Raw genomic sequence first — 230686 nt, 5'->3', positions numbered from 1 at the left:
TATGTTCCCTGTCAGCCTGCAAGGATTTTATCGAACCGAACATCAGCAGGCGGCCGGTAACGCTCAAGGCGCCTTCCGATAAATACGAGAGCACGAACTATAATATTAATTTTTGGTGGGATGAAGTGGAAGATGCGCTCTCCTATCGCCTGCAGGTTGTGACACCAGGCTTTGACACCATTGGCGGCCTGGTTGCAGATACGTTGGTTAAAGGTAACCGCTTTACGTTAACGCTTGATCCAGGCGAATATCAATGGCGGGTAAGGGCAGAAAACGGCAGCTCGCAAACGGAATTCAGCACGCCCAACCACCTTACCGTCATTCCTTCTTCGCTTACGGCTCAAACGGTGATCCTTGGTTCTCCTGCCAACAATACCGTCACTAATCAAAGCAGCGTAACTTTTAAATGGGCTTCATTGTTCAGTGCTGTGAACTACCACATCCAGGCGGATACCAATAATTTCGCTGATGCCAGCCACATTCTTATTGACCTGACCATCCCGGGCCAGCAGTATACTTATAAATTTCCGAAAGACCAGACTTATCAATGGCGGGTGCGGGCAGAGAACACGACAGAACAATCAAAATGGTCTGTTGTCAATAATATCAGCTTCGATTCCACCGCCCCTGCCGGCGTGACGCTTTCCTCACCGCAAAACAATGCGGTAGTCAGCAAACCGGTTAGTCTGCAATGGACGAAATCGGCCACGGCATCCAATTATAAACTATATGTATACAAGGCAAACTCGACTACCTTGTACAGCACGGCGTTTCCTGCTTTACTGAATACCAACGCTTACAGCTTTACCCTGGGCTCGTCCGGGGAAAGGATCTACTGGCAGGTTACCGCGCTCGATGCAGCCGGCAATGAAAGTACTCCCTCCGCGCTGCAAAGTTTTGTACTGCAATAACAGGCATTATGAAGAATAAAAAATTCACATACCTGCTTGGCGCCGCCGTACTGATCGTCTGGGGGCTGATCCTGTACCGTGTATTCGGCGCAATGGGCGATAATGAACCCGATGAGCCGGCGATGTCCGGCCCGGTAAAAAAAGAAGCCTATAATGACTATGCCATTCCCCCGGACACCACGCACTTACTGCTGAACTACCGGGATCCATTCGGCATGGTAGCAGCTAAAGATACCATTAGCCATAAGCATAGTTCTTCAAGGCCGTCGCAGGCAGGACTACATCCGGCTGTAGCCGCTATGAACTGGGATTTTATCCGGTATGTGGGCTATGTCAGGAACCCTGATTCCAAAAAACTGGTGGCCATGGTGCACCTCAACGGAGCCGAGTTGATGATGAGCGAAGGCGAATCGAGCGGCAGCCTGAAACTTATCAAAAACCTGCGGGATTCGATCAGGATCAACTACCAGGGCAAAACAAAATTCATTCCCCTTAAGCCAGCAACGCCATGAAGAAATTATTACTTTTCATTTTCATTCTGTTATCCCGTGGCGTTATGGCCCAAATGCCGGATTACGGGCTTTACAATATTCATATCAGCGATTCAGCGAAAATCATCCGTACCCAGGTAAAACCGGTTTCAGGTACAGTTTTTACGCGGCCCGGGCTTTTATATTACTGGTTTGGCAGTAACACCATCCATGAACAGCAAGGCGGCTTCAGCGGTAAACTGCTCAACGGCATTTACGAAGAATCCGACAGGAACCATCATTTGATCATGCAGGGAGGATTTAAAGCCGGCCTTAAAGATGGCGTTTGGAAAACCTGGAATGAAGGCGGCAGGCTTGGCAGTATTATCACCTGGGATGAAGGCGTAAAAACAGGCAAATTCGCTTACTATGATGCAGGCGGTAACGAAACACAATCCGGTAGCTATGATCATGATTTACTGGACGGCAAGATCACGTACCATACCGGCACCGACTCAGTTAAAACCATCCGGTATAAAAACGGGAAAATAGTACCGGCGAAAAACGGTAGTTTCCTGAAACGGATCAATATTTTCAAAAAGAAAGCAGCCGGAACTCCGCAACCCAAAACACCCTGACATGCTCAAAGCCTCCGCGCTGTATATGGTTATTGTGATCACTTTGATGATTGGCGTGATCTGTTCCGCGCTTATCGTAGCGGCATACCTGTATAAATCCCAGTATCAGGCAAAGTTCCGAATCGACCAGTTACGGAACAACCTGAACTCCGGTATCACTATTTTAATTGGTAGTAAGGATAGTATTTACAAGGACGGGCATACGTTCGGCCTTTTCAACGACGACGCGGATTCGGTAACCTTAAAAAAAACGGATTGGGGGATTTTTGACGTGTGCGCTGCAAGCGCATTTATTAAGAGGGATACGCTTTACAAGGTTTTTTCATTAGCAAACCAAATCGATTCAGCCAAATGGGGAGTGTTATACCTTATAGATGAGGATCGTCCCGTTTCCGTCAGCGGGAATACGGTTATTCGGGGGAACGCTTTTATTCCCAAGTCAGGTATAAGAACAGCTTATGTAGATAATCAGGCTTATACCGGAGATCAACATATTGTTAACGGCAAAACCTTCGACAGCGAAAGAAAGCTGCCGCCGCTTTCAATGGCCAGGCTGGGGCAACTGCAAAAGCAATTGTCGGTTTCTCCGGCCATGAACAATCTTCCTGTGGGTGTAGACAGCATTGCCCGGTCTTTTCTGGAACCAACAGTCAGTTACAGCTTTGGCAAAACGGCAAAGACCATAAGCCATGTTAACCTCAAAGGCAACATTATTTTATATTCAGATACCACCCTGGTCATTGACAGCACTGCCCGTCTGAACAATGTATTGGTGTTTGCCAGGGGCATAGTCGTCAAGAGTGGTTTTCGGGGCAACTGCCAGCTCTTTGCCACAGATTCCATCAGTGTAGAACGCGATTGCAAATTCAGCTACCCGTCCTGTCTCGGCGTACTTCGCTTTACTACAGGTAACACGGTTGGGCTCCCGGCCAAATTAACTATCGGGGACCGGACTGATTGTGAAGGTTTGATTTTTAGTTACCAGAAAGACGATAAACAACTGCCGCCGGTTATTTCACTGGGCAACAAGGCCAGGGTACTGGGCCAGATTTATTCCATGGGGATCTTAAACCTGCGGGCCGGAACAACAATAAATGGCAGCGTATTCACCAAACGTTTTTTATATCAGAGCGAGTTCACCCGGTACGAAAATTACCTGATCAATGTCAGCCTGGACTCCCGGGCGCTTTCCCCCTATTACCTGAGCAGTGATCTTACGCCCGTTGCCGGGAGACCAAAAAAAATCTTACAATGGCTGGAAGCAAACTGAGGAACAGGCATAGCGTCAGGGGCTCTACCATACTGGAAGTGATCATCTCGATGATCATCATCATTGTGGTGTTCGGTATCGCTATGATGATCTTTACCAATGTAAGCCGCTTATCACTTTCTGCCAAAAAGCTGAAAGCGCAGGCCATATTACAGCACACGTTGCTTCAGGCCGAACAGGCAAAAGATCATACCGATCAAACGATCACCGTCGACGATATGACTATCAAACAGGAAATAACACCATTTGAAAACGAGCCCGGGCTATCGGTCATTACACTGACTGCTTTTGATCCTAATCATGAGCAGGTAGCCAGGCTAAAAAAAGTGATCATGAACAATGAGGAATAAAAACAGGCTCCCGGCTTTCACGATCATGGAACTTACTGTCGCCATGCTCATCTCCGCCATTGCGATCGGCCTGATGTACAGTGCTTACGCCATCATCAGCCATTCATACCTCTCTTTTGTTGACCGTAATAATACCACCGGCATGCTCGCCTTGCTTGACCAACGCCTGAACCGGGATATCGACAAGGCTGAAATGATATACAGGGATAGCAATACGGTGACCATGAGCAGCCATATAGATACCGTTATTTACCGTTTCCAGGCCGACCGGGTGATCCGCCAAAAGCTGCTTACGGATACGTTTAAAGTAAGCACTGAAAGTTTCATCACCTCATTTGAGTCTGTTCCTGTTGACGGCAATCCGGCCGACGGGGAGGCGAAGAAAATTGATGACCTGCAAATCGTACTATTGACAGAAGGCCAGAAAATTCCGTATCATTACCATAAAACATATAGTTCCGTTAACCTATTTCAGCCTATAAACTGATGCCATCCATTGACCTGAGCCGGTATGAACCAAAAAAATCGCCAAAAGCACCTAAGCAGGGCAGCGAAAGCAGCCTGTCGGCTTTGCTCAATAAAGACATCAGTTTCGGCACTAAGGAACTGAGTGATAAAAAGAAAGAAGCCTTATACCTGGAACTCAGCTCCTTATTGCTGGCGGGTATCAACCTCAAAAGCAGCTTTGAGCTCATCACTGCCGACCAGGAAAAAGGAAAGGATAAGCAGTTGTTCAGCACCATACAGGAAGCTGTTTTGAAGGGGATGCCCTTTTCACAGGCGCTGGAGCAAACCGGCAAATTCTCGCTTTACGAAGTATACAGCCTGCAAATTGGTGAAGAGACCGGCAAACTCACCGAAGTGCTCGGTGATCTGGCGAAATTCTATCAGAACAAGATCAAACAGCGCCGGAAAATCGTTTCGGCACTCACCTACCCATGTGTGGTATTAAGCACGTCCTTAGGTGCGGTGTTCTTTATGCTGAAATTCGTGGTACCGATGTTCGGTGATGTATTTAAACGTTTTGGCGGTCAGCTGCCCTGGATCACAGAAAAGATCATCAATATCTCGCAGGCCATGGAAAATAACTTTTATGGTTTTGTGATGGTGATAGCGATCATCGCAGGCTTAATCTGGTACAGCCGAAAGACCGAACGTTACCGGCAGTTTATCTCTGCTTTGGTATTGCACCTCCCGCTGGCTGGCAACATTGTCCAAAAGATCTACCTGGCCCGTTTTTGCAATTCCATGCGCCTGCTGATCAACGCCCGATTGCCCCTGTTGAGGGCCATTGCATTGAGCCGGCAAATGATCGGTTACTATCCCATCGAGTCATCCCTGCAAAAAGTGGAAGACGACATCATGAAAGGAAAATCCCTGCACCAAAGCTTGCAGCAGTTTAAGATTTATCCGGCCAAAATGATCCAACTTCTAAAAGTTGGGGAAGAAACTAATCAATTGGATTATTTTTTTGCCAAAATCTCGGAGCAGTACATCGATGAAGTGGAATATAAAACTTCCACGATCAGCAGCATGATGGAACCGCTGATCATCATTTTTTTAGGCTTGATCGTAGGTGTGATCCTCATAGCCATGTACCTGCCTATGTTCCAGATGAGTAATAGTTTTCAATAGATTATCCAATATCCGGTCGATCACTTATCTAACAATAGAGAAATCCCGGATGCTGATTTCCCCGTGATTTCCCTCTGTTACTGCGCGCACTCCACTGGCGCGCGCAATAGCGAAGGGACGAATTAGACTAAATCACCCTCAGATTGGCATACAATTAATACCAATAAATGCAACTAATCTGAACTTCATACTTCAATAAAAATCAATTTTCCTTCAAGGCAAGTCCATAGTGATCTTTTAAAGAATCTATTAGATTGGATAAACCACAACATATTGACCCCTATCGGCCGATTCGATTTTGACCACTTTCTATTATTGTAATCAAGTAGTTAGAAATGCAAACAAAATTGGCGAAGAGGGATCAACCAAATTGTTTTTTCCAGATAGTTGTATATACAGCTATACCGAACCCTTAAAGCACAAAGCCCGGCGCATAGCCAGACTTTGTTGTTCTTGTTTGTAACCATTTTAACCCACCCGAGGGAGGATTTAAATAGAGAGAATAAATGAAATTAAAGATTACAAATAATATCATCATAATTACTATCCATGTTCCTGCTAGGTTTCTTTTTGGCGGCCAATTATCGAATTCCTTAACATAGTTTTTCCAGCGGTCGTCTTTTTCGAAAATAAACCACTTCATTACAAGTAAAACAATAAAAGGAGCTAAACCAACGAAACTAAAAAAAGCAATATGCGGATGAATATTAAGAAAATAGCCACAATAAAGCGCAATTGCAAACACCAGCCAGACTTCTATAGCGAACATACAAATCAGTGCTTTCATTTTGGTTGGGAATGGCCCGGTGGCACCAAATGACTTATCAATTTTAAGCCACATTTTATATAGAATGTAAAAAAAATAACCGTATAGTTTGCTTATGCTCATTTGAAGTTTTTTGGTTAGTAATTTATTTTACGGCATACCCATTAATACCTGTGGTGGTGCAGCGTTAGGCTGATTCATCTGATTATAGAGCGGCGCCGAATCATGCATAGCTGCTGTGAAACCTCCTGGATAATAAGCGTCTATTACGAAATATGGAATTGTGAAAAAACCAACTGGAGTAAGTGCTATTCCTCCCATAACTGTATTAGTAGCATAGTGCGAGCCCGATATGTTGCCATTGACAAACTCGTATGTGTCTGCTACAAACCCAATACCAACACCCACTCGCCCCACAGTTTCAGCTACTTTAGAAAGTCGTGCGGTTTTGATAATAGCTCGACTGCCACCAGTCCATCCGCTTGAATACCATTTTAAACTAACCGAACCACCCTTAAGATAACCAACAGAGGCTCCTGTAAGTCCCAATATAGTGGTAGTCCCTACGGTAGAGTTCACTTTATTCAACGCATCGTAGTAAGGAGTTTCCTCCCCCTGATTAGCAAGGTTATCAAAACTATGAAAATCTTTATGCTCAACCATGACATATTCAACACTGCTGTTGTAAGATTTGTCTACAGGAGTGGCATTTTGCCGCATTTCCATTGTTTGGGTGTAAAAAGTTACACCATAGTTATTTACAGTTGTTCGACCACCACTTCCGATCAAACCATTGAGTTGGCCCATACTTAATCCCGAAGGATCATTATAATCATCCCCAGCTGTATAAATATTAGTTAAAGTAGCTCCAGGAATACCCATATAGTTTGAAATCGTTCCGCTACTGCCGCCGCCGCCAAATGCATAATTGGGGATTCCACTGAAATTTGTACCGAACTCACTTGCCATGTCGCCTGCTGCTAAATCAGGTGCATTTGTTCCGATAGTACCACCTGATGCTGGCACCGGTATTGTTTCGGGCAACCTCGCTTGGTCCCCCAGCGGGTCATTAAACAGAACCGGGTTATTTCCACCATACTGATACACCGTCATGCTCTCCGCCGATTCAGGATTAGGATCAACCCCAACCCACCTGCCGATCGCTGCGTCATAGTTCAGGTAATAGGTTTGGTAATAATCCGGCATATTGCCATAATCGTTCTGCCACTTGCTGCCTCCGTTATATAAATTTTTGTTTTGGTTAACCGGAGTACTAACTGTGCTGCCCGGCATGATCATCCCAAATGCATAGTAACTGTTTTTTGGCAGATTTTGGTGGTACCGCCCGTGCCAGTATTGTCAAAGCAGAGCCGAACATTGCTCTCCTAGTCATAAAAATATATTCAGGTTCAAGAGCATGAACGGAACGCGCGACACGCGCACAACAGCTTGAGAATAATTGAATGTTGTAAAATTATATTTTACTAATTACTAACATAAACTTGGTTGATATCCTCCCTTTAATAGCTGGATTCCCGCCTTTGTAAGTATCAACAATTCGCATTTCAAAACCCTTTCTTTTGTTTTTCCAAATTAAATGACCTGCCTCTCGTTGCAGGTCCGAACCCATACCTTCTATCTTTTGAATTAACGGAGCTTTGTATTTATTTGAATTATACCCAATCAAATATCTGAAACATCTATCATTAGATAAATGAAAAGTTATCTCATAGATACCATCTTTTTTCTTCTCTGATTGGCTAAATGTATATACAAGCATGCGAAATGGATTAGTCTCTGCATCGGAAATAATATGATCAAAAGTCAGTGAGCAATTTTCGTGCTTCGCATACTGATCAATATTCTCTTTATTTTTATTTAGCAACTCTTGCGACTCGCTTTTAACAGCAAATAAAAAACTGTAAATCAGGGTAAATAGAATTGTTTTTTTCATTTTCAATTGTCTGGATTTTCAATAAGTTTATTATTTCTACTATATTTTTAAGTTATTCATACATATGAGAGCTCTTTATTCGACCTGATTGAAAAATATTGTAAATCTATTTAAAGCCATATAACCCGTAAGAGTATCCTATTCCTATGGATAAACCAACATCTGGTCCCCAAGTTCTACTAAATCCCCTCCAGGATGGGGTTGATGTAGGATCCGGATTAGCTGTTGATTGCCAATATGTTAAACCTTCCGTTATCTCGGTAGAAGTAAAATCAGATCCCCAACCTAAAAAATCGTTAGGATTTGGGCTGCCTTTACCAAGATAATACCCGTTGAAAGTACTCAAAGAAACTCCATCTTCCGATCCTAGCCGACCACTTAAGGTAGCTGTTGCATAAAAGCCTACTTTATCACCATTAGTAATTACAAATGCTGAAAGAGATACACCAGCACCATATCCGTCAACGACATTTCCATTTATAGCAAATCCTACCATATCGCTACCAAAACGACGGTTGGATTTAACATCATTAACAACACGATTCATTAAGAACTGGCCTATATCTCCCCATGATACAGTTTTTTTATATGAACCAATTACTGGAACGTAAGGCAATGACATCGTTTCATTCATATTATTATTTGACTTATCATAATCAGGGTTTTCAATAATTTTAGAATAGTCCACCGAATAAGTTATTCCTTTATTTGAGACAATAATTTGGGGACTCAGTAAAATCTCTTGCACCTCGGAAAGCGAAAGGACATTATCCAATGCTCCTGCCTGATAAAGTAAATATCCTCCATTAAGACCTGTTCCAGTTCCACCACTACCTCCTAAAAGCGGCATCCCTCCAAAGCCAGTACCAAACCAAGATGCCAAATCTCCTGCAGCTAAATCAGGTGCATCGCTCCCGATAGTACCACCGGAAGGCGGCGAGGGTATCGTTTCCGGTAGCCTTGCTTTATTACCCAGTGGGTCATTGTATAAAATAGGGTTATTCAACCCGTACTGATATATCGTCATGCTCTCCGCTGATTGAGAATCAGGATCTACTCCAACCCACCGGCCAATCGCCGCATCATAGTTCCGGTAATAGGTCTGGTAATAATCCGGCATATTGCCATAATCGTTTTGCCATTCGCTGCCGCCGTTGTACAAATTTCTGTTTTGGTTACCCGGAGTACTAACTGTGCTGCCAGGCATGATCATCCCAAATGCATAGTAACTATTCTCCTGCCGTACCTTGGCCGTGCCGCCAGTGCCCGTATTGTCAAAAGTAACCCGCACATTGCCCTGCTGATCGGCAATGGTGAATTCCCGGCTCAATGTACCCGCACTGTTCAATACCCTTCCTTCCGGCATCGCGAAATATTGTAATGCCCCGTTCAAATATACAAAACCATCAATATAATCTGTCGTGTTTTGCAGGGTGAGTACCCCGCCCACATTATCATACTGCCTTTTGCGGATCAGGTTGCCGTCAGCATTGTAAGTATAATCGATATACTTGTTTACAGACGAACTGAACGAGATCTTGTCCGTACGGTTCAGCACATTATAGGTTAAAGAGCCGATCCCCTTATACGGATCAGAGGTCAGGTTGCCGTTACCGTCGTAGGTATAATTCCCCGTACCTCCAATAAATCCATTGGTATTACCACTGGCATCCACTACGGTTTTAAGCTGGTTCGGGTTGGCCGTATCATACGTATAGGTCAGGTTGTCGATGGCGCTGTGCCCCCCGGTGCCCTGCGTGGTAGCGTTGCGGAACAAAGTCAGGATATTGCCGTTCTGATCGTAACTGATCCGGTTTTCATCCCAGCCATGCGTTACCGTAAAAGCACCCGTTCCCGCCGTGGTGCGCTCCGCGTAGATAGCTGCTGTATCCCTGCCCATCGCATCGTAATAATACCGGAATGCCCGCTCATACCTGCTGTTCCCGCTGCCATCCTTGCTCATCCATTTTACCGCCGATACCTTGCCGTTGTAATACGCTGTGTTGCCCAGGTTCGCATCCGTCTTATCATACAGGATCTGCAACCCGAACAGGTCGTTGGTATCGCCGTTGGTCTGCCCCGCGTCATTGCTCAGCTTGCTGTTGTTGATGCTCAGCAGTTGTCCCCTCACGTTATACCGCATGTCTACATTTTGCAGGTACGTGCCGGCACTTACAAAGCCCAAGCTTTTTTTCACCACCTGCCCCAGCTCATTATACGTGTAGGCGGCAACAACAGTTGCTGCGGCGCCGTTATAGCCCTGGCTTACCGTTTTTACCCTGTTCATATGGTCATAGGTAAAACTGGTCTGTACGGTAACGGTCGTACTTGCCCCGGTTTGCTTGCTTACCTGGTTCACCTGCGGTATGCCGGTAAAATCAGGCACCGTGGTGCTCTTATCCGTCAGGCTAAACATACCGGAGTAATAAAGCTGGTTATTGCTTTGGGTCTGCACAGGGTTACCGCGTTTATCATAAAAAGTCACTTTAGTAAGCCAGGTGCTGCTGATGCCGCTGCCTACCGTTGTTTTACAAACTGCCGTAGGCATGTCTTTGACAGCGGCTGTAGTAGCAGCCGGACTGGCCTCGCTCGGCAGGCTCTGCGGAACATAACTGAAATTGGCCGAACCGTTTAAATCCGTATCATAGTCGTCAAAATAGGCATAGGCCAGCGGCGTTAATGTACCGGTGCTGCTGGTCGGGAAAATGGTGCTGGTATAATAGCCGTTATTAGTCAGGGTTGAAGTACGCGTCTCATACCAGGCCGTATTATAACTGGATGCCAAACCGCTTACATAAGTTTGCATCGCAGTGCGGCTGGTACGGGTAGCATCGGTATAGATCCCCTGGCTAACGGGCCTGCCTTTGACATCGTATTTAATGTAGTTCCACTTATTGACTATCCTCATGTTGGAATCCTGCATCAGTACCGGCCTGTTCAGCGGGTCGTACACAATAAACAGCCTGCCTTGCGCCGGAACCGTTTTTTCTACCGGGCGGCCCAGGTTATCGTACACATAATGATAGATCAGCTTATTAACGCCCGCTGTAGTTAAGTTCAGCGTGCCGCCCATCAGGCTGACTGCCTTTGGCGGTACGATATAACTGATCATCCCGGCCAGGTTATAAATATAATAGGTATCGAGGTTCGTGGCGCCTAACTTCTGCCGTTTCAGTACCACATGCCCGGTCTTGTCCGTAAAGGTTAAAACTTCCGCATTGTTCTCGTCAATGCCATCGGTTACCGAAAGAGCATTCGCGGCGTAATAGTTGGACGCAGTAAAAGTGCCGTCCGGGTTCCATACGGGGAGATTGCCATCCTGCGTAGTGTTATTATAGCGGTAGCTTACGGTTTTATAATGCTGACCGGAAAGCGGCTGGAAACCAACACCTACCGTGCCCGATTTCAGCATGCGCTGCAAGGGACTGTTCTCGAATACCTGCTGGGTGAACGCGTTGGTATCCGTGGCGATCAGGTACTGATTGGTTTGATTATAAAATGCTTTCTGCGCGGTAGTGAGCGCGTTACTGCGGAACACGCCGACGGTGTCCGCGGCTTGTCCCGCATAAGGCAGGTACGCCTTCATCTGTCTGCCCAGGTTGTCATAAGCTACCGGCTGGATCATGTCGTTCTGCAGCGGGCTGGCATCAACGCCGACGGTTTGCAGTACACGCCCCATACCGTCGGTATAGGTACGGGTGGTTTGTTTCTGGATATTGCTGAGCGCGTTGATCGCATCATCTGTGGTGATCCCCGGTACCCGGATGATCTCCTGCTGTACAAAGCCGTGCTTGTCCTGGGCATTTGCTGCCTGCCCGAATGCAACGAGCAGGAGCAGCGCTATAATGAGGTGATATATGTTTCGGTTCATGAGAGTTTAGGTTTAAGGTTATTCAACGCCGCCGCCGCCAAAATGTGTACAATCAAACGTAGATACCTGGAAATCCAGCGTGGTCACGCTGCCCAGCGAAAGGCTGAACGTGTAGGAATTGGATGATACCCAATCCGCGCAGGTATAAACACCCGCCTGGGTACTCAGCACCAGCGCGTTATAACCCAGGCCGGTTCCGGCATTGTAATGACTTGATCCCGTCATGTTTACCTGCACACTGTAATTACCCTGCGGTACCTGTCCGCCCTGCAAAGTGCTTCCCGTAAAATTATAAGTAGAACCACCTCCTGAAGGCGTAAATATCACCGAGGTTATATTCGCATTACCTGTAGTGAAATTGCTGTAAGTAAGCGGGATCGTCATCGGGGTAACCGTGATGGTTTTAGGCGCGACGACGATATCACCGTAAAGCAAGGTATGCAGGGTATCCCGCAACGTATAAGTCCCGGCTGCCTGGTAGCTATGCGTCGGGCTGACAAGTCCGGCTGCCTTTACTTTGGTGCCGTCCCCGAAATCCCAGGATACAGAAACCCCGGCAAGGCCGCAGGGATCGGTATTGGTTATACTGAAAGAAACCGGGGTGGTATTGGTCACCGTACCGGTGCCGCTAACACTGGGTGAATAGCTATAATGCGCATTGGCATCAGTGGCGGTAACAATGGTGTTCCGTTGCACGATATTTTTGTCCTGGTCTAAGGTGTATAGCATCCTGCCCCAGGTGTCGTTCACAAAATAGGCGGATACGCCGTTGCTGTTCGTGGCTGTTGTTTTGGCCTTGGTATTGGCATCATAGCTCACCGTTCCCACACTCGCCGCGTCCGGGTAAAACAGGATGTCGTCCGCGGTCACGTTTGTATTCACCGTAAAGCTAACCGTATAGGACGAAGACAACGTACTTACCGGAATCTTGACCTCATAATATTTCGGGCCTCCGGCGGTATAGCTGATGGTCGGGTGTGTTGATATACCTGTCAGGCTTAACGTGAGCGTGCCTGCGCTTGCCGCGGTAAGCCATACTGAAAATATGTAGTTTTTGGCGGTGGCGCTTTTACTCAGCGTAGCCGAAACCGCCGTTTGCGCGCTGGTCATGGACTCGGCATTGCCCGCGTGACTTCCGGTGGTGGTCAACGTCCCTCCGCTGATGGTAAAGCCGTAGGCCGGTGCCGCCTGGTCGCTGTCAAAATCGCTAAAGGCAACTTCATTGGCAGCCGCGTTGCTGAACTGCGCTACCGCTCCCCCAAAATGATCCACAAAAGTGGTTTTTACATGTTTAAAGTTATCGTCGGCAGTAAGGGGGAAGCCAGCCTTGTCATAGGTCAGGAAATTAGCCGTACGAACATAATGGGTGGAATCAAAGGTCAGCACCTGGCCAGAGATGTTCATCGGCACAAAACCGCTAAGTCCGTCGGGCTGTACCATCCGGTACTGCCGGTAAGGGATGTCTAAAGCGATGGTGCCCGGAGTTACTGTCTTGAACAACGTCAGCGCAGCTGATATGGTTTTGGTCACACCTGCCCGGGTAATCTGCTGGTAACTTTCCACCGGGATATTGATGTTTTTTTGTTTGAGGTTATAGATCGAGGTAACATTCGGATTGGAACCCGATGAGGCTGCATAATCCTTGGTATAGGTTACTTTGCTGGTATAAACGCTTTTATCACTGTTGCTTTGCTGTACCTGCGTCACCTGTTTATGATTGGCGCTGCCATACGTATATGAAACCGTATCGGTACGTGCCACGCTCAGGGAAGGCGAATCAAACACCTTGCTAATCGCAGTAGCCGTCAATTCACTGGTGTTATAGTAGATCTTGTATTTATTATAGGATTTGACAGTAAGGGCCTGGTAATTGTTATCATCAGCCTTGAATGCCGTGATAACAGAAGGAGTGCTGAAAGAACGGGTATAGGTGTAGTTTGTTTCACTTACCTCGGTACCGGCATCGTTGAAAGCCGTTGTTTTTACAGGCAAGCCCCTTTCAAAATCATAATTGGGATTGGGTATAAAGGGATAGGAATAGATATAGTTTGCAATGGGCCCATAGGTGTAGCCGCAGTCAGTGCGGCCAACATAATTTATAACCGGCTGCCATTCGGTCGTGTTGCAGCCGCTGCATGACGGTGTTGCCCCGCTATCCCAATAAGTTGCGGGAACCGTATATTGATACAGCGTACTCCCCGCGCCGGTCTGGCTTACCCGGCTGTGGGTATACATGATAGTATTGTCCTCGTCGGAGAGGTCGTGCATGGACAATGCGGTTGCACTTGCATATAACGCGGCCCCTGTTCCCGTACCGCCCGGAATGCCGAAGGCGTATTGCGGCAGGGAAACTGGCTTTCCGCTCGAAAGGCCTGTGGCTGGGTTAATGTAGCTGTATTTGCGGATAATGTTATTCGTACTGTGGTATCCCACCGAATCGACGATCTGCTTTACTCGGACCCCGCCACCAAACATGACCGTGCCTGATGCAGGGTCGTAGAACCGGTTCGATTCATACGTAATATTGCTGCTGGCGCCCCCTACCGAGGTTACTTTGTTTAACGAACCGACAGCTGAATTGACGGTATCTGCCGAACGGTTTACTCCTGATAATGTGTATGGATAATTCGTTGCCCCTTCGTTCAGGATCGAATACCGCGGATAAGCAGAATTGGATGGATTAACATAGGCCGTCGGAATTCTCGAGTTCCCGACCGGCTTGGTGGAATAATAACCCAGTAGTCATAGGTATTCTCCGTAGAGTCCGGCAGTAAAGAATTATACGCTCCCCCGCTTTTGGTTTCCCCTACGTAGCCGAACGTATAACTGACCGGCGAGCTGCAACCGGGTTCCGAATACTTCCGGAGGAAAGAGCGGGTATAACCCGAAGTTGCGCGCGATACCTGGCTGTAAGTGAACTGGAACGTCCTGAACGGCGCAGTCGCGTTCCTCAAAGTAATACCGCTGATGATCGTCTGCCCGGTTGGGCTGCTTGTCCAGGTAAACTCCAGGTAATTCGCTGAGTTGCCGTACGGTGTATAGGCCTGAATATACGACAATGTATAAGGTGTATTCACCTGGCTGGTACGATATTGAAAGGAGCCGGTTGTGGAACCGCCTGCATATACAATCAGGGAGTCCGTAGCGGGACGTGATGCCACAGGTGCCGAGTAATGGAGCCTGATACCATTCCCGTTGGCGTCATAGATATTGCTCAGACTCCAGCTATCAAAATAGTCAATCCCACCTTGGTATTGCTGGAATTTAGTTTTAAAAAAAGCGCTTGAGTTACCAGGTAATGCTTTCAATGTTACACGGTTCTCTCCGGGAAAGCCATCAGGGTCATCGCCAAACTTGTAGGTAATCCCCTTATCTGTTGTAATGGAAAAAGTAGTGATCAAATGTGTTCCAGTAACAACAGACACTGTCACGACCAGATCCTGATAACCTACAGGCTTAAACGTGCCGCTCGCTCTGTCATATACCAGCTGGCAGGATAAGCCCGGCGCATTGACGAAAAAACGATCCGGCTCCGTGTCGTTGCGGTACGGGAAATTCGCATTGATATAATTAATATCCGTCGTCTCCAGGCTGCAGGTACTGCCGTTATTTCCTATCGTAAAGGCTGCGATATTGTTGGCAGCAGTGTCGGTACTGCTCATCCAGCCCAATCGCTGATTGCCCACATTATCCTTGATCACATCGTCCGGCAAACCGCGAACGATACGGGACACTTGTCCGCCGGTATTTAGTTGCCAGCCCATCCCACTGGTGCCTTCCACATCCTTGGCCCGGATGCCATTGCCGCTATAGGACAGGCTGACCGGGACGCTGACCTGACCGCTGCTGATGGTATAGATCGGGATTTGTACGCCTGGGGCTCCCGTGAGCGGGTTAACTGACACCTGTGCTGAAACAAAGTTTCCGACAATTAAAAATACCGCAGTAAAAAGAGGAGTAAAGATTTTCTTCATGTAATGATAGTGATCGGTATAGGTTAAGCCGGCTCTGGATGAATTGATCCTTACCAGCTGTATACTAACGAATTGCAATTATCAATAATAGCTATTATTTACAATTGTTTATATATTATTTTCAAATAACTATTGGTTAATAAATCTGAATTCAGAAAACGAATATAGGTTTAGGTACACGAGGTAGCCATAAAAATTCAATTTGTCTTTGACCGCCATTGCTGATTCATCCGGATCCGGTTAATTGTAAAGCAAATCCAGGAAGAAGAAATTATGCAGGAGACATGTTCGGAATGAACAGGGATTAGGAAGCCTGCATGAACCGCCTTATTTCAGGGCAAACGTTAGTATTAACGGTGCCTGCGGCCAAAACATTACAAGAAGCCCTACGGAATACCAGGCCCTTTACCACATTGCCGGAATACCAGCAATCAGTCATATCTGAAAGTGCGAATTGGTCATTCCTGATGTATATCACTCGTACAATCTGCTAATAGGCGGGCAAAGCTGAATAAATTGTACAGAGGTTTTGTTTTTAATATTAAATATTTATTTTAGAGCCAGACAAACAACCTTATCGCAATGAAAAAAACTATTTCCAGGATCGCTCCTGACCTCATAACTACTTACCGTACGGTTCAAATAACGCACATTTAATCTTGATTTCTAAAATGAATAAGAAGCATCTTGTTTCTTGCCTGTTCTTATGCCTTTGTTTTTGCGGCATTTTACGGGCACAGACGCCTGTCGATGTTAATCTAGCAACAGGTTCGCTGAACGTAAGCATCCCGGTTTATACCTTAAGTAAAGGCCAGGTATCCCTCCCCGTCAGTCTCGCATACAGTACGAACGGCATCAAGCCTAAAGAAGTAGAAAGCACAGCCGGCATGAGCTGGGAGGTAATCGCGGGAGGGCAAATCAGCAGGAGGCTGCGTGGTATCCCTGATGATGTCAGCTATGATGACCAGAATGTTTATTCAAATGGCTGGATGAAGACAAATTACTCCGCATTTATTTCAGGCTTTAATATTGCAAATGACAACAATTACCTTACGTGCCCGGATGAAATCGCTGATGTCAACTATATCAACGGGTATTTCGTCGACACCAATGAAGACACGGAGCCGGATATTTTCGACGTGAACGCGCCGGGCTTATCCTGCCAACTGGTTTATGACAGGGCAACTGCCAAATTCAAACTGGTAAGTTACCAGGATTTGATCATTACCTATACCACCAACGGCGGCACGGGTGCCGCAGCAAGCCTGGTCAATTCGTTTACGATCATCAACGACAAAGGTATCAAATACGTTTTTGCGGCACCCGATAAGATCACGCAGAAAACGGTCCTGGGTTCAAATGGCAATGCGCAATACCTTGTACGGAAGTACAAAATATTCCAGCATGGGATAACTTTTTACAATAACTGGCACCTGACCAGTATAACAGATCCAAGCGGGAACGGCATCCAGTTAAATTATGTGACTGTTCCTGACAGAAGCGGCACCGACCCGGTTATATTACATATTTCAGGTTCTTCAACACCAAGTGTACAATATTATATTCAACAAAAATTGTCGGCGCAGCAATTGTCAACAATCAACACTTTTGATGTTGTAACGACAACTACCGGTTTAAGCTTCAACCGCAGCTCCCTAATTGCCCCAGGCCAGACCGGTCAGACGATTATTACCTCTATAACGGGCATTGGACATAATTTCCAGTTCACCTATACACCGGTGATTTATTCAGCGACCGGCTACAGCAGGGCATTCCTGCGAAGCTTTTCAGATGCTGGATGCAGTTCTCCTGTCAGCTATACATTTAATTACAAGGCCGAAAGTGTTTCAAACGGGAATTATACAACAGTTTTACCCGATTCGGGAACAGTAAAGGTTGACTACTGGGGATATTATTCGCCGACGACAAATACAACACTCCTGCCTAAAGTCTGGATTAATCCATCAAATTCAGCGTATCCTAGGTACACCATCTACAATCCATCTACCGGTGGAGGAAGCTATACTTATGCTTCCACAGCGGGTAATAATCGCCCGCCGATGAATAGCTTAGGAGGTGAAGCCGAGGTTTGTATAGGATGTCTTGGAACCGTTGGATATGCACAAGGTGGCTCAACGACTATCACCTACGAACAAAATACCTACCTTGATGTTCCTTCAAATCAAAGCGTTATCGGAGGGGGGATCAGGGTGCAGCAACTCACCGATTACGATGGTATAAATACAGCCAATAATATTGTCCGCAATTATAGCTATGTAGTTCCCGGAGGCGCTGTTTCAAGCGGGAAACCAGTTACCTTACCGATGTTCGCTTTTACTGCGCCAACCGTTACCGGTAATACCGGGCAGAGCTTGTGGGACTATGTAACTGTATTGTCTGATTACGATCTTTCCGTTGAAGATCACACCATTGTTTACAGTTATGTAAAAAAAAGCCAGGCCGGCTCCGGGAGTTCACTGTATCAATTTTACATGCCTGCTACCTATTGGGATAGCAGCGCAGCTCCTGCCTGCGCCGGTTGTAGTGCAGAATGGGCGCCCACGATCAATTACGCTGCCCGCAGCAGTTGTAATACGAACAACTGGAATGTGAAAAATGATTTATATTCCTATCCGTTTGTGCCGAACCCAAATTATGACTTCGAAAGAGGATTGCCCTTAAAAATGACGGCATTTAACGATGCGGGCACAAAAGTAAGTGAGCGGACTTTCACTTATCAGAGAGTGAACGCCATACCCGCTGTTATAACCGCTTTTAAATATGATGATATTACATTTGCAGGCCTAACGTCAAAAGGTTATAATAAATACAATATCTATTATAATGCCGGTGAACTGGTAAGCCAGGTAACCGAGAAGGTTTACGATTCGCCGACCCTGAGCCAGGCCCGGACGAAGACAACAAACTATTTTTATGCCAGTGCCAACCATAAAAAGCTTACCCGCCAGCAGGTTACCAATAGTGACGGCAGCGTCCTGACTAATAACTATACCTATGTAAAAGATTATCCGTCAGCCGCAGCCGGTTCTAACGCCAACGTTAATGCGCTTTACTACATGCAGCAACCGGCCCTGAATATGAACCTGCCCGTTGAAAGCTATCAGCAGGCGACCAAAGGCTCTGCTACAGTTACCACAAGCGCATCACTGAAGCTTTACAGCGCGACAACGGTCGGAAGTAACACCCGTTACCTACCTTCAAAGCAACTGACCATGGTACAGCCTGATGGAGTACCTTCTGCGGCAAGTCCTACTGCTTTTACTCCTTTCAGTGTCAATGGCACCAATCAGACATCTGCTTCCGACAGTCGTTATTTCACTGCCGGGAATTTTACCAAATATGACAACTACGGGTATTTGGTAACGGGTGATGACAATAACAAAAATAACAATACACGATTTACAGATCATATGAGCGGTCAGCCTGTTGCAAGTTTTGCCAGGGCGAAATTTGGTGAAATGGCCTTCAGCGATTTCGATACAGATATTCCTACTTCGCCATCATATGGATTTACTATCGGTGGCAGTGGCGGCTTCACTCCAACTGGCAGTCATACCGGCGCATCCTACGGGTTACCGGCAACAACAGGTACGCTTACTTCCCCTTCGATCACAAAAAATACTACTTCGGCGAATTACATTTTTTCGGTATGGATCAACGCCACCACCGCCGGAACACTGAACCTTACTTTTACGGGCGGTACAACCCTGGCCCGGCAGATCAGTTATTCCGGGACCTGGAAGTATTATGAACTAAAAGTGCCGGTTACTGCGTTGGCCGCAACATTTACACTAAGCATATCATCCACGCAGAACATTTCGGTAGATGATATCCTTCTGTATCCCGAAGTCGCTACAGCGGCTACGGCATCTTTCGATCCGGTATATCATTACAAAACATCAGAGACCAATACCAATGGTGTTTCTGGCTATTTTGTAAATGACCAATGGGGACGGATGTTGTACAAATTAGACCAGGACAAAAACATTATAGAAAGGAATTCATACCTGTCTCACGGGGATGTACAAGGTATTGCCAATCCCTCAATAAGTAACAACCAGTTTTATAAAGGGCATCCCGGAACATTTACCTTAAGCGGCCCGGACGCATGTTCAGCTGTCGGCGTTACCGTTGACTGGAACTTTGGCGATGGAACAGGGACGGTAACATCAAGTGGCCTGATCAGCCCAAATCACACCTATACAACAGCCGGTCAAATGTCCGTAACCGCAACTTTGCACTCACCCCTTTTCGGAGATAAGGTGGTACCTGCTAAAACAGTTTTCGTCGATGTTTTGAACGTTAATCTAACCTATTATAATAATACAAATTCAGGCGCGGCTATCAGCAGTGTAAAGTTTTATGATAGTTCAGGGGCTAACCTGCTATATTCCTTTATTGAGTCACAGTTGGGTAGTTCCACCGTTCCGCAGGGCGCATATAGAGTTGTCGTAACAATGACCGGAGGGCCATATAATACCAAAACGCAGTCGGGATATGCCAGCGTCCAACTGGCCGGTGACTGCTGGACGGATTGTTCTGCCTATGCCAGTTCAAATACATACACTTTTAATGCGGATCTGAGCAATTGCAACGTGCTCGACTTTGGAATTTACACCTACATTATCTGTGGTATTTAAATAGTTGCCATTAACCTGACCTAAGCGAAAAATAAATGAACCTCAAGCCTTTTTCCATTACAGTTTTACTGCTGTTAGTTCAATATACGACCGGTTTTGCCCAGGCTAATTTGGGTTTTGTACAACATGAAGCAGCTATGCAACCCGTACAGACCGACGCTGCATTCAATTCCTTGCCCCTGAACGGCAAACAAACTTCCAGAATTTATTACGACGGCCTGGGAAGGGAGGTACAGCAAGTGGCCGTTCAGGCCAGTCCACTGCAAAATGATATTATCCAGCCCCTTGTTTACGATAACCTGGGCAGACAAACGATGAGCTATCTGCCCTATGCAGGTAAAAGTACAGACGTAATTGGAAGTTATCGGGCAAGTGCAACGACAGACCAGGCGGCGTTTTACAATAACGGTACTGCTGACAAAGTAGCGGACGACAATTACCCATACAGCCAGCAGGTTTTTGAAAACAGCCCTTTACAGCGGCTTTTGTCAGTCGGGAAGGTCGGCAACGGTTTTCAACCGACGATAAGCGGCAACCATTATAAAACAGTAAAATACCGTTATAATAGCGCTACAGCAGATGGTAATATCCTGACATGGAATGCCGACGGCACTTTTACGGCAGGCACTTATTATGCAGACAATACCCTTTCAGTTACCGATGGCATCGACGAAGATAATATGGAAACGCTGAGCTACACGGATATTGCCGGCCACACAATCCTGAAGCGGCAGATCCTGAGTGGGGGCAACCTGGATACCTATTATATCTATAACCTGGCCGGGGCTATCAGCTATGTCGTTCCGCCGAAGGCCACCACGCTTTTGTCGGCCAACAGCTATAACCTGTCGGTTGCCCCCCTGAGTAACCTTGTATTTAAATACCTGTACGATGCCAGGGGCCGGATCATTGAAAAGACGGTGCCAGCAAAAGGTAAAATGGTGATCGTTTATGATCCGCTTAACCGGCCGGTGCTGTTACAGGATGCCAATATGGCCCTGGTTAATAAATGGAACTATATCAAGTACGACTCGAAAAACCGGACGATCAGCCAGGGGATCTACCTTGACAATACGAATATCGGCCGCGCAAATATGCAAACTTATGTAAGCGGGCTTGCCATTTACAATACCACTTGGTTTGAAAACCGCTCGGGAACAGTCATTAACAGCGGCTATTATACCAACAGTAGTTTCCCCACAACCGGCATCATGCCACTGGTCTACGCTTATTTTGACAATTATGACCTGAACCAGGACGGGGCAGCCGATTTCACTTATACAGCACAGGGGCTCAGCGGGGAAGGAGGCGCAACAACAGCACCGCTTAAAGGCGTTCCCACCGTCATCAGCCAAACCACCGTTGGCGCTGGCCTGACCAATACCCTGCTTACCAAAGTAACCTTTTATGATAAAAGGGGTAATGCCATCCAGGTGAAGAGCAACAATCAGGTATATTACACCGGAGCTACGGCGCTAACAGATACCAAAACCATAGTGCCTAATTTTAACGGCACGCCACAGGTAAGCCTGGTTGTCAAAAAGAGCAGCGCGACTGTGTCATTGACTGTACAAACCAATCTGAGCTATGACCACATGTACCGGGTTACCGCGGTTGATCAGAAATACAACGGAGCCACAGCGGTCCGGGTAGCCGCATATAACTATAACGAATTGGGGCAGGCGACCGAAAAAAATTTAGGGTCGACCAATGCCGGCAATACAACCTGGTTGCAAAGCGTGGATATGCGTTATAATATCAGGGGACAGTTGCTAAGCATCAATAACAGTAAGCTGAGCAATGACGGAATAAAGAACGACAGCAATGACCTGTTTGGGATAGAAATGCTGTATGATCAGGCAGATGTTAATCTTGGAAATACCAAACGCTATAACGGCAACTTATCCGGGGTGAAATGGATGAGCAGGGATGCAACGGGTACAGCAGGCAACGAACGGGCGTATAAATATTTGTTCGATGGTCTTAACCGTTATATAAGTGCAAACTATATTGAGCGGGCAACAGCTGCTACCGGTGCATTTGACACAAATTCTGCCGGATTTTCTGAAAATGGGATCAGCTATGACGAAGGAGGTAATATTTTAACGCTGAAACGAAACACAATTACCACAACAGGGAGCATCACCGGGATCGACAACCTCACGTATACTTATGACAATAGCAACCCGAACCAGCTGAAAAGCGTAACGGATCTGACGGGAACGAATTATGTAAATTTCGGATTCCGTAACATGACGGGCACAACGACAGGAAATTACACCTACGATGTAAACGGTAATCTCACAGCCGACCCTTACAAAGGACTTACGCTTGGCTATAACGTGTTGAACCGGACCGACAAGATCACAGTAACCACCTCAACCGGCCGGTATATTAATTACACGTATGGTGCAGACGGCACACTGGTCCGGAAGCAGGCTTATGACAATAATACCTTAGGTACCACTACCGATTATGTAGATGGATTGGTATATTTGAACGGTGTGATCAGCTATTTTGCTATGCCGGAAGGACGGGTGAGGAATACCGGGTCCGGGGGAACTGTAACGCTGAAACAGGAATATGTAATTGCTGATCAGCAGGGCAACGCCCGCATCAGTTTCGAAGATAATGGCAGCGCGGCTGCGGTAGTACGCCAGGAGAACAGTTATTATGGTTTCGGCCTATCGTTAGCGAACAGTCCCGTAGCCACTCCTGTAACTGATAATAAACGATTATACAATGGCGGAAGCGAATGGCAGAATGACTATGGCAACCTGCCCGACCTGCAGCAGACATTTTACCGTAATTACGATGCTGCATTGGGTAGGTGGATAGCGGTTGATCCCGAGGCCGAAAGTGCGGAGAGCATGACGGTTTACCAGTATTCAGGTAATAACCCGATCATGATGAATGATCCGCTGGGGGATCTTTCGCAAGCTCAGTGGGATTTCGTTTTAGACCAGCTTAACAATGGCATTGACGGAAATTACTTCCTTAAGGATGGCCAGGGCGGCGGCGGCGGCAGTGAAGGAAGTCTTTATACGAAGTTGTCCGACATGGAAGCGTTTGCTTCGGTAGCCGACCGTATTGATAACGGTTCAATCCGTGGAGGATGGGGCGCGACTGCGGCCGGTAGTTTCCAGGCAGCGTTTAATAACTTTACGAATGGAATTCCAGCATCAGGAACATCGGATATTAACCATCAAATTCCGCTAACTGAAGCTTCGATAGTCGAAACAAGGATAGATAAGAACTGGTTAATTGATAGGTTAAATAATGCCAATCAGGGACCGGCAGGATATGTACCCGCAGGCGGTGTTCCTCCAGACGATGGTTTTTTTGATGATTATTTAGGAACTGGAAGTAAAATTAATGCTGTAAGATCAGTTTTATCATGGCTTGCGGATAATGTTAAAATCACCAAAGCAGCAAGGATTGGAGAGATTGTTAATGTTCCGCTATTTCTTTCCGCAGAAGTGATGGATTATTATGCATGGAAGAATAACAAAATTTCAGGTGCAAAAGCACTTGTGAATTTAGGCATGGGCCTGATAGGATTTTCGGACTATGGAGCACCTATCTCACTTGTTTATTTTGGAGTTGATGCGTTTTATGATGGTGGTTGGGAAGGTTTGGGTAATGATATAAGTAACGGTGTAAACAATGCCTGGGGACAATTAACACAAGGGCTTAATCAATATAATAGCAACATCTATCAGTGGGTACCTCATCAATAATAAAAAAGACATATGAACCTGATACGAAAGTATTACTACCTGATTTATAAATTTTATTTTTTATTTGAAAGCTTTGAGCAAACTCGGCGATTTACACAATCAAAAGCATTAATGTGCGTTGGGCTCTTAGAGTTGGGCTTATATTTGTCATTTGTCAATTACAGAGATGTTTTATTTCATTTAAATTCGAGCTTGGGGGGATATACTATTGCTTTCCTTTTTTTTATCATTCTAGTAAAGCTGTTAATTCTTATAAAAAGAAAAAAATGGGCAAAATATGTGACAATTTTTAATTCCTTACCAAAAGATACGAATGTGAAAGGGACCTGGTTTGTTACTATTATAACAATCATAATCATCGTAAACTTTATAGTGTCGTGTATTTTATTTTCGCCGCTGCGAGGTTTAAGTAATAGTACTTTTTAGGATAAATATAGAAGGGAAGTCCTTTCGGATAAGTTTAGGAACTATGCAGCTTTCGACTTTCGTGCAACGGTTATTAAGAGGCCGGAATAATATTTGTATTTCATGTTATTTTGAAGCTATATTCCCTAACGAATGAATAAACTCCGTTGCTACCGCAAGCGTACCGATCTGTTGTTGTCATGCAAGTAAAGCTGTGCCTATTCCAAATATTGATTTCAGCCGGGATTTCTGTAAATGAATAAATCGCCATTTCAGCTTCCTTAAGTGCGGTATTTGTTTATTAACAACAACATACTTACCCGGACTGATATGAATTAGCAAGTTTACAAAACTGCAGAATAAATCGGACATTTTTTTACGATTACCGGAGCATGTACGGCAAACGCAATAATTTTCAAAGCCATAGATGCTGATAATCAAAATGTAGACATGTTAAGCCTGGAGTTTTGCTAGCAGATAAATAGAATGTTGTGCGCTAGTAGTTGGTAATTCAACAACAGGCGGCAACAAAAATGCCAGGACCATAGCCAGTAGGCCTTGTCTTTCAAACTTATTGTATTGACCTAATTACTTTTTCTAAACCGGAACCAGATAGTATTGAATTAATTCTTTTTTAGGGTTGAAATGTATTAAGGCCATTGACGCTTCGTTTTTAATTAAAAAACGTTAAAGGTCAGTTCATTTATCATGTTTCAAATGTATTTCCGATAATCCTCCTATATATTATACAGGTTGCTTCCCACCCTTTTCCCACTGTTTTTCCTTTCTAAAACCCCGTTCCTTTGCCTGTAAAGAATCCTTTATTTAACGCAAACAAAATGGAACAAATACATATCAGTCAGCATCATAGCGTTTTTAGTAAACCAGTAAGCAAAACTACCGTTCTTGAGCTAAACCCACCAGATGATTACTCCTTTTACCTGGCCCAGCAACGGATCGCTTATTCCGTTGCCGAACCCTATTTAACATCCGGTACTCCGGACGAAAGCAATAACTGGCTGATCCACGTTTCTGTTGTTCCACAACATTTTGATCAGTTAATCAGGCCCTTACTTGCATTCCTGAAGCCTTTAGGGGTTTATTTTGCAATTCCGGTCGATATAGAAAAACATAACAGCATACTCGATGGAACGGCCGGCTTCGCGCTAACCTGCAAAGTCATTGCTATCATCACAAATGCTCCCGAAAAAGCAAAATTTATCGTCAAGCAATTATGCGAGTTGACAATAGGGATCATCGGACCGGCAATGCCATGCGCATATCACCTCACTCCCGTTATTGCCGTTAGCTATGGACGGCCCATTGAGCAAAACTGCCAAAACATCGCAAAGGAGGCGATCTTTTACGGGTCCGTAACAGCCGATAAGATAAAGCAAAACATCAGATCAAATAAGTTGCAATGGCCATTCGGGGATATCAGGACTTTGAAACCGTTAAAGCAACCCCGGCTGCTTAACCGGCAATACATCCCCATTGAAACGTTCAAGAAAGCCCCAAAGGGTAACGTATTCAAAGCCCTGAAAATAAACCGGGTCTTTGATATGCAATCGTGCGTCATCAAACAGGGCCGGCAATACCAAAGCTTTGACAATGCCGGCCGGGACGCAAAAGACCGTCTGCGCCGGCAAGTCGAAATCCACAGGCACTTTGAAACGAAAGGCATCCTTCCCAAAGCCATCGCCTATTTTGAGTTGCAGGGCGATGCCTTCTTCGCCATGGAATACAAAGAATCCGTGTCACTAACCGAAAAAGCAGCCCAATTAAGTGAAGGTCGCACCTGGCGTACCATGCCTTCAGGACGAAAAAGGGAAATTATCTGTTATCTGTTACAAGTTGTCGATATCCTCTGCATATTCCACCAGGAAGGATTTGTGCACCGTGACGTAACGCCCGCCAACTTCATCGTAACCGAAACAGGTCGGGTATTTGCCATTGACGTTGAGTTGTGTTACCACATAGGGACCGGAACCCCCAACCCGCCCTTTACCCTAGGAACGCCCGGCCATATGTCACCGGCACAGGAAAGTGGCGAAGCCCCCTTCTTCCAGGACGACATTTACAGTTTAGGCGCGCTGCTGATTTCGGTGCTGACGGGTATCCTGCCCAACAAACTGAACCAAAGGAACCTGGATCGGCTTACCAGAAATCTATCCTACTTCATTGATTCACCTTCGGTGGTCACTATGACCGTTGCCTGCTTAAACGCAGACGTAAGTCTCCGATCTTCCTTGAGGGAAATCAAAAACAAACTGGAGCTTTATGATACCGTGCTGCTCACAACAAGCGAATTATCCTTCGATCCAATCCCGGATTCCTTCGATCCAGCCACTGTCATTAAAGACGGCATTCAAACCCTTGCCCATTTTGCATTCAAAAACCAAACTCGCATTGCCGGTGATCTGTTGTCAGCAAACCACATCCCACTTTCGGAATTAATCGACACTGATTGGCACCGTCTGCAGCATAACGGGATTGCGGCAGTAGGTCTCCTCACCCTGTTTACCCGGTTCTGCCCTCCGGCAGAACGGGCAGCTATGATATCAGCCATCAATAACTGGCTGGAAAACACCCCGTCAATCCAACTTTCAAGCCTGGACCTGCAAATCTTTGCGGCTGAATTATCATTGGCGGAAATAGACACTCAACTTTTATCGGCGTTTATGAATAAAGCTAAGCGGCTGCCAGACGATTTCATTGGCGGTACCCCCGCCGGGCTATCCGGTGGCCTGGCCGGACGCGGCTTGAAATTATTATACCTCGCTGATCAGCAATCCGCTGAACCAGATCTGAGACAGCTCTTGGAGATTGTTAAAACAATAAGCACCCTGCAACAGCAAGACGGCTCCTGGACGACCGACCCGTCTAAATTCCACAAAAAAAGCTATGCGATTACCGGGTTTTCACATGGCGTCACCGGCATTACCTATTTCCTGCTGTCTTATTACGCCAAATTTCCTTCACATGATTTAAAAATGCGGATCACCTCGGCGTTAAACTGGCTTTCCGGGCATAGGAAACCTGACCGAGGAAGATTGACCTGGCCGGTAAGCACGGAAAACAATACCGTCGATCCCTGGCTGGAACATGGGTTTACAGGCGTAGCACTGACATTTATCAAAGCCTTTGAGGTTTTGGGAGACATTCATTACCAGCAAATTGCTGCAGAGGTATTGGGTTATCACCCGGTACAGTTAACCAGTAATTACTGCGCTTTCGGTAATGGCCTCAGCGGATTGGGCGAGGTTTACCTCGAGGCGTTCCGTGTCTTTGCCGACGACGAATGGTATGTCCGGGCAGCGGCTGTCCGCGATGTGTTGCTTAACTCCTGTTACCGGGGATAAGGGGGTCTGCTACTGGCTTGACGGTACGCAGTTATCGCCTGAACCTGGTTTCTGGACAGGTAATGCCGGTGTCCTCCACTTTTTGCTCCGGTTTGAACACCCTGCAGACATCCATTTCCCTTCACATCTCATTCCATAAACGATGAAAAAAGAATTGCAATACGAGTTGATTACCGCCTTGCTGGTGCTCCTGTTCCTGTATACCGGCCTCAGTAAATTATTGGATTTTAAAAATTTCGAAGTTTCCATGCGGTTCCAGCATTTGCCGGGCTGGATAACGGTACCACTAACCTATGTCCCCCCCTTGGCGGAAATTACCGTGGCCGCCTTAATGATACCGCATAAAAGCCGTCTGACTGGCATTTATATTTTCCTCGCCATGATGACTGCCTTTACGATATATGTTGGCGCGGCATGGCTTCACCTTTTCCAAAGGGCCCCCTGCGCCTGCGGCGGCGCCCTGCAATCGCTGAATTGGGAACAGTACTTTGCCCTGAACCTGGTATTTGTCACCCTTGCGGTCACAGCTATCCGATACAACAGGGCTAAAAGAATGACGACACAACAAAAGCCTTCCCAGGCATAAGATATTTCTCGCGCGCGAAATCAGGTTAATGCGGGTCCTGTGGTAAAACCGCGAACATTTTTATACAGAAATAAACCATGAAAAAGATCAGAATGGGCCTTATGGCCATCGTAGCGCTTTCAGGCGTAGGCAGTGCATTTGCTTTTAGTCCAAAACCACAGGCGACCACTTATTACGCCAGGCAGACTGCCGGCAACGGGTTCCACTGGACCAAAACGGTACCAAACCCCAGCACTGCACAGTGTTTAACCGTGACCAGCCGCGTTTGCCAGATTTCGACCAACACGGCACCGACCGACAACCAGATCCCGGCCGGACACACATCGACTGACCACGTGTTCGTGACACTTTAACCAGCAAAACCACCCGCCCGGATTCCGGGCGGGTGGTTTTGCAGTATTGGTTCGGGCCCGTTGCTCTCCAGCGTCTATATGGCTCATTTATTGAATATGCAGATAGGCTTTTTGCGCCGAAGAAAGGCTTTCATGGAAAATATCGTTTTGATCAGGTAAATTTCCTTCGCTATATTAACATGAGAAACCGGGCAACCTGATGTAGCTATCCCCAGAAAGATCCTCTCTCCCTGTTCGCGGACGTTTCGCAGATTATCCACAAGTGTTATAAAATATATTTATTTATGCCCTATAATATTTATGTAAAAGTCTTTATCGCGAACAATAAATAATTATGTTTGCTGCGCCTAAGCATTTATCATATGATTCTCTGCCGCCTTCGTAAAATCTCGCTGTCAAAGCATTACAAAAGCTTTCAAATCAATCCTATAGCTAAAAAAACTCCGTAGACAGTATCTTCCCGGTACAGCTATGCGATCAAATGATATCCTAAATACCTTAAACCTTCATTTATTATGAAACTTTCCTGCGCATTTCTTTCAGTACTCTTATTATTAACCATTCGTAGTTTCGCACAAAACACATTTCCCGCAACCGGGAATGTTGGTATCGGCACAGGGGCACCTGCAAGTAATCTACAGATTTCAGAACCGTCGACAAGTAAACCGGGTGGCGTTTTAGCACCAACCAAATCGGTTTTTAAACTTTCCAGATCAGGTACTTCCGGTTATACTTACAATGAAAGTGCGGAATTCAGAATAGGTCACGGAGGCCCCACTGTATGGGGATCACAGTTAGATTTATTTATCAATGCGGCAGTAATCAAAATGACATCCCCGATCAGCACGCCATGACATGGACTTACAATGGGAACGTGGGCATTGGTACGACAGGTCCAACGGCACGCTTACATTTAATTGGAAGCGGTGTTTCCATTGACGGTGGTAATAGTATTAGCATTAATAATAATGATCTGGCCATTCAGGCCAATACGGGTGGCAGATCAACAACTTTAGGAGCCCAGTTGGAATTCGTCATTCCTGCTAATACAGATGGTAGTAACGCCTGGGGGCAGGCAAGGATAATAACCGTAGTAGGAAATACAAGCAACGGGAACGCCACCGGGAAAATGATCTTAGGGACCAGGCGAAGTTTTGATAAACTGGGGGACAGGTGTCCAATGGTATTATGGAAATGATCTTACTATTGACGGAGCCGGAAATGTTGGCGTCGGCACCCTAACACCCGATCAGAAGCTGTCCGTCAATGGTACCGTTCATGCCAAGTCTGTAGTGATCGACCTAAATGGCTGGTCCGACTATGTTTTCAAAAAGGATTACAGACTACCGGCCCTGAATGAGGTTAAAAACTATATCCGGGAAAATAAGCATCTACCTGGAGTTCCGTCGGAAGCCGAGATGACCAAAACCGGGCTTGATGTTAGCGAGGTTAATAAGCTTTTACTAAAAAAGATGGAAGAAATGACGCTATACATGATTGAGGCTAAAGAAGAGATAACAATCCTGAAAAAAGAGGTTAAACGACTAAAAAACAAACAGAATAAACGATGAAACGAATTTTACTAACGGCATTGGCGGTCTCAGCCGGGGTACATATGGCGCTTGCGCAAACGAAGACGGTAACGGTCGATGCGAATGACGCCCTGAACAATAATACAAAAATTGTTGCCCAGACTTCTCTTGGCCAATCCTTTTTCGTGGGACATCAGTTGGGCAATACCTATGCTTATCCGGGTGCCGGGATTTTTCGGGCATGGACTGACCAACCCGTAGGTTCAGCAAACGTTTATTATGATGGGGTGACCAATGGGGTCACAAACTTTAGTGTCAGGGCTGATGGTCAGGGGTATTTTGCCTCGGCAATTGGCATAGGCATCAGTGCGCCTGCTGCCAGACTGCATATTTTTAACCAGTATGATGTTAACCACACCACCGCTTTGAAGATGTTTTATCAAGGCACCTGGGGGACGCCGGCCTATGCCAGTAACTTTCGGTTTATAGATCTAAACAGTACAGAGAGCGGAAAGGTATTACAGGTTAACGGAACTGGTGTGGGGATCGGATATGACCCGCCGGCCTGGTCTTCATCAGATAAACTTTACATCAGCGGGAACGTAGGTATCGGAACCAATACTCCAAGAGAAGCGCTTTCGGTCAACGGGAATATCCGCGCTAAACAGATCAAAGTGGAGACCACCAACTGGCCGGACTATATCTTCAAACCAGCCTACCAGCTACCATCCTTAACGGAAGTTAAAACCTACATCGACCAAAATCAACATTTGCCAGAAATTCCTTCAGAAAAGGAAATCGCCGAAGAGGGGCAGAACCTTGGAGAGATGAACAAATTGCTGCTAAAAAAGGTGGAAGAATTGACTTTGTATCTGATAGAACAAAATAAACGCATAGAAAAACTTGAATCACAATTAAATAAATCTCATGAATAAATTACACATTTTTAAAGTCGTATTATTTCTATTAGGCTTAATTACACTACCAGGATTAGTGCATGCGCAATACTCTCTTGAGTATGTCGGAGGCACTGCCCGGATATCTTTATTAGTTGGCAGTCTTCCGCCTGATAACGATGCTAATGCTGCCAAATTACAAATAGATGTTTTTGGCGGCGGCTGGGGCTCAAATAATACGGGGGTAACTACCTATTATGTAGGTAACCGGGGCGGTATAGTTATTCATCAGGTAACCAATGGCAATGCTACAAGTAGTTTTACAATAAAAGCCTATGCCAATCCAAATGGCAATACTGATATATATATTGTCAGCACCCAGGATTGGCCCGCCTTCTCTGTTAAGTCTTGTAAATTAGGTAATGGTGGACAATCACAACTACAAACCATTACCTCCCAAACACCAACAGGCACAGATATTACGCCGGCTATATTGCCGGTACTGATTACCGATGCTAATGGCAACATAGCCATTAACACATTTGATTCCAAGGGCTACAAGTTTGCTGTAAACGGCAGTGCTGTTGCAACATCAGTAACAGTTAAGCTTAATAATGTATGGCCTGACTATGTCTTCAAACCAAGCTATCAGCTGCCGTCCCTATCAGAAGTTAAAACTTATATTGATCAACACCAGCATTTGCCTGAAATACCCTCAGAACAGGAAATCGCAAAGGATGGGCAAAATCTTGGCGAGATGAATAAGTTGTTACTCAAAAAGGTGGAAGAATTGACCTTGTATTTGATAGAAAAGGATAGGAAAGAAAAAGAACTGGAAGGCCGGTTAAAAGCCATTGAACAACAGTTAAAAAAATAGCGAACATTAACCTAAACATTTTACAAAAATGACTTACCCTGGTTTCTCGAAAAATAACATCCTTTATACGTGTTTGATGACCTTTGCCTTCTTACTGAAAATTAATATCGGATATAGCCAACCCAATAATCCTACCTTTGACCAAAATCCTATTCCCCCTTCACCGGAAGCGCAGGCTTTTATGAAATATGGTATCTATCCCGTTGATTATAGTACGGGGGTTCCCAAGATAGAGATCCCGATATATCAAATTAGATCCGGTAAACTATCCTTACCCATTAGTTTATCTTACCATGCCAGCGGCGTTAAAATTAATGAGTTAGCAGGCTGTAGCGGGTTAGGATGGTCGTTGAATGCGGGAGGTTCGGTATCCCGTGTAATCAATGGCATTGAGGATGAGAATGGTTTCTTACAATATGATCATTATTCGGCATCTTATTTGGATAATTATACATTACCTGCCGGAGGAGATTACATGAATATTTATCAGTATGTCGCGGCTATCGCGTTTGGGAATAATACAGGTGACGGTAGATCAGATGATTATTTTTACAATGTTGGAAATGGGTTATCAGGACAATTTGTATATGATATCGGTAAGAACCTTCACCAGCGCTCATTTAGTAATAATATAATTACCCGGAATCTTGGTCAAAATACCTTTGAGATCATCGGCGAAGACGGTACGCATTACATATTTAACGACAAAGAGCTTGTTCACACTGCAAGAAGCTCTTGTCCAAGTTCTTGGTATATAAGCAAGATCATCTCCAGCGATGGCAAGGATGAGATCGATTTTGAATATAATTTCTTTCCTGGCAATGCCTACTTTACCGAATCCCAAACATTTAACAACAATAACCCGATAGCAAGTGATCCTTCCACTCAGCTTAAGATGGAGTGGCATCGTAATATTGTCACTTCAGACAACTCGGTATTGATTAAGCGGATCAAATTTAAGAACGGGTCAGTCGCATTTACTTATGAAGGCGGACGCAAGGATTTCATGAATAACAGATTGAGCGCCATAACAATTAATACCATCAATGCCGCCGGTACGGAAGTGCCGTTAAATAGCTATCAATTAGTACACACCTATTTTGGGGATGTGAATGCAACAAACCACCAGTTTGTTACAAGACTACGCCTGGATGAGCTCAAAAGACTGGATAAAAATAGCCAATATGTCAATAGCTATCATTTCCATTACAATCAAATGACATTACCTCCGATGATCGATCCGAACCACCCGGCGGGGCCAACATCAAATAGCGGGGAATTTGCGCAGGACTACTGGGGATATTATAATGGTCATTCCGAAAATACGCATCTGCTACCCTTAATTCCAGCCGGAGAAGGCAACCCTGCTAACCGGACATCGGATGAAACTTATATGAAAGCGGAAAGCTTGGAAAAAATCGATTATCCGACTGGGGGGTCAACTACATTTGAGTTCGAGGCCAACAGATATTCTGGCCAAGTTGGAGGATTACGTGTTACTAAGATAACGTCAACAGCCAGCGCCACCACAGTACCTGTAGTCAAGCAATATCAATACAGAGGCCCGGTATCCATTACGCCCAACGGTGAGCAATCCTACTATGTTTTTCTACAAAAATATGATAATGGCGTATCAGGAAATTATGGGGCCTATGACTGTCCTACTAAGGCTGTTTATTTCTCCGATCCGATTGTCCCGTCCGGTTCCCATCATGGGAGTCCCGTTATTTATACCTCTGTTGCGGAATTAATGGATGATGGCCAGGGGCAGAAACAGAAAACCGTATACACTTATGACGCAGAAGCCGATCAGGCTTATTCTGTTCCAGAAACCGGTAAATACGGGAATGTAACGTATTCGGATAAATCATGGGCCAGGGGAAATCTTCTCAGTACAACGTATTACAAATTTGTGAACAATAATTATGTACTGGTCAAGAGTATCACTAACCAGTATGATGCCAAACAAGTCAGTACGATCAATACCGGATTAAATTGTTTTATACAAACACTACATACACTGAATAGTGAAGGCAGGAATAATCCCGGAGGTTATCCACTTCCTTACGCTTACCCGGCATTTGGCCCGACTCCTCACCCCAGGTACTATGATTTCAATTATTTTGATGTCAATGAAGAAGCAGGTATAAAAAAAATTACGAGTACAGTGGAAACCGATTACGATAATAATGGCAATCCTACCACAAGTAAAACAACCAACCTTGTTTATAATAGTTCGGACCATCTGTTTCCTACACAAAAAGAGGAAACTAACAGTGACGGCACAAAGTACATAACTCAATATAAATACCCGCTGGATTTTCGTGGAATGCCTCCATACGATGCCATGATAAGGAATAACATACTTTCGCCAACCATCCAGGTTTTTAATTATAAAAATACAGTAAGCAACCTGCTATCCTTTCAGAAAACTAATTATGCAGATTGGGGAAATAATGTTATTGAACCGGCGACTATCGACGTACAGAAAGGGAGCAATCCGGTACAAACAATATTTAATTATCTGGGATATGATGAAGCAGGCAATATTGTCAGTACGGGAAAAACCGCCGGGCCATTAACCAGCTATCAATGGGGATATCAGCAGCAATATCCCGTTGTTCAAATCAAAAACGCAGCCAATACTTTAAAAACGACAGTAACATCTGTCGGAAATGGTTTCTCCGTACAATTCCCGGCTACTAGCAGAGATGTCAGTACCCGGCAATTTACGGTTGGAGCTAATGGCACTGCCAGCTTATCAATCGATTTTGGTGGTGATGAAGGAAGCGGTACTGTTCGTGCGGAAGTTTCCATAGGCATTACAGGGCCAAACAATTATAACTCGGGTTCCTTTTCGCTCTGTTTGGCCACCGGTACAGCTACGTGTGGAAATTACTCGTCGAACAGGGTCTTAACTGGGCTGGTTCCGGGAAGCTATACGCTGTCAGCCAGTATTTATGATGCTCAAAACCTGGTCATTCCCATTAACTTATCCGTTTCTTACTCAAGCCTAGTAGCTGTTGTTTCAGGTAACAAGGATTTTTACTTTGATGGTTTTGAAGAAAGCGGAGGAAACAGTGCCAATAACGATTGTCGAACCGGTCATTTAAGTCATACGGGAGCATACAGTGCGGTTTTAAATAATTTATCATCAAAGAGCTATGTTTTAAGTTACTGGGTGAAGAGTGGCAATAGCTGGGTTTTACAAACAGCTTCACCAGTAAGTGTAACAGGCGGAATGTATACGATAAGCATCCCTGGTGGGCAGATCGATGACGTCCGTTTTTGTCCGGTGGACGCGCAGATGACCACGTATACTTATGATCCATTAGTTGGTATGACCAGCATGACAGATCCTAAAAACGAGACGACTACTTATGAATATGATAGTCTTCAAAGGCTGAAGAATGTAAAAGATAAAGATGGGAATATTGTTAAACAGACCACCTATCATTACCAGGGACAATAAAAGCGGATTCTATTAAACCTTATCAGCATGCAAACACGATCATATTCAAATCATACTACATCAGGTAAACTGTTTCTGGCAATCCTGATGATATTGCTATCCCAGGGGTTGAAAGCTCAATATATAACCAGTCCGGCCCAGTTGAGTGCTCCTGCAACCACGCCGGGCAATTACTATAATGAAACAAGCATTACTTTATTGCCCGGCTTTATAGCTACAGCAACAAGCACCAACAGTTACAGTTATTTTATCCAGACCAGTTGCGTTCCGCTTAATATTAATTTAAGTCAAAACCAGAACTATATTCTGACATCTGTGCCCCGGGAGGCTGGTATTGATCCTGCAGGCATTAACACCAATTGTAAACTGATGCAAACGGTACAGTATATTGATGGTTTAGGCCGTTTATTACAAACCGTTCAGGTTAAGGGCTCACCCACCAGTAAAGATATCGTACAACCAGCGACATATGACCAGTTTGGGCGCGAAGCGAAGAAATACCTCCCTTACGCTATTACAAACGGAACAAGCAACGGAAGTTACAAATCAGATGCATTGACCCTAAATGCAGGCCAGGATCAGTTTTATAAAAGTCCACCTGCAGGGGTATCCGCCATTCCCTATCCATCAGAAAGTACCGGTTATGAGTCTTCTCCTTTAAACCGCATAGCAGAACAGGGTGCACCTGGGCAGCCATGGCAATTGTCAACCAGCGGCGTAACGGGCAGTGGCCATACAATACAGATGACTTATGGTAGTAACGTAACGGGCGATATGGTGATCCAGTGGGTCGTCAATACATCAGGGACGGGAGCGTCCGGACCTTCTAATTATGGTGCAAATCAACTGTACAAGACCACGACAACCGACGAAAACGGAAACGGTACAATAGAATTTACCGATAAAAAAGGACGTGTCGTATGTAAAAAGGTGCAATCAGGAGCTGCTTCTTACCTGACCACTTATTACATATATGATGATTATGACAACCTTGCCTACGTAATACCGCCATTACCGAGCGGCACAGCTTACCCCACAAGCTTTACAGAAGCGGATGCTATATTTACAAACTTTACATATGGTTATCATTATGACCTGCGGAACCGGCTCATAGAAAAAAAGATTCCGGGTAAAGATTGGGGATATATGGTTTATAACAAACTGGACCAGGTGGTTGCAACCCAGGACGGAGTGCAACGATCAAAAAGCACGCAGGAATGGAGTTTTACTAAGTATGATCAATTCGGCCGGGTAGCTTATTCCGGGATCTATCAATACCCGGGGAGTACACCACGTACCAGCTACCGACTGGCATTACAAACTACATTAGACGGGCAAAACACATTATGGGAAACCCAACAAACCACAGGTACCGGTTATCCCGGGACTGCCTGGCCGCAAGCGAATATCCTGCGCTACCTGGTATTGAATTACTATGACAATTATAATTTCCCCAATAAGCCATATAGCCCGGCTGTAAGCAACACACTGACCAATCCGACAGGATTGCCAACCGCAACAAAAACAGCCACGCTGCTGCCTGACGGAACTTACGGGGCGATGTTATGGACGGTGAACTTTTATGACAGTTTTGGGCGTGTGGCTCAAACCGACAAGCAACATTACCTGGGCGGGGAAGCAAATGCAAATACCAATAACTACGATGAAATAGACAATATCTATAACTTTAACAACCAGGTAACCACCACCACTCGTCATCATTATGTGGCCAATTCCCAATCCATTCTGGTAACCACCAATTATCAATATGATCATATGGGACGTAAGATACAGACCTCGGAGGCTATCAGCACAGGGCTCAGCCAGGCGCCGGAACCAACTATCATCTCGCGACAGGATTATAACGAGATCGGCCAGTTAAAAACCAAGCACTTGCACAGTGCCAACAAAGGAGTTAGCTACCTGCAGGATATTAGCTATACATATAATGAACGTGGCTGGCTGAACCAGATTAATGACCCATCAATAGCTCCCGCCCCGAATAAATTATTCAGCGAGAAACTGAATTACAATTTAGTTCAATTTGGCGCACAAGCCCAGTTTAACGGTAATATAGCTGAACAGCAATTCAATGCCGGTATCAGCGGCAATCAGCATGTCAGCTACAGCTATGATAACCTGAACCGGTTAAAAACAGGTATTTCTACTGCCGGTTTCAGTGAAACGATTAGTAATTATGACAACCTGGGTAACATTATAGGATTAACCCGTACAGCTCCTAACACTGCTTCCTTAACATACAGCTATATCGGGAACCAACTACAGCTGGTGAACAATAACGGTGTTACATTCCGTAGTTATCCGGCTTATGACCTAAATGGGAATGCTTCCAGTGATGGACAGGGGAATACGATCTTGTACAATATGCTCAATCTACCCAGGAGTATCGCTTCCAAAAACTTGAGTTATACCTATTCCGCGTCGGGAGAAAAATTGCGAAAGAACAGTAACGGAGCGATAACAGAGTATATTAATGGGATACAATACAGGACAGATGGAACAATAGATTTTGTGCAGACTGAAGAAGGCAAAGCAAACAGGAGCGGGACAAACTTCGTATATGAATATACCTTAACGGATCATTTGGGTAATAACCGGGTAACCTTCGATCAAAACAATGGCAAAGTTGGTGAGGATGACTATTATCCTTTCGGGCTGAACATACACCGGCAGTTAAATGGTGGAAATAAGTACCTTTACAATAATAAAGAGTTGCAAGAGGAGCTGAATCAGTATGATTATGGTGCGCGGTTCTATGACCCGGTGATTGCAAGGTGGGGGCATATAGACCCTAAGGCAGAATTGTATTTTTCAAGTACGCCTTACGCTTACGCATCTAATACTCCTGTAAATGCAATAGATCCTGATGGTCATATAGTTATTTTTGTTGCGGGTCAAAATACGGGGAATGGAGATAGACCTGAATATTGGCAAACAAGGGAAAGTGTTACAACATACTTTGCAGCAGGATTTAATGGACAAAATTTTGTTGAAGCCCAAACAGGAATGGTTACACGAGACTTTGCGCAGCAAGTAATGGATCATTTTGGCGATCAGAAGGCTAAATTTTTAGATGGCGCTAATGGAGGCTGGAGCAATACCCTTGAGGCTGGTATCGCTACTTATGGGATAGGAAAATCGAATCTTGATGCCGATTATAGGTATAACCTGGGTTCTGAACATCAAGGACTTGATATAGGAAAAATGATCAGTAACTTGAAAAGAGATAAGAATACGGGGGTAATTACTGAAAGTATAAAAGTTATTGCTCATAGTATGGGAGGTGCTTATGCTAAGGGATTGGTAGATGCAATAATTAAATATGTAAATGACCATCCCCAGCAATGTATAGGGTTGAGTATTTCTGAATTCGATTTTGATCCGTATCAAGGGGGGAGCTTAAAGGTAAATCCGGTGGTTAAAACCATGCAATTCATCCACAAGAATGATTGGAATGTCTTTGGAATGGGGTGGCTTGCTAGTGAAGAAGAGCAAGGTATTGATAAAGAAAATGTTAGAACTAATACAGGTTCAAGTACAGATCACGCTATTAGTACCTTTTTTAATGATATAAGTTCTTTGTCAGAGGGGACCTATAAATGGAACGGTAAAACATGGGTAAAGCAATAGAATAATATGTCAAAAAAAATATTTAGTCTAATATTAGTAACATTTCTCAGTGGCATAGTTTATTTTGGGTGGATTTACGGATGGATTTCATTTAAGTGGAATACGGATACGCCGGATGCTTTTTTAAATCATACGGTTCCCAATCAGCAAGTTTATCAAGAAGACAAAAGAACTTTGGTACAGGCTTTTACGGCTCAATTAAAAAGCCGAAGGGATTTCTTTAATGATTCTTCTTTTTCTGATTCTACTACCACCATAATTATTGATACCATAGTATATAGCCCCGATTTTAAAAAGATGGGTATACTGGTTATTGTAAAAAATCCGACTTATAAACAAATCATGCCCAAAAAAAATGTGAAATGGTTTTATAACTCAACTTGCTATTTGGGAAAGAGACGAGATACCGGTATTGATTTAAAAATATGTGGTCCGACTTTCACAAATGCCGATGATTTAAAAGATGCTTCTTATAATATCAGAGAGGGTTGTTTTAGAAGGTTTGTGGTTAAAAACAATACGGTTTACCCGTATAATCTAAATGATAAACGATTTTGGGAGTCAAAAACTTGGAAGCATTATTTTGATTAACCACTCACTACACTATCCAAAGAATCCCTTCTGAACTATTGCACGCCTTCGGTGTGCGAACAAGAATTGATAAGTAACAGTAAGCCCAACGCTTGGTTGGGCTTTTCTTTTTTCAAGCTTTTTCGTTCCTGCATATTAGCTAGCCGAGAATTAATAAAATGAATTTGCCATGCCGGATATATTATTGTATCCAAATCTATTAAAAACGAGTATAAGTATAGCAGGACGGAAATTCCACCAAAACAAATTAACCCACCGGAAAAAAATCAGCAAGGCTCCATTGGCTGACAAAGTCATTTGCAAAATAAACAACAATCAGCGTTCATACTATATTAAACAGATTGAGCATTTTGATTATACCACCTAAATCCATTTTTTATTTTTCTTAAATATTACTGTCATTAGAGACTTTACAAAAACATTCAAGAAACAGATTTACCTTTAAAAGTAGCCTCAGCATATCCTCAAGCCATTCAACACCATAGGGAAGCCGGCATAATTTTAAATTACCGTAAAAGAACAAAAATATTAAATATTCCGGAATTTTTAACTTAGAGATATCCCTCGATCATCAAGGATAAACCATCCTCATTCAATTCCGGTTTCGGGCCCAACCTTCCCTCCTTGTCGACTACAATGATCGTCGGGAACCCATGAACATCATCATCCTTGATAACCGGATGCTGATCGCCCTTTCCCTCCGTATACAATTTCAGCGCCAGCGGTGAAGCATACTGGTTTGTTTTTAAGGTACACAGCCATAGCTCCAGCGACTTATCGATGGAAACGGATAAGAACACGACGGGACGGTGCGCATACTTTTTTTCAAGTGCGTAAAGCGTTGGGGCCAAAGCCTTACAGGCCCCGCAACCTGTAAACCAGAAATCGAGGATGACTACCTTACCCCTGAAGCCGCTCAATTTTACCGGCCTGTCATTTTCGTCCTTCAGGACAAAGTCCGGCGCAACCGCTCCCGCCGTACTCCGCGCCCTGATCTTTTCCAATACCTGCCGGAACACGGAATAACTGACATACCTTAATGCATCTTCCATATCTGCTGCTGAAATTTCCGGGCTGTTCCTTTTAAGCATAAAAAGTTCCGTTACCAGTTGCTCCGCAAAGCTCCCCTGAAATGCCGGGATTCATACAAATAACAATCATGGAGCCTGAATTTCCGGCCGGCGAGGATACAGGAATCGACCAGGTATTGCCGGTAAATCATTTCCACCGCAAACTTCGATGCCGGCCTGTCTAAACTATCCGCGGCAACAAATGAAGGATAGCTGTTAAATGGCCTGGCGTACTTCCGTAAGGCGGTAATGTATTGATCCTGTACTGCTGCGGGTTTATTCAAGCAGGTGTAGGTTAAATATCCCAGTTTGGCGGTGATGGCCTCCGCCATCACCTCATTACGCAACCATTCAAATGCGGACCGGCCGATCCCTGATTTCCTTCTGTCGAGTAAGCGCAGGCAAGCCACGGCACAGGAATCGATCCCGGAAAAAGACGAAGCCAATTTCTCGGGTGCATAAACTGTTTTAAAGTGTTGCTTGCAACGGGCCGACAGGGTTTCCAATTGCAGCTGCACCTCAAAACGCTTTGCAGACCGGCCTTTAAACACGATTTCAGCTTTTTGAATCCCAAAGTCAAGGTCATCTCCCGGAAACATAAGCAATGGCCCTAAATCTGCCTGTCCGGGCTTATTAAACCGGATCAGGATAAACCGGGGTTGATCGTCATCCGGAATCTCCAGCGCAAAGTGGTTACCTGAGGCAGGAACAGTAAAAGAAGATTTGAGCTCACTTAACCTTCCGGCATAAGGAGAAACCGTAACAGCAATCGTATCCCCGTCTTTCAGGAAATCAGTTTGCCCGCTGATCTTAACCCTGTATTCAGCCGCAAATAGCTGAACACAGGTTAAAAACCATAGAAAAGTCAGAAAAATTATTTTTTTCATCATATTGTTTTCCTCATTGTCTTGGATTTTGGGTCAGGCCGCCCAACTCGACCTCGATATCCGGAATCGGGAACGCATACCTGGGGTCGTTCGGCGGCAAGGTATAAGTTGTACCATTAACCGTCCTTTGCAGGGTGACGGCAAAGCGGCTTTCCTGGTTGAGGCGGCGCAGGTCCGTCCAGCGAAGGCCCCGCAACAGCAATTCTTTCCGGCGTTCTTGCAACACCTGCAGCAGCGCGTCATCTGCACTTGACGCGGTATAGGGTATGACTGTCCCGGTCTTCCATCTTGTAAGCAGCAAGGTGTTTAATGACACCATCGCACCGGCGACATCCCCTCCCCTGGCCTGGCATTCGGCTTTGATCAGGTAAACTTCATCCGTGGCAAGTCCGTCATATTTCAACCCTTTGAAATCATAGGAACCGACAAAACGGGGGTATTGCGGCAAGCCGTCGAGGATCGTGAAGAATTTGGTTTTGCGCAGGTCATTCAGGTCATAACTGTTATACAGGCCGGGGCCTATATAACTGTCCCTCCGCACACTGTACACGACGTGCCCGACCATATTGGACTGGTAAATATCCTCTGACAGGTAAGTATTGTTAATCGCGGTCGTTGTCGGCTTGTTCAGCGTATTGTAATCGGTCAGCGTGGAAAACTGCGAAAGGCAGGCATTGGCGTAGGTCAGTGCCGACTGATAATCCCTGATGGCCAGACTGATCCGGGCCAGCAGGGCATTCACCGCGGGCTTTGACGGTGCAGTCCTGTAAACCGGGGTAACCGGTAAGGCAGGAAGCGCCGACCGGAGGTCATTTATAACTTTGGCATAACATTCCGCAATGCTCGACCTGCCCGGATGCGTATTGAGGTCGGAACTCAGCCGCAGGGGGATTCCCGGCTGATCTGCCGCCTTGCTTTGTTCATAAGGGAGGGCGAATGTTTGCAAAAGCCCGTAGAACGCCCAGGCCCGGTAAAATAAAGCGCTGGCCTTCACCTGCTCATACGAAGCTTTTTCGCCCGCTGATGGTGTAATGCCCGGCAGCGCACCCAGCACCACGTTGGCGTAGTACACCATCTGGTAGGGCGAGTTCCAGTCCGATGATTGCGTAGTGGAAGCATCGAATACCTCCTTCGCCCAGGTATAGGAATTACGGTCGGTCGATGATAATGTCGGGAACACGGCATCCTGGATCAGGAAATCGTCCGAAGCAATCTCGCCCAGTCCCGGGTCGGGCTGGCTGTTAAAAACATCTTCGTTCTGCAACAGGCCTTTGAGGCCTGCCAGTGTGGCCGGTGTTTTCAGGGCCTGGTTAGGCTTGGTGTTTAAGAAATCGTCCTGTTTCCTGCAACTGTTCAATGTCAGGCCCGTGATGCAGACGATGCACCCGAGCAAAGAGCAGGTGATTTTATTTTTCATGATTAGAATCGGGAGTTAAAGCCAATGGATAAGGTTCGCGGAAGCGGATATGCCCCCGCATACAGGTCCGGATCAAGGTGGTCCTTATTGGCACGCCAAAGGATGCCCGCGTTATTCAGGTAGGTAAAAACCTCCAGCCTTTTGAATACGGCGGTATGACCGCCAAACGGTTTGAAGGCATAGGCCAGGCGGATATCCTGTAGCCGGATATGGTCGCCTTTGTCGACCAGCGCCTGCGAATACTGATAGAAAGTATAGCGGTCGGTACCGGCGGGCGGCATCAATATGGAAGGAACCGTGGTATGCTGCTCATCGCCCGGTTTTTCCCAGCGCCTGGCACAATCGCTGTTCACCAAACCATAGGCGATCTGGTCATAAGACAACCCTGTCGATGACCTGCGGAAATAGTAGTTGAGCTTAAAAATGATATTGACGGAATGCGTCCAGTTGCTATAGCTGAAAGTATTTCGCAAGGAACCGAAGGTTGTCGGCCTGGAAGGGCCATTATAGTACAGGTCGGTTATCCCGGTTTTGGAAATGATGTTTTTATAATCGGTGCTCAGTTGTCCGTCAAGGTATCCCTGTGGGTCACCGGTATCATGGGTCAACGGCCCCGATCTGAAACTGTAGACACCATAGATAGGCTGGCCGGCGATCGGCGTGATCGTCCCGCCGTTCCCGCTGCCGGAAGCCAGGTAAACCAGTGCGGAGGCCGGGTTGTCATATACCGTTACTTTATCGGTGACATAACTGATCAGCAGGTTACTGGTCCACCTGAAATCCTGCCGGTAGATATTGCGTGTGTTGAGCACGATATCAAAGCCATGTCCGGAAGTGCCGGCCGTATTCCCGAAAAACGTCGTAAAACCTGCCGAGGCGGCAGCGGCGAGGTCCCGAAAAGATCAATGCCCCGTTTTGTGTAATATTCGAAACTGCCCGAAAGCAGGCTGTTTTTCAGGGTGTAGTCCAAACCGAGGTTAGCGATCCGCACCTTTTCCCAGCGCAGTTCCGGGTTACCCGGGCTGTTAACGATATTATAAGGAACACCGGAATAGTAAGCATTGCTTTGCTGTTCGAGTGTTGTGATGGCAGACGCGCTTTTATTGACATTCGCGTTATAGCCATAGGTAGCCCTAACCTTTAAGTAAGGCAGCCAGGACAGGTGATAAAAGGATTCCCTGCTGATATCCCAGGCAAGGCCGGTTGAATATAATGGTACTGATTTGTGATTGGTCGCCACGCCAAAGAGGTTGGAGCGGTCGATCCTGCCGCTGAAGGAAAAAGTATAGCGGTCAAGGTAGGTGTAGGCGGCATTTCCAAAATAAGAAATATAATGATCGGTGAGTTTTTCGAAGCCAAGGTTGGTCGGGATCTGTGCGGCACCGCTCTCCGGGTTCAGGTTAAAGTAGCTTGCATAGTCGATCTGCGCAAAGCTGCTGCGGGTAGCCTTGTCATAGCCGTAAACCGTCCCGCTGCGGCTTTCCGTGATGGCTGAACTGATCTCACTGCCGATGATCACACTGACGCGGTGCCCGGCTGCAGGCTCCCGGTCAAAACTGATCTGCCCGCGCGCATGATGCGAGGTTAGCGAGCCGTCCGATTGCTGCAGTATCCCTTCATTGGGGACCGGGTAGGTAAAAGAGCCGTTACCGTTGGGCTGTGCATACTGGTTGACTAAGTTGCGGGTATAAAAAGTTGCCGGGCTGTAATAATTATCGGCATTGCTGGTTTGTTTTTCAAACTGGTATTTGACAGAGATATCAAGGCCGGCGATCAGGCGGTATTGCGTCCCCACATTGATCCGGTTCTCGACGGATGAACCGGTGTTATCGGCGTTCCTGAGTTCGTCCAGCGGGCGGTAAAGCCAGTCGAGGTAACCTTGCTGTTGCGCGTTCTTCGCAAAGTCATAGTTTAAACTTTTAACGATCGCTGAAGGATTGCCGTTCGCGTCAGCGAAAGACTCGTAGGGAAATGTAAAGTTGACGTAAGGCCCGCCCACTGTTGTATTCGCGGCGGTGCTGTTGGCGTTCGATTTTGTTTGTATATAGTTAACGGCGGCCGAAACCTGCAGACCCTTCAACGGGAAAAAGTTATAGTTGGCGTTCAGGGTGATCCGGTTATTGTTATTGCCGGTCAGTGTCGCTGTATTGCGGTCTTCCCCTGCTGAAAAGTAATAATCGCTTTTGTCGCCCCCGCCGCGGAAATTCAGGCTGTACTGCTGCAGGAAACCCCGCCGGTAAAAATACTTATCCAGTTCACTCCGGGTATCCTGCTTTCGAAGCGCATTGAGCTGCGCTTCGGCTGTTGCCGCGGACAAGGTACCCGCCCGCTGCGCGGCCAGGATAGCAACGACCGGCGAAGTCACCCGAAGCGGGTCGCCGATCTGGCCGTCATAAAAACCGGTTTTGAAGAGGCGCTGCTCGATATCGGTATAGTCGGATGAATTTAAGTAGCCGGGACTGTAGAAAAGGTCGGGTTTCGCGGTAGCTGTCACGTTGCCATTAAGCTCTATCGCCAGTTTTTCATTGCGCCTGCCTTTTTTGCTGTTCAGTACGATCACGCCGTTACCAGACCGGACACCCCAGATGCTTGCCGCCGCGGCATCTTTCAATATGGTGATGTTCTCGATGTCGTTCGGGTTGATATTGTTGATATCCCCGTCAAAAGGAAACCCGTCCAGTACGACCAGCGGTTGGCTGTTGGAAAAAAGGGTATTGGTCCCCCTGATACTGATATCGCTGTTGCCCCGGGATGAGTTACTGGTATTACGGTTAAACAACAATCCCGGTACAACGCCTTCGAGCCTGCTGACCATATCGCTCCCGGTGCGGCGGTTGAGCAGTTCGTTGTTCAGCTGCGAGAACGAACCGGTTGCACGTTCCTTCGGGATATTCTGGTAACCGGTCGATACCACGCTGACTTCCGTGATCGCTGCCATGACCGGTTGAAGTATAATTTTTTGATAAGGCATACCCGTTTTGACGGTGAAGGTATAAGGCCTGAACCCGATGAAGGAGACAGTAACTTCCTCCCCGGCCTCCGCCGTGAAGGCGAATTTGCCCGCTTCATCGGTGTAAAAGTAACCGCCGCGCCCGGTGATACGGATCGTCGCGGAGTTGAGCGGGTGTCCGGCTGTATCCGCGACCTCCCCGCTGACATTGACCAGAATCCTGGTAGCCGCTGGCTGCCTTACCTGCGGCACGGGGTCCTTTTTGCTGATGACCACCATTTTTTCCTGCAGTACATAGGTCAGGAGCTGGCCCTCAAATATCATTTGCAGGACCGGGATTAATTCTTTCTGCCGCACATAGATGGTGACGGGTCTGGCATAGGCGGTTACATCTTCCGGTAATATGAAATCATAGCCGGTCTGTTGGCTGATCTTTTCCATAACCGACAGCAGGCTGCTGTTCTTTTCTGCCAGGGTGACTTTTTGCATCAACGGCCTGGCACGGGCCTGCATGTTAAAGAACACCATCAGCACGGCCGCGAGCCGGAAGGCTTGCAACACCAATGAAGCACGGCGGTGCGGCCGTACCAATTTTTCTTTGTAAAAAGTGTACATTCGTTGTTGGAGTTGGGGTGCGTTGCGGCCGTTCATTTTCGAGACGGTCCGGCAGCAGCGCTGTTCGTTAATCGTTCAAACTGTTAAGGGACACCAGCTTAAAGCCAGGTTACCGGGTGTGCCCGGTTCCTGGCTTTTTACTAACTGATTCTTATTCATAAGGAATTACTTCATTACCATTACCCTCCTTCCTTCGACTTTAAAGTGTATGATTTTGGTGGCCCGGAGGGCGCTCAGCACCTGGCTGATATTTTTGTTACGGGAGATCCTGCCGTTCAGCTTTTCCCGCGGTTTTTCTCCTTCGTAATACACCTCGATACCATACCACCTGGCCAACTCACGCATTACTTGCTCAACAGGGGTATTATCAAACCGGAAATAACCGTTCTTCCAGGCCATGATGGCTTCAGTGTTGGCGTTGCTAATTGACATTCCGGCGACGGTAAGCATCGATAGTTTACCCGGTCGAAGTATTCTTGTTAAACGTTGATTACTGCTGCTGACGGTTACGCTGCCCTCCAGTAAAGCAGTACTAGTCTGCGGCTCATCCGCGAAGGCCCTGATGTTAAAATGTGTGCCGAGTACCCGAAGCTCCTGGTGGCGGGTTTGCACAATGAAAGGGTGGCGCCGGTCTTTGGCCACTTCAAAATAGGCCTCTCCCGCCAACGAGATCCTTCGTTCTCCACGGTTCCGGAAGCTGGCAGGAAAAGTAAGTGATGTTGAATTATTCAGCCAGACTTTCGTACCGTCCGAAAGGGTCAAAGCCCAGATGCCACCTTCAGGAGTCCTGATGTTGTTTTCATGATCGTTGATATCGGGACCGCCGTCCTTGTGATCTTCGTAAACCAATTGCCCGGCACTATTCTTTACAAGCCAGGTGCCATGCTGGACAGCGAGGGGGCCGTTTGCGGCCTCCTCAAGGTCGATCACCTTACCATTCGCTAAAGTAAGCACAGCTCGGTTGCCTCCCGGAGGTATATCCCGGCGCAGGTTATTCACGACCATGTCAGGTTTATTAAATAGAAGCGCTATGATCAGGGATATTATCGTAATGCTGACGGCTGCTGCAGCCAGTATAAAGCCGGTTATTTTTTTCCGGCTGTTTCCCGGAAGCTTTTGAAAGATCTGTCTGCCTATCGCTGTTATCTTTTCCGGCGAAATGTCAATTGGCAGCTCTCCATGTTCCAGGTACCAGGCTTCGAGTGTGGCTTTCTGCTGATCTGTTAATTTCCCTTCGGCATACTTCCTGGCCAGTTCTTTAAATCGTTGTACTTCCATATCCATACAACCGGGATAACCCGGTTTATTAGACAAGACAGTTATCACACACACGACAGGAAAAAAAATTTAATTTTTCGGCCAATCTGTGAGTTTTCAATTAAACGGCATACATACTATTTCCAAGTATGATGCCTCATTCAAAGTATGTAATATGGTGAGATGGCACATTCCATCATCGCATACAAAGACACAATTGAGATCGCAAGTTTGAATTTTGGTGCGACAAATTTTTTAATGTCATCCTTCGTGTATAACGTTTTACATGCAGAGGATTTTAATAATGGGGTATCAGGCAATGGGAATAGCTAGTACTATAGCCAGGAAGATATTTTAAAAGCTTAGACTGCATTAGCCTATTATGAATTGGAACCTTTCGAAATGGTAAGGAACATTAAAAATGAACAATAAGCCTCGCATATTATCAGCAATCTATCCGGTATCAACCTTGCGCCTCAGGACTGTTTTTCGACACAAATACGCTGCCGACTGCCATCATCGAAAATAATTCCGGATAGCTTGAAAGCGAACAAACATAATTCAAACAGCGGGGTATAAAAATCAAACTGTGGTCAAGGCAGGTCAACCACTTTTTTGTCGACGTACCTTTATTTTAACACCAGCGTAAAAATAGAAATCGCCAGCGGCAGTTTAAGACAATAGATCTTCTGTGGAAAGGATTTTTAAACAGTTTCGTTTGTATTAATTTCGCGGTATGGAAGCGCACCACGAAAACAGGGTCTATTATTTTCATCTCAAGTCCCGGAAAGAGAATGAAATTAAAATAACTATGTATGGAACACTCTATACTTTCATCAAATCAGGAGAAACCTGGATCAATAACCCTTCCAATGTGATGGAAATGAAAAAAGGTCTGATTGCTGCAGTCATGGTTGCTATAGGTGAAATCTGAGCAATTTTTTAAAGAAAATTTAAGCACCACACATCATCTTTACACATTATTTAGTCGGCATTGCAACATTTTATGTCTGCAGCACTCCTGTGTGCAGACAGTTAAGCACGTTCTTAATCTTATGCTTTATTCCAAGAAGGGTTAATAACTTCCTTGACGGATTGGTGGGTAAACCAATAGCACTGACCCCTCTTCACCAATTTGCTTTCTTTTCCTAAACGCTTGAAATCAAGCACTAAGGTGGTCATTTTAAAATTGGCCAAACTGGGTCAATCAGGTGTGGTTTATCCAGTCTGGCTACTGTTGGCGATCACAATGCTTAATAAGCTGGCCTGGCTACCGTTATAATTAAAGGTGATTGTCCCATTTGGGAAGGTTACTGACGATAAAACCTGTTCCTGACTTACTTCTGCATACCCCGAAGTTCCTATACTGTAGGAATAGGTGTTCATATTCGCTCCTCCGTTATCGCTTATACCCATTACGCTTGAAAAATTTGAACGAGTCACAGGATTAACGTTATACTTGAAATCATCCCAGATGGTGAGAGTCTGGTTAGGCAGCAACAAACTCTGCCTGCTTATTTTGTTATAATTGAAATTAATGACGTTATTCCCCCCGGTAGAATAATTTGCCGAAGCATCCAGCCGGTAGGATCAATCAGGTTAGATGACATTTCCACGTACTGGTTCGTCGAGGCTGTAGTACCATCACTTCCAAAAATATACTGGACACTCTTTTCATCAATAACAGAAAATCCTGAAATTGACGAAAGCGTGCTATTGTAGTTAGTTGTGATCTGTAAGGGGGCATCAGGGATGTTGACCGAAGTAAAACTGGTTCCGTTAAATTTCAGAATAAAGCTGTTATCATGGCCTGGCAGGTGCACTGAAAATATATCGAACTGCCCGTCAATTCCCAGGGAGTTACCGTCAATATCCGAAGCGGGGGAGGCAATCTTCACTACGTAATCAGGATCGTTCCCTGTATTCGTCATATTGTTGGTTTTAAACCGTTCGTCGGCCTTGCCCATAATGGTACAGCTGATCCTGAACCCCGGAAACAATGAACCATCCATATCCAACTATGCCCCAGGATTGGTTTACTTTAACTCCCGAGGAATTATATCTTAAACCAAAAGGAATGCTTAGACCTGGAAGCTGTAGATTATACAGCGGAATAGAAATATCCATGGTCCCTGTAGAGCCATTAGCCGCATAACCTAAAAAACGCTGGAACTCCCGAGATTGTGGCCCTGGTGGAATGATTTTTGGCAATGTTATCCCATTGGGGTCCTGAGCATGGATAGTTTTGGGGAGCGCCTGTAATAACAAAACCGCTAAAAACGAAAAAATGTATTTCATCGAATAAGATGTAAGGTCGGTATTAATTCTTGCGTATTTCTTTAGCGAGGATAGCCAATTGCTGCTTCAGTTGATCAAGTTGGTGCTGCTGGTTTTCCTTGCTTTCTTTTAGTTCCCTGGTTTCCTTATCTTTCTCAATAAGATATAGGGTCAGTTCTTCCACCTTTTTCATCAACAGCTTGTTCATCTCCCCGACATTAAGCCCGTTTTCGATCATTTCCTGTTCCGAGGGGATTTCCGGCAAATGCTGATGTTGTTCGATATAGTTTTTCACTTCCTGTAATGGCTTCAGCTGATAGTCTTTTTTGAAGACGTAGTCTGGCCAGTTTGCTTGTAATTTAACCGTAACCGCTTCGGCAATAACCCCACCACCAACAGCCAATTTATTATTTCCTGTAGCGCCTGTGGTTAAACCGATCATCAACCTGCCGTCTCCGGCAAGCCACATGAGTTGCTTCTCATTATTGCTATTGTCATGATTATAAAAAGCAAAGCCTCCTACCGATCCGGCTCCCTGATTAGCTATAAAGTCCGTTTCTCCGGCCCCTCGTGTCCTGTTCCAGCCGATTAACATTTTGGAAGAATTTGCTAAAAATCCGGTATTCATGCCATCCAAATTAGTATTCGCACCACATATCGCTCCATTGATATCCAGGGCTACATTCGGAGCAGTCGTCCCTATCCCCACCTTCCCTCCGAAGTATCCCTGACCATCTGCTCTTACACTAAAATTAATAGTTCCATTTGTAACGCCATCGTAATAATAGTTTGCAGACCCAACCGGTTGATCTGTCCACGCCCTGAATATACCAGCCGAGGGATATGAATAACCGGCGCCAAGCTGATGACCAGTGAAAAATGTTTGTCCAACTGAAGTTTGAGCTACAATTTTGGTATTACTGTTTAACGCATCATTGCCGTCAACCGTAAGTGTTTTGGTCTGTGCGTTTACAAAAGCATAGGTGATTAAACCTATCAGCGTAAAAATTATTTTTTCTTTCATTATTTATTGGATTTGCTCTTTTTTAATCTCTGGTTCTCCTTTTGCAGCTCTTTCATCTCATCTTTAATCTCAATCAAATACAAGGTCAACTCTTCCACTTTCTTCATCAGCAATATATTCATCTCACTTACATTAAGACCTTTTTTGGCCATTTCTTGCTCTGATGGAATTTCAGGTAAATGTTGATTCTTGTCTATATAGTCCTTTACCTCATTTAATGGACGTAGGTGGTAACCCTTTTTGAAAACATAATCTCCCCATCCATTCAAATCGATCAATACGGATTTAGAATGAATAGTGCCATTTACATCCAATTTATTCTGCGGATTGGTTATACCGATGCCGACATTACCACTTTCGGTTATTCGCATTCTTTCAGCAACCGCTCCGCCCGTGGCCGAACTGGTATGAAATTGCATATTTCCTCCATTAATATTGGGGGATAATACAATAACAGCAGATCCCTTTGTTGCATCAACTACAGATCCTGTCAGCGGATTCCTATTAGCGGAAAACTGACTATTATCCAGGAACAGGTTGGGGCTTGACGCAGTCCCGGCAATTTCCAACCTCGCGCCAGGCGTTGTTGTCCCAATACCAACATTGCCTTGTTTAATGGTCAGATAAGCAGTTGCGGAGGTTCCCCAGGATTGAATATTATTATAAGGGTCCCTTTCCCACCAAGTGCGGGTGTCCGATTGCGGAGTTATAAAAGAATTATCAATCGAAATGCCATCATGTAGCCGGGAGGTGAGCCAATCGTTTCCTGCTGTGTTTCTAACTAACCACAAATTATTCTGAAACATATTACCTGCGCGACCGATCGTACTGGTTAATAAAGTGGCGTTTTGAGGATTACTGCCTAATAACGATGATTGGTAGACGGCAAGTTTCGCAAGGGGATTGCTTGTTCCTATGCCGACATTCCCGGCATACATGAAACTTGTGTTAGGATCTGCTTGTGTCCACTGGGCATATGAAAACCGGGAGATAGCAAGAAATACGACAAGGAATAGGGTTAGTTTTTTCATTATTTTGTAAGAAAGGTTTACTTAAGGATTAGTGTTTTAAAGATTTGATTTGCGCTTTTAATTCATCCACCTGTTGCTGTTGTCGTTTTAATCCCAACTCCAGTGCTTCGATTGTCTTTGTCTGCTTCGTTTCATTTTGGTCTTTCTCAATCAAGTATAATGTCAACTCTTCTACTTTCTTCACTAGCAGTTTATTCATTTCGCCCAGGTTCAGGCCGTTTTTTTCAACTTGCTCTGCGGATGGGATTTCGGGCAGGTGCTGGTTCCGATCGATGTAGGATTTGACTTCCGCTAAAGAAGGGAGCTGGTAGTTTGGCTTGAATACATAGTCCGGCCACTGCGAATAGAGCTTAACTGTGACCGACGTGGCAATTGCGCTGCCATTGACCGCCAGCTTATAACCTGAAGGCATTATTTGGGTACCAATGGAAAGACCGTCATTGAAGACTGAATTTCCATTTACTGCAATGCCATTTGCCCCTATTTTAACAGCAAATCCGATTCCAACTACGGGGTCGACATAGCTGCCGAGGTAATAGTGAGATTCACTTGATGCGGTAATTCCTCCTGCAACATCCAACTTGGTTTGTGGAGCTGTTGTCCCGATACCCACATTTCCGACATTATCAATTCGCATCTGCTCTGTAAAACTATCAGCAGTCAGCAAATATTTACCGAAACTGATATGGTTGATGCCCGAAGAAACACCAAATATCCTAAATTCAGAATTTCCCTGCCCTAAACCACTGGCTTCAGTCCCTGTGTCATAAATAAATAATTTTTTATTAATAGCGGAGGGGCCAAGCGATAGTTGTGCCGTGGTATTGGCAACTCCGATGCCAACTGAATTACTTGTTGATGTTACCGTACCGCTGGTCGTCCACTGAGCCTGAGCTACAATAGATGTGGCGAACAAAAATGAGAGTAACAATATGGCTTTTTTCATTTTGAGGTTGTTTTTACTATGAATTACTCTTTTCCAGCTGAGCAACGCGTTTCCGGAGTTCTTCCAATTGTTTGTCTTTCTGCTTGTCCTGCTGGTCTTTTTCAATCAGATACAGCGTTAACTCTTCCACTTTCTTCATCAACAACTTGTTCATTTCACCTAAACTCAGACCATCCCTAACTATTTGTTTTTCAGAGGGAATTTCGGGCAAGTGGTGATATTGGTCAATATAGTTTTTGATTTCCTGTAATGGCTTTAACTGATAACCTTTATCAAAAACGTAGTCAGCCCAACCGGTCTCCACACGGATCTCTTTAGCCCTAATCTTGCCATTAACCGATAAACGATATCCGGGATCTGGGTTTAAGGTATTTAGGCCGAGATTTCCGTTGAGGTCTGTGTACATCACAGGAATAACATTTAACGCGATTTCATTGGATGGTGCTGTGGTCCTGGTTGAGAGCGTTACCAGCTGGTTCGCAGCTGATCCCCCGAACAGTATAAAGGATTTAATAGCAAATGCCTTATATCGGGAGCCGGTGGTAACAACATAAAAGTCTATGCCGCTGCCATTTTGATATGCTTTTAAGTTAAAGCTATTGCCGCTTGAGCTGCCCAGGGTGACCTGGTTGACACTTAGCCCATTCCGGTTTGCAATATAATAGGTCGTTTCACCATTGGTATCAGACTCCCAGGCTCCTCCGAATATGTCGACCTTTAATTTGTAGTAATTGCTTAAATCTGAAGACGAGGCGCCGATCGTGCCTACGTACACATATATCGGCGAAGCGTCTCCAATGATACTGTTGCTGTATTGTGCCCTTGCTAATACCGGAATTAGCAGGATAAATAAGGATAATAGTTTTTTCACGGTGTTGTGGATTGATTAGAAATGGTGATTTAGAAAGGGTATAGTAATCCCAGGCCAGGCTCCATAAGGGTGGCTAAACGGGCAAGCGTATGTTATGCGGTTTTAAGAATGTCCGTTATTGGACTTGTGGTATAAGCTTTTCATTGTGATAGTTATTTTACTTTAGGTACTTCAAATATAAAATATTTCTGTCATTCATAAAAGAAAACTCTTGATGATTTTTTAAATTCAGGACTTGCATTGCAGGCGTGGCGAACGAAGATACTTGCGGCATATTGGGCGAATCCGAAGCTTAGGCATTTTGGTACTCCATTAAAATTGGACGGGATACCATTTTTTCATCAAATGGAGGCCCAGAGGTGAAATTATCGGTTCTTGGTGCAAAGTTAACAGCGATTGAGGTGGCAACCCACATCGGCGTTGATAAATCTGCTTACAGCAAGATTGAAAAAGGTTTAAGGGCTTTAACTGTAGATGAGTTGCAAAAGATGGCGCAACTATTTAATATGACTACCGACCAGGTAATTAACCATGATGGCAAAATGCCTAAAGAGGTGATTATTGAAGATAAAACAGCCGTGGAGCAAATGCGATTGATACAGCAGCTTGACGAGGACGACAAGCAAACTATCTTCAAACTCATTGATAAGATGCTCACGAATACTTCAAAAAAGATCGACGCGAGAATAGATTCCGCAATGAAAGACTTCAATGAGTACCTAAAGCAATGGCTGAAGCTATTGGCTGGAAAAAAGTATTTACTTCCAATGCACTTCGTCATGGATTTGCGAGCCAATTAAATCAGGCAAACGTTGATATGAAAATTATACAGGAATCGTCGGGTCATGAAACCCAGGGGCAAAGCCGGTGTATCTGGATGATATTGAGGACAGTATCATTACCAACGCAATCAATTCAGCCTTGGCGACAGTAAACTAAAAGACAATTTGTAGCTACAGTTCGATTACGCAGATGGAAGAACATATGGAAAAAATGCCCAAGTGTTATTTTGGTACAATTTGTACCAATGGATTTAATTTCTTAAGCTCGACCGATATCTTCAATACCCGCAAACAGACTTTTACCAGTGCTTCTCTGTTTAACTACACGTCCGTTCAAAAGGTTGAAACACGGTTCTTGACCTTTTCTGTAAATTACAAATTCGGGAGCTAAAAAATACCGGATAAATCTACCAGAACCGGTGGATCGGAGGGTGAAAAAGGACGGCTAAAATTGGAAAACCAATAAAAGGGGAAGATTTTTTGTTCCGTAAAAGCAAAGGACATGTTTTTAGTTATATACCAGGTCCATAATGAATCAAGCAAATTAAAAGACAAATTCCTTTCCGAATTTCATTAGCAGTTAAAAAGACAAATTATGGATTTCATATTTCTGTTAGATTCTTTCATTCTAAGCGCCATCGCATTGAATTTACAATTCGGATTTACGTAAGGATCGTCACCATAGGATCATTCAGTCCAACCGGTCATTAAAAGCAAAGTTATGAGGTATCCATCCCGCCCGCTGATCTGCCATTGGGTCAATAGCATTAAACCTGCCCTACTGCGGATCATATTCGCCGTCAGGTGTGTTGTAGCTGTTTTCTTAGCACGAAAAATGCCTGCGCGCACATACTAACTTGGCAATTGCAGCTTCATTTTCTGCCTTCCTTTAGAACGACAAAAGCTATAGTTTAAAAACAAACACAATTAATTTTTTATTATAAATCAAGATCAAATAATTAACACCATTATTGTTTACAATTTTAAAATTAGGCATTCCCTCATCCGGAAGTTCTTTTTTGTCGAAATAGCTTTGACCCAGGCTGATTTGTTTAACAACTGGACTTTTAGTAATGCCTTTGCTAATGACGAACAAACTGTTACGTTGGCGATAAGAGAAGCCTATAAAATATTTATCACTGTTAAATGCAAGTGTCACACTCTTTATTTCTTTTGGTAATGCAGGTTCTGCATATTTTGTTGTAACAATTTTATTCGTTTTATTGATACTTAATTGGTAAATATTATCCCCATTATCATAACACAAACCATCATAAGAAGGCACGTGGCCATCATCAGCCATTTCAAGTGAGACCGACGAAACAGGGTTACCGTCTTTGTTAATCAGTTTTATTTTATCTCCTCTGGATGCGATAATAATCTTTTCTCCTATGACATTAAAGTCCAGGATCAAATCGCCATTGTTGTCGGATATTTTTTTTATCGTTCCCGAACGATTGAAAAAATACAGATCATTAATGCAGCTTAAATAATACCCGTCCGGGCGTACTTTGATATTATTAACGTATTTGCGTAATTTAACCTTCTCATCGAGAAATTTACTAATCTTTAAATTTTTATAAATCTTCCCGCTTTTCAAACTTATTGCCAGGAAACTACCTCTATTAACTGTATACAAGGTATCGTTTAAAACATCAGAAGAGTAAATTGACATCCCTGCAGTCAAGGGGTTTTCTTTAATATCAATTTCTATTACTTTCTGTATATCGTCTCCATTGACCTGAGTTAGATTCCTACATGAATCGTGAGATGTGAATGAAAGCAAAAAAAATGCTACAATAGTTGACAAAAAAGGTATTCTATTATTTTTCATAATTGCAAGTTATTTCTTTTTCAAAGATATTTCTATGGAGTATATCTACCCAAACCAACAAATTGTTGATCAAAACCGTTCATTTCTCCGTTGGGTTGAACCCTAAATTCGTGTATAGACGGAATATTACCATTATTAACATTTGCTTGAACAACGAAAATTGTGCCTGATGATGATATCCTGGAAATAACTCCTGTATGATATGCACCTACTGCTCTCAACCAAAACATATGATCACCAGGTTTGGCATCAGAAAGATTTTTTGACCAGTAACCATGTTCTTGATACCATTTTGCTTGATCATAAGCAACTCTTGGAATACTGTACCCGGCCTTGGCCGCAATCTGCAATGTACATCTTGAACAGTCAATAGTCCCTTCTTTGTTACTCATAGAATAAGGTAATGTTTGCATCTGTCCGGTTAAAAAGGTTCTGGCAATTGCTGCTTCATTATTGCTCCCACCCAAATTATTATTACTATTATTATTATTATTTCTTGCAACATATATTTTTACAGATCGTACCTGAACTTCAGTTCCATCCCATCTATTATCGTCTTTCCAAAAATATATCCCTTTAGAATCATGTGGCAAATTTAATACAGCCACGAACGTCGCCGGGTTTGTAAAAAAACCAGGCGTCCCCAAAAGAGTCATCCATCTGTTCTCGCTGTCGGTGGCTTTCGAAGGATCATAATTCATCAATGCCAATGCATACAGATAATTTTGACGCATAGCCGGGTTATCATCAAGAAAGGATGGCATGTTAATATCATCAAAGTTAATGGTTGGATTGTTCCGTCTTAATGATTCCCTGATAAGCTCTTCCATACTCGGCGCTCCCCTTATCGGATTTGCATTTGGATTTACATAAGGATCATCGCCCGTCGGGTCATTCAGCCCAACCGGGTCATTAAAAGCGAAGTTATAAGGTGTCCATCCTGCATATTGATCGACCATTGGGTCAATGGCGTTAAACCTGCCCAGTTGCGGATCGTACTCCCGGTAAGGGGTGCTATAGCTGTTTTCAAAGCCCAGGTCGTCCTGCAATTCTGAGCCGCCGTTAAACAGTTGTTTATTGGCCGTGGTGGTTTGGGCGGTCCGCACCACAATACCCTGCATCGTCATGCCAAAAGGATAGTATTCGTTTTCCTGGCTCATGGCGGCCACACCGCTGCCGTTGTCGCGGAAACTTACGCGGGTATTGCCCAGGTTATCGGTAATGTTATATTCATAGCTAAACGCAGTGGCCGTTGTGTTTGACATGATCCTTCCTTCGGGCATGTTTACAAAGCTTAATGCGATGGTGCCGGTACCTATGGTAGTATAAACAAAGCCATCCAGGTAATCATAGGTATTGATAACTGTTCCGGCCGAATTATAAACCGCTTTACGAATCCGGTTACCCGACGCGTCATACGTGTATTGAACAGAACCGCCGCCGGCTATGGAAATCTTGCTTACCTTATTAAGATCGTTATAGGTAATTGTTTCACTTTTATTGGCATCCCCCGTTAAATTGCCATTGCTGTCATAGGTATATTCAGCGGCCGAGCTTGCGCCATCCTTAAATCCCATCGTGTTACCCGATGCATCGGCAACAGCGGCCAGCTGATTGCTGGTATTATTGTTTTGATAGGTATAAGTAAGATTATCCATAAGGCTAAACGCCGAACCACCCGAGGAGAATGTATTACGTGTTAACGATATCATATTGCCGTTATTATCATAAGACCCGACGGTTTCATTATAACCGTTTACCTCGGTATTCCAGGCTGAGCCGCTGTTGGCAGCATATTGTCCGCTCATCAGCCTGTCGGCCCCGTCATAACTGTAAATATAGCTGCGCTGTCTAACCGGGTTTGAGGAACTTGAAAACTGGTCGTTAGCTTTCCATTTTACAGCCGATATTTTACCATTGTATTTTGGCGTGTTGCTTAAACCTGTGGCGTCGGCCCCATCATATAGAAAACTCATCCCGAAAAGGTCGTTGGTATCGTTATTGGTTGCCCCGCCATCTGCCGTCAAAGTACTGTTATTGATACTGGTTAACCATCCCCTGATGTTATAACGATAATCAACCGTTTGCAGGTAGGAACCGTTGGTTAACCGGCCCAGCTTTTTGTCTTTCAATTGGCCCAGCTCATTATACTCATATTTGGCAATCACCTGGTCGGCAGATGCTCCGTTCACATTAACAGCCTGTTGCGTTATCCGGTCCATCAAGTCATAGCTCATCTTGTTAATTACGGTGGTAGCACTTATCGCTTTAAACTGTTTGGTTTGGGTAATGTGCCCGGCATATACGTCAACCGCGTTGCTGGTAATATCCAAGGCACCCTGGTTCACCAGGTTATTGCTTTGTTTTTGTATGGCGTTGCCAAACTGGTCATAAAATATGGCCTGTTTAATCCATCCACCGGCATTACCAGCAGGGTTTATCACCCGGCTCATTGTTCCTGTGAGCAGGCCACTGGTAAAGGTAGTGGCGGCCGTGGCAAATGGGGCCTGGCTGGGGTTTACATACTGGTTAACCGGGCTGCCCGTGTTATTAAAATCATAATCGTCATAATAATTAACAGTCAGCACATCGGCATCAGCGGTGTTTGTGGGGAAAGATTGGTTACTGTAACCATAAGTAGTGCTTGCCTGCCTTTTTTCAAAAGCAAAATTAGCGACATTGTCATAAGTTAGCCCATCAAAATAATTTTGCAGGATCTGCTGGTGCGTGCTGCCGCTTGCCCCCGGCGGGGCTACATATCGGTAAAGGCCGGTCATGAGCACCCGGTTTGCCGCGTCGTACTTGGTAAAATACCAGCTGTCTGTCGCATAAGCGTTACGTATCCGCCCGTCCTGCATCAATACCAGCCGGTTATTGGCGTCATACACCATATAAACCGGTGCAGCGCCCGGCGCCTGCTTCGCGGCCAGCCTTCCCCTGGCGTCATAAGTATAGCTGGTTGCCCAGGCGCTTATAAAAGCGGCATTAAACGCGGGCGGCGAAGTGCCGTAGATCCTTTTTACCCCTTCGGGTGATACCTGGTATAAGATATTCCCCGTATCATCATACACGGTAACAGTTTCCAGCCAGGTTGAGCTACCTGATTGTACTTTTTTGGATACCAGTTGGCCAAGCTTATCAGTAAAACTTAAAACGTGATTGCCGTTTTCGTCCGTCACATCATTTACCGATAGTTGAGTTTCTCCATAATAGCTGCCGGTAGGCCCCGCGCTGTTCCATATCTTGATCTGGTCGGCAGTGGTATTTAGCCTGAACTGCGTTTTTATGGTATGGCTGCCTGGTTGCCATGCGGTACCGGGGGCACCGCTCTCCAGCACCCTTTGCAGCGGTGAATTATCATAAACCGTTACAGCATATGGCGAGTTATCAGTAGCTACCTGTTGCCCGGAGGTTTGGTAAAAAGATTGCTGTGCCGTTACCGGGCTGGCCTGCACCGCACCGCTTGTGGTTGAAGCGGCATAAGGCAAATACATTTTTGGCTCCCGCCCATACTGGTCATAAACCATAAACTGCACAAGGTCTTTTTGCAGCGGGCTGCCTTGCTGGGTAATACGCTGTATTGGCCTGCCCAAACCATCCATATAGGATACCTGGGTTTGCGCGTTAACACCTGCCTGTATCTGGGTTGTACTGGTAATACCGCTTACCTTAATGATGTCGGTACGTATGGTGTTGTTCAAAATGAGGTTAGGGTCATCCGGCTGTTGGACCTGGCTTATAATAGAAGCATAAAAATAAGGCTGGGTACCATTTGGCGTAAATGTAAATCCCGGGGCGAGGGTGACACTATGATATGCTTCATAGGATGTACCCTGGTAACTGGATACTGTTGCGTCAACAACTTGTTTTACGCCCTGTCCGTAGCTTTCGCGACTAAATAAAGCAATTAGTAATAACAAACAAAAACCGCTGTAATATTTTAACTTGTTCATATTTTCTTGCTTTTGTTATTTATTACAGTTAGGTGCTAAAAATATGATCTTCGTTGTTTGCACAGCAGCCTTTTGCAGTTGCTGGGGCACCATGGTACAACGCAGGGTGTACGTTTGGCTAGAACTGATCGAGCCATCGGGGTTGTGTGGTACCGTAACCGTTATGGTATTGGTTGTGCCTGGCAGCGTGACCCAGTTATTAGGGGATGTATCAAATGCTTGTTCCCAAAGGAATTGGTTATTATAACTTCCGCTTACTGATGCGGTAAAGGTATCGGTACCCGGCGGATTGGTTAAAGGCTGATCACCAACTAAAATAATCTGGTTTGAACACACATTGTATGCAGCAATACCATTTAAGTGCATTGTATAGGCAAGCTGTACATAAACGGTAATATTTTGTGTTGTAGATACGGTTCCGTACTGAGGATGGGTAACTGTTAGCTTCACCGTGTAATTGCCCGGTGCTGTATACGTATGTGAAGGGCTCGTGCCACCGTTAGCAAGCGTCGTACCATCTCCAAAATCCCAGTTCCGTGTTATTTGAGCAGGTTCGCAGGGATCAACAGGACCACTCACAAAATTAACCGCCGTGTTGGTATTGGCTGTCGCGGGCATATTAAACAACGCGTTTAAAGCATAGGACGTCCGGTAATTATATACCAGCCTTTTTAAAATATTCTGATTTTGGTCGGTAACTACCGTTGGCCGCCGCAGGCCGTCATAGGTATAGTAGATGGTATTGCCGCGCAAGTCGGTTTCAGCTGTTTTTAATTGCATTTGATAACCTGTTAAGGCAACAGTTGCCAACTCCGGGTAAAAAAGCATGTCATCTACGGTAACAGGTACGTTGCTGGCCTGTATGGAGATATTGAACGTTGGGTTTAAAGAGCTGACCGGCAATTTGGCACGGTAATAAATCCATACCCCGCTTGTATTGGTATAGGGTATAACGCTGCTTACGTTGTGACCCCCGGCATCTGTAAGTGTTACTGTCAGTGAGCCTGCATAAGCCGCGCTTACCCAGCATGAGAATATATAATTTAACCCCGCACCTTTACTAACCGTACCTGTGAAGGTAAAATTAGGCGGAGCTACCGTTAAAGCTTTGCCTATCCTCCCATTTACCTGGCTATAATTACCTGTTGGAGGCTCATTGAAAGTATGCTGTGTAGTAAGTGTTGGGTACTCATCTTCAAAGTTCGAGTACAACACCTGGTTAGCCGTCGCGTTTTTTATGATAGCAACTGGCTTAATGCCGTTTACATCATAAAGTACGGCGGATAATTGCTGGTGCCCGTCATCCATTGAAACGGGGTTGCCTATGGTACTGTATTCTGTTATATTACCACTTACCTGGTAACGGGAATCGTATTTAAACAGGTTATTATTATCAACGGTCGATGGCGTAAAATTAGTTAATGGTGAATTTGTTTTCAGGAAAAGCGTTTGCGAAGGCAGAACCCTTGTTGAGAAAGTAGCGGCAGTATTGTAATATTGAGGGTTGGGGATAGAGAATACATTAAACTTGGTAAGCTGCGCGCTGATTACCTGCTCGCTTTGACCGGGTTTTGTTATAGAAGATGTTTTTTCGATAACGGTATTGTTCATATTGGCATTTTTTAACGCGATAATCCCTGCCGTTACGGGGTCGGCACCTGAAGATGCTGTATAATCCTGCGGATATTTGAATTTCGCGGTATAGGTTGTAACATTGGTGCCGTCATTACTTGTCGTTGTTTTGGTACTGCTTAACTGACTATGATTAGTTCCGTTATAAAATGCGTCGTTTTCAACAGTTGCCACTTTTGTGAAATTTGTTCCGGGGTCATAGGTTTTATCTATGGTAATGGTCTGATATTTGGTCATATCTCCGAAAAGCCTGTATTTGCCATACGCGAATGCCTTGGTATTGACGTCATTAGGATTGTAAGTGAAATAATCATAACTCAAGCCATAAATACTAACCGGTGAGGTGTTTTTATAAACAGGCGTATACTGATAATCGCTTTCTTTAACCAATTGACCGGTTTCATTGTAGGACTTCACACTTTGCAACAGCCCTCTTTCAAAGGTATAATTAGGGTTAGAAGGGTAAGGGAAAGTGTAATATCCATCGGCCAGTAAACCTTTGCTCATGCATAACCCCGAAGAAGGGTCGGTAGTTGTTGCGTATTGCGAATAAGTAGCCTGCCATTGGTTGGGTGATGCATATTCGGCAGAAGAGGTTTGCCCAAAAGTTGCAGGATTACTGTATTGGTAAACCTGTTTGCCAATCCCCGCCTGGCTTTCTGTTCCCGATTGATACAGGACATCCGGCGAATCGCTGTCGTATGGGTTTAGATCATATTCAGAAAGTGCTGTGAAATACCGGGCCTGAGTTGGCTGGTCACTATACTCGCCAATTGTATGAACGCCTCCGCTTACATCTGTATATACAGGAATAGAAAAAGCAAACTGCGGGCGGTTCAATAATACTCCCCCGGAATAGGTGTAATTTTTAACGATGTCATTTGTAGTATTGATTCCATCATGAAGGGTAACTGTCTTTACCCTGATCCCTCCGCCCAAAAATGTTTGACCACTCCTGGTATCTACATACTGATTAGGTTCGTAATCTAATTTAACACTTCCTCCGGTTGGATATATGATCCTGTATAGTGAGCCTATTACAATAGCGTTCGGGTTCACTGTACGGTCTGCCCCACCTGCAATGACGTTAGAGGTCCCTGAATATCCGGGTATCGGCTGTATCCTATATTTTTCCGGAGAAGGTTCATTGGGATACATGTATAAATTCGGCACCAAAGTAGTCGCATTATTGGCGTTGTAATATCCCCAGTAATCCTGCTGGCGGTAAGTAAGACTGGGCGGTGGTAAGTTATATGAACTATTTTGCGATAGAGGCAAACCTGTCGAAACAAATCCATTCGCGTCCGGAACGAGATTGGTCCCCAGGTACTCAAACTGGTATGGAGGGGTTACGGTACAATTATCAGCAAATTCGTGTAACGACTGTAAGAAAGTATACCCGTTAGTGCCCACTCTGTTTAGAATTATAGTTCTGGCCGGCGTAATACTTGTGCCTGCATAAACCTTGAAGGACGTTAGCAACACGCTGGTTTGATGGGTTATATAAATGCCTTTATTTAGGTCGGGCACCGAGATAAAACCCGGCGTATAAAAAAACTGAAGGTGTTCGTGTCCGGCATCATTTCCCGCGTAGTTGGCCGCCATATCCCATATACTGGAAAGTAGCTTTGTATCAACTTTTGTTTTCGTGTAATAAATGCTTTTTTTATATACCCCTGCAGAAGTATTATCCGCAAGATAGATATCAGTTGCAGACGGGTTGGCATAAGCACTGTCTATTATTTCCAGGTTAGCATTGTTTTCCTGCTGTGTCCCGCCATACCCCAAAGAAACATATCCTCCTGCAGGTGAAGTCACATCAGACAGGCCCCAGGTTATGGTATAACTTATTTGCTGGGCATATTTGAATAATTTGTCGCGTAAATAATATACCTTATTGATGGTGGCACCAGGTGTTACTGTTTTAGTGATCGTTTTTACTGGTATGAATGTATATTTTTTACCATCATTGGCGGTAACGGTGAACGAAATTATTGCGCCTGACGCAGAATAAGATGGCACGATTGACAAATCCTGGTAAGGCATTGTCCTGATAACTTTATTATTATCAAATACAAACTGACCGGAATAGCCACCGAAATTAAAATTGAATACATCAGGCTCGGTGTCGGTGTTGTTATTGGCAAACGTATTTAATGTATTATAATTAGACACATCCCCATTGCAATCCGTCCGGCTCTGCGGGTTGAAGCCGGGAATACCTGCAGCGCCTGTACCATATAGCCACCCCATTCGGGTGTCTGCACCTGCGCCCTGATAATCATCCGGTAGTCCCTTTACAGAACGGCTTATCGTACCACCGGCATCTACCCGCCAGCCAACCCCAATGTTAAAATCATCATTACCATCAGACTGCGCTATCTTAACTCCGGGAGTATAAGATAAACTTACAGGAACGGAAACATCACCGTTTCTTATTTCGTAAATTGGAATGTGAATTGTTGGTGACCCGGTTTGAAGGTTTACCGGAACTCCTATCTGAGCAGAAGCGAACCCGTTAAAGAGCAGGCTTAGTAAAAAAAGAAAAATTATTCTTCGCATTGAGAATGTAGTGACAATTGTAATTTAGGTTGGTTAATTGTGGCATTGTAACTGCAGTATTGGACTAAGCAAGTTAAAAAGCCTGTAGGTTCTGTTTTGGCAGGGGACTATCCAAAACAATCATCATCTATGAGATTAAATGCAGAAAGGAAAAAAGTAATTAACGAAACTCTTTTATTTCTCATAAGCCAGTGAATAAGGTTAAGTTTGATATTACTAATATAGCAACGTCTACCCTTATTTGAAAGGTAATATTTGTAAATAAATGGGGATACAAATGTTAACCGAAGGCATTATTCGAGTCCTTCCTGCCAGGTTGACGCCGCGGAGCAGGGATGCCATCAATGAAGTCGATCCCCTTGCCTCCCTGAAATTTGCGGCGAGATTTAAGGATGTTAATGCAGGTGACTTGGCGCAAGCTGTTGTCAAGGGGTATGCAACAAGTGGAAGCGATACCAAATGGCCTTATGTTTATCAGCGCTATGTAAAAGGACATTAAAGGAACAAATTCATCTGAACGGAAAATCCCCCGACATTCATTTCATCGGGTGTTTGCCGTAACTTTTCAAAGTCGGTTAGCGTCCTGTCTTTTTCCTGGTTTAAGAAATCGACGTAATGCTGAACCCGTGAGGGCCATGTACCACTAATCAAATTATTGACAAAAGCTTTACGCGGTTCTTCTGCGATCACTGCGTGATTGTCTATACGTATCGGAAGTAAACAATAAAGTAGCTTTTCGATTTCTTTACGTTACCAGTCTCATCTACGTTACAAAGATCAAAGATGACCAGCATTGACGGAACATGAACTATGTTCGTTGATCGCTCATTATCAATATGGAGAAAAAAAGCGAAAGAAAAATCCGGGGGGGGGGAGGCAATTTTCACGTTGAGATATTTACCGACAATTACTGAGTTGTAAATAAGTAGGTGCTTTAACCCCCTATTTTTTGTTTAAAATACTTATTGGATTCCAAAAGAACAATATTTAGCTTTGCACAATTATATAAAATACCATGAACCTTATATCACAAACACCGCTAATATTCAGCTAATATTCGCTTTGTTATCATTTATTATTCGTAAGGCTCCTTATAAAAGCATACCAAATACATTGTGAAATGGAGCAATTTTTTAACTCACCTTGTTTACGATTATCATCAGCAATTGCAGATAGGTGAACACATTAACAAAAACTTAAACTTATCCAAATTAAAATGAATCTCCTTACCCCAAGGTTTTATTCAATCCTTTGTGTTTTGTGCACGTTTTTTTCGATCAGAACGTTGGCGCAAAACGATCCGCAAAACCCATTCATGGCAACCGAAGTTCTCCCGCCCGCGCCCAATGCCGGACAGTTGGGGCGCTTTGGTGGTGTTGGCCCAAGTCTATTTACCGGGGCGGCGCAACAGCAAATAGCACTATTTACTATTCAAACCAGGGATCTTAAAGTACCAATCAGTTTATCCTATCATTCTTCCGGTGTAAAAGTCGATGAACTGGCATCCAGGACCGGCCTTGGCTGGGTGTTGAACTTTGGGGGTGTAATCAACAGGACTGTCTATGATGTCCCGGATGAATTCGGCACATTCAAATCTCCTCCCACAAGCTTTAATAATCGCGTTCCGACGTTGTATAATTACCTTAAGACCGCTGTGCAAAGTGACTATACCGGCCAGGACACTCAGCCCGACGTTTTCAATTTTAACTTTAATGGCATCTCAGGGAAATTCATATTGGATTCTATTAAACATCCTATACTGATCGATGAATCTAACCTGAAAATTGAGCCTGCTTTTTCAGGAACAACATGGAATTTTAAAATCACTGATGGTAACGGCACACAATATTTTTTTGGCGGAAGTCAGGCAACAGAGAACACTAAAACCTATACGGCAGGCGGAACGACCTGCGGGAAAACCTATGGGTCGCCAATACCAACGGCCTGGTATTTGAATAAAATTAAATCAGCAAAAGGAGACTCGATTGTATTCAAATATACACCGATCAATTACTTCTATAGCTCGGCGGTGAGTGAGTCTTTAACCCGTACACCAAATACCGGTGCCGGAGCAAGTTGCCCCGGAACCCAGACTACCTGCGAAACCCTCTCCAATGATATCGTGTGCGGGTTGTCACTAAGCACGCAGGGAGTCGCATTAGCTGAAGTCGATTTTGATCAGGGTAAGGTAACAATTGATAATATATCAAGGGCAGACGTAAATGGCGATGTTTTAATAAGTAACATCAATGTTTATAAAAGCGCGAGCACAACTGTGCTTAAACAATTCTCCTTAGCATATATATATTCCAATAGCGGGACAAACTATGTTTCAAACAGATATATTGGAGGCAGCGAAAAAGTAAGACCGTTTCTTCAGAGTGTCGTAGAAAAAGATGCGGGCTCTGTCGCTGCTCAAAAATACCTGTTCAGTTATGATGATATCAACGGGCTTCCACCACGGCTTTCGTTCGCACAGGACCATTACGGTTATTTTAATGGGAAGAACAACACGATATTTGTTCCTCCTGCGGATGATCCATATATTCAGGGGATGTTCCCTGCATTTATGGGCGATAGAAGTCCTGATTCTGCTTATGCGAAAAAAGGCCTCTTGACAAAAATTGTTTATCCTACCGGGGGAAGTGACAGCCTTGTCTATGAACCCCATAAAGGCCTCGTTACCGTAGCTATTCCTCCTCCAAATAAGAACGTTTCCCAAACCGTGACCGGGGCTGGCATAAGGTCAGCTGTCACGGCTTCAACTACATCAAGCGTAATATTGAAAAAGGCTGGCGGCGTCTTTACCTTGTATTGCGAAGGACTCGGGGGATCCGGGACCTACGATACATTACACCAATTTGCCGAAGCTGAGGTAGACGACGCCGCAACCGGTTCGAGGCTTTTATACCTGAAAGCACTTCCGTTTGAAACAAAGACTGGCAATGTCGAACTAGACCCAGGACAAACCTATACCATAAAAGTTACCGCTTACGGTTCAGTTATAGCCGGAAATGCTCGTCTTACGTATGCTGATGGGGATGTCACCTATGAGCAGCAGCTAGGTCAATTCGGTGGAATGCGGATAGCAAAGGTAATAACATTGGATCCTGCTCAAAATAATACCGCAATCAAACGGTTTTACTACGCGCCCCTATCGAATTTGAGTGCCCACTCAAGTAATACAGTTATCGATGCGGCTTCTATTCTTTATTATAAAGATTATAAGTCGATCACCAATTGTGAGACCTTCTGCACATACAAACAGGGTAGTTCATCCAGTTTATACAACCTTTTTGTCTACGATGGCGACAATGTGGTATATGACAGTGTAATTGAAGGATTCGGCAACAATTTTGAGAATGGAGGAATAGAGCACCTATTCACGGTTCGTGCCGATATTCCTGCCCATATAGCTATGGGGAACGATGTTAAAGGGGCGCCACTTTCTAATATCGGCTGGGATAACGGACATGAAACCAATACCAACTATTTTAAAAGAAACGGGGCAGGATATCTGTACTCCAGAAAGATTTATAATCACTTTGTAAACGACAGTCGGGCAAAAGAAACTCACTATGGTTACGTAATCACTAATGAGTACACAATAGAGCATAATCCGATTGCCTCGACCGATTACGATCAGTTTGACGTATTGCAATATAACATCAATTCCAATTGGGTATATAAGGACTCCACCAGAACAACGGAGTATGATGCGCAACAAAATATCATATCATCTCATTTGGAAGTTAACCGATACGACAACCCGAAACATTTCAACCTCACCCGGAGCCAGATTACTAAAAGTAACGGACAATTGCTGACAACATTAACCACGTACCCGCAAGACTATACAACTTCCACAACCTTCATTAATAATCTCGTTACCAATCACGTCCTTGATGTGCCAGTTGAGACGGTATCGTATCGGCAGAATGCGGATGGCATCAATACCAATATTATTTCCGGAGTGCTGAGGACGTACAAGCCGGATGGAAAAGGACTTGTCGATTCAGTGTATGGCATCAAGACGGTGAACCTGATTCCGCTTGTTTCCTTTAAATTCTCCAATGCCGGCTTCGGAGTGTTGCCTATTACAGGTACGGCGGGAGCATACGCTAAATCCGCAAGTTATGAGCTACGGTTAAACTCCATTAGCTATGATGGCTTCGGGAATTTGACCGAGCAGCGGGTTGAAAACGGGCCGTTCATTTCCTATAGATGGGGATACAACTCGACTTATCCTATTGCAAAAGCGGCCAATGCGGAGCCGAATGAATTCTATTACGAAGGTTTTGAAGAAAGCACCGCAAGCGGTGTGACAACGGGTACCGGGCATACCGGCGTCAAATATACCACCAACCCTTTGGTCACGTGGACAAAACCAAACACACGCAGCTTCGTGATTAGTTATTGGTATCGTAGCGGCACCGGGGCGTGGCAATTCAGAAAAGAACAGACATATGTTGGGCCAAACTTCACTATGTCGGGCGGAGACTCTTTTGATGATATCAGAATTTGTCCGGCAGATGCCCAGATTAATTCGTTCACATTCGACCCTATGCTTGGCGTAACAAGCAGTACTGATGGTAAAAGCGAAACTACATACTATGAATATGACTCGTTTCAGCGATTGATGAATGTTAAAGACAAGGACGGCAACATTGTTAAACATACAGATTATCACTACAGCGGACAATAACACCTAAACAATATCAATATGAAAAGACTAATGCTAATCACAGTTCTGTTCGTTTCCATATCGAACTACCTTTTTGCACAATGGACGACCAGTGGCAGCAATATTTATTATAATAATGGGAACATTGGAATCGGCACTATTACCCCGGTTGCTAACCTTAGCTTTAAGGATGTGTCATCTGACAACGGCAATAGTGGACTAACTTGGTTTAGTGGAGCTCCGTTGCGATATGGAATGTATAAGACGACAGGTTCATGGACGGCTCCAAACTACCAACAGATAGCAGTTGCCTGGGACACAGGGATTCTGTTGGACCCAGGGGCTAATTACGGAAAAAGCTATGTTGAAGTAATTGGCGGAGGACTTCGTGTAACTAATGGAGGTGTCGCAATCGGCACATCAACTATGCCTGCTGGGTATAAGTTTGCGGTTAACGGCAGCGCTATCACTACCTCAATTACTGTTATGCTAAATGCCAATTGGCCGGATTATGTTTTCAAGCCGAGTTTTCAACTTCGCCCTTTAACCGAAGTTAAGGCGTATATCGATAAAAACCAGCATCTGCCAGAAATCCCTTCGGCACAAGAAATTGCAAAAGATGGGCAGAACCTTGGGGAGATGAACAAATTGCTGCTTAAGAAAGTAGAGGAGCTTACTTTATATCTGATTGAGAATGAGCGAAAAGACAAGGAAAAGAACCAGTTACTGGAAGGCATGCAGAAACGCATAACCGAGTTGGAAAATAATACTTCAAAGCAAAAAAGACGTCAAAAATGAAAAAGACCTCATTATCACTAATATTTATACTTTTTTCTACAATTATCGCCCGTGCCCAATGGAGCACCAGCGGTACCATAACCTCTACAAACAATTCTGTCGGTATAGGGACAGCCACCAATCTTGGTGGAAGGTTAATGGTTATGGGTACGATAAATTCTGTAGTTAGCGGTGCAGGTGGGGACAACAACAACTATTTGTTTTCCAATCCGAACGCCGCAAATACCACCAATGACCCACGGGGAGGTATTTGGTTAGATAATGACGGTCGTGTTAAACTACGCTCTGTTACCGGCTATGGTTTTGCATTCAGAAGCACCGGTGACACGTTTGATATTCTTAATATCAATGATAATGGTATGTCTATCGGGACGCAGACCATGCCTTCCGGCTATAAGCTGGCGGTCAATGGCAGTGCAATAGTAACGTCTTTGATTATAAAATTGAACTCAAACTGGCCGGACTATGTTTTCAAGCCAACCTATCAACTCCCGTCTTTAGCAGAAGTAAAATCGTACATCGACCAGAACCAGCACTTGCCTGAAATTCCATCTGCTGATGAAATAGCAAAAGATGGATTGAACGTGGGCGAAATGAACAAGCTGCTGATGAAGAAAGTGGAAGAACTGACTCTGTATTTGATCGAAAAGGATGATAAAGAACAAGAGCAAAAGAAAATCAATCAGAATTATGCTAATCAGATTGAAAAGCTAAACAAACAGCTTGAATCACTGTCAACGCAGCTCAATAATTTCAAATCAAAAACTTTAAACAAATGAAAAATCTATATCTAATATCGTTGGCATTGTTATTTTCAGCAACAGTCTCTGCCCAAAATACATTTCCGCCTGGCGGAAACGTTGGCATTGGAACCTCAAGCCCTACAAGTGGGTTGGAGATACATACAGAAGGTTCGAATGTTAATGATGGGGCGCTATTTCTGGTCGGAGGCGTCAACGCCGGGTTTGGCGGTGGTGCTACTTTAGCAGGAATTAAGACCATTGCCGGAGACGGTGGACAATATAACCTGTTCAAAGTTCAAAATGCTGGAGGAGTTAAATTTTTGATAAACGGATCTGGTAGCTTGGGGATCGGAACCGGATTTCCGCAAACAAAATTGCACGTAAATGTTACAAACAACGGTTTGAATATTATTGGCGGGTTCCAAAATGCCAATGGTACACAGACTGGGGGCAATGCGGTTGGCTTTGGGTTCGTAAATGAAGCGGAAGGAACCTGGTGGAAAGCAGCCATCGTTCATGAACGTACCGGTGACTATGGCATCGGGAGTTTAAAATTCCTGGTCAACAATTCTACCGATAATTCTTCAGTGAGCCTGACAGATGCGAAAATGACCATATTGTCATCCGGTTACGTAGGTATAGGCACGACAACACCAAGGGAGTCCTTGTCTGTTAACGGTAATATCCGCGCCAAACAGATTAAAGTTGAGAGCGCCAACTGGCCTGACTATGTTTTGAAGCCAACTTATCAACTTCCGTCCTTAGCTGAAGTAAAATCATACATCGACCAAAACCAGCACTTGCCCGAAATTCCATCTGTGGATGAAATAGCGAAAAACGGTTTGAACGTGGGAGAAATGAATAAACTGCTGATGAAGAAGGTGGAAGAGTTAACCTTATACGCAATTGAGAACGAGCAGAAAGATAAGGAAAAAGACAAGCTGCTTACAGCACTTCAGGAGCAAATCAATCTGTTGAAGGAGCAACTCACCGCTATCCAAAAAGGGAATAAAAACTAACCAAACCAATCACAACTAATATTTGAAGCATGAAAAGAAATGCTCATCACAGATGCCGTTTTGCGGTAGCAATCGTATTGCTGCTGTTTGTGCTCGCTATGCGGGCCTCGGCGCAGACCTATATCGCACCACCTGCCACGCTAACCACCGCACCGGCAGCAGGCTCCTATTACAGCAATTACAGCATCACCTTAAACCCGAATTTTACTTTTACCGCCGCTTCGGGAAGCAGCCTGAACTTTTATATCGTAGCATCAGACTGTATTCCCCAGAATATTTCACCGAGTGCTAATCAGACCTATATTTTGACTTCTATCCCTCGGACAGGAGGGATGAAGAATACTGGAACGGGTATTAATTCGGGAGACCTTGCTAACAGGACTTCCTGTGAGCTAACGCAGACCATTCAATATCTGGATGGCTTGGGCAGGCCATTACAAAACATACAGGTGAAGGGCTCGCCGCTGAACAAAGATATAGTGCAACATTTCCTGTACGATGAGTTCGGGCGAGAAGCAACAAAATATCAACCGTATGTTTCAACGAGCATCGACGGGAGCTACCGTTCATCGGCACCTTCTGAGTTGTCTTCATTTTACAATCCTACAGGAAATGGCGTGAGTGGGTCTCAACAAACCAATGGTATTGTCGTTAACCCCTCCCCTTACTCCCTGAGCCAATTTGAACCCTCTCCTTTAAACAGAGTTACGGAACAAGGAGCTCCGGGTACTCCATGGCAGCCGGTACTCAATAGTGCATCCGGCCATACTGTTAAAAAGTCATATACAACTAATAACCTGACCGCGGTTAGCGATACGGTGAATGGCAGAGCCGTTGTGTGCTATATAGCAAGCATTAATGCCAATCAAAGCCGGACCCTAACAAGCAGTGGTAATTACCCGGCAGGACAATTGTATGTAACTATTACTAAAGATGAGAACAACAAGGGCACCCGTGGCGGATCGGTGGAAGAGTATAAAGACTTGGAAGGCCATGTAGTATTAAAACGGACCTTCAACTTTGCGAATGGGGCGCTCCAGGTGTTGTCAACCTACTACGTTTACGACGATATGGGCAAGCTGGCGTTTGTACTGCCACCCTCTGCATTACCGGATAACGGAGTCCCAAGCAAAGCTATGCTTGACGCATGGTGTTACCAATACCGCTATGATGAGCGTGGTCGGCTTGGCCAAAAAAAAGTGCCGGGAGCCGGATGGGAAGTAACGATTTACAATAAACTAAATCAGCCCGTCCTGAGCCAGGACAGCGTCCAAAGGCTTACCAACCAGTGGGCAGTGACCAAATACGACGGACAGGGAAGAGTGATCGTTACCGGCTTGTGGAATGCCGGTTCGGTGATAGCCCGGTCGGCGTTGCAAAGCAGCATAGAGGCCGGCGCGCAGTGGGATGTACGGGATAATACCAACGTTGCCACTGGCTATAACCTCACCAGCTACCCGACTTTAAGCACAGTGCTTACCGTAAACTACTATGACGATTATGCATTCAATGGTAACCCCTATACAGCATTCACTAATTCATTGACAATCGGGACAACGGGGCTCGTGACTGGCTCCAAAGTAGCTATATTGAACGCCGACGGTACTTTTGGGCAAATGTTATGGGAAGTTCACGGCTATGATGGTTTCGGCAGGGCAACCCTTACCATCAAACAGCACTATAAGGGAGGCTCGGCGGGGTATAACACGGGGAACATGGATATTACTACCACTACCTACAACTTTGACCATCAAATCGACCACAGTACGTTCGCTCATATTCTCTCCGGTGTAAGCAATCCGAAAGTCGGGGTTGGTACTCAATATTACTATGACCACATGGGGCGGCAACAACAGATTTGGAAAGTGATCTGGGATGAGTCGCTGCCGCAGCCAGACGGGACACTGATCAGTCAGACGGACTATAACGAGCTTGGACAGGTAAAAACAAAACACCTGCACAGTCCGGATAAAGGGACCACCTTCAAGCAGGACATTAACTACACTTACAACGAGCGTGGCTGGCTTTCGGCCATCAATAACCCAAATTCGCTGACTGCTACACAGCTTTTCGGGGAGCAACTTACCTATAATAGCGGTACCTCTCCTCAATATAATGGCAACATTGCAAGCATGACATGGCAAACAACTGTGCCGACAGGGCTTGGGCTAACCCAGCAACTGCAAAGTTATTCCTATTACTATGACCAATTAAACAGATTGTTGAATGCAAATTACACGACAACAGGGTCGGTCGGTAAATTCAATGAACGCCTAGATTATGACCCGATGGGAAACATTAACCATTTGTGGCGTACCAATACGACGACTGTCGGTACATACCTAAACGCCTTTACCTATGATTACACCACTGGCGGCACTGGTAACAGGTTATGGGGTGTGACAGATGCCGGTACTGCCGCACAATCTGGAAACTATACCTATGATGGCAATGGCAATGTGACGAAAGATACAAAAAATCAAGTAACTGCTATTGCCTATAATCGGCTTAACCTGCCAGCGACAGTAACCCGTACGCCTGGCAATATTAGTTACGTTTATGATGCTACTGGTGAAAAACTGCAAAAGATAGCCGGGGGCATTCCGAGAGAATATATAGACGGGATAGAATACAACAATGGAGTTATAGAATTTGTTACAACAGAGGACGGCAGAGCGACACCGAATGGAAACGCTTACGTATACGAGTATTACCTGAAAGATCACTTGGGCAATACGCGGGCTGCGATCAGGCAGGACGGGACGATCAGCCAGGTACAGGATTATTACGCATTCGGTATGGACATGAATCCCGGCAATTCGTATGCTGCGTCTCCGCTGAATAATTACAAATACAACGGCAAAGAGAAGCAGGAAACCGGTGATTACGATTATGGTGCGCGGTTCTATGATCCGGGCATGGCTCGGTGGACGAGTATTGATCCGATGGCTGAAGTTAGCAGGCGATTTAGCCCGTATAATTATGTCGAAAACAATCCTGTCAGAAATATTGATCCTGATGGTATGTTAAATGAGGATTATCAGGAAAAACGCGAAACATTAAGCGAGGGTGCTGAGACGCTGTATGGAGACGAAGCAAGGGCGTTCTTCGATCGGTTGAAACAAAAAATAAAGAAAAAACATGAAGATCCTCACAAAAATGGCAAGGATGAAGACCCTGTCATTAAAGCGTGGAAATTAAGAAAACAAAAAGCTGCTGAGAAATATGGCAAAACAGGACTTGAGCAAGCTAAGCATTTCGGATTATGGTGGGATATGCTTTGGGGTCAGGGACCATTTGAACCAAACCCCTATCAATCAAATGCAACAATAGCGAATAACCCTGTTGCAACGCTTGTAGAGGGGCCAATTGGCATTGCGGCGGAGTTAGGAGAAACAGCAAAAATTGCCCAGCTTTCGGAAAAAAGTATTGAGGAAAGCGTTAGCTTAGTAATGAAAGATCAACGTAAACTTAGTCATATATTTGATGTAAAGCATAAGTTTGCAGGGTTAATACAAAAGCTTGGAAGTGAGGAAAACGTTGTTCGGGAGGTATTGAAAGCTGCTAATGGTCAAATCAAGATGAATATGCATAATGATAGAATTACTGTCCAAGTAGCAGGTGAAGTTGTTTCTGTCGGAGGTAAAGTGGTGAATGGCGTTTTTCGAGTTGGTAGTATGTGGGTTGGACTCTGATAAATATTTTGCAATGAATTGGAAGAAAACATTTAATGAATTAATAGAAAATGAACAATGGGAGGCCGCATTAACATTTATAAAAAATGTTGTTGCTGCAAACCCGAATGATGCGGAATCAATGATTCAATGTATTTATTTATGCCATTATATATTATTGGAAGCACATAATGTTTCTTTGGATTTTCGTAAAATTGAATCCGATCTGAAAAAGTACTTTAGATTGGGAAACAATAGTTTTTCCGACTCTCCCGAATATCTTTTTTTTATAGGCAATATCCTTTTTATAGGAGAATGGTTATTTGGGGTGGATGACGATCTTAAACTGATGGAGGAAAGATTAGCCTTCAAAATGATGAAGAAGGCCTATCAATTAGAGCCGGATAATACACTGTATAAATGGGGTTACACTTTCTTAATGGATGTAAAATCTGCGTCTTTGATTGCCGAGCAAATTCTCAAAAAAGAAGATCACAGGGTTGTATGGCTAAAATCAAAGGGCAGTTTCGGCGATTATATTCTTAGACAATTAGAGAGGAACGTAACACATGATCGTTGATACGTTTTTTTGACAAGATTTATCCGCGTATACGGTTTCATATCTGTGAATCAGGAGATGTGTTGCCGAGATCTTTAGATGTGGAACATAGATTTATGCTTCACATCTTACATAGTGTGCCCAATGATGAATCCTTCGGGATCCACATTTAGCAATAACCGGGTTTGAACATCTGGGGCATAGACCAGTCAAGCCGGTTTGCGCTTCAGTTTGCAAATTATCAAGCATTGCAAAACGCATATCATTCTTAAATATGAAATTTCAGTAAACCATCTGTTTATCATCTAAAATTCCTGCCTTTATCTAAATAATCATCCGGAGCCGGCCCGCGAACTTGCGTACGCTTATCCACAGGGACAAATGGCGAAGCCTTTTCATCAGCGCGCGAAAGGGTAAGAACCGGTTGCTGATCGTTTTGAATAGCTGTCAGGTTACCCAAAAGCCTGGTGTAATCAAAGCAACACCGGACGATCACGTGCACGACCTCTGTTTTTTGGATCTTGCCCTCGACCATCAGCAGGCGGGCATTTTGTATTTCCTTACGATATTGATCAAATAGCTTGGGAAATACTACCAGGTTACTGTTGCCGGTTTCGTCCTCCAGCGTGATGAAACAAACGCCACCAGCGGTACCTGGCCGCTGGCGGACTAATACCAATCCGGCAACTTTGACTATCTGGCCGTCGGTACCATCACTTAACTGTTTACAGGCTAATACATTGAACAAATTCAATTTATCGCGTACAAAACTTACCGGATGTCCTTTGATGGATAAACCGGTAGTTGCATAGTCCTGCACTACGTGCTCGGAAGTCTTCATTAATGGTAACTGTACCTGCGGTTCAAACTCACTTTCGGAAGGTTGCCCTTCGAAAGCACCGACAGGCCGGTCTTTCAGCGCAGCTACTTCCCAAAGCGACTGCCGCCTGTCCATCCCCATTGAACGGAACGCGTCGGCGTTTGCCAGCAATTCAAGCGTAGCAACAGACACACCTGCTTCGCATAGCTGGTTTGCTGCTATGTATTTTTCGTTCCTCCCCCTGATCAGCATCGTGATTTCTTCTTCCTGGATACCTTTGATTTGCCGAAACCCCAGGCGTAGAGCGTAAAAATCGCCCCATTTGCGTTCAAGAATATTGTCCCATTCGGAAAGGTTGATATCGATAGGCAGGATCTTAACGCCGTGTTCCGCTGCGTTCCTAACAATTTGCGCAGGTTGATAAAAACCCATCGGCTGGCTGTTCAAAAGTGCAGCCGCGAACATATCAGGATAATAGCATTTCAGCCAACACGAGACGTAAACCAGAAGCGCGAAGCTGGCGGCATGACTTTCCGGAAAACCGTAACTCCCGAATCCTTCAAGCTGTTTGAAAATACGCTGGGCAAACTCTTTCTTGTACCCGCGTTCTACCATGCCGCCGATCAATTTGTGTTCGAATTTCGTAACCAGCCCGTTAAACTTAAAAGTAGCCATACTCCGTCGCAGCAGGTCTGCTTCAGCGGGGGTAAAACCCGCAGCGACAATGGCAATTTCCATCGCCTGTTCCTGGAACAATGGAACAACTAAAGTACGTTCCAATATCGCTTTGATTTCTTCTGATGGATATTCAACGGCCTCCTCCCCTGTCCTGCGGCGCAGGTACGGATGAACCATATCCCCTTGAATGGGCCCCGGCCGGACTATGGCTACTTCTATCACCAGATCATAAAAGCAGGTTGGTTTCATCCGGGCAGCATGGACATTTGTGCCCGGCTCTCGATCTGGAAAACACCCAGGGTATCGGCGGCCGTGATCATTTCATAAACTTTAGGATCATCCTGCGAATACCTGCAGATAAGGTGTAAGCACCTTCAAATCAGCTACCACCATCCCTTCGCTTACACCCAGATTTTCCGCAGCGCTGCTTGCCGCTGTAACGACCATTCGCCCATGATCCGGCTCCGAGAAAACAAACGGATGCCCTTTGAGCGATGGCTGACGGATGACCTTCCAATCGGTCAGCAAATGACGGAACCATATGGAAACAAAACGCTTAGGCATACTGACGCACGGTTTCTACACTAATTTGTGGCACAATTGCTTTAAACATGCTTTCTGCCCATTCAACTGTCCAGCTACCAGGCTTCCATTTCGTACTTTTAGCAACTCGACCTGCCATCGGGGAAAGCCAACACCCGGCATCCCCGGACGCAATTGGCTTGGCACCTGGGTTACCCGCCACCTGGCGACACTCGCACTTGCGCTGACTTTGTTAGCACCTTTCCGGATAACAAAACCGGTCACATGGCTTTGTTCGACTGCCAGTTGAAGCCTGCGTGATTCCATGAAGTTCATTTGATTCACCTCGCAGATCACCGCCGCTACGCCTTCACATTTCAACGCTTCCTCGGTCACCCAAAGCACATCTTTCATCAGGGGTACGTCGGCAAAGACCACCCGGTCAGGTTCAACGCCAAATAATTTGAGGGATGGCGGGTAGATTCGACGCGACCAACTGATCCATAAACAGGCACCACCCTGGTCAAGCAGCGTTTTTACCAGTCCGGCGACGAAGCCGCCGCAGGCAGCTGTATCTTCAGGACAAAGACTGGCAAATTCGTGAATTGCACCTGTCGGGAACACGCCATTTGGAAAAGCGTTTTCTATCGGGCCAAGCCCGATACTGCCGGCAGCGCCCGGCTGCGGGGGGCGGAACCCTTCCCATTGCAGGATATCCTTCCGGAGTTTATTGATGATATCTTCTTTTGCAGCTGTCATGACGATCAATTTGGGGACTATAAAATTACGCTAAAAACGTTAGCATCTCTTTATACTTTCTACATTTTTTTTATTCACTTTGTTTTATGACTGGAAATTCTGACGAATGTGACCACTTCGATCCGGCGCAAGGTCTCAAAGCTTTATATGTAGAAAAAAAATCCCGCCGGATAGACTGGAAAAAGCCAGTTCATATCAATAGTTCGGCCGGTACGACAATGACGCTGAGGCAATAGGGAAATGCCGAACGAAGTTCCCTAAAAAATGGTTACGGCATTTGAACGTATTGATCAGAATGAGCTTAAGATGACAGGCAATTACTTGGCTTGTAAACCCTCAGGAATTATCCTGAATCAGCATTTTGCTGATACTTCCCTATTGCTTTATTATTCATTCCCATTCACCTTTGGTTAAAATTATTACCCATGGTAAAATTGTACTTATTGTCTTGCCGGAGTAAGAGTAGTGGCCAGTGAACAGGCTATGGCAGGTTGATTTAAATCTGTTTTATGAGTACAATCCGTGAATTATTTGAAAAGGAAGTAAAGGGGCTGGAAAAAGCGTTGAATGCGCTGAATGGCAAGGATTTTAATGCACTGGAGCGTTTACGGGAGGAAATGTGGCTGATCCGGGCCTGTCAGCAAAAGGTGCATTCGATAGTGCAGGAGTTGCCGTTTGAAGATGAAGCCCGGGAGATCGAATACCACAAGCAGCTTTACCCCAGGCTGCGGGCTCTGCACATTTACCGCGTGGAGGTTTATTTGCTGGAAAAGGATGTTCCGCCTTTAGGGGAGGAAGGTGTAAGGGCTTATTACGGTGAACAGCTCCGGCGTCTCTTTTCAGACGTACGCCGCTACGAATTTCTATACACCTACTTCAAGCTGAAAGCGACCGATCTCGATAGCCTCTATTTTACGGAAAAAGCGAACAGGCAAAGCGTTTTGCTGCCGGTACTGGCGAAACCGGAACCCGGCAATACCACCGAAACCGGCTATTTGTTTGCGCGGTTTATAGCGGGCGAAATGCTGTTCAAATATATCATTAACCGCCTGGACAATGTGAAGCAGCCCTTCCGCTGGACGGGCGAAACAGTCAATCTTATTGAGTTGCTGCATGGTATTTATCTCAATAACCAGGTCAATAATGGCGAGGTGGGTATCGTGGAATTCTTTAACGGGATGGGCGAGTTTTTCGGTGTGGACCTGGGTATCCCGAAAAAGGGTTTTGATGCGCTGAAGAAGCGGAAGAAGCTGAGCAAAACGCACTTTACGGACCGGATGCGGGATAGCCTGGTGCAGCGGATGGATGAGGAAGATGATTGGGAGCGCGAAAAACGACTGAAAAATAAAAGCGGTTTTTGAGGGTATTGAGTGGGTTTTCCGGAGAGTTTTGACCATGTGGTCTTTTACGGGCCGGCATCTTTCAAATTTTGCTTTCGTATCCCGGTGCAATGTCGCGCCGGGTAAAAGCAAAATATTATGGTTTTTAAAAGTTTGAGTTGGCAGGAGTTTTTGATCACTGCCTCAGTCCTCAGCAGCTTGTGGCACCTGGCCGTGCTGCCGCTGCTGTACCGGAAGCAATTGAAGGACTGGCTGGGTAAAAAGGACGACAAGCCCGATCTCCGACCCGTCAGCCGTGAATGGGACGAGGAACTGGTCGACGAGCCGGAAGACGGGGAAAACGAACTGATGGGCAAATCAAAAATGCAGGAAGGTGTTTCCAGGGTTTCAATGAATATGTTCGGTTTTGCACCGGATGTAGAAGTGGAGGAAAGCCATGAGCGGCAGCAAAGCCTGGTGCCGGATGTGATTGAGGAATTGAAAAGCATCTTTCACATTATCGAGAAAGAGCAGGGCACGAAGGAGGACTTCTTTTCGCTGTTCGGGCTGCTGAAAGCGAAATATGCAAGCCTCCGCGATACGCCGAGCCAAAGGGCGTTGAACGAGTATATCCGTGAAAATGCCCTTTTCCCGATCTCGGATGAAGAATTAACCCAACTCTGGAACTAACCCCCTGACGATTTATGAAACTATTAGCAAAAACTGCTTATATCAATTTTCTAAACTGGATCAAGGCTTACCGCGGGCTGCCCGGTAGTGCCAAACGCATCGCGTTAACGAAGACCATGATGTTCCTGGCGGCCCTGCTGACAGTGGACTACTGTTTCGCACAGGATGGTGCCTCGGGTATCAATTCGGCGACTACCCAGGTCAAAAGTTATTTTGATGCCGGCTGCAACCTGATGTATGCCATTGGCGCGGTGGTGGGCATCATCGGCGCGGTGCGCGTGTTCAACAAATGGAACAGCGGCGAGCCGGATACGAATAAAGTGGCTGCAGCCTGGTTCGGCTCCTGCGTGTTCCTGGTCGTGGTGGCAACGATCCTGAAAAGTTTTTTCGGGTTATGAAAAAGTTATCGGAGCAACAAGTATTTAAAGCCTTCCCTACCGGGGAGGGTTTGGGAGGGCCCGGCTTATGAGTATTTACCAGATCAACAAAGGCGTGTCCAAACCGATGGTCTTTCGCGGCCTGAAGGCGCAGTATATCGCGTATCTGGCCATAGGCTTAGTGGTACTTTTGATCAGTTTTGCGGTGCTGTATATCTGCGGCGTATCGCTCTGGCTCATCCTGCCACTGATCCTGGGGCTGGGTACTGTCTTGTTTTTCGGGGTGTTCCGGCTCAGTCATCGCTTTGGCGAACACGGCCTGTCCAAGCACTTTGCGAAGAAGCAACTGCCGGATTTTATTCGGTGCCATTCACGTAAACTATTTATTCATCTTAAAACCGGGGCTTATGGAAATTAATTTGGAAAAATTACTACCGCTCACCAAGGTGGAGCAGGGCGCGATCCTGTCGGCGCAGGGTGATATCACCATTGCTTATGGGGTGACCTTGCCGGAGATATTTACGCTGTCCGACCGGGATTACGAAGCCTATCACCAAGCCTGGGTCAAAGCGATCCGTTTGCTGCCGGTGGGCTCGGTCTTTCATAAACAGGATTGGTTTACGGAAAGTGGCTTTAAGGCCGATTATGCAAAGGCCGGAAAAGGTTTCCTGTCACGGGCGAGTGAGCGCTTCTTCAACGAGCGGGCGTACCTGGCGCATAGCTGTTATATTTTTTTAACGCAAAAGCCGAAGGATCGCAAGCCGGCTTCATCGGCTTACGGCAATATCCTGCGTAAAAGTATCGTGCCGCAACAAACGGTGAACCCGGTTTTGTTCAAGGATTTTCTGGATAGCGCGGGGCAGTTTGAACGGGTTTTAGCCGACAGCGGTTATGTGTCTTTTGCCCGTTTAAAGGATGATCAATTGGCGGGAACCGCTGGTGCTGCCGGTGTGATCGAGCGTTATTTGATGCTCTTAGGTCAGGAGGAACGGCCGTTATTAAAGGATATTCATGTGAAAGACGGGATCAGGGTAGGTAAAAATCATTGTGAACTCTATACGCTGGCTGATGTGGATGATTTACCACCTTTATGCGGTAGCCGGATCAATTACGATAAATATTCGACCGACCGGACGAAGTTTTCGATTGGCTTTGCTTCGCCTTTAGGCAGCTTGTTGCCCTGCAACCATATCTTAAATCAATATATCTTTATCGAGGATGGGCAGAAAACGATCAAGCGTTTGGAGGCTAAAAAGCTGCGTTTGCAATCTTTGTCTGGTTATTCCAGAGAGAATGCGATTAGCCGTGACGCGGTCAATGATTTTCTGAACGAGGCGATTGCGCAACAGCGTTTACCCATCAAGGCGCATTTCAATGTGCTGTGCTGGTCGGATGATCCCTTACGTGTGCGTGAGCTGAAGAACCTAATGGGTTCGGCGATGGCGCAAATGGATGCGGCCTGTAAACAGGAAACCGACGGGGCCGCGCAGATCTGGTTTGCGGGGATGCCGGGCAATGAGGGTGATTTCCCAATGAACGACACCTTTGATACGTTTGTGGAGCAGGCGGCCTGTTTCTTTAACCTGGAAAGCAATTACCGGGACAGTGTTTCGCCCTTTGGAATCCGCTTAGGTGATCGTTTGACCGGCAGGCCGGTGCATGTGGATATTTCTGATGAACCGATGCAGCTGGGCTTGACGACGAATCGCAATAAGTTCATTTTGGGGCCTTCCGGTTCCGGCAAGTCTTTCTTTACCAATCACCTGGTTCGCTCTTACTATGAGCAGGGTGCGCATGTCGTTTTGGTAGATGTCGGTCATAGCTATAAAGGCTTGTGCGACCTGGTTGGCGGTTATTATTTTACTTATTCGGAAAGCGACCCGATCAGCTTTAACCCGTTCTATTTGACCGATGGCGATGTGCTGGATACAGAGAAAAAAGAAAGCATCAAAACCTTGCTGATCTCGCTCTGGAAAAAGGATGATGAGCATTTCAAACGTTCGGAATATGTGGCGCTGTCCAATGCGCTGACGGGTTACTTTGAGCATTTGGGTAAGCACCCGGATATTTTCCCTTGTTTCAATACTTTTTATGAATACCTGATGGAAGTGTATTTGCAGGTATTGGAGGATGGTAAGGTGAAAGAGCAGGATTTTGACGTGTCGAATTTTTTATATGTGCTGAATCCCTATTACCGGGGCGGCGAGTTTGATTATTTGCTGAATGCGACGGAAAACCTTGACCTGCTGCATGAACGCTTTATTGTGTTTGAAATTGATGCGGTAAAAGACCACCCGATCTTATTCCCGGTGGTGACGCTGATCCTGATGGAAATGTTCATCTCTAAAATGCGCAAACTGAAGGGTGTCCGAAAGCTGATCTTAATTGAAGAATGCTGGAAAGCCATTGCCAAAGATGGGATGGCGGAATACCTTCGGTACCTGTTCAAAACCGTCCGTAAGTTCTTCGGTGAGGCCATTGTGGTTACCCAGGAGGTGGAAGACATTATTTCTTCGCCGATCGTCAAGCAGGCGATCATCAATAACTCCGACTGTAAGATCCTGCTGGATCAATCGAAGTACCAGAACAAGTTTGACGCGATCCAGGAACTTTTGGGCCTGACGGACAAAGAGAAAGCGCAGATCCTTTCCATGAACCGGGGGAATGATCCCAAACGCCAGTACAAGGAGGTGTTCATTTCGCTCGGCGGTCAGTATTCCAAAGTTTACCGCACGGAGGTCAGCTTGATGGAATATCTGGCCTACACGACGGAGGAAAGCGAGAAGGTCAAAGTGCAGCAATACGCCAAGAAATACGGCAGCATCCAAAAAGGTATCGCGATGCTGGCGCAGGAACTTACCAATAAACAAAGCTAATCATGAAAGTGAACTTAAAGATCATGCTGTTTTGCATAGTTTTCATAGTGGCTTGCCAGAGCAAAAGCGCCAAAGTACAAGCCTTTATTGACGGTGTGTATATCAATCATGCGCAAAGTGAATATGCTATGGCGGATGATACGCTGACCTTCACCCATACGGCCGGCCGGCACTATCTGATTACACGCAATACGGGTTACCGGGCTATCCGCGATGGTAAGCTGTTACGGAAGAAGTTGAAGCATGAACAGGTGGAAGGCGACTATGATCCGCAAACCAACCGGCTGAACGAAACGACCACGGGCCGGGTGTTTCGCTTTGATCCCGATAAGGGTGTGCTGCTACTGAAGCAGGCGGTTTACCGCAAACTTAATTAACCGAATTATTCACCACAAACCATTTCAGGTGCCGCCTTAAGCGGCGCTAAAGGAGGCTATTGTGTTCAAAATTTTAAAATGTATGAAAACCTATATGGTGATCCTGCCGCTGTCTTCTATGACGGTGCTGGTGTCGCTGCCCAAGGGTGCCGATGCGCAGTTCGTCGTTGGCTCGGTCATTTCCTCGACCGTCGGCCGCGTGATCCGGGCCATCGACCTGGAAGTGCAACGCTTACAAAACCAAACGATCTGGCTGCAGGATGCGCAAAAGGCCGTTGAAAACCAGCTATCCAAATTGAAGCTGGCGGAAATATCCGAGCAGACCCAAAAGCAAAAGGACTTGTTTACCGGCGCTATTACAAAGAGCTGCAAACCGTTAAATCGGTGATCGCCTATTATGGCCGCATCAAGGAAATGACGGAAAAACAGGCGGCGCTGGTCAGCCAGTATAACCATGCCTGGAACTTGTTGAAATCGGATAAGCACTTCTCTGTGGATGAACTGAACTATATGCAAAAGGTCTATTCCGGCATTCTGGAAGAAAGCGTCAAGAACCTGGATGAGATCTTCGTGATCATTAATGCTTTTAAAACGCAGATGACTGATGCGAAAAGGCTGGAACTGATCGATAAGGCAGCCGACCGGGTGGACACCAATTGCAGTGATCTGAAACAGTTCAATAACCAGAACTATACGCTCAGCATCCAACGGGCGCAAAGTGAGAACGAAGTGCAAACGCTCAAAAAGTATTATGGAATTGATTAAGCTGAAAGGTAGCATAATCGCTTGTCTCGGCTCTTGTCTCTTGATTCTTTGTTCTGTTTGCGCGCAAGCGCAAACCTTCGCCGAGTGGTTTTCGCAAAAGAAAACACAGCTCAAATACCTCACCCAGCAGATCGCTGCCCTTGAGCAATACGGCAAGGATGTGGAACAAGGTTACCGGATCGCCAAAAGCCGCTGGGCCGGTATCGGTAGCTGGGTCAAGGGCGAGTTTGACCTGCATTCCGCTTATTACAGGTCGTTGCGGACAGTCAACCCCGCCATTAAAACGACCCGAAAGCGGACAGCATCGTGGCTGATGCGCAGCTGATCCCGCGTTGTTTTGACCGGCTCAACGGCTTATCTACTTTGGATCAGGAAACGCAGGACTTCATCCGGCGGGTCACTATGGCGGTATTGGATGATACCGATAAGGACCTGTCCGAACTGGAAATGGTGATGACCGACGGTAAGGCGCAGTTAAGCGATGACGAGCGCATCAAACGGCTGGACAATATTTATGCGCGGGTTAAAGACCGGCTGGGCTTTACGCAATCATTTTTCAATGGCGTACGACTGCTCCTGGTCCAGCGTGCGAATACATTAAATGACCTCAACACTTTAAAAAGCATTTATGGAATCAATTGAAAAAATAATAAAGCCCTCCCTTCCGGGGAGGGTTTGGGTGGGGCTATGCTTTTTGCTTTGCGCTTTCGGCTTCCGGCCCGCCAGCGCCCAGGTATCTACAGGGCAAGATATGCAACAGCTTTTATATGATATTGAAAAGCTCACACAGTTCAAAGCGATCCTGTCCGATATGCAGCAGGGCTATGCGATCCTGACGCAGGGCTACCAGCAGGTGAAGGACCTGGCGCAGGGTAATTTTAACCTGCATTCGGTGTTTCTCGACGGGCTTTTACTGGTCAACCCGGAGGTAGCCAAATATGCGCGGGTGGCAGATATTATAGCGGATGAAGCGAGTATACTGACCGAGTACAAAAAAGCTTACAAGCAATTTCAAAGCAGCGGCGGTTTTAACCCGGATGAGCAGGATTACCTTTCAAGGGTCTATGCCCAATTGACCAGCGCGGCGCTCAACGATGTGAACGAACTGGCGAATATCATTACCGTTTCGAAATTGCGAATGAGCGACGATGAGAGGCTTTCTGCCATTGACCGCATCTATGCTTCGAGCAGCGATAAGCTTTCCTTCCTGCGGGATTTTAACCGGCGAACGACTGTGCTGCTATTGCAAAGACAGCGGGAACAGCAATCCATTGACAACTTAAAATCATTGTACCCATGAAGAAGTATCAATATGGTTTATTGGGGCTGGGTTTGCTGATGTGCTCGCCGTTTATAAGTCAGGCGCAGGACATTACCAGTAGCCTCAAAGGGATGCAGCCGGTATTGAACAAAGTTTATGACCAGAGATCCCGTTATGCAGCAACCTGATCGATGCGGGACGGGGTATCGCCGGGTTTGCGGCGCTATGGTATATCGCTTCACGGGTATGGAAACAGATCGCCCGGGCTGAGGCCATTGACTTTTACCCGCTGTTAAGGCCTTTTGCTTTGGGTTTGTGTATCCTGTTGTTCCCGGCCGTTATTGCGCTGATGAACGGTGTCATGCAGCCCATTGTTTCGGCTACCGGGGCGATGGTCGGCAATTCGGATAACAGCATCGCTTTATTGCTGAAGCAAAAGGAAGCGGCGATCAAGCACAGTTCGACTTACCAAATGTATGTGGGCGATGATGGTAACGGTGACCGCAGCAAGTGGTATGCCTACACGCATCCGGATGATCCGAATGATCAGAACGAGGGCACGTTTTCCTCATTGGGCAACGACGTCAAGTTCTGGATGGATAAGCAGAGCTACAATTTCAAGAACAATATCAAGCAATGGATGAGCGAAGTGTTGCAGGTGTTGTATGCGGCGGCGATCCTCTGTATCAATGCGATACGCACCTTTTACCTGATCGTGCTGGCCATATTAGGCCCTTTGGTCTTCGGTTTCGCGGTGTTCGACGGTTTACAGCATACGCTCACCCAATGGATCGCCCGCTACATCAATATCTTTTTATGGTTGCCCATCGCCAATATCTTCGGCGCCATCATCGGGCAGGTACAGCAGGAAATGATCAAACTGGATATTAACCAGATCCAAAGCAGCGGCGATACCTTCTTCAGCCAGAGTGATTTAGCGTATTTGATCTTTCTCTGCATCGGTATCGTGGGTTACTTCTCGGTACCGAGCGTAGCGAACTATGTGATCCATGCGCATGGCGGCAACGGTTTATTGAACAATGTGACCCGCATTACGCAAAGCGTCACCAATACGACCATCAGCGCCGCATCAACGGCTGGTACAGCTTTGGGCGACCGCCTGGAACGTGGCGGCGCCAATATCATTCATGCGCCGGGCGACTTTATGAGCGGCTATCGCAATGCCGGCAGTGAACATCAAAAAGACAAATTATCAGGAAAGTAAAATTAAAGCCCTCCCTTCCGGGGAGGGTTGGGAGGGGCTTATGTTTCGGCACTTTAAAAATATCGACAGTGCTTTTAAGCACATCAAATTATTCAGCTACCTGCTGATCGCGGCCTGTGTAGGGATCAGTTGCTTTGCGGTTTACCAAAGTTTCCGTTACAGCGGCGATTTCCGTAACCACATCTATGTATTAGCCAACGGCAAGGCTTTGGAAGCCATCGCCCAGGACCGGCGCGATAATATCCCGGTGGAGCTACGTGACCATATCAAGGTCTTTCACGAAGACTTTTTCAACCTCGATCCCGATGAAAAGCAGATCCAAGCGGCGGTCACTAAAGCCTTATACCTGGCCGACGGCTGCGCGAAGAATGCTTATGATAACCTGAAAGAGGCCGGTTATTACAACAACCTGGTCTCGGGCAATATCAGCCAGCAGATCACGGTGGACAGTATCCGGCTGGATATGAACAGTTATCCTTACGGCTTTACCTGCTTTGCGACGGAAAAGCTGGTACGCAGTACGTCCACGACGACCCGCAGCCTGGTGACGCAGGGCTTTGCCCGGAATGTGTCGCGCAGCGACAATAACCCGCATGGCTTTCTTATCGAGCGTTGGGAAACGGTAAAGAACCAGGATGAACAGGTTAAAAATAATCAGCCATGAGATTTATAAAAAAACGCAATAAAGCAGACGCGCAACCGGCGGTTTGGCTGGTTGGGTTGCGCTCGGGTATCGAACGGAAACAACGTAAGGTCGCGGATTGGTGCAGCCGCAGAACACAATACTGGAACCGTACTTCCTGGCTGATCGCGCTGGCGCTGTTCAGCCTGTTGTTCGGCGGGTGCTGTCTGCTCTTATGTATCAAAGCATTTATTCACTTATAAAAATCAAAAAATATTTATGACAACACCAGAAAAAAGAAAACTGATCATGCTCCTGGTCATGCCGGTATTCGTGCTGCTGTTTTCCGCTTTGGGCTTTTATGCCTTGGGTGGCGGCCGCGGAACGGAAAAGGCAGAGGTAACGGCGCAGCAAAAGGGCATTAACACGTCCCTGCCAGGCGCGCAATTGCAAAAGGACGGTGCGACGGACAAGATGACGCTGTACGACCGGGCCCAAAAGGATAGCGCGACCAGTCAATCCCATTCCGCAGCCGGGTTTTTCGCGGCCTTGGGCTGGGATACGGCCAAGTTAAGCAAACCGGCTCATTCGGCGGAAGCCAACGAGGTCAAGATCAAGGAAAGACTGGCGGCCATCAACCAGCAGATCAGCCAGCCCCCGCAGGCGGTGAAGCAGGTAACGGCTTTGCCTGACAACAGCCAGGACGAGCAGTTAAGCCGCGTTGAAAAGTTGTTAAAACAGAAGCAATCGGAAACCAGTGCGCCTGACCCGCAAATGAGCCAGCTCAGCGCCATGCTGGACAAGATCAGGGAAATCCAAAATCCGGCGCTGGTGCAGGAAAGGCTTAAAACCAAACAGGCGGTGCCGGCGGACAGCGCGTTCAAAGCCGTGCCCGCCGTCATCGACGGCAATCAGAAGGTTCTGACCGGCGGCGTGGTTAGGTTGCGCTTGACCGATAGTGTGCGTGTCGGTACAATGCTTTTATTGAAAGGACAATCGCTGTCCGGTTCGTGCATCGTGAGCAACCAGCGGTTGCTGTTGGAAATTAAGAACGTTCGCTTGGGCAGCTCGATTATCCCGGTCAATTTCACCGTGTTTGCGCTGGACGGCCTGGCGGGTATCCCGGCGCCGGAAGCGGAACTCAGCGAGGCCGCCGGGCAGGGAACGGCGGGCGCGCTGGAAAGTATGCAGTTCCTGTCGGCGGATTATTCGCTCGGTACACAGGCGGCGACTGCGGGTATCTCGGCGGCGAAAAGCCTGCTAGGCAAAAAGGCGCAGCGCATCCGGGTGAAGCTGCATGGCGAGCAGCAGGTTTTGCTGCGGGTTAATAAATCTTAGCCATGCAACTGGAAACAAGCTATGCCGGGGAGATCATTGCGATGCTGGAAGATGCGCAGGACATCGGCTACACTTATGTGGTGTTTGCCAGTTATCCAAGCGAACGGGAACTGCGCCCGACAGACCTGAATTTCTTTGACCGGCTGGGGGATGCGCTGGATCACTGGGAACAAGCGGTCGGAATGCCGGGCTATGGACTGATGGAAGCTGACCACCCAACCTATTATATAGAAACAGACCGCTTGCTGGAGGCGGTCAAAAAAGCAAATGGTTTAATTAAAGAAGAAGATATGAACTATAACAATCTGGAGAATTTAAAAGACGAGCTTTCCAAACTGGGTTTTGGGAAGAAGGTTGCGGATGACATGCAAAAGCAGATGGAAAAAGGCGGCAGCGAATTTCAGTTGCATGACCGGGTGATGGGTAACAAAGGACAGGTCGATCTGACGCTGCATTTCCGGCAGTCAGGTCAGTCCGAAAATTATTACTTCAACAAGTTTGAGGTCAGTTTGCTCAATGGCAAACCACTTGCCGAAGGCGAAAAGTATATGGTGGTCAACCCGGATATTCAAAAAGACAGTAAGCCGGTGATCCGGTCCTTTGAGCGGGCAGCGGATGCCATTGAGTTCTTTAAGGCCCAGCGGAATAACGCGGTGCTGGCTTCCGGCAAGGATTGGGCGCACAAGACTGACCTGGCCCGCACGGAGAACGGCAATACCAATTATGTGGAAAAGGACTTTGCCCGGACGTTTAAGAACCCGGGCATCAACCAAACGGTGTTTGTCGAGCGCGGCAAAGGCTTTACGGCGGAGCACGCGGTTAACCTCATCCAGGGGCGGGCGGTATTCCGTGATGACCTGCTGAAGCTGGGGGGTGAGCCTTACGCGGCGTGGAATAAGCTGGATATGGACAGTCAGAAAGACCGTTACCACAATTTCCAGATGCTGCAATACCACGTGCCTACCTTTGGGTTTGACCTGGAAAAAACGCTGGAGAAGTTCAATATTAAGGAACTGAACGATGATAAAAAAAGGGAACAACTGATCCATTCGATCCAGCAGGGCAACCGGCCGCTGGTCACGCTTACCAAGGACGGCGAAGAAAGGAAGCTGTTCATGGAAGTGCAACCGCGTTACAGCCAGGCTAACTTTTTCCGCGAGGACGGCAAGCCCGAGAAACGCGAACAGTTCCTGAAGCCCGAACACCAGCAGGAAATGAAACTAGGTAAGGAAAAAGGCCAGAGCAAGGCGCAGGAACAGGGTTTGGCAGTTTAAGCCGCTTGTTTATCTTTGACGCCTGATTTAAGAAAGACATTTTATTAATAGATTATTCACTTAAAATTTAAAGAACCATGGACAAAATCGCAGAATTAAAAGCGCTGGTAGAAACCGCTGAAAAAGAAGGTACTGCCTTTTATGAAAAAGGAAACAAGGCAGCGGGTACCCGTTTACGCAATGCTTTACAGCAGATCAAGGTCGTAGCGACCGACCTGCGCAAGGACGTAACCGAAAAGAAAAACGCGGCGAAATAATTAAATTCATTCACGCTTAACGAATTGGGGAAAGCCCTGTCAGCAGACTGACAGGGCTTTATTATTTTCAGATTCCTAGCTTCGAAAACGAAATCTAACTGACTATATTTGTTTGATAATCAACAACAGCCGAATTCAATCCCTTGACGTTAGACGAGCAGTTAGATATTTTAGAAGGTCCCGTATTTGCTTTCGGCAAAAACGATGATTGGCACTATAGGTTTTGCAATGCTCACAACGTTTATTCTATGTATCTGTTGAATTTTGGATTAGGCGTACCTTCTAATCTTTCTGCAGAAAATCAGTTGCGCGCGGTGTTCCATCGCATTAATAATGAAAACGGCAACTTTTTTTATAATATTTGTGGCGTTGACCTTGATAAAGCTATTGCCGGATTCCCGTCTTATGATGAAGCGGCCGACAATAACATGATCACAGAATGGGAGTTGTTTATATTGCTGCAAAATCCGGATTATCTTGAAAAAACAATTTTCCATAATGGAAAAACAGTATTACCGCAAAATGCAGGAGGCATAGAAAAATTATGGAACTAAAGCATAACTTAAACGGTTGTTCAATTAACGAAATCACTAAACAAGGGAATAAGGTTACCCTTCGTTTTTTTGATGATATACGCCGAAAGAAAATCACAATGTCCTACGAAGGTCCGATTTTTGAAACGCCTTCGGTAACACTGAACAGCCGTGTGATTAGAGCTGAGTTAATCCCGACGGTTGGTTTCAAAGCAAGAAATCAGTTGGTGCACCAAGGTAAAAATCCCAATTTGTATAAACAGTTATTAATTGTGCTCAACGGCTCGACCGATGCTTACAAAAGTGAGATTATATGCGCTTTTACAGACTATCAAATGCGGGTGAGCTGATCTTATCAATATGATCACAAAATTATTTATCGGCGGGTTCCCGCTGGCAACGGATGAAATAGCCATAGCGCAGTTGGTCGGCCCTTATGTGGATATTCTGACGCTGAAACTCGTACGGGACAAAATGACCAGGAGGGGCAAAGGCTATGCCTTTATTGAAGTGGCCAGCCGCGAAGCTGCTGAACTTGCGGTCGATGCCCTGGATGGTAAATTGATCGGCGACCGGGAACTTATGGTGAGTATTCGCGAGGACGCGCCGGTTAAACCGGCACCGATTTATCAAAAGTACAGCGGGGTGCTGAGCCTGTCAGAAAGAGAAGGCCGCGCTTATCACGTTAATCCCCCTCATCATCCTGCTTAAAATGGATTTCTCCTGACAAGTCTGCCGGGTCAAAAGTCTTTAAGCGTTTGAGATCGACCGTTACCAGCAAACGTCCCTCATCCAGATCTTCCCAACCCAGTTCAAAACAGTAATAACGTACCTGGTTTTTTTCCAGGGGTTCGCTGGCGGTATAAAACGTGCTGTCAAAACCCTTAAAATAAAGTGGTTCTAGATCGACGATCCATTCTTCCCGGTCGCCGATGGCCTTTTTGAGTAAGCTGTAATTGCGCTTCAATACGCGGATCACCCGCTTTATGCCGGTCTTCATAACTCTCAGCTGCCTGTTCCTTATTCCGCTGCCGGGTGGCCCTTGCGCGGCAGATATCATCGCAGTAACGCTTATCCGTCCGGCCTGGCGGCAAAGGTTTATGGCAGTCCAGGCACCGCCTTTCCATTATTTCTTCCATAGGGTCAATAGGTTAGCCTTTTCTTAAACGAACGTCGTTCGGCTATAGTTGATTGCATTCCGGTTAAATTTTTTTTGCGTTTTAGTTTTGGGTGAAAGGAGATCAAAATCATGGATAAGCCCATTATTGCACAGGAAGACTTCACCATTGGTAAACGTCATTTCTACCTGGATTACCGGCTGGCGGTCAATCACAGCCGGTATTTAAACATCGCCTGCATAGATCACGGCAATCACAACGAACGTACGGGTCTGCGGGTCTTTCAAAGGGAAATTCCGCCTTTTGTGGAAGGTATTTCATCCCTTTTTCATCATGCCACGCACCGGGAGATCATGATTGAAAAACAAGGAGGTTTATTTAAGGAGCCGCAGGCGGTTCGCGGCATCAAAAGCTGGTTGCCGGAAGACCGGCCAAGGGAAAAGATGCTGACAGGTGGCCGGGAGATTATGTCGGATGAGGAGTTAGTGGCGATGGTGATCGGCGCAGGTTTGCCGGGCGTGACGGCGGTTGATCTGGCGAGAACCGTACTTCAAAAAGCGGGCGGCGAACTCAAAAAACTGGCGACGTTGACAGCGGCCGACCTGATGGACATACGGGGTATCGGTCATGCGCGCGCATTGATGATCATGGCAGACATGGAACTGGCCGTACGGCTGGCGGCCAGGGAGCAGCCGATACATTTTTTAAAGGTGGTCAAGGCATGAATAGGCTATCTGGTAATTTCAGCCAGTTGCGGGATGGTCTGATTTCGTGGCGCCGGATGGGTCATGGCCTGTGGCCCATCCGCTATTGGCCGGACAGCGTCATTGAAAATTATGTAAGCACATTACAGGACTGCATTACGATCCGTCCCAGGTATTCGGTTGTGCTTTTTGTGCAGAATGGACGGGACTCGAACCACTCCAATATCGAGAACATTATCAATGAGTTATACTTTTTAAATATTGCCTGGTGACCGATTAGGTAACCGAATATTTTGATATTAATTGATTGATTTTGAAAGAACTATAGTGCTAAATATAATGAAAACATGGCATATGATCAAATGTTAATCTCAATTAATTTATACTTTTTATAAGTCCCATGAATAAAAGATCACTTTGCCCTTTCCAAACATTTTTCTTGCCTAATTCCAATGTATCCACCGACATTCGGTTTACTATCCTTTAATTTCAAGGTGCCACTGTATGTTTACCACTATAAGCGTCATAGATTGACCGCCATCCTCGGCTCCATTATGTAGTCATAACATTTTTAACCAAATAGCCTTTTGCCGTCTTCATCAATAACTACAAGATCGCCTTTGAGATCGACCAGCTGGCTTTGAACAACCAGGAATTCCCGGTCGGTAATGCCAAGCACTTCCACTTGATATAGACGATCATTTGCCAACTCCTTTTGATAAGACGAACGGATATTGCGCGTGATAGTTTAATCCGTTACAGTTATCCTGCAGATTTGGTCATCCATCCGCCCGTCCACCTGCTCCGGGTAAACAAGTCGCGGACGCATAAAGTCATAGGCTCCCTTTTTGATACGCCAGGGATAGATTTTATTTTTGTTGTTCATCATCTGTTCTTGCTGGTTTAAAAAATTCCTGACGAGCAGCAAAGACGAAACTGAATATAGCTGCGCGTGTGAGTTGAAGCAACCGTTTTGTATGGGTTTCAAAAATGTCCTACTCAATAGTGAGAAATAAATTCCCATCTTCCTGGTGCAAGTCATATCGGTCTGCTGAACCATTCCTGATCAGCATAACATTATGTTCTAACTGATTCCGGTAAGTTTTGTAAAAAGACAACTCTCCATTAACGGTATTAAGGTCAGCAGCAATGCTATATAGCGCGGTTAAATGGATATTATTGATCTTGTTCAGGTCAGCCCAACGGGTCTTTATATTCCTTGAATTCCAGAAACTTTCAAAATAAACACTTTCTTTTTCACCTGTTTCCAACTCAAACAGATAGCAAACGGCCTTAGCGATCTTATCCAGGATGCCAAAACAAAGCCTGAATGCCGTACGGACTTGCTCAATTGATAAACTAAAGTTCGAGCCATCATGAAATTCTACGAATTGCACCGTGTCATCCGTGTCACCCTGCAAACCTTTAAAATATAAATGCCTCGCCAAAAAAAATTCCGATTTGATATTGTTAAATACCAGTTCCAGTCGCATTAGCTTTTTGTCGGCAGAGACCAGGCCATCGTAACCGATCAATAGGTTGTCAAACTTGGCACCCAGGCATTTACAATAGAGCGCATGTTCAGAGAGGCTGAGAAATTGATCCAGGCAAAACTGCCGATAAACCGAGTGTTCACGGTATTCAGCTGCGGTTTCAGACATATCCTGCTCATGTTCGTCAAAATCATAATCGTTTCTCGTTAGTATTGCCGTAACCCAGGCCAACCCTTTTTGTATTCTCTGACTTCCCGCAAGCAGAGGAATGGTTGCATGGGAGCTTTTCATAAATAATTGATAAAGCTGGGAATACAGGTTGGTGGTACGCGGAAATTCCGCCGTATGAATAATGCCCATCAGGCAATCCGCCTTAGCCGAAATGGCATAAGGAAAATCGGGCCGACTGGTCAGTACCTCATCTAATAATTGCAAAGCTTCTAAGTACCTGCCGTTATTAATCAGTTCCAGTCCCAGGTTGTTCATTACCTGAATGGCAAAAAGATCATCCGAGCCGACTGGTAAGGCCTTAAAAGCCTTCAGGAAATAGCATTTTGCATTGAATAAATGTTCCTTTACATGTTCCGGCGTAGGAAAACCTGGTTGCTCTTTGTGACTGATTTTATAAAGGCCACTGTAAGCATTGCCTATACAATAATCCAAACTGGCAACAGTAGCAAATTGAGAAAGCATTTCCTTTTGCCCGAGTAGGATTTCCAGGCCTGTATCAATCAGTGCTTTGTTCATTGATTCGCTGCCCAAACTGATTAAGCTGCCGGCCACTTCTATAAGGAGGTAGTGGTTTTTCTCTGGCATTGCATCCAGCAATTGAAGTTGTTCTTTTAAAATGCGTTCCGCGTCCTCATAGTTGCGTTCGTCAAGTAAGCTATAAATGGAGGCTTGCAGATTTTCTGCGATTTTTAGGTTTTCGGGCATTGGTTAAATTTAATTATAAAAATAACTTAATTCGTGGGTAACTGTAAAAGAAGGATTGGATTGAATTGGTCTATTTCTTTCCAAAGCAATCTGAAGGCTTCTCGAATTAAAAAATACTCCTTGTTGGCTAAAATCATAAACATTGAGCCATATTTTCAACGGATTTTAATCTAAAACATGTTGTCCGGTAGTTGGTTCTACTATAAAAGAAACGTAATGAAGAGCTGGCAGGAAGTTGATAATAAATTGCATAAGATGTTTAAGTTTAAGGATTTTTCTGAACATTTTCCTTTATGACCAGGGTTGCATTATTGGCAGAATCCAATCAGCATCATCCAACCTGGAAAAATGAATGGAACAAAGTTGAAATTTGGTTATCAACCCATGACAAAGGCAATATCGTTACCGAGAAGGATAGATTCTTGTCCAAGGCGATTGACAATTTACTGCTTTGATATGCGGCAGATGATCTCTAAATGATTTCTGCGTTCGGACTGATAAACAGTACATTCAGCGTCATTTGAGGTCAAATATCAAAACTCTTCAAATGCAACAAAACATCTATAGTACCGAAATCCTTGTCAATTATATTGATCAGGCATAGTCAGATTTGTACCATATCTTTCAAATTATGGCAACAGAAATTATCACAAAAGAAGACCTGAACGAATTCAGGGAAAGGCTGTTAAGCGACTTTAAATCCCTGCTGGCAGGTAACCCTGTTAAGGAAAATACCAGGTGGCTGAAAAGCTACCAGGTAAAGAACATGCTTAGAATATCTCCGGGAACAATGCAGAACCTGAGAGTGAACGGCACGATCACTTACACAAAGATCGGCGGTATTCTGTATTACAAATACGAAGACATCCAGCGATTACTTGATGGCAACCGGATGAAGAAATAACCCTGCAGGTATTGTCATTTAAAAGACCTTTCAATACTTACTGATCCAAAGCGATCAGCCTGCCGTTATCAAACGCACTCTGTTCATTATGGTGAACATAGCCGAGCTGGTTTGTCACAAGTTTAGTTTTTCCAATCAGAAAGTCACTGGTAGCAGCATGATTATGACCATATACCCAGTAGTCGGCACCACATGTTTCAATAAATTCATCCAGGCTGGTCGCAAAAGCTTCATTCAGCGGACTGCCAAGATATTTAACAGGATAATTCTGAAACGTAGGCAGGTGATGGGTAACCACGATATGCTTTTTATCCTCTTTGCGGTTACCTTGAAAAGCGGAATGCAGGAACGCCACGGATTCAGCATGCATCCGGTTATACTGTTCCACTGACAGCCGCTGTCCCTCAAATTTGATTAAATGAAAATCCATCAGGCCGCGTTCAATTTGCCATGCTTTCGATGTTGAAATATTGGACCACAGGGTCGAAAAATGCAGACGGATATTCTCCAGCCTGACAGTGCAGTTGTTGAGCATCGTTACATTTGGCCGGAAAGCTTTCCGAAAAGTACCGGCTCTGTTGGCCATGTCGGAATTGTGATATTCGTGATTACCGGGAACCCAATAAGTGTGCCTGTAATTGTCTGCTGCGAAATCAAAAAAATCCCGGTAGAGGCCAATGTTCCTCAGTGTAGCAACATCACCCGCGAGTAAGAGAATATCTCCTTCGACCTTAAGCGGATTAAGTTTAATATACTCCCTGTTTTCATGAAACTCTAAATGCAGATCTGATGCGATTTGTAAACGCATAGTATTTATAATTTAATTCTTATTAAAGTGATGAAATTCAGCGTGCTCAAGTTACACCTGTGCCTCCTTTCTCGTATTCTATTAAACAACGGTTTTGACTACAGCTGAATTCCGCTGATTTTAATATTTATTTATTCATCCATAATGTCCGTTAAGGAAAGTTCCTGCCCGGCATATTTTTTCTTCAGTGGCTTCATATCGCGGCTTATCCTTGTATCAGTGACCCGTGCATAAAGCTGGGTGGTTTGAATGCTTTTGTGCCCTAACATCTGGCCCACTGTTTCGATTGGGACGCCATTGGTCAGTGTCACTGTAGTGGCAAAGGTATGCCGTGCACAATGGAACGTCAGCCGTTTCGTCCAGCCCATTAAACCGGTTATGTCTTTCAGATAGGCATTTGCTTTCTGATTACTCACTTTAGGCAAAATGAAGTCTTCATCAAAAAGACGCGGATTATCCTTATAATGCCCGATCAGCCGGAGCACTGGGCTGAGCAGCGGAATGCGGACGCGGTTATTATTCTTCATTCTATAAGTTTGAATCCACAGGCCTCCATCCTCTCCTTTTAAAATATCTGCTCTATTCAGCTTAACGGTATCAGCATAAGAAAGACCGGTATAGCAGCTGAACAGAAACAGGTCCCTGACTACGATCAGGCGCTTCCGCTTAAACTTTCTCGCTGCAAGCTGCTGCAGCTCTGCGCTGCTGAGATATTCACGGTGAACTTCTTCATGTCTTACCCTGTAAGCGATAAAAGGATCGCGCTTCAACCAGCCGATCTCATAAGCTATTTTCACTACTGTCCTTAGCTTTTTTACCATTTGCACAGCGGTATTAATCTTAAGCCCATAATCTGTTTTCAGATAATAATCAAAATCCCTGACGAAGCGGTAGTCAATATCGTCAAGCCTGATATCGTCGCTTTGATGTTTAAGGTTAATATATTTCTTTAATACTCTGTGCACCGATTTATATTTGGCCAGTGTCCCGGGTGTGTAATCTTTGCCGAGCAGGCCCGCGATCTGGCTGGTATGATAGTTCCAGGCTTCAGAAAGCATTCTTGGCGGATCTAATTCTTCACCCTGCATCAGCTTACGGATATGTAACGGCTCAAATGATTTACCGGCAGCATACAGATCCTGCCGGCAGGAATGTGCACGGGTATTTAATGTGTCAAGCCAGGAATTTGTCGCCCTCGCTTCTGCCCTGTTTCCTTTCATCCTGCCGGTATGCTTGTCCCATTCCTGTTGTTCACACCGGCGCTGTGTAGACCAGTCCTCCCGTTTACCGTTTACAGTGATCCTGATATAAATAAAGCAGTCCGCCCTTTCCTTGTTTTTCGACGTTTTTAAAAAGAACAGCACTTTAAAGGTCTGGGATTGCGCCGGGCTCAGGATTTCTTTTTCAGACTTTTTTTTTCAACCCCATTCAGCATTTTTTCAATGTCTTCTGCCTTGTAAAAAAACATCTTTCCTACCTTGTTATAGGTTAAAGTTCCTGCAATACGAAGGTTCTGTAATGTCCCGGCCGATATTCTGAGCATTTTCCTAACATCACTGCTTCTCAGCCATTTTTGCTGCGGTAACCCCTGAGCCTCCCGGAATGGCCTCAGCACTTCAAAGAGCTCATTCTTAAAAAGCTCCAGGTCTTTTTTAGTCAGTAATTCGTCGGGGCTCATTTTTTAATTTTTACGCTCATGCATTTGATAATATAAACTGCTCGTTTGGTCAAACGACCGGTTTGGATGATTGAACAGCTTTTAAATTCTGCTTTGCTGATAATTCCTTACGGGTTGTGATCATATTAATTATATATTTTTGATTATACGGACAAATGTATAGAATCTCTAAACATATTCAATGAAATTATTTAGCTTTCCCAAACAGTTGTACTTTAAAGTCATAAATCGGTACGGAAAATCACTATTTATGACAGACTTCGGATTATTTCTTGCAAAAAAATCTGTTAATAAATCGGAGATCTCCCGTAAGACCGGAATCAGTAAATCGAGGCTGAGCGAACTCTCGATGAACCCGTCAGCAAAACTAAGAGCAGATGAGCTGTACCTGGTTGCTCTGGCCATTGATACCGACCCCGTGGAATTATTAAACCATTTGTTTAAGGATATTAAATTGAAAAACTGATAGCGGAGGGACGGTTAGAGGCCTGAACAAAAAGCATTCAATTTATATATAATAAGGAAAGCACAACATTTTATCGTCTATTAAAATAACGCCCTCTCCTTTAAAAACCTGTGACGGTGAGTAGTGGGTAAAGGGAGTACTCATCGTTCAGGGCAACAATTAATTATGCATATTATCAACGGCGATATCGTGCCGCAATATTCAAGACATGTCATTGGTGGCGGCGTAGCACTTGGCTACGATCCGAAGTACAAACAGCACGGGAAACTGTTAAAACAGCTGCTTTTTCGCTTTACAAAGTGAAAGGCGGCCTGTCGATTTCAGGAATATAGAGATCAAACAGCTGCCAGACTCAGATCGTTAAACAGTAAATAAACTTTAAGGTCTCATCCCGTTGATATCACTAAAATTAGAATCTGCTGCTAAATGCATATCTCCTATCATTGCGTTTAAAAATATTCGGGTTCAATTTTTTCTTGTTTTCTGATATAATGATTGTGTTAGCTCTTTCATAGGTACTTTATAGTATTTTTTAACGCCGTTCTGAACGAGCCCTGCAAAAGTTTGAAATTGCCCTATGCTCCCGCATTTAAACTTAACGCGGCTCCATTCATTTGGTGTAGGCTTCAATATTGTACGTTCGCCGTCACCGTTCACATCTGCTTCGACCGCTGATTTATCTATTTCCCCGTTAAAATCCCAGTCTATAGCACCATCACCTTCTACCGGCGTCAAAGTCTGGGAGGGTGAAGCATATTGGATAATATATCCTTGTAATAACAGGCCCGCGCCCAAACCCTTGGTCTCAGATAGAATATTTTCGTCCAATGCAGGAAGATCAAATGGCTGATAAGTATAATAAGTGCGTCCCCCTGAACTAACACCGTCAATTTGATAACTATAGTTCATCACACTGATATGATTGGGCTTAAAATTTACATCTTCGGTATCGCCGTGATAAAATCCCAGATTATGGCCGAGCTCATGTATAAATGTCCCGATTTTCTGTTGATCAGTACCTCCTTGATTGCCATTCCATTGCCCAAGCGTGACAACAAAATCCGAGGTTCCTATGCCAAGTGCATTTCCACTGGAATCATCGTTGCCATATCCGTTTGCCCATACCATATAATGGAATGCAACGCCTCTTTTTGTATCAAAATACTTCGACTTCAGGATAGGGAAATCACGGTTGATCGAATCCAGGTTTTCCTGGTAAGGTATTTCTTTCCCCAGTATTAAATGAATGGAAATCCCCTTTATGTTGTCAGGATTACTTACAGGTGCGTTGTTGAAAGCCATTTTGATGCCGGCTAACACCTGCGTATTCGGCCCGAGCCCATTGGTTGCCGACGCTCTTTTCATGAAGTCCATTTGAACGAAAATATCTTTATGCATTGGAGATGCGCCCAGGGTTTTGAGGTCTACTCCATTTATTTTCCCTACTTCCCATCCATCTAACAATCCGTCGCCGTCCGTGTCGGTATCATGCGGATCCGTTCCGATAAGAAGTTCATCCGCATTACTTAAACCATCACCGTCTGAATCTGATGGGGTTATTTTGATTGAATTAATGAACCCGATACTGGATGCATTTTTAGGTATACCGGTTGGATCAGAAGAAAATTTTTTATAGCTGTTCTTCGCAAAGGCGGGGATTGCTGTCAGTTCCTTAAGCTTGTTTGCAGTCATTTGTTTATAGAGGCTCTCTGTAAGTTCCAATGAGGTAGGCTTCACTGAAAGATTAATGGTTATATACTTTGAGATTACCTTTGCTGTGTATGTCTGTGCCCCGATAAACGTCACGATTAGTACGTCATTAATCTTTGCAGTAATCTTGAACTCTCCATTACTATCGGTAACTGTACCTGTTGTCGTACCCTGTATTCTGACACTGGCTCCCGGAATTGGCTGACCGTTATCTACTACCTTGCCGGTTATCAATTCCTGCGCATTAGCAGAGGCCAGGCATACGATGATGATCAGAACCGTAAATATTGTTTTCATATTTAAAGTACTTTAAAGGTTTACTTGGTTGTTTTGATTGACGACAGGTTATAAGTTAATGCGATGAACCAGCCGTTATATTTCATACGCTTAGCTGTGGATGGTGTACTTGTACCTGAAAATTCCTGCGGAACTTCGTTTGCAGAGTTATATATAGCCTCCTTGCCGTCAAAATAGTATTGCTGGTTTTCTGCAGAAAGCACCGTTTCCTGGCCCGCGGCAATTCCGCCGCTGATGCAAAACCTTTTTGTTTTATTGCCGAGCATAATAGACGGACCGATCAAACCCTGAACTTCGGAAGAGTTTAGAAAGATCCCGCTCGCCAGGCCAAAATTGAAAAAGGCCCCGGTCCGGATGTATGCGTGCGCTAAAAACCCTGCGCCGAAAGAATGACTGTCATTCCTATAGATCACTTTCCGGGTTGTACTCAGAAGAGTTGGATTATATGTAGTTTTTATCACTCCTGTTGACGGATCAACTGTTTGAACAGCATCACGGTACTGGAAGGTATGTGAGCCGGTTACAAAAGTGGCATTCCCCAGGGATGAATAAAAGATTCCAGAACTAAAATCGATTTTTAAACCTGATTGTACATTGAATTCGTGGTTACTGAGATCCGTCTTGCCTTTTGAAGACCTGATATGGATATTAAAGAGATCAACATCCGGAACAGTCATTTCTGACAGGAAGCTGCTGTAGGTAACTTTTTTGTTTATGGCAAGGTCATACAATTGTTTTACATTCTGGATATGGTTACAGAAATCCCGGTAAAATTCTTTTGGCGTTTTTACTGACAGTACTTTTTCCATGATTATTTCCGCGAGCTCCTGGCCATTAGCTGGAACTTTACCAAACTTGGACCGGATAGCATTTTGAACACACGCCAGGGCGATGTAGTATTCATTCTCCTTAAAATTGATGTCATTAAAAACTTTATTAAAATCTGACAAGCCAGTTTCAAGCGACACTACATCCTGTTTGAGCTGCTTATGCGGCGAACTCTCACCAACCCCCTTATCGGCCTTTTTGGTGGAATCTTTCGAGCCCGAATCTTTCCCTGCAGCCTTTTCGGGGTTTTGAGCGGTAAATTGTTTAATGAAGCTTTGTTCATCATCCATAAACCTGGTTGTGCTGTCTGTTTTAATAACATAGGTGGAGTCCTTTTCGCCAATGATCTGAATCACAAGGCTTCTCCCGGCAGCCGGCCGAAACTGCCCTTTTTGTGGCACGAAATGTTCCAGCTTGCCTGTTTTTTTATCCCGCTTGAGTTTTAAATAAACGTATGGCGAAAAAAGCGGCTTTTTCCTTACATCATAAATTAAAAGATAAGATGCAGAAGTGGCATATTTGGGATATGCAGTATCAAGCATCAGCCTTTGTCCGTATCTGAACGGCACTTCATCTCCTTTTGTTATGATATCTGAAGAGTTAAAGCAGGCTGAAAAAATCAATGGTATTTTATCATAAGAAATACCGAGTACTTGCTGGATAATCTTTCCATCATCAACAATTTGGTCGCATAACGTTTTTACAGGCGGCTTAGACTTCTCCGGCGGTTTGCTGTTTAAAATCATCTTAACGGTAAACGCACCTTTAGCATCGACAGGAACTGCTACTGCGGTATCCAACCTGTGTGAACCAATGGCCCACAGCTTGCCATTCAAAAATGTCAAATCCACTGTACCAGACTGTAAATCTATTTTTTGCAGGTTCTTCCCGGTTTTGGCTGTTGGATCAAAAGTTAACTTTACATCCTTTGTCGAGTCCAATCCGTTACTGAATACAGCAGCATAATTATAAAAATCAGCCGGAAAGACGAGGGTCAGGGTCTCAGGCACCTTAAGTATGGTGACTTTGCCATTTGCGTAAGAGGTTTCAACAACAGATTTAATTTTGCTTCCGTCTGTTATTATTCTATTGACCTGACTAAATGCGGACCAATGAAAAGACAGAAAAAAACCGATGAGGATTAGTTTTTTTGACATAGTGATAAGGTTTAATATATCAATATATAACTTGCCTTGATTACTTGCTTATTATCACGACATTATGACATAATATTAATTAATTTTCTTTGCAATATCAAGGGTATTATCACTCAATTTTTTACCTAATTAACCTCTTTAAAACAGATTTCGCGACAGCGGCAGTCCTTAAAGGCAATTATCTATCGCCCAGATTAAAAAAGGATAAATTTTAAGCAACAAGGTAAATAGAGGTCTTTTTTTGATCGCTTAAATTAAATTATCGTAGAACGTTTTCGTTCAAAGTATTTAGCGATCCGCATGTGCAGCCTTTGTTGTAAATTCATGAAAAAGAAAATAGCAATAAGCAGGTTTTAAGTTTGATGCTGAGGTGTCAACTGCATCTCATAGTATTGAGTCCAGTGAGAAATATTATGAAATCCCGTGCGAGCTATCGAAAACGCTATTCCGCATTGTAATAAACTAAGATGAGTGAATAGGAATACCTCAATGTGACCAGGAAGGGTTTGATGCAACCGGCCAAAAAGCTCGATTTCTATGATCTAAGCAACTAAATTGAGATATTTTTTTTTTATTTTCTGTTTTGGTTTACGCAGGAAAAAATGCGCTGTACAAGCTTGTTTCTGACAGCGTTTAAAACGCTCATTTTATTCTTTTTTTCGACGTTGGCTTTTCGTTCATAATAGAGTTTCAATTCCTCGTTATATTGAATAGCGACCAGCGCAGCCATATGTAAAAGTGTTTTAACTTTTTTATTAGCCATATGCGAGACCCTACCTTTACCTTTGAACATTCCGGATTCTTCCAGATAAGGTACCAGTCCCGCATAGCAGGCATATGAACTTGCATTATTGATATCTTTAAACTCATTAGTAGTTACTATTAGCTGTATTGCTGTAACCTTGCCAATGCCGACTACAGAAGTAACTAAAGTGAACAGTCGGCTTAATTCAGGATCTGCATTAACGATATTCATGATCTCTTTTTCTACACTCTCTAAACTGGCCTCAATACCATTGAGTGCTTTATTGCATAAGTTAGTATTTTGCTTGGCTGCTTTCTTTTTAACAAACGTACGTTTATGGCATAAAAAAGCGCCTAAATCATTGATTTAAGCGCTCTCAATGGGTTTTGACACCCTTTTAGCGGAATGGCTGGGAACAGATCCTTTTGATCCGGATGACTTTAGGGGAATTTAATCGGATTTCGCCAACGGATAAAGATCAGTTAGCCGAAGATCACTCGATGATATTGTTGGAAACCATTCTATTTGCGCTGATTGCTATGGTTTACCCGGAAGAACCCGGCGACCTTACGATCGAAGAGTTGTTCATGAACTTCTAAATCAGCGGTTCCAGCCGCTCCGTTAACTGCGCCGCTTCACCGCGTTTGGGCAACATGGCCTCGTTCTTCGGCCATTATTGCCGGATTTGACCTTTTCTATACTTTATTAGGTTCTTTTAGCTTTCCTGATTTTTCCCCGTTGGCTTTTTCGCAAGCAAATTTCTGAACGGCGGGACAGTACGGACAAGACCTGACCCTCCGGGTTTGCTGTAAAAAAATCTTCCCTGCCCGCTGCGCGGGCGAGGTATTTTTTTCCGCAATGTCTTGCCGTTCTGCCCGCCGTGTTCAGGTGAGGGCGCTTACAAAAAGCCAGCGAGGCGTATGCCGAGCGGCTTGATTAAAAGCATAACGGCTATGGATATACGGAAAAAAAGAGGACCGCCGGGCAGACAGAAATTGCAGACCGCCGACCCTCACAGGGATTAGAAAATGAATTAAGTAACAAACATTTAAAAATTAAAGATCATGAAAACCACATTATTGAATAGCAAAGAGGTAGCTACTAAAACTAACGAAGATGTTAAAAATCAAATGCGCCCAAGCATACCGGGAAAGGAGGCTAAAAATGAACCTGCTAAAGATCAAACACCTGCCCAAACTGCGCAGGTTGCGCCCGCACCGGCAGCAGCGGTTAAGGCCGGTGATAGCGTTGCCGAAAATCAGCAACCGGCAAATACTCCGCAACCCGCCGAAGCGCAGGCCGTAACACCGCAGGCCGAGCCTACCAAAAAGGAGATCAGAGAGGAACTGAAAGCACAGCATGTGCGCGGTTTGGACGATACGGTTAAACTGGTGGAGCAGTTGGGTAAGAAGATCGCCCAAAAGAATAAACTGTCAACCACCATTGGTAACCTTGACAGCTTTATCGTTACGCAAAATGATGATAAGGACGATGTAGCGGGCGACAGCAAATTTATGCGCTGTGAACTGGCGATCACGGATGACGGCGGGGAAGAGTTTGTCACCAAGAACCCTTTCATCATTGCCAAAGTGGTAGAGATGGTAAAAAGCCTTTGCATTGAAAAACTGGCCGAGGTCGAAGCATCTATTGTTATTCCGCAATAAACGGGTATGCCCTGTGTATAAGAGTACACAGGGCATTTTTCTATGGTAAAATCTTTAAAAAGCAACACCATGTTAGAGTTATTTATCGATTTGACCGACCAGCTTTTTTGGAGCGGTTATGCCGAGCAACTGGCGAAAGAGCAACCCGCAGTTTTTCAAATAGAACTGGCGGAATTTATGAATTCCTATAATCAGTAAATCTATGTACGATACCATATTTCTGTTGGTGAAAGCAACCATACAGACCAGCCACAAAAATGTGCATGAAGCTATTGCCGAAATACAGCACAAAGCCATCTGTACCATTACCAATACCAAAAAGGTAAAAATTCACGAATTAAAATTTATGGACTACAAACTCAAAAAATAAGACCATGGCACACAACATCAATTATAACGAGCGGACAGGGAAGCACAGTTTTTTCTCTGTGAAGCAGAAAGCATAGCACGGCTTAGGGCAGATCATTTCGGATTACCCGACGAGTGCGGAAGCTCTGCAATATGCAGGGTTAGGCTTTGCGGTAGAGAAACGCCCTTTGTTTACTTATGACACCGAGAACTTTACAGCAGACTCCGACACCGATATCATTATCCCTGAAATAGCTGTGCCCGATTTTTTCGCTACCGTTCGCACCGATACCGAGCAACCCTTAGGCGTTGTGGGCAAGGACTACGAGGTGGTGCAAAATGTAGACGCCTTTAGTTTCTTTGACAGCATTGTCGGCGGTAAGGACGGCATATTATATGAAATCGCCGGGGCATTGGGTAAGAACGGCGAGCGCATTTTTATCACCGCCAAACTGCCCGATATATTAAAGTCGGGCGTAATGATTGTATTGAAAAATATTTGTTTTTGACCACTTCGCATGATGGTACGGAAAGCATTACCATTGCTTTTACACCGATTAGAGTAGTCTGTCAGAACACGCTAAACGCCGCTTTACGCAACCATACCAACAGCATCAAAATACGGCATACCGCCAGTGCGACCGACAAGCTCAAACAGGCACATAAAATATTGGGGATCACCAATCAATTATCGGTTGAGTTGGAAGCGGTATTTAACCGCTGGTCAAGGGTACGGATCACCGCCCCGCAGTTAAAGCAACTGATACAACTGGCCATGTGCCCCAAACCGGAAGTCTATAAAAATATATTGGCGGGTAAACAGGACGAATTATCCAGCCAGTTCAATAACGTGGTTTCCAGTGCTTTTGATTATGCCATGACCGCACCCTCGCAGCAGGGCGATACGACCAAAGGTACGTTGTTTGGCGCCTACAATGCGGTTACGGGTTACTTCCAAAACGTGCGGAACTTCAAAGACGAGGAGAGCAAATTCAAATCCATCATGACGGGAACTGGCTTACAGAAGAACCAGGCTGTCTTTAACCTCTGTAATGATTTCGCTAGGCATGTAAGTAGTATTCTAAATTAATTAACAAGGGGCAGCAATGCCCCTTTATTTTCTCACTAATAAATTAAAACATCATGAAAGCAGACTCTGCTCCGCTAAAAGATGCATAAGTACTCCTTAATCACTTAATTTTTATTTATTACTATCGGGCCTATCTTTTCTTATCTTCATTACGGTCTTTAAACTTTATTTCCAATAACTCAGCAAATGGCTACGAAAATTTTGTAATCCATTAAAGACTTTATTGCTAAGACCGAATAATCTCCATAAGTAAACCAATGCGGCCTACTAGGCCTATTCTACGGCAGGAACTTTTACAGAATTGACTAATTTATAGCTGATCAAGCTCGCCATATCCCCGCCCTTATCATTCCATACGTAGTCACCCGATCCCCAATATAAATGATGCGTAATAGTACCCGCTCTATTGCTGTTCGAACTGTATGTGCCTTTCGCAGTATGGAGAAAAATATAATCGCCATTTTTGATTTTAAGATTTGGAAAGACAAAAATATGCCTAAATTCATTCGACACTTTTCCGTTCATGTCAAATGTCCTGTCCACAACAGCATAGCCTGCGGTGTTTAAATCTTCTTCGGTTTTTAGAACAACATACTCCCCTTCATGCTTGTTGGCGTTGACTACATTAATAATTTTTAAACTCATGGTATTAGTTTGTTAAGTGTTAGAATATTTTATAGTTTAATAAATTTCGGCGGGCCTAATTGCTCCAATGTATAATGATCGCAGTTAGGTTCAAGATACTCTAACCGGATATGGTTACTAATTAAACCACTGTTTCCGTCGTAAGCGAGGTACACGACGCGTTCCTTTTGACCAGACCAGCCGGTTACCAGGTCGGTGAATATACCTACGGCAGATGAAGCCAGTAAACCGTTTGGCCAAACAACCTGTGGACGCCCACCAACTTTACCATATTTTGCGGCTTCCAGGGCCAACTTATCTTCGTTGATAAAACCCATGCAGCGCATACACGGTTGACTAGGCATCGAGAGTATAACCTGGCCTGAAATATGAAAGCCTTGCTCAGTCTCATGTACATCCATCCCGATATCAATTAAAGGAATCAGATACCTGCGGCATTCCGCTTCCAACTGTCCCCGATCTCCGTAGGTATCTACACCGCCGAAAACAACCTCGCATTGCTGTAATTTATCCGTGGCTTCCTGCCAACGAGCATTAACAATGGTAATTTTCGCAGTAGGGTTAATTGCGAGTATCAGCCTTTTTGCGATTTCGGTTTTAGAAAGCTTTAGCTTAATATCCGCAAAATGTGCACCGATAAGCCGATTGTGGTTGCTGTCTTCTACCTTATCAAAATCAAAAAGTGTGAAATGTTTAATGCCAAGATGGGCGAGCTGCTGTACCAAATGGGAACCGCCACCACCAAGTCCAACAACCCCAACTTTAATATGCTCGAAAATAGCTGGAGAACGTTCACCTAAAAACGACTGGCGCAGCAAAAGTTTATTTAAAGCGACTTTCTTTTCGCTGGGGAACTGAATAACCATAGGGTAACGAACAACGCTGATGATTTCGGGAATTACCAATTGTATCTCGCCTTTGACCTTAACCCAGGCAAAAAAAGAATCTTTACTCAAAATTAATACGCCATGTGGTTGGTCTGGGTCTATATTCGCAAGACTATCTATTACCGGAGGCAGCCCAGCTATATCATCGCCACTCGGGTTTGGTTGCCCCTTATGGTTATGCAGGTGAACGTGAAATGCACTGCAACTTTGGTCCATTACCTGTTGCATGGCAGAGCGGATAGCACGCGAACCGATGCGTGCACCTACACTATCATCTTCAATATAGTTATCATCGTCAACAGGCTGATACTCGTTAAAAGTGATCAAACGAGTGTGCTCATTAATTATGGTAGTAATACCAAAAATAAAACCGACCCGCTCGTACGCGAAATCATGTGGTCTGTTCAAATCTGTCATGATGCGCTGATAGAGGCTGCCAGGCAACCTTAGCTTAATTATATTTGTTTTCATGGGTAACGTAGGGCTTTTAAATGGATCATTAACATTTCCGCCAGTTGCAGTCCGGGTTTCGTCTGCCACGATACGGCGTACCAGTTACGCCCCAGCGCCCGGATATTTCCATTCCAGTTACGCTGCGGGCCACCTATTATTTGGCTGGCGAAAAATAAGCGGGATGAATAACCTTCCCTTGGGCTGGGACATAGTAAAGCATCTGTAATGGCGGGCTGACAACCATCAGGCAGGATCAAGTTTTCAAGTAATAAATAATCATATCCCCCCTCGTTAGCCTGGCTAACGGAGGGGATAATCGCTTTTAGGGCATCAATTTGTTCTTCGGGGAATTTCATAGCGTTAATTAAGAAGAAGAACCGTCCCTGACATGACTTACAAACTGCTCACCGCCTTTAATCTCCACACTCGCATCGTCCTTCAAAGGCGCCAGTTTGCCCGCGATAACCTGCTCCAACTCATAGGCCAAAGGCACACCGCCGGTACTTTTCAAATTGGCTACAGTGTGTATGCCGGGTTTTACTTTGTACTCTACCTTATTGATTGTAATAACTACTTCTTTAGGCTCCTCCGGCTTCGAGTAAAAGTGTTCGATTCCCGGACGTGCCAGATCGACCTTCTCTTCGTCTCCGATTTTCTCATCCTCCCATGGCTTTTTTATCGCCAGCCAAAGGTGGTCTTCTACTGGAATGCCCGCCAATTGTTTTATCTCAAGTCCAGTAATGTACTGTTCATACCATTTGTAAATTTTTCCGTTGATGGTCAGCAAGAGTACACGCCTGAAATAAAATTGCTCGATGCCTGGGCGGGCGAGATCAACTTTATCATCATGTCCGATAAGTTCATCTTCCCAAGGCTTTTGAATAGCTAAGAAAGTTTCACTTTCAGCAGGTGCCTGGCCCAGTTCCCGCACTTGCTTACCTAGGATGTACTGTTCTTTCCAATCGTGAGGTTTACCCTCGATGATCAGTTTTAAAATGTTGGCATTTGGAAGGCTTGCCCCCTTGTTTGGTATTTCCATAGTTAAAATAATTAAGTAACTGCTGCAAATATAAAGCTTTTGCTAAATATATCAAGCATTTGCTAAATAAAAATTTGATATATTTAGCAAATGCTTGATAGTTAGATTGATAAATTTAGCACTTGCTTATTAAATTTAGAGTTTATACCTTTGTGCCATGGCAACAGATAACAAAACATTAGGCGGATTATTGAAAGAGGCGCGGGAGCTACGCCGTCTTTCTTTAAGAGAAGTGGAAACACAGTCTGGCATATCTAACGCTTATTTGAGTCAGTTAGAAAATGACAAGATCAAAAAACCTTCGGCAAATACTCTTTATAAACTTTCAGGATTATTTAAAATTGATTTTGATGACCTGATGGTTACTGCTGGGATCGTCGAAAAGAAGGAAGCGTCTACTGCAAAAAATGATTTTGCTTTCTCTTCGGATAACCTGACAGATTATGAACGGGAGGAGTTGATTAAATATTTAAAATACTTGAGACATCAACAAAAGGATGATAAGCCATGACAAAAAAAATGATATAGACCGCATTGTTTTAGATGCCTTATCAAAATCGAATTCGTTGGGTGTGTTCCCTACGCCCGTTGATAAAATTATTAAATACGCCGATCTACGTGTAAACTCGCACATCGATCTAAGCGTTATTCCAAACACTTTTTTTGCAAAACAAGGCTTAATATTAAAACGTGGGCTGGCAAAGATCCGAGGTGTCCTTGACCGTCGGGAGAAAATTATTTATCTTGATTTATCGGTGCCAGCTACTAAAATCAAATTCGTAAAGCTGCACGAAGCCGGGCATGAGCTTTTGGGCTGGCAGGGTAAACTTTTAAAGTTTTTGGAGGATAATGATGAAACGCTTGACCCGGACATCAATGAAGAATTCGAATCGGAGGCTAATTATTTTGCATCCTCAGCGCTTTTTCAATTGCAGTTATTTACTGATAAAATGAAGGAATACCCTTTGGAACTGGCAACCTGTTTAGAATTATCAAAGTTATTTGGCGGGTCATTTCATGCCGCGATCCGTCGTTATGTAGAAAACTCTCCAAAAAGATGCGCTTTACTGATTTTGAATAAGGAAAAATCAGGGCCATTCAGCCCTACTAAATTGACATTAAGAACCTACATCCAATCCCCGTCATTTACCGATGAGTGGGGCATGGTTGGCTGGGGAGAAGAGTTTGAGGATGATGCTCCCTTTGTGCAAAACTTTCTGGAAAATAGACGGTTATTAAAAAGCCAGTTGGAAATCGATTGGCTGGGTGAGGTGATTAAATGTAATTACCATTATTTCCATAACGGGCACAATGTTTTTGTATTTATGTTTCCATTGGGGGAATCCGTTAAGTCCCGCACCAACTTTGTGGTTAAATATTGATCGGCTTATCAATATCCAGTCGTTTGAACAGATTTTTCACGAGATCTTTCAAATAAACCACTTGAAGAGGTGCCAACTGCTTAACTAGCGCGTCTAACTTTAACAAATGTTCTTCTTTTTTTTGCAGCTCCAGTTGGATTGATAGATGATGAAAATCAGCAAACAATTGCAATTTTTTATCTTTTATTTTTCCGGCCAACTCACTTGCCTGACGATATAGCAATCCGCCTATTTCAGTCTGCCCAAGTTTATAATGAAGCAGCCCTCGTGTGGCCAGGTAGACAACCCTATACTGCTCACTCAAACCTTCCGCATTTATTTTATTCAAAATCTGTTGTGCATTTGCTGTATCGTCTTTTTTCAGGTATGAAAAGGCCAAATTATTCAGCAAGGTAAAGTCGCCGGGAGTAGCTCGCAGCCCATAGTTACTGATCTTAATAGCTTCATCGTATTTTTCCAGTACTGATGCTGCGATGAAAGACCCAAAGGCAGCCGGTTCCCTTGAAAACGGTTGATCAATAAACCATTGCAATGTGCTTGAGTATGCCGGCCCCCAGGATTTGCCATAGAAAAATTGATAAGCCTTCGCCTCAAAGATATTAGGTGTTCTGTCAAAAATGCCCTGATTAACCTCGAGATCAAGGATATGATTTCTTGCCCATACCGCTTGCGCCAACGAATTATCATTGGGGCTGATCAAAGATTGGTTGAATAACCGTTTTGAATTCTTTACACTTCCGGAATTTAATTCTACAGTCGCTATTGCAGAAAGTAATTCGTTTAAATCGTAAGAAGAATAATTTTTAGAAATAATTAACTCTGTACCTCTTTTAATATTAAATGAGGCTTTATTATCTAAAGATGAAATACCGATGTCGGCAGATAACAACCAGGGATCAAACTTAAAAGCAATATTGCTTTTTAATATCTGCTTTGCTTTTTTATAGTCCCCTGTGTGTGTAAAAAAACGTGAGGCAACCCGGCTAATGTATCGATTATCGGGCGATAACTGCGTAGCCACCAATATGCAACGTTCTGCCGCATGTTCTTTACCAATGATCAAAAACAAGCGTCCAAGTTCAATCCAACTGATAGAATTAAAAGGATTATGCTTAAGGCATTGGCGCAGGCTATTTATTTTACTGCCAATGATCTGGTCAAATTGATCGAGGTCAAGCAGTTGAATAAAAGAATCGTCATGTTCCGCCGGAAACAAAAGTCGTTCTGATACATCTTTCAAGGGCTTGGCTGCATTGATGTTAAACCGCAGAAAGGAGGCCGCTTCAACTGAATAGGCCTGGTCATCCAAGATAATAGATGAGTTAAGCAATTCTACAGCATTCTTAACAGATTTGGTTGCCTCCCAGTCACGAATTTTATCGGTATGGAAGTTTGGGCTTAGTGGTTCCTGAAGAGGCTTAGCATTGCCAATCGGACTTAACTCCCTGGATTGTAAAGTCTGCTTGAAGTCCCGCCAGCGCGGTATGACGTTCCTGTTCTTTTCATTATGCACCCAACCAGCCATCAGTTCATTCTTAGTTTAAGCGCATTCATTTCCTGCTTTTTCAGTAGACGGTCAAATATCGTGTTATAGCGCTCTAAACTTATCGTTTTATTTTTACCGAATATCGTTTTAGGATGCCCACGTTTATTCGGATCAGGATCGCACAACTGATATAGCAAGTTACCTAATTCTTCGCCCAATTCCTTATCATCTACATTACTTTTAAAAAAATCGATAGATTGCTCCAATGCAACATAAAGATAAGGAAGAACCTCACGATATGTTTGCGTCCAGTTGCTCCAATTGTGTTCAGGTGCGATATAAATTTTCATAATTGCAGTCATGTTCAATTGGGTATACAGAAAAGTGATCATGCTACCCAATTGAAATGCATCGCTGGCTATTCTTCTAAAAACCCAGTCTTGTGAAACGGCTTTATAATGAACTTCAGGTGCGGCATAAGCGGGGTCGCCAGCAAAGGGCATGAGGCCATAAGGCGTAGTCTCTCCGCGCAAATCCGCCCTGCCAAGATCACCTAATTTATGCGGACCGTCAGTGATTCTTAAAATATTAGACGGCTTTACATCCTGGTGCGCTATACCGTTATTGTGTAACTGATACAGGGCAACACATACACTATGCAATATTTTCAAATTTAAAATGTGGTCGATTTTTTTGCTAAAATCCATCTGATGATAGATATCACCCGCAGCTAACTCCATGATAAAATAAGGAACAGGTATAATTGAACCTTCTTCTGCAGGAACGGTACCCGCTTCAATCAGGTTGATGATTCGGTTAAGCCTTTTGTTTTTACAAAGTTCCAGTACATTCTGCTCAAATTGAAAAAAACCGGTTAATTGCCCCATTCTTTGCAGCGGATTTGATGACTTCAGTGCCATCGAAAAATCCAGTGCTTTTAAAAATGCTTTTTCGCCAGTTTCGGTATTGATTACATTATACGAATAAGAGAAATTCCCACCCGTGCCTTCAAGATGCTTGGTAATAAGATCGATAACTTTCCAGTTGTTGTCTAATTGTTTGCCAGCTAAAAGCATGGCGGGGTTTAAGTATGCTACAGTACTCATTTTAATTAATCAGGAATTCGCATCAATAGTGACGAAACATAAATATCGGGGAAATTAATGAAAATGACACAGCATAGTTTTACACAATAGTATTACTTACTAACGATTTTAGTAAATAACCATTTCAAAAAACACTTCTACACCATTTGGTTTAAGGTAATGATTAATTTATTATTGATAATTTGCATGGTACCCTCATCTCTGAGTTTCGCAAAAAGACCAAATTGTCTTCAAATGCATGAATTTTAAATAAAAACCCTTGCATGATTTTTGATTTATCCCGAACTTTGTAAAAAGTTTAGAGAGAATGTCAACGCTGGAACAACTGAAGACGCATTTGCAGGAAGGCCAGGTTTACCGCAGGAACGACCTTATGAAATGGTCGCGGTCGGTAGACAGGCATTTACATGCTTTGCTGGAAGAGGGGGTATTGCAGAAACTTTCTCAGGGCGTGTACTATTATCCGAAATCTTCGGCTTTCGGTAAAACGCCACCCGAAGAGGAAAATCTGGTACGCACCTTTCTGAAGGATACCCGGTTCTTATTGACTTCTCCAAATCTGTATAATGCTTTAGGCGTGGGTACTACGCAGTTGTATAACCAGCGCACGGTTTATAATCACAAACGGCATGGCCAGTTCAGGCTGGGCAACCGGACATTTGATTTCCAGGTAAAGCACCATTTCCCTGAAAAACTGACGCCGGAATTTTTATTGGTCGACCTGGCCGGTAACCTGGACAGGCTGGCAGAAGATCAGCACCAGGTACGGAACAACGTTTTGTCAAAGGCCCGGAGCATGGACAGGAACAAGTTGAAGCATGCGCTTGACCAGTACGGGACGGGCAGGGCTAAACGCATGCTGGCTCCGATTTTCGAATAGATCATGGCTGAATATCTGCACCATCACCCTGAGTTCCGGGAATTGCTTCGTATACTAGGAGAGGAAGCCGGTATCGAAACAGCCTTAATCGAAAAAGACTATTGGATCATGCACGCGCTTTATGGTCTGAAATCACAAGGCTATGATTTTGAGCTCAAAGGCGGGACTTCACTTTCCAAAGGCTACAAGATCATCGAACGTTTTTCGGAAGATATCGATATTCACATCAAGCCGCCGGAAGATCAAAAAGTCAACGAGAATCCCAAGAATGAAAAACCTGTCAACGTCGCTGCCCGCAAGAATTTTTATGACTGGCTTGCCGACGATATCAAAATTAACGGTATCGTACGGGTGGAGCGGGATACGGATTTTGACAATACCAAATCGTATTCCAGCGGAGGCATACGTTTGTTTTACGATAACTTGATCGATCAGGTGGAAGGTGTGAAGGCGGGGATACTTTTAGAAGCCGGTTTCGACAGGGTAACCCCGAACGAAAAATTAACGATCAGCTCATGGGCGTATGATTATGCCATAGCACAGGGAGTGGATATTGTGGATAACCGCGCTAAAGATATCGCCTGTTACCATCCCGGCTATACCTTTGTAGAAAAGCTGCAAACCATTGCAACCAAATTCCGGCGGGAGCAGGAAACGAGCCATACAGGCATCAACTTTATGCGCCAGTATTATGATGTGTATAGCCTGCTTGGCCGCGAAGATGTGCAGGCTTTCATCGGGACACCCGAATATTTACAGCATAAGGAAGACCGTTTTCCCAAACCCGATTTCGCTATGCCGGTCAACCAAAATGAAGCTTTCCTTTTAAACGATGAGGCGATCAGGGCTTCATTTAAGGAACGCTATGCCGGCACCGCGAAGCTGTATTATAACGGACAGCCCGATTTTGATACGCTGCTGGAAAGAATACATCGGCACATCGATAAGTTGTAAGCGCCCGCAGCCGTATTTCAAAGTTGTTACTCATTTGTTACTTTTAAACAAGCAACGCGCTGAAAATAAGGAACTTCTATTTTCCGGAAAAAAAAGCGCCAAAAAAAGTTATTAACACCTTGATTTTCAATAAAATAATGCTTATATTCTTTTTTGTTACTATTCTGTAACTCAATTCTCATAACTTACTGATAATCACATGGGAAGCACTTTCTGTATCGGTAAGTAATTGCGCAGGCTGACAAATGTTTACTAATATTGAAGGCGTTCACCTGCACTTCTACCTTACGCTAACCAACCCTGCCGATAAATTGGTCAAGATCGTCGTCCTTAGCTAATTTAAGTTTTTGTTTAAGCCTGTACCTGGCCATGCGGATACTTTTTGGCTCAACGCCAAGGCGGTTAGCTATTTCCTTGGTATCAAGCCCCATTAAAATATATGAGCAATATTTTAGGTCGAGGCGGGTAAGGCTGTTTTCGGCCTGTTGCTGCAGAGCATTGAAAAAACCGGGATGACTTTGGCTTATGACCTGCTGCTCATCAATACTTTTATCCATCCGCAGGTTTTGGTTAATGATGCGGCCCATCTGCCTGGCTACAGCCGGTGAATCGGCTTTGCGCGATTTTTCTTTTAACAACTCGAGTATAGCGTTCTTCTCTTCAATCTTCAATGAACCGGCCAGTAACTCTTTTTCCAGCCATTCAGTACGGTCCTGTAACAACTCCTGTTGGGCCTTTGCATGGGCATGTTCCTTTTCGCGCAGGGAAACCTGCAGTTCGGCTTCCTGTTTCTCAAGCATTAAGCGCTGGGCTTCGGCTTGTTGTAATTGTGCCAAAAGCTTTATTTCTTCTTTCTCCTGTTCGGTAAGCTGTTTTTGCTGCTGCGATGCTTTTAGTTTGTAATGGTAAGAGCTTAACAACAGCCCGAGTAAAATAATACTTGCCGACCCGATAGCTACATAAAGCCAGTTGAGTTGCTTATTAAAATCGGCGCGTTCGCGCAGGCGGGCAATCTCATTTTCTTTAAGTACAGATTGATATTCCTCTTCCAGTTGCTGAACGGTAGCCAGTTTCTGGCTGTCAAATACCTTGCTGTAGTAGTCGATATATTTTTTGTAATAATCGAGCGCTTTGGCCTTGTCGCCGCTTTTTTCGGCTACGTTTGCAAGTCCTAACATTAACCGCGACCGTGTGATAGCGACGCCGGGGGCAGAATCCTTTAATTCGGATATGCCTGTGAGCAGGTATTGTTCTGCCTTTTTGGGCGACCCATCGCGGAGCGCATATTCGCTTAATATGCCGTAGCAATTAGCAATAATTTCCTTACCGTTGGTGCGCCTGGCAATATCAAGTGCCATATTAACATAGTTATTAGCGCTGTCTTTATAAGCGGGAGGATAGTATTTGAAATAACTGTTTGCGATATTAAGGGCCGTTGCCGAAGCGTTACTTTGCAAAAGTATTTTTTCTGCATTATGCCGGTAGGTGGCTAACGCAATCCGGTAATATACCATTGACGAATCAAGCAGCACACGCCTGGACCTATTCTTTTCAAATGCGGAGAAAAAACTGTGGCCCAGCGTCATGTAACCTAACAATAAATCATCCGGATATAAGCTTTGCTTAGCCGCCGAAAGGCAATCGTACGCGTATTTGCGCTGTTTAAGGGTATCGCTGCCATAAGCGTAAATACTGGCGATGTAATGGTTGATGAGCGTCTTATAGCTAAATGCGCGCCGACCGTCGGCGTATTGTATTAGTTGTTCGGCTTTCAGCAAACCTGACATGGCCTTTTCATTATTTCCTTTTACCAGTTCCAGCCAGCCTTTGCGCAGCCAGGCAAAAGAAACCAGCACGTTATTTTTTGATTTTGCGGCAATCTGTACCGCGCTGTCGATAAAAAGGGAAGCCCGGTGTTGCTGGTTTTTCTGCATTAGCAAATACCCCATGGTAGCATAACAAAAAGCGGTTGCACCGGCATCGGCGTTCTCTTTTGCCATGATTAGGGCCTTGCCTGCGTTTGCTATGGATGCATCAATGTTTTTTTCAACAGTGGCTCGGGCAAGTTCGGCCATTACAACCGGTTTTTCGTGGTTACCGGCAGTTTTTAAAACTTGCTGTAAAGAATCAGTTACGAGTGATTGGGCCTGGGCTATGGTTGTGTATGATACTAAAAAAAAGGAGGTTATTGCGGCGACTTTATTCTTCAAAGGCATATAAAAAGTATTATTTCTTGCTTTAGGTATTACCCGGATATTAAGCTGATAATTAATTACCAGCATTATAACACAGAAGTTTAAGTAATTGTTGTAGATGATTTGTAGACGCTGTCAATCAAGATTGTAGACGGCTTGTAGTCGCCCTTTTTTTTGAGTGAGGGTATATGGGCAGCTAATTTTGGGTCACATCATTTATCGTTTAACCTTAAAAAACAAAAAGTTATGACAAACAAAAGCATGTCCATTGTGGCTTACATCACTATTATTGGTTGGATCGTATCTTATCTTGAATATAAAAAGCGCGCCGATAAAAGCCCTTTGGTTAATTATCACCTTGGGCAGTCGCTCGGCCTCATTATTTTATCAGTCATCCTGGGAGTTGCTCTCGCGGTATTGGCAGCTATTATCCCGGCCCTTTCGGTTGTATCGCTGGTTATCAGTGTCATTACGTTTGTATTGCTGCTGCTGGGTATTATAACCGCCAATAATGAGGCCATTAAACCCTTGCCGGTGGTGGGTAAATTGTTTGAAGGCAAATTTGATTTCTCCAAATAATTCTCATACAAAGGCAAGCAAACGGCGATATCCGGAAAGCCATTTTTACCTTTTACCTGTCACTATATTTTAATTAACGAACCCGGACCGCCAACAAATGTCGGCTTTCCGGGTTTAAATCAATTCAACAGGCTTTATGCTGCTACAATCATCACAGGTGCCTCCGGAGGGTGCTGAAGAGCTTTTAATTATTAACCTGATTTACCAGGGCCGTTACGCCGAAGCATATCTGCTTTTAAAAACGGAAACGCCTCAGCGGCCGGCCGGCATGTTTAACCTTGCTTTATGTTTTTACTGGCTGGGCAGTTATCGTGAAACACTGGTATGCCTTGATAAGGCTCAGATGTTACTGGCAATTGATCGGGGCGGGATAAGCCTCAACAGCGATAATTTTTACAAAGCCATCAGGGAAAAGCAAAATCTTATCGATGAATATAAACTGCCTCTTACGTCAAAATATATTGCTTTGTTTGGTGAGTTGGCGAAGGATAATATAACGCGGCTTAAAACAGATTGCTGGCTGCAGCTTGAAGTATATCAAAAGGTTATTGAGATTGCTACCCCCATTGCGCACAAAAATTATAAAAACATTGACGATGCGTTGCAGATAGCCAAAGAACGAATTTAAATATGACAAACGAATTTAACCAGATCAGGGATGCCTATCATCGCAACATGTTTAATCCGGCGCCCAATGCCATTGATGTGATGGGCATGTATCAGAATTTAACTGATATTCATATGGTAAATGAGCAGGAAGAAAACCTGTTCCACCTTGCAGCCCGTTTTACCGATCCGGAAGCCATCCGGTTTTTAGCAGGTGCGGGGTTGAAACCCACGGCCGACAAATACGGCAACACGGCTTTGCACGCACTCACTGGCACCAGGTTTGATTTGCAGGGTACTTCACATAAAAATAAGGCGAAGAAAATATTTGATACCGCCACTGCGCTGCTGGAGCTCGGTATCAACCCTAAAAAGAAAAACGATTCGGGCAAGTTAGCCTATTTTGAGGCCGGCCAGTTGTATATGTACCCTTTTATCGAAGCTATAGGCAATGCCGGCGTAAAGATGGATGCAACTGAATCGGAAGGAAAAAATCTTTTACATGTTATCTGTGATAAACTCGTCCACCGCAAAACCATACCCGGAGCCATAGATGCAGCAACGAAAACTGTAAAGATATTAATGGAAAAAAGCGGTATTGATACAGAGGATAAAGATATATTTGATACAACGCCCCTTACTTACGCGCAGCGCAGCGGGGTAAAGGAAATAGCTGCACTATTATCGGGCGATGAAACCGACATAGCTACCGGGGGGATGAGCATTCATGAGGCCGTATTAAACCGTGATGTCGCGGCCGTAGAAGCGCTTATCAAAGCCGGTGCAGACCTGGATGATTTTTCTGATCAGTACAAACGCACGCCTTTAATGCTGGCCTGCGAGTATCCCTCAGAGCCAATGGTCCGTTTACTGGCCGAAGGTGGCGGAGATGTGAATTTCAGGACAGGTAATGGTGATACCGTTGTTTTTATACTGCTTACAAAGGCCGTGAGTAATTTTGGAAGGGGCATGAGCCGCGACCTGAAAGATATTGTGAAAATGCTGCGTATATTGATCAAGCACGGACTTGATCTTGACGCAGCGGTGAATAACGATGGAGACACTGCTTTAAACATAGTATGCCAGGCCGGTTACCTGGCCGATTTAAATATTATACTGGCAGAAGAATTGGTTGAAGCCGGCTGCGATATTAATAAGCCTAACGTTTGGGGCAAAACACCGCTGATGAATTTTGCACAAAAAGGAAATGAAATTAAATACAATATTGCCGAACTGCTGCTTGACAATAACGCCGATACCACCTACGCTGATAAAACCGGTAACACCGCATTGATGTACGCTGCTGCGAATGGCGATAAAATGTCGGGCAAAAAAATAGTTTCGTTGTTGTTGGATAAAGACAGCTCGACGGTTGAAAATGTAAATAATGCGGGGCAAACAGCCGTTGATGTAGCAGTTCAGCATAATAACGAAGCTGTTGTTAAACTGATGCTTGCATAGCCTGTAATAAATAGATACCTATGGATAATATGTTTTTAAACGCGTGTAAAAACGCACAAAAAGGGATAGTACAAACATTCCTGAAAAAGGGAGGGATTAATGTTGACAAACGCGATAGCCTGGGTAATACGCCCTTATATTATGTATGCTTAAAAAGTGCAAAGGATATTGCCAAAATGCTTATAGATGCCGGCGCTGATGTTAACCTGGGCAATAACCTAAGCGAAACACCCCTACATTGTGCATCGCGCAGCGGCAGTAAAGACCTGATTAAATTATTAACTGATGCCGGTGCCGATGTGAATGCCGGTAATAACCACGGGCAAACCCCTCTTTTTTATGCTGTACTTGCGGGTAAAACAGAAACCTCGCTTTACCTGATCTCATTAGGTGCCGATAGCGCCGTTAAAGACAATGCCGGTTACAGTTTGCTCGATCACGCTACTGCCAACGGTATGCGCGACCTGGTTGCAAAATTGTCGGCCGATGAAATCGCGCAAAAGGATGACAACGGCAACACACCGCTTCACCAGGCGGTTTACAATAACCATAGCGAAACGATAAGCGCTTTGCTCAAGTCGGGCGTATGGGATGTAAACGGATTAAATAACGACGGCGTTAGTCCACTGATATTTGCAGTTAATAACTCCAATATACACGTAGCCGGACTGTTGATTAAAAATGGCGCCGATGTTAACCTGCATGTACAGAATGGCAATTCGGCACTGCACTACGCGGCGGGTATGGGCAACTATCATCTTGGCAAAATGCTGCTTGAGGCGGGGGCCGAGGTCGATTCGCGCAACAGCTTTAGCGAAACTCCGCTTATTGTGGCAGCACAGTGCGGATTTAATGATTTTACAGCTTTTTTAATCGAAAACAACGCTGATGTAAACGCTGTAGATAATAACGGCCGGCACGCTATGGATTTTGCCAGTGAGCGCGGTTATACCGAAATACTGGAACAACTGTTAATGGCGGGTGCCGAAAGTCGGTAATAAAACGATACTGATTTATGATGAGTGCCTGCCGCAATATATGGAAACGGCAGGCATTTGTTTTATTGGAACCTTTTAACCGTACTTAATCAAGCAATGTCCAGGTACGTTTAGTTTGTATGGTTTGTATGGCTTGCTGCTCGGCAACTACAATGTTCTCTTTACGCTGCCCTATGTATTCTAATGTACTAAGCTTATTCCACAGGGCAACAATTACCCGCATAAATTCATCAATCGCTGTCATTGACGAGTTTATCTCATGATGATTATAAACTATTTCGATCAAACGAGCTAAAAGCTCTTCAAAATTGCCGGGTGTTACATCTTTCCATTCATAAAAATATTTAAGCAATTCTTCCCGTTCGGCTCCCGGCATGCTTTTAACGGTACTGAAAAACAGATGTGCCATTTCTGAAAAGCAGGAAACCAGTTGGATAGGCGGTTGAAGATAGATCAGGTTTCGGTATGTAAAATAGATCCTCGCTATATAATCAAGCATTTTATCGCACAGCAGCTTCACATTTTTACCGATGGTAGATACCGAATCTTTCGAGGTGATCTTGTCAATAATACGAAACGAAAGCAGCTGAAGGTTGTTGATCTGTGCCCCAAAGTTTTCATAATAGGTCATGAGGCCGGCATGGCTTATCAGCGCGGTACATGGCGGGATATAGGTTACATTGGCCTGAAAGGAGCTTCCGCTTCGTACAAATTTACCAACCTCCATAAAATGCGCCCCGATGCTGTTCAGTTGTGACGCCGGCAAAACAGTGATACTGTAATGTTTGCTGATATCAGGATAGCGGATGGGCTGTTCTTCCGGGTCGGGTGTGCCTGAGGGTACACGTTCAAAGGGGTTTACGGTAAGCAGCACATAATAGGTTTCTGATGCTTCATTGATAGTTTCCTGGCCAAAATAATGGCTAAATGTTAACGGTTGTTCGGCACGGGTAATATCAATCCTGAAACCTTCGGCAGTAATGGCGTTACACTGGTTTAAAGTTACCTGCACCTGGCCTGATGCCCGTTCGGTGATCTGGATATCCAGCGATGAGCTTTGCCCTTGTGCGGGTGGAAGCAGCCCGAAATTATTATTGTTGAGCGGCAGCGAATTGGCATCGCGTACTATATCATGAATAAAATTATCAGTATTAACAAAATGTGCGCTGGAAATTTTCATTCCATCTATCCAGTTCACAGGTTTATGTTTTAGTGGGCTGATCATGTTTTTTTGTTTTAATCAAGTTTACAGGTAAATGGCCTGATCACCGGTACGGGCGGGTTCACTTACCACTTCCGATACACGTTTGGCAAATATGGTTACCGATTCGGTTATCCGGTTTTCTGTAATATTAAGGTCCGGGTCGATAAAGTGGCGTTGCTTAAAAAACGACGGCTTAATATAAAAGATCCACTTATAGCTTTCATTATTATTAAGCTTATACTGCACCGTTGATTTTGGAAATTTAAGATTATAATCATCAATAAACTTTTGAAACCACTGGCCAAAGTTCATATTTGGCGGTGCTTTGGCCTTTACTTTAAGCGGTTCAGGATCGTCGGTGTTTTTATACAGATCAAGCTCGAGCACCATCAGCCTGTCAAAATCCAGGTGTTCCATACTGATCTCTTCAGGCGTACGGGGATATTGCCAAACCTTGTAAATTTCGAGCGGGATGCTTAAAAAAGCGATGTACCCCCACCAAAAAACCGGCGGTAATAAAAATATCAGGATGCTGGTTGAGGCCCACAGGCCATATTGCATATCATTAAGCCAGTTAAATGCCAGCTTGAAAAGAAACATCCCCAGCAAGCATGATATTAAAGAAGCCACGAGGAAAAACCATTTTTTATCAAGAAACTGATCTTCATGGTATTTGCCTGCAAGCCAGGTGTAAAATACACCCATACCTAAATATATCAGTTGGCAAAATAAGTACCCCCACGGCATAAACTGCATACCTAAAAAGCCCAAAAAACCCGGAACTCCCAATATAACAGCCGTTAAAAGTAAAGTGATGATAAGGCGCCTGTTGCTTAGGTATTTGTTTTTCTTGTTCACCACCGACATGATCAGCGCGGCAATGAAGAACAGGACAGGAGCTATCAGATAACTTATAAAAAACGATTTAAGGTTCATGAGTATTAAATATGTAGGCCGGGCAGCTATCTTATATTAATTTCAATTTAGTATAATCAATTACCGATAATATTGGTTATTGTTTTGGATAGCATCAATTATTTAAATCACAAATGAGAATAAAAAAGCCTAATCAAATTGATACCGACTTTAAAGCGGCAGCTATAGCGGCCGAAATTATTGAAAATGAAATGGTTAGTACCGGTGATGTAATAATACTGCCCAAAGGCCCTAAAAAGCGTGCCTATGATAAGGAGATAGCAGGCATAACGGCTGATAAAAAAACTGAAAGTAAAAAACCGGTAACCACCATTTGGGTTAACCGCGATGGCTTTTATGATATGCTGCCCGAGGGATTGTTTCACCGGCCGCCGGCTTCGAGTGTGATGATCACCGAGGAGGATATGATCAAAGATATTAAAGCCCGCCGCGAAGAAGAAAAACAAACCCGTCGCTTTTTTGCCCCATTTGAGGCCGAGCTTAACTATTTCAGAACACTGGTCGAACTTTATGAAAACCGGCTCGACAAAAAAAATGAATACGATGAGCTGATCAATATATTCTTAAAGGAATGGCAGGAGTTTGAGTGTTTTACAAAAAAGCAGATGCTTATTTTGATACATGTTTTACCTGTAATACATGAGCAGCGCAATAATATAAATTTTGTAAGCAGTATCATTAATATGATGTTCGATGTACCTTTATCATTGCATTACAAAACGGTATACCCGAAGCAAAAAAACGATACCACTGTAAATGGCGGAACAGCCCTTGGCGCCGGTACTTTAGGTGTAAACTTTATTGCCGGGCAGGTTATTGAGGCCGAGCGAAAATTAATCATGAACATAGGCCCGGTGAGCGCCACCCGGATGCTGGAGTTTTTACCCGGCACATCTGCTGCAAAAGCTATTGATGTATTGTTATCCTACTTTATACCTTTAGGCACCGGCGTACAATTTAACCTCCTTGCCGATCCTGCCTCGCAAAAATTGGTTGTCGGCGGAGCAGGGGCCAATGCTACCCTTGGTTATACTACTTATTTGGGGTGACGATGATACCAATCTCAATTTTATATCCTGGAGTGTGTACGCGTCTTTTTCACAAAATAAAAATTGTCATATAGATATAGGAAGGAACGAGCATAGGGTGAAAGTGAAATCTTCTACACCCCCACAATGCAGACGTACAACACATTTCTCACTCGTTCTTCGTTTCGAAATGACTTTCATATATAGTTACTTCTTAGCCTGCTTCAACAGCCAGTGGGCAACATCATTCACTGCTTTATCATTCTCATATCCGGCAGGCAGCCTGCCGTTCACATATTCATTGTAAAGCCATGGATCGCCAACAGCTATTACCGTGCCCTTACCATATTTGGCAGATGCTATGATCGTAGCACCATCTTTATTTTTAAGCACAGGTACGGCAGTCCCGGCTAAACCTATCGAACAGGCATCTTTCATAAAAACCTTAGTGGCTGTCTTCAATACCGGATTGTTTTTTACGTAGACAGCACCATCCTCAAAATGAGCATCATCAATTACGTGGTTTTGCAGATCGTTATTGAAATGCATCCCGAATTTAGCAGCAAGGTTATTGAAATGAGGCAGCTCCACATTAACGCTGTCGTTAGCCATCATCAGCAGCACACCACCTTTTTTTACCCAGGCAGCAATTTGCTCAATGTCATCTTCCTGGATATAGTTTGGGTTCGGGCTCTCCTTTTTGGTATCAGGGTCTACAATGATATAAACTGATGAACCTTTCAGGTTTTCCAATGTAGGCGCTGTGCCAAGCGTATCCAGCTTAGCGCCGCGGCTTGTAAAAGCCTCGCCAAAGATCTTGAAACCGTTATTATCCGCTTCATCCCACAGGTAATGGAACCGCTCCGACTGCCCGTTGACACCTTTGTGTACCTCATGGTTAAAATAATAATCGAGCGTTACAGTTTGGGCGCTTGCGGCAAAGCCGGCAAGAGAGAACAGGGTTATAAGGGATGATCTTAGTTTCATAGTAGGTTTATTATTTGGTTAGCCCGTGGTAGGTGTTATCACCATACATTTTAACTTTTCAGTCTATTTTCCAGGTGTTCAATTTTTTTAGGTGTAAACACTTTCGCTTGTTTTCAAAAAAAAACAACACTGATAATCAATAAGTTAACTTTATCGACAATTACCTTTTTAGCAAAAATGAACACATGTCCATTGATAATCAACAAGTTAATATTTTACAAGATCAAAAATTGAACACCTTGTTTTTTGAAAAATTGAACACTTTGTTTGTGCCCAATTTTACAGCCATATATCTCAGCGGTCATGCTGAGTGTTTAAATCCGGGGCCTCTAAAGGTTAGATGACAAAGAGGGCCTGTCAGTCTGAGCCTGTCGAAGACTCGTGCGCAGAGACCCTGCCCGCCATACTTCGACAGGCTCAGTATGACACTCCATTTTTTAAGTTGTCATGGGTAACTTGTTTCAGCACCCCACTCGCCAAGTAACTGTCATGTATGAAGCCGACCTTAGCAATGGGATCCGAAATAAATTCGGGATGACCTTAGTTATATTATTCCCCTAAACTCCTCCAAAAATCGAGAACCCGCCATCAACGCAGATCATCGAACCGGTTACAAATACCGAGGCATCGCTCAGCAACCATACCAGTGCTCCTTTCAGTTCATCGGCATGGCCAAAGCGTTTAAAAGGTGTTTGTTTGATCACCAGTTCGCCCCTTTGGGTATAACCGCCTTCGGGTTTGGTGAGCAGGTAACGGTTTTGTTCGGTAAGGAAAAACCCCGGTGCCAATGCATTCATCCTTATTGCATCACCATAACGGTTGGCCAGTTCAACCGCAAACCATTGGTTATAGCAATCAACAGCGGCCTTGCCTATATTATAGCCTAATACCTTGGTTATAGCGCGTTTTGAGTTCATTGACGATATATTAACAATGCTGCCTTTACCCGTTTTGGCAATGGCTTCGCCGAAAACCTGCGTAGGGATCAGTGTCCCCCAAAGGTTCAGCTCCATTACTTTTTTCATGCCATCGATATTCATTTTAAAAATATCCTCATCGGGCTGTAAAACGCCTTCGGGCATATTGCCGCCTGCACCGTTCACCAGGCCATCTATCCTGCCAAAAGCTGCCAGCAATTTATCTTTGGCGGCTACCAGTTCAGCCTCGTTCATTACATCGGCTACCAGTGCTATGGCTTTGCCCCCGGCTGCATTTATGGCGTTGGCACGCTCTTCTGCTACCTGGGCATTACGACCAAGAATGCCTACCGCGCCCCCCGCCTCAACAATACCATCTATAAATGCTTTGCCTAATATGCCTGTTCCGCCGGTTACTACAATTACTTTTCCGGCTAATGAAAATTGATTCTCCACTTAAACTATATTTTTAAGGTTGATGTATAATTATTTCAGATCTGTTATAGCTATGGCGTCCATATCGGTGTAATCGAGGTTTTCGCCTGCCATACCCCAAATAAAGCTGTAATTTGCCGTACCGCTGCCCGAGTGGATGCTCCATGGCGGCGATACCACGGCATCGTAATTATCCATGGTGATATGCCTTGTTTCCTGTCCTTCGCCCATGTAATGAAAAATTTTCTGGCCGGCAGGTACATCGAAATAAAAATATGCCTCCATACGCCTGTCGTGCACGTGCGCCGGCATAGTGTTCCAAACGCTGCCTTCATGTAATATGGTAAGCCCCATTACCAGCTGGCAGCTCCGTACACCTTCCAGGTGGATATATTTATTGATAGTGCGTTTGTTTGCCGTTGCTACCGAACCCAGTTCAACCTTAACCGCATCAGCGTGGGTAAGCAGGGTTGTTGGGTATACCGCGTGTGCCGGCGATGACAGCAGGTAAAATACAGCCGGCACTGATGGATCGGCAGTTTCAAAAGTCACGCTTTTTGTCCCTTTACCAATGTACAGGCAATCAAGCTTATTCATTTCAAAGACTTCTCCGTCGGCTTTTACTACACCGGCACCGGCTACGTTAATGATCCCGATCTCGCGTCGCTCTAAAAAATATTCGGCGCGCAGGTTCGGGTAATTTGGCAGCTCAAGTGTTTTACTTACCGGGTTAGCCATGCCAACGATCATCCTGTCGTAATGGGTATAGGTACAATTGATCTGATCGGGCTGAACCTGTTTATCTATCAAAAATCTTTCGCGTATGGTAGTGGTATCGTAGCTTTTAAAATCCGTTGGGTGGACGCTGTGTATTGTTTTCAAAGCAAATGTTGTTTTAGAAAATCTTTTGTTAATAAATACAATTCTACAATCTTATAAACGATTTCAAAAGCCATTTAAGCCTTATTTTCACTCCAACGTTATAGTGATAACACGATTACTAAACCATTTAAAAGCTAAACTATAACGTTAAAGTAAATATTTAACAGATCATATATCATTTTAATTAATTAAGCTTGTATTATTGGTACATAATGAGCTGCCGAACCAGGGCAACGCCAATTCAATAACCGGTAAACTAATAAACTATGAAACAATTAGCAGCCTATAAAAACATCGCGCTACTAACCGTCTTTTTACTTATTGCAGGCATTGCTAATGCCCAGCAGCAGGAGCTTACAGCTAAAAGCGCAAAAACATGGGTAAAAAGCCGCATTTGGGCTAATGGGTTAAAGCTTAAATTAAACTCATCAACCAATAACCTCGAATTTGCGAAACAATATGCCGCCAATAAAGCGGTATGGGATAAGGCTTTTGAATTTCTGCGCGAACGCAATCTTGATCAGATAGCTCCCGGCAAATATCCTATAGATGGCGATAATGTTTATGCATCCGTTACTGAAGGCCCTTCTAAAGAGTTTGAACAATCGGCCTGGGAATCGCACCAAAACTATATCGACCTGCAATATGTAATCAAAGGCAAAGAAAAGATCGGTGTTGCCCCCATTGAAAGCCTTACGGTTACCAAACCCTATGACCCGGCTAAAGACGGCGCCAACTACAGCGGCGAGGGTAAATACTACACCGCCACTCCCAACGAATTCTTCCTGTTTTTCCCTGGCGATGGTCACCGGCCTAACATCAAGGTTGATGGTTATGATAAGGTGAAGAAATTGGTTATTAAGATAAAAGTGGTGAAGTAAGAATAGTTGTCTGAACCGGAATTAAACGAATTATTTGAATTTTTCGAATTTGCTTAGCATTTTGTTAATTCCTTAATTCGTTTAATTCCGGTTCAGACTATTACACTTGTACCGTTTTCACCAGTTTCCGCACATCAAATCCCTGATTGGCAGCCTGTACTACCAACTGATTATAGATCTGATCATCAAGTGTTGAACGGCGGCTCAGGATCCATAAGTAATTTCTATTCGGGTGCCCTACCATGGCATAGCTGTAATCATCAGCCAAAGCAATGATCCAGTATTTACCTTTAAATGGCCACTGAAATTGTACTTCCAACTTTGCGTTACTTGTCTTATCAGCAACAACAGCACTGCCCTCGGCAATTTTTATCTTATTATCTTTTATACAACGGTTTTTAACAATGATACTACCATCTTTTGCTAAACCATAGGCTGCCGAAGTAAAAGTGCAACCCGACTCAAACCATTGCGGGAAAGCGGCAATTTCAAACCAGGAACCAACATATTTTTTCAAATCCACATAAGGAACAGTTTCAAGCGGTTTGCAGCGGGTTGCCTGTAAAGCTAAAGCAGTTAAACCCAATGCTACAGAGGTTGCAATGATCTCTTTCTTCATAAACCAATAACGCCTGTTATGGCCAAAAAGTTTAAAACAAAAGCATATTAACGGCAGCCAAACACCATATCATTATTTAATTACCTTTGCGCCAAAGCATTATTTTTATAACATGCCCGGTAAAACAAAGATCAGTATTTTAGGCTGCGGCTGGTACGGCAGCGCATTGGCTAAAGGGTTAATTGCCGATGGCATGCAGGTAAAAGGCTCAACCACTTCTACCGCAAAAATGGATAACCTGGCTGCTTTGGGCATCCGGCCCTATGTAGTAAACTTTTCGCCGGGCGAGGAAATATATGATGCCGATTTTTTTGATTGCGATATTTTGTGGATATCCATTCCGCCCAAAAGCCGCAGCGGTGAGGGTGATATTTTTTTACAGAAGGTTAAAGGCATTGTCCATGCCATAAAAAGGTTTGCCATACAGCAAGTGATTTTCGTCAGCTCCACAGGGGTTTATGCCGATAACAACAGGCATGTGAATGAAGAAACCGATCCACAGCCCAATACAGAAGCCGGCAGGATATTATTTGAAGCTGAGAAACTTTTCCGTGCTGAGGATGGCTTTAAAACAACCATCATCCGTTTTGCAGGATTGATTGGCCCCGGACGCGATCCCGGCAGGTTTTTTGCCGGTAAAAAGGAGATCCCTAACGGTGACGCGCCAGTAAACCTCATCCATCTTGATGATTGCATCGGCATCAGTAAGACAATATTGGCTAAGCAGGCTTTCGGCTATCTGTTTAACGGCTGCTCCCCTAAGCACCCTGCTAAGGCTGATTTTTATACACAGGCTGCTCTTGATTCGGGCTTTGAAAAGCCGGAGTTTATAAGGGAGTTGAAGGAATGGAAAGTTGTGGAGAGTATAAACGTTGGACCGGTATTAGCTTATCAATACCAGGTCTTGATTTAATGACAAAGGTTTAACTCTGTGCAGGCAAATCCCCTCTTGAGAGGGGCGTGGAGGAACGAGCGGTAGCAGGGGTGTGTTTCTGCGATAGGCTTATCAAAGCAGAAACACACTCCTCCACCCCTCTCAAGTGGGGAATCGCACATTCCCCTGCCTTTCATCCCTTAAACAGCGGCTATTGAGTGGACACTTGAACTTGCGATAATCGTTAAAACACCGGCGCTTTCGCCTTATCACCCATCACAAATACCAGCTTCCCCCCTTTCATAATATCCTTATGTGTAATATATTCTTTGGGGTAAGGTTTACCATTTAAGCTGATGTTTTGCACATATTTATTCTCTTCGGATAGCCCCTTTGCTTCTATCACAAAACTTTTGCCGCCAGGTAAAGCAATGCTAACCCTATCTAATAGCGGCGCACCAAAAACATAACGGCCATCTGCCGGATTAACGGGATAAAAACCCATAGCAGTAAAGATATACCAGGCCGACATTTGTCCGCAGTCATCATTGCCAGAGAGGCCATCGGGTTTGTTTATATAAAACTGGTCGGCAATTTGCCTTACCAGTTCCTGGGTTTTGGCAGGGTTCCCGGCAAGCGTGTACAAATAAGCCACATGATGGTTAGGTTCGTTGCCATGTGCATACTGGCCTATTAACCCGGTAACATCAAGCGTTGAGCCTTTTCCAAACACTTTTGAATCCATAGTAAACAATGAATCCAGCTTGCCCGAAAATGCTTTTTTGCCGCCCATGAGTTTAATCAAACCCGGAATATCATGCTGAACCTGCCAGGTATATTGCCAGGCATTGCCTTCGGTATAGTCACCACCAATGGCCAGTTGGCCACTATCTAAATTGGCAAAAGGCTGTATCCATTCGCCGTTTGATTTTCGGCCACGCATCAAACGTGTGCTTTTATCAAACAGGCTATTATAAAACAGAGATCGTTTGATGAAATAATTGTAATCACTTTGTTTGTTCAGCGCCTTGGCTAATTGAGCGGCGCACCAATCGTCGTACGCGGCCTCCAGTGTACGGGAAACAGCTTCGCGTTTTACAGTATCTGATGGCAGGTAGCCATAACGCAGATATAGGCTCCAATCGTATTTTGGATTTTTATTATGTGTGAGCGTGTTTTTAATGGCAGCAAATGCCTTTTGCCGATCAAAACCTTTAATCCCTTTCAGCGCGGCATCTACAATTACCGGTACGGCATGGTTACCGATCATGGCGTAGCTTTCCTTACCCCACAGCGTCCAGATTGGCAGCATACCTGCCACGCCGTTGTGTTGTAACATGCTCTCTACCATTTGCCCGTCTTTTTCAGGACAAATAATAGTATACAGTGGATGGGCGGCCCTGTAAGTATCCCATAATGAAAGCGTAGAATAAAAAACTTTATCAGCGGATCGGTGCACCAGGCTGTCGGCTCCGCGATATTGACCGTCAACATCCGCAATGTTGTTAGGCTGGATCAAGGCGTGGTACAGGCTGGTATAAAATGCTATTTTCTCTTTTTTGCTGCCTTCGGCTTTAAGTTTACCAAGATTATTTTCCCATGTACGGGCTGCTTCCGTTTTTACCTGTTCAAATGTTTTGTGCTGTGTTTCGGCCAGTAGGTTTTTATGCGCACCGGCAATACTTACGCCCGATACCCCAACTTTAGCTTCAATAGTTTCACCGGGTTTCAGATCGAAATCCAATATTAAGCGGCGTTTATTATCGCCATCAATAAAATGCTGTCCGGTAAACGGGCGGTTAAAAACAGCCGTGAAATATACTTTTTTATCTACCCATTGGCTGGTGAAGGCATAACCACTGATAGTTATTTTGCTATCGATAGTGATCTCCCCGTCAGAAACATGCTCAGCCAATTGCTCCGGGCTATCAACCAGTCCGCTTTGCATATCAACAAGCAAATGTGCTTTACCGGCTTTTGTAAAAGTATACCGGTGCAAACCAGTATGGGCAGAAGCAGTTAGTTGAGCCTTAATATTGTTATCGCCCAAAATCACTTCATAATAACCGGGCGATGCTTTTTCTTCCTGATGAGAAAATTTGCTTTGAAAATTTTGAGGTTGATCGCCCTGAAAGGGAAAAAACAGCACATCTCCTAAATCAACACCACCTGTACCGCTTAAATGGGTATGCGCGAAACCGGTGATCACGTTATCTTCATAACGATATCCTGAGCAGTAGTTCCAACCAAAATTCCCGGTCTCAGGACTAAGCTGAACCATACCAAAAGGCACCGTAGCGCCCGGAAAGGTATGCCCGGTTGCGGAAGTGCCAATGAAGGTGTTTACGTATTTATTATACGATTGCGCATTAACCTCAACAGCCAAAGTCAACACTAATAAAACGGCAATCAGCTTTTTCATGACCTTTTACTATTTATATTCAATTGTCTTTTTTAACACAACATCTTCGGCCGAGCGTGCTATCATCACATCAAATGTACCGGGTTCGGTTACCTGTTTCATTTGATTATTCCAGATAGCGATATCTTCGGGCTTTACCGTAAATTTAACTGTTTTGGTTTCGCCGGGTTTAAGGTTGATCTTTTCAAAACCTTTGAGTGCCATTACCGGCGTAGTTACCGAATTTACTTTGTTGCCCACATACATTTGCACCACTTCCTTACCCGCCATACTGCCGCTGTTGGTTACATCTACCGAAACCGTTATAGTCTCATTTTTTCCGAACGACGCTGCCGGCACCTGCAGATTACTGTATTTAAATGAAGTATAGCTCAATCCATAACCAAAGGGAAACAGCGCATCCGGCGATGAAAAAACATAGTCTTGTCCCGGTTCTTTGGTTGAACCCGGATTGTGATAAAACCCTTTATTGGATGCCACATGGTTATAAAACACTGGAATATGCCCGGTTGACTGCGGGATAGATACCGTAAGCCTGCCTGATGGGTTTACCTTGCCGAACAGGATGTTGGCAATGGCATTGCCTCCCCTTTCGCCGGGATACCAGGCCTCCACAATAGCCGGGATATTTTCTTTTTCCCAGCTGATACTTTGCGGCCTGCCGTGTACCAGTACCAAAATTACAGGTTTACCTGTTTTATAAACAGCCTGCAACAGTTCACGTTGTACCCCATCGGGATCAATGTCGGTTACATCATAGCCTTCGCCGCAGGTAAACGGGTCTTTAGGCTCGCTTTCGGGTGCATGCCCGTTCCAGCCAACACCGGAGAATACCACGCTGGTGGTACCCAAAACTACAACCACAGCATCGCTGTTTTTTGCTGCTGTGATGGCTTCGACAAAGCCGCTTTTGTCCGAACCCGAAAGCGCACAGCCTTTAGCATAATTGATTTTTATTTTATTGCCGGCCAGCTGTTTTATGCCATCAAGCACTGTTGTACCCGAACGGCTGTCGCGGGTTGAACTGTAATCGCCATACTGAACCTGGTTGGCATTAGGGCCGATTACCGCCAGCGATTTCAGGCTGTTCATATTGAGCGGTAAAAGCTGCTTATCGTTTTTAAGTAGGATGATCGATTCCTCGGCTATCTGCTGCGACAGGGCGATATGATCAGGCGTGTGTACCCGTTTTTTTAGCGCTGATGTATCGGGCAATGCCTTTTCAAACAAACCTGCTTTAAATTTTATAGTAAGGATACGGGCAACAGCGCTATCAACCAACGCTTCTTTTACTTTTCCGCTTTTCACCAGGCCAATCAGTTTATTATATACGTCGGGGCTCGGCGCTTCCAGGTCAACCCCGGCGTTCAAGCCAATTGGAGCAGCGCCTTCGGCGTCCTTGGCAATATGATGAAAAGTGTATAAATGTTTTAAACCTTCATAGTCCGAAAAAACATAGCCTTTAAAACCCCACTCCTCCCGCAATATGGTTTGCAGCAGGAAATGGTTAGCATGTGCAGGCACGCCGTCAATTTCGTTGTAAGCCGGCATCACAGCGTAAATATTTGCATTTTGCACGGCATCTTTAAAAGGCGGCAAAAACATCGACCGTAGCTCCCTTTCCCCTACTGATGCCGGGGCTAAATTGATACCTGCCACGGGGATACTGTAGGCCGCGAAATGCTTGGCTGTACACATCACTTTGTTTTTACCAATACCGTTTATTGTTTGCGAAGGATCACCCTGCATCCCAATTACAAACGATGTACCCATCCTGCTTACGAGATATGGATCTTCGGCATAACATTCCTCATTACGGCCATAACGCGGGTCGCGGATGAGATCGAACAAAGGCGAAAGCGCCTGGTCAACTCCTGACGAGGACGCTTCATAAGCGATTACCGAACCCATTTTTTCAATCAGCGCCGGGTTCCAGGTGCTGCCCTGCGCTATAGCCTGTGGAAAGATGGTAGCGCCTGCTGCCAGTTGCCCATGCAGGCACTCGCCTATTTGTATAGGCGGGATACCAAGTCTTGTTTTTTCTTTAGCATATTTTTTTGCAGCGATTGAGCGTGATGCTACATCATTGATATTGGTAAAAGGGCTTTCGCAAACGCCATAAGCAATTGGGTTTTGCATCGAGCCTTTTAACGAGTTCATGCTCATCTGGCCCACCTTTTCTTCCAGCGTCATACGGCTTAGCAAGTCTTTCACGCGTACAGGCACAGCTGCCTTGGGGTCTTTATAAACCTGCGCGGCTGCGATGTTAATTACAAAAGCAAACGCGATCAGTAGGCATAATTTCTTTTGCATAGTATCCAGATATTTAATTTTCAAATGTAGAGACGCATCACATGCGTCTCCCACATGCAAAGCATCTTTGCTTGTCCTCCTCGCCGTTGTTGGTGTTGTCACCAACAACTTTTCATGCGGCATTTCAGAAAATAAAAATCATAGGAGTTGTTGGTGACAACACCAACAACGGCATATTTCATCATGTTCCCTCAGGGTCTCTCGCAGAGGACCCTGAGGTTCTTTGCGTTCTAAACATTTACCAGGATATTCAGAACAGCGAACCGGCGTGGCGTAGACATCAGGGTCCTCTGCGAGAGACCCTGATGGGACGTTAAGTAAGCATATTTTCTTTTGCATAGGTAAGTGGTTTGGTGGTTAATTACCCTATAAATGCACAATGAGAACCGTCATTGCGAGGAACGAAGCAATCGCGAACTATACAGGGCGGACCTGCAAATCGGGGATTGCTTCGTTCCTCGCAATGACGCTTTTTATTTTTAATGCATCAAATAAAACTTAGGATAAAGCTTTTCCCCTCCGGCTACCTTCAATTCTATCAGGGTTTGATTCTCATTAGCTTTATCAGCCATGTAATGTCCGCTTAAAGCATAGATGCCTTTTTTCAAATGTAATAAAGCTTTTTGCGGTTCTACATAAGTATTCAGCCCGGGTTTAATTACCGGTACTTCATCCAAAAACAAAGCCGGGCTAACCTCAAAACCGGTAGTTAATTCATAATCCGCTTCCTTGTCTATTTTGATAAAACCTTTAATTTTAACCCAGTTGATAAAACCTTCGGTTGCAATTTTAACGGGTACAATCAGGCTTGTTTGGCCGGTTTCCGTTGGCTTTTCATTTTCCAGCTTATCTATATCGCGTTCCCTCGTTTTAAAAACCTCGTAAGCCATACCGGTTTTGAGGTTAGCAACTTTTTCATGTGCATGCTTGATATTCACCCGCCTGATGCTGGCCATTTGGCGAATGTGCTGATCATTCAATGTCCAGGTGGTGAAGGTTCTTAAACCGATGCTATCTTTTAAAGGTACATTAATGTTTACCGGGAAAGGTACAGCCGGGCTATTGGCATCCGGCATTTTACCGTTTAACGCGTACCGCACTTTAGCTCCTTTCAGCGGGTAGCTCAGCGTTAGTTTAAACCGGCTTTTATTGGTAATTATATTGCCTACGCCGTCAATATCAGGCAGACGGGCGTTGAAATCCCACAACTTAAACAGGCCGTACTGGTTTTTCATTTTCCAGCCGAAGCGCTCCAGGTTTTTTTCATTTTTCGGGCTCCAGGTGAGTTCGGCCACGGCGAGGGCACGGGGGTAAACCATGTATTGCAGGTGCTGTGCGTTGGGCACCTTTTCGTTCCAGATATTGCCCTGGGCACCTAAGATATACTCGGCTTCGGCATTGGTTAGTTCTTTCGACTGCGGCTCGTAGTTATAAACCATTTGCCAGGTAACCGGCGGGTTCCAGCCTATCGGTTCCAAATCTTCGTTAGCCTGCGGAGCATCAAAGTACATGTATGGCAGCGGCGTCATTACTACATGATGATGCATCCTGGCGGCAGCTATGCCCCCGGCTTCACCCTGCCAGCTCATTACTGTTGCGGATTCGGCAAGGCCACCCTCTAAAATCTCGTCCCAACCAACCAACTTCTTATTTTTTGACAGCAGGAACCTTTCTATCCGTTTAATAAAATAACTCTGTACTTCTTTTTCGTTTTTCAGGTGCTCACGTTTCATGAGTGCAACTGCTGTAGGGCTTTTGAGCCAATCGGCCATCTCAGCTTCATCACCGCCAATGTGAATGTATTGGTTCGGGAACAGTGCTATCACTTCTGTCAGCACATCTTCCATAAATTTGAAAGTATATTCACTCGGGTCAAGCATCCGCACGCGGTGTTTAGCCCCTGTCGAATCCTGGCAGCCCAGTTGCGGGTAAGCAAAAATAGCAGCCTCGCTATGGCCCGGCATTTCAATTTCGGGCAGAATGGTCACAAATCTGTCCTGCGCATATTTAATCACATCCCTAATTTCATCCTTGGTATAAAACCCGTCGCGACCGTCATCTATCAGGTTGTCCAGCTTGCGGAATTCGCCCCGTTTGGCATAGTAGCTGATCCTGGCACCAACTTCGGTAAGGCGCGGATATTTATCAATCTGGATGCGCCAGCCTTCATCGTCGGTTAAGTGCCAATGAAACACATTCAGTTTGTAATGTGCCATTACATCGATGTATTTTTTCACTTCATCAACTGTAAAAAAATGGCGGCTTACATCCAAACTCAGACCACGCCAGCCAAAACGTGGCTGATCGGCTATGGTACAGGCGGCAACTTTTAGGGGCGCTGCTTTATCTGTCGGCAACAACTGAATTAATGATTGTACCCCGTAAAAAACACCAGCCCCGCTACCGCTGATACTTACCGATGCAGGATTCACATTCATGGTGTAGGCACTCTCAGCATTTGACCAAACATTGTTTAACCTGATGGCTGTTTTGGCAGGGATCTTTTCAAAAACTTTTACCGTTGTTTGCAGGCCGTAGTTTTGATTAAGGTAATCCTGCAGGTATTTGCCTATTGGTTCTGTCTCTTTATTAACCCCGATCACGGCATACTTACTTAAAATAAAACTGCCCTTACCGGCTTTTAAACTCACCGGCTGCGGGATAATATGAAACTGTGCGTTTACCGTTATTGCCAATAAAAGCAGTGAGGTGAACAGTAAAATATATATAAAAGATAGCGTTTTCTTCATTTCGGTAGATGATGAATAAAGATTATACCTTAATGGTAATATTCCTTTTGTAGAGGATCCAAACCGGGATAAAAATGATCAGCACAGTCAGGATAGCTCCGGCCAGTGAAGCGTTTTCGGGCGAGAGATATGGCACAAATAACTGATTATAAGTGAACGACCATAAATTGGTTTTACCTACCGGGATGGCAGCTATTAAAGCCGGGATAATATCGGCCAAAACATAGGCAGCAATGGCATTACGCCCGAACGCTAAAAATGGCGGCAGCAGGGCTTTATTCCCTTTGATATCGATAAACCAGTATGACAATGCAAGAATATTAATAGCCAAACCCGCGGTAAGCAGAACAAACGAGCTTGTCCACAATTGTTTGTTGATGGGGAAAAATGGATTCCAGATCAAGGCCAGTATGATCAATACGATGCCGGCTCCCATTATTTTAAACAGATCAGCACGGGTTGCAAGCTTGCCCATTTTGAGCCAGGTACCGGTGAATACACCTAACAAACAGGTAGCAACAGATGGGATTGTCCCAAGCAAGCCTTCCGGGTCCCAGGTTTTGGAGGAACTCCAAAGGTGGTTTTCGGTAAATACCGATCTGTCAATCCAGGCGCCCAAATTGGTTGCCGGTTCAAGGTTAGGTGTACCAAAACCCGGTACAGGTACCAGCGTCATCAATAAATAATAACCAATTAAACAGCTTACAGCAATAATTACCTGTGTACGGATGCCGGTTTTAACGTACAGCAAGGCAGTTATGCCAAAAACAAGCCCGATGCGCTGCAACACACCGGGAAAACGCAGATGCGCGAATTGAAAATCGTTGATCAGTGGTAAACAAACGCCAAGGGCTATGATAATCAGCGTACGGCGCAGGATGGATAACAGCAATTTGTTATGATTAGCTATATCCGCTTTTTTACTTTCCATGGCATAAACGATAGATACGCCTACCATAAACAGGAAAAAGGGAAACACCAAATCGGTTGGGGTACAGCCGTTCCATTTGGAGTGTTCAAGCGGCCAGTAAATATGCCCCCAATCGCCGGGATCATTTACCAGGATCATGGCAGCTACGGTAAATCCCCTGAAAAAATCAAGCGACAAAAGTCTTGGGCGGCTTGTCTTTGTTGTGCCTGTGTTTTTAAGCGCTTCCTGCTGATTGATTACCATAGTTGCTATGTATTACAGTACTATTAGCTATTTTTTTTATGGGTTTTTAAAATGTATTTGAACTGGTAAGTACCCGAGCCCACATCCATCTGCATATCACCGCCGGCCGGTTTGATGTTAGCGATATCTTTATTGGTATTAATGTCGATATTATTTTCTGTCACCGGGCCATCGACCGCCGGCAAAGTGACTGTAGCAGTAGTATTTGGCGGCACAATTACATCAAGGGTAAAAATGCCGTTATCAATACTCCAGGCCGATTTTACCTTTCCGTAAAGTGTTTCCAGCTCGGCATTGGCATTGGTCAATTTGCCGCCGGGATGCGGGAAGATATTTATTTTATGAAAGCCAGGGCTACTCTCGTCGGTATTGATCCCTGCAATAACCCGGTACATCCAATCGCCAATGGCGCCGTAAGCATAGTGGTTAAAGGAGTTCATCTCCGGATCTTCAAAAGTACCATTGGGTTTTATGCCATCCCAGCGCTCCCAAATGGTAGTTGCCCCGTTTTTTACGGGATAAAGCCATGATGGGTATGATTCTTTCATCAACAGGTCATAGGCAATATCGGTATGACCGAAACGACTTAACACATGACAGATATAAGGCGTGCCTAAAAAGCCTGTGGTAATGTGTTCATCATAATCTTCAATATTGTTTACCAGCCTTTTGGCAGCAGATTCGCGCAGGTTTTCGGGCAGCAGGTCGAAGTTGAGGGCAAGTACATATGATGTTTGCGTACCCGAAATCATACGTCCGTTAGGTGTAACATATTCTGCCTGAAAAGCCTTTTTGATATCAGCTAACAGCGCGGTATATTTTTTAACATCATCTTCCTTACCCAATATAGTAGCGGCATTAATAACCAGTTGAGTTGAATAAGCATAAAAAGCCTGCGCTATCAGGTTTTTATCGGTAAGGGCGGCGCCATCCTCATAGTCGGTACCGGCGTAAAACAGCCAGTCGCCAAAGTGGTTGCCGGTGTCCCAAAGGCCGTTTCGGGTATGCCGGGTAATGTAGCCCACCCAGGCGGTCATGCTTGGGTACTGGTTTTCCAATACCTTTTTATCGCCGTAAGCCAGGTAAATATTCCAGGGGACAATAGTTGCCACATCGCTCCATCCTGAGGCTGCTGCCGAAGCGCTATCCAGCATGTTAGGGATCACATAGGGCACCGCGCCGGTTTTATGCTGGTCGGCCGAAAGATCTTTTAGCCATTTGGTAAAAAATCCGGCCACATCCATATTGAAGGTAGCGGTGCGGGAAAAGGCCTGGGCATCGCCCGTCCAGCCCATACGTTCATCGCGCTGGGGACAGTCGGTAGGCACATCGATAAAATTACCCTTTTGCCCCCATTGAATATTATGCTGCAACTGGTTAATGAGCGGATTGGAGGTAGAGAACATACCCGTTTGCGCCATATCCGAGTACATGGCAAAGGCAGCCACATTGGTAGAATCCAACTGGCCATCATATCCTTCAACCTTCAGGTACCTGAACCCCTGGAAGGTAAAATGAGGTTCGAATGTTTCAATACTATCGCCCTTAAAAACATATATGTTCTCCTGCTTGGCTGTACGCAGGTTTTTTGTGTAAAAATTCCCTTTCTGATCCAAAACCTCGGCATGGAGCAGCTTTACCGTATCGCCTGCTTTTGCCTTTAATTTAAACTGCACCCAGCCAACCAGGTTTTGCCCAAAATCAACCACATGCTCGCCTGCAGGAGTGGTAAACACTTTAAGCGGCTTAAACATTTCGTGCTTGCGCACCGGCGGACCAAATGTGGCCACTAAATTTTCTTTAACGGTATCAACGGTGCGTACCGAATCCCAGTTTAAATCTTTGTAAGCAATGGTCGACCAGCCTTTCTTCTCCTTGCGGGCATCATAAACTTCGCCATCAAAAAATGATGATGAACGGATTGGCCCATAAGCTACCTTCCAGGTTTTATCCGAATTAATGAGTATCCGTTTACCATTGGTGTACACCACCTCTAACTGAAAAAGCAAACCAAGCTTGGTGCCATACACATTCTTTTTTCGATTATAGGTGTAACCCCGGTACCAGCCGTCGCCAAGGGTTACGCCAACAGCGTTATCGCCTTTTAGCAGGTCGGCAGTTACATCATAAACCTGGTATTGAAGGCGTTTATTGTAACTCGTCCAACCGGGGGCAAAGTAGTCGCTGCTAATTCGTTTACCATTAAATTGCGCCTCATATAAACCGTGGGCAGTAATGTATAAATGCGCCGCACGTACCTTATGATCAAGCTTAAATGTTTTCCTGAACATGGGGCATGGGCCACCGGTAGTATCCGACAGGTAATTATTTTCTATCCATTTGGCACTCCAGTCGGCGGGTTTAAGCAGGCCCATTTTCCATGAGTTAACCATGCTCCATGGGGTAACCTGCTGCCTGTTGTTCCAGACGCGTACCTGCCAGTAAACTTTCTGACGTGAAGCGAGCGCGGGGCCGCCATAGTAAACATGCAGCGATTCATTGGAATTAACTTTTCCCGAGGTCCAAAGCAGGTCTTTGCCTTTCAGTAAGGATACGGCATTACTGCCTACCCTTATTTCATAGGCAATTTGCTGAATGTTGCGATCCCGGGTTATTAGTTTCCAGCCAAGACGGGGAGCGGCATCGTCGACAGAGATGGGATTTATTTTGTATTCACAAACCAGGTTATCAACCCGGAACGGCGGAGGAACCGGCGGCACTTTTTGTGCTTGTACAATTATTGGCAGAAAAGAAAAAAACAATATAATAACGCGTGTGCATACCTTTTTACACATACCTTTTTTGGGGTTTTAATAGTTCATGCTATTAAATATACTTTAACAGCAATATTGTTTTGATATGCACCTGAAATTTTTCATCGAGCCTGCCCACAAAATGTGCGTTCATCGCAATATACACCTATAAACGTAATATAGCCTGGTAAAAGTTTCACCCTGGCCATGTAACATTATTAATGTTCGAGGTTAGCCTCATTAACGGGATATTGGAAAAGCAAACGGATATTGCTATAGGCCGCAGAATTAATTTGCCATGAACCATTTTTATAAGCCCGTTCGCGGGTAGCATGCGCTTTCATTACCTCTGTTGCTTTACCTGTACGTAAAAGGTCAAACCAGCGGTGATTTTCAAAAGCGAGTTCAACCTGGCGTTCATGGGCTATCGCCGCGCGAAACCCATCCTGACTGGAAACATTTAAATCAGGATTGTTATTCCCCATTGATTTAGGTTCAAGCCCGGCGCGCTGCCTAACCAGGTTCAGGTATTTGAAAGCATCGCCGCCGGCTGCGAAACCTTGTTCGTTTAAGCATTCGGCCAGCATCAGATAAACATCTGCATAACGATAAACCGGGAAGTTATTACCGGTAATGCCCTTAACATCCCCGATGCTCTGATACTTCTTGATGAAAGGCAGATCGATGCCGTACTCATCTGATGTAAAATCAGTTAATGAAGCATCCCTCCTTTTATCACCTTCTTCATAGGCATTTACAAGGTCCTGGGTAGGGATGTTCCAGCCGTTTAAAGCTCCATTGGCTATTTCATGACCGGTAATATCAGTATCATAATAATCCCAGGGAATAAATGTATCTACGAAATCGCTGCCCAAACCATTAGGACCCTCTATGTATTGGATCTCGAAAATAGACTCGGGCCCGTTTTCTTTATGGATATCAAAGTTATCGGCATAATCGGCATTCAAGCTATAAGCACCTGACGCTATAATAGTACGAAGCAGCGGGACGGCCAGGTCAAATTTCTTTTGGGTCATATATACCTCGGCAAGCAAAGTTTCCGCTGTACCTTTGGTAACACGTCCCTTATCAGCAGTGGTTTGGTATTTTACAGGTAGTTTAGCTATCGCAGCCTGGGCATCTGTAATGATCTGCGTATAAACAGCAGCTGCCGGTGACTTTGTAGCCAGGTCAAAAGCATCACCTACCGATTTCGGCTCGACAAGCACCAGCGGTACATCACCAAACATACGTACCAGGTTAAAATAATTGAACGCCCGTAAAAACAAAGCTTGCCCCCCTATGGTATCGGTAGTGGCGGCATCAAGCTTGGCAGCCGGCAAGCGATTGATGATAACATTGCACCGGCCTATACCAGTAAAACAGGAGTTAAAGTAAACCTGCACAATATCGTTATTGTTCAACTCGCGAAACTCATCCAACTCCTCCTTACTGATGCCTGAACGATCGTAAGGATCATATTCATATGAAGTATTATCAGACCGCATTTCGCCCATTGCCCAAAATGACACGGTATATAAACCCTGAAGAGGGGCATAGGCACCATTAATAGCCTGAACAAACTGGGCCTTTGTTTTAAAAAAGTTGGTGCTGTTTTGTGTATCTGTGGGTTGAAGGTTAAGATAATCCTTTTTACAGCCATAAAAACCAATGGCCGCGAGGCTAAGAAAAAGGTATATGTTTTTTTTCATGTCTTCTAATTCTTAATGTTGCTCAATTGTGTTGTCAAAAATCGCTGTCTCCGCTAAAATGTTACGTTACAACCTAATGTGTAAATTGCCGAAACAGGATAGCCTGTAAAATTCACATTGGGTGATAACGAACGGTTACCCAGTTGCCCCTCAATGCCGACCTCGGGGCTGCCTCCTTTATAACCTGTGATCAGGATGGCATTTTGAGCGCTGAAGTATACCCTGAAGTTTCTGCTGAATTTTGTTTTGAAATTGTAACCGAGATCAATATTCTTCACCATTAAATACGAGTTGTTCTTTACCCAATAGGAGGGATAAAAATCGCGGGCAAGGCCTGTGTTTGAAGTTGTGGCAGGCAATATGCCGGCTCCTGGCTGCTGCGGTGACCGCCAGCGTTGTATCACCGATTGTTCAACATTAAACACCCCGTCAAGATTAGTGGTATACTGTTTGTACATATCAAATACATGCCCCCCCACCGAGCCGGCCGAGATAATGTTCAGGTCAAATTGTTTGTAACTGAAGTGGTTGTTAAAACCAAAAGTGAACTTAGGCCAGGGGTTGCCGATAGGTACCTGGTCGTGTCCGTCAATAACCCCGTCATTGTTAACATCCTTATACCTGATATTGCCTACATTTTCACCTTCAAAATGCGGGTATTTGTCAAGTTCGGCCTGGCTTTGGAATATACCTTCAAAAATATATCCGTAAAACTGCCCAAGCGGCAACCCTACCAGTGTAATACTGGTTGGGTTGTCATTCAGGGGCGCGTCATAGATTTGAGGTGTAGGGCCAAGGCTTATAACCTTATTACGATTTAACGATATATTAAAATCTGTACTCCAGTTAAAAGCTTTGCTAACTATGTTTTTGGTGGTTACCGTAAATTCAAAACCGCGGTTACGCACGTTGCCAACATTTGATAACGCGTATCCGTAGCCCGAAGCTATCGGCACCGGTATATATTGCAGTAACCGTTCGGTAAAGCGGTTATAATACTCGGCAATTAAGTAAACCCGGCCTTTAAATAAAGAAAGGTCCATGCCTATATCAAGCTGTTTGGTAGTTTCCCAGCCCACTTCAGCATTACCGAGATCGGTAATTGACTTTCCGGGAGCAAGTGATCCCCCAAAAGTATAATTGGTTTCGTCTACAGCGGCTATATAGTCGTAGTTACCCACGCTGTTATTACCTGCATGACCGTAGCTGGCTGTGAATTTCAACTGATCGATCACATTTGTTTTTGGGAAGAATGATTCGTCAGAAATCCGCCAGCCGCCTGATACCGATGGAAAAGTTCCCCACCGGTGCCCCGGTGCAAACCTTGACGACCCGTCGCGGCGTATGGAGGCGCTTAATAAATATTTATCCTTATATGCATAGTTCACCCTGCCAATCAACGATAATAGCCTCCATTCCGCGTCACCGGCATCGGCTGTGATAATGGTAGCGGCCCTTACCGAACGGACCACATCGTCGGGGAAACCGGTGCCATAGGTTAAACGATAGTGGCTGGTTTCCTGCTGTATCGAATAGTCGCCTAAAACAGTTAATGTATGATTGCCCCACGTTTTTTTGTAGGTTACTGAGTTTTCGCTAAGCCAGTTAAAGGAATTAGACGAATTAAATGATCCTACAGCTTTGACCTGGGTTCCGTCCTTATTAGCTGCGTTAAACGCTCCAAGAAATGAGGGACGAAAATAATCACCGTTACTATTTTGATAATCAATACCAAAGGTCGATTTTAACGTAAGTCCGTCAATCACCTTCCATTCTGCATAAGCATTAGCCAGCGTGCGAAACTGCTTATACTTATTGGTAGTGTTTACCAGCGCGCTTACCGGGTTCACATTCTGGAAGGTACCGGGTGAACCTACCACATTGGTATATGAACCATCAGGTTGTTTTACAGGGATAAGCGGGCTTTCGAGATAAGCCTGGCTTAATGCTGCCGAAAGAAAATGACCATCTGTTTGCTGCTGGTTACGCAAACTGTAGGTAGGCGCTATACTTAAACCAACTGTAACATTTTTCGCCACGTCAGCATCCATTGTGCCCTTTAAAGAATAGCGCTGAAACCCGGTGTTAAGCACGGTTCCGCGCTGATCAAAATAGCCCATCGAAAACAAGGAGCGCGCTTTTTCAGTGCCGTTAGAAACCGTTACATCATAGTTCTGCATTGGCGCTACCCTCGTCACTGCGTCAAACCAATCTGTTCCTTTGCCTAAAGCTGCCGGATTTTGATACTCAGCGGGGATTGGGTCGTTTGTTCCGTTAACAGCGTTGGCATCCTGGATAGCCTCTGTACGCCACTGCGCAAATTGCGCAGCTGTCATCATTTTAAGCTTACTTTGTGATAGTATGCTCTGAACTCCGGTAGATGTATTTACCGTAACCGATGATTCTCCTTTTTTTGCTCTTTTTGTAGTGATCAGGATCACACCGTTTGACCCGCGCGAACCGTAAATAGCTGTAGAAGCAGCGTCTTTCAATACACTGATATTTTCAATATCGTCCGGATTGATGGTACTTAAAGGATTTTGATATTGATCAAACCCCGGAGAAATAGGAAATCCATCAATTACATATAGTGGATCATCACCTGCCCCCACTGAACCGGCACCGCGTATATTTACCGATACACCACCGCCCGGAGTACCGGTTACCTGATTTACGGTTACGCCGGCGAGCTGGCCGGCCAGTTTCAGATCAAGACTCGCTGTTTTGATCTCTTTGATATTGCCCATTTTTACCGAACCTACAGCGCCCGTTACATCCTTACGCTCCTGGTTGCCGTAGCCTACAACAACTACCTCTTTTAATTCCTTATTATCCTCATTCAAAACAACGTTGATAGTTGTTCTTTTATTAACCGGTTCTTCTTTGGTTTGGAAACCTATGAATGTAAATACTAACACCGCATTATCTTCGGCATTCAAGGTATACTTGCCGTCCACCCCGGTTATAGCACCAACATTGGTGCCTTTTACTTTAACATTAACACCCGGTAACGGCTGATTTTTATCATCTGCCACAATACCGCTTATGGTTATGGGTACCTGGGCAATGCTTACATCGGGAGTTTTCTTTTTATTGACAATGATATTCTTATCATCAATAACATAGGTTAAAGGCTCATCCTTAAAGCATTGCTGCAATGCTTCCTGTAATGAAGCGTTAGTTAGTGAAAGATTAACCGGTTTGGTTTTTGAAATATCCTTATACCTGTAAAAGAAATAATAGCCGCTTTGCTTTTCAATTGCTTTAAAAGCTTTATCAAGCGCTATCCCCCTCGCATTCAGGGTTATGGATTGTGAAAAACTTTTAGCACTTAGCTGCAGGCAGCCGATAGTTAGTAATAAGACGGTCAATCTCATCGTCAAAAACAGTTTTGAATGTGTACCAAAGGCACTAAATACTTTACCAGTAAAGTTTAAATGCATAACTTCGTGATGTTTGGATTAAAAAAATCTGTTATTGAAAACTCAGGAAAGCTTGATCCAATTCATTATGCCGGAAGCGTTGCAGCGCTTCCGGCTTTTCTTTCATTTGATAAGGGGAGCTTAGGTTGGAATATTTTGAGATTATATCGTCAGTGTTTCTTCATAGTTTGGGTTCAGCAGTTAAAATCAGCTGCCGGTATTTAAGGCGCAACAATTATTTTTTTGTTCTCAATCCTAAAACGCACGTGGCTTAATTCAAGGATGTGCAATACCTGCGATAGTTTTACATCCCTGCTGATCTTACCTACAAACTCATCATCAGGTATTTTACCTTCGTATATTACTTCGGTACCATACCACCTCGAAAGCTGCTTCATAATATCTTGTATGTTTGCCCGCCCAAAGTCAAAGAAGCCATTTTTCCAGGCTACCGCTTCGTCGGTATCAACATCAATAATTTTAATGCTTTTATCATTTATAATGCCCTGCTGACCGGGCTTTAATAAATTGCTCGTATTACCTTGTGTTAATTTCACCGATCCTTCAAGAAGAGTGGTTTTAACAACGGCCTCATCGTTGTAAGCCATGATATTGAAATGTGTGCCCAATACGGCCACGTTAATATCTTTAACCTTTACATTAAAAGGCTTCGCTTTATTTTTGGCCACCTCAAAATAACCTTCACCAGTGAGTTCAACATCACGTTCAGTACCTGTAAATGCCATAGGGAATTTCAGTGAAGAGGCAGAGTTAAGCCAAACTTTTGAACCATCAGGAAGCACTACCCGGTACTGGCCGCCCCTGGGGGTGCTAATGGTGTTATAGGCAACCGGTCCATTTTGCTGTTGATCTTTATCCGCGGTGTAAACCACCTGCCCATCCTGCGTTTTATTAATGCTGATGTTACCCGATTGATTGAGCAAGCCGATCTTAGCCGAGTCCAGTATCAGTTTGGAGCCATTGGCAAGGGTTAAAACCGCCCGGTTATCGCCCGGATCAACGTCATGTTTTACAACTGCTTTGTTTTGAACGGCTAATTGTTGCTGCTCATGTTTAATACACCAATGATAAACAGCAGTGCCCGACACAGCCAACAGGATAACAGCAGCGGCAACATTTCTGAAAAAATGCAACCTTATAACTTTTGGGCCCTTGTTAGCCACCGGTTCCGCTATCGCCTGCCTGATGTTGTTTAACATGCGGTCTTCCAGTTCCTGTTTTACACCAATTATTTTTTCATCCCATTCGTCGGTATCACCCTGAAAGCTTTCGAAAAAATTCAACAACTGCTCCTTCTCCGCGGCAGTTGACTGCCCCGCCAGGTATTTATCTATCAGTTGTAAAAATTCTTCTTTTTGCACAAATGTGGTTTTGTTAGGGAGAGTAAAAAAACGGGGGTATCCCCTACGTCGAAATGAAAAAAAATTAAAAGATTTTGTGAATAGGCTTCAACAAACGAATGTTAGCCGAAAAATCAATTCCCCCCCCCCAAAAAAAATCCGGTGAAAAGCTGTTTAAAACAATCAAGTATCTAATCATTCAATAGAATTTTCATTGCCGTTGGTTTTAGTGGCTGTTGCACAACATTAAAGTCAACGGCAATAAATATTTTACATTTTTAAATAGCTAAGATTTCATTTGATGCTATTTATCTAAAAAAAACATCAACGCTTCCAGGATAAAAGCGGAGCCTAACGAGCCGCGCAACTGGCGAAGTGCTTTGGTTAAATGATTTTCGACGGTCTTAGTAGAGATGTTTAGCTGCAGGGCTATTTCCTTATGGGTAAGGCATTCTTCGCGGCTCAGTTTGTAAACTTCCCGGCATTTTTCGGGCAGGGTATCAATTACCTGGTTTATTTGCAGTAACAGTTCTTTATGCTCAATGGTGTTGTGGGTAGCTGGAGTGTGCAGGCGTTCTATCAGATCGTCAAAAATCTCGCTTCTCACGGGCGTACCTGTGCGGATTTGCCTGTAAACCCCGTAACGTACCGATGCATACAGATAGGCTTTAAGCGATATATTGATCTCCACTTCGGCCCGGCAATCCCAAAGCTTAATAAACAGTTCCTGGATAATATCTTCGCATGCCTGTCTGTCTTTTAAGATATTATAAGCCGCTTTAAAAAGTGAAGCCCAATATCTCCTGTAAATCATGGTAAGCGCCGCTTCATCATCAGCCTTTAACCGGCTAATGAGCTGCATATCGCTCATCACAATTTTGTCGGGCATAGTTTACTAATTAAGTTGGTCCGGGAAACAAAGGCTAAAATTACTTAAATATTAATTTAATATATTTAAAAAGTAAAAATAAGCTTATCTGCTAATTATGAACGGCTTAACCATAGTTTCAAACTATTGGTTATTAATATAAAATAACCCCAAGGTTGTCAGAAAGCGTAGACATAACTTATTATTATACAGGTTAGTCAATGCTATCCGGCAAAAAAAAGAGAGCCGCCCCTCCGGGCAGCTCTCCACTCTTAAACACTCAACTTTGAAAACAATCAATTCTTCAGTATCTCGTTTGCCAACACAATTTCTTCATGGGAAATAGTATGCTGGCGGCCTTTATATATTTTGAGGGTTATATCTGCATTTAATTCTTTTAATATTTCAACACTGTCATTAACCCTGCTAACCGGTACATGCGGGTCGGGGTCGCCGGTGGTGACCAGTACCGGGGTATTGTTAAAATCGCCTTTATAGTTTTCCTTAACCAGCTTCTCTCCTATCAATCCGCCGGTGAAAGCGATAATCCCCCCGTACCTGCCGGCATTGCGTCCGGTATATTCGAGCGTTAAACATGCGCCCTGCGAAAAACCAAGGAAATAGATATTTTCCCGTGCTATTCCTTTTTGCCTGAGGTCCTCAACCAGTTCGTCAATAACTTCAAGGGCCGAATCAAGTTCCGGTTGATTATTTTGAACCGGAGCCATAAAGCTGTAGGGATACCAGCTATGTTGATTGGCCTGTGGCGCATAGATAGCGTACCCATCTAATTCAAGATGATCTTTAAGCGAGATTATGCTGCTTGCCGATGCTCCGCGGCCATGCAGCATAATGATGGCCTTTTTGGCCTGTTCGGCGGGAACTCCCGCCGAAACAAGCTGTTTTGTGTGCCCGTACATCTGTTTTATTAAACTAATGATGGTAATGTTTTTTCCAACTCGCCGCGCAGGTTTTCATACTGTGCAGGTAATTTTAATCCTGTGCCCAATAATTCGGCTGGTTCATCAACCGCGAAGCCCGGGTTGTCGGTTGCTATCTCAAACAAAACACCACCTGGTTCGCGGAAGTATAATGAGTAGAAATAGTTTCTGTCTATTTTGTCGGTGATATGCAAGCCAAGGTTGGCTATCTTTTCACGATATTCCATCAATACTTTTTCGTTTGGTACGCGGAACGCAACGTGGTGAACAGAACCACCTGCTACATGACCGGCAACTTCTCCCGGAACTTCCACCAAATCAACTATAGCTGCATTTTCGACAGCATCGGTAATAAACCTGTAGCGGTTAACCTGCTGTTCCAGTAAGCGATAGCCTAATACACCGGTTAATATTTTGGCAGTAGCCTCAATTTTATTTGATGTAATAGTAATGCTGTGAAAACCTTTGGTAGCATTGGCTGCGGCTACCTCGGCAGTTTCCCATGGCGTGCGGTTATCGGCTTTTTTGGGAACGATAAGCTCAAATTTCAAACCATCAGGATCAAGGAAAGTAAGATACTGCTCGCCAAATTTTTCGGCCGGTTTGTTGTAGATCACATTGTTATCCTCAAACCTTTTCAACCAGAAATCCAAACTACCTTCAGGTACCGAATAACCAATTTCAGTTACCTGCCTTGCGCCCCGGCGACCTGCTGTGATGCCTTCCCATGGGAAGAAAGTAAGGATGGAGCCGGGAGTACCGTTGCCATCGCCATAATATAAGTGATAAGTACCGGGATCATCAAAGTTTACGGTTTTTTTAACTAACCTTAAGCCCAATACACGGGTATAAAAATCATAGTTTTTTTTGGCATTGCCTGCAATTGCAGTGATGTGGTGAATGCCGTTTATAGTGTTTTCCATTGTTTTCCTTGTTTTAAATATTTTAATACTTGCTGTGTTATTATGATTCAAAATTACGGTCAAAATCGCCGGCGGCACTTGATGTAGGATAAGAAAAAAACGGGGAGTGTTTTTTTATTATTAAACGATTTCATTATCCGCCTTTCGGCAAAAAAAGTATATTCGGTTTTACATTTACATTGATGATCAACCTGTTTACATTCCGCAAATTTCTCAGTTGTATTCCGTTATGCTTGCTTTTTGCAGCGGTAACCAATGCTCAGGTAAAGGAGGAAGGCATTATCCCTAAGCCGGTTATAATGGTAAAGACAAACGCAAACCAGGTTTTTACTTTTAATCAATCAACAGCAATAGGTACCACACCCAACATCGGCCGGGATAACCTTACATTTTTCAATACCTGGTTTAAATCTATTTCAGGTTTCGGCCTCCGGACAAATCATAGGTCGAATGCTCCTGTTCAGTTAAATATAGATGATAAATATGTTACCCAACCAGAGGGATATAAGCTATCGGTTACAGCTAAACGTATAAAAATTAGCGGCCATGATGCAGCCGGTGTGTTTTACGGTCTACAATCACTTACGCAACTATTAAAGGTAACCAACGGAAAAGTAACCATACAAGGCTATACCATTACCGACTACCCCCGTTTTGCATACCGCGGAATGCATTTAGATGTAAGCCGCCACTTTTTTAAACCCGAAGCCATTAAAAAATGGATAGACCTGCTGGCACTATACAAGATCAATACTTTTCACTGGCACTTAACTGATGACCAGGGCTGGCGCATCGAAATAAAAAAATATCCTTTACTGCAAAGCATTTCGGCTTACCGCGATGAAACCATCATTGGCCACAAAAAGGATAGTCCGCACAGGTTTGATGGTAAACGCTATGGCGGCTATTACACCCAGGATGAGGTTAAAGAAATTGTAGAATATGCCACCCAAAGGCACATTACCGTAATCCCGGAAATTGAAATGCCGGGCCATGCGTTGGCGGCGCTGGCTGCTTACCCGCAATTGGGCTGTACAGGCGGGCCGTATAAAACCGCAACATTTTGGGGCATTTTTGACGATGTGTATTGCGCCGGCAATGACGAAACGTTTACCTTTTTACAAAATGTGATGAATGAGGTACTGCCGTTGTTCCCTTCAAAATATATTCACATCGGCGGTGATGAATGCCCTAAAACCAAATGGAAGGTCTGCCCCAAATGCCAGCAGCGCATTAAGGACGAACACCTGAAAGATGAGAAGGAACTGCAAAGTTATTTCATCGGCCGCATGGAAAAATACCTGAACAGTAAAGGCCGGCAGATCATAGGCTGGGACGAGATTCTGGAAGGCGGGCTTACCCCTGGTGCAACCGTCATGAGCTGGACTGGCGAAGAAGGTGGAATAGCCGCCGCCAAACAGCATCATGATGCCATCATGACGCCCGAAAAATATGTATACCTGGATTACTACCAGTCACTTTACCGGGCCGAGCCATTAGCCGGCGGCGGATACACACCATTAAGCAAGGTCTATAATTACGAACCAATAACTAATGAATTAAGCGGCGAGGAAGCAAAATATATTAAAGGTGTACAAGCCAACGCCTGGAGCGAATACATGGCCAGCCCCGCACAGGCCGAGCGGCAATTGTTCCCGCGAATGCTGGCTTTGGCCGAAGTTGCCTGGAGTTCGAAGGAAAATAAAAGCTATCCGGATTTTTTGAAGCGACTAAGGTACCAGCAGCCTTTGCTCAAAAAGTTAAATATAAACGCGGCTGATGTATTTGATGAGATCACCGATTCGGTAACAGAAACTGCAGATCATCAAGTGGCGCTGAACCTTCAAACAACACTCCCCAACAGCAAAATTTATTACTCAAACGATGGTAGTACACCTGGTTTAAATAGCAAAATTTATGCGGGTGCAATTACCATAACTTCATCGGGGATTATTAAAGCAGCTGTTTTTAATAATGGCAGGCAGCAGGGCCGGACCTATGAAAAGTCATTTACCATTCATAAAGCCATAGGCAAAACGGTAACGCTTAAAAACCAACCGCAAGGAGGGTTTAATCCGGGTAATACCTTTGGTTTGGTGAACGGAATATTCGGCAGCAAGCTTTATAATGATGAGCAATGGTATGGTTTCAGTGGCGATGACCTTGAAGCGGTAGTTGACCTTGGAAACGTGCAAAACGTATCAAAGCTTGGCATTAACATATTAAAATACCATTGGCAAAAAATGTGGGAGCCAACGCTGCTTACCTTTGAGGTATCAACAGATGGAAGCAATTATACCGAAGTTTACCGCCAGACTGATTTCCCGGATAACGGCATCAACGCAGTAAGGGCAAACATCAAAACACAACAAGCAAGATATATCAGGGTAAAAGCAACCAACAAAGGGATTATTCCGCCGGGTGAGTATATTGCCGGAGCGAAGGCCTGGTTGATGGTGGATGAGATAATTGTGAATTAATGAACTATGGTCGTCTGAACTCGAATTTATTGAATTAAGGGAATTTATTGAATTTGCTGAGCATTCTGTCCATTCTTTTAATTCAATAAATTCGAGTTCAGACAACATTCATAATCAGCGTAATCAACGAAATCACCCTAATCAGCGGTTATTTTTTTATATTTTTATACCAAACACTAATGCCTGCGTTATGTTGAGTAAAAAGTTTTTAATATTTGTCACGAATACTCATTCCCCAAGTATAACTCAATGAGCAAAGTATTTACTATTACCGAAGGTTTGGAAAACATGGGGGCTTTACGAACGGGCGGTCAGGGCTCTGTTTATAAAGGTCGCCGCTATGGGCCTATTATCACAGCGGTAAAGCTCCTGCCCACTCCTATTCATACCGAAAGCACCGACGATAAAAATTTTCGCAATTTCCAGAACGAGGTCGAAAAACTAAAAAAGGTAAACGAAGAGCCTAACCCAAATGTGGTTAAGATTCTTAATTCGGGCATTACCGAAAGTGGTTCGTTCCCGTTTATCGAAATGGAATATATTGATGGTCCCGATCTGGAAGACCTGCTGAAACCACCGCATGAGGCTATCTTCAGCATTAAAGAGATCATTAAACTGGCCGATCAGCTGGCAAACGCGTTATCGCACTGTCACAAAGTTTCGGTAAAGCACGGCGACATCAAAAGCAACAATGTAAAGTTCAACGTACATACCGGTAACTACGTGCTGCTTGATTTTGGTCTTTCGGCCATGTCTGATGATCAGCGCCGTACCAGTATCCGTCATGCGGGCGCTATTGAATTTATGGCGCCCGAGCAAAATGAAGGCCTGATGTATTTCCAAACAGATGTGTACAGCTACGGCATCATCCTGTATGAATTGATTGGCGGGCAGGTGCCTTTCCCGCTAAAAGATAATGGCGAAACAGCACGCAACGCCGTGATGCTGGCCCACATGGAGTCGGAGATACCTGATGTAATGGAGCTGCGCCGCAAAAACCTGCCCGAAAGCTGGTCGGACGAGAAAAAGGAAATGCAGATGCAGGTTCCGGCCTGGTTATTACAGATTGTAGCTAAATGTCTGCAAAAAGACATCAATAACCGGTATGCCAACGGCATTGAATTGCAGGAAGCTTTGATGCAAGGCAGTATCGGCGCTATCAGCCCAACGCACCCCGATGAATCGTGGAACACCGAAGTTTTATTGAAGGAAAATGAACGCCTGCAGGGGCTGGTGCTATATTACCAGGAAAACGAGAACAAGCAACCGGCACAGGTAGTTAACAGCGAACCTGTGGACAATAAAGCGGTGCGCATGTCAAAGCCAATTTTTGTTTTGTTCATGATATTGCTTTGCGGTTTCACCGTTTTCTCTGCAGTGGTGATGGATAAGTTTGGCGGGCGTATTTATAATGGGGTGGTTAGCAGGCTGTTTAAGCCTTCAAAAAAGACAACCGATTCGGCTGCAAGTAGTAAAATTATTCCCTCCCAAAAAAAAGACTCTGTACAGCAGCCTAAGGCCAGTGATTACAAAGATGAGAGCAATATTCCACCGGAAGTTGATTCAACCGCCGATTCGATATTGCGTAACATACAACGGGCAAAACAACAAAAGGAAGATACGCAGTTTTATCGCGATAGCGTAAAAAAAGCGGATACCTCTAATTTAAACTTTTAATGATTTAGCAAATACAGAATGGAACCTAAATCAACATTTTGGAAACGGATAGGCCTTCAGGACTGGTTTTTACCAAACGGAAAACCAGTAAACGAGGAGGCTGTAAAAATAAAAGCGCTAACGCCCGATGACGTGTATTTATACATCATCGAAAAATTCAAAGAATCGATCAAGCAGCTTTCTTTTGCCGACAGGATAGTTTTTTACCACGAATTTATCATCAGCTTTAACGAGGAAGACTACCAGGACTTTGTAAATAACCGCTCTGGCTTGTTCGGCATTATTGTTAATGAGTCTGTAAAAAAGTTTTATGAATTGCTGCGCGAACACCAGGAAGTAGGCAAAAAAGTGGAACCTTCAAGCTCAAAATGGGTATTTAGGCTGGTATCGCACCCGGATTATAAACGCGGCGATAAGGGTTTTATAGGCAAACTGCTGCCCGGCACAAGCGCTAAAAAAGAAGAGAACCTGCGGGTTACTTTCATTCCGCGCCAAACGGGCGTTGCCCAAACGCTGGATATCAGCAATGAGGTTTTAAAAGGCTTTACTTATTACAGCGAAGGTTATTACGAATTGCCTTATGCTAACGACCTGCAGCACAATGAAAAGGACGTAGTTAAGCCCGGAACCAAAGTACTGGCCCGGCTGGAAACCATTATGCCCGATAAGCAGTTTGTTGGCCGCAAGGTGGAGTACCTGATCAAGGATGATGATATCGTTGTATCAGGCAGTGATGAGGAAAGGGACGAGCAGGCCGTGTTTAAGGTGCCGTCTGAATGGGTGAACACCCCGCACCTGCGCATCCGATTAAATAAAGCTGATGGCAAGTTTTACATGGCATCTTTTGGCGAGCGCACCCTGATCAACGAACTGGAAGTAGCCGGGAGCGACGTGAACTCGCCGCAATGGGTTGAGCTGCCGTTCAACTCCAGGATTCTGCTCAATGGCATAGTAGGTATTAACATATTTAAACCCGAACCATAAATGTCACAGGTATTATCAATAGGGCTGCTGGCAATATGTGTGCTGTTATTGGTAGCTCATTTTATCGACATAAAAAAATCCAGTTAAAACCATGGCAAATAATTTTTTCGGGATAACAGATACCGGTAGGCAAAGGCAAAATAACGAGGACGTTTTTATTGCCGAAAAATCTGGTGATGGTAATTTTATCATTGCCTGTGTGGTTGATGGGGTTGGCGGTTATGCCGGCGGCGAAATAGCTGCCGAAATTGCCCGCGCCACCATCCTGGAGCAATTGCAATATATAGCCGGCGATATTGTGCCGCTATTGGTAAATACGTTTACCATTGCCAATCAACGGATCTACGACGAAAAAGTACAGAACAAAGATCTTGAAAACATGGCCTGTGTGCTTACACTGGCCGTGGTTGATATGATCAACAATAAATTTTATTATGCCCACGTTGGGGACACCCGTCTGTACCTGCTGCGAGATTATTCGCTGATCAAGATCTCGAAAGATCACTCTTTTGTGGGCTTCCTGGAAGATTCGGGCCGGCTGACCGAGGAAGCGGCCATGGACCACCCCAAACGCAACGAGATCAACAAAGCGCTTGGTTTTGCCGGGCAAATAGGCCAGGACCCCGATTTTGTAGAGACAGGTAACTCGCCCTTTTTGCCGGGCGATATCCTGCTCATTTGCAGCGACGGCTTAACCGACCTTGTTGATAAAAGCAAGATCACCAATATCCTTACCAGCAGCGATAACCTGCCCGAAAAGGGAAAAAAACTGATTGATGCAGCCAATAACCGTGGTGGAAAAGATAATGTGACCGTTGTACTGGTACATAACGATAAGGAGCGCAAGCAACACAGCGCCACGAAACCAGCGGTTGCTGCTGTAAAAGTTGCCGAACAGCCGGAAGCAATTGCACCCGCCCCGGTAAAAAGGCAAGAAGAGCCTGATCCTGTGGTAAAAACCAAAGGCAATGGCGGCACAGTGGCTGTACTTACCCTGCTTTGCTTTATTTTTTTGGGTGGATTTATCTGGCAGTTTAAAAAGAATGCAGATCAGGCTGCTGTTCCTAAAAAAACAGATACGTTGGTAGCTCAGCATATTAAAAACGCGGTGGAGCTCAAGCTCCAGGATACTATCAATAAATTAAAAGGCCATACGTTGTTACTTTCAGCGGCTGATTTTCAGCAGCCTATTGTGCTGAGCGATACGCTGCATATCAATAAGGATAGCCTGTACATCAAAACAAAGGGTGCCGTCGTATTCAAAAAAGACTCCACTTACTCGGGCCCGGCAATTGTGCTGGCTGCTAATTGTAAATATATAGTGTTAGATAGCGTTGCTTTTGACGGCTTCCGCACGGCCATTATTACACATAACGATGCCCTGGTACTAAAAAATGTACAGTTTAATAACTGCTTAACGCCAGTCCAGGCATCGTACGTGTTCCCTAATAAAAAATATATATCGGGCAGATTGTTTGGCAGCATGTTCAAAACTGATTCTGTCCCAACTAAAGCTACTCACTGATAAATGGCCCAGGAAAACCCCAAAGTACCCGGCAGGAGAATGGAACGGCTGTTCCTGTTGCTTACAGGCATATTGCTGGCCGTTTTATTTGTGAAGCTTTTCAGCGTATTGCAACTTAAATTCACTGATGTTGATAAGCGCCTGAAGGACGGAACCATCGTAAACCTTAACTCGCCCAATACCGCTCAAAACGTAAAGGCGCTGCTTAAAAAAGGGTATTATTTTGACGATCCGAAGGATGTTGATTACATTGAATCGGTAATAGCATCGCGTAAAACAACCGGCGACCTGGTAGATAATACCGGCGAACTTAACAAACGTAAATACTACGTAAATGCCGACGAGGCCTTTGAAAAAGGCGGTGAAACTTTCAAGAAACGCGTACTTACCTCCCGCACACTTTTAGGCTATACCGGCGATGATTCCATCCGCTTTGAACAGGAATTGAAAAATCCCCCTGCTTTGGGCGCCCAAACCGATCTCAACCTTGGTGAATACAGCATTAAAGGTACAATAGCCCACAAAGGCGAACCTGTGCCCGGTGTACTGGTAAAGCTAACCATGATATTACCCCGTGATAGTATTTTCAGCGATGAGGAGACCGGGGCTAAAACCTCTTATTCGGAAAATGCCTCATCATACAAAAAACTGTATGTACTTAACGATCAGAAAAAGAAGGTACTGCAGTCACTAACGGCTTTTGCCCGTACCGATGAGCAAGGGCGGTTTGTATTTGCCAAATTGCCAACCGGCAAAGCATTTTCGGTATTGCCCATGCAGCCCGGTTTTGAGTTTGGCCGCTCGCAGGGCGTTGACGAACTGGACAAAGACGTAACCTTTAAATTTAGCCAGGCACCTCATAGTATCAAGCTGCTCTCTACCCGCGATTTTAACATCCTGAAAAAAGAGGGTGCTTTTATTGTGCGCTACCAGGAGGAGTTTAACATGTGGTACTGGATTATAGCCGGAAGCTTTTTTGCAAGCTTTATCATCGTACACCTGTTACTCAGCGCCCGGTATCCTAATGCTGATCAGATCATTTTACCCCTGATCATGATGCTTACCGGTATCTCATTCCTTACGCTTTTAAGCCTGCAAGACCCACTGCGCGATAGGTTCCTGGCTAAAGATACGCTTGTTTATTTGGGCATCGGCATGGCGGGGATCTGCATCATTCAGCTGTTTAACCTTCGCCGCCTTAACCCCGACTCGGGCTTTTACCGGTTGCTTGTTTTTAAATGGAGCAGGAGCGCCGCCAACGGCTGGCCCTGGGCTATTGTTGCCATGGGCATCCTGTTTTCCACCATCTTGTTTGGTACCGGCCCCGAGGGTAGCGGTGTAAAAGTTAACCTGCTGGGTTTTCAGCCAAGCGAAATTGTAAAATACCTCATTGTTATTTTCCTTGCCGGATTTTTTGCCACCAACGAAAAATTCATCAGTCAATACGCCAGCTGGAGCAAGCGCTGGTCGTTCTTTTCTTTTGCACTTATCGCCACGATAATAACCCTGCTGCTGTTTTTGGTTTTGGGCGATCTGGGGCCGGCCATGGTGATTTGTTTTACGTTCATCATCCTGTTCTCTTTTTCACGGGGCGATTTCCTGTATATGGCGGGCTTTGTGGTGCTATTTGTGCTCACTACCTGGTTTTTTGATAATATATGGCTTAGCGCCGGCATCACATTTTTTTCGCTTGGGAGCGTAGTATTTTTCAGGCGGAGGAGGTTGAGCGAATCGGCCATTATGGCGCTCGTGGTGATCACTGCTTTTTTAACCATCGATAAAATCCCCGGTCTCGATAAAATTATCCCCGGTCCGGTGGAGCGTTTGGTTGAGCGTAAGGCCATTTGGCAGGACGCCTGGAATAATGAAGTTTACGGCGGCGACCAGGTAGCTAACGGACTTTGGGCCATGGCCAGTGGAGGGGTAAGCGGACAAGGTGTTGGGCAGGGTTTTGCCAAAACTATCCCCGAAGCACATACCGATATGATATTGCCATCCATTGGTGAAGAGTTTGGCTGGGCTGGCATGGCCGCGGTGTTCATCTTGTTTTTGTTGTACCTGCACCGTTCCATCATCATAGGCAGGCAAACGGGGATGCCCCTGCTGTTTTACCTAAGTGCAGGTATCGGGGTATGTACCTTTGTGCAGTTTTTGCTGATTGCGGGCGGCTCTATCGGGGCATTGCCATTATCCGGCGTTTCCCTTCCTTTTGAAAGTTATGGCGGCTCATCATTGGTAATAAATCTGCTGGCTGCGGGCTTCCTGCTGTCAGTCTCATCAGTAAGGGGCACAGCAGTGCAAATGGATTATATCACCAAACAGCAAGATAAAAACCTGGTACCTGCATTAGCAGCCGCGCTTGCCGGGGTGGTATTATTGGTGGTGAATGTATCGCGCTATACAACAGATAATAAGCAATGGGTTGTAAAACCAGCTTTGGTTGCCGATAAAAGTGGTCTGCGGATGTTTAGTTATAACCCGCGTATCGCTATATTGATGAACAGGTTGCAGGCCGGTACTATATATGACCGTAACGGCCTTATCCTCGCTACCAGCAAACCCGAACTTATCGAAAAACAAAAGAACAAATTAAGCGCTTCGGGCATGCTGCATTATGACCTGGATTCGGCAATGCATAAGCGCCTGGATAGGTTTTATCCTTTTGAAGAACAAACGTTTTTTTGGACGGGCGATCAAAACACCGGGGTATTTAATGGCAGCACCAACGGTTATTTTGCCGAGTATGAGCATGCCGCCGAACTTCGCGGGTTTCATATGCCTATCACCAATTATAATGTGAAGGCATCACGTTACCAGGAAGACCGGTTTTTGCCCCGCGGAATGAAAGAAATGACCGTAGCTAAAAAAGACTACAGCGCTTTGGCCAACCTGCTGGTAAGTGATATCAACGGCCCTGAAGTCGAGGCTTTCAAAAACAAAAACCGCGATGTAAAGCTTACCATGGATGCCGATCTGCAAACCAGTATTCAGCAATCTATCGCTTCCGATACTTCGCTGTATGATAACAGGGTTTCGGTAGTTATCGTGGAATCCAATACCGGCGATGTGCTTACATCGGCACAATACCCGCTGCCTCCTGTGCACAACTGGGACCAGCTGACTATGCCACTGGCCGATCAGAATAAACTGGCTACCTGGTTAACCACTACCGATCTGGGTTTTACCTATGCCAGTCAGCCTGGTTCAACGGCTAAAGTTTTAACGGCGATGTCGGCATTTAATAAATTAGGCATCGCTGCATCTGCAATACAATATCATGTAAGCACCCAGGAGCGGATCCGTACCAAGGGCATTGAACCGGACGAAACCGGGATGATCACCATGGAGCGGGCCATTGCCAAATCAAACAACGTATATTTTATTAAGCTGGCCAACCAGGAACACCTGGAAGAGTACATGGCAACATTGTACCTTAAAACAGGGATGTTTTTGCATGGCGTAGGCGGTTACTATTATAATAAACCGATATTAAATGCCACCCAGGAAGATAAATGGCGCGCCTTATGGCGTAAAACCGAATTTAATACCAAACCACGGTACGATCCTAACAATATCCATAAAACAAGGGCTAAAGGTATTTCGGGTATGGCCTGGGGGCAGGGCGAGCTGATTGCTACCCCCGCAGCGGTAGCAAGGCTGGTATCAGGTGTGGCTAATGACGGTATATTACTGCCCAACAGGTACGCGCTAAAAATTGCCGATTCAACAGTGGCTGTAAAAAGCGGCATCAAGCTGGCCGAAGATCCGCGTTATGCTGCTTTGTTAAAACAATATATGATTGAGCAAAGCGCGCCTAAAACGCCTATATTAGGCATCAAGGTAGCAGGTAAAACCGGTACGCCGGAACGTATTGTAAGGAACCAGAGTGTTAATGACGGCTGGTATGTTTTCTTTGCACCAAAAGAAAAAGGCAGCGGCTATATGGTGGTTTGTATCCGGGTAGAATCAACCCGCGGATCGTCAGACGCGGTACACCTGGCCGGCAATCATGTGATCCCTTTCCTGCTGAAAAAAGGTTATATAAAAAGCATGGAAACGGAAACCACTACCGAAGAATAGTGTTTAAGCAGAAAGGAAAGAGCAAATGGCATTCAGTTTATTTAAAAGAAGCGGCGAAAAACAACCCTGGGATGTAAAAAGCTTACGTGAGGCTATATTACGTTTCATTAAAGAATCGTTACAAAAGATAGAAGGTGGAGAAGGCGGCCATATTAAAGAGCTGAAGCTTTTTATAGTTGCCGATGCCGAGGACAAGCCTATTTATGAGGGCGCGGTTTATGTACATGATAAAGCGCTTTTCAAAAACGAGGTTCAAAAAATAGCCGACGACTTTGACATCAATTTGCCTTCTGACTGGACGCTGGATGTTGAGTTCACCGATGAGCTCCCGACAGAAGCAAAACGGATCCCTGATCTGGACGCCGCCTTTATCATGAATACCCGCAAGCAGGTTGCACACAATGCAGCTTCCTTTACAGCCTATTTACGCATTCTGAGCGGTGAGGCCGAAAAAGAAGAATACCTGATCAAAGCTACCGACCCCAAACTTTACATCGGCAGGGATAAAAAGTCCGTTACCGAAAATGGCTCGTTCAGGCTAAATCAATTTGTTTTTCCGGGAGAGAGCAGGGACGAAAGTAATAAATACATCAGCAGGCAGCATGCCCATATTGAATGGGACGCCGAAAGCGAGCGCTTCATGATCTTTGCTGATGAAGGCGGTGTGCCTCCGCGCAATAAAACCAAGATCCATATCGCGGCTGATGGTAAGATGATCAAACTCAATTCCACTCAAATTGGCCACCCCCTAAGTGAAGGCGACCAGGTAATATTGGGAGAATCAGCAGTATTTTTGTATACTACGATAGCAAACCGATAGAGCTGGGACAAGAACGGGCGTTAGGAGGCGAAAGAAAAATCCCTAACCATACACTCTTGAAATGACTTTTCCATCGCTATATGGTTAAACGGAACTTATTTCCTGTACTTTAATCGCTTCCGAAATCCCATCCCAAAGTTCAATGCGCGCCCATAATGCTTCTTTAACAGCAACAGTTGCTTCGGCCCATTTGCTGTCATCATCGCCGCAAAGTTCGGCGGTCATTTGATAGGCCAGTTGGGAATGATGATCGCCGTCAACTTCTATATGGCGCTCAAGGTAGTATAACAATATATCAACCTTACCTGGCAATTGTTGGCTCAGCTCTTTTACTATGCTTACAAACATATCCGGAATCAAATCTTCGCGGCCAAAAGTGAATACTGCAGCTTGCAGATGATCTTTATTGGTATCGATAACATCAAATGTGTGCTGCACAAAATTGCGGGCGGCAACAGGAATATTGGCAATGATCAGCGCTTCATCAATATGCTTACCGAAGTTTAATTCATTAAACAGGTTATTGATGCCTTCGGCTGTGCTGCCCGCTTGCTGCATGGCACGCAGATAAAGTTCGAAATGGCTTGCGCGGTTTCCCTGCTCATCAATATCGCTTTCTTCGCCCGCAACAATTTCATTAATAAGATAACGGGTATTGGCGTTCCCGGTTGGCATCCATGGGGTAACAGTACAGGTAAGCTTTTGCTGCAAAGCTTTTAACAACGACATAAAATCCCAAACAGCAAACACATGATGCTCCATAAAAACAGTAAGCTCATCAAGCGATGTAATATTTTTATAAAGCTCGTGGTTGATAAGCTGATCGCGTAAAGGCTGGATCTCGCTTTTTAACTGTGCAATGCGGTTGCTGTAATTTGCCATGTATCAAAAATTGTATGGGTGGCAAAAATAGCAAACAACGTGATTATTAATGAACTGATTATTTTTTTTGACGACGGGGTGATGGGGGATTATTTAATTATAGTTGCTTTAATAAGGATTTAAAGCACAGCTAACTCGGAACGGATCAGATTACTGCTACAAGCGATATCATTAACTTAAATTTAAGAAATTGAAAGGCTGCCCCAGAGGGGCAAAAGGTTTGTAGAAAAATAATGTAAATTTGATTAGAGCACCAGAGGTGCTCAACTTAACGAACCTGATCACAATGTATGGCAAGTAATAACACTTATTCTCAGTTATATATCCACATCGTTTTCGCCGTAAAATATCGTATGGCATTAATTGAAGATACCTGGGCTGAGCGGTTAAGAATGTATATAACCTCAATTGTTCAAAACCAGGGGCATAAACTAATTGCTATCAACAATGTGCCTGATCATCTGCATTTACTTATCGGATTAAATCCTAACCAATCTATTTCTGAAATTGTGCGCATCATAAAAAGCGACTCATCCGAATGGATTAATAAACAAAAATTAGCTAATGGCGGATTTCAGTGGCAGGAAGGATATGGAGCTTTTAGTAATAGCAGGTCACAAATTGATAAGGTGGTAAACTACATAGCAAACCAGCAAGAGCATCATCGAAAAATTACATTTTTAGACGAATACAGGAAAATGCTAAATGATTTCAATATCGAATTTGACGAACAATATATCTTTAAATTGCCTCAATAATTAACTTATTGGCTTTGTTCAGCCCCTCTGGGGCTGTAAAAGGAAGGGCATTTATTTTTTCTACAAGCCTTTTGCCCCTCTGGGGCAGATCGTCATGCTTAATAATTCACTTCCATAAGTTTACCATAAAAACTCGAAGCATCACTCCCTTTCACACAACTCTTTACTTCCCCACCACTATCTTCTCCCCCATTCTCACCACGATATCCGACCCAAGCGCGTAAAAGGCCGAAACCGGCTCTTTTTCCAAAAATGGCTTAAATGCATCACCATAGAGTGCGGCAACATCAGCATCAAAAACATAGTCGCGCACCAAACCTGTTTGCCATGAAATATGCTCAACCTGGTACTCCATTGTTTTTATTTCACTTAAACCGTTGTATCCCCAGTAATGTTCTAAAATAAACTCTTCCGGGCTGCCGGGCTTAATATCCACCAGGGTGTCGCTTGCCGTAGCGCCAAGCTTGTTCCAGGTCCCGTTAAGTTTCCATTCGTATAAAAACTGGGTATGGTGATCTGTTGTCGCGGTGATAGAGCTCCGCATGGGCAGGGCGCGATAATGTTCCTTATAAAGATTGTTGGCAATGAGCGCAATCATGCTTTTAGGCACTATTTCGCTTATGAAAACAGCGCCGCGCTTCCATTCGGTACCATTAAAGTATCGCACGTAAAACCGCAGGTTAACTTCTTCAAAGTTTACATGCCAGGGCCATTTAATACCCAGTACCCGGGTATCCAAAAACATGAAACCAACCATACTTACCTGCGCTTTTCCTTCCCAAAGGTCGAGCACCGTGCCTGCTGGCGTATAAGGTTTTAATATTGCCGCATCAACCTCGTAATTGAGCATTACAAGGTTTTTCCACTGGGCTTTTAAAAATTCGCTTTTAGCCATAAAAAGAAAAATCCCGCCTTTTTTACGAGCGGGATCTACTAAAATGATTAATATTTTTTATAATATTTCATAGCCTCGGGTATGAGGTTCTGGATATCGGCAATACGCGTAGCATCGGCAGGGTGAGTGCTTAAAAATTCAGGCGGTGCCCCACCTTTGTTTTGGGCTGCCATACGTTGCCAAAAGGCAATGGCATTGTGCGGGTCATAACCGGCCATAGCCATAAAGGTTAAACCTAAACGGTCGGCTTCTGATTCTTGTTTACGGGAATAGGCCAACAATTTCAGCTGGCTTCCAACACCATATAATGTACTTATGGCGGTTTGTGTAGCCTGCGACTGCTGGCTTGTCGCCGCTCCTACCAATTGTCCGCCCCCTTGTACCAACATCTCCTGCGAGATGCGCTCAGCTGAGTGACGGGCAATAGCGTGACCTATTTCGTGGCCCATAACTACGGCAAGGTAGGCATCGGTATTGGCTACAGGTAATAACCCGCTGTAAACCGCAACTTTACCGCCAGGCATACACCATGCATTAACTTCACTGCTCTGGATCAGGTTAAACTCCCAATTAAAGCTATACTGATCGCCATAACCGTTTTCTTTGAGGTATTTTTCAATGGCTACAGCCAGTCTGTTACCAATGGTTTTAACACGTTGCGCATCGGCACCGCTGGCCACCACTTTAGTTTTAGGATCGGAAAGCAGTTGCTTATAGCTTGCCGCGGCCGATTGGTTCACTTCGGCATCGCCAACAAGGCTTAACTGTTTACGGCCTGTTAAGGGCACAGTTGAACAGGAAAAGACAGCCATGATGGCTATCAGGACTAATAAAGGTTTAAACTTTTTCATGGTGATTAGGCAACTGTTGTTTTCTTCTTAAAAAAATTAACTTTCGATTCTTTGCCTCTTATTAAGCGTTCAATGTTTTTTTGGTGGGTTACCAGCACAAGCACGCAAATACACATGCCATAAATTACTATAGACCGTATAGGTGTCGGAAAAACAAATGTAACGCCTATAGGGTAAGTAAAGGCAGCTGCAATTGAGCTAAGCGACACGTATTTTGAGATCAGTAACACCGTTATAAAAACCACTATACATAATAAGGCAGCATGAAAATGTATAGCCAAAATCATTCCAAACAAAGTTGCCACGCCCTTGCCGCCCCTGAAACCTGCAAAAATAGGGAACAGGTGGCCCATAACTGCCGCTATGCCTAAGGCCAGTTCATAATTGGTGTATGCGGTTGAATTGATGGCACCTGTAGCAGATGCACCAATGAAATAAGCGAAGTTTGTTGCTGCCCAGCCTTTAAATATATCAAGCAGCATCACTGGGATGCCCGCCTTTTTACCAAGCACACGAAAAGTATTTGTAGCACCTGCATTACCGCTTCCGTACTCGCGTACATCCACATTGTAAAAAGCCATACCAATCCAAACAGCCGTAGGTATTGAGCCGCACAGATAAGCCATTATAAGTGCTGTAACAGAGTAAACGGTTATCATTCTCCTGCAATATTACAAAATTGAAGCGGTAAAAGCGTTTTAATCACAGCGCTTTTACCACTAAACTTTGTTTAACAATGTGTTATTTGATATTTTAATTACCCTATTTTACGGCTTTCAGGCTAAGGTCAAGGCTTTTAACCGAATGAGTAAGCGCCCCGACAGAAATATAATCGACCCCGCAATCGGCATATTCACGTATGTTATCAATGGTGATACCGCCCGAAGCTTCGGTAATATAACGCCCTTGTATTATACCAACAGCCTGCCGCAGGTCATCAAAATTGAAATTATCAAGCAGTATGCGGTTAACCCGGCCGGTTTGTAAAACCTGCTCCAGTTCATCAAGGTTACGCACCTCAATTTCAATGGCAAGTTTTTTTCCACTATCGGTTAAATATTGATTAGCACTTTCAATAGCTTGTCTTATCCCGCCGGCATAGTCTACATGGTTATCCTTAATCAGGATCATATCGTACAAACCAAACCTGTGGTTTACACCTCCCCCAATGCGCACCGCCCATTTTTCGAGATAACGAAGCCCCGGCGTAGTTTTACGGGTATCTAAAACTTTAGTATTAGTCCCTTTTAGCAAATCAACTATCTGCCTGGTTTTTGTAGCAATTCCCGACATACGCTGCATACAATTTAGTACCAAACGCTCGGCGGTCAAAATGCTGCGCGAATTGCCCTCAACCTCAAAAGCTATGTCGTTATATTTAACCGGGGCTCCGTCCTGCAAAAACACGTTAAGTTTAAGGTTTGGATCAACCACATGAAATATTTCGGCAGCCAGCTCTACACCGGCCAGTATTCCTTCGTCCTTAACTAAAAGTTTTGCTTTGCCGGTAGCGTCGGCCGGGATGGTTGAAAGCGAGGTATGATCGCCATCGCCCACATCCTCACTTAAAGCATTATTTATAAACTGGTGTATGAGTTCTTTATCCAATTGTGTACTTTTTGAGTGTCAAAAGTAACAACAATTTTTAAATGGAGGGGTTTGACGGCGATGTATGATAAAATGAATTTGAAAATGTGCCGATTTGAAAATTTGATAATATCAAAACACATTCATTTTCAAATTAACCAATCCTCAAATTTTCAAATTAATCATTTCACCTTTTCGTCTTCAATTTTTAATTCGACAACATTAGTGCCTTTGCCTGCATCCTTGAGCGTGATGGCAACCCGAAATTCGCCCTTATCTGTATTCAAAATATAAACACCGAAATGATAATTACCCCCCGAATTTATTTTATGTAACAGCTTAATACCTTTAGGCTTATTCCTTGCAAAGAACTTATCCAGTATAACTGTAGCCTGGTTTTGCGAGTAAACATTCTCGTCTTCCATAATGGTGATCTCCACATTATTGGCAAATAGTTTGGAAAGCTCTTTGGTATTACCTGTTTTTAAAAGATTGGCCACGTTATCTATAGCATCTGCCGATGAGACATATGGGAGCAGCAGTAAAAAAATAAACGACGGCAGGTATATTAATTTCATACAATGATAACGTACTAATGGGTGCTAAAGTTACAAAGAGCGGTTAAGTGTTTACTCGTTTTTCAATAAACTAAAAAGCTGTGTTCATTAAAACTGTATAATAAACACTAACAGTATAATTTAAGTTTTATTTCAGGCTGCTAACCTAAATTAAAAAATTATATATAAAGTACCCAGTTGCCTTTATATTTGCATTGTGGAAAACAAAAAGAAACTCGCACTAATAATACTTGATGGCTGGGGTTATGGCCGCAACGATCAATCAAACGCTATACTGGCTGCCAATACTCCTTTTGTTGATGGCCTGCTTAAGCAATATCCAAATTCAAAACTTGAAGCCTCAGGAACAGCAGTAGGCTTACCTGCCGGGCAAATGGGCAATTCGGAAGTTGGTCACATGAACCTTGGTGCAGGCCGCGTGGTTTACCAGGAACTTGGCCGCATTCATAAGGCAGTTGATGACAATGAGCTGCCAACTATCCCCGTATTGAAAGATGCGTTTGAATACGCTAAACAAAACAATAAAGATGTACACTTTATCGGTTTAGTATCTGACGGTGGTGTACATTCGCATATTCGCCACGTGAAAGGCCTTTGCGACACCGCAAAACAGCTGGACGTTAACAATGTATATATCCATGCCTTTTTAGATGGCCGCGATACCGACCCTAAATCGGGTTTGGGATTTGTTACCGAACTTGAAGAGCATATTGCAGGTACCGGCGCTAAGATAGCTTCGGCGATAGGCCGTTACTATGCTATGGACCGTGATAACCGCTGGGAGCGTGTTAAACTGGCTTATGACCTGATGGTAAATGGTATTGGCACATCAACCCAAAACGTTACCGAGCTCATCAAACACTCCTACCTTGAAGGTGTTACCGATGAGTTTGTAAAACCGATAGTTGCTGTCGATGACGCAGGTAAACCTTTAGCCGTGATTAAAGATGGCGACGTGGTGATCTGCTTTAACTTCCGGACCGACAGGGGCCGCGAGATCAGTATCGCGTTAACTCAAAAGTCGTTCCCCGAATACAACATGCACCCGCTGGCTATCCGTTACATCACTATGACACCATATGATGAAACGTTTAAGAATGTTCAGGTTATTTTCAATAAAGAAGATCTGACCAAAACTTTGGGCGAGATCCTGCAAAATGCAGGTAAATCACAAATCAGGATTGCCGAAACCGAAAAATACCCGCACGTAACCTTCTTCTTTTCGGGCGGCAGGGAAAAAGAGTTTGCCAACGAAAAAAGATTGTTAGTACCGTCGCCAAAGGTTGCTACTTACGATTTGCAGCCCGAGATGAGCGCTGCCGGTATCCGTGATGCCATTATCCCCGAACTGGAGACAGGCTGGCCTGATTTTGTTTGTCTTAACTTTGCCAATACCGATATGGTTGGCCATACCGGTGTTTTTAGCGCCGTAGTTAAAGCAGCCGAAACTGCCGACAGCTGCACCAAAGCTGTTGTTGAAGCAGGCTTGGCCAATGGCTATTCGTTCATTATCCTGGCCGACCATGGCAATGCCGACTACATGATCAACGAAGATGGGTCGCCCAATACGGCACATACCACCAACCTGGTACCATGTATTGTGATTGACAAGGATGTTAAAGAGGTAAAAGACGGAAAACTGGGCGATGTGGCGCCAACCATATTAAGTATATTAGGTGTTGCCATCCCTCCCGAAATGACTGGTAATGTATTGGTGTAATCCAAAAAACATAAGCAAAGCCGCCCTGATGGGCGGCTTTTTATTGTTAATAGCAAATTTATATTCCTGCCGGCCCGATAACAGGCAAAGCGGTGCCAAACTGGTTTACTTTGACCTGAAAGAGTTTTTCAGGGCCGATTCGGCACGGCTTACCAGGTTAAACCCCGCGGTAAACAAAACGGTTACCCACAATGGCGTTACCGAAACCAAAGTAGTACACATTGGCAACTGGAACCAGGAGCTTAATTTGTTTATCCAGTCGGACATTAACCGCCCGGCCTGGAAAAACAGCTATACGGTTAGCACAAGCGATAGCGCTATTATTTATAAGGCTCGTACCCCCGAGCTTAAAACCCGCCGCATCATCATCAAAAAAGCCGGCGATAAAGTGGCGTGGATCCTGATCTATAACCACACCAAAAACCTGCTGTACGAAACCAACGAAAAATTGAGTTATTTTCCCGATTCGCTTTACCTGATCCAAAAAACACAACATGTGAAATTGATGGGTCGGAACGATTACAAAGTGCAGGGAACCCTGCCTAAAAGGTAAAAGAGAAAGTTTAACCTGATTTTAGTGCTGCTTCACTAAAGTATTAACCCCTGTAGTAGCCTGGATGAGTTTCTCTTTTGACTGATCGATCAGTGCGGAAATGTCCATGCGGCCCGGGTTATCTGCCAGTACCTTTTCCAGATCGGCAACTGAAGCTTTTAACGAGTTTATTCCCCTTGCTTTGTCATAAAAACGAGATGTTGCCTGCAATTTAAACATACCGTAGTCGCGGTAAGCTATGCCTCTGTTTTGGTAGTACTTGTTATCCCTGAGATCGCTGTTAATAGAGATGGCCTTTGTAAGATCCACAATAGCGCCTAACAGGTACAATTCCTTATCCGCCGCTGAAGCCTGGCTGTCTCTTCCCAGGTAGCTTTTTGCCCTTGCCCTATAATAATAAGCAGTAGCATCTGCCGGCTTTACGGCAATTACCTTGGTATATGCCAGTATCGATTTTTTGTAGTTATCGCTGTGGTAGTATGAGTAGCCCAGCATCCACATAGCGTTTGCATTTGTTGAATCAGTTATGCACGCCTTTTCCAGGTGTGACACCGCCGAACGAAAATCGCCATCCATAAGCGCCTGCTGGCCAAGCCGCACATAAGCGTTTTGCGCTATAGCCGACTCGAGCGAAGACATAATCAGAAGGGGCAGGATAACTGATAACTTCATTAAACGGATTACTGGTAAAACAAAAATGGTATAATATTAACTATTAATACCCTAAATTATTATGCCATATTGTGGTTTTGTGTAAAAATTTTTACACGTACAAATAATTTAAGCACAGCGATACTATGACTTTTTTTCATCTTTACCAATAAAATCTTATTTATTTACAATTCGTTTTACAAATTTGTAACAAACATATACCCAGTACGTTAAATCATCAGATTAATTGTTGTTATTTATTATCGCAACTTGGCACAGCTCTTGAACCATTGTTATGTGCGATTGATAATCGCAATTTAACCTGTAATTGAAGTGGATACTATATTACAGGCTGACAACATGACGTTTTATTCTACAAAATATAATAATGAATTTCGATCCGTTTGATTTTAAAAATGCTTTACCGGTTATAAACGAGGATTCAGAATTTTTCCCGCTAATGTCATCGGAAGATGAAGAAGAGATGAATAATGAGGAACTGCCCGATGTAATGCCTATTTTACCCTTGCGCAATACTGTACTTTTCCCGGGTGTTGTGATCCCAATTACAGTTGGCAGGGATAAATCAATAAAACTAATCCGCGATGCCAATAAAGGCAGCCGCATGATTGGGGTGGTTTCGCAACAGGATGTGGGGATTGAAGACCCTACTTTTAACCAGCTTAACAAAGTTGGCACTATAGCACTCATTATAAAAATGCTGCAAATGCCTGATGGTAACACCACCGTTATCATCCAGGGCAAAAAACGTTTTTATTTAAAAGAAGAAGTACAGAGCGAACCCTATATAAAAGCCACAGTTGAACCCTTTCATGAGATAAAAATCAAGGAAGATAAAGAGTTTAAAGCCATGGTATCATCCATTAAGGATATGGCCATGAATATTATCCAGCTTTCGCCAAATATCCCGAGTGAAGCAGGGATCGCAATCCGCAATATCGAAAGCACATCGTTCCTGATCAACTTCATATCATCAAATATGAACGCTGATATGACCGCTAAGCAACACCTGCTTGAAATTGCCAACCTGCGCGAACGTGCTAACCTTGTGCTTGAGCATTTAACGCTCGACCTGCAAATGCTGGAATTAAAAAACCAGATCCAGACCAAAGTACGTGTTGACCTTGACAAACAGCAAAGGGATTATTTCCTTAACCAGCAGCTAAAAACTATACAGGAAGAGCTGGGCGGCAATACACCCGACCTGGAAATTGAAAGCCTGCGCCAGCGTGGCATCAAAAAGAAATGGGCAAAAGAAGTCAAAGATCATTTTAACAAAGAACTTGAAAAACTGAGCCGTACCAATCCTGCAGCAGCCGATTACTCGGTTCAGATCAATTACCTTGAACTGTTGCTTGATTTACCATGGAACGAGTTTACCAAAGATAACTTCGACCTTAAGCGTGCGCAAAGGATCCTTGATAAAGATCACTTTGGTTTGGATAAGGTAAAACAACGTATTATTGAATACCTGGCTGTGCTTAAGTTGAAGCATGACATGAAAGCGCCTATTCTTTGTTTGGTTGGCCCTCCGGGAGTTGGTAAAACATCGTTAGGTAAATCAATAGCCAAAGCTTTGGGCCGTAAATACGTGCGCATGGCATTGGGCGGAATCCGCGATGAAGCGGAGATCCGGGGCCACCGTAAAACATATATTGGTGCTATGCCGGGCCGCATTATCCAGTCGATAAAAAAGGCGGGCGCATCAAACCCGGTATTTATTTTGGATGAGATAGATAAAGTAGGCAACGATTTCAGGGGCGATCCTTCATCTGCCCTGCTTGAAGTACTTGACCCCGAGCAAAACGGCACTTTTTCTGATCATTATGTTGAAATGGACTACGACCTTTCAAACGTGATGTTTATTGCTACCGCCAACTCGCTAAGCACGATCCAGCCTGCCTTGTTAGACAGGATGGAGATCATTGAAGTGAACGGCTATACCATTGAAGAAAAAATTGAGATAGCAAAGCAACACCTTGTACCTAAACAGCGCGAAGCACATGGCTTAAAAATAAAAGATGTAAGCCTTAAAGCAGATGTGATCGAAAAGGTGATAGTTGATTACACCCGCGAATCGGGGGTACGTTCACTGGAGAAAAAGATTGGATCGGTTGTGCGCGGCGTGGCTAAGAACATAGCTATGGAAGAGCCTTACAACAGTGTTGTAAGTAAAAAAGATATCGAAAAGATACTGGGCGCACCTATTTTTGATAAAGACCTTTATGAAGGCAATGACGTTGCAGGCGTTGTAACAGGCCTGGCCTGGACTTCTGTAGGCGGCGACATCCTGTTTATTGAAGCCAGTTTAAGCCCCGGAAAAGGCCGCTTAACACTTACAGGCAGCCTTGGCGATGTAATGAAAGAATCGGTAACTATTGCCCTCGCTTACCTGCGCGCCCACGCTGCCGATTTTGACATCAACCCTAAACTGTTTGATCAGTGGGATGTGCATGTACACGTACCGGCAGGCGCTACCCCTAAAGATGGCCCGTCGGCGGGTGTTACCATGCTTACAGCACTGGTTTCGGCATTTACGCAGCGTAAAGTAAAGCCTAATTTGGCCATGACGGGCGAAATCACCCTCCGCGGTCGGGTTTTGCCTGTAGGCGGTATCAAAGAAAAGATCCTGGCTGCAAAACGTGCCAACATAAAAGAGATCATCCTATGCAAATCAAACCAAAAAGACATTCTGGAAATTAAGGAAGATTACATCAAAGACCTTAGCTTTCATTACGTTACCGATATGAGAGATGTGATAACCCTGGCCCTGCTTAACGAAAAGGTTAAAAATCCAATAAATCTTACTGTTAAAGAAGACGAAAAAACAGCCATTAATTAAAGCGGGGCTATTTCCCGGCATAAAACAAAAAAGTTTTACAGTTACACGCTGTAAAACTTTTTTGTTTTAGAAGTTCTTCATGACAAGGTATCGAAACATAACGCCCAACTTAAAATAGAATCCCCGGCTTGAAGTTTAATTTTCATTGGTAATCTCAACCCCATCCCTTATTGCCGCTTCAAGTATATCAATGTTTATATCGTTCAAATTATTGAACTTAATACAATACCCTGTCACGCTCGCTTTGCCTATTTCTTTTCCATATGTTTGGGGTAAATATTTTTTATCCTTAATACCAAGTATGTAGATAGAAATCCCCGTAGTATTGGCGCTCATACCAACCTGAAAAAACTCGCGGGTTGTTCCGTTAGCATATTTTATGGTGTAAGATCCATATCCCACGTTAGGGTTGCTAACAATCCGGCCTTCAGCGTTTCTGCCATCCTCAAACCATAGCTTACATCCCGGTAATATTTGAAGTATATGTTTATGTAAAATTTGCATATCACCACGTTTGGGTTCGGGTTGGCTGGCAATATACTCTTCGGTTTGCTGCTGCACGTTCATATAAATATGGTATTATGGGTTGTTTGATTTGCCTTTTAAATTTCGTTTTATTTTTAGTAAAACCCTAATTCATTTCTTTCTCATCAACCAAATTTCAAACTGTAACATTCCCTAAATTTATAACTGCTTTATTTGCATCGGGTTTTTTATATATTAGCGCACATATATACTATTATACTATATAAACCCCAATGCCTAATAAACTATTTTTAACACTGGTATGCCTGTTAAGCGCTACCTGTTTATTTGCACAAACCCGCGGTCATGAATTTGGTATCCAAACTGACAATGATTCATTCCTTGGTCAGGGATCTGACAGGTATTACACCAATGGCATTTTCTTTTATTACCGAAAAGCGCTTACAGTTAAACCAACCGAAAACGATCTTCAAAACAAAGTTTTAGGATTTGAGTTAGGGCAAAAAATGTTCAACCCCCAATCGGGCTATGTTCGCGGTCCCTTTGATATTGACAGGCCGTTTGCTGCATATACTTATATAGGTTCAACACTTAACTTACTGTACAAAAACGAAAGTAACCTGAAGCTTGGTGCCCAGATAGGCCTGGTAGGCCCGGCTGCGGGCGGCGAACCTGTTCAGAAGCTTATTCACAATACTTTCGGTTTTTACAAACTTAACGGCTGGCAATACCAGATCAAAAATGATGTAGAGCTCAATCTTTCGGCCGAGTATAATAAGCTGCTGGCCCGTACCTCATGGGTCGACCTGAGCTTTAGCTCATATGCCAACCTGGGTAACGGATTTACCGGTGCTGGTGCAGGGGGTATGGTACGCCTGGGAAATTTCAACCAGCTGTTCAATTCCATCAGTACCCAAAGTACGGTATCAACCAGCGGTGAGGAAAAATTACTGCACAAGCACGAGATCTTTTTCTACTACAAGCCTTTAGCCAATTTGGTTGGTTATGATGCAACCATACAAGGCAGCCTGTTCCGCAAACATGACGACCCAAACAGCCTGGAAGTTGTTTCAGAAAAGAAACCGTTTATATTTAGCCAGCAGGTAGGTGTAGCTTTTACAACCAGCCGTTTCGCTTTTGATATAGCTGCTATATTCCATACCAAAGACACTAAGGAAATGTTCCGCTCGCATCAATGGGGATCAATTACCGGGTTTTACAGGTTTAAATAAAGAGATTAGAGGTTGGAGGTTAGTGATTAGAAGAACCGCTACCTGAACCATCATGTCATTGCGAGGAACGAAGCAATCGCACGGAAGCATTGCCACTCTGTAGAGTATGCGATTGCCACGCTGCGCAATGACATAGCTTTAGAGAGTTCGCTTAACTATTCCCCAAAATCATTTTTCCTATTCTCCTTCTTTACCGATTGCATTTTCTTGTTGTCCAATCTTGCGGTTTTGGCGGCTTTGCTTACTTTGGTGGGTTTGCGCACTTTGGGCTTTTGTAGTGCTTTTGTTAGCAGCGATGTTAACCTTTCAATTGCTTTTTCTTTATTAAGATACTGGCTTCGTTCTTCATCGCATATTACCTGCACATAACCATCTTTGTTAAGCCTGTTCTGCAGTTTTTCGGTTAGCAGCAGCTTTTCCTCATCGTTAAACAAAGCGGATGAACCTATTGAAAATAACAGTTCAACCTTGCTCGAAACCTTATTTACGTTTTGCCCGCCCTTCCCGCCGCTTCTTGATGTTTTGTAGCTCGTTTCCTTTTGGAGATCGGCTTTTGTAAAATTCATCTTCAAAAATAAGCCTTATTGAGTTACCGCTATCAGGCCATTTGCTAATAATTTGCTATTTTAGCAGCTCTATGAACAACAATATCGTAGTAGCCATTGATGGTTATTCTTCGTGCGGGAAAAGCACCCTGGCAAAAGCTTTAGCAAAAGAGCTTCATTTTATCTATGTTGATAGCGGCGCTATGTACCGTGCCGTAACCTTATACTTTTTAAGGCACAACATTGATCTTGAAAATCATGCCCAGATAGCGGACGCGTTGCATAATATCCATCTTAATTTTCATACGCAAAACCATAAAACCTTTATTACCTTAAATGAAGAGGACGTGTCTGAAGAGATTCGCCAGATGCACGTAGCTGATAAAGTAAGCTCGGTAGCAGCTATAAAAGAAGTGCGCGCAGCCATGGTAAGGCAACAGCAGCGTTTAGGCCGCTCCAAAAATATTATTATGGATGGCCGGGATATCGGTACGGTAGTATTCCCTGATGCCCAGGTGAAACTGTTCATGACTGCCGATCCAAAGATCCGTGCCGAACGCCGTTATAAAGAGTTATTACCAACCAACCCTAACATTACTTTAGAAGAGGTTTTTGATAACCTGGCACACCGCGACTACCAGGATACCACCCGCGAGGAAAGCCCCCTTACCCGCGCCGAAGATGCTATCATATTAGATAACACCGACCTGAGCCAGGATGAGCAATTGATGTTTGCCATAAGCCATATTGAGCCCTTTATTGCGGAGTAGCTATTGGTGATTAGAGGTTAGAGATTGGTGATTAGCTTTCCTTTCAGATACAAAAAAAGCGCTATTGGAGAGTCCCGATAGCGCTTTTCTATTTTATGTATAAGATTTAATCAGCGAAATCAACGTAATCAAAAAATCAACGGTTAAACTTCTCCGCTTTCACCCCAAACCTGTTTAAAAAATCCACTCCCTCATCGCTTGCTAAGCCTTTATATTCGGCATATGATTTATCATAATAAACCTGGGTGATCCCGGCCGAATAGATGAGCCTTGCGCAAGGCAAACATGGCGACAGCGTGGTATACAACGTAGCGCCTTCAAGTCGCGCCCCATTTTTTACCGCATAAAGTATCGCGTTTTCTTCGGCATGCAGGGCAAGTGAACAGCTGCCTTTTGAATCGCGGGCACAACCTGTTTCCGGCCATTCAACGTCGCAGTTATGCGTACCCGCAGGCGGACCATTATATCCAATTGAGATAATCCGCGTATCGCGTGTCAAAACCGCCCCAACATGTGCTTTAACACAATGCGACCGCTCGGCCAGATCAGTGGCCAGGTTCATGAAAATCTGATCGAAGCTGGGTTTTGTCATCGGTGATCGGAGGTTAGAGATTTGAGATTAGTTAAAATTATTATAAAAAGAAAGAGGTTGAAAATTAAAGGCCTAACCTCTAATCTCCAACCTCTAATCTCTAAAAAGATTAATGTCCGCCTTTAACTTCAACGTGGTCAAGGTCGATACCCTGATGACGGAGCTCACGGCTAACTTTCCATGCAAAGTAAGCAAGATATGCAAACCCTAATACGGGTACTATGTAAGAGAAATGGATCCCGCTCATACCTGGTATAACATTACCCGCGCCATCGGCAACTTTGCCTTGCAACGGCGGGATGATCGAACCGCCCAAAATCATCATGATCAAAAATGCCGAGCCCTGGCTGGTGTATTTACCCAAACCTGTAATAGCCAATGAGAAAATTGATGGCCACATGATAGAGCAGCATAAACCTCCGCTAATAAAAGCAAAGGTAGCTACCTTGCCTGTAGTAAATAAACCAGTAAGCATAAACGCTACGCCCAACAAACCAAGTACAGATAAGGTACGGGTTGGCTTTTGCTGACCGATAAAGAAAGCAACGATCAGGATGGCTACGCAAATTGCATAAGCATAAAGATGACTCACATTAGCGCCCGAGAAAACATTCACAAGCAACACGATACCAAAAGCAAGGAAAGGAATTAAAATATATAAAATGTACTTAACCGATTTTGAAAGATTGAACGCATCGATAGATCCGGCAAAACGACCGATCATCAAGCTGCCCCAGTATAATGAAATATAAGGCGCGATATCCGATTCGGCGAAAGAACCAAACTCCGGGGTTTTCAATAATGACCCCATGTTACTTTGAATAGTTACCTCGGTACCTACATAAGTAAATATTGCCAGCATGCCTAATATTAACTGTGGATATTGCATGGCACCCCAGCCTTCTTTACTCTTTTTAGCGGCGAAAATAGTACCTATCAGTGTAAATACGATTATAGCTAACGAAGCATATACAAAGTACTGGCTTTTTATAACTTCAACTACATTTTGTGGGTCTGAAGCAAGTAACTTGTTAAGGTAAGCGCTTAAAGGATCTGCTGCAAGCACTAACAAAAATGCAACAAACATAATAAATAGCGGTGTATTTGCTTTTGAGCTTGATTCGATCTTTTCATCGCTGGTAACCTTTGGCAGGTTCGAAAACCAAAAGAACAAAGCAACAGCAATGAACAAGCCAGCTAACAGGTAATAGAGATTATTGATTGATGATATTTTAACATCAGCAGCGGCAGTTTTTGCGGTTGCCGAACCAAATAATACCACACTTACTACTACCGGGCCTAATAAAGCGCCTATGTTGTTGATACTGCCTGCAAAGTTTAAACGATTTGAACCGGTTTCAGGGGGGCCTAATGCAACAACAAATGGGTTTGCAGCTGTTTGCTGTAACGAAAAACCAACAGCTATAATAAAGAATACAGCCAAAATGAAACCAAACGCGCCCGAAGCTACAGCAGGGATCATAGCCAATGCACCAACTGCCGAAACAACGAGGCCTAAAATGATACCATTTTTGTAACCTAACTTGTTCATAATATCAACTTTACTGGCTTGTGATGCAAAATAAAGTATCAACGAACCGATGAAATATCCACCGTAAAATGTAAAGTCGATAAGTTGTGATTCGAACTGGGTAAGGTGAAAGTGCTCTTTACAGAAAGGTATGAAAATACCGTTGGAGGCGGCTAAAAAGCCCCAAAAGAAAAACACGGTAATCAGCGTATACAGGGCTGTACCGTAGTTCTTAGCATTGTTTTGTTCCATTTTAAAATAGGTTGTACAGATTTGATTTTTGAATTTCTAAACATAATTCAATTTTGGTAAAACTCTCTGGTCTTTTTTAAATAAATTAAATCACAATTTTAACTTTCGTTGTTTATGAGATAAAATTGCATATTCGCAATGTTCAAAAAAGAACAAAGCTTAACTTAATGATAAAAGCCATTGTTTCGGGTATCGGGTTTGGATTAGTGCTTACATTTATTACCGGCCCGGTTTTTTTTGCGCTCATTAAAACCAGTATCGAAAAAGGGTTTCATGCCGGTGTTTCGCTTGCCCTTGGTGTGGTTTGCAGCGATGTGGTTTTTGTAGGAGCAATCCTGTTTGGTTCGCAATATATCGATGTATCTGACCATACCAAAGTTATAGCAGGCGTTGTAGGCAGCGCCATATTATTCGCGCTTGGCCTATATTACATGTTCAAAAAAAGCGAGATCAATTATGAAAACAAAGTCCCATCAGGTGCCGACCGCTTTGGTTACATACTTAAAGGTTTCCTGATGTGCATTTTTAACCCTACCCTCCTCTTCCACTGGACGGTAGTGATCGGTGCGGCCAGTACCACATTCTTGGTGGGCACCCCGCACAGATCCTTTCATATAGCCGTTATGTTCCTTACCATACTCATCATCCAGTTTGGTATGGATACCCTCAAAGCTTTTTATGCTAATAAACTCCGGGCACGTATTTCGGTTAAATTTATCCACCGTTTAAATGAGGTTGCTGGTATCGCGCTCATTATCGCCTCATTGGTGCTGATTGATAAGCTGGTTACACATTTTGTATTTGCGGCACCGGCAGGATCATAGAAAACTTTTCTATCAGTATTCGCTACATTTACTTTAAACCATAAACCTTATTGTCATGTTCCAGGAAATCATTTATATACTTCTTTTTATTGCGGTTGACTTAGTTGTTTATTCAAAACTGAATAAAACCGAATGGGTAAATGCAAAACAATTCAAGCTATTTCTTATAGGCACTATATTATTGATTTTACTACATTTTTTCAACCTCCCATTCCTAATGCCAATGCGTACTTTTTCAGGGCTTATTTTCTTTTCATTATTTCCCCTGTTCACTTATTTCTGGTTTACTTATTTTGCGGTCAAAAGAATACACAGGATAACAACACCGCAAAACGAAAACTTTATTTCTACCGGCCTAAAAGTATTCTCCTTCTTTTTTTTAAAGCTTGTTTATGCAATGACTTTGATTATGCAAGTATCGATTATCCTTTCACTCATAAAATAAAACTTTCGTGGTTGTTGGTATTGTCACTACGTGCGCTGTGACATATTTCTTGTCATTGTCTAAACAATGATTTTCTTTTAAAACAAAAAAGGCGATGAAAAACTCATCGCCTCGTATATCATTCCCCCTTTAGGGGGTTAGGGGGCATTACATATAAGCTCTTTGGTTTTTACCTTCCATCCAGTTAACAAAGGCGCGGTTAACAACCTTGTTACCACCCGGGGTTGGGTAATCACCACTGAAATACCAATCACCAAGGTTATCAGGACAAGCGATGTGCAGGTTATCTAATGTTTGATAAATTACCTGTACCTCGCAATTCACATTTTTAGGTGTGATGATCTGCGCAATACGGTCAGAGATCTGCTGATCGGTAAACAAGGCATAAATCTCTTTCACATAATTTTCAACTTCCTCCTTCGGCAGTTTCTGGCTGTCTTTACATTTTTGATAAACATCCAGGATCACATCTTCCCTGCCCATCTCTTTTAACAAACTGATTGCTGCTTCAAATGCCACAAATTCACCCATACGTGACATGTCGATCCCATAACAATCGGGGTAACGGATCTGCGGAGCAGACGAAACCACAACTACTTTTTTAGGGCCAAGCCTGTCAAGGATTTTCAGGATACTTTGTTTCAGCGTAGTACCACGAACTATAGAGTCATCCAATACCACTAAGGTATCGGTGCCTTTTTTGATCAATCCGTAAGTAGTATCGTATACGTGGGCCACCATTTCGCTGCGATCCGCGTCCTGGGTGATGAAAGTACGCAGTTTAACATCCTTAATGGCTATCTTTTCAACCCTTGGGGCTACCTGTAATATTTCGGTAAGCTTTTCTTCGGTAATGTCGCTTCCAAGCTCAAGCAGTTTTTCGTGCTGATATTTCTTTACATACTTGTGCATGCCCTCAACCATACCATAAAAGGCAACTTCGGCGGTGTTTGGTATGTAGGAGAATACCGTGTTTTTAATATCATGATTAACAAAATCCAATATCTGCGGGCAAAGCAGGCGACCTAATTGCTTACGCTCACGGTAAATGGCCGAGTCGCTGCCGCGCGAAAAGTAGATCCGCTCAAAAGAGCAGGCTTTCTTTTCTTTTGGCTCGCTGAACATATCCTCGGTTATTTTACCATTCTTTTTAACGATCAACGCATGGCCGGGGCGAATTTCCCTGATCTCCTCCATCGGCACGTTAAATGCCGTTTGAATAGCAGGGCGTTCAGATGCCGCAACAACGATCTCATCATTATAATAGTAAAATGCCGGGCGAATCCCCACCGGATCACGCATTACAAAGGCATCTCCATGGCCAAGGATCCCGGCAATAGTATAGCCGCCATCCCAGTTCTTTGCAGATTTACGGAGGATCTTGGCAACATCCATATCATTAGCGATAAGCTTACTGATCTCCCTGTTGTCGTCCAATCCCTCGCGCTTGTACTGATCAAACAAGCCTTGGTTTTCGGTATCAATGAAGTGGCCTATTTTTTCGAGCACAGTAACCGTGTCGGCCTTTTCTTTTGGATGCTGGCCTAATGCATACAGTTGTTGCAGTAATTCATCAACATTGGTCATGTTAAAATTACCGGCAATAACCAGGTTACGGGTCATCCAGTTGTTTTGCCTTAAAAACGGGTGGCAGCTTTCAATGCTGTTTTTGCCATGGGTACCATAACGCAGGTGCCCTAACAAAACCTCGCCGGTAAAGCTAACATGTTCTTTAAGCCATTCAGCATCAGCCATCTTTTCCGGGGTTTCTTTTTGAATTTCCGCAAATTTCTTTTGGATATATTCAAAAATATCGGCAACGGCATTTGAGGCCATTGAGCGGTGACGGCTGATGTATCTTTTGCCAGGTTCAATATCCAGTTTAATGGTAGCAACACCTGCGCCATCCTGGCCGCGGTTGTGTTGTTTTTCCATTAAGAGATAAAGTTTGTTCAGGCCGTACAGTGCAGTTCCGTACTTTTTCTGATAATAAGATAGTGGCTTTAGTAAGCGGATAAATGCCACACCGCATTCATGTTTAATCTGATCGCTCATGATTCGGAATGAGGCTGCAAAGGTATCATTTTAAAATGAAGTATCGGTAAAATCTATTGTCATAAATTAGTAGTTTATTGATTGCCAGGTTGATTTGGTGAATGGTTGATTTAATGAGTAGTTATCACACTGAAAACCAACCATTAACCTAATCAACCCAATAAACCACACGCCTATTTCTTAAACCCAACCATCTGGTGCAGCTTAACCGGGTCATAGATCCGGCCTTCTTTTATTACTACCGATACTTTCCTGATCTCCCTGATATTACGCAGCGGATCACCATCGATAATAACAAGGTCGGCTTGCTTTCCCACTTCAACCGAACCTGTTGTTTTATCAAGCCCCATCACCATTGCCGGTGTTATCGTTGCTGTTTTGATAGCCTGCGCCGGGGTAAGACCGGCTTCAACATATAATTCAAGTTCGCGGTCAAGACTATAGCCGGGGAACCCCATATCTGTGCCTGCAACAATAGTAACTCCGGCATCATGCAATACCTTAACGGTTTTCTTCATGCTTTCATACAAGGGTTTCAGCTTAGCGGCCTTCTCCGGTTCTTCGCCCATGTTTTTAAACAGTGCCTGAAGCGGCAGCGGCAGTGTATAATAATTAGGCTCCAGTTTGGTTATATCATCCTTGACATTACGGAAAGCTAGTTCAAAAACACCTATCGTAGGATCTATCACCACGTGATGGTCTTTTATAAACTTAATAGCCGCGATACTTACCGAATCATCGAAAATAACCGACCTGTCCTTATCCCGTTTCATGATGGAATACACATACTGCACGTGGTTAACCATATTCATCCCCGAATCAACCCCTTGCTGCAGGGTCATGCCCTGCGGGATATGGCCTGTTACGGTTAAACCCAATCGGTGTGCCTCATCACAAATAACTTTAACTATAGCCGGTTTAACCGAACTATAAATTTTGATCTGCTGAAAGCCATTTTCTTTATAACGGTCTACTGCCTTTATAGCCTCTTCCTTAGTATCAGCCTGGATAATCCCCAATGCATAAGGCCCTTTACCGTCAATAATGCCGGCTTTAATGATGTTGGGGCCCACGCCTTTGCCGCCATCAATAGCGGCTTTTATAGCGTTGATGTAACCAAATTCGTTACCACAATCGCGCACAGTAGTTACACCTGCTGCAAGATAGGCCGGCCCCCACTCGGCCTGTTCAAAGTGCGAGTGCATATCCCACAAGCCTGGTAAAATGGTTTTCCCTTTGGCGTCAATAAGCTTAGCCCCTGCCGGTATTTTAACCTTACCTGTTTGTTTGATAATGCCATTTTCTATCAATACAACAGCATTAGGTATGCTTGTACCTTTATTTACGTCAACCAGGTTTCCGCCGGTAATAGCTATTATCTCATCTATTTTACCTGTTGGTGCGGCCGCTTTCGCAAATAGTTCCATACCGTAGGTAGCCGCCTTACTGATGAGCTGCGGTAACAGTTCTTCGTAAGGTACCCGCATCATTTCCAGTTTGTCACCTTCGGCGTCATTAGTGATCAGGCATATGAGTTTACCCTCATTATCAGTCCAAACCAGTTCGTTACCCCAAACCAGTCCGCTTATGGTGAGCCGGTTAAGTGCAAGTGGTTTACCGTTAAAGGTAAGCTGATCAGTACCCGCTTTTTTGATCTGTACCGCACCAAATGGCAGTGTATGGATGCTTACAGGTTGTTTATGTTTATTCCAATATTGGATAAGCACCTGCTGCACGGTGCCCGGCGAATAACCGGCTACCGGGAAGCTGAGCGGCAGTACTTTTTGTGTATATGATGAATCGTTAACCCTGATAGATGCTTCAGATCCGCGAATGGTCACCTGGTCATCAATGGTCGAAAATCTCGAAGTATTGCCTTTTATGGTCAATTCCAGCGGATCGGCTACGGGGTTCACCTTCAACTCGGCAGTAAGCGGCACCGGCGAACCGCGGTCAACGAACTTAAAATTGATATTATAATGAACGGCATCTTTGTACTTGTGCACGTAATAGGTTTCCTTACCAATGTGCTGCTCAAACTTATGCAGAAAAAAGGTACCGCTGTCGGTTGGCAAATCGGTTTGCGCATTGGCGTTTGTTATTAAGGCCGAAAAGGCGGCAAATAATAATAAAGGTGTTTTCATAAGGTCAGTAATGTTAATGTAAGATAGCGGTTTGTTTGGGATGTTACAAAACAGTTTTTTGTGCAGGGACGCATAATTGCGCCTTCTGACCAACCACATCATCAAAGCAAAAAATCTTAACCAATACTTCTAAACGTTATATTAATCCTTGCCCCCAGCATCCTGCTTGTTTTGGGTACCTGGTGAAACCAGTGATGCTGCGTTTGCCCCTGCATGATCAGCAGATCGCCGTTGTTAAGTACGACAGAGGCTTTAACATTCTTTTGCTGCTTATGCTTAAACTGAAAAACCCGCGAAGCACCAAATGATACCGAAGCAATGACAGGGTTACCGCCAAGCTCGCTTTCATCATCACTATGCCAGCCCATACTATCGCCACCGTCACGGTAATAATTAAGCAGCGCTGTATTAAACCGGTGACCGCATTGCTGTTCAGCCGCCTGCTTAATGCTATCAAGCAGCGGGCTAAACTTAACCGGCACATTTACCACACCTGAATATACATATACTTCATCGCGCTCTCCGTACCAGGCCGTAAGCCGGGGGAAGTTCACTTCCCTGCCGTAGATTTTCATTTTATCCTGCTTCCATGGTGTTTCCTCAACCAGCCGCGTAAATACATCTTCCTTATAAAAATGGGGATAAAGCAATACCTCTCCATCAAAAGGTAATAAGTTTTTTGGTGCGCCAAACAGGTTCAGCTGGTCATTATTGAATAGGTCCATGTTCAAATATCTGTATTACATACCATAAAACACGATGGGCCACTCTGCTATCAGAATGATAAAACCTATCATTTTGATAGCTTTTCCTCATATTGAGAAAATCTTTCTCATTTTGATAAACTCCTATAAAACAAGCTTCTAAATAAAGCAAAAAACGTTGTGGCATGTTTATTGGCCATGCGGCCTCACAATACAAAAATAAATTTACGATGGCATTGTTTATCGCTGCTACAGCAAAATTTACAAAACGGACAATAAGTTCCTTCATTGCAGCTGGTATCATCCCCTCTTTTCCCCTAACAATTTATACACTTCATGAATTCGCACGTTAAGCAACTCACTTTCGCGGGTATGATCGTTACCCTCGGTATTATTTTTGGCGATATTGGTACCTCTCCCCTTTATGTTTTTCAAACCCTGTTGGTTGAAGGCGGTAAGGTGAACCCCGCGCTGGTATTAGGCTCTATCTCCTGTATCTTCTGGACACTCACACTGCAAACCACATTCAAGTATATCGTTATTACGCTGCAGGCTGATAACAAAGGCGAGGGCGGTATTTTCTCATTATATGCACTGGTAAGGCGTTACGGTAAATGGCTGGCAATCCCAGCTATAATTGGCGCAGGTACTTTGCTTGCCGATGGTATCATTACCCCGCCCATCTCTGTAACCTCGGCCATTGAGGGCCTAAATTTAGTACCGGCATTTTCAACCGTTATTGTTCCCGGCAATAACCTGATCCTCATTATTGTAATTAGCATCATTTTATTGCTGTTCTTTTTTCAGCAGTTTGGCACCAAGGTGGTCGGTTCCGCATTTGGGCCGGTTATGCTGCTGTGGTTTATCATGCTGGGCGTATTGGGCACCATACAAATAACACATTTCCCCTCTATTTTTAAAGCTCTCAATCCGTATTATGGCGCCCATTTACTGATGGACCATCCTAAAGGTTTCTGGTTGTTAGGCGCGGTATTTTTGTGTACTACGGGTGCCGAAGCCCTATACTCCGACCTGGGCCATTGCGGCAGGCGTAACATCCAGGTAAGCTGGATCTTTGTGAAAACAACCCTGATATTAAACTACCTGGGGCAAGGCGCCTGGGTGCTGTCACAAGCACCGGGTAAGAACTTTACCGGCGTTAACCCTTTCTTTGAAATCGTTCCCCATTTCTTCCTGCTACCCGCGATAGCTTTGGCTACACTGGCAACCATTATTGCCAGCCAGGCGTTGATCAGTGGTTCATTTACGCTCATTAGTGAGGCGGTGAGCATGAATTTCTGGCCAAGGATCACCATCAAATACCCGTCAAATATCCGCGGGCAGATCTATATTCCAAGCATTAACTGGATACTGTGTATTGGTTGTATCCTTGTATCGCTCTATTTCCGTACCTCAAGCGCAATGACGGCTGCTTACGGCTTCAGCATCACCATTGCTATGCTTAGCACTACAATTTTAATGTATTACTTTATGCGCTATGTAAAGCACTGGCCTGTATGGCTGGTTACCATTATCCTGTGCTTATTTGTAACCGTCGAATTCTCCTTTTTTGTAGCTAACGCGGTTAAAATACTAAAACGTTTGTTTTTTGTGGGATTTGAAGTTGGTCTGATCTTTACGATGTACACCTGGTTTAAGGCCCGTAAAATCAATAACCGCTTCCTTCATTTTACCGATATCAAGGAGAAACTGCCTTTACTAAACGCGCTGAGCAATGATGCTACCATAAACAAATACGCTACGCACCTGATCTATCTTACCAAAGCCAATAATGGCAAACAGATTGAAGAAAAGATCATCTACTCCATCATGAGCCGCCGTCCTAAACGTGCCGATACCTATTGGTTTGTGCACATTGAACGCACCGACGAGCCATATACTATGGAGTACAGTGTTGACCAAATTGAGCCGGGCAAAGTCATCCGCGTAGAATTCCGTTTGGGCTTCAGGATCCAGCCGCGGGTAAACGTATTGTTCCGTAAAGTAGTTGAAGATATGGTTGAACGTGGCGAGATTGATATCTCCAGCAATTACCCATCATTAAAACAACACAATATGGCTGCCGATTTCAGGTTTGTGATCATGGAGAAATTCCTGTCGTATAATAACGTGTTCAATGTATCGGAGAGCTTTATCCTCAACAGCTATTTTGCCATTAAAAAACTGGCCCAGTCAGAAGCTAAGGCTTTTGGGCTTGATACCAGTGAAACACGCATTGAAAAGATCCCGCTGGTGGTAAAACCGGTTAATAATATCCACATAAAAAGGGTTGACCCGGTTACGCATAAAGCGGTTGAAGGTATGGGTAAGAAAGTTTTTGCGTAGGGCTAACCATTATGTATTAACGTCCCCTACATAACTACATGTGTTGCCCCTCTTTGCTCCGCAAAGAGGGGCTTTTTTTTCCTTTTTGGGTTTATTTGCAACCAGTGCTTATTGCGGCTATCGCCCATCGCGTATAAACGCTAATCCAGGTTAAGCTCTCGTTGCAAACGAACGCGGGACGAATACTTCTAAAATGTCGCAATCATAACGGTATAATGTCGTGATCATGCCTTATTCTGCAGCCGCAGGGCCTGTAACTTTGTAATATCAATTTACCCTAAAACGGATCGGCATGAGAAAGTTAAAATTACAAATGAACCTTGCACTCAACAATAAATGGGACAGCGGAATGTCTGATTTCAGTATCGATAATCTTAAGAATGTGGACTGTATTTTACATGGACGAAAAACAGGTGAAGGTTTTATTCCCTATTGGACAGCAATAGCAAACAACCCTAATGACGCTGAATATAAGCTTGGAAGGCGTTTCGCGGATATTCCAAATGTTGTTTTTTCAAACAGCCTTAAAGTAAGCCCATGGGACAATACAACAATAATAGGCGGTGACGTAAAAGAGGCGATAGAAACATTGAAAAAGAAAAATGGTAAAGACATCCTTGTTTATGGAGGGGATTCGTTTGTATCATCCTTAATTCAACATGATTTGATTGATGAGTTTTATTTGCTTGTAAACCCTGCTGAGATCGGTAACGGACAACAAACCTTTAACCCTTTAAAAAATGATTTAGAGTTAAAGTTGATGAATTGTAAACCATTTGCCTGTGGTGCGGCTTTGCTTTATTATACCAGGGCGTAAAAAAAGACTCTCCCCTCCCCGCCCTTCTTAAGAGGAGATTTGAGAGTTTTTTTTCTAATGGCGTCACGCTTGAATCCGCGTTAATATTTTCAATTACCCCTTAAAACAAAAAACCCGGCCTTGCGGCCGGGAATTTCATTAGATTTATTGGATTGGTTGGAAATACGTGATTATAATTTTTCGCCGTGCTGGCTGATATCAAGACCTTGTTCTTCTTCTTCGGCCGATACCCTTAAAGGCGAGATCATGTCGGTGATCTTTAACAATAATAATGACCCAAAGAATGCGAATATCGATACGCACACCAATGCTACCAACTGTACGAGGAACAGGTGTGTCTCGCCAAAAAACAAGCCGTTGCCTGTTGTATTATTAGCATTTACATGCTGACTGGCAAATACGCCGGTTAACAGCATCCCCACCATACCGCCAACGCCGTGACAAGGGAATACATCAAGCGTGTCATCAATAGAAGTACGGGTACGCCATTCCACAACCAGGTTACTCACCACAGCCGATATGATACCGATAGCCAGCGAGTGCGGCACCGATACAAAGCCGGCGGCAGGTGTAATAGCCACCAAACCAACAACAGCGCCAATACAGGTACCCATTGCAGATGGCTTGCGGCCAAGCAGCATATCAAAAAAGATCCAGGTAACACCGGCAGCAGCCGAAGCAGTTGTACTGGTAGCCAAAGCGGTAACCGCCAAAGCGTTTGCGCCAAAAGCCGAACCGGCATTGAAACCAAACCAACCAAACCACAACAAGCCCGTACCTATCATTACGTAGGTAATCCGCGCAGGAGAATGATTAGCCTCATTACGGCGTTTTAAATATAAAGCCGATGCCAGGGCAGCCCATCCGGCCGACATGTGCACTACTGTGCCACCTGCAAAGTCAAGCACACCAAATTTGGCTAATATACCATCCGGGTGCCAGGTGCAATGCGCCAGCGGCGAGAATATGAAAATAGAAAACAGTACCAGGAAAATAATGTACGAGTTAAAACGGATACGCTCGGCAAATGCACCGGTGATAAGCGCCGGGGTAATAATGGCGAATTTTAACTGGTACATAGCGAAAAGCAGTAAAGGAATGGTTGGCGCGGCTTTCCAGGTGGCGTTACCTAACATGCCTTTCATCATGAAATAAGTTCCGGGGTTACCGATAAGGCCATAAAAGCTATCGCCGAAGGCTAAGCTAAATCCAAAGATGCCCCACATTACTGTAATGATCACCATACAAATGATGCTTTGCAGCATGGTAGAGATCACATTTTTCTTATTAACCATTCCACCGTAAAAAAACGCGAGACCGGGTGTCATGATCAAAACCAGCGCCGTCGACATTAGCATCCAGGCTATATCGCCCGTATTAAAATTGGGATGACCGGAATTCTTAAAATCAACGGACGGAAAAATGAAAGTAAGTGAAAGTATAATTAAGATCAGGAAAAAAGGGAAATACCTCTTCATGTATTCAGAAAAAATATGTTTTAAATCAGCACGAAAGGTATGATTTTTTCTAAAAACAAAAGAAAATAATTGGCTTTTGTTGAAAAAAAACAACAACTACAGATATTTCAGGATAGAATTCGGGAAAATCCCCAATAAAACGAGCAGAAAACTAATAACAATAGCTAAAACAAGTAAATTATAAGATCTTTCACTGGCAACTTCAGCATTTTCTGTCCTTTTCAGAAATAAATACAAAGGAATTTTAAGGTAATAAAACAACGATACTACCGTGGTTATGGCGCCCGTTATCATCAGCGACAACAGCCAGATACTGTGCGTTTGCTCATAAGCGCTGTAAGCCGCCGAAAACACAAACAGCTTACCCGTAAACCCCGCGGTAACCGGGATCCCTGTTAAAGAAATGAGGATAATTACAAAACAAACCGAAGCTACAGGATATTTTAAGCCCAGCCCTTTGTAAGCTTCCACCTCTTCAGCGTTCACAATATTGCTGAAGTACGATGCCAGCGCCAGCGCCCCGATATTGGCTAACGCGTAAACGGCAAGGTAATAGGTTAATGATGATAGCCCCTGTAAATTAAACGTAACCACCGCCATTAAAGCAAAACCGGTATGGCCGATGCTTGAATAAGCCAGCATCCTTTTTACATTACTTTGCAAAACGGCTGCAAAATTTCCGGCTATCATGGTGATGATACCAATGGCTGATAAAACAATGCTAAAATCAATCCCCTTCCAGTCGGCCGAAAACAGGAACAAAGGCATCACATTTACCAGCAATGCAAAAGCTGCTATTTTGGGTACGGTTGACAGGTATGCAGTAACCGGCGTGGGCGCTCCCTGGTAAACATCGGGTACCCAAAAATGCATCGGCATAAATGATAATTTAAACCCTATGCCAATCATCACCAGTACTAAAGCAAATGAAGCACTCACCGGGTTTACATTGGGCAACTGAGCTACAATACCCGGCAGATCCAGCGAGCCGCTGAAGCCGTACAGTAACGAGATCCCGTATAGCATGACAGCCGATGATGCCGCGCCAAAAAGCACGTACTTTAAACCGGCTTCGGTACTTAAAGCAGTTTCAGACCGGTAAGCCACCATCAGGTATGATGCTATGGATACCATCTCGATGGCAAGATAAACCGAGAGTAGGTTAATAGCCATAGCCATTAAATGCAGACCTAAAATAGATGCTATGGAAATGGTATACAGGTCTGATAAGCCTTTTGGATGCGCCTTCAGCTTGTCATCCCAGGTAAAATTTAACAGGAGAATGAATGAAAGCAGATCGATAATGATCTTGAAAAATACCGCCGACCGGCGCAGCAATAACATACTGCCGAAAATAACGTGATCGCCGTCAAGGATCAGGGCTACCTGCTGCAGGTCTTTAAACAACACCAGCAGCAAGCCGGCGCAGGCTACTATTTTACAAAGCTTTACAGATCTGCGCCCAAATATCAGGTCGGTTATCAGCACTACCAAAAACAGCCCGGTTAAATAAATTTCGGGCATAAAATAGGGGATGCTGCCAAAAACATTGGTTAACTGAACTGATATATGGGGAAGCAGATCGTGCATTTATATTTTTATTGTACTATTACTGATTGATTTTTGGGGTATTTAACCTGGTATTTTAGTTTCACCTTCTTTTCATCGAGCGAATTTAACATGAAATTCCATGAAACCCTACCTGTTGTTGCATCAGGTTTTGCGCCTGATGTTTCCTGCGCCTCTACTTCGATATCTTTATTTTGTGAAACCGGCACCTGGTCTTCCACCAATAAATTAACCGACTGGCTTTTCCTGTTTTTTACGTCGATAAGCCAGTTACGGGTTTCCTTTTGGTTTGAACCTGATGACTGGCGCATGGCCAAACCTTTCTCCAGCGTACGGGTAACAACAATATTTTTATCGGTACCTAACGATAGGTTCAGTGTATCGGTAGTAGCATCGGTATTAATCAGCGACTTGCCAATGTATGTTCCTTCAAAAAACAGGTTGGCCTCGCCCGAAAGAAAACTGTATTTATTCCAGTTGGTAAGCTGCGCGGTGAGGAATACATCGGTACTCAATTTTGGCGCCACGTAATATTGATAAGTAGCATCAATATTATATTGGCTAATTTCAACCGCATACTGTTTGCCATCACTTGGTACCGTATAAGGGTTAGCGATGTTAAACTCAATATTGGTTTGGTTCTCTTCTTTTTTTACTTCGATAGGAACCGTGTTAATTATATTTTTATCTTGTATTCTCGCAACAGCACCGGTCAAATCCCTTTTATATTCCGTGCCATAACCTGCAACAACCACCTCGTTAAGCTGTCGTGAAGACGGGTTTAGCGCCACATTGAGCATTGGCGCATTGGCCTGCCTTTCTAATGTCTCATATCCAATAAAACTGTAAGTAAGCACAGCATTGGCATTAGGGATCTGGATGCTGTAATTTCCACCGGCATCACTTACGGCCCCTATTGATGTACCTTTTACCCTGATGCTTACACCAGGGATGGAGCTGTTATCATCCCTGCTCACTATTCTACCCATTACTTTAGTTATTGGAACACCGGTACCTGAATAGTACATACCGAAGTTAAGATAGGTAGGCGTTAGCTCGGGCTTCGCCCCATTTACGCTTGGGTTACCGGTTGATAAGGTAAGCTTAGCGCTTTTCCAGTCCTCACCCGTTTTTTGCGACACGTTGGCTTTGTAAACGATAGTTATTGGACTGTTCACATTTTTAGCACGGATATCGTAGGTAGGGAACCAGCTGGCGTTTCGCACCAGATAACTTAAAGTAAAATTTGCCTGCAAGGCTACTTTTGCCGATACGGTGACCAAAACATTACTGGTTGTTTTAACACCTGCTTTGTTAATCTCAGCAATTTGTTTGTTATAACCTTCAAGCTCGTCGTTAAATAACTCTATCTGATCATTTACGGCTTGCTGATTCTTTTTGATCTCGTTTAAGCGGGCGGTCTGAAAATCGAGTGTCTGTTTCAGTCTGATCGGATCCAGCGCAACATTAGTCCCATTGCTCACCGGGTTTTTAGCCAGCGTATTAGCTTCTTCCTGGTAAATGGAGAGCATGTTGTTTTGCAAGGCTATTTTGTTTCTTACCAGCTTTACTTTTGCGTCGATAGCCTGTATATCTTTTTGCCTGATATCATTATCGGCAAAATCAAGTTCGTGATTAACCGAAAGAATCGTAAAATCGCCGCCTGCATTTACCTGGATACTCTGCACATCAATTCCAGGCGACAAGTTTTCAAACACCAGCGTTGATGTGCCGGGGCTGATATTGACCAATGCGGTACGACTTACCTGCGCCCCGTTCAAAAACACGGTTACTTTTTGAACTTTTGAGGCTACCTTCTGGCCTTCATCGGCCCTGGTTGCCGCAGTGATAAAAAGTAATGCTGCGGCAATGGATAATTTTTTAAACATAATTCTTTCGGTTAAATACATACCATCTGTTATTTCGCTTAAGCCCGGGTTGCCGGGGACAGCGTAAATAAAAGATGCAGGTGTATGCACTTTTCCATAAATGAATTTATGTTGAAACACTATTTTTTTATTTAGCCTGTAAAAACTGTATCAATGCCAGTACCGAATCATTGATTTTTCCAAACACCAACGATGGCATCAAACCTAAAGCCAATGCTGCAGCGGCAAGTGGCATCAATGCCAGCTTTTCGCGAATGCTTACATCGGTAAGTGCTATTTTCCAAACCTCACCTCCTTTAAGTGATACTTTTCCGAAGAACATGCGCTGCAATGTCCACAGGAAATAAGCTGCTCCCAACAGGATCCCTACCGAACCGCAAACAGCCATCCAGTATGGTAACAAACCGTTAACCGTTGGCGATTTAAATGTACCCGCCAGTGTAAATGCTTCGGCCACAAATGCTGAAAAGCCCGGCAAGCCTAAGGAAGCAAAAAATGCTACCATTACAAAGGCCGTATATTGAGGCATCTGGGTGCCCAATCCGCGGAAATGATAAATATCCCTGTCGTGCACGCGGTTATAAACCACTCCCACTAAAAAGAACAACATTGATGATAAAAAGCCGTGACTTACCATCTGCATTACCGCACCGCTTACCCCCTCGGCAGTTTGCGAGGCAATGCCCAGTAACACAAAACCCATGTGCGATACCGATGAGTAAGCGATCATCCGCTTCAGATCGCGCTGGGCCAGCGCGTTGCAGGCACCATATAATATCGAAACAACGCCTATTAAACCGAGCCAAAAAGCTCCGGATGATGCTATCTCCGGGAAAATTCCCAGGCAGATCCGAATAATACCGTAACCACCAATTTTAAGCAGTACACCTGCAAGTATAATAGATACCGGTGTGGGCGCTTCAACGTGCGCATCGGGCAGCCAGGTATGTAAAGGCACAACCGGCACTTTAATAGCAAAAGCAATAAACAGCACCACGAAGCCAACAGTACGCGCGGGCATCCCCAATATGGTTTGATGCGCGGCAGCCGAGAACACCGAACCCTGGGCATAATTAGCCGGGTTCATCATCTGGATGATATTAAAAGTATGGCTTCCTGTTGCCGGATCGCTTACAGAAAGGTATAAACCTACCATCACCAGTAACATAAACACCGAACCAAACAGTGTATACAAGAAAAACTTAATGGCTGCATATTCCCGGCGAACGCCGCCCCACATCCCGATCAGGAAATAAAGCGGCAGTAACATCAACTCATAAAACAGGTAAAACAAGAAGAAATCCAAAGCGCAGAATACACCCATCACGGCCATATCCAACAGCAAAAACAATAGGAAGAAACCTTTGAGATTGCTCTTGATCTCCCAGGAAGCCAGCGTGGCAACAACCATAACCAATGCCGACATTACCAATAGGGTTACCGAAATGCCATCTATCCCTACAAAATAATCTATCTGCATTTTGCCCATGCTGCCCAGGTTAAGGGCAATCCATGGCAGTTTCTGTATAAACTGAAACTGGTCTTCATGGTTAATACCTGCCGTTGCTGCACCTGTTTTAAAGTTAAGGTAGATCGCGATGCTGATACCCAGCTGCAAAAGCGTAGCCAGCAGGGTAATATATTTAAAACTCCCCCGAACCGACGATGGCAGCAATACGATCACCAGCGCAAACAGTACAGGTATAAATATGAGTAGGGTTAGTAGGTTCATTAAATTCAGATCAGTATTTTTAAAATAAAGAGTACCAACACAATGAGCAGCATGCTATACAGGTAGTACTGCACTTTTCCGTTTTGAAATTTACGTGCAAAATTGCCAATACTTTGCACTAATGCAGCCATTAAATGCAAAAATCCGTCGACAATATATTTATCGCACCAGGCGGTAAGGTCTGCCACCTTCCTGCTCAGCCGTTCAATTGAATGGATTAGTCCGTCAATAATATTCCTATCAAACCAGAAGCAGGTTTTACCCAGGCCAAGTATTGGCTTTACGATTACTTTTTTATAGATCTTATCCAAATACCATTGGTTATAGGATAAGCGGTAAAAGAAGCCGGTTTGCGGAAACGAGAACGTATTCCTTTTTACGTAGATAGCATAGGCCGCGTACATTACAAATACGCTCAAAATATTCACTCCTATCGGAATAATGGTATGGTAGATATTTTCGCGGGCCATGAATTCGGCAGGTTTTAAGCTTTCGAATAGCCAGGCTTTTTCATAAAAGAAAGGATTGAGCGAGAACAGTGGGAACAGACTGCATATTGCCAGTAATATCAATGGTATACGATATTGCCAGCCGCCGTCGCCGATATGAATTTTAATTTCCGGATGATGTTTTAACAAGCGAAACTCTCCGAAAAATACTTTCACTATTAACCTTGATACGTAAAAGGCAGTAAGCCAACTGGTAAATAATGCACCTGCCGGGATCAGTTTAAGCCATGCGCTTCTACCCTCGCTCCATTCAAACGCCTGGATCAGGATGCCATCTTTTGACAGATAGCCCGAAGTAAGCGGAATACCTATAAGCGCCAGTGAACCAACAATTGCCACAATAAAAGTTAATGGCAGCTTTTTACGCAAGCCACCCATGTACTGAATATTTTGCGGGTCGATATCCAGGTTATTTTCCTCCCTGATATGCTGCATTTCGTGGATCACAACACCGGCCACCAAAAACAGTAAACATTTAAAGAAAGCATGCGTGGCTAAATGGAATAAAGAAGAGCCATAAGCCCCAACCCCCATCGCCAGGATCATATAACCCAGTTGCGATATGGTTGAGTAAGCAAGCACCCGTTTCAAATCGCTTTGTGTAAGCGCGATAGTGGCGGCCATGAAAGCGGTAAAGCAACCTATTACAGCAAGAACCGTTAACTCCGTATCGGTAAACAAAGGATAAACCCTGCCCAGCAGAAATACACCTGCAGCCACCATAGTAGCCGCGTGGATCAGCGCCGAAACAGACGTCGGCCCTTCCATGGCATCAGGTAGCCAGGTATGCAAAGGGAATTGTGCCGATTTTGCAGCAACAGCAAGGAAGATCCCGGCGCAGGCTATATACTGCCATATCGCGGGTAATGTAACCATTGCCCCCCGGGTCCAAACAGAGCCATAATTAGAAGGCATCCTATCAGGAGCAAAAGTCCATTGCCCGTTATCAGGCCCCATAAACTTAACAAGTCCATGTTGTCCAAATAAGGCATCAATATCAAACGTATGAAACTGGGCAAATAGGATAATGATAGCACTTAGCAAACCGATATCGCCGATACGGTTCATGATAAAGGCTTTTTTATTGGCCTGTACGGCTTTATCCTTAGTGAACCAGAAACCGATAAGCAGGTATGATGAAAAGCCCACCAACTCCCAGAAAGCATAGAATAGCACCATGCTATCCGCCACAACCAAAGCCAGCATGCTGAAACAAAAGAAACTGAGGTAAGTAAAATAACGACTGTACTTGTCGTCATGCTTCATGTATGCAGTAGAATAGATGTGAACAGGCAAGGCAATCAGAGACACCAGCAGCAACATCAGCACTGACAGATTATTAAGCAGGATGCCCGCGAAAACTTTGGTGTTGCCAATGGTAAACCATAAGTTTTGCACATGCTGAGGTTGCTGGTTCCACACCCTTGCAAACACAATGGCTGATAATACACACCCAACCAAAATAGCCAGTGTTGAGATCCAGCCTGCTGCTTTACTTTTTACCGGCAGGCAAAAGTTGATCAACGCAGCAAACAGCGGCAAACCCACGGCTGCAATGGTGTAGCTGATGATGGTATCGGTATATGGTATAGCGTTGTTCAATTATCTTTTTATCTTCTGTAGAGACGCATAATTGCGTCTCCGAATGTACATTTCCGCTTGTCCGGCGGGAGACGCAATTATGCGTCTCTACAATATTTTAATCCCTCAAATTTTTAATCTCATCCGGGTCAATGGTTTTATATCGCCGGTAAACATTCAGGACGATGGCCAGCGCAACCGCTGTTGTAGCCGCTGCCAGCACAATTGCAAACAACGCGAACACCTGTCCGCCGTTATTCAGCTTATCATATTTACCAAAAGCTACCAGGTTTAAAATGGCGGCGTTCAGCATTAGTTCAATTCCTATTAATACTTGTATCGAGTTACGTTTGGATACAACCATGTACATGCCTGTACAAAACAATAACGCGCCTACCAGTAAAAAATCGGTTAATGTGATCATGCCCTGCCCTCCTTACGTGATAAATGCGCCGCACCTACCAATGCCATCAGCAATAAAACAGAAATGGCCTCAAAAGGCAGCAGATAGGTGGTCATGAGGTTAACGCCTATATTATCTATAGTTGAAGAGGTTGGCATTATTTCATTTTTTTGCGCGATGGATTGTTTTACCCATGGCAGGTTATCAGCATCGGCTTTAACAATAATGTTTACAATCACCGCTAAAAACAGCACAGCCAATATGACCGCCGGTACTTTAGCCATATTAATGAATTTCCCTTTCTGCTGTTGGATCACATTCAATGTTTCCCGACCGGAGAGCATAAATGCAAAAAGGATGAGCACCAAGATGCCCCCTACATAGATCACCACTTGGGTTACCGCCACAAAATCGGCAAGGGCAATTACATACAAGCCAGCTAATGCAAACAAGGTCACAAAAAATATAAAAATACTTCTGACCAGGTTTTTACTTAAAGCAGCATATAGGGCCGAGCTAATTGCGATAAAGCTCATTACATAAAACAACACCCGCATCAACGTCATGCCCCACCCTCCTTTTGTTTCATGGCGGCTAATTTGGCAGCCTGTTTTTCGGCCTGTTGTTTGTCAAAAAGGGCACGCTTTTCGGCGGCATCTTCGGGCGTCATATCCGAAAACTGGTAAACCAGATCGCTTAGCTGAAAAACTGTTTTATCGTACTGGTTGGTCATGGTAATGCATTCAGTTGGGCACACAATAGTACACAACCCACAATACATACACTTGGCCATATCAATATCAAACTTGGCTGCATACAAACGTTTGGTAGTGCCGTCGGATGTTTGGCCGATAGCTTCCGTAGCCTTGATCGATTCAATATCGATACAATTAACGGGGCAAACCTTGGCGCACAGATCACATACGATACAGTCATCCATTTCCACATCCAACTGGTAGCGGCCCACTTCAGGTACCGGCAGTTGCTGCTTAGGATATTGGATGGTATTTGTGCCATGCTCCAGTTGCTTAAAGTAATTACTATCGCTCACGGTTACAATCTCCCTTTTGCCGTTACCCGCAAAGAGATGCCGGATGGTAAGGCTTAAACCTTTCCACGCCGTTGTAAACGCTTTTATTACTTTCTGAACCATGATTTTTAGGATTTTAGGATGCTCAGGATATTTCCTTTACTACTGCTAATCCTTGTTTCTTATTATTCAAATTAATTATAAAACTTAATTCTTTTAAATCCGAAATCGAACATCCGACATCCGAAATTAAAAATCACATCAGCCACAACCTCCATACACCCGATATCAGCATACAAGCGAAAGCCACCGGGGTCAATACTTTCCAGCAAAGGTTCATGAGCTGGTCAACCCGCAAGCGGGGTAATGTCCACCTGATCCACATTTGAACACCCACCAGGCCTAATGTTTTTAATACTACCCATAATATCCCCCAAGGCACATTGGTAGTCCATGTTGCCAATTTAACGCCGCCTATGTTGGGCAGCGGCGTATTCCAGGCACCTAAAAACAATATTACTGCTATCATGGATACCAGGAACATCATCGAATATTCGGCCAAAAATACCAGCGCGAAGCGAATCCCTGTAAACTCGGTATGGAAACCGGCTACCAATTCAGACTCCGCCTCCGGAATATCAAAAGGCGCACGGTTACTTTCAGCCAATGAAGCTATAAAATAGATCACAAATGCGATGAGTAAATGAGGTGCACGGAATATGTTCCAGCTAAAAAAACCGCCTATTTGAGATACGTCCCAAAAACCAGCGAATTTAACTTTTTCCGTCGCCAGGATCCCCTGCTGGGCCGAAATCACCTGCAAATCCAGCGTTTGTGCTATCATCACAACAGCTATAATGGCAAAACCGGCAGGGATCTCATACGAAATGATCTGTGCTGCCGAGCGCATAGCGCCCAGGATAGAGTATTTGTTATTTGATCCCCAGCCTGCCATCAGGATGCCCAATGTTTCGATGGAAATAATGGCGAAGATATAATACAGGCCGATATTAGTCTTTGAAGGGATAAGCCCGGGGGCCCAGGGTAGCGCGGCGAAACCGAGGTATACGGCTATGAATATTACTGCCGGAGCCAACATAAACAACCATCTATCGGCAGCTGCCGGGACGATCAGCTCTTTCTGAAGCATTTTTAAAATATCGGCCAGCGTTTGCAGTGAACCATATTTTCCTGTTTCCGTTGGACCGAGCCTGTCTTGTATAAACGCTGATATTTTACGCTCGGCATATACACCGAATAAAGCGAAAAAGGCCGAAAAACTGAACAACCCGATTGCTGCAATAAAATATGTAAAATAATAGTTCAACAGGAATATTTGCTTAAGGGTGCAAACTTACTAAATGTTGAGTTATTTAGAATGATTAAATTATATATTAAGTTGATAGGATTTATCAGGTGAATGGTTGATTGGGTTGATTAAGTGAATGGTTTAATTTCTTTTTTTAGCGCAAGTCTTGTGTGATGGGATTAGCGTGGCTGACTTGTGCCTTCTACGTAACATGCAGGGTTTCGTCGCGACGTCATTGCGAGGCACGAAGCAATCCCCAAAATAGAGAGCCGATATGTAGAGCCTCTGTAAAGTTCGCGATTGCTTCGTACCTCGCAATGACGTGTGGGAATCAACACTTCACCAAATCATTTGCCGATATAAACGTTGATTTTACCGGGGCCGAGAAGAACAGCGAAGCATGATGGTCAAAATCGGCAGTATCATCGGTAGTGGTATAAAACTTATTTTCGCCGTTCCGACTAAGTTTTTGCTCAATTTCGGGGTGGCGGTTTAAATAACTAACAAGGCTTTTAGCCACGATATCACCCTGCCCTATAACATTAATGCGTTCGGGCAAATGTGCTTTTATTTTGTCCTGGATAATAGGATAATGTGTGCAAGCCAACAAAATGGTATCGATGTTGGGCGATTGCGCCATGATTTGATCCAGGTACAACTGCACAAAAAAATCTGCACCGGGTTTATAGTATTCCCCGTTTTCAATTAACGGCACCCAAAGCGGACAGGCCTGCTGGTAAACTTTTATGTCGGGGAAAAAATTCTGGATCTCCAGCAGGTATGAGCCAGATTGTACGGTGCCCTTTGTACCAAGCACCCCAATCTCTTTGGTTTTAGTATAATCGCCAATAACCTCGGCCGTAGGGCGGATAACGCCCAATACCCTTTTCGACGGATCATCTATCTGTTTAAGGTCCTGCTGCTGAATGGTACGTAATGCCTTGGCCGATGCCGTATTACACGCCAGGATCACTAAGGGGCATCCCTGGTCAAACATCCACTGCACACATTCCCAGGTATACTGGTGTATGGTACTGAATGAGCGGTTACCATAGGGAGCACGGGCATTATCGCCCATATAAATATAATCATAGCCGGGCAGTTGTTCAATGATAGAACGGAACACTGTTAGCCCGCCATAACCCGAATCAAAAATACCAATTGGTTGATTTGACATATACAAACATAAAAAAAGCGCCCCGTAATTACGGGGCGCTTTTGTATAATTTACTTAAAGGTGATTTTATTTTAAACCCAATTTCAATTTCACGGCAGCCATCAGGTCGTCGCCTGCAGGAGATACGATCATGCTAACCTGTGATGAATCCAGTACATAAGCGTAACCTTTTTCTTTGGCTACAGCTTGTACAGCAGCCGATACTTTATCAATAATTGGTTTGCCCAATTCTTGTTTTTTAGCATCAACTTGTTGCTGAGCATTGTTTTGGTAATCGTTCATGCGTTTCTGAATATCCTGCAGTTCAGAAGTTTTTGCTGAACGGGCAGCATCTGTCAAAGTTGAACCGTTTTTTTCCAAATCGGCACCCTTGGTTTGTAACTCATTGTTCATAGTGGTTAACTGATCAATGAATGTTTTTTGATAGGCCTGTAATGTTGTAGAAACAGTTTTAGTTTCAGGCATCTGGTCAATAACCTGGCTAAAATTAACATAGCCTATTTTTGTTTGCGCTTTAGCAAAACTACCCACGAACAACATACCTGCTGCAACTAAGGCGACTTTAAATAGTTTTTTCATTTTGTTTTGTGTCCTGTGTTTAATAATGGATAATAATTATCTGTTTGTTTTTGTAACGTGTATCAGCAAATTACTCATGAACTAACCTGGGGAGAGCTTACAATGAACAGGAACATTTGACAGCTACCCTTACCCGGCTAAAATAACAATGTGTAATTTAAATGGCAAACATAAAAAAAGCGTCCCGTTTAATCAGGGCGCTTTTTTTATGTCTTTTGTATTTCTTATTTCAAACCTAATTTTAATTTCACAGCTGCCATCAGGTCATCAGCATCAGGAGATACCAATAAGGTGATCTGTGATGAATCTAATACGTAAGCATAGCCTTTTTCTTTAGCTACAGCCTGTACTGCCTGGGTAGCTTTATCAATAAGCGGTTTACCTAATTCCTGCCTTTTAGCATCAACCTGTTGCTGGGCATTGTTTTGGTAATCATTCATACGTTTTTGAATATCGGTAAGCTCGTTTTCTTTAGCAGTACGTACAGCATCGGTCATGCTTGCCCTTTTTGACTGGTAGTCCTGGCCTTTTGTCTGGTACTCATTATTCATTGTAGTAAGCTGATCAATAAATGTTTTTTGATAAGCCTGTATCGAAGCAGTTACAGTTTTAGTTTCGGGCATCATATCAATCAGCTGATTGAAGTTGATGTGGCCGATCTTAGTCTGAGCATTTGCAAAGCTGCCCGCAAATAACAAACCTACTGCAACTAAGGCAACTTTAAATAGTTTTTTCATTTTCCTTTTTCTGTGTTTAAATAATAGTTCGATTTATTTTAATTCAAATTATTTAGCAAATACCCCGGGTTTTAGTCCTAATCTGGTTATAACATCCGCGCTTTTATCATACCGCGGGTTAGCATATAACATAATAACCTCGCTGTTTTTATCAAAAATCATATCCAGGTTATCGCCTTCGGCAATTGCTTGTACAGCTTTAGACACCCTATCCTGAATTGGTTTAATCAGCGCTGTGCTTCTTTGTGAAAGCTCGCCATCCGGACCAAACTTCTGGCGTTGAAAATCTTTCGCGGCCTTTTCTTTATCAACAATTTCGGCCTCACGGCGTTTTTTCATATCAGGGGTCATCAGCACCTGGTCGGCCTGATAAGCTTTATACAGGCGGTCAATTTCCTGAAAACGGCCATCAACTTCCTTCTGCCACTGATCAGATAATGCAGCTAATTGCTTTTGTGATGAGGCATATTCGGGCATGTGCTTTAATATATACTCCGAATCAACATAAGCAAAACGTTGCGCATAAGCGCCTGCAAAAGCAGTTAACGTTAAAAAGGCCACTAAAATTATCTTCTTCATATATTCGGTACGCAAATTAATTAAATCCGCCGGATAAACTCTGAGAAATTGTAAAATGGAACTGGCCTTTATTAGCATCCGGCTGTCCCGGTATTTTGTCAAAGCCGTAGCCATAATCTAACCCAAGCAAGCCAAATATAGGTAAAAATATCCTTGCGCCCACACCTACCGAACGCCTTACGTTAAACGGATTAAACTGGCTAAACTGGTTCCATGCGTTACCGCCTTCGGCAAAGGCCAGCAAGAAAATTGTTGCCGACTGGCTTGCAATAACCGGGTGGCGAAGCTCCAGTGTGTATTTATTGTAGATCGCGCTACCTGTATTATTATTTTGAGTTTCGTTTGAGCCTTCAGGCACTATCGAGAAGTTTTGGTAACCGCGTAAACCGATGATCTCGCTACCCTGTAAAAACTGATAGCTCTGCATACCGTCGCCACCTAATTTAAAGCGTTCAAACGGTGATGGGCCAACCTGGTGATTGTACTGGCCAAGGAAACCAAACCTTACCTGCGACATCAATACAAATTTACCTACCAGTTTTGAAAACCATTGCGCATCATATTTAAATTTATAATACTCAACAAAATGGTAACGTTCTTCCGGCGTAGCTATCTTATAGTTTATATTGTTAAACAACGAGTATGGCGGCGTAGCCTGGATAGTAAATTTAATATTTGAACCCTGTGTCGGGAAGATAGGCGCGTCAACAGAGTTACGGGTAAGCTCCTGGGTTATCTTGATGTTATACGAGGTACCGTTAGTGAACAGGTAATTACTATAATTGTCAAGATTGTAGTGGTCAAGGTTAAGTGAATAGTTTAACTGGAAATAGTTATCAGGCCATTTTAAACGTTTACCCAATGTAACCCCAATACCATTAATACGCAACTTATTATAGTAAGGACTTGATTTTGGATAGTACTGACCAGTTGAGCTTCCCTGCGTATAAGCCGACAATGCGAAGTAGATTGGCTTCTTACCGCCTAACCATGGCTCCGAAAATGTGAAAGAGAAGTTTTGATAAGTACGACCGCTTGATTGTCCCCTTAAGCTCAGTTTCTGACCATCGCCTTTTGGCAGCGGCTTGTAAGCTTTAAGATGGAAGATATTACGGATAGAGAAGTTATTAAAGGTTAAACCCAATGTACCTACCAACTGGCCGCCACCAAAACCACCCGAAAGCTCGATCTGGTCTGAAGGTTTTTCAACTACGTTATAAACCAAGTCAACAGTACCATCCTGCGGATTGATGTTGGTTGGTTTAGGTTCGGTTTTTTGCTCGTCAAAGTTGCCCAGCTGGCCAATTTCACGCGCACTGCGGATCAGCAGGTCTTTGTTGAATTTTTGACCGGGCTTAGTCTGGATCTCACGCATTACCACCTTATCGTTGGTAACATCGTTACCTTTTAACATAACGCGGTTAATAGTATACTGAGGGCCCTCATAAATCCTCACATCAACATCTACAGTATCATTATAAACCCTTGTTTGTACCGGATCGGCATTAAAGGTTAAATAGCCGTCATTAAGGTATAAAGATGAAATATCATCATTGCCCGGAGTTGGGCCGCTTAAACGTTTGTTCAATTCATCTTCGCTAAATACGTCACCTTTTTTAACGTGAAGGATCCTGTTTAACAAATCGGTGGTATACTTGGCATTACCCGAAAACTTAACATTACCGAAGTAATATTTAGGGCCTTCATATACTTTCAGCTTTACGTTTACGGTTTGATCGTCATGTTTCCATACAGAATCGCTCAGGATCTCGGCATCACGGTAACCCCTGGCCTGCATTTTTTCAACCAGGTTTTGTTTATCTTCTTCGTATTTATCCTGTTTAAATTTCTTTGAACCAAATAGGTTATACCATTTACGTTTACGGGTTTTACTTAAAAATCCGCGCAACGTACCTGTTTTAAATGCTTTGTTGCCTTCAAAAATAACGTCGTTAATTTTAACCTTGGTCTTTTTATCAATGGCAACATCCAATATAACACTGTTAACATCCCCCTGATCCTTGCGTTGGGTAATGGTAACGGTAGTGTTTAAGAAACCTTTTTCGTTAAAATGCTTTTTAATGATAGCAGTTGTTGTGCTGATGAGGTTTTCATTTACGATCTTGCCTACACGGTCGTTCAATTTTTTCTGAACATCTTCAATTTCGCCTTTGCGGATGCCGGTTAAGTGCATGCGTGATAAACGCGGACGCTCCAATACGGCAATCTCCAGGTAAATCGTATCCATATTAATTTTGGTGATGTTTAACTGAACATCATCAAATAAGCCCTGTTGATATAAGGTTTTAATTACCTCGGCATTACGCTCGCCAGGCAGGTTGATACGATCGCCTTTGGTTAATTTGGATAACTGGATCAGGATGTCTTTATCAAGATATTTTGCGCCACTAACAGAAATGCCACCAATAATATAATCTTTAGGATTAAGATAACTTAAACTATCAGCCGGTATCGATTTTGTAAGCGTAGGCCTCGGCCCATTGGATATCTGGGCGAAAGCCGTAGTAGCCAAAACCGAGAAAAGAATAGCAAAAAGAAATTTATACATTCGAATATTTTAGTGGGCTAAAAATAATTTATACAGTTGTTAAAATTTGTTAAAAGTAAAAATTTAGTTCACCTGCTCACTTGTTAAGCCAAAACGGCGCTCGCGTTTCTGGAAATCGATCACTGCTTCATACAGGTCTTCTTTCCTGAAATCGGGCCATAATTTGGTTGTAAAATACAACTCGGCGTAAGCAATCTGCCATAATAAATAATTACTTATACGGTATTCACCGCTGGTTCTGATCAGCAGTTCGGGGTTTGGCATATCGCCTGTAAAAAGGTTTTGTTCAAAAACCTCTTCATTAATATCTTCCGCATTCAACTCGCCGTTTTTTACCTTTATGGCTATATTTTTTGCGGCCCGTACAATTTCGCGGCGCGAGCTATAGCTTAAAGCAAGCGTAAGCACAACACCGGTATTACCGGCTGTTGTTTCAATAGCGTTATTAAGTTCGCGAAGGCATTTTTCGGGCAATGTGTCCAGATCGCCGATGGCATTTAGCCTGATGTTGTTCTTCATAAAGCCGGGAACCTCTTTATGAATAGTGGTTACCATTAACTCCATAATAGCCATAACCTCCAGCTTAGGGCGGTTCCAGTTTTCGGACGAAAATGTATATAAGGTAATATATTTAATACCTAATTTATCGGCCCCCTCAACAACATCCCTAACAGATGTTACACCGTTGTGATGGCCAAATATTCTTAATTTGCCTTTCCCTTTTGCCCAACGCCCGTTGCCATCCATAATAATAGCTACGTGCTGTGGTAGTCTCGACAAATCAATCTGATCCAAATAATCCATATTACTCTTTATCAAAAGCCACCCTGTACAAACACACCTGTGTAAAATTTTTCATCAATACTATGGTCTGCGATATTCGGTTGTTAGACTAATCAATTATTAATTACCTGCATCTGCCATTTTTGTCACGCAAATTGACGGATTTTTCAGGGTACAAAGGTAAAACTTACTTTGTATTTTTTTAGTATCCCGCGTTAAAAGAAAATGTTATTGCGAATAATATATTAAAACTGCCTAAACAGCCATCAAAACCATGATTTTTCATAATATTTGGTTTAAAGCTCAAAAAAATAAAAAAGCCGGCAGCCATTATCTGCCTGATAATGAAAGCTGCCGGCCTCAAAAAACCGCCTGTAAATTTGCTTACAATTGCGTTACACTTTTATATTCCTTTTTGTTTAAGCGCGTCAACATCGGCGGGCATAATATCAACTATAGCGTATTGCTGAATGCCGGTAATAGCCAGCTCATCAAGCGTACTCACCAAATTGCTGTATTGTGATTTATCGCTTGGTTTTACCAATACTATCATGCTTTTGCCCGAGCCGTCGTGTACTTTTTTATTGGTTTCGATGATGGCCCTGCGAATGCCATTGGCTGAAAAATCGGTTACCGAAGGTGCAATGATCGGATTTTTAAGCTCGCCCAGAAAATACATGGCCTTATTATTTTTGCCCAAAACAACAGTCAGTGTTCGGCTTGCCGGAACCGGCATTCCGTCACCGCCGTCATCTGGCATAGCCAAATCCATAGCTTTTGGTTTAGCCAGCGTGGTGGTCATGATAAAAAAGGTAATAAGCAGGAATGCCAGATCGACCATTGCAGTAAGATCAACGCGGGCGTTTATTTTTTTGCGTTTGTGCTTTCCGCCGCCATTTTGGGGAGATGAGTTTAATTCGGCCATGATTTTAAAGATTTTAGGTTAATAATCAATTATAATACTAAATTTCAAAATACAATATAAAAACAGAATTAAATATTGTATTTTTAATTTAAAACGAATTAAATATTGAATTATTATCTAAAGAGACGCAATAAACCCACAACCCTTATTGCTGGCCTGATGTAATTAGAAATAGCAGTTTGCTGTTACAAAAGTAAATGAGATTGTAAAGTTAAGGAAGAAGTAGGTATCATGCGATTTAAAGTCGCCGCGCTGAGAACCAACGGTGCCAATATAATTGCCGGTTTTTTCGCCCGAACGATCAGAGAGTAAAGCGCCGGTCGTGGTCATTTTGCTTTTATCAGCATATACACCGCTTACATCATCCAGGTAATCTGTAAATGCATAGCGGTAACCCATATCGGCCATAACTGTAAACTTACCGGATAAATTATACTTGATACCTAAACCATAGGGGATTACGACGGTGTTATTGCCATAAGGCTTAGCCTGGCCTTCGGTTTTTAGCTGCCTTAAGCTAATCTCACGACCGTCAAAATCCTGTGCACGCGGCGCGTAAGATGCAACGCCAATACCTGTAAATATATAAGGTGTGTATTTGTTTCGTCCGGCATCGGGGATATAGTTCATAAAGTTAAACTCGCCAATAAGACTTACCTCCCGCAATTGATCTTTAAAGTTAAGGTTACGATCACGAAACTGCTGGTAGCCGGACCGGTTATCATAAGCCGATATATTACCAACACCAATATTCAGTTTAGCTGAAAAATAGCCATTAAAATTTCTTTTACCAAAGATACCCGCCGAAACGCCGCTTATTTTAACAGGGTTATTGGGGTTAAGATCACCTATGTACCCCGCACCGCCTATCGATCCGCCTATTTCCCAGGTTTGGGCCTGCAGATGATAAGTTAAAAACAAGAATATGGCAAAAAGTAAAAATTTAGGCATTAATCAAATTTAGTAATTACGGGCATCAAGGCCCCAAAGCAGTTTATTCCTTAACGTAGTTAAATAGCTTTCATTACTAAGGCGAATTAAATTTAACTGAAAACTGGCTTTTTGAACATGAAACTTAACTGTTTGATCTAAAACTTCCGTCCGCGAATCGCAGGAGATGATATAATTAGCGCTGCGGCTTTCCACCTCAAAACAAAGCTTACTGGTATCAGGGATCACTATAGGCCGCACGTTAAGGTTGTGAGGTGATACCGGGGTTACCACTATGCTGTTTGACTGCGGGAAAATAATAGGCCCTCCGCAGCTTAATGAATAAGCTGTTGAGCCGGTTGATGTTGAGATGATAATACCATCGCCCCAGTATGAATTTAAAAACTCATCGTTCAAAAACACGTGCGTTATGATCATGGCGGCATCATCGCGTTTATGAATGGTTACATCATTAAGGGCAAAATTATTGCTGCCAAAAACATTGGGGTTCGAATCAACAGTAAGGAGCTCGCGGCAATCGCAGGTAAACTGCCTGTTCACCACGGCATGAATGGCTGCCGTAATATCACTTTTATTAACACTGGCCAAAAAGCCCAGGCGGCCAAAGTTAATACCAATAACAGGGATCCCCGAATCGCGAATCAAGGTAACCGTATCAAGCAGGGTACCATCGCCTCCAAGCGTTATAAAAATATCAATAAAGCCTTTTAAGGTTTCGGCCGGGCGCAATACTTTATATTGCACTGTGGTTAGTTTATCCTGCAAATATTCGTGGAGTTGCTGGTGTACATAAATATCAACGCCATGCAATGCAAGGTTATCAAAAACCTGCTGTATAAAAGGTAAAACAGATGGCTCATTAAACGGCCTGCCGTAAACTGCTATTTTCATTTTTTAAAAAGGCGAATATCGAACTTTGAAAGTACATTAATTGCAGCAAGGCATAAATAATTAATACCGGCATAAACTAAACCCTACAATCCATCCATCATACATTTTTCTTATAATGGTAAATTGTGCACTATTGTTTGCTTATATTTCCTAATAAAGCCATTTTAATTGCTTTAACAGATAAATAACTTCAAAGTAAAATAATTAAGTTTAACTATTTTGGCCTACCTTACCAATATTTAAACAACGGCTATTTTATTGATGGATAAAACTTTTACCCAAAAACTATCGGATATACAGTCAATAGCTGATGACCTTCCTTCTGCATTAATAATTCATGAGGTTGAAACGCTGCAGATAGTGTATATGAACAGTGTAGGCCTCGATATACTGGGTACCACGCTCGGCGAACTGCAGGCCATGGGCCCTGAAACATATCACCTGAAATATTTTAACACTGAAGACAGCGACGAGTACGTACCTAAAATTTTGCACCTGATAAAAAGCAAAACACAGGAGCAGGTATCCTACTTTCAGCAGGTACGTGTACCTGATAACCCGGAGTGGCAATTGTTTGTGAGCAATACCAAGGTTTTTGCACGCAATGAAGCAGGCGATGCTACATACATGCTAACTATAGCCAGCAGGCTTGATCCTGTGCATCATATCACCACCAAGGTAAATCGGCTTATGAATGAGATCGCTTTTTTACGCCATAATAACCTGTTATTTTTAACACTTACACGGCGCGAAAAAGAAATTCTGAAATATATTGCCATGGGAATGAGCTCGGCGGAGATCAGCGCGAAGCTGTTCATTGCCCCGGCTACGGCCGAAACGCACCGTAAAAACATCAAGAACAAACTGCACCTGAAAAATAATTATGATGCAGTGATGTTTGCGCAGGCTTATAATTTGGTTTAAGTTTTAAGTCAGTAGTCTTAAGTTTTAAGTCTCAATATTTGGTAAAATAATCCACGATATCGACTTAAGACTTTAGGCCCAGGACTTAAAACTTCCGACTTAAGACTACAAATTAAGGTAATTCATGAGCGAATCATACCTATCGCGGGTGGTATCGTTGATATCGGTATGATTAAAGGTAGCTTTGATATCATACTCATACCGAAGGAAGCTGGCAGTTATGGCCGAAATATCCAGCTTGTTGACCTTAAGGGTAACTTCCATCCGGGTTGAATCGGGAAAGGACTGAACATAGGAGCTCAGGATCTGCGCATTGTCCGATTCAACTATCTGCGCCATGTGCGCAAGCGAATTATTTTTATTGTTGATCTCCAGTACAATAATGCCTCCCGGTTGGGATACTGAAGTTATTTTTGCGAAATATTCTGTAATGGCGTTAATAGATATCAACCCAAGATAATTGCTTTTAGCGTCAAGCACCGGTACAATGGTAAGCTGCTGCTCATAAAACAGCCGGATAACATCATAAATATGCTGATCTTCCAGCACGTAGGGATTAACCAACGAAAGGGCCAGCGCACCTATGGACGTTTGATAATCACTTTCGGCTATCAGGTCATCCTCGGCAAGCAAACCTAAAAACTGCTCTTCATTTACAATAGGCAAATGCCTGAGGCGAAACTCAATCATTCGGTCAAGCACTTTCTGAATGGTGTCAGAAGTGTGTACCGGCGGTATTGAGTCAGCTATCAGGTCAAGTGCTATCATCTATGCATTTACTTTGGTTTCTAATTTAGCTAAAAACTGTTTAAGTAAAGTATTAAATTCTTCAGGGTGCTCCATCATAGGGGCGTGTCCGCATTTATCAATCCAATGAAGTTCCGAATCGGGCAGCAGTTCATGAAATTCAACAGCTACCTCGGGCGGGGTAATCTTGTCATTTCGTCCCCATATCAAAGATACCGGGATAGTGATCTTATGCAGATCTTTTTTCATATTATGCCTGATGGCTGATTTTGCCATGGCCAGCAAGCGGATCACCTTATGCCTGTCGTTAATGGTTTGGAAAACATCCTGCACCAACTCATCAGTGGCTATAGCCGGATCGTAAAATGTAAATTGTACTTTTTCGCGCACAAAATCTATACTCTCCCTGCGCGGGAAAGAGCCGCCGAAAGCATTTTCATATAAGCCCGAGCTACCGGTTAAAACAAGAGCTTTTATGTTTTCGGGATGCGTGGTTAAATAAACCAGCGCCACATGCCCGCCAAGCGAGTTACCCAATAAGGTAATATTGCTAAGCTTTTTAAACTTTATAAACTTATGTACAAATTTCGATAAACTTTTTACCCCGGTACTGATCAGCGGCATGTCATAAACAGGCAGCATGGGGATAATAACCCTGTATTTTGATTTAAACTCATTAATAACACCATCCCAATTGCTCAACGCCCCCATTAAACCATGCAGCAGTAACAGCACCTCTCCTTCGCCCTCATCGATGTAACTAAAACCGTGTTCCTCTTTAAGCACGAACTCCATATAAAATATTAAAAATTAATTTTTCAAACTTATCTTATACCAAAATCGCTTTCAGTACAAATTCCTGTTATTCCGCTGTAAAATTAGTTTATTACGAACGACATTTAGCAAGTATAGTAATTATTTACCAATGTAGTAATGTTAAGCTTTTATTAAACAAGATTAACATTAACACAACATTACGCAAAAAAGCGCTGTATTAATTAAATGGTAAAAACTTAACCCAATAACTGTTTAACCACCTCTGATATTGTTTTACCATCGGCCTTGCCTGCAAGCTCTTTACTGGCCATACCCATTACGCGGCCCATATCTTTTACGGATGTAGCACCTATCCTGCCAATAAGCTCTTCCAGGTAGCCTTCAATTTCAAACTTGCTCATTTGTTGCGGAAGGTATTCTTCAATAACCAGCATTTCGGCTATTTCCACCTGGTACAGGTCGTCGCGGTTTTGCTCCTTATAAATATCGGCCGATTCCTTACGCTGTTTTACCAGCTTTTGCAATACTTTAATTTCAGCTTCCTCGGTTAGTTCATCGGAAGCACCTTTTTCGGTTTTAGCCAAAAGCAATGCCGATTTGATGGCACGCAACCCCTGCAAACGATCTGCCTGCTTGGCAAGCATGGCCAGTTTAATGTCCTGGTCTATTTGTGTAATTAATGACATATGTTTTATGTTAGTCCGGAAGTCCGATGTCGGAAAGTCCGGAAGTTTTTCTTTTTAGTCCGGAAATCCGATGTCCGAAAGTCCGAAGGATTTGTTTGGTTAATAAAGCAGCCTTGTCTTACTTTCGGACTTTACTGACTTTCCGACTTCAGACTTCCCCTCTACCCCCTAAATATCGTACCTGCGTTAGCTTGTGCTGTAGGCATGATCACGAGGTCGTTAATATTAACATGTGCCGGTCGTGATGCAATGAACCAGATGGTTTCGGCCACATCTTCGGCCACCAATGGTTTAAAACCATCATAAACTTTTTTGGCCCTTTCCTTATCACCCTTAAAGCGCACCTCCGAAAACTCGGTTTCCACAGCCCCCGGATGTATCGCCGTTACCTTAATGCCATGAGGTAAAAGGTCGATCCGCATACCTTTATTTAAAGCATCAACTGCATGTTTGGTAGCGCAATATACATTTCCATTGGCATAAACTTCCTTACCGGCAATCGAGCCAAGGTTTATAATATGCCCCGTACCATTTTCTATCATCCAGTTTGATACTACGCGACTTACATACAGCAAGCCCTTAATATTGGTATCAATCATGGTTTCCCAATCATCAATGCTGCCTTTTTGAATGGGGTCAAGCCCCTGGCTTAAACCGGCGTTGTTAACCAATACCGTTACATTCTTCCATTCGGCCGGCAAAGCTTCCAGGTTGTTAATGGTATCTTCGCGGTTACGCACATCAAATGACGAAACCGCAACTTCTACGTTATACTTATCATTCAGGTGTTTGGCCAGTTTCTCCAACCTATCTAACCGGCGACCGGTTAAAACCAGGTCATAGCCTTCACGGGCAAAAACGTGTGCACATGCCTCGCCAATGCCGGCGGTAGCTCCTGTAATTAAGGCAATCTTACTCATAGATATTGATAACTATAAACAGCGAAATTATGTTTTTTACTTTAAAATATTGTCGGTTGGGAGTAAGGATGTTTTTTGAAAGGGAGGATTTTACTCACCCCAATATCGGGTTGAAAACGCAAGTCTATTTTACGCTCTCATTATAAATGAGCGCGAGATTTAGGAAAATTACATTCTACTCAAAAATCAAACTAAACATAATGGTATGTAAGCCCAACCTGCTGAGGGGCGCCGAATAAGGGTTATACTCGCGCATCAGTACGTTGCCTAATGAATTGGAGATCTTAATCTCGGGCGAAAGCTTAAAAAATTCAAAATAAATATCACAACCCACGCCCGCCTCATACGAGGCGAAGCCACCTACGTTTTTAACCAGCTTCTCTGAAAGGTCAAGATTGGCATCCGCGTTTTTCTTAGAGCCTATGGCCTGGGTATATTTCAGGCCGCCTACAACATAAGCCCTGAAATCGCCCAGCCTGTCTGATTTTAATTTCAATTGCAGGGGAATGTCAACCGAAGTGGTTTGTATTTTTTTATCCACATCTTCCGAGGGATCGACATAAGAATAATGCAAAGCCCTGTCGGCAAAAATTAATGAAGGTGTGGTGCGTACCTCAAGGTGCTCAGTGATCCTGTACCGGGTCAAAAAACCTACTCCGAAAGCCGGTGAACTTTTTGAGCTGATGCTGTTAAGCGGCCCTTTAACCTGCACACCGTTCTCATCTAAAAACGCGTTGCGAAAATTGGGCTGGTTAACGATCTTAAAATCGGTGCTTACATACGTGAAACTGAAGCCAAAGCTCAGATCCTGCTGATCGGCACCGCCACCCCATGCAGGTACATGCTGAGCAAACAATAAATTGCTGCTAAAAATAAGTACAACTACAAGCAGGTAACGGTTTATAATCATTTAATACCGGTGTATATTGAACAGATACCAAACGTTAAAGGCCGGCATTTGGTATTCTTAAAGCCTACTTTATCCATCAAACCCACAAAAGCCCGCCCATCAGGAAAAGCAGCTACCGACTCGGGCAAATAGCTGTACGCCCTTGCATCTTTGCTAAACAATTTACCAATCCCCGGGGTAATATAGCTGAAGTAAAAATTATACAACTGCTTTACCGGGAATACTTTAGGCTTTGAAAACTCAAGCACCACCACCTTCCCTCCGGGTTTTAGCACCCGGATTATATCAGCAAGGCCTTTTTCCAGGTTTTCAAAATTACGTACACCGTAGGCAACCGTAACAGCGTCAAACTCCGCGCCCTCAAACGGCAGTTTTTCCGAATCGCCAAGTTTTACAGCAAATTTATCGCTTAAACCCCGTTTTGCTATTTTTTGCTCCGCGATGTCAAGCATCCCCCTTGAAATATCTACACCAATAATTTTTTCAGGTTTCAGGATAGATAAAGCCTCAAAAGCAAAATCGCCGGTACCGGTAGCAACATCAAGTATCAGTTTGGGTTTATCCTTCTTTAATTCGTTAATGGCCTTTTTACGCCAGATGATATCAATACCAAGCGACATGAAATGGTTAAGGAAATCATAGGTTTTTGATATATTGTTGAACATATCTGCCACCTGTTCTTTTTTGGTAGCCTGCTCGTCATGGTACGGTGTTATGGTTTTGCTCATCGCGGGCAAAGATAATGATTGTATACCGAATGCATTAACACTAACACGGGTGAAAAACGAATACTGAAACAGGGCTGACAAGTTAACTCACCCCGACTTCGCTACGCTCGCCACCCCTCTCTGCTTCGCAAAGAGGGGATTTTAATTTATATATTTTCTTACCCTCTTTATCCGAAGGATAGAGGATGGTGGCCCAACGCAGCACAGGCCAAATGGACCACCTATGCGTTACGCTGTAACTAAACCGATTTTATATTACTACAATTATGAAAATGTTAAGTCAATTCATTATTTTTAAAAACCAATTTCAGCCGGCACACTCCGGCAAATCACATTTAAAATTTGTTTCCTTATCCTTATGAAAGACGAACAAGAATCCTCGCGCCGCAGTTTTATTAAAAAACTAACCACAGCAACCGCGGCCGTAGCTGCCGGATCGGGCCTCTTAGCCAGCCAAAGCCAGGCCAAATCTTTTTCCATCCAAAAACGCCTCATCGGCAACAGTCCTAACGACCAGGTAAACATCGCCCTCATTGGCGCCGGTGGTATGGGTACCCAGGATACCATCACCGCCCTGCAGGTGCCCGGTGTTAAACTGGTAGCCGTATGCGATTTGTATGACGGTCGCTTAAAAGATGCTAAAACCCGCTGGGGAGCCGACATTTTTACTACCCGGGTTTACAAAGAGATCCTGAACCGTAAAGACATTGACGCTGTAATCATTGCTACGCCTGATCACTGGCACCAGCAAATTTCTGTTGATGCCATGCACGCCGGTAAACATGTGTATTGCGAAAAACCAATGGTGCATGCTATTACCGAAGGGCCGGCGGTGATCAAAGCGCAAAAAGAAACAGGAATGATCTTCCAGGTAGGCAGCCAGGGGGTATCATCATTAGGCAATGAAAAAGCACACGAGCTGTTAAAAAGCGGCGCTATTGGCGAATTAAACTATGCCGAAGGTTTCTGGGCCCGCCGGGCGCCGCTTGAGGTTTGGCAATACCCGATCCCTGAAGATGCCTCACCTCAAACTGTTGATTGGGAAACTTATATCAGCAATACTAAAAAGCGTCCGTTTGATGAAAAACGCTTTTTCCGCTGGAGAAACTATACTGATTATGGCACCGGCATGGCGGGCGACCTTTTTGTTCACCTTTTTTCAAGCCTGCATTTTATAACCGATTCAGTTGGCCCTAATAAAATTTATGCATCCGGCGGCTTACGTTTCTGGAATGATGGCCGCGAAGTACCTGATGTACTTTTAGGCACTTTTGATTACGGCAAAACGCAGGCTCATCCAGCCTTTAATCTTTCCTTACGTTGCAACTTCGTGGATGGCACCAGCGGTACCACTTATCTTAAACTGGTAGGCAGCGAAGGCTCAATGGATATAACATGGGATAAAGTGACGCTTAAACGCAATAAAGTGATGGACTCTGATGATCCATTCTATCTTGATAAACTCAAAAAAGCAGGCAGCGGTTATGCCGAACGCAAAAAAATGCTACCGCCCGAAGAGATCACGTATGATGCCGAAAAAGGATACAAAGGTGGGCCATATGATCATATGGTGAACTTTTTTACGGCTATCCGCAATAAAGGCAAGGTAACTGAAGATGCGATATTTGGCTATCGTGCGGCAGCCCCTGCCCTGCTGTGTAATGACAGCTATTACAATAACAGCCCCATGTTCTGGGATCCGGAAAAAATGCAGGTTGTCAAAAAATAACAGATCACAGCAAATACCTTATTATGAAACAACAGTTTAAAAAATTGGGTTTGGCACTGGCTGCTGCAGGCTTAGTTTGCGTACAAACGTCAGGGATTCCGGTTCATAACGCTAAACTTCCTAAACAGGCTACTCCTGCAAAAGGTACCTGGATAAATTTATTTGATGGCAAAACGTTAAAAGGCTGGCATGGCTTCAACAAAAACGGTCCGGTAAAAAACTGGACCATTGTTGACGGTGCCCTGGTTTGTCTTGGTGCAGCGCAGGGTGATACCGGCGGAGATATAGTAACCGATAAAGCTTATACCAATTTTGAGCTTTCATGGGAATGGAAGATAGAAAAAGGCAGTAACAGCGGTGTAATATACCATGTGGTTGAAGATCCGAAATACCACGGCCCTTATGAAACCGGCCCCGAATACCAGATCATTGACGATGCCGGCTGGCCCGAAAAACTGGAAGACTGGCAAAAAACAGGCTGTGATTATGCCATGTACCTGCCAAACGCCTCAAAAAAAGTAGCCCCGGTTGGCACCTGGAACACCAGTAAAATTATTTTCAACAACGGACATGTTGAACACTGGCTCAACGGCAAAAAGATTTTAGCTTTTGAAGCATGGACCAGCGACTGGAAAAGGAAAAAAGCCGAAGGTAAATGGAAAGATTATCCCGACTATGGCAACGCCAAAACCGGGTTGATTGCACTGCAGGACCATGGGCATAAAGCTTATTTCAGGAGCATTAAAATAAAGGAATTATAATATTTATAATTTTTTGCTTCGTACCTTCGCGCAACAGTTTTATCTTTATCAAAAAACTCATTGGGGGTACGAAGCAATCCTTAACAGCAGGCAACCATGCAATATCGCCGGCAGAGGACTGCTTCGCCGTTCCGCCTCCCAATGACCGGGAAAGATTGATTATCTTTTGATTCCCCCGTTGAATATATAACCCACAATGAGTTTTTTTGTTTGCTTTTTATCTGTTAATTAGCCAGTTGCAGTAAACTTTCTATATCCAGCCTGCGGGTAAACATGGTCAAATTCCCATCCTCATCTATAGGCCATTGTTCTTTGGGGCGATCCCAGTAAAGCTCAACCCCGTTTTGGTCGGGATCGTTAAGATAGATGGCTTCAGATACACCATGGTCAGATGCTCCTGTAATATTGTAACGGGCATCAATCAGCCTTTTAAGTATAATGGCCAGGTCCTTTCTTTCGGGATATAAGATGGCAGTATGGTATAAGCCTGGTGCGTATTCCGGGGCCGGTGAAGCGCCTTTGCTATGCCAGGTATTTAAGCCAATATGATGGTGATAACCACCTGCAGATATAAAGGCGGCCTGGTCGCTGTACATTACCATTTTTTCAAAACCCAGCAACCCACAATAAAAATCAAGAGATTTTTGCAGATCACTTACCTTTAAATGTACGTGACCAATGCGGGTTTGGGCGGGTATTTCATAATCGTTCATATAATTACATGTTTAAACATCAAATTTTATTATTATTGCGCTACTTTTTGTTTTTCTATTGTAAAACAAGCCTATAAACAAGCAATGGCTATTTACTCCATACTATTACCACAATGAACGCATTAAGTAAAAATACTACCTTTGCAGAATGATCGTAAAATCGGCCGAATTTATTTGCAGCAACAGCCAGGTAAGCAAGTTACCTCCACCCGTTAAAGCGGAGTACGCTTTCATCGGGCGCTCAAATGTGGGCAAATCATCCCTTATCAATACATTAACCGGTAAAAAGGGCCTTGCTAAAACATCGCAAACTCCCGGCAAAACGCAGCTGATCAATCATTTCCTGATCAACGAGAGCTGGTACATTGTTGATTTACCCGGTTATGGCTATGCCCGCGCATCAAAAACGGAAAAAGCCAAATGGGATAAGTTCATCCATACTTACCTGGACAAACGCGAAAGCTTGCAATGCGTAATGGTGCTGATTGACAGTCGCCTCGAGCCACAAAAGATCGACCTTGAATTTTGCAACTGGCTTGGCGAAAAAGGCCTTTCATTTGTGCTGGTATTTACCAAAGTCGATAAACAATCGAGCATTAAAACAGACCAAAGCATTGCCAAATTCAGGAAAGCCCTGCTGGCTACATTTGATGAAATGCCGCAGTTTTTCATCACATCATCAGAAACACAGCAAGGCCGCGAAGAGATACTTGAGTTTATCGATGCAGTAAATCAAAATTTTGAAGTGCCGGTATTTCTTGGTTCCCCTCTTGAGAGGGGGCGCGAAGAATAGCGCGATGGCAGGGGTGTGTTAACAAGCGACAAGCAATACGTCTGCTAAGCATACGACGCAACACACCCCTACACCCCTCTCAAGAGGGGAATCGCACAGGGCCTTTTAATTATTTTTAATATTGAGCAATATGCCCCGCACAATCATTCCATACAATCCCCGGTTAAAAGAGCTGGCCCGGAAATTAAGGAATGACAGTACAATTGGCGAAATATTACTCTGGAAAGAGTTAAAAGGCAACAAGGTTATGGATATGATTTCCATCGCCAAAAGCCTCTGTTAAATTATATTGTAGATTTCTATTGTTTCGAACTAAATTTGATAATAGAGATCGATGGTCAATATCATAACCACGAAGAGACATATAAACTGGATTTGATACGTGAGCAAGAACTCGAAAAATACGATTTAACAATTATCCGTTTTACTGAACTGGAAGTAAGAAAAGACATGTTCAACGTTTTAAGAACAATTGAGCAACATATAGAGAAATTTAAAAACAACGAAGTAGATCACACCTCTTACCCCTTTCAAGAGGGGAGCCGAATATCATGAAAAAATACTTATCCTTAGTAACATTCGCTCATACCATTTTTGCCATGCCGTTTGCATTTATCGGCTTCTTTTTGGCAGTAACTACCACCCAATATCATTTCGACTGGCTAAAGCTGGTTTTGATGGTTTTATGTATGGTATTTGCCCGTAATTCGGCAATGGCCTTTAACCGCTACCTTGACAGGGATATTGACATTCAAAACCCACGTACCAAACAGCGCGATATCCCAGCCGGCCGGATCAGCCCAAAAGCTGCTTTAACATTTGTTATTATCAACTGCCTGCTGTTTATTACAGCTACCTGGTTCATCAACAGGCTTTGTTTCTTTTTATCGCCGGTAGCTTTATTTGTGGTAATGGGCTACAGCGCAACTAAACGTTTTACCGCGCTCTGCCATCTGGTATTAGGATTGGGTTTATCGCTTGCTCCTATCGGTGCTTACTTAGTGGTTACCGGTCAGTTTGCTATTACACCCATATTCTTTTCACTATCCGTACTTTGCTGGGTAAGCGGCTTTGATATTATTTACGCCCTGCAGGATGAAGATTTTGACCGAAGCCAAAACCTGCACTCTATCCCGGCGTATTTAGGTAAAGTGAACGCCTTAAGACTATCTATCTTTTTACATGTGCTTTCGGCTGTTTTTATCATGATGCCCGCATTTGAAACTCAGGTAGGCTTCCTGTACTACATTGGTATCGCGTTCTTTTGCGCCATGCTTGTTTACCAGCACCTGCTTGTAAAACCAAACGACCTGAGCCGCGTTAACTTTGCTTTTATGACTACCAATGGCATTGCCAGCGTAGTATTTGCTGTATTGTTTTTGCTCGACAGGATATGGATTCACTAAAGGCCATTAACAAGTTTCGGGAGTATTTTGAGAGATATGTTCCGCTTACCGACGACGAGTGGCAGGCTTTATCGCAATACCTAACGGTAGATGCCTTAAAAAAGAAAAGGTTTTATGTAGAGGCCGGTAAAGTGTGCGATCACATCGGCCTGGTAGTAAAAGGATCCGTACGCTATTATCATGTTAAAGACGGCGAGGAAATAACCGGCTATTTCAGCTTTGAGGATGAAATGCTAAGCTCATACAAAAGTTTCCTCACCCGTACACCGGCGGCAAATTATATCCAGGCGCTTGAAGATTCGGTGATTGTGAATTTAAGCCACAAAAATCTGAAAGAAGCTTGCATGAATGAGCTGCTCGGTTTTAAGATGGAGCGTTTTGGAAGATTAACAGCCGAACACTATCTCATCTGTTACGAAGAACGTATTACTTCCTTTATCACCCAATCGCCCGAAGAACGTTATGCCGATCTTTTACAAACAGGTGGCGAAGCCTTGTACCGCATCCCCCAGCATTATATTGCCAATTATTTAGGAATTACCCCGGTTTCGCTCTCGCGGATCAGAAGAAGGATCATGAAAATAAGTGCTTAGTTTGAGGTGAAAGGTAAAAGGTTAAAGGTTTTGGGAGAACTGAAAGCTGAAGCAGAAAGCCAAATAAAAATTTAACATCCGCTAAATCCGAAATCGAACATCCGAATTCCGAAATCAAAATAATCCGAAATTGAAAATCCGAATTCCGAAATCAAAGTAAGTCCGAAATCGAACATCCGAACTCCGAAATCAATCAATTCCTTATCTTTTGTTAACGTTTTGATTTACAAAGGCAGCCTACCTTTGTAATACACAAAACGAAAAAAGATCATGCATACTATATTAGGAGCCGGCGGTCCGGTAGCAAACATCCTCACCAAAGAATTAATCAACCATAACGAAACCATCCGTTTAGTTAGCCGCAAACCGGTTAACACCAATAATAATGATAAAGTAACCTGGCAAAAAGCCGACTTGCTCAATTACGATGAAGTACTGTCGGCAGCAAAAGGATCGACAGTAATTTATCTCGTGGCCGGCCTGGTTTATGATAAAGACATCTGGCGGGCGCAATGGCCGGTGATCATGCAAAATGTGATCAATGTTACCAAAGCCACCGGTGCCCGTTTAATATTTTTTGATAACGTTTACATGTACGGACTGGTTAACAGCTCCATGACCGAAGATACCCCATATAAACCAAGCAGCGTTAAAGGCGAAATAAGAGCGGGCATCGCCGAAATGCTCATGAATGAAGTTAAAGCCGGCAATATCAACGCAACCATAGCCCGCGCACCTGATTTTTATGGCGCCCCGGTCAACAGCTTTATTGATATGATGGTGCTTAGCAATTACGCCAAAAAACAAAACGCGCAATGGATAGGCAATCCGGATTGTAAACACAATTTTATTTATGTGCCCGATGCGGGTAAAGCCATGTTTTTGCTTGGTCAAGACCCCAATAGCGGCAACCAGATCTGGCACCTCCCTACCCCGCCGGCCATCACCGGTAAACAGTTTTTGGATATTGCCGCCGGGGTTTATAAAGTTGAGCCAAAATATACACGCGTTAATAAAGTTATGCTGTGGCTGTTCGGTTTATTTAAAAAGGTGGTAATGGGTACAGTGGAGATGTATTACCAGTACGATCACGATTATATTTTCGATAGCAGCAAATTTGAGAAAGCGTTCAACTTTAAACCAACAAGCTACGAGGATGCGATAACTGAGATATCGAAAACGCTTCATAAAGGGTGAGTCCGAAAGTCCGAAAGTTGTTTTTTTGTCGGCAAGTCCGATGTCAGCAAGTCCGAAGTCAAGATGTAACTTTCGGGCTTTTTTAATAGGAATACCTTCTTTTTAATTCCAACTTACGGACTTTTCCGACTTGCGGACTTACGGACTAAATACGCATATTTGCATATCTGCACATCTAAAAATCATGATCCACAAAAAAACAAGAACATATATCCCGGCTTCCCTTGATATTAAATGGGAAACCCTTGAGCCTTTTTATAAAGAATTATTAGATCGTCCAATCCACTCAGTTGAAGAACTGGAGAAATGGCTGCGCGATAAAAGTGACCTGGAAGCAGCTTTGGAAGAAGATTTCGCATGGCGCTACATCCGCATGACCTGCGATACCACCAGCGAAGACCTGCTTCAAAAGTTCCAGTACTTTGCTACCGAAATTGAGCCCAAAATTGCTCCATACAGTAACGAACTGAACAAAAAGCTGGTTGCCAGCGCGTTTGTTGATAAACTGGATGGCAAAAAATATTTTATTTTTTTACGGGCCGTAAAAAAAGCATTGGAACTTTTCCGCGAGGAAAATATCCCGGTACAAACCGAGATCCAGGTGGAACAGCAGAAGTACCAATCTATAACCGGTTCCATGTCTGTTCATGTTGATGATAAGGAATTTACTTTAGAACAAGCTTCCGTATTTTTAAAGGGCACTGATCGTGCTAAACGCCAGGAAGTTTGGGAAAAGATCACCAGCCGCCGTTTACAGGATAAAGACAAACTCGATGAACTTTTCGACCATTTGCGTAAGCTTCGTCACACAGTAGCAACAAACGCCAATTTTGAAAACTTCCGCGATTATATGTTCCAGGCTTTAGGCCGTTTCGATTATACCCCGCAGGATTGTTATGCTTTTCATGCAGCTATCGAAACCGAAATAGTGCCTATTCTAAGAACCCAGGCCGAAAAGCGCCGCGAGGCTTTGCACTTGCCTGCCCTTAAGCCATGGGATATGGATGTGGATATTTCAGGTAAACCGGCCCTTAAACCATTTCAGAATGGCGAAGACCTGATCGAAAAATCTATCCAGTGCTTCAGCAACATCAATCGTTATTTAGGCGAACGTTTGGAGATCATGAAAGATAACGGCCTGTTTGATGTGGAAAGCCGTAAAGGCAAAGCCCCGGGTGGTTACAACTATCCGCTGGCCGAAACCGGCGCGCCTTTCATCTTCATGAATTCGGCCAATACCTTCCGCGATTTAACTACTATGGTACACGAAGGCGGTCACGCGGTACACACTTTCCTTACTGCCGATCTGGAACTGAATGATTTTAAACATTGCCCATCCGAAGTTGCCGAATTAGCCTCCATGTCGATGGAGCTGATCTCGATGGATAACTGGAATGTGTATTTTGATAACGAGGAAGATCTTAAACGCGCCAAACGTGATCAGTTAGTTGATGTTTTGAAAACCCTGCCGTGGGTGGCCGTTGTCGATCAGTTTCAGCACTGGATCTATACCAACCCCGACCATACCGATGCCGACCGTACAACCGCCTGGATCGAGATCTTTGAACCATTCGGCGCGGGTTTTACCGATTGGAGCGAACATCGCGAAGCATTAGCAAATCTTTGGCAAAAACAGCTACACATCTTCGAGGTGCCATTTTACTATATCGAATACGGCATGGCCCAGTTAGGCGCTATCGCTGTATGGAAAAACTACAAAGAAAATCCGGAAAAGGGCTTGCAACAATATTTAGACGCCCTTAAACTCGGTTACACTAAAACTATTAAAGAGATTTACGAAACCGCAGGGATCAAGTTTGACTTTAGCGCGGCCTATGTAAAAGAACTGGCTGAGTTTGTTAAATCAGAGTTGGATAAATTAAATTAAAATTTTCTCTCATAAACAACAAAAGCGCCAGTGGCGCTTTTGTTGTTTTATACCTGTCTGCCGCGGCAGTTTTTGCTTTTAATCCAATACCCTATTATACAACTCCCAATAATCCTTCACCATTTTATCGCTCGAAAACTGCGAATTTGCCCAGTCATAACAATCAGCCCTGCTAATCTGACGGAGCCAGCCAACTGCTTCGGCGGCTTCATCAACCGTATTAACCAAAAAGCCGGTCTGTGCGTTTTTGACTAATTCAGGCATTGAGCCCCGGTTAAAAGCTATGACCGGCGTACCGCATAGCATTGCTTCAGCCACACTCAGGCCAAAAGGTTCATCAAAGCTGATGGGATGCAATAGTGCATAAGCGCTGCCTAAAAGCTCCCGCCGCTTATCAGGCCCGGCATGGCCTATATACTCCACATCGGCACAAAGCAATGGCTCTATCTTTTCCTTAAAGTAGTTGGTATCCTGAACTATACCGGCTATCAGTAATTTCCGTTTACTTTTTTTGGCGATATCGATAGCTTCGGCAGTTCCTTTGTCGGGATGGATACGACCGAAGTACAACAGGTAATCATCCGGCTGTTCATAAAACTGAAAATCACGGGTATCGAGGCCGTTATATACCGTGGCTAAATAATCAAGCTCAGGACTACGGTCGGCATTGCTGATAGAAACGTAATGCCCCCGGCTATTATATTTTTTATAAACCGGGATGATCTTTGATGATGAAAACCCGTGAATGGTAGTGAGTAGTGGCGTTTTAATCAGGCCTGAATATGTAAGCGGCAAAAAGTCAAAGTTATTATGAATAATGTCGAACTGACCGGCCTTTTCCATCAGGTTACTAATATGCAGGCATTCCAGCACTTTGGCATCCTGTGTTCTGTCTTCCTCATAACCCATGTCGCAAATGGCATCAAGCTTACCCGCGGTTATCGAATCGCCCGTGGCGAAGAGTGTTACCTCCGCCCCCATTTTGATGATCCCTTCGGCTATATTTGATGCTATTTGCTCCCAGGGCCCGTAGTGCCTAGGCGGCGTGCGCCAGGCAACAGGGGCTAATACAGCTACCTTCATTTAACAGATCTGCATTTTTTGGCCGTATTTATTGTATTCGTATTCCAGCTCAAAGGCTTTCAACACCGTAAGGTGCGATATCAGATAAGCCAGTGTACTTTCAGCTCCCTGGTTACGGTTAATGCCGCCAGGCAGCAAACCATCGCAGCAGCCTTTGGTTTCATGGTCATACAGCGGTGCCCGCAAAGTATTTTCGCCCAGGAACCACTTATAGCTCAGGAACATTTTTTCAATGTATTGCGGTATCCTGAAGATCTGGTATGCCTGGAAATGCATCAGCACCATAGCCATTGTTTCAATAGCCTGCTGATCAAATGTAGGGAATGTGCCGCCACGGTAATACCAGCCATCATTACCAACTGGACTTAAATATCCGTTTGATAAAGTAAGCTGATCAAGGAAAGCCATAGTTGCCAAAGCTATTTTCCTGGCTTCCTCATTACCGGTAATCTCGCATGAGTGCAATAGGGCCAGCGGCAGGATGGCGTTATCGTAAGTCATCTTTTCCTCAAACCATTGCCAATCATCAGCCTGGGTGTTATTATAAGCATCAATCAATGGTTGGGTAAGGTTGGCTAATATTTTAACCATACCCTCATCTGTAGGATAAACCTGCAGGTAAAGACTGATACCAATTATAGTATTGGCCACACCTCTTAAATGTTTCAGCGCTGAAAAATGCGGCACCGATTTATGGAAGATCTCCAATGCGAATTCACGGTATGAATTGCTGGCCGCACAGCCAATTAAATGACCAAGGGCCCAAATGGTACGCCCAAATGAATCTTCCGAGCCAACCTCGTCCAGGTAGCGTCTGTCAAAACTCAGGAAGTTGCGGAAATTACCATCATCAGTTTGCATATAGTGGATGTAGCTGAGGTAAATGGGTAGCAGTTCAAATGCTTCCCGGCTTCCGTTACGCTGATAAGCCATTAATGCCATAATAAGCGCACGGGCGTTATCATCCAAACAATACCCTTCTTTTAAATTCGGGATCCCGTACTTGGCATGTTGTACAATCCCGGTATCATCGGTTAACCTCAATACGTGGGTTAAGCTGAATTTCGGCAGGATCTCCGGGTCAACGATGCTGTTACGCAGAATTTTATCGCTGAAATCAAAACGTACCAGTGATTCCCGGGCCACTTTAATAAATTCGGCGCCTATAACCGGCCAGCGTAAATGTAAACCATATTGGTACGCATTTTTCTTCAGCTCGTTCAGCACACGGTCCTGGTCAAGTAATTCGATGACAATATCGGCCAGTGCTTCCGAATTTTTAAAGTCAAATAACCTGCCGCGTTTATCGGCCAGCAATTCGGTAGCATGCCAGTATGGAGTCGAAACCACAGCTGCACCCGCACCAACCGCATATGATAAGGTACCGCTGGTGATCTGTGCTTCGTTTAAATATGGTGTTACGTAAATTTCGCAGGCAGTTAAATAGTTTACCAATTCCTCTTCGGAAACAAACTTGGCGATAAATGCCAGGTTCTTCGAAACGCCTAACTGCGCCGCAAGCGATTTCAAATGATCGCGGTACTCCTCGCCCGAACTTTTGATAACCCCGGGATGTGTATTACCCAATACCACGTACATCACATCAGGATGCTTCGCTACTACTTTAGGCAATGCTTTTATTACAGTTTCCAAACCTTTGTTACGGCTTAGCAAACCAAAGGTTAACATCACCCTTTTGTTTTTAAAAGCCGACAAGCTTTTCACCGGATTCTCGGCAGGGGCTTCCACATCAGGTACGCCATGCTCTATGATCTGGATCTTGTCGGCAGGGATCTCATAAATATTGGTCAGGAAATCTACAGCACGTTTGCTCATCACCACAACCTTCGATGATTGCTCGGCAATTTCGCGAATAATGATGCGCTGCACATAGCTCGGGTCTTTCAATACTGTATGCAAAATAGAGATCAATGGCTTTTCGAGACGATTGATCAGCGGTAAAATATAAATGCCGCTTTCGCCGCCGTAAATGCCAAACTCATGCTCCATAATACATACATCGGCATTACTGGTGTTGATATAATTGGCCGCACGGATATAATCTTTCTGGTGATTTTGACGAATGATATATTTAACTTCCTCCGGGTATTCATATTCCTGCAGGTTTTCCGAATCATTAAGTGCCACAACAAAGCCATTTTGTGCTAAGGTGTGCCTTTCAGGGAAATTTGAACTGATGGCACGCATCAAATTATTATTAAATGTTGCAAGACCGCATTCGCGGGGGGGATAGGTTGATATATATGCTATTTTCATATGTAGATTGTGTATAGATGCTTTGATAGTTCGTTTTACAACATTTAATTAATTGTAAAAGCAGGGTGACCTTAAAAAGATGCATCAGTGACCTTATTTATTGCCTTTAGGACACTGAAAGCATTGTTTTTATAGGCATTGCTATAAATACACAAACCATACCAATTTAACTCAAACTATAATCCTTATGAATTATGAAGGTGTTGTAACAGGCAATTTACAAGGAAGAATAGCACAGAATTGACTTAGCCAAACATCGTTGTGCTTGTCGGCTTTCTTTGATTCGCAAATGGGCTGAAGAAAACTTCTTTTCATTTAGTATAGAGCAGTAATGAGATTTCGCGTTAACGCGAAAGAGAAATCATATACACAATCGAGGCTGGATTTGCATGGTTTCTTAACTGTCCGCAGAAGATTTCTCCTCATTTCACGAGGAGGAATGTTATATTTTATTTATTAGTGTAGAAATCAATCGCTTCTATAATTACATCACAAGCTTTCCTGATCTCGTCGTGGGTAATGATCAAAGGAGGCGCCAAACGCATGGAGTTGCTGCAATGTAAAAACCAGTCGGTTATTACACCGTTTTCGATACAACGGTCAATTATGTTTTTATTGAGCTCGAAGTTTTCCAGTTCGATAGCCATCATGAGGCCTTTGCCGCGTACCTGTTGTATAGCCGGGTGTACAAGCAAATCCCGAAACAAAGCTTCCTTTTCGGCTACGCCGGATACCAGGTTGTTATCCAGCAGAAACTCCAGTGCCGCTAAACCTGCCGCGCAGCATACAGGGTGCCCGCCAAAGGTAGTGATATGACCAAGGATCGGGTTTTCCTTTAACGCGTCCATGATCTGGTTTGATGAAATGAACGCCCCTATCGGCATCCCGCCGCCTAAAGCTTTTGCCAGTAACAGGATATCTGGTACGATATCAAAATGCTCAAACGCGAAAAGCTTTCCTGTCCGTCCAAACGCCGCCTGGATCTCATCCAGGATCAACAGCGTACCGGTTTCGGCACAACGGGCGCGTAAAGCCTGCATATATGCAAGATCCGGCACACGGACGCCGGCCTCACCCTGGATGGTTTCGATAATCACGCAGGCGGTTTCTTGAGTTATCAGCATAAGATCTTCCGGGTTATTAAAACGGATGAAATTTACGCCCGGTAATAAAGGACGATAAGCCTGTTTAAACTCCTCATTGCCCATAACACTCAATGCGCCATGTGTGCTGCCATGATATGAGTTAAGACAAGCCACAACCTGCTGCCTGCCTGTAAAACGCTTGGCAAGCTTTAATGCCCCCTCAACGGCCTCGGCACCCGAGTTGGTAAAATATACCGACTGGAGGGGCGCCGGTAATACGGAAACAAGCTTTTCGGCAAAGCGCACCTGCGGGGTCTGTACATACTCGCCGTAAACCATCAGGTGCATGTATTTATCAACCTGCTCCTTTATCGCATTAATAACATAAAGATTGCTGTGCCCAAGACTGCTTACCCCAATGCCCGAGATCAGGTCGATATAAGGCTTGCCCTCCGCATTGTACATATAAATACCTTCGGCACGCTCAAATTCAAGCAATAAAGGAAAATTAGTGGTTTGCGCGTTATTGACTAAAAAAAGCTGGCGAAGAGTTGGCATGTTGTTAAGTTGTATTCAAAACTGTTAAAATCCAAACCGTCATTGCGAGGTACGAAGCAATCGCGAACTATACAGAGCGGCTCTGCTTATAGGGGATTGCTTCGTACCTCGCAATGACGAGTAGTAGAACCCAGACTTACGAAGTTTTAAAAACTTCGTAAGTCTTAGGTCCGCAATGATGACCTACTTAGATTTACCGACAAAGATAAACTAAAACAGATGGACGAAAATCCATCTGTAAACGTATTTTTAAAATGATCTTGATTTATTAGGAAGAAAAGAAACCTAATCTCTAAACTCCAACCTCTAAT

General features: G+C 44.1%; 202 protein-coding genes and 2 pseudogenes (1 of these 204 only partly in view). 100 read left to right on the top strand and 104 right to left on the bottom strand.

Annotated features, from left to right (window positions below; genetic code table 11):
• The 7 genes in view from FHW88_RS02370 to FHW88_RS02340 are tightly spaced (at most 25 nt apart) and all read left to right on the top strand, a layout consistent with a single transcriptional unit that may run on beyond the window.
• Positions 1 to 911, top strand: the 3' portion of a protein-coding gene (locus FHW88_RS02370) for a hypothetical protein (RefSeq protein ID WP_176622853.1). The gene continues 49 nt to the left of window position 1, outside the view; 911 of the gene's 960 nt are visible here — the last part of the coding sequence; the start codon falls outside the window, past its left edge; its stop codon occupies positions 909 to 911.
• 8 nt (positions 912 to 919) lie between these two features.
• On the top strand, positions 920 to 1423 hold the full coding sequence (locus tag FHW88_RS02365; RefSeq protein ID WP_176622851.1) for a hypothetical protein: 504 nt from the start codon (positions 920 to 922) through the stop codon (positions 1421 to 1423).
• The gene (locus FHW88_RS02360; RefSeq protein ID WP_176622849.1) at positions 1420 to 2019 is read left to right on the top strand and encodes a toxin-antitoxin system YwqK family antitoxin; all 600 of its coding nucleotides are present in this window, start codon (positions 1420 to 1422) and stop codon (positions 2017 to 2019) included. Before FHW88_RS02365 ends, FHW88_RS02360 begins: the two co-directional genes overlap by 4 nt.
• 1 nt (position 2020) lies before the next feature.
• Positions 2021 to 3289: a hypothetical protein gene (locus FHW88_RS02355; protein ID WP_176622848.1), complete on the top strand. Its 1269-nt coding sequence runs from the start codon at positions 2021 to 2023 to the stop codon at positions 3287 to 3289.
• The gene (locus tag FHW88_RS02350) at positions 3271 to 3639 is read left to right on the top strand and encodes a hypothetical protein (RefSeq protein WP_176622846.1); all 369 of its coding nucleotides are present in this window, start codon (positions 3271 to 3273) and stop codon (positions 3637 to 3639) included. Before FHW88_RS02355 ends, FHW88_RS02350 begins: the two co-directional genes overlap by 19 nt.
• A gap of 25 nt (positions 3640 to 3664) precedes the next feature.
• A complete protein-coding gene (locus FHW88_RS02345; RefSeq protein ID WP_176622844.1) occupies positions 3665 to 4126 on the top strand; it encodes a hypothetical protein in 462 nt (153 codons plus the stop codon).
• The gene (locus FHW88_RS02340; RefSeq protein ID WP_176622842.1) at positions 4126 to 5274 is read left to right on the top strand and encodes a type II secretion system F family protein; all 1149 of its coding nucleotides are present in this window, start codon (positions 4126 to 4128) and stop codon (positions 5272 to 5274) included. The genes FHW88_RS02345 and FHW88_RS02340 overlap by 1 nt, the downstream gene beginning before the upstream one ends.
• Before the next feature lie 412 nt (positions 5275 to 5686).
• Here FHW88_RS02340 and FHW88_RS02335 read toward each other — a convergent pair whose 3' ends face one another.
• From FHW88_RS02335 to FHW88_RS02310, 6 genes are all read right to left on the bottom strand, one after another.
• Entirely contained in the window at positions 5687 to 6163 is a 477-nt protein-coding gene (locus FHW88_RS02335; protein ID WP_176622840.1) for a hypothetical protein, read from the bottom strand.
• 27 nt (positions 6164 to 6190) lie between these two features.
• On the bottom strand, positions 6191 to 7333 hold the full coding sequence (locus FHW88_RS02330) for a hypothetical protein (protein ID WP_176622838.1): 1143 nt from the start codon (positions 7331 to 7333) through the stop codon (positions 6191 to 6193).
• A gap of 181 nt (positions 7334 to 7514) precedes the next feature.
• Positions 7515 to 7994 carry a hypothetical protein gene (locus FHW88_RS02325; RefSeq protein ID WP_176622836.1) on the bottom strand — a complete coding sequence of 160 codons (480 nt, stop codon included), beginning with the start codon at positions 7992 to 7994 and terminating at the stop codon, positions 7515 to 7517.
• A 106-nt stretch (positions 7995 to 8100) separates the two neighbouring features.
• Complete coding sequence (locus tag FHW88_RS02320; protein WP_176622834.1) at positions 8101 to 11865, bottom strand: DUF6443 domain-containing protein; 3765 nt, start codon at positions 11863 to 11865, stop codon at positions 8101 to 8103.
• A gap of 18 nt (positions 11866 to 11883) precedes the next feature.
• Positions 11884 to 14298, bottom strand: coding sequence for a PKD domain-containing protein (locus FHW88_RS30305; RefSeq protein WP_176622832.1), 2415 nt, complete (start codon positions 14296 to 14298; stop codon positions 11884 to 11886).
• A 209-nt stretch (positions 14299 to 14507) separates the two neighbouring features.
• Positions 14508 to 15917 (bottom strand): hypothetical protein, encoded by a 1410-nt coding sequence (locus tag FHW88_RS02310; protein WP_176622830.1) that lies wholly within the window; start codon positions 15915 to 15917, stop codon positions 14508 to 14510.
• Between the two features lie 593 nt (positions 15918 to 16510).
• Here FHW88_RS02310 and FHW88_RS02305 point away from each other — a divergent pair.
• From FHW88_RS02305 to FHW88_RS02245, 13 genes are all read left to right on the top strand, one after another.
• Positions 16511 to 20500, top strand: coding sequence for a PKD domain-containing protein (locus FHW88_RS02305; protein WP_176622828.1), 3990 nt, complete (start codon positions 16511 to 16513; stop codon positions 20498 to 20500).
• Positions 20501 to 20535: 35 nt separating this feature from the next.
• A complete protein-coding gene (locus FHW88_RS02300) occupies positions 20536 to 24240 on the top strand; it encodes a DUF6443 domain-containing protein (protein ID WP_176622827.1) in 3705 nt (1234 codons plus the stop codon).
• 1244 nt (positions 24241 to 25484) lie between these two features.
• Positions 25485 to 28007 (top strand): lanthionine synthetase LanC family protein, encoded by a 2523-nt coding sequence (locus tag FHW88_RS02295; RefSeq protein WP_176622825.1) that lies wholly within the window; start codon positions 25485 to 25487, stop codon positions 28005 to 28007.
• 142 nt (positions 28008 to 28149) lie between these two features.
• Complete coding sequence (locus FHW88_RS02290) at positions 28150 to 28593, top strand: MauE/DoxX family redox-associated membrane protein (RefSeq protein WP_176622823.1); 444 nt, start codon at positions 28150 to 28152, stop codon at positions 28591 to 28593.
• A 77-nt stretch (positions 28594 to 28670) separates the two neighbouring features.
• On the top strand, positions 28671 to 28946 hold the full coding sequence (locus tag FHW88_RS02285) for a hypothetical protein (RefSeq protein ID WP_176622821.1): 276 nt from the start codon (positions 28671 to 28673) through the stop codon (positions 28944 to 28946).
• 515 nt (positions 28947 to 29461) lie between these two features.
• Positions 29462 to 29800, top strand: a complete 339-nt coding sequence (locus FHW88_RS02280; RefSeq protein ID WP_176622819.1) for a hypothetical protein — start codon at positions 29462 to 29464, stop codon at positions 29798 to 29800.
• Positions 29797 to 30144 carry a hypothetical protein gene (locus FHW88_RS02275; RefSeq protein WP_176622817.1) on the top strand — a complete coding sequence of 116 codons (348 nt, stop codon included), beginning with the start codon at positions 29797 to 29799 and terminating at the stop codon, positions 30142 to 30144. Before FHW88_RS02280 ends, FHW88_RS02275 begins: the two co-directional genes overlap by 4 nt.
• Positions 30101 to 30517 carry a hypothetical protein gene (locus tag FHW88_RS02270; protein ID WP_176622815.1) on the top strand — a complete coding sequence of 139 codons (417 nt, stop codon included), beginning with the start codon at positions 30101 to 30103 and terminating at the stop codon, positions 30515 to 30517. Before FHW88_RS02275 ends, FHW88_RS02270 begins: the two co-directional genes overlap by 44 nt.
• On the top strand, positions 30514 to 31413 hold the full coding sequence (locus FHW88_RS02265) for a hypothetical protein (RefSeq protein WP_176622813.1): 900 nt from the start codon (positions 30514 to 30516) through the stop codon (positions 31411 to 31413). The genes FHW88_RS02270 and FHW88_RS02265 overlap by 4 nt, the downstream gene beginning before the upstream one ends.
• Entirely contained in the window at positions 31406 to 32251 is an 846-nt protein-coding gene (locus FHW88_RS02260; protein WP_176622811.1) for a hypothetical protein, read from the top strand. Before FHW88_RS02265 ends, FHW88_RS02260 begins: the two co-directional genes overlap by 8 nt.
• Positions 32252 to 32327: 76 nt before the next feature.
• Positions 32328 to 35723, top strand: a complete 3396-nt coding sequence (locus FHW88_RS02255; RefSeq protein WP_176622809.1) for an RHS repeat protein — start codon at positions 32328 to 32330, stop codon at positions 35721 to 35723.
• Positions 35724 to 35750: 27 nt separating this feature from the next.
• Complete coding sequence (locus FHW88_RS02250) at positions 35751 to 39374, top strand: DUF6443 domain-containing protein (protein ID WP_176622807.1); 3624 nt, start codon at positions 35751 to 35753, stop codon at positions 39372 to 39374.
• Positions 39375 to 39380: 6 nt separating this feature from the next.
• Positions 39381 to 39965, top strand: coding sequence for a hypothetical protein (locus FHW88_RS02245; RefSeq protein ID WP_176622805.1), 585 nt, complete (start codon positions 39381 to 39383; stop codon positions 39963 to 39965).
• A 551-nt stretch (positions 39966 to 40516) separates the two neighbouring features.
• On the opposite strand, the gene FHW88_RS02240 is transcribed toward FHW88_RS02245, so the two are convergent.
• The 6 genes from FHW88_RS02240 to FHW88_RS02215 all read right to left on the bottom strand — a co-directional run bounded on the left by FHW88_RS02240 (position 40517) and on the right by FHW88_RS02215 (position 48218).
• Entirely contained in the window at positions 40517 to 41056 is a 540-nt protein-coding gene (locus tag FHW88_RS02240) for a TlpA family protein disulfide reductase (RefSeq protein WP_176622803.1), read from the bottom strand.
• Between the two features lie 11 nt (positions 41057 to 41067).
• The gene (locus tag FHW88_RS02235) at positions 41068 to 41925 is read right to left on the bottom strand and encodes a hypothetical protein (protein ID WP_176622801.1); all 858 of its coding nucleotides are present in this window, start codon (positions 41923 to 41925) and stop codon (positions 41068 to 41070) included.
• Positions 41926 to 41935: 10 nt separating this feature from the next.
• Positions 41936 to 43279, bottom strand: coding sequence for a RagB/SusD family nutrient uptake outer membrane protein (locus tag FHW88_RS02230; protein ID WP_176622798.1), 1344 nt, complete (start codon positions 43277 to 43279; stop codon positions 41936 to 41938).
• A 62-nt stretch (positions 43280 to 43341) separates the two neighbouring features.
• Complete coding sequence (locus FHW88_RS02225; protein ID WP_176622796.1) at positions 43342 to 44151, bottom strand: hypothetical protein; 810 nt, start codon at positions 44149 to 44151, stop codon at positions 43342 to 43344.
• The gene (locus FHW88_RS02220; RefSeq protein WP_176622795.1) at positions 44094 to 46802 is read right to left on the bottom strand and encodes a SusC/RagA family TonB-linked outer membrane protein; all 2709 of its coding nucleotides are present in this window, start codon (positions 46800 to 46802) and stop codon (positions 44094 to 44096) included. Before FHW88_RS02220 ends, FHW88_RS02225 begins: the two co-directional genes overlap by 58 nt.
• Positions 46803 to 47069: 267 nt before the next feature.
• Positions 47070 to 48218 carry a FecR family protein gene (locus FHW88_RS02215; protein ID WP_176622793.1) on the bottom strand — a complete coding sequence of 383 codons (1149 nt, stop codon included), beginning with the start codon at positions 48216 to 48218 and terminating at the stop codon, positions 47070 to 47072.
• A gap of 679 nt (positions 48219 to 48897) precedes the next feature.
• On the opposite strand from FHW88_RS02215, the gene FHW88_RS02210 reads away from it, so the two are divergent.
• Entirely contained in the window at positions 48898 to 49095 is a 198-nt protein-coding gene (locus FHW88_RS02210; protein WP_176622791.1) for a hypothetical protein, read from the top strand.
• 284 nt (positions 49096 to 49379) lie between these two features.
• Here FHW88_RS02210 and FHW88_RS02205 read toward each other — a convergent pair whose 3' ends face one another.
• The 7 genes from FHW88_RS02205 to FHW88_RS02175 all read right to left on the bottom strand — a co-directional run bounded on the left by FHW88_RS02205 (position 49380) and on the right by FHW88_RS02175 (position 54310).
• Entirely contained in the window at positions 49380 to 49547 is a 168-nt protein-coding gene (locus FHW88_RS02205) for a hypothetical protein (protein WP_176622789.1), read from the bottom strand.
• A gap of 128 nt (positions 49548 to 49675) precedes the next feature.
• A complete protein-coding gene (locus tag FHW88_RS02200; RefSeq protein ID WP_176622787.1) occupies positions 49676 to 50173 on the bottom strand; it encodes a hypothetical protein in 498 nt (165 codons plus the stop codon).
• Positions 50103 to 50459 (bottom strand): hypothetical protein, encoded by a 357-nt coding sequence (locus FHW88_RS02195; RefSeq protein ID WP_176622785.1) that lies wholly within the window; start codon positions 50457 to 50459, stop codon positions 50103 to 50105. Before FHW88_RS02195 ends, FHW88_RS02200 begins: the two co-directional genes overlap by 71 nt.
• 22 nt (positions 50460 to 50481) lie before the next feature.
• The gene (locus tag FHW88_RS02190) at positions 50482 to 51462 is read right to left on the bottom strand and encodes a hypothetical protein (RefSeq protein ID WP_176622783.1); all 981 of its coding nucleotides are present in this window, start codon (positions 51460 to 51462) and stop codon (positions 50482 to 50484) included.
• Entirely contained in the window at positions 51462 to 52493 is a 1032-nt protein-coding gene (locus FHW88_RS02185) for a hypothetical protein (protein WP_176622781.1), read from the bottom strand. The genes FHW88_RS02190 and FHW88_RS02185 overlap by 1 nt, the downstream gene beginning before the upstream one ends.
• Before the next feature lie 28 nt (positions 52494 to 52521).
• Complete coding sequence (locus tag FHW88_RS02180; RefSeq protein WP_176622779.1) at positions 52522 to 53439, bottom strand: hypothetical protein; 918 nt, start codon at positions 53437 to 53439, stop codon at positions 52522 to 52524.
• 16 nt (positions 53440 to 53455) lie between these two features.
• Positions 53456 to 54310: a hypothetical protein gene (locus FHW88_RS02175; protein WP_176622777.1), complete on the bottom strand. Its 855-nt coding sequence runs from the start codon at positions 54308 to 54310 to the stop codon at positions 53456 to 53458.
• Between the two features lie 359 nt (positions 54311 to 54669).
• On the opposite strand from FHW88_RS02175, the gene FHW88_RS02170 reads away from it, so the two are divergent.
• Complete coding sequence (locus tag FHW88_RS02170; RefSeq protein WP_218117116.1) at positions 54670 to 55110, top strand: helix-turn-helix domain-containing protein; 441 nt, start codon at positions 54670 to 54672, stop codon at positions 55108 to 55110.
• Positions 55038 to 55244, top strand: a complete 207-nt coding sequence (locus tag FHW88_RS30365; RefSeq protein ID WP_176622775.1) for a tyrosine-type recombinase/integrase — start codon at positions 55038 to 55040, stop codon at positions 55242 to 55244. The genes FHW88_RS02170 and FHW88_RS30365 overlap by 73 nt, the downstream gene beginning before the upstream one ends.
• A gap of 752 nt (positions 55245 to 55996) precedes the next feature.
• Here FHW88_RS30365 and FHW88_RS02160 read toward each other — a convergent pair.
• Genes FHW88_RS02160 through FHW88_RS02150 form a run of 3 tightly spaced genes read right to left on the bottom strand, consistent with a single transcriptional unit; the run spans position 55997 to position 65073 of the window.
• Complete coding sequence (locus FHW88_RS02160) at positions 55997 to 56926, bottom strand: hypothetical protein (protein ID WP_176622773.1); 930 nt, start codon at positions 56924 to 56926, stop codon at positions 55997 to 55999.
• A gap of 32 nt (positions 56927 to 56958) precedes the next feature.
• A complete protein-coding gene (locus FHW88_RS02155) occupies positions 56959 to 60879 on the bottom strand; it encodes a DUF6443 domain-containing protein (RefSeq protein WP_176622771.1) in 3921 nt (1306 codons plus the stop codon).
• Positions 60880 to 60894: 15 nt separating this feature from the next.
• A complete protein-coding gene (locus tag FHW88_RS02150; RefSeq protein ID WP_218117115.1) occupies positions 60895 to 65073 on the bottom strand; it encodes a PKD domain-containing protein in 4179 nt (1392 codons plus the stop codon).
• A 277-nt stretch (positions 65074 to 65350) separates the two neighbouring features.
• Between FHW88_RS02150 and FHW88_RS02145 the strand changes: the two genes are divergently transcribed.
• Entirely contained in the window at positions 65351 to 65572 is a 222-nt protein-coding gene (locus tag FHW88_RS02145) for a hypothetical protein (protein ID WP_176622769.1), read from the top strand.
• Here the strand turns inward: FHW88_RS02145 and FHW88_RS02140 are convergent.
• A complete protein-coding gene (locus tag FHW88_RS02140; protein ID WP_176622767.1) occupies positions 65569 to 65763 on the bottom strand; it encodes a hypothetical protein in 195 nt (64 codons plus the stop codon). The genes FHW88_RS02145 and FHW88_RS02140 overlap by 4 nt on opposite strands.
• 625 nt (positions 65764 to 66388) lie before the next feature.
• Between FHW88_RS02140 and FHW88_RS02135 the strand changes: the two genes are divergently transcribed.
• From FHW88_RS02135 to FHW88_RS02110, 6 genes are read left to right on the top strand one after another with little or no spacing between them, the layout of a single operon-like run.
• Positions 66389 to 69778, top strand: coding sequence for a hypothetical protein (locus FHW88_RS02135; protein WP_176622765.1), 3390 nt, complete (start codon positions 66389 to 66391; stop codon positions 69776 to 69778).
• 30 nt (positions 69779 to 69808) lie between these two features.
• A complete protein-coding gene (locus FHW88_RS02130; RefSeq protein ID WP_176622763.1) occupies positions 69809 to 70555 on the top strand; it encodes a hypothetical protein in 747 nt (248 codons plus the stop codon).
• On the top strand, positions 70552 to 71334 hold the full coding sequence (locus tag FHW88_RS02125) for a hypothetical protein (protein ID WP_176622760.1): 783 nt from the start codon (positions 70552 to 70554) through the stop codon (positions 71332 to 71334). The genes FHW88_RS02130 and FHW88_RS02125 overlap by 4 nt, the downstream gene beginning before the upstream one ends.
• The gene (locus tag FHW88_RS02120; RefSeq protein WP_176622758.1) at positions 71331 to 72317 is read left to right on the top strand and encodes a hypothetical protein; all 987 of its coding nucleotides are present in this window, start codon (positions 71331 to 71333) and stop codon (positions 72315 to 72317) included. The genes FHW88_RS02125 and FHW88_RS02120 overlap by 4 nt, the downstream gene beginning before the upstream one ends.
• Positions 72318 to 72346: 29 nt before the next feature.
• On the top strand, positions 72347 to 76012 hold the full coding sequence (locus tag FHW88_RS02115; protein WP_176622756.1) for a DUF6443 domain-containing protein: 3666 nt from the start codon (positions 72347 to 72349) through the stop codon (positions 76010 to 76012).
• Between the two features lie 13 nt (positions 76013 to 76025).
• Positions 76026 to 76571 carry a hypothetical protein gene (locus FHW88_RS02110; RefSeq protein WP_176622754.1) on the top strand — a complete coding sequence of 182 codons (546 nt, stop codon included), beginning with the start codon at positions 76026 to 76028 and terminating at the stop codon, positions 76569 to 76571.
• A 280-nt stretch (positions 76572 to 76851) separates the two neighbouring features.
• Here the strand turns inward: FHW88_RS02110 and FHW88_RS30115 are convergent, their stop codons facing one another.
• From FHW88_RS30115 to FHW88_RS02095, 4 genes and pseudogenes are all read right to left on the bottom strand, one after another.
• The gene (locus tag FHW88_RS30115) at positions 76852 to 77391 is read right to left on the bottom strand and encodes an OB-fold nucleic acid binding domain-containing protein (RefSeq protein WP_255485261.1); all 540 of its coding nucleotides are present in this window, start codon (positions 77389 to 77391) and stop codon (positions 76852 to 76854) included.
• Between the two features lie 159 nt (positions 77392 to 77550).
• A pseudogene (locus FHW88_RS30110) lies at positions 77551 to 78368 on the bottom strand (error-prone DNA polymerase); the annotation flags it as partial.
• A 16-nt stretch (positions 78369 to 78384) separates the two neighbouring features.
• Positions 78385 to 78612: a hypothetical protein gene (locus FHW88_RS02100; RefSeq protein ID WP_176622752.1), complete on the bottom strand. Its 228-nt coding sequence runs from the start codon at positions 78610 to 78612 to the stop codon at positions 78385 to 78387.
• A gap of 15 nt (positions 78613 to 78627) precedes the next feature.
• On the bottom strand, positions 78628 to 79329 hold the full coding sequence (locus FHW88_RS02095) for an ImuA family protein (RefSeq protein WP_176622750.1): 702 nt from the start codon (positions 79327 to 79329) through the stop codon (positions 78628 to 78630).
• 86 nt (positions 79330 to 79415) lie between these two features.
• On the opposite strand from FHW88_RS02095, the gene FHW88_RS02090 reads away from it, so the two are divergent.
• From FHW88_RS02090 to FHW88_RS01995, 22 genes are all read left to right on the top strand, one after another.
• Positions 79416 to 79565, top strand: a complete 150-nt coding sequence (locus FHW88_RS02090) for a hypothetical protein (RefSeq protein WP_176622748.1) — start codon at positions 79416 to 79418, stop codon at positions 79563 to 79565.
• A 273-nt stretch (positions 79566 to 79838) separates the two neighbouring features.
• Positions 79839 to 80690, top strand: a complete 852-nt coding sequence (locus FHW88_RS02085) for an RteC domain-containing protein (RefSeq protein ID WP_176622746.1) — start codon at positions 79839 to 79841, stop codon at positions 80688 to 80690.
• A gap of 117 nt (positions 80691 to 80807) precedes the next feature.
• Entirely contained in the window at positions 80808 to 81338 is a 531-nt protein-coding gene (locus FHW88_RS02080; RefSeq protein WP_176622743.1) for a hypothetical protein, read from the top strand.
• Positions 81339 to 81454: 116 nt separating this feature from the next.
• Positions 81455 to 81736 (top strand): DUF4134 domain-containing protein, encoded by a 282-nt coding sequence (locus FHW88_RS02075; RefSeq protein WP_176624869.1) that lies wholly within the window; start codon positions 81455 to 81457, stop codon positions 81734 to 81736.
• 67 nt (positions 81737 to 81803) lie between these two features.
• Positions 81804 to 82133, top strand: a complete 330-nt coding sequence (locus tag FHW88_RS02070) for a DUF4133 domain-containing protein (protein WP_176622741.1) — start codon at positions 81804 to 81806, stop codon at positions 82131 to 82133.
• On the top strand, positions 82123 to 84591 hold the full coding sequence (locus tag FHW88_RS02065) for a TraG family conjugative transposon ATPase (protein WP_176622739.1): 2469 nt from the start codon (positions 82123 to 82125) through the stop codon (positions 84589 to 84591). Before FHW88_RS02070 ends, FHW88_RS02065 begins: the two co-directional genes overlap by 11 nt.
• Before the next feature lie 2 nt (positions 84592 to 84593).
• The gene (locus tag FHW88_RS02060; RefSeq protein ID WP_176622737.1) at positions 84594 to 84968 is read left to right on the top strand and encodes a hypothetical protein; all 375 of its coding nucleotides are present in this window, start codon (positions 84594 to 84596) and stop codon (positions 84966 to 84968) included.
• Positions 84969 to 85050: 82 nt separating this feature from the next.
• Positions 85051 to 85356, top strand: a complete 306-nt coding sequence (locus FHW88_RS30300; protein ID WP_317171300.1) for a hypothetical protein — start codon at positions 85051 to 85053, stop codon at positions 85354 to 85356.
• Positions 85353 to 85733, top strand: coding sequence for a hypothetical protein (locus FHW88_RS30295; RefSeq protein ID WP_317171299.1), 381 nt, complete (start codon positions 85353 to 85355; stop codon positions 85731 to 85733). Before FHW88_RS30300 ends, FHW88_RS30295 begins: the two co-directional genes overlap by 4 nt.
• Complete coding sequence (locus tag FHW88_RS02050) at positions 85720 to 86058, top strand: hypothetical protein (RefSeq protein ID WP_176622735.1); 339 nt, start codon at positions 85720 to 85722, stop codon at positions 86056 to 86058. Before FHW88_RS30295 ends, FHW88_RS02050 begins: the two co-directional genes overlap by 14 nt.
• Positions 86040 to 86375: a hypothetical protein gene (locus FHW88_RS02045; protein WP_176622733.1), complete on the top strand. Its 336-nt coding sequence runs from the start codon at positions 86040 to 86042 to the stop codon at positions 86373 to 86375. The genes FHW88_RS02050 and FHW88_RS02045 overlap by 19 nt, the downstream gene beginning before the upstream one ends.
• A complete protein-coding gene (locus FHW88_RS02040; protein WP_176622731.1) occupies positions 86362 to 87033 on the top strand; it encodes a TerB family tellurite resistance protein in 672 nt (223 codons plus the stop codon). Before FHW88_RS02045 ends, FHW88_RS02040 begins: the two co-directional genes overlap by 14 nt.
• The gene (locus tag FHW88_RS30290) at positions 87030 to 87182 is read left to right on the top strand and encodes a hypothetical protein (protein ID WP_317171298.1); all 153 of its coding nucleotides are present in this window, start codon (positions 87030 to 87032) and stop codon (positions 87180 to 87182) included. Before FHW88_RS02040 ends, FHW88_RS30290 begins: the two co-directional genes overlap by 4 nt.
• Entirely contained in the window at positions 87161 to 88219 is a 1059-nt protein-coding gene (gene traJ, locus FHW88_RS02035) for a conjugative transposon protein TraJ (RefSeq protein WP_317171348.1), read from the top strand. Before FHW88_RS30290 ends, traJ begins: the two co-directional genes overlap by 22 nt.
• 40 nt (positions 88220 to 88259) lie before the next feature.
• The gene (traK, locus tag FHW88_RS02030; protein ID WP_176622729.1) at positions 88260 to 88883 is read left to right on the top strand and encodes a conjugative transposon protein TraK; all 624 of its coding nucleotides are present in this window, start codon (positions 88260 to 88262) and stop codon (positions 88881 to 88883) included.
• Entirely contained in the window at positions 88880 to 89104 is a 225-nt protein-coding gene (locus tag FHW88_RS02025) for a hypothetical protein (RefSeq protein ID WP_176622727.1), read from the top strand. The genes traK and FHW88_RS02025 overlap by 4 nt, the downstream gene beginning before the upstream one ends.
• 16 nt (positions 89105 to 89120) lie before the next feature.
• Positions 89121 to 90179, top strand: coding sequence for a conjugative transposon protein TraM (traM, locus tag FHW88_RS02020; protein WP_176622725.1), 1059 nt, complete (start codon positions 89121 to 89123; stop codon positions 90177 to 90179).
• Between the two features lie 2 nt (positions 90180 to 90181).
• Positions 90182 to 91453, top strand: a complete 1272-nt coding sequence (locus FHW88_RS02015) for a hypothetical protein (protein WP_255485195.1) — start codon at positions 90182 to 90184, stop codon at positions 91451 to 91453.
• 77 nt (positions 91454 to 91530) lie between these two features.
• The gene (locus FHW88_RS02010) at positions 91531 to 91710 is read left to right on the top strand and encodes a histone H1 (protein WP_176622723.1); all 180 of its coding nucleotides are present in this window, start codon (positions 91531 to 91533) and stop codon (positions 91708 to 91710) included.
• Between the two features lie 248 nt (positions 91711 to 91958).
• Positions 91959 to 92264: a hypothetical protein gene (locus tag FHW88_RS02005; protein WP_176622721.1), complete on the top strand. Its 306-nt coding sequence runs from the start codon at positions 91959 to 91961 to the stop codon at positions 92262 to 92264.
• A complete protein-coding gene (locus FHW88_RS02000; protein WP_176622719.1) occupies positions 92255 to 92593 on the top strand; it encodes a hypothetical protein in 339 nt (112 codons plus the stop codon). Before FHW88_RS02005 ends, FHW88_RS02000 begins: the two co-directional genes overlap by 10 nt.
• Before the next feature lie 10 nt (positions 92594 to 92603).
• On the top strand, positions 92604 to 92954 hold the full coding sequence (locus FHW88_RS01995; RefSeq protein WP_176622717.1) for an RNA recognition motif domain-containing protein: 351 nt from the start codon (positions 92604 to 92606) through the stop codon (positions 92952 to 92954).
• Here the strand turns inward: FHW88_RS01995 and FHW88_RS01990 are convergent.
• Entirely contained in the window at positions 92929 to 93243 is a 315-nt protein-coding gene (locus tag FHW88_RS01990; protein WP_176622715.1) for a hypothetical protein, read from the bottom strand. The two genes, FHW88_RS01995 and FHW88_RS01990, sit on opposite strands and share 26 nt — an antisense overlap.
• Positions 93244 to 93492: 249 nt before the next feature.
• On the opposite strand from FHW88_RS01990, the gene FHW88_RS01985 reads away from it, so the two are divergent.
• Positions 93493 to 94086: a UPF0758 domain-containing protein gene (locus tag FHW88_RS01985; RefSeq protein ID WP_176622713.1), complete on the top strand. Its 594-nt coding sequence runs from the start codon at positions 93493 to 93495 to the stop codon at positions 94084 to 94086.
• Complete coding sequence (locus FHW88_RS01980) at positions 94083 to 94337, top strand: hypothetical protein (RefSeq protein WP_176622712.1); 255 nt, start codon at positions 94083 to 94085, stop codon at positions 94335 to 94337. The genes FHW88_RS01985 and FHW88_RS01980 overlap by 4 nt, the downstream gene beginning before the upstream one ends.
• Before the next feature lie 299 nt (positions 94338 to 94636).
• Here FHW88_RS01980 and FHW88_RS01975 read toward each other — a convergent pair whose 3' ends face one another.
• The 3 genes from FHW88_RS01975 to FHW88_RS01965 all read right to left on the bottom strand — a co-directional run bounded on the left by FHW88_RS01975 (position 94637) and on the right by FHW88_RS01965 (position 96494).
• A complete protein-coding gene (locus tag FHW88_RS01975; RefSeq protein ID WP_176622710.1) occupies positions 94637 to 94774 on the bottom strand; it encodes a hypothetical protein in 138 nt (45 codons plus the stop codon).
• A 39-nt stretch (positions 94775 to 94813) separates the two neighbouring features.
• Positions 94814 to 94954, bottom strand: a complete 141-nt coding sequence (locus tag FHW88_RS01970; protein ID WP_176622708.1) for a hypothetical protein — start codon at positions 94952 to 94954, stop codon at positions 94814 to 94816.
• Between the two features lie 106 nt (positions 94955 to 95060).
• Entirely contained in the window at positions 95061 to 96494 is a 1434-nt protein-coding gene (locus FHW88_RS01965) for an LA2681 family HEPN domain-containing protein (protein ID WP_176622706.1), read from the bottom strand.
• Between the two features lie 293 nt (positions 96495 to 96787).
• Here FHW88_RS01965 and FHW88_RS30105 point away from each other — a divergent pair, with 293 nt between their 5' ends.
• Both FHW88_RS30105 and FHW88_RS01955 read left to right on the top strand, forming a co-directional pair.
• The gene (locus tag FHW88_RS30105) at positions 96788 to 96949 is read left to right on the top strand and encodes a 4a-hydroxytetrahydrobiopterin dehydratase (RefSeq protein ID WP_255485194.1); all 162 of its coding nucleotides are present in this window, start codon (positions 96788 to 96790) and stop codon (positions 96947 to 96949) included.
• 176 nt (positions 96950 to 97125) lie between these two features.
• Positions 97126 to 97398, top strand: coding sequence for a helix-turn-helix domain-containing protein (locus tag FHW88_RS01955; protein ID WP_176622704.1), 273 nt, complete (start codon positions 97126 to 97128; stop codon positions 97396 to 97398).
• Between the two features lie 37 nt (positions 97399 to 97435).
• On the opposite strand, the gene FHW88_RS01950 is transcribed toward FHW88_RS01955, so the two are convergent.
• From FHW88_RS01950 to FHW88_RS01940, 3 genes are all read right to left on the bottom strand, one after another.
• Positions 97436 to 98206, bottom strand: coding sequence for a metallophosphoesterase (locus FHW88_RS01950; RefSeq protein ID WP_176622702.1), 771 nt, complete (start codon positions 98204 to 98206; stop codon positions 97436 to 97438).
• A gap of 131 nt (positions 98207 to 98337) precedes the next feature.
• Positions 98338 to 99570 (bottom strand): site-specific integrase, encoded by a 1233-nt coding sequence (locus FHW88_RS01945; RefSeq protein ID WP_176622700.1) that lies wholly within the window; start codon positions 99568 to 99570, stop codon positions 98338 to 98340.
• Between the two features lie 26 nt (positions 99571 to 99596).
• Positions 99597 to 99884, bottom strand: a complete 288-nt coding sequence (locus tag FHW88_RS01940) for a helix-turn-helix domain-containing protein (protein WP_176622698.1) — start codon at positions 99882 to 99884, stop codon at positions 99597 to 99599.
• 250 nt (positions 99885 to 100134) lie between these two features.
• Here FHW88_RS01940 and FHW88_RS01935 point away from each other — a divergent pair, with 250 nt between their 5' ends.
• Complete coding sequence (locus FHW88_RS01935; RefSeq protein ID WP_176622696.1) at positions 100135 to 100350, top strand: helix-turn-helix domain-containing protein; 216 nt, start codon at positions 100135 to 100137, stop codon at positions 100348 to 100350.
• 465 nt (positions 100351 to 100815) lie between these two features.
• Here FHW88_RS01935 and FHW88_RS01930 read toward each other — a convergent pair whose 3' ends face one another.
• The 3 genes from FHW88_RS01930 to FHW88_RS01920 form a co-directional block, all read right to left on the bottom strand.
• Complete coding sequence (locus FHW88_RS01930; RefSeq protein ID WP_176622694.1) at positions 100816 to 102357, bottom strand: carboxypeptidase-like regulatory domain-containing protein; 1542 nt, start codon at positions 102355 to 102357, stop codon at positions 100816 to 100818.
• Positions 102358 to 102377: 20 nt separating this feature from the next.
• Entirely contained in the window at positions 102378 to 104342 is a 1965-nt protein-coding gene (locus FHW88_RS01925; protein WP_176622692.1) for a hypothetical protein, read from the bottom strand.
• A gap of 571 nt (positions 104343 to 104913) precedes the next feature.
• Positions 104914 to 105318 carry a transposase gene (locus tag FHW88_RS01920; RefSeq protein ID WP_176622691.1) on the bottom strand — a complete coding sequence of 135 codons (405 nt, stop codon included), beginning with the start codon at positions 105316 to 105318 and terminating at the stop codon, positions 104914 to 104916.
• Between the two features lie 203 nt (positions 105319 to 105521).
• Between FHW88_RS01920 and FHW88_RS01915 the strand changes: the two genes are divergently transcribed.
• From FHW88_RS01915 to FHW88_RS01900, 5 genes and pseudogenes are all read left to right on the top strand, one after another.
• Positions 105522 to 105686, top strand: a complete 165-nt coding sequence (locus tag FHW88_RS01915; protein WP_176622689.1) for a hypothetical protein — start codon at positions 105522 to 105524, stop codon at positions 105684 to 105686.
• A 465-nt stretch (positions 105687 to 106151) separates the two neighbouring features.
• Positions 106152 to 106751, top strand: a complete 600-nt coding sequence (locus FHW88_RS01910; protein ID WP_176622687.1) for a hypothetical protein — start codon at positions 106152 to 106154, stop codon at positions 106749 to 106751.
• Between the two features lie 69 nt (positions 106752 to 106820).
• Positions 106821 to 106949 (top strand): hypothetical protein, encoded by a 129-nt coding sequence (locus FHW88_RS30100; RefSeq protein WP_255485193.1) that lies wholly within the window; start codon positions 106821 to 106823, stop codon positions 106947 to 106949.
• 4 nt (positions 106950 to 106953) lie between these two features.
• Positions 106954 to 107121: a hypothetical protein gene (locus tag FHW88_RS01905; protein ID WP_176622685.1), complete on the top strand. Its 168-nt coding sequence runs from the start codon at positions 106954 to 106956 to the stop codon at positions 107119 to 107121.
• Positions 107122 to 107125: 4 nt separating this feature from the next.
• Positions 107126 to 108189 (top strand): annotated as a pseudogene (locus FHW88_RS01900) (DUF932 domain-containing protein).
• Between the two features lie 273 nt (positions 108190 to 108462).
• On the opposite strand, the gene FHW88_RS01895 reads toward FHW88_RS01900, so the two are convergent.
• The 4 genes from FHW88_RS01895 to FHW88_RS01880 are packed head-to-tail and all read right to left on the bottom strand — an operon-like array spanning position 108463 to position 111213.
• A complete protein-coding gene (locus tag FHW88_RS01895) occupies positions 108463 to 108834 on the bottom strand; it encodes a hypothetical protein (RefSeq protein WP_176622683.1) in 372 nt (123 codons plus the stop codon).
• Positions 108835 to 108863: 29 nt separating this feature from the next.
• Positions 108864 to 110192, bottom strand: coding sequence for a ThiF family adenylyltransferase (locus FHW88_RS01890; RefSeq protein ID WP_218117114.1), 1329 nt, complete (start codon positions 110190 to 110192; stop codon positions 108864 to 108866).
• Positions 110189 to 110530 carry a hypothetical protein gene (locus FHW88_RS01885; RefSeq protein WP_176622681.1) on the bottom strand — a complete coding sequence of 114 codons (342 nt, stop codon included), beginning with the start codon at positions 110528 to 110530 and terminating at the stop codon, positions 110189 to 110191. The genes FHW88_RS01890 and FHW88_RS01885 overlap by 4 nt, the downstream gene beginning before the upstream one ends.
• 8 nt (positions 110531 to 110538) lie before the next feature.
• A complete protein-coding gene (locus tag FHW88_RS01880) occupies positions 110539 to 111213 on the bottom strand; it encodes a multiubiquitin domain-containing protein (RefSeq protein WP_176622679.1) in 675 nt (224 codons plus the stop codon).
• 157 nt (positions 111214 to 111370) lie between these two features.
• Between FHW88_RS01880 and FHW88_RS01875 the strand changes: the two genes are divergently transcribed.
• Both FHW88_RS01875 and FHW88_RS01870 read left to right on the top strand, forming a co-directional pair.
• Entirely contained in the window at positions 111371 to 111724 is a 354-nt protein-coding gene (locus FHW88_RS01875) for a helix-turn-helix domain-containing protein (RefSeq protein WP_176622677.1), read from the top strand.
• Positions 111711 to 112595: an ImmA/IrrE family metallo-endopeptidase gene (locus FHW88_RS01870; RefSeq protein ID WP_176622675.1), complete on the top strand. Its 885-nt coding sequence runs from the start codon at positions 111711 to 111713 to the stop codon at positions 112593 to 112595. The genes FHW88_RS01875 and FHW88_RS01870 overlap by 14 nt, the downstream gene beginning before the upstream one ends.
• Here FHW88_RS01870 and FHW88_RS01865 read toward each other — a convergent pair.
• Entirely contained in the window at positions 112585 to 114120 is a 1536-nt protein-coding gene (locus tag FHW88_RS01865; protein ID WP_176622673.1) for a tetratricopeptide repeat protein, read from the bottom strand. The genes FHW88_RS01870 and FHW88_RS01865 overlap by 11 nt on opposite strands.
• A complete protein-coding gene (locus FHW88_RS01860; RefSeq protein WP_176622671.1) occupies positions 114120 to 115187 on the bottom strand; it encodes a protein kinase domain-containing protein in 1068 nt (355 codons plus the stop codon). Before FHW88_RS01860 ends, FHW88_RS01865 begins: the two co-directional genes overlap by 1 nt.
• Positions 115188 to 115494: 307 nt before the next feature.
• Here FHW88_RS01860 and FHW88_RS01855 point away from each other — a divergent pair, with 307 nt between their 5' ends.
• Both FHW88_RS01855 and FHW88_RS01850 read left to right on the top strand, forming a co-directional pair.
• Positions 115495 to 116067, top strand: a complete 573-nt coding sequence (locus tag FHW88_RS01855; RefSeq protein WP_176622669.1) for a DUF6088 family protein — start codon at positions 115495 to 115497, stop codon at positions 116065 to 116067.
• 3 nt (positions 116068 to 116070) lie between these two features.
• Complete coding sequence (locus FHW88_RS01850) at positions 116071 to 117021, top strand: nucleotidyl transferase AbiEii/AbiGii toxin family protein (protein ID WP_176622667.1); 951 nt, start codon at positions 116071 to 116073, stop codon at positions 117019 to 117021.
• Positions 117022 to 117311: 290 nt separating this feature from the next.
• On the opposite strand, the gene FHW88_RS01845 is transcribed toward FHW88_RS01850, so the two are convergent.
• Positions 117312 to 119231: a LuxR C-terminal-related transcriptional regulator gene (locus tag FHW88_RS01845; RefSeq protein WP_176622665.1), complete on the bottom strand. Its 1920-nt coding sequence runs from the start codon at positions 119229 to 119231 to the stop codon at positions 117312 to 117314.
• A gap of 231 nt (positions 119232 to 119462) precedes the next feature.
• Here FHW88_RS01845 and FHW88_RS01840 point away from each other — a divergent pair, with 231 nt between their 5' ends.
• The 4 genes from FHW88_RS01840 (at position 119463) to FHW88_RS01825 (ending at position 122860) form a co-directional block, all read left to right on the top strand.
• Positions 119463 to 119795: an import component protein gene (locus FHW88_RS01840; RefSeq protein ID WP_090532061.1), complete on the top strand. Its 333-nt coding sequence runs from the start codon at positions 119463 to 119465 to the stop codon at positions 119793 to 119795.
• Between the two features lie 136 nt (positions 119796 to 119931).
• Positions 119932 to 120423, top strand: coding sequence for a hypothetical protein (locus tag FHW88_RS01835; RefSeq protein WP_176622663.1), 492 nt, complete (start codon positions 119932 to 119934; stop codon positions 120421 to 120423).
• 2 nt (positions 120424 to 120425) lie between these two features.
• Positions 120426 to 121862 carry an ankyrin repeat domain-containing protein gene (locus tag FHW88_RS01830; RefSeq protein WP_176622662.1) on the top strand — a complete coding sequence of 479 codons (1437 nt, stop codon included), beginning with the start codon at positions 120426 to 120428 and terminating at the stop codon, positions 121860 to 121862.
• Between the two features lie 20 nt (positions 121863 to 121882).
• Positions 121883 to 122860, top strand: coding sequence for an ankyrin repeat domain-containing protein (locus tag FHW88_RS01825; RefSeq protein WP_176622660.1), 978 nt, complete (start codon positions 121883 to 121885; stop codon positions 122858 to 122860).
• Between the two features lie 85 nt (positions 122861 to 122945).
• Here FHW88_RS01825 and FHW88_RS01820 read toward each other — a convergent pair whose 3' ends face one another.
• Complete coding sequence (locus FHW88_RS01820) at positions 122946 to 124085, bottom strand: hypothetical protein (protein ID WP_176622658.1); 1140 nt, start codon at positions 124083 to 124085, stop codon at positions 122946 to 122948.
• 21 nt (positions 124086 to 124106) lie between these two features.
• Positions 124107 to 125000 (bottom strand): TssN family type VI secretion system protein, encoded by an 894-nt coding sequence (locus FHW88_RS01815; protein ID WP_091172409.1) that lies wholly within the window; start codon positions 124998 to 125000, stop codon positions 124107 to 124109.
• A gap of 113 nt (positions 125001 to 125113) precedes the next feature.
• On the opposite strand from FHW88_RS01815, the gene FHW88_RS01810 reads away from it, so the two are divergent.
• Positions 125114 to 126049 (top strand): type VI secretion system baseplate subunit TssG, encoded by a 936-nt coding sequence (locus FHW88_RS01810; RefSeq protein WP_176622656.1) that lies wholly within the window; start codon positions 125114 to 125116, stop codon positions 126047 to 126049.
• 186 nt (positions 126050 to 126235) lie between these two features.
• On the opposite strand, the gene FHW88_RS01805 is transcribed toward FHW88_RS01810, so the two are convergent.
• From FHW88_RS01805 to kduI, 3 genes are all read right to left on the bottom strand, one after another.
• The gene (locus FHW88_RS01805; RefSeq protein WP_176622654.1) at positions 126236 to 127015 is read right to left on the bottom strand and encodes a DUF4350 domain-containing protein; all 780 of its coding nucleotides are present in this window, start codon (positions 127013 to 127015) and stop codon (positions 126236 to 126238) included.
• Positions 127016 to 127572: 557 nt separating this feature from the next.
• Complete coding sequence (locus FHW88_RS01800; protein ID WP_091172415.1) at positions 127573 to 128388, bottom strand: SDR family oxidoreductase; 816 nt, start codon at positions 128386 to 128388, stop codon at positions 127573 to 127575.
• Positions 128389 to 128418: 30 nt separating this feature from the next.
• Positions 128419 to 129249 (bottom strand): 5-dehydro-4-deoxy-D-glucuronate isomerase, encoded by an 831-nt coding sequence (gene kduI, locus FHW88_RS01795; RefSeq protein ID WP_176622652.1) that lies wholly within the window; start codon positions 129247 to 129249, stop codon positions 128419 to 128421.
• A 266-nt stretch (positions 129250 to 129515) separates the two neighbouring features.
• On the opposite strand from kduI, the gene FHW88_RS01790 reads away from it, so the two are divergent.
• Positions 129516 to 130130 carry a YhcH/YjgK/YiaL family protein gene (locus FHW88_RS01790; protein ID WP_176622650.1) on the top strand — a complete coding sequence of 205 codons (615 nt, stop codon included), beginning with the start codon at positions 129516 to 129518 and terminating at the stop codon, positions 130128 to 130130.
• 100 nt (positions 130131 to 130230) lie between these two features.
• On the opposite strand, the gene FHW88_RS01785 is transcribed toward FHW88_RS01790, so the two are convergent.
• Complete coding sequence (locus FHW88_RS01785; protein WP_176622648.1) at positions 130231 to 130749, bottom strand: lipocalin family protein; 519 nt, start codon at positions 130747 to 130749, stop codon at positions 130231 to 130233.
• Between the two features lie 112 nt (positions 130750 to 130861).
• Between FHW88_RS01785 and FHW88_RS01780 the strand changes: the two genes are divergently transcribed.
• Entirely contained in the window at positions 130862 to 131662 is an 801-nt protein-coding gene (locus FHW88_RS01780) for an SDR family oxidoreductase (RefSeq protein WP_176622646.1), read from the top strand.
• A gap of 205 nt (positions 131663 to 131867) precedes the next feature.
• On the opposite strand, the gene FHW88_RS01775 is transcribed toward FHW88_RS01780, so the two are convergent.
• The 7 genes from FHW88_RS01775 to FHW88_RS01745 form a co-directional block, all read right to left on the bottom strand.
• Positions 131868 to 134045 (bottom strand): GH92 family glycosyl hydrolase, encoded by a 2178-nt coding sequence (locus FHW88_RS01775; RefSeq protein WP_176622644.1) that lies wholly within the window; start codon positions 134043 to 134045, stop codon positions 131868 to 131870.
• Between the two features lie 9 nt (positions 134046 to 134054).
• Positions 134055 to 136358 carry a glycoside hydrolase family 3 N-terminal domain-containing protein gene (locus FHW88_RS01770; protein WP_176622642.1) on the bottom strand — a complete coding sequence of 768 codons (2304 nt, stop codon included), beginning with the start codon at positions 136356 to 136358 and terminating at the stop codon, positions 134055 to 134057.
• A gap of 479 nt (positions 136359 to 136837) precedes the next feature.
• Positions 136838 to 139108 (bottom strand): beta-N-acetylhexosaminidase, encoded by a 2271-nt coding sequence (locus tag FHW88_RS01765; protein ID WP_176622639.1) that lies wholly within the window; start codon positions 139106 to 139108, stop codon positions 136838 to 136840.
• A gap of 22 nt (positions 139109 to 139130) precedes the next feature.
• A complete protein-coding gene (locus tag FHW88_RS01760; protein ID WP_176622636.1) occupies positions 139131 to 140282 on the bottom strand; it encodes an acyltransferase family protein in 1152 nt (383 codons plus the stop codon).
• A gap of 23 nt (positions 140283 to 140305) precedes the next feature.
• Complete coding sequence (locus FHW88_RS01755) at positions 140306 to 143077, bottom strand: alpha-L-rhamnosidase (protein WP_176622634.1); 2772 nt, start codon at positions 143075 to 143077, stop codon at positions 140306 to 140308.
• A 176-nt stretch (positions 143078 to 143253) separates the two neighbouring features.
• On the bottom strand, positions 143254 to 144747 hold the full coding sequence (locus tag FHW88_RS01750; RefSeq protein ID WP_090531810.1) for a RagB/SusD family nutrient uptake outer membrane protein: 1494 nt from the start codon (positions 144745 to 144747) through the stop codon (positions 143254 to 143256).
• 53 nt (positions 144748 to 144800) lie between these two features.
• Positions 144801 to 148124 (bottom strand): TonB-dependent receptor, encoded by a 3324-nt coding sequence (locus FHW88_RS01745; protein ID WP_176622632.1) that lies wholly within the window; start codon positions 148122 to 148124, stop codon positions 144801 to 144803.
• Between the two features lie 75 nt (positions 148125 to 148199).
• On the opposite strand from FHW88_RS01745, the gene FHW88_RS01740 reads away from it, so the two are divergent.
• The gene (locus FHW88_RS01740; protein ID WP_139160020.1) at positions 148200 to 148394 is read left to right on the top strand and encodes a hypothetical protein; all 195 of its coding nucleotides are present in this window, start codon (positions 148200 to 148202) and stop codon (positions 148392 to 148394) included.
• On the opposite strand, the gene FHW88_RS01735 is transcribed toward FHW88_RS01740, so the two are convergent.
• From FHW88_RS01735 to FHW88_RS01720, 4 genes are all read right to left on the bottom strand, one after another.
• A complete protein-coding gene (locus FHW88_RS01735) occupies positions 148391 to 149551 on the bottom strand; it encodes a FecR family protein (RefSeq protein WP_176622630.1) in 1161 nt (386 codons plus the stop codon). The two genes, FHW88_RS01740 and FHW88_RS01735, sit on opposite strands and share 4 nt — an antisense overlap.
• Before the next feature lie 283 nt (positions 149552 to 149834).
• Positions 149835 to 150419, bottom strand: a complete 585-nt coding sequence (locus tag FHW88_RS01730; RefSeq protein WP_176622628.1) for an RNA polymerase sigma-70 factor — start codon at positions 150417 to 150419, stop codon at positions 149835 to 149837.
• A 275-nt stretch (positions 150420 to 150694) separates the two neighbouring features.
• On the bottom strand, positions 150695 to 151318 hold the full coding sequence (locus FHW88_RS01725) for an alpha/beta hydrolase (protein ID WP_176622626.1): 624 nt from the start codon (positions 151316 to 151318) through the stop codon (positions 150695 to 150697).
• An 8-nt stretch (positions 151319 to 151326) separates the two neighbouring features.
• The gene (locus FHW88_RS01720; protein WP_176622624.1) at positions 151327 to 152262 is read right to left on the bottom strand and encodes a ring-cleaving dioxygenase; all 936 of its coding nucleotides are present in this window, start codon (positions 152260 to 152262) and stop codon (positions 151327 to 151329) included.
• Between the two features lie 182 nt (positions 152263 to 152444).
• Here FHW88_RS01720 and FHW88_RS01715 point away from each other — a divergent pair, with 182 nt between their 5' ends.
• The 6 genes from FHW88_RS01715 to FHW88_RS01690 all read left to right on the top strand — a co-directional run bounded on the left by FHW88_RS01715 (position 152445) and on the right by FHW88_RS01690 (position 163828).
• Entirely contained in the window at positions 152445 to 154742 is a 2298-nt protein-coding gene (locus FHW88_RS01715; RefSeq protein WP_176622622.1) for a family 20 glycosylhydrolase, read from the top strand.
• 249 nt (positions 154743 to 154991) lie between these two features.
• A complete protein-coding gene (locus tag FHW88_RS01710; protein ID WP_176622620.1) occupies positions 154992 to 156419 on the top strand; it encodes a serine/threonine protein kinase in 1428 nt (475 codons plus the stop codon).
• 18 nt (positions 156420 to 156437) lie between these two features.
• Complete coding sequence (locus FHW88_RS01705; protein WP_090531839.1) at positions 156438 to 157403, top strand: hypothetical protein; 966 nt, start codon at positions 156438 to 156440, stop codon at positions 157401 to 157403.
• Positions 157404 to 157494: 91 nt separating this feature from the next.
• Positions 157495 to 158928 carry a protein phosphatase 2C domain-containing protein gene (locus FHW88_RS01700; RefSeq protein WP_176622618.1) on the top strand — a complete coding sequence of 478 codons (1434 nt, stop codon included), beginning with the start codon at positions 157495 to 157497 and terminating at the stop codon, positions 158926 to 158928.
• A 3-nt stretch (positions 158929 to 158931) separates the two neighbouring features.
• Entirely contained in the window at positions 158932 to 163008 is a 4077-nt protein-coding gene (locus tag FHW88_RS01695) for an FtsW/RodA/SpoVE family cell cycle protein (protein ID WP_176622616.1), read from the top strand.
• Positions 163009 to 163033: 25 nt separating this feature from the next.
• Complete coding sequence (locus FHW88_RS01690) at positions 163034 to 163828, top strand: FHA domain-containing protein (RefSeq protein ID WP_090531846.1); 795 nt, start codon at positions 163034 to 163036, stop codon at positions 163826 to 163828.
• Positions 163829 to 163912: 84 nt separating this feature from the next.
• Here FHW88_RS01690 and FHW88_RS01685 read toward each other — a convergent pair whose 3' ends face one another.
• Complete coding sequence (locus FHW88_RS01685; protein WP_176622614.1) at positions 163913 to 164710, bottom strand: DUF3050 domain-containing protein; 798 nt, start codon at positions 164708 to 164710, stop codon at positions 163913 to 163915.
• 290 nt (positions 164711 to 165000) lie between these two features.
• On the opposite strand from FHW88_RS01685, the gene tnpA reads away from it, so the two are divergent.
• A complete protein-coding gene (gene tnpA, locus FHW88_RS01680; protein ID WP_176622612.1) occupies positions 165001 to 165468 on the top strand; it encodes an IS200/IS605 family transposase in 468 nt (155 codons plus the stop codon).
• Positions 165469 to 165631: 163 nt separating this feature from the next.
• On the opposite strand, the gene FHW88_RS01675 is transcribed toward tnpA, so the two are convergent.
• The 5 genes from FHW88_RS01675 to FHW88_RS01655 all read right to left on the bottom strand — a co-directional run bounded on the left by FHW88_RS01675 (position 165632) and on the right by FHW88_RS01655 (position 169379).
• On the bottom strand, positions 165632 to 166363 hold the full coding sequence (locus FHW88_RS01675; RefSeq protein WP_176622609.1) for a YqjF family protein: 732 nt from the start codon (positions 166361 to 166363) through the stop codon (positions 165632 to 165634).
• 47 nt (positions 166364 to 166410) lie between these two features.
• Entirely contained in the window at positions 166411 to 167214 is an 804-nt protein-coding gene (locus tag FHW88_RS01670) for a M48 family metallopeptidase (RefSeq protein ID WP_091172486.1), read from the bottom strand.
• A gap of 5 nt (positions 167215 to 167219) precedes the next feature.
• Entirely contained in the window at positions 167220 to 167873 is a 654-nt protein-coding gene (gene plsY / locus FHW88_RS01665; protein ID WP_176622607.1) for a glycerol-3-phosphate 1-O-acyltransferase PlsY, read from the bottom strand.
• A gap of 103 nt (positions 167874 to 167976) precedes the next feature.
• A complete protein-coding gene (gene nadC, locus FHW88_RS01660) occupies positions 167977 to 168822 on the bottom strand; it encodes a carboxylating nicotinate-nucleotide diphosphorylase (RefSeq protein WP_091172490.1) in 846 nt (281 codons plus the stop codon).
• 161 nt (positions 168823 to 168983) lie between these two features.
• Positions 168984 to 169379 (bottom strand): DUF4783 domain-containing protein, encoded by a 396-nt coding sequence (locus tag FHW88_RS01655; protein WP_176622605.1) that lies wholly within the window; start codon positions 169377 to 169379, stop codon positions 168984 to 168986.
• A gap of 196 nt (positions 169380 to 169575) precedes the next feature.
• On the opposite strand from FHW88_RS01655, the gene gpmI reads away from it, so the two are divergent.
• The gene (gpmI, locus tag FHW88_RS01650; protein WP_176622603.1) at positions 169576 to 171099 is read left to right on the top strand and encodes a 2,3-bisphosphoglycerate-independent phosphoglycerate mutase; all 1524 of its coding nucleotides are present in this window, start codon (positions 169576 to 169578) and stop codon (positions 171097 to 171099) included.
• A gap of 28 nt (positions 171100 to 171127) precedes the next feature.
• A complete protein-coding gene (locus FHW88_RS01645; protein ID WP_139160021.1) occupies positions 171128 to 171652 on the top strand; it encodes a hypothetical protein in 525 nt (174 codons plus the stop codon).
• A gap of 21 nt (positions 171653 to 171673) precedes the next feature.
• On the opposite strand, the gene FHW88_RS01640 is transcribed toward FHW88_RS01645, so the two are convergent.
• Positions 171674 to 172324 (bottom strand): tetratricopeptide repeat protein, encoded by a 651-nt coding sequence (locus FHW88_RS01640; protein ID WP_090531867.1) that lies wholly within the window; start codon positions 172322 to 172324, stop codon positions 171674 to 171676.
• A gap of 367 nt (positions 172325 to 172691) precedes the next feature.
• Here FHW88_RS01640 and lon point away from each other — a divergent pair, with 367 nt between their 5' ends.
• Positions 172692 to 175166, top strand: a complete 2475-nt coding sequence (lon, locus tag FHW88_RS01635; protein ID WP_090531869.1) for an endopeptidase La — start codon at positions 172692 to 172694, stop codon at positions 175164 to 175166.
• A 135-nt stretch (positions 175167 to 175301) separates the two neighbouring features.
• Here the strand turns inward: lon and FHW88_RS01630 are convergent, their stop codons facing one another.
• A complete protein-coding gene (locus tag FHW88_RS01630; protein WP_090531871.1) occupies positions 175302 to 175733 on the bottom strand; it encodes a DUF1801 domain-containing protein in 432 nt (143 codons plus the stop codon).
• Between the two features lie 191 nt (positions 175734 to 175924).
• On the opposite strand from FHW88_RS01630, the gene FHW88_RS01625 reads away from it, so the two are divergent.
• A complete protein-coding gene (locus tag FHW88_RS01625) occupies positions 175925 to 176884 on the top strand; it encodes a lipid A deacylase LpxR family protein (RefSeq protein WP_090531873.1) in 960 nt (319 codons plus the stop codon).
• Positions 176885 to 177039: 155 nt separating this feature from the next.
• On the opposite strand, the gene arfB is transcribed toward FHW88_RS01625, so the two are convergent.
• Positions 177040 to 177450, bottom strand: coding sequence for an alternative ribosome rescue aminoacyl-tRNA hydrolase ArfB (gene arfB, locus FHW88_RS01620; RefSeq protein ID WP_090531875.1), 411 nt, complete (start codon positions 177448 to 177450; stop codon positions 177040 to 177042).
• Between the two features lie 71 nt (positions 177451 to 177521).
• Between arfB and cmk the strand changes: the two genes are divergently transcribed.
• Positions 177522 to 178199, top strand: a complete 678-nt coding sequence (gene cmk / locus FHW88_RS01615) for a (d)CMP kinase (RefSeq protein WP_176622601.1) — start codon at positions 177522 to 177524, stop codon at positions 178197 to 178199.
• Between the two features lie 136 nt (positions 178200 to 178335).
• Here cmk and FHW88_RS01610 read toward each other — a convergent pair whose 3' ends face one another.
• Both FHW88_RS01610 and FHW88_RS01605 read right to left on the bottom strand, forming a co-directional pair.
• On the bottom strand, positions 178336 to 178791 hold the full coding sequence (locus FHW88_RS01610; protein ID WP_112654786.1) for a deoxycytidylate deaminase: 456 nt from the start codon (positions 178789 to 178791) through the stop codon (positions 178336 to 178338).
• Between the two features lie 109 nt (positions 178792 to 178900).
• The gene (locus FHW88_RS01605) at positions 178901 to 180574 is read right to left on the bottom strand and encodes an MFS transporter (RefSeq protein ID WP_176622599.1); all 1674 of its coding nucleotides are present in this window, start codon (positions 180572 to 180574) and stop codon (positions 178901 to 178903) included.
• 167 nt (positions 180575 to 180741) lie between these two features.
• Between FHW88_RS01605 and FHW88_RS01600 the strand changes: the two genes are divergently transcribed.
• Positions 180742 to 181398 carry a LysE family translocator gene (locus FHW88_RS01600; RefSeq protein ID WP_091172523.1) on the top strand — a complete coding sequence of 219 codons (657 nt, stop codon included), beginning with the start codon at positions 180742 to 180744 and terminating at the stop codon, positions 181396 to 181398.
• A 55-nt stretch (positions 181399 to 181453) separates the two neighbouring features.
• Entirely contained in the window at positions 181454 to 181843 is a 390-nt protein-coding gene (locus FHW88_RS01595; RefSeq protein ID WP_176622597.1) for a hypothetical protein, read from the top strand.
• Positions 181844 to 181990: 147 nt separating this feature from the next.
• Here FHW88_RS01595 and FHW88_RS01590 read toward each other — a convergent pair whose 3' ends face one another.
• The 4 genes from FHW88_RS01590 to FHW88_RS01575 all read right to left on the bottom strand — a co-directional run bounded on the left by FHW88_RS01590 (position 181991) and on the right by FHW88_RS01575 (position 187035).
• Entirely contained in the window at positions 181991 to 183898 is a 1908-nt protein-coding gene (locus FHW88_RS01590) for a class II glutamine amidotransferase (RefSeq protein ID WP_176622594.1), read from the bottom strand.
• 173 nt (positions 183899 to 184071) lie between these two features.
• Entirely contained in the window at positions 184072 to 186042 is a 1971-nt protein-coding gene (locus FHW88_RS01585; RefSeq protein WP_176622592.1) for an amidohydrolase family protein, read from the bottom strand.
• Positions 186043 to 186158: 116 nt separating this feature from the next.
• Entirely contained in the window at positions 186159 to 186767 is a 609-nt protein-coding gene (locus FHW88_RS01580; protein WP_176622590.1) for an alpha-ketoglutarate-dependent dioxygenase AlkB family protein, read from the bottom strand.
• Entirely contained in the window at positions 186751 to 187035 is a 285-nt protein-coding gene (locus FHW88_RS01575) for a hypothetical protein (protein WP_176622588.1), read from the bottom strand. The genes FHW88_RS01580 and FHW88_RS01575 overlap by 17 nt, the downstream gene beginning before the upstream one ends.
• A 47-nt stretch (positions 187036 to 187082) precedes the next feature.
• On the opposite strand from FHW88_RS01575, the gene FHW88_RS01570 reads away from it, so the two are divergent.
• Together FHW88_RS01570 and FHW88_RS01565 are read left to right on the top strand one after the other, a co-directional pair.
• Positions 187083 to 189092 carry a KUP/HAK/KT family potassium transporter gene (locus FHW88_RS01570; protein WP_176622587.1) on the top strand — a complete coding sequence of 670 codons (2010 nt, stop codon included), beginning with the start codon at positions 187083 to 187085 and terminating at the stop codon, positions 189090 to 189092.
• A 292-nt stretch (positions 189093 to 189384) separates the two neighbouring features.
• A complete protein-coding gene (locus FHW88_RS01565; protein WP_176622585.1) occupies positions 189385 to 189909 on the top strand; it encodes a dihydrofolate reductase family protein in 525 nt (174 codons plus the stop codon).
• A 170-nt stretch (positions 189910 to 190079) separates the two neighbouring features.
• Here FHW88_RS01565 and FHW88_RS01560 read toward each other — a convergent pair whose 3' ends face one another.
• From FHW88_RS01560 to FHW88_RS01475, 18 genes are all read right to left on the bottom strand, one after another.
• Positions 190080 to 191387: an ammonium transporter gene (locus FHW88_RS01560; RefSeq protein WP_090532068.1), complete on the bottom strand. Its 1308-nt coding sequence runs from the start codon at positions 191385 to 191387 to the stop codon at positions 190080 to 190082.
• A gap of 96 nt (positions 191388 to 191483) precedes the next feature.
• Entirely contained in the window at positions 191484 to 192977 is a 1494-nt protein-coding gene (locus tag FHW88_RS01555) for an NADH-quinone oxidoreductase subunit N (protein ID WP_176622583.1), read from the bottom strand.
• Between the two features lie 8 nt (positions 192978 to 192985).
• A complete protein-coding gene (locus tag FHW88_RS01550; RefSeq protein WP_176622581.1) occupies positions 192986 to 194965 on the bottom strand; it encodes a DUF4139 domain-containing protein in 1980 nt (659 codons plus the stop codon).
• A 7-nt stretch (positions 194966 to 194972) separates the two neighbouring features.
• A complete protein-coding gene (locus tag FHW88_RS01545; RefSeq protein ID WP_176622579.1) occupies positions 194973 to 196577 on the bottom strand; it encodes a NuoM family protein in 1605 nt (534 codons plus the stop codon).
• A 5-nt stretch (positions 196578 to 196582) separates the two neighbouring features.
• Positions 196583 to 198688, bottom strand: a complete 2106-nt coding sequence (gene nuoL / locus FHW88_RS01540) for an NADH-quinone oxidoreductase subunit L (RefSeq protein ID WP_218117113.1) — start codon at positions 198686 to 198688, stop codon at positions 196583 to 196585.
• Positions 198689 to 198785: 97 nt separating this feature from the next.
• Positions 198786 to 199091 (bottom strand): NADH-quinone oxidoreductase subunit NuoK, encoded by a 306-nt coding sequence (nuoK, locus tag FHW88_RS01535; protein ID WP_218117112.1) that lies wholly within the window; start codon positions 199089 to 199091, stop codon positions 198786 to 198788.
• The gene (locus FHW88_RS01530; protein WP_254780198.1) at positions 199088 to 199606 is read right to left on the bottom strand and encodes an NADH-quinone oxidoreductase subunit J; all 519 of its coding nucleotides are present in this window, start codon (positions 199604 to 199606) and stop codon (positions 199088 to 199090) included. Before FHW88_RS01530 ends, nuoK begins: the two co-directional genes overlap by 4 nt.
• Before the next feature lie 26 nt (positions 199607 to 199632).
• Positions 199633 to 200223: a 4Fe-4S binding protein gene (locus FHW88_RS01525; RefSeq protein WP_090531910.1), complete on the bottom strand. Its 591-nt coding sequence runs from the start codon at positions 200221 to 200223 to the stop codon at positions 199633 to 199635.
• Between the two features lie 133 nt (positions 200224 to 200356).
• Complete coding sequence (gene nuoH / locus FHW88_RS01520; RefSeq protein ID WP_090531912.1) at positions 200357 to 201427, bottom strand: NADH-quinone oxidoreductase subunit NuoH; 1071 nt, start codon at positions 201425 to 201427, stop codon at positions 200357 to 200359.
• 313 nt (positions 201428 to 201740) lie between these two features.
• Positions 201741 to 202586 carry a glutamate racemase gene (murI, locus tag FHW88_RS01515; RefSeq protein ID WP_176622577.1) on the bottom strand — a complete coding sequence of 282 codons (846 nt, stop codon included), beginning with the start codon at positions 202584 to 202586 and terminating at the stop codon, positions 201741 to 201743.
• A 66-nt stretch (positions 202587 to 202652) separates the two neighbouring features.
• Entirely contained in the window at positions 202653 to 203165 is a 513-nt protein-coding gene (locus FHW88_RS01510) for an OmpH family outer membrane protein (RefSeq protein WP_176622575.1), read from the bottom strand.
• A 224-nt stretch (positions 203166 to 203389) separates the two neighbouring features.
• The gene (locus FHW88_RS01505; protein ID WP_090531918.1) at positions 203390 to 203902 is read right to left on the bottom strand and encodes an OmpH family outer membrane protein; all 513 of its coding nucleotides are present in this window, start codon (positions 203900 to 203902) and stop codon (positions 203390 to 203392) included.
• 48 nt (positions 203903 to 203950) lie between these two features.
• The gene (locus tag FHW88_RS01500) at positions 203951 to 204481 is read right to left on the bottom strand and encodes an OmpH family outer membrane protein (protein ID WP_090532069.1); all 531 of its coding nucleotides are present in this window, start codon (positions 204479 to 204481) and stop codon (positions 203951 to 203953) included.
• Between the two features lie 16 nt (positions 204482 to 204497).
• Complete coding sequence (bamA, locus tag FHW88_RS01495; RefSeq protein ID WP_176622573.1) at positions 204498 to 207050, bottom strand: outer membrane protein assembly factor BamA; 2553 nt, start codon at positions 207048 to 207050, stop codon at positions 204498 to 204500.
• A 63-nt stretch (positions 207051 to 207113) separates the two neighbouring features.
• Entirely contained in the window at positions 207114 to 207854 is a 741-nt protein-coding gene (locus FHW88_RS01490; RefSeq protein WP_090531922.1) for an isoprenyl transferase, read from the bottom strand.
• 382 nt (positions 207855 to 208236) lie between these two features.
• Positions 208237 to 208758: an ExbD/TolR family protein gene (locus FHW88_RS01485; RefSeq protein WP_090531923.1), complete on the bottom strand. Its 522-nt coding sequence runs from the start codon at positions 208756 to 208758 to the stop codon at positions 208237 to 208239.
• A 165-nt stretch (positions 208759 to 208923) separates the two neighbouring features.
• Entirely contained in the window at positions 208924 to 209709 is a 786-nt protein-coding gene (locus FHW88_RS01480; RefSeq protein ID WP_090531925.1) for a DUF6089 family protein, read from the bottom strand.
• Positions 209710 to 209718: 9 nt separating this feature from the next.
• On the bottom strand, positions 209719 to 210600 hold the full coding sequence (locus tag FHW88_RS01475; protein WP_090531927.1) for an NAD kinase: 882 nt from the start codon (positions 210598 to 210600) through the stop codon (positions 209719 to 209721).
• A 261-nt stretch (positions 210601 to 210861) separates the two neighbouring features.
• On the opposite strand from FHW88_RS01475, the gene FHW88_RS01470 reads away from it, so the two are divergent.
• Positions 210862 to 211524, top strand: a complete 663-nt coding sequence (locus FHW88_RS01470) for a response regulator transcription factor (RefSeq protein ID WP_090531929.1) — start codon at positions 210862 to 210864, stop codon at positions 211522 to 211524.
• A gap of 105 nt (positions 211525 to 211629) precedes the next feature.
• Here FHW88_RS01470 and FHW88_RS01465 read toward each other — a convergent pair whose 3' ends face one another.
• From FHW88_RS01465 to ubiE, 6 genes are all read right to left on the bottom strand, one after another.
• Positions 211630 to 212292, bottom strand: coding sequence for a CBS domain-containing protein (locus FHW88_RS01465; protein WP_176622571.1), 663 nt, complete (start codon positions 212290 to 212292; stop codon positions 211630 to 211632).
• Positions 212293 to 213066, bottom strand: a complete 774-nt coding sequence (locus FHW88_RS01460; RefSeq protein WP_176622569.1) for an alpha/beta fold hydrolase — start codon at positions 213064 to 213066, stop codon at positions 212293 to 212295.
• Positions 213067 to 213284: 218 nt separating this feature from the next.
• Positions 213285 to 213734 carry a GatB/YqeY domain-containing protein gene (locus FHW88_RS01455; protein WP_176622567.1) on the bottom strand — a complete coding sequence of 150 codons (450 nt, stop codon included), beginning with the start codon at positions 213732 to 213734 and terminating at the stop codon, positions 213285 to 213287.
• 161 nt (positions 213735 to 213895) lie between these two features.
• Positions 213896 to 214654, bottom strand: a complete 759-nt coding sequence (locus FHW88_RS01450; RefSeq protein ID WP_176622565.1) for an SDR family oxidoreductase — start codon at positions 214652 to 214654, stop codon at positions 213896 to 213898.
• Positions 214655 to 214829: 175 nt separating this feature from the next.
• Entirely contained in the window at positions 214830 to 215564 is a 735-nt protein-coding gene (locus tag FHW88_RS01445) for an outer membrane beta-barrel protein (RefSeq protein WP_091172587.1), read from the bottom strand.
• Positions 215561 to 216292, bottom strand: coding sequence for a bifunctional demethylmenaquinone methyltransferase/2-methoxy-6-polyprenyl-1,4-benzoquinol methylase UbiE (gene ubiE / locus FHW88_RS01440; protein WP_175490059.1), 732 nt, complete (start codon positions 216290 to 216292; stop codon positions 215561 to 215563). The genes FHW88_RS01445 and ubiE overlap by 4 nt, the downstream gene beginning before the upstream one ends.
• 358 nt (positions 216293 to 216650) lie before the next feature.
• On the opposite strand from ubiE, the gene FHW88_RS01435 reads away from it, so the two are divergent.
• Together FHW88_RS01435 and FHW88_RS01430 are read left to right on the top strand one after the other, a co-directional pair.
• Positions 216651 to 218021 carry a Gfo/Idh/MocA family protein gene (locus FHW88_RS01435; RefSeq protein ID WP_090531940.1) on the top strand — a complete coding sequence of 457 codons (1371 nt, stop codon included), beginning with the start codon at positions 216651 to 216653 and terminating at the stop codon, positions 218019 to 218021.
• Between the two features lie 23 nt (positions 218022 to 218044).
• Positions 218045 to 218782, top strand: coding sequence for a DUF1080 domain-containing protein (locus FHW88_RS01430; protein WP_176622563.1), 738 nt, complete (start codon positions 218045 to 218047; stop codon positions 218780 to 218782).
• A 224-nt stretch (positions 218783 to 219006) separates the two neighbouring features.
• Here FHW88_RS01430 and FHW88_RS01425 read toward each other — a convergent pair whose 3' ends face one another.
• Positions 219007 to 219495, bottom strand: a complete 489-nt coding sequence (locus FHW88_RS01425) for a VOC family protein (RefSeq protein ID WP_176622561.1) — start codon at positions 219493 to 219495, stop codon at positions 219007 to 219009.
• A gap of 148 nt (positions 219496 to 219643) precedes the next feature.
• Between FHW88_RS01425 and yihA the strand changes: the two genes are divergently transcribed.
• From yihA to FHW88_RS01395, 7 genes are all read left to right on the top strand, one after another.
• Complete coding sequence (gene yihA / locus FHW88_RS01420; protein WP_176622559.1) at positions 219644 to 220288, top strand: ribosome biogenesis GTP-binding protein YihA/YsxC; 645 nt, start codon at positions 219644 to 219646, stop codon at positions 220286 to 220288.
• Between the two features lie 130 nt (positions 220289 to 220418).
• The gene (locus FHW88_RS29995) at positions 220419 to 220571 is read left to right on the top strand and encodes a hypothetical protein (protein ID WP_218117111.1); all 153 of its coding nucleotides are present in this window, start codon (positions 220419 to 220421) and stop codon (positions 220569 to 220571) included.
• Entirely contained in the window at positions 220502 to 220843 is a 342-nt protein-coding gene (locus tag FHW88_RS30360) for an endonuclease domain-containing protein (protein ID WP_410505615.1), read from the top strand. Before FHW88_RS29995 ends, FHW88_RS30360 begins: the two co-directional genes overlap by 70 nt.
• Entirely contained in the window at positions 220840 to 221694 is an 855-nt protein-coding gene (locus FHW88_RS01410) for a UbiA-like polyprenyltransferase (protein ID WP_176622557.1), read from the top strand. Before FHW88_RS30360 ends, FHW88_RS01410 begins: the two co-directional genes overlap by 4 nt.
• On the top strand, positions 221682 to 222287 hold the full coding sequence (locus FHW88_RS01405; RefSeq protein ID WP_176622555.1) for a Crp/Fnr family transcriptional regulator: 606 nt from the start codon (positions 221682 to 221684) through the stop codon (positions 222285 to 222287). Before FHW88_RS01410 ends, FHW88_RS01405 begins: the two co-directional genes overlap by 13 nt.
• A 270-nt stretch (positions 222288 to 222557) precedes the next feature.
• Positions 222558 to 223484 (top strand): NAD-dependent epimerase/dehydratase family protein, encoded by a 927-nt coding sequence (locus tag FHW88_RS01400; protein WP_176622553.1) that lies wholly within the window; start codon positions 222558 to 222560, stop codon positions 223482 to 223484.
• Positions 223485 to 223668: 184 nt separating this feature from the next.
• The gene (locus FHW88_RS01395) at positions 223669 to 225372 is read left to right on the top strand and encodes a M3 family oligoendopeptidase (protein ID WP_176622551.1); all 1704 of its coding nucleotides are present in this window, start codon (positions 223669 to 223671) and stop codon (positions 225370 to 225372) included.
• Between the two features lie 78 nt (positions 225373 to 225450).
• Here the strand turns inward: FHW88_RS01395 and FHW88_RS01390 are convergent, their stop codons facing one another.
• The 3 genes from FHW88_RS01390 to FHW88_RS01380 form a co-directional block, all read right to left on the bottom strand.
• A complete protein-coding gene (locus FHW88_RS01390; protein ID WP_176622549.1) occupies positions 225451 to 226455 on the bottom strand; it encodes a glycosyltransferase family 4 protein in 1005 nt (334 codons plus the stop codon).
• Positions 226456 to 228732 carry a glycosyltransferase family 4 protein gene (locus tag FHW88_RS01385; RefSeq protein WP_176622547.1) on the bottom strand — a complete coding sequence of 759 codons (2277 nt, stop codon included), beginning with the start codon at positions 228730 to 228732 and terminating at the stop codon, positions 226456 to 226458.
• A 449-nt stretch (positions 228733 to 229181) separates the two neighbouring features.
• On the bottom strand, positions 229182 to 230375 hold the full coding sequence (locus tag FHW88_RS01380) for an aspartate aminotransferase family protein (protein WP_176622545.1): 1194 nt from the start codon (positions 230373 to 230375) through the stop codon (positions 229182 to 229184).
• Positions 230376 to 230686 lie beyond the last annotated feature (311 nt).

This window comes from Mucilaginibacter sp. SG538B (genome assembly GCF_013376065.1).
Taxonomy (GTDB): Bacteria; Bacteroidota; Bacteroidia; order Sphingobacteriales; family Sphingobacteriaceae; genus Mucilaginibacter; species Mucilaginibacter rubeus.
This window is presented reverse-complemented; position numbering and strand designations above follow the sequence as displayed.

Excerpts from the sequence above, each read along its gene's own strand:
- FHW88_RS01755 (WP_176622634.1), bottom strand. The coding sequence starts at position 143,077 with ATGTGTAAAAAGGTATGCACACGCGTTATTATATTGTTTTTTTCTTTT.
- FHW88_RS02135 (WP_176622765.1), top strand. The coding sequence starts at position 66,389 with ATGGCAACCGAAGTTCTCCCGCCCGCGCCCAATGCCGGACAGTTGGGG.
- FHW88_RS01875 (WP_176622677.1), top strand. The coding sequence starts at position 111,371 with ATGGCAACAGATAACAAAACATTAGGCGGATTATTGAAAGAGGCGCGG.
- FHW88_RS02125 (WP_176622760.1), top strand. The coding sequence starts at position 70,552 with ATGAAAAAGACCTCATTATCACTAATATTTATACTTTTTTCTACAATT.
- FHW88_RS01940 (WP_176622698.1), bottom strand. The coding sequence starts at position 99,884 with ATGAGCCCCGACGAATTACTGACTAAAAAAGACCTGGAGCTTTTTAAG.
- FHW88_RS02280 (WP_176622819.1), top strand. The coding sequence starts at position 29,462 with ATGAAACTTTCCTGCGCATTTCTTTCAGTACTCTTATTATTAACCATT.
- yihA (WP_176622559.1), top strand. The coding sequence starts at position 219,644 with ATGATCGTAAAATCGGCCGAATTTATTTGCAGCAACAGCCAGGTAAGC.
- FHW88_RS01765 (WP_176622639.1), bottom strand. The coding sequence starts at position 139,108 with ATGAAGAAAACGCTATCTTTTATATATATTTTACTGTTCACCTCACTG.
- FHW88_RS01910 (WP_176622687.1), top strand. The coding sequence starts at position 106,152 with ATGAAAACCACATTATTGAATAGCAAAGAGGTAGCTACTAAAACTAAC.
- ubiE (WP_175490059.1), bottom strand. The coding sequence starts at position 216,292 with ATGAGCAAAACCATAACACCGTACCATGACGAGCAGGCTACCAAAAAA.
- FHW88_RS01545 (WP_176622579.1), bottom strand. The coding sequence starts at position 196,577 with ATGAACCTACTAACCCTACTCATATTTATACCTGTACTGTTTGCGCTG.
- FHW88_RS01560 (WP_090532068.1), bottom strand. The coding sequence starts at position 191,387 with ATGAAGAGGTATTTCCCTTTTTTCCTGATCTTAATTATACTTTCACTT.
- FHW88_RS01565 (WP_176622585.1), top strand. The coding sequence starts at position 189,385 with ATGAGAAAGTTAAAATTACAAATGAACCTTGCACTCAACAATAAATGG.
- FHW88_RS02115 (WP_176622756.1), top strand. The coding sequence starts at position 72,347 with ATGAAAAGAAATGCTCATCACAGATGCCGTTTTGCGGTAGCAATCGTA.
- FHW88_RS02330 (WP_176622838.1), bottom strand. The coding sequence starts at position 7,333 with ATGCCGGGCAGCACAGTTAGTACTCCGGTTAACCAAAACAAAAATTTA.
- FHW88_RS01465 (WP_176622571.1), bottom strand. The coding sequence starts at position 212,292 with ATGATAGCACTTGACCTGATAGCTGACTCAATACCGCCGGTACACACT.
- FHW88_RS30100 (WP_255485193.1), top strand. The coding sequence starts at position 106,821 with ATGTTAGAGTTATTTATCGATTTGACCGACCAGCTTTTTTGGAGCGGT.
- FHW88_RS01640 (WP_090531867.1), bottom strand. The coding sequence starts at position 172,324 with ATGAAGTTATCAGTTATCCTGCCCCTTCTGATTATGTCTTCGCTCGAG.
- FHW88_RS01460 (WP_176622569.1), bottom strand. The coding sequence starts at position 213,066 with ATGGAGTTCGTGCTTAAAGAGGAACACGGTTTTAGTTACATCGATGAG.
- FHW88_RS02200 (WP_176622787.1), bottom strand. The coding sequence starts at position 50,173 with ATGGATGGTTCATTGTTTCCGGGGTTCAGGATCAGCTGTACCATTATG.
- FHW88_RS02210 (WP_176622791.1), top strand. The coding sequence starts at position 48,898 with ATGGAAGCGCACCACGAAAACAGGGTCTATTATTTTCATCTCAAGTCC.
- FHW88_RS29995 (WP_218117111.1), top strand. The coding sequence starts at position 220,419 with ATGCCCCGCACAATCATTCCATACAATCCCCGGTTAAAAGAGCTGGCC.
- FHW88_RS01760 (WP_176622636.1), bottom strand. The coding sequence starts at position 140,282 with ATGGTAATCAATCAGCAGGAAGCGCTTAAAAACACAGGCACAACAAAG.
- FHW88_RS01435 (WP_090531940.1), top strand. The coding sequence starts at position 216,651 with ATGAAAGACGAACAAGAATCCTCGCGCCGCAGTTTTATTAAAAAACTA.
- FHW88_RS01625 (WP_090531873.1), top strand. The coding sequence starts at position 175,925 with ATGCCTAATAAACTATTTTTAACACTGGTATGCCTGTTAAGCGCTACC.
- FHW88_RS01780 (WP_176622646.1), top strand. The coding sequence starts at position 130,862 with ATGCCCGGTAAAACAAAGATCAGTATTTTAGGCTGCGGCTGGTACGGC.
- FHW88_RS01740 (WP_139160020.1), top strand. The coding sequence starts at position 148,200 with ATGTTTGGATTAAAAAAATCTGTTATTGAAAACTCAGGAAAGCTTGAT.
- FHW88_RS01700 (WP_176622618.1), top strand. The coding sequence starts at position 157,495 with ATGGCAAATAATTTTTTCGGGATAACAGATACCGGTAGGCAAAGGCAA.
- FHW88_RS02095 (WP_176622750.1), bottom strand. The coding sequence starts at position 79,329 with ATGACAGCTGCAAAAGAAGATATCATCAATAAACTCCGGAAGGATATC.
- FHW88_RS02075 (WP_176624869.1), top strand. The coding sequence starts at position 81,455 with ATGATGTTCCTGGCGGCCCTGCTGACAGTGGACTACTGTTTCGCACAG.
- FHW88_RS01630 (WP_090531871.1), bottom strand. The coding sequence starts at position 175,733 with ATGAACGTGCAGCAGCAAACCGAAGAGTATATTGCCAGCCAACCCGAA.
- FHW88_RS02255 (WP_176622809.1), top strand. The coding sequence starts at position 32,328 with ATGACCTTTGCCTTCTTACTGAAAATTAATATCGGATATAGCCAACCC.
- FHW88_RS01570 (WP_176622587.1), top strand. The coding sequence starts at position 187,083 with ATGAATTCGCACGTTAAGCAACTCACTTTCGCGGGTATGATCGTTACC.
- FHW88_RS01790 (WP_176622650.1), top strand. The coding sequence starts at position 129,516 with ATGAAACAATTAGCAGCCTATAAAAACATCGCGCTACTAACCGTCTTT.
- FHW88_RS02185 (WP_176622781.1), bottom strand. The coding sequence starts at position 52,493 with ATGAAAAAACTAACCCTATTCCTTGTCGTATTTCTTGCTATCTCCCGG.
- FHW88_RS02190 (WP_176622783.1), bottom strand. The coding sequence starts at position 51,462 with ATGAAAGAAAAAATAATTTTTACGCTGATAGGTTTAATCACCTATGCT.
- FHW88_RS02340 (WP_176622842.1), top strand. The coding sequence starts at position 4,126 with ATGCCATCCATTGACCTGAGCCGGTATGAACCAAAAAAATCGCCAAAA.
- FHW88_RS01390 (WP_176622549.1), bottom strand. The coding sequence starts at position 226,455 with ATGAAGGTAGCTGTATTAGCCCCTGTTGCCTGGCGCACGCCGCCTAGG.
- FHW88_RS01785 (WP_176622648.1), bottom strand. The coding sequence starts at position 130,749 with ATGAAGAAAGAGATCATTGCAACCTCTGTAGCATTGGGTTTAACTGCT.
- FHW88_RS01895 (WP_176622683.1), bottom strand. The coding sequence starts at position 108,834 with ATGAGTTTAAAAATTATTAATGTAGTCAACGCCAACAAGCATGAAGGG.
- FHW88_RS01400 (WP_176622553.1), top strand. The coding sequence starts at position 222,558 with ATGCATACTATATTAGGAGCCGGCGGTCCGGTAGCAAACATCCTCACC.
- FHW88_RS01870 (WP_176622675.1), top strand. The coding sequence starts at position 111,711 with ATGATAAGCCATGACAAAAAAAATGATATAGACCGCATTGTTTTAGAT.
- FHW88_RS01890 (WP_218117114.1), bottom strand. The coding sequence starts at position 110,192 with ATGAAAACAAATATAATTAAGCTAAGGTTGCCTGGCAGCCTCTATCAG.
- FHW88_RS30300 (WP_317171300.1), top strand. The coding sequence starts at position 85,051 with ATGAAAACCTATATGGTGATCCTGCCGCTGTCTTCTATGACGGTGCTG.
- FHW88_RS30290 (WP_317171298.1), top strand. The coding sequence starts at position 87,030 with ATGAAGAAGTATCAATATGGTTTATTGGGGCTGGGTTTGCTGATGTGC.
- traM (WP_176622725.1), top strand. The coding sequence starts at position 89,121 with ATGACAACACCAGAAAAAAGAAAACTGATCATGCTCCTGGTCATGCCG.
- FHW88_RS01475 (WP_090531927.1), bottom strand. The coding sequence starts at position 210,600 with ATGAAAATAGCAGTTTACGGCAGGCCGTTTAATGAGCCATCTGTTTTA.
- FHW88_RS01815 (WP_091172409.1), bottom strand. The coding sequence starts at position 125,000 with ATGAACCTTAAATCGTTTTTTATAAGTTATCTGATAGCTCCTGTCCTG.
- FHW88_RS02290 (WP_176622823.1), top strand. The coding sequence starts at position 28,150 with ATGAAAAAAGAATTGCAATACGAGTTGATTACCGCCTTGCTGGTGCTC.
- FHW88_RS01555 (WP_176622583.1), bottom strand. The coding sequence starts at position 192,977 with ATGCACGATCTGCTTCCCCATATATCAGTTCAGTTAACCAATGTTTTT.
- FHW88_RS01860 (WP_176622671.1), bottom strand. The coding sequence starts at position 115,187 with ATGAGTACTGTAGCATACTTAAACCCCGCCATGCTTTTAGCTGGCAAA.
- FHW88_RS02325 (WP_176622836.1), bottom strand. The coding sequence starts at position 7,994 with ATGAAAAAAACAATTCTATTTACCCTGATTTACAGTTTTTTATTTGCT.
- FHW88_RS01480 (WP_090531925.1), bottom strand. The coding sequence starts at position 209,709 with ATGCCTAAATTTTTACTTTTTGCCATATTCTTGTTTTTAACTTATCAT.
- FHW88_RS02285 (WP_176622821.1), top strand. The coding sequence starts at position 28,671 with ATGAAAAAGATCAGAATGGGCCTTATGGCCATCGTAGCGCTTTCAGGC.
- FHW88_RS02005 (WP_176622721.1), top strand. The coding sequence starts at position 91,959 with ATGTATCTGTTGAATTTTGGATTAGGCGTACCTTCTAATCTTTCTGCA.
- FHW88_RS01670 (WP_091172486.1), bottom strand. The coding sequence starts at position 167,214 with ATGAAAAAGTTTAAACCTTTATTAGTCCTGATAGCCATCATGGCTGTC.
- FHW88_RS02250 (WP_176622807.1), top strand. The coding sequence starts at position 35,751 with ATGCAAACACGATCATATTCAAATCATACTACATCAGGTAAACTGTTT.
- FHW88_RS02080 (WP_176622743.1), top strand. The coding sequence starts at position 80,808 with ATGGTTTTTAAAAGTTTGAGTTGGCAGGAGTTTTTGATCACTGCCTCA.
- FHW88_RS01905 (WP_176622685.1), top strand. The coding sequence starts at position 106,954 with ATGTACGATACCATATTTCTGTTGGTGAAAGCAACCATACAGACCAGC.
- FHW88_RS01410 (WP_176622557.1), top strand. The coding sequence starts at position 220,840 with ATGAAAAAATACTTATCCTTAGTAACATTCGCTCATACCATTTTTGCC.
- FHW88_RS30365 (WP_176622775.1), top strand. The coding sequence starts at position 55,038 with ATGGCTGAAGCTATTGGCTGGAAAAAAGTATTTACTTCCAATGCACTT.
- FHW88_RS02065 (WP_176622739.1), top strand. The coding sequence starts at position 82,123 with ATGGAAATTAATTTGGAAAAATTACTACCGCTCACCAAGGTGGAGCAG.
- FHW88_RS02245 (WP_176622805.1), top strand. The coding sequence starts at position 39,381 with ATGTCAAAAAAAATATTTAGTCTAATATTAGTAACATTTCTCAGTGGC.
- FHW88_RS02050 (WP_176622735.1), top strand. The coding sequence starts at position 85,720 with ATGGAATTGATTAAGCTGAAAGGTAGCATAATCGCTTGTCTCGGCTCT.
- FHW88_RS01500 (WP_090532069.1), bottom strand. The coding sequence starts at position 204,481 with ATGAAGAAGATAATTTTAGTGGCCTTTTTAACGTTAACTGCTTTTGCA.
- FHW88_RS02355 (WP_176622848.1), top strand. The coding sequence starts at position 2,021 with ATGCTCAAAGCCTCCGCGCTGTATATGGTTATTGTGATCACTTTGATG.
- FHW88_RS01770 (WP_176622642.1), bottom strand. The coding sequence starts at position 136,358 with ATGCAAAAGAAATTATGCCTACTGATCGCGTTTGCTTTTGTAATTAAC.
- FHW88_RS01455 (WP_176622567.1), bottom strand. The coding sequence starts at position 213,734 with ATGTCATTAATTACACAAATAGACCAGGACATTAAACTGGCCATGCTT.
- FHW88_RS02300 (WP_176622827.1), top strand. The coding sequence starts at position 20,536 with ATGAACCTCAAGCCTTTTTCCATTACAGTTTTACTGCTGTTAGTTCAA.
- FHW88_RS01865 (WP_176622673.1), bottom strand. The coding sequence starts at position 114,120 with ATGGCTGGTTGGGTGCATAATGAAAAGAACAGGAACGTCATACCGCGC.
- FHW88_RS02265 (WP_176622813.1), top strand. The coding sequence starts at position 30,514 with ATGAAACGAATTTTACTAACGGCATTGGCGGTCTCAGCCGGGGTACAT.
- FHW88_RS01380 (WP_176622545.1), bottom strand. The coding sequence starts at position 230,375 with ATGCCAACTCTTCGCCAGCTTTTTTTAGTCAATAACGCGCAAACCACT.
- FHW88_RS01590 (WP_176622594.1), bottom strand. The coding sequence starts at position 183,898 with ATGAGCGATCAGATTAAACATGAATGCGGTGTGGCATTTATCCGCTTA.
- FHW88_RS02240 (WP_176622803.1), bottom strand. The coding sequence starts at position 41,056 with ATGCTTAAAAGGAACAGCCCGGAAATTTCAGCAGCAGATATGGAAGAT.
- FHW88_RS01405 (WP_176622555.1), top strand. The coding sequence starts at position 221,682 with ATGGATTCACTAAAGGCCATTAACAAGTTTCGGGAGTATTTTGAGAGA.
- FHW88_RS30105 (WP_255485194.1), top strand. The coding sequence starts at position 96,788 with ATGACCAGGGTTGCATTATTGGCAGAATCCAATCAGCATCATCCAACC.
- FHW88_RS02120 (WP_176622758.1), top strand. The coding sequence starts at position 71,331 with ATGAAAAATCTATATCTAATATCGTTGGCATTGTTATTTTCAGCAACA.
- FHW88_RS02260 (WP_176622811.1), top strand. The coding sequence starts at position 31,406 with ATGAATAAATTACACATTTTTAAAGTCGTATTATTTCTATTAGGCTTA.
- FHW88_RS01855 (WP_176622669.1), top strand. The coding sequence starts at position 115,495 with ATGTCAACGCTGGAACAACTGAAGACGCATTTGCAGGAAGGCCAGGTT.
- FHW88_RS01915 (WP_176622689.1), top strand. The coding sequence starts at position 105,522 with ATGACTTTAGGGGAATTTAATCGGATTTCGCCAACGGATAAAGATCAG.
- FHW88_RS01730 (WP_176622628.1), bottom strand. The coding sequence starts at position 150,419 with ATGCCCGACAAAATTGTGATGAGCGATATGCAGCTCATTAGCCGGTTA.
- plsY (WP_176622607.1), bottom strand. The coding sequence starts at position 167,873 with ATGATAACCGTTTACTCTGTTACAGCACTTATAATGGCTTATCTGTGC.
- FHW88_RS01805 (WP_176622654.1), bottom strand. The coding sequence starts at position 127,015 with ATGAAACTAAGATCATCCCTTATAACCCTGTTCTCTCTTGCCGGCTTT.
- FHW88_RS01925 (WP_176622692.1), bottom strand. The coding sequence starts at position 104,342 with ATGTCAAAAAAACTAATCCTCATCGGTTTTTTTCTGTCTTTTCATTGG.
- traK (WP_176622729.1), top strand. The coding sequence starts at position 88,260 with ATGTTTCGGCACTTTAAAAATATCGACAGTGCTTTTAAGCACATCAAA.
- FHW88_RS02015 (WP_255485195.1), top strand. The coding sequence starts at position 90,182 with ATGCAACTGGAAACAAGCTATGCCGGGGAGATCATTGCGATGCTGGAA.
- FHW88_RS01970 (WP_176622708.1), bottom strand. The coding sequence starts at position 94,954 with ATGATGAACAACAAAAATAAAATCTATCCCTGGCGTATCAAAAAGGGA.
- FHW88_RS01490 (WP_090531922.1), bottom strand. The coding sequence starts at position 207,854 with ATGGATTATTTGGATCAGATTGATTTGTCGAGACTACCACAGCACGTA.
- FHW88_RS01950 (WP_176622702.1), bottom strand. The coding sequence starts at position 98,206 with ATGCGTTTACAAATCGCATCAGATCTGCATTTAGAGTTTCATGAAAAC.
- FHW88_RS02180 (WP_176622779.1), bottom strand. The coding sequence starts at position 53,439 with ATGAAAAAAGCCATATTGTTACTCTCATTTTTGTTCGCCACATCTATT.
- FHW88_RS02110 (WP_176622754.1), top strand. The coding sequence starts at position 76,026 with ATGAATTGGAAGAAAACATTTAATGAATTAATAGAAAATGAACAATGG.
- FHW88_RS01710 (WP_176622620.1), top strand. The coding sequence starts at position 154,992 with ATGAGCAAAGTATTTACTATTACCGAAGGTTTGGAAAACATGGGGGCT.
- FHW88_RS02090 (WP_176622748.1), top strand. The coding sequence starts at position 79,416 with ATGACTGGAAATTCTGACGAATGTGACCACTTCGATCCGGCGCAAGGT.
- FHW88_RS02145 (WP_176622769.1), top strand. The coding sequence starts at position 65,351 with ATGTTAACCGAAGGCATTATTCGAGTCCTTCCTGCCAGGTTGACGCCG.
- FHW88_RS01430 (WP_176622563.1), top strand. The coding sequence starts at position 218,045 with ATGAAACAACAGTTTAAAAAATTGGGTTTGGCACTGGCTGCTGCAGGC.
- FHW88_RS30115 (WP_255485261.1), bottom strand. The coding sequence starts at position 77,391 with ATGAAGACTTCCGAGCACGTAGTGCAGGACTATGCAACTACCGGTTTA.
- FHW88_RS01690 (WP_090531846.1), top strand. The coding sequence starts at position 163,034 with ATGGCATTCAGTTTATTTAAAAGAAGCGGCGAAAAACAACCCTGGGAT.
- FHW88_RS02040 (WP_176622731.1), top strand. The coding sequence starts at position 86,362 with ATGGAATCAATTGAAAAAATAATAAAGCCCTCCCTTCCGGGGAGGGTT.
- FHW88_RS01930 (WP_176622694.1), bottom strand. The coding sequence starts at position 102,357 with ATGAAAACAATATTTACGGTTCTGATCATCATCGTATGCCTGGCCTCT.
- arfB (WP_090531875.1), bottom strand. The coding sequence starts at position 177,450 with ATGAATTTTACAAAAGCCGATCTCCAAAAGGAAACGAGCTACAAAACA.
- FHW88_RS01980 (WP_176622712.1), top strand. The coding sequence starts at position 94,083 with ATGAATAGGCTATCTGGTAATTTCAGCCAGTTGCGGGATGGTCTGATT.
- FHW88_RS01595 (WP_176622597.1), top strand. The coding sequence starts at position 181,454 with ATGTTCCAGGAAATCATTTATATACTTCTTTTTATTGCGGTTGACTTA.
- lon (WP_090531869.1), top strand. The coding sequence starts at position 172,692 with ATGAATTTCGATCCGTTTGATTTTAAAAATGCTTTACCGGTTATAAAC.
- FHW88_RS02220 (WP_176622795.1), bottom strand. The coding sequence starts at position 46,802 with ATGCAGGCCCGTGCCAGGCCGTTGATGCAAAAAGTCACCCTGGCAGAA.
- FHW88_RS01715 (WP_176622622.1), top strand. The coding sequence starts at position 152,445 with ATGATCAACCTGTTTACATTCCGCAAATTTCTCAGTTGTATTCCGTTA.
- FHW88_RS02320 (WP_176622834.1), bottom strand. The coding sequence starts at position 11,865 with ATGAACCGAAACATATATCACCTCATTATAGCGCTGCTCCTGCTCGTT.
- FHW88_RS02150 (WP_218117115.1), bottom strand. The coding sequence starts at position 65,073 with ATGCGAAGAATAATTTTTCTTTTTTTACTAAGCCTGCTCTTTAACGGG.
- FHW88_RS01990 (WP_176622715.1), bottom strand. The coding sequence starts at position 93,243 with ATGAAGACCGGCATAAAGCGGGTGATCCGCGTATTGAAGCGCAATTAC.
- FHW88_RS02350 (WP_176622846.1), top strand. The coding sequence starts at position 3,271 with ATGGCTGGAAGCAAACTGAGGAACAGGCATAGCGTCAGGGGCTCTACC.
- FHW88_RS01600 (WP_091172523.1), top strand. The coding sequence starts at position 180,742 with ATGATAAAAGCCATTGTTTCGGGTATCGGGTTTGGATTAGTGCTTACA.
- FHW88_RS01880 (WP_176622679.1), bottom strand. The coding sequence starts at position 111,213 with ATGGAAATACCAAACAAGGGGGCAAGCCTTCCAAATGCCAACATTTTA.
- FHW88_RS01935 (WP_176622696.1), top strand. The coding sequence starts at position 100,135 with ATGACAGACTTCGGATTATTTCTTGCAAAAAAATCTGTTAATAAATCG.
- FHW88_RS01510 (WP_176622575.1), bottom strand. The coding sequence starts at position 203,165 with ATGAAAAAACTATTTAAAGTCGCCTTAGTTGCAGCAGGTATGTTGTTC.
- FHW88_RS01725 (WP_176622626.1), bottom strand. The coding sequence starts at position 151,318 with ATGTACGGGCACACAAAACAGCTTGTTTCGGCGGGAGTTCCCGCCGAA.
- FHW88_RS01825 (WP_176622660.1), top strand. The coding sequence starts at position 121,883 with ATGGATAATATGTTTTTAAACGCGTGTAAAAACGCACAAAAAGGGATA.
- FHW88_RS02235 (WP_176622801.1), bottom strand. The coding sequence starts at position 41,925 with ATGATGAAAAAAATAATTTTTCTGACTTTTCTATGGTTTTTAACCTGT.
- FHW88_RS01505 (WP_090531918.1), bottom strand. The coding sequence starts at position 203,902 with ATGAAAAAACTATTTAAAGTTGCCTTAGTTGCAGTAGGTTTGTTATTT.
- FHW88_RS02335 (WP_176622840.1), bottom strand. The coding sequence starts at position 6,163 with ATGAGCATAAGCAAACTATACGGTTATTTTTTTTACATTCTATATAAA.
- FHW88_RS01585 (WP_176622592.1), bottom strand. The coding sequence starts at position 186,042 with ATGAAAACACCTTTATTATTATTTGCCGCCTTTTCGGCCTTAATAACA.
- FHW88_RS01605 (WP_176622599.1), bottom strand. The coding sequence starts at position 180,574 with ATGGAACAAAACAATGCTAAGAACTACGGTACAGCCCTGTATACGCTG.
- FHW88_RS02060 (WP_176622737.1), top strand. The coding sequence starts at position 84,594 with ATGAAAGTGAACTTAAAGATCATGCTGTTTTGCATAGTTTTCATAGTG.
- nuoK (WP_218117112.1), bottom strand. The coding sequence starts at position 199,091 with ATGATCACATTAACCGATTTTTTACTGGTAGGCGCGTTATTGTTTTGT.
- FHW88_RS01470 (WP_090531929.1), top strand. The coding sequence starts at position 210,862 with ATGGATAAAACTTTTACCCAAAAACTATCGGATATACAGTCAATAGCT.
- FHW88_RS01525 (WP_090531910.1), bottom strand. The coding sequence starts at position 200,223 with ATGGTTCAGAAAGTAATAAAAGCGTTTACAACGGCGTGGAAAGGTTTA.
- FHW88_RS01580 (WP_176622590.1), bottom strand. The coding sequence starts at position 186,767 with ATGGACCTATTCAATAATGACCAGCTGAACCTGTTTGGCGCACCAAAA.
- FHW88_RS01955 (WP_176622704.1), top strand. The coding sequence starts at position 97,126 with ATGGCAACAGAAATTATCACAAAAGAAGACCTGAACGAATTCAGGGAA.
- FHW88_RS01775 (WP_176622644.1), bottom strand. The coding sequence starts at position 134,045 with ATGAAAAAGCTGATTGCCGTTTTATTAGTGTTGACTTTGGCTGTTGAG.
- FHW88_RS01425 (WP_176622561.1), bottom strand. The coding sequence starts at position 219,495 with ATGAACGATTATGAAATACCCGCCCAAACCCGCATTGGTCACGTACAT.
- FHW88_RS01685 (WP_176622614.1), bottom strand. The coding sequence starts at position 164,710 with ATGGCAAATTACAGCAACCGCATTGCACAGTTAAAAAGCGAGATCCAG.
- FHW88_RS02305 (WP_176622828.1), top strand. The coding sequence starts at position 16,511 with ATGAATAAGAAGCATCTTGTTTCTTGCCTGTTCTTATGCCTTTGTTTT.
- FHW88_RS01645 (WP_139160021.1), top strand. The coding sequence starts at position 171,128 with ATGGGCGGCTTTTTATTGTTAATAGCAAATTTATATTCCTGCCGGCCC.
- FHW88_RS01485 (WP_090531923.1), bottom strand. The coding sequence starts at position 208,758 with ATGGCCGAATTAAACTCATCTCCCCAAAATGGCGGCGGAAAGCACAAA.
- FHW88_RS01965 (WP_176622706.1), bottom strand. The coding sequence starts at position 96,494 with ATGCCCGAAAACCTAAAAATCGCAGAAAATCTGCAAGCCTCCATTTAT.
- FHW88_RS01835 (WP_176622663.1), top strand. The coding sequence starts at position 119,932 with ATGCTGCTACAATCATCACAGGTGCCTCCGGAGGGTGCTGAAGAGCTT.
- FHW88_RS01850 (WP_176622667.1), top strand. The coding sequence starts at position 116,071 with ATGGCTGAATATCTGCACCATCACCCTGAGTTCCGGGAATTGCTTCGT.
- FHW88_RS01610 (WP_112654786.1), bottom strand. The coding sequence starts at position 178,791 with ATGACAAAACCCAGCTTCGATCAGATTTTCATGAACCTGGCCACTGAT.
- FHW88_RS01985 (WP_176622713.1), top strand. The coding sequence starts at position 93,493 with ATGGATAAGCCCATTATTGCACAGGAAGACTTCACCATTGGTAAACGT.
- FHW88_RS02275 (WP_176622817.1), top strand. The coding sequence starts at position 29,797 with ATGACATGGACTTACAATGGGAACGTGGGCATTGGTACGACAGGTCCA.
- FHW88_RS02365 (WP_176622851.1), top strand. The coding sequence starts at position 920 with ATGAAGAATAAAAAATTCACATACCTGCTTGGCGCCGCCGTACTGATC.
- FHW88_RS01575 (WP_176622588.1), bottom strand. The coding sequence starts at position 187,035 with ATGAAGGAACTTATTGTCCGTTTTGTAAATTTTGCTGTAGCAGCGATA.
- FHW88_RS01385 (WP_176622547.1), bottom strand. The coding sequence starts at position 228,732 with ATGAAAATAGCATATATATCAACCTATCCCCCCCGCGAATGCGGTCTT.
- FHW88_RS01530 (WP_254780198.1), bottom strand. The coding sequence starts at position 199,606 with ATGAGCTTTATCGCAATTAGCTCGGCCCTATATGCTGCTTTAAGTAAA.
- FHW88_RS01720 (WP_176622624.1), bottom strand. The coding sequence starts at position 152,262 with ATGGAAAACACTATAAACGGCATTCACCACATCACTGCAATTGCAGGC.
- FHW88_RS02155 (WP_176622771.1), bottom strand. The coding sequence starts at position 60,879 with ATGAACAAGTTAAAATATTACAGCGGTTTTTGTTTGTTATTACTAATT.
- FHW88_RS01995 (WP_176622717.1), top strand. The coding sequence starts at position 92,604 with ATGATCACAAAATTATTTATCGGCGGGTTCCCGCTGGCAACGGATGAA.
- FHW88_RS01655 (WP_176622605.1), bottom strand. The coding sequence starts at position 169,379 with ATGAAATTAATATACCTGCCGTCGTTTATTTTTTTACTGCTGCTCCCA.
- cmk (WP_176622601.1), top strand. The coding sequence starts at position 177,522 with ATGAACAACAATATCGTAGTAGCCATTGATGGTTATTCTTCGTGCGGG.
- FHW88_RS01395 (WP_176622551.1), top strand. The coding sequence starts at position 223,669 with ATGATCCACAAAAAAACAAGAACATATATCCCGGCTTCCCTTGATATT.
- murI (WP_176622577.1), bottom strand. The coding sequence starts at position 202,586 with ATGTCAAATCAACCAATTGGTATTTTTGATTCGGGTTATGGCGGGCTA.
- FHW88_RS02000 (WP_176622719.1), top strand. The coding sequence starts at position 92,255 with ATGGAACTAAAGCATAACTTAAACGGTTGTTCAATTAACGAAATCACT.
- FHW88_RS02160 (WP_176622773.1), bottom strand. The coding sequence starts at position 56,926 with ATGAAAAATAATAGAATACCTTTTTTGTCAACTATTGTAGCATTTTTT.
- FHW88_RS01445 (WP_091172587.1), bottom strand. The coding sequence starts at position 215,564 with ATGATTATAAACCGTTACCTGCTTGTAGTTGTACTTATTTTTAGCAGC.
- FHW88_RS01810 (WP_176622656.1), top strand. The coding sequence starts at position 125,114 with ATGAGAATAAAAAAGCCTAATCAAATTGATACCGACTTTAAAGCGGCA.
- FHW88_RS01750 (WP_090531810.1), bottom strand. The coding sequence starts at position 144,747 with ATGAAAAAAAACATATACCTTTTTCTTAGCCTCGCGGCCATTGGTTTT.
- FHW88_RS02360 (WP_176622849.1), top strand. The coding sequence starts at position 1,420 with ATGAAGAAATTATTACTTTTCATTTTCATTCTGTTATCCCGTGGCGTT.
- FHW88_RS02295 (WP_176622825.1), top strand. The coding sequence starts at position 25,485 with ATGGAACAAATACATATCAGTCAGCATCATAGCGTTTTTAGTAAACCA.
- FHW88_RS01745 (WP_176622632.1), bottom strand. The coding sequence starts at position 148,124 with ATGAGATTGACCGTCTTATTACTAACTATCGGCTGCCTGCAGCTAAGT.
- FHW88_RS01840 (WP_090532061.1), top strand. The coding sequence starts at position 119,463 with ATGACAAACAAAAGCATGTCCATTGTGGCTTACATCACTATTATTGGT.
- FHW88_RS02085 (WP_176622746.1), top strand. The coding sequence starts at position 79,839 with ATGAGTACAATCCGTGAATTATTTGAAAAGGAAGTAAAGGGGCTGGAA.
- FHW88_RS01920 (WP_176622691.1), bottom strand. The coding sequence starts at position 105,318 with ATGAATATCGTTAATGCAGATCCTGAATTAAGCCGACTGTTCACTTTA.
- bamA (WP_176622573.1), bottom strand. The coding sequence starts at position 207,050 with ATGTATAAATTTCTTTTTGCTATTCTTTTCTCGGTTTTGGCTACTACG.
- FHW88_RS02345 (WP_176622844.1), top strand. The coding sequence starts at position 3,665 with ATGGAACTTACTGTCGCCATGCTCATCTCCGCCATTGCGATCGGCCTG.
- FHW88_RS02100 (WP_176622752.1), bottom strand. The coding sequence starts at position 78,612 with ATGCCTAAGCGTTTTGTTTCCATATGGTTCCGTCATTTGCTGACCGAT.
- FHW88_RS02070 (WP_176622741.1), top strand. The coding sequence starts at position 81,804 with ATGAGTATTTACCAGATCAACAAAGGCGTGTCCAAACCGATGGTCTTT.
- FHW88_RS02130 (WP_176622763.1), top strand. The coding sequence starts at position 69,809 with ATGCTAATCACAGTTCTGTTCGTTTCCATATCGAACTACCTTTTTGCA.
- FHW88_RS01695 (WP_176622616.1), top strand. The coding sequence starts at position 158,932 with ATGGCCCAGGAAAACCCCAAAGTACCCGGCAGGAGAATGGAACGGCTG.
- FHW88_RS01705 (WP_090531839.1), top strand. The coding sequence starts at position 156,438 with ATGGAACCTAAATCAACATTTTGGAAACGGATAGGCCTTCAGGACTGG.
- FHW88_RS02205 (WP_176622789.1), bottom strand. The coding sequence starts at position 49,547 with ATGAACACCTATTCCTACAGTATAGGAACTTCGGGGTATGCAGAAGTA.
- FHW88_RS01830 (WP_176622662.1), top strand. The coding sequence starts at position 120,426 with ATGACAAACGAATTTAACCAGATCAGGGATGCCTATCATCGCAACATG.
- FHW88_RS02195 (WP_176622785.1), bottom strand. The coding sequence starts at position 50,459 with ATGAAATACATTTTTTCGTTTTTAGCGGTTTTGTTATTACAGGCGCTC.
- FHW88_RS02025 (WP_176622727.1), top strand. The coding sequence starts at position 88,880 with ATGAGATTTATAAAAAAACGCAATAAAGCAGACGCGCAACCGGCGGTT.
- FHW88_RS02010 (WP_176622723.1), top strand. The coding sequence starts at position 91,531 with ATGGACAAAATCGCAGAATTAAAAGCGCTGGTAGAAACCGCTGAAAAA.
- FHW88_RS01675 (WP_176622609.1), bottom strand. The coding sequence starts at position 166,363 with ATGGCTAAAAGCGAATTTTTAAAAGCCCAGTGGAAAAACCTTGTAATG.
- FHW88_RS01885 (WP_176622681.1), bottom strand. The coding sequence starts at position 110,530 with ATGAAATTCCCCGAAGAACAAATTGATGCCCTAAAAGCGATTATCCCC.
- FHW88_RS01450 (WP_176622565.1), bottom strand. The coding sequence starts at position 214,654 with ATGAGTAAGATTGCCTTAATTACAGGAGCTACCGCCGGCATTGGCGAG.
- FHW88_RS01820 (WP_176622658.1), bottom strand. The coding sequence starts at position 124,085 with ATGATCAGCCCACTAAAACATAAACCTGTGAACTGGATAGATGGAATG.
- tnpA (WP_176622612.1), top strand. The coding sequence starts at position 165,001 with ATGGCAAGTAATAACACTTATTCTCAGTTATATATCCACATCGTTTTC.